Annotated in this window: 197 protein-coding genes, 4 tRNA genes, 1 pseudogene and 1 riboswitch (1 of these 203 cut by a window edge); of the genes and pseudogenes, 124 read left to right on the top strand and 78 right to left on the bottom strand. The window is 65.8% G+C overall.

Annotation, left to right across the window (positions count from 1 at the left end):
* A protein-coding gene (locus GUY23_RS16640) for an NADP-dependent oxidoreductase (RefSeq protein WP_166974457.1) crosses the window boundary here: on the top strand, positions 1 to 579 show its 3' portion. It extends 444 nt beyond the left edge of the window; only the last 579 of its 1,023 coding nucleotides appear in the window; its start codon lies off the left edge, out of view; the stop codon is at positions 577 to 579.
* 100 nt (positions 580 to 679) lie between these two features.
* Here GUY23_RS16640 and GUY23_RS16635 read toward each other — a convergent pair whose 3' ends face one another.
* From GUY23_RS16635 to GUY23_RS16615, 5 genes are all read right to left on the bottom strand, one after another.
* Positions 680 to 2,140, bottom strand: a complete 1,461-nt coding sequence (locus tag GUY23_RS16635; RefSeq protein WP_166974454.1) for a rhamnulokinase — start codon at positions 2,138 to 2,140, stop codon at positions 680 to 682.
* On the bottom strand, positions 2,140 to 4,176 hold the full coding sequence (locus GUY23_RS16630) for a bifunctional aldolase/short-chain dehydrogenase (protein ID WP_166974451.1): 2,037 nt from the start codon (positions 4,174 to 4,176) through the stop codon (positions 2,140 to 2,142). Before GUY23_RS16630 ends, GUY23_RS16635 begins: the two co-directional genes overlap by 1 nt.
* A gap of 112 nt (positions 4,177 to 4,288) precedes the next feature.
* Positions 4,289 to 5,458 carry an L-rhamnose isomerase gene (rhaI, locus tag GUY23_RS16625; protein WP_166974448.1) on the bottom strand — a complete coding sequence of 390 codons (1,170 nt, stop codon included), beginning with the start codon at positions 5,456 to 5,458 and terminating at the stop codon, positions 4,289 to 4,291.
* A gap of 16 nt (positions 5,459 to 5,474) precedes the next feature.
* Complete coding sequence (locus tag GUY23_RS16620) at positions 5,475 to 5,825, bottom strand: L-rhamnose mutarotase (protein ID WP_166974445.1); 351 nt, start codon at positions 5,823 to 5,825, stop codon at positions 5,475 to 5,477.
* Between the two features lies 1 nt (position 5,826).
* The gene (locus tag GUY23_RS16615; RefSeq protein WP_228282481.1) at positions 5,827 to 7,164 is read right to left on the bottom strand and encodes an MFS transporter; all 1,338 of its coding nucleotides are present in this window, start codon (positions 7,162 to 7,164) and stop codon (positions 5,827 to 5,829) included.
* 300 nt (positions 7,165 to 7,464) lie between these two features.
* Between GUY23_RS16615 and GUY23_RS16610 the strand changes: the two genes are divergently transcribed.
* Positions 7,465 to 8,472 carry a LacI family DNA-binding transcriptional regulator gene (locus GUY23_RS16610; protein WP_166974442.1) on the top strand — a complete coding sequence of 336 codons (1,008 nt, stop codon included), beginning with the start codon at positions 7,465 to 7,467 and terminating at the stop codon, positions 8,470 to 8,472.
* Between the two features lie 18 nt (positions 8,473 to 8,490).
* Here the strand turns inward: GUY23_RS16610 and GUY23_RS16605 are convergent, their stop codons facing one another.
* Positions 8,491 to 9,492, bottom strand: a complete 1,002-nt coding sequence (locus tag GUY23_RS16605) for an asparaginase (protein ID WP_166974439.1) — start codon at positions 9,490 to 9,492, stop codon at positions 8,491 to 8,493.
* A gap of 53 nt (positions 9,493 to 9,545) precedes the next feature.
* Between GUY23_RS16605 and GUY23_RS16600 the strand changes: the two genes are divergently transcribed.
* The 7 genes and pseudogenes from GUY23_RS16600 to GUY23_RS16575 all read left to right on the top strand — a co-directional run bounded on the left by GUY23_RS16600 (position 9,546) and on the right by GUY23_RS16575 (position 18,312).
* Positions 9,546 to 9,953 (top strand): MmcQ/YjbR family DNA-binding protein, encoded by a 408-nt coding sequence (locus GUY23_RS16600; protein WP_166974436.1) that lies wholly within the window; start codon positions 9,546 to 9,548, stop codon positions 9,951 to 9,953.
* 101 nt (positions 9,954 to 10,054) lie between these two features.
* Entirely contained in the window at positions 10,055 to 11,518 is a 1,464-nt protein-coding gene (locus GUY23_RS16595) for a DUF3375 domain-containing protein (protein WP_166974433.1), read from the top strand.
* Positions 11,515 to 12,369 (top strand): DUF4194 domain-containing protein, encoded by an 855-nt coding sequence (locus tag GUY23_RS16590; protein WP_166974430.1) that lies wholly within the window; start codon positions 11,515 to 11,517, stop codon positions 12,367 to 12,369. Before GUY23_RS16595 ends, GUY23_RS16590 begins: the two co-directional genes overlap by 4 nt.
* Positions 12,366 to 12,584: pseudogene (locus GUY23_RS18685) on the top strand (ATP-binding protein); the annotation flags it as partial. The gene GUY23_RS16590 and the pseudogene GUY23_RS18685, both read left to right, overlap by 4 nt.
* Before the next feature lie 334 nt (positions 12,585 to 12,918).
* Entirely contained in the window at positions 12,919 to 15,801 is a 2,883-nt protein-coding gene (locus tag GUY23_RS16585; RefSeq protein ID WP_228282479.1) for an ATP-binding protein, read from the top strand.
* A complete protein-coding gene (locus GUY23_RS16580; protein ID WP_166974427.1) occupies positions 15,798 to 17,159 on the top strand; it encodes a Wadjet anti-phage system protein JetD domain-containing protein in 1,362 nt (453 codons plus the stop codon). The genes GUY23_RS16585 and GUY23_RS16580 overlap by 4 nt, the downstream gene beginning before the upstream one ends.
* On the top strand, positions 17,146 to 18,312 hold the full coding sequence (locus tag GUY23_RS16575; RefSeq protein ID WP_166974424.1) for an MFS transporter: 1,167 nt from the start codon (positions 17,146 to 17,148) through the stop codon (positions 18,310 to 18,312). The genes GUY23_RS16580 and GUY23_RS16575 overlap by 14 nt, the downstream gene beginning before the upstream one ends.
* Positions 18,313 to 18,327: 15 nt before the next feature.
* On the opposite strand, the gene GUY23_RS16570 is transcribed toward GUY23_RS16575, so the two are convergent.
* Positions 18,328 to 19,407: a Fic family protein gene (locus tag GUY23_RS16570; RefSeq protein WP_166974421.1), complete on the bottom strand. Its 1,080-nt coding sequence runs from the start codon at positions 19,405 to 19,407 to the stop codon at positions 18,328 to 18,330.
* A gap of 306 nt (positions 19,408 to 19,713) precedes the next feature.
* Here GUY23_RS16570 and poxB point away from each other — a divergent pair, with 306 nt between their 5' ends.
* A complete protein-coding gene (gene poxB / locus GUY23_RS16565) occupies positions 19,714 to 21,429 on the top strand; it encodes a ubiquinone-dependent pyruvate dehydrogenase (protein ID WP_166974418.1) in 1,716 nt (571 codons plus the stop codon).
* Between the two features lie 167 nt (positions 21,430 to 21,596).
* On the opposite strand, the gene ribH is transcribed toward poxB, so the two are convergent.
* From ribH to ribD, 4 genes are all read right to left on the bottom strand, one after another.
* Entirely contained in the window at positions 21,597 to 22,067 is a 471-nt protein-coding gene (gene ribH, locus GUY23_RS16560; protein ID WP_166974415.1) for a 6,7-dimethyl-8-ribityllumazine synthase, read from the bottom strand.
* Between the two features lie 147 nt (positions 22,068 to 22,214).
* Positions 22,215 to 23,678 carry a GTP cyclohydrolase II gene (gene ribA, locus GUY23_RS16555; protein ID WP_166974412.1) on the bottom strand — a complete coding sequence of 488 codons (1,464 nt, stop codon included), beginning with the start codon at positions 23,676 to 23,678 and terminating at the stop codon, positions 22,215 to 22,217.
* Complete coding sequence (locus GUY23_RS16550; RefSeq protein WP_166974409.1) at positions 23,671 to 24,399, bottom strand: riboflavin synthase; 729 nt, start codon at positions 24,397 to 24,399, stop codon at positions 23,671 to 23,673. Before GUY23_RS16550 ends, ribA begins: the two co-directional genes overlap by 8 nt.
* Before the next feature lie 16 nt (positions 24,400 to 24,415).
* Entirely contained in the window at positions 24,416 to 25,492 is a 1,077-nt protein-coding gene (ribD, locus tag GUY23_RS16545) for a bifunctional diaminohydroxyphosphoribosylaminopyrimidine deaminase/5-amino-6-(5-phosphoribosylamino)uracil reductase RibD (RefSeq protein WP_228282478.1), read from the bottom strand.
* Positions 25,493 to 25,607: 115 nt separating this feature from the next.
* Positions 25,608 to 25,736: riboswitch (FMN riboswitch) on the bottom strand.
* Between the two features lie 154 nt (positions 25,737 to 25,890).
* On the opposite strand from ribD, the gene GUY23_RS16540 reads away from it, so the two are divergent.
* The 3 genes from GUY23_RS16540 (at position 25,891) to GUY23_RS16530 (ending at position 28,583) form a co-directional block, all read left to right on the top strand.
* Positions 25,891 to 26,427 carry a MarR family winged helix-turn-helix transcriptional regulator gene (locus GUY23_RS16540; RefSeq protein WP_166974406.1) on the top strand — a complete coding sequence of 179 codons (537 nt, stop codon included), beginning with the start codon at positions 25,891 to 25,893 and terminating at the stop codon, positions 26,425 to 26,427.
* Between the two features lie 61 nt (positions 26,428 to 26,488).
* Positions 26,489 to 27,787, top strand: coding sequence for an MFS transporter (locus GUY23_RS16535; protein ID WP_166974403.1), 1,299 nt, complete (start codon positions 26,489 to 26,491; stop codon positions 27,785 to 27,787).
* 226 nt (positions 27,788 to 28,013) lie between these two features.
* Positions 28,014 to 28,583 (top strand): DUF805 domain-containing protein, encoded by a 570-nt coding sequence (locus GUY23_RS16530; RefSeq protein ID WP_166974400.1) that lies wholly within the window; start codon positions 28,014 to 28,016, stop codon positions 28,581 to 28,583.
* 230 nt (positions 28,584 to 28,813) lie between these two features.
* Here the strand turns inward: GUY23_RS16530 and GUY23_RS16525 are convergent, their stop codons facing one another.
* The 3 genes from GUY23_RS16525 to GUY23_RS16515 are packed head-to-tail and all read right to left on the bottom strand — an operon-like array spanning position 28,814 to position 31,804.
* The gene (locus GUY23_RS16525; RefSeq protein ID WP_166974397.1) at positions 28,814 to 30,124 is read right to left on the bottom strand and encodes a TRAP transporter large permease; all 1,311 of its coding nucleotides are present in this window, start codon (positions 30,122 to 30,124) and stop codon (positions 28,814 to 28,816) included.
* Positions 30,117 to 30,743 carry a TRAP transporter small permease gene (locus GUY23_RS16520; RefSeq protein ID WP_166974394.1) on the bottom strand — a complete coding sequence of 209 codons (627 nt, stop codon included), beginning with the start codon at positions 30,741 to 30,743 and terminating at the stop codon, positions 30,117 to 30,119. Before GUY23_RS16520 ends, GUY23_RS16525 begins: the two co-directional genes overlap by 8 nt.
* Positions 30,740 to 31,804: a TRAP transporter substrate-binding protein gene (locus GUY23_RS16515; protein ID WP_166974391.1), complete on the bottom strand. Its 1,065-nt coding sequence runs from the start codon at positions 31,802 to 31,804 to the stop codon at positions 30,740 to 30,742. Before GUY23_RS16515 ends, GUY23_RS16520 begins: the two co-directional genes overlap by 4 nt.
* A 541-nt stretch (positions 31,805 to 32,345) precedes the next feature.
* Here GUY23_RS16515 and GUY23_RS16510 point away from each other — a divergent pair.
* Both GUY23_RS16510 and GUY23_RS16505 read left to right on the top strand, forming a co-directional pair.
* Positions 32,346 to 33,206, top strand: coding sequence for an ATP-binding cassette domain-containing protein (locus GUY23_RS16510; protein WP_166974388.1), 861 nt, complete (start codon positions 32,346 to 32,348; stop codon positions 33,204 to 33,206).
* A 54-nt stretch (positions 33,207 to 33,260) separates the two neighbouring features.
* On the top strand, positions 33,261 to 35,438 hold the full coding sequence (locus GUY23_RS16505; protein WP_166974369.1) for a YhgE/Pip domain-containing protein: 2,178 nt from the start codon (positions 33,261 to 33,263) through the stop codon (positions 35,436 to 35,438).
* A gap of 214 nt (positions 35,439 to 35,652) precedes the next feature.
* Here the strand turns inward: GUY23_RS16505 and GUY23_RS16500 are convergent, their stop codons facing one another.
* Entirely contained in the window at positions 35,653 to 36,252 is a 600-nt protein-coding gene (locus tag GUY23_RS16500; protein ID WP_208085389.1) for a LysE/ArgO family amino acid transporter, read from the bottom strand.
* Positions 36,253 to 36,322: 70 nt separating this feature from the next.
* Between GUY23_RS16500 and GUY23_RS16495 the strand changes: the two genes are divergently transcribed.
* Positions 36,323 to 37,246 (top strand): ArgP/LysG family DNA-binding transcriptional regulator, encoded by a 924-nt coding sequence (locus tag GUY23_RS16495; RefSeq protein WP_166974366.1) that lies wholly within the window; start codon positions 36,323 to 36,325, stop codon positions 37,244 to 37,246.
* Between the two features lie 20 nt (positions 37,247 to 37,266).
* Here the strand turns inward: GUY23_RS16495 and GUY23_RS16490 are convergent, their stop codons facing one another.
* The gene (locus tag GUY23_RS16490; protein ID WP_228282477.1) at positions 37,267 to 37,728 is read right to left on the bottom strand and encodes a DUF6176 family protein; all 462 of its coding nucleotides are present in this window, start codon (positions 37,726 to 37,728) and stop codon (positions 37,267 to 37,269) included.
* A gap of 100 nt (positions 37,729 to 37,828) precedes the next feature.
* Here GUY23_RS16490 and GUY23_RS16485 point away from each other — a divergent pair, with 100 nt between their 5' ends.
* The 3 genes from GUY23_RS16485 (at position 37,829) to GUY23_RS16475 (ending at position 38,734) form a co-directional block, all read left to right on the top strand.
* Positions 37,829 to 37,981: an HIT family protein gene (locus tag GUY23_RS16485; RefSeq protein ID WP_166974363.1), complete on the top strand. Its 153-nt coding sequence runs from the start codon at positions 37,829 to 37,831 to the stop codon at positions 37,979 to 37,981.
* Between the two features lie 79 nt (positions 37,982 to 38,060).
* Positions 38,061 to 38,342 (top strand): type II toxin-antitoxin system Phd/YefM family antitoxin, encoded by a 282-nt coding sequence (locus GUY23_RS16480; RefSeq protein WP_166974360.1) that lies wholly within the window; start codon positions 38,061 to 38,063, stop codon positions 38,340 to 38,342.
* The gene (locus tag GUY23_RS16475; protein WP_166974357.1) at positions 38,339 to 38,734 is read left to right on the top strand and encodes a type II toxin-antitoxin system VapC family toxin; all 396 of its coding nucleotides are present in this window, start codon (positions 38,339 to 38,341) and stop codon (positions 38,732 to 38,734) included. Before GUY23_RS16480 ends, GUY23_RS16475 begins: the two co-directional genes overlap by 4 nt.
* Positions 38,735 to 38,774: 40 nt before the next feature.
* Here the strand turns inward: GUY23_RS16475 and GUY23_RS16470 are convergent, their stop codons facing one another.
* Entirely contained in the window at positions 38,775 to 39,356 is a 582-nt protein-coding gene (locus tag GUY23_RS16470; RefSeq protein ID WP_166974354.1) for a TetR/AcrR family transcriptional regulator, read from the bottom strand.
* Positions 39,357 to 39,502: 146 nt separating this feature from the next.
* Here GUY23_RS16470 and GUY23_RS16465 point away from each other — a divergent pair, with 146 nt between their 5' ends.
* A complete protein-coding gene (locus GUY23_RS16465) occupies positions 39,503 to 39,976 on the top strand; it encodes a hypothetical protein (protein WP_166974351.1) in 474 nt (157 codons plus the stop codon).
* 217 nt (positions 39,977 to 40,193) lie between these two features.
* Positions 40,194 to 42,323: a RecQ family ATP-dependent DNA helicase gene (locus GUY23_RS16460; RefSeq protein WP_166974348.1), complete on the top strand. Its 2,130-nt coding sequence runs from the start codon at positions 40,194 to 40,196 to the stop codon at positions 42,321 to 42,323.
* Positions 42,324 to 42,331: 8 nt separating this feature from the next.
* Here GUY23_RS16460 and GUY23_RS16455 read toward each other — a convergent pair whose 3' ends face one another.
* Together GUY23_RS16455 and GUY23_RS16450 are read right to left on the bottom strand one after the other, a co-directional pair.
* The gene (locus GUY23_RS16455; RefSeq protein WP_166974345.1) at positions 42,332 to 43,093 is read right to left on the bottom strand and encodes a VOC family protein; all 762 of its coding nucleotides are present in this window, start codon (positions 43,091 to 43,093) and stop codon (positions 42,332 to 42,334) included.
* 67 nt (positions 43,094 to 43,160) lie between these two features.
* Entirely contained in the window at positions 43,161 to 43,934 is a 774-nt protein-coding gene (locus GUY23_RS16450; protein ID WP_166974342.1) for an isocitrate lyase/PEP mutase family protein, read from the bottom strand.
* 123 nt (positions 43,935 to 44,057) lie between these two features.
* Here GUY23_RS16450 and GUY23_RS16445 point away from each other — a divergent pair, with 123 nt between their 5' ends.
* Positions 44,058 to 44,768 carry a DUF998 domain-containing protein gene (locus GUY23_RS16445; RefSeq protein WP_166974336.1) on the top strand — a complete coding sequence of 237 codons (711 nt, stop codon included), beginning with the start codon at positions 44,058 to 44,060 and terminating at the stop codon, positions 44,766 to 44,768.
* 50 nt (positions 44,769 to 44,818) lie between these two features.
* Here the strand turns inward: GUY23_RS16445 and GUY23_RS16440 are convergent, their stop codons facing one another.
* A complete protein-coding gene (locus GUY23_RS16440; RefSeq protein ID WP_166974333.1) occupies positions 44,819 to 46,543 on the bottom strand; it encodes an amidase in 1,725 nt (574 codons plus the stop codon).
* Positions 46,544 to 46,762: 219 nt separating this feature from the next.
* Here GUY23_RS16440 and mobA point away from each other — a divergent pair, with 219 nt between their 5' ends.
* On the top strand, positions 46,763 to 47,398 hold the full coding sequence (gene mobA / locus GUY23_RS16435) for a molybdenum cofactor guanylyltransferase (protein ID WP_166974330.1): 636 nt from the start codon (positions 46,763 to 46,765) through the stop codon (positions 47,396 to 47,398).
* A gap of 103 nt (positions 47,399 to 47,501) precedes the next feature.
* On the opposite strand, the gene ykgO is transcribed toward mobA, so the two are convergent.
* Positions 47,502 to 47,624 (bottom strand): type B 50S ribosomal protein L36, encoded by a 123-nt coding sequence (gene ykgO, locus GUY23_RS16430; RefSeq protein WP_166974327.1) that lies wholly within the window; start codon positions 47,622 to 47,624, stop codon positions 47,502 to 47,504.
* A 69-nt stretch (positions 47,625 to 47,693) separates the two neighbouring features.
* Between ykgO and GUY23_RS16425 the strand changes: the two genes are divergently transcribed.
* The gene (locus tag GUY23_RS16425) at positions 47,694 to 48,758 is read left to right on the top strand and encodes a GTP-binding protein (RefSeq protein WP_166974324.1); all 1,065 of its coding nucleotides are present in this window, start codon (positions 47,694 to 47,696) and stop codon (positions 48,756 to 48,758) included.
* A gap of 112 nt (positions 48,759 to 48,870) precedes the next feature.
* Here the strand turns inward: GUY23_RS16425 and GUY23_RS16420 are convergent, their stop codons facing one another.
* Positions 48,871 to 49,278 (bottom strand): Fur family transcriptional regulator, encoded by a 408-nt coding sequence (locus tag GUY23_RS16420; RefSeq protein WP_166974321.1) that lies wholly within the window; start codon positions 49,276 to 49,278, stop codon positions 48,871 to 48,873.
* A gap of 131 nt (positions 49,279 to 49,409) precedes the next feature.
* Here GUY23_RS16420 and GUY23_RS16415 point away from each other — a divergent pair, with 131 nt between their 5' ends.
* Together GUY23_RS16415 and GUY23_RS16410 are read left to right on the top strand one after the other, a co-directional pair.
* Entirely contained in the window at positions 49,410 to 50,579 is a 1,170-nt protein-coding gene (locus tag GUY23_RS16415; RefSeq protein WP_166974319.1) for a CobW family GTP-binding protein, read from the top strand.
* Between the two features lie 380 nt (positions 50,580 to 50,959).
* Positions 50,960 to 54,568 (top strand): efflux RND transporter permease subunit, encoded by a 3,609-nt coding sequence (locus GUY23_RS16410; protein WP_166976330.1) that lies wholly within the window; start codon positions 50,960 to 50,962, stop codon positions 54,566 to 54,568.
* A gap of 84 nt (positions 54,569 to 54,652) precedes the next feature.
* On the opposite strand, the gene GUY23_RS16405 is transcribed toward GUY23_RS16410, so the two are convergent.
* Positions 54,653 to 55,435 carry a FadR/GntR family transcriptional regulator gene (locus GUY23_RS16405; RefSeq protein ID WP_407647365.1) on the bottom strand — a complete coding sequence of 261 codons (783 nt, stop codon included), beginning with the start codon at positions 55,433 to 55,435 and terminating at the stop codon, positions 54,653 to 54,655.
* 262 nt (positions 55,436 to 55,697) lie between these two features.
* Here GUY23_RS16405 and GUY23_RS16400 point away from each other — a divergent pair, with 262 nt between their 5' ends.
* The 4 genes from GUY23_RS16400 (at position 55,698) to GUY23_RS16385 (ending at position 62,604) form a co-directional block, all read left to right on the top strand.
* Positions 55,698 to 57,383, top strand: a complete 1,686-nt coding sequence (locus GUY23_RS16400; RefSeq protein ID WP_166974317.1) for an L-lactate permease — start codon at positions 55,698 to 55,700, stop codon at positions 57,381 to 57,383.
* Positions 57,384 to 57,475: 92 nt separating this feature from the next.
* Entirely contained in the window at positions 57,476 to 58,744 is a 1,269-nt protein-coding gene (locus tag GUY23_RS16395) for an alpha-hydroxy acid oxidase (RefSeq protein ID WP_166974314.1), read from the top strand.
* A gap of 342 nt (positions 58,745 to 59,086) precedes the next feature.
* Positions 59,087 to 60,115 carry an ABC transporter substrate-binding protein gene (locus GUY23_RS16390; protein WP_166974311.1) on the top strand — a complete coding sequence of 343 codons (1,029 nt, stop codon included), beginning with the start codon at positions 59,087 to 59,089 and terminating at the stop codon, positions 60,113 to 60,115.
* Between the two features lie 290 nt (positions 60,116 to 60,405).
* Positions 60,406 to 62,604, top strand: a complete 2,199-nt coding sequence (locus tag GUY23_RS16385; RefSeq protein WP_166974308.1) for a solute carrier family 23 protein — start codon at positions 60,406 to 60,408, stop codon at positions 62,602 to 62,604.
* A 34-nt stretch (positions 62,605 to 62,638) separates the two neighbouring features.
* Here GUY23_RS16385 and GUY23_RS16380 read toward each other — a convergent pair whose 3' ends face one another.
* Both GUY23_RS16380 and GUY23_RS16375 read right to left on the bottom strand, forming a co-directional pair.
* Entirely contained in the window at positions 62,639 to 63,229 is a 591-nt protein-coding gene (locus GUY23_RS16380) for a maleylpyruvate isomerase N-terminal domain-containing protein (protein ID WP_166974305.1), read from the bottom strand.
* 72 nt (positions 63,230 to 63,301) lie between these two features.
* Positions 63,302 to 64,309 carry a GlxA family transcriptional regulator gene (locus tag GUY23_RS16375; protein ID WP_166974302.1) on the bottom strand — a complete coding sequence of 336 codons (1,008 nt, stop codon included), beginning with the start codon at positions 64,307 to 64,309 and terminating at the stop codon, positions 63,302 to 63,304.
* A gap of 103 nt (positions 64,310 to 64,412) precedes the next feature.
* Between GUY23_RS16375 and GUY23_RS16370 the strand changes: the two genes are divergently transcribed.
* Positions 64,413 to 65,405 (top strand): alpha/beta hydrolase, encoded by a 993-nt coding sequence (locus GUY23_RS16370; protein WP_166974299.1) that lies wholly within the window; start codon positions 64,413 to 64,415, stop codon positions 65,403 to 65,405.
* 209 nt (positions 65,406 to 65,614) lie between these two features.
* Here GUY23_RS16370 and GUY23_RS16365 read toward each other — a convergent pair whose 3' ends face one another.
* The 3 genes from GUY23_RS16365 to GUY23_RS18505 all read right to left on the bottom strand — a co-directional run bounded on the left by GUY23_RS16365 (position 65,615) and on the right by GUY23_RS18505 (position 67,387).
* Complete coding sequence (locus GUY23_RS16365) at positions 65,615 to 65,959, bottom strand: cupin domain-containing protein (protein WP_166974296.1); 345 nt, start codon at positions 65,957 to 65,959, stop codon at positions 65,615 to 65,617.
* Between the two features lie 310 nt (positions 65,960 to 66,269).
* The gene (locus GUY23_RS16360) at positions 66,270 to 66,656 is read right to left on the bottom strand and encodes a nuclear transport factor 2 family protein (RefSeq protein WP_166974293.1); all 387 of its coding nucleotides are present in this window, start codon (positions 66,654 to 66,656) and stop codon (positions 66,270 to 66,272) included.
* Positions 66,653 to 67,387 carry a hypothetical protein gene (locus GUY23_RS18505; RefSeq protein ID WP_208085386.1) on the bottom strand — a complete coding sequence of 245 codons (735 nt, stop codon included), beginning with the start codon at positions 67,385 to 67,387 and terminating at the stop codon, positions 66,653 to 66,655. The genes GUY23_RS16360 and GUY23_RS18505 overlap by 4 nt, the downstream gene beginning before the upstream one ends.
* Positions 67,388 to 67,398: 11 nt before the next feature.
* On the opposite strand from GUY23_RS18505, the gene GUY23_RS18965 reads away from it, so the two are divergent.
* From GUY23_RS18965 to GUY23_RS16270, 17 genes are all read left to right on the top strand, one after another.
* A complete protein-coding gene (locus GUY23_RS18965; RefSeq protein ID WP_407647364.1) occupies positions 67,399 to 67,896 on the top strand; it encodes a MarR family winged helix-turn-helix transcriptional regulator in 498 nt (165 codons plus the stop codon).
* A gap of 122 nt (positions 67,897 to 68,018) precedes the next feature.
* Entirely contained in the window at positions 68,019 to 68,207 is a 189-nt protein-coding gene (locus GUY23_RS16345) for a DUF5708 family protein (protein WP_228282851.1), read from the top strand.
* Entirely contained in the window at positions 68,180 to 68,743 is a 564-nt protein-coding gene (locus GUY23_RS16340; protein ID WP_166974283.1) for a TetR/AcrR family transcriptional regulator, read from the top strand. Before GUY23_RS16345 ends, GUY23_RS16340 begins: the two co-directional genes overlap by 28 nt.
* A gap of 334 nt (positions 68,744 to 69,077) precedes the next feature.
* Complete coding sequence (locus GUY23_RS16335) at positions 69,078 to 69,881, top strand: MBL fold metallo-hydrolase (RefSeq protein ID WP_166974280.1); 804 nt, start codon at positions 69,078 to 69,080, stop codon at positions 69,879 to 69,881.
* An 807-nt stretch (positions 69,882 to 70,688) separates the two neighbouring features.
* Positions 70,689 to 71,465: a hypothetical protein gene (locus tag GUY23_RS16330; RefSeq protein WP_166974277.1), complete on the top strand. Its 777-nt coding sequence runs from the start codon at positions 70,689 to 70,691 to the stop codon at positions 71,463 to 71,465.
* A gap of 387 nt (positions 71,466 to 71,852) precedes the next feature.
* Positions 71,853 to 73,718: a molecular chaperone DnaK gene (dnaK, locus tag GUY23_RS16325; RefSeq protein WP_166974274.1), complete on the top strand. Its 1,866-nt coding sequence runs from the start codon at positions 71,853 to 71,855 to the stop codon at positions 73,716 to 73,718.
* Entirely contained in the window at positions 73,718 to 74,401 is a 684-nt protein-coding gene (gene grpE, locus GUY23_RS16320; protein WP_166974272.1) for a nucleotide exchange factor GrpE, read from the top strand. Before dnaK ends, grpE begins: the two co-directional genes overlap by 1 nt.
* 177 nt (positions 74,402 to 74,578) lie before the next feature.
* A complete protein-coding gene (locus GUY23_RS16315) occupies positions 74,579 to 75,592 on the top strand; it encodes a DnaJ C-terminal domain-containing protein (RefSeq protein ID WP_166974269.1) in 1,014 nt (337 codons plus the stop codon).
* Between the two features lie 14 nt (positions 75,593 to 75,606).
* Positions 75,607 to 76,044 (top strand): heat shock protein transcriptional repressor HspR, encoded by a 438-nt coding sequence (locus GUY23_RS16310; protein ID WP_166974266.1) that lies wholly within the window; start codon positions 75,607 to 75,609, stop codon positions 76,042 to 76,044.
* Positions 76,045 to 76,252: 208 nt separating this feature from the next.
* Complete coding sequence (locus GUY23_RS16305) at positions 76,253 to 78,001, top strand: purine-cytosine permease family protein (RefSeq protein ID WP_228282473.1); 1,749 nt, start codon at positions 76,253 to 76,255, stop codon at positions 77,999 to 78,001.
* Between the two features lie 8 nt (positions 78,002 to 78,009).
* On the top strand, positions 78,010 to 78,312 hold the full coding sequence (locus tag GUY23_RS16300) for an urease subunit gamma (protein ID WP_166974263.1): 303 nt from the start codon (positions 78,010 to 78,012) through the stop codon (positions 78,310 to 78,312).
* Positions 78,313 to 78,323: 11 nt separating this feature from the next.
* Positions 78,324 to 78,662, top strand: a complete 339-nt coding sequence (gene ureB / locus GUY23_RS16295) for an urease subunit beta (RefSeq protein WP_166974260.1) — start codon at positions 78,324 to 78,326, stop codon at positions 78,660 to 78,662.
* Complete coding sequence (locus tag GUY23_RS16290) at positions 78,662 to 80,365, top strand: urease subunit alpha (protein WP_166974257.1); 1,704 nt, start codon at positions 78,662 to 78,664, stop codon at positions 80,363 to 80,365. Before ureB ends, GUY23_RS16290 begins: the two co-directional genes overlap by 1 nt.
* Entirely contained in the window at positions 80,365 to 81,165 is an 801-nt protein-coding gene (locus GUY23_RS16285; RefSeq protein WP_228282472.1) for an urease accessory protein UreF, read from the top strand. Before GUY23_RS16290 ends, GUY23_RS16285 begins: the two co-directional genes overlap by 1 nt.
* Positions 81,158 to 81,910, top strand: a complete 753-nt coding sequence (gene ureG / locus GUY23_RS16280) for an urease accessory protein UreG (RefSeq protein WP_166974254.1) — start codon at positions 81,158 to 81,160, stop codon at positions 81,908 to 81,910. The genes GUY23_RS16285 and ureG overlap by 8 nt, the downstream gene beginning before the upstream one ends.
* Positions 81,907 to 82,689: an urease accessory protein UreD gene (locus tag GUY23_RS16275; RefSeq protein ID WP_166974251.1), complete on the top strand. Its 783-nt coding sequence runs from the start codon at positions 81,907 to 81,909 to the stop codon at positions 82,687 to 82,689. The genes ureG and GUY23_RS16275 overlap by 4 nt, the downstream gene beginning before the upstream one ends.
* Positions 82,682 to 83,743, top strand: a complete 1,062-nt coding sequence (locus GUY23_RS16270) for a HoxN/HupN/NixA family nickel/cobalt transporter (RefSeq protein WP_166974248.1) — start codon at positions 82,682 to 82,684, stop codon at positions 83,741 to 83,743. Before GUY23_RS16275 ends, GUY23_RS16270 begins: the two co-directional genes overlap by 8 nt.
* A gap of 146 nt (positions 83,744 to 83,889) precedes the next feature.
* Here GUY23_RS16270 and GUY23_RS16265 read toward each other — a convergent pair whose 3' ends face one another.
* From GUY23_RS16265 to GUY23_RS16255, 3 genes are all read right to left on the bottom strand, one after another.
* Entirely contained in the window at positions 83,890 to 85,227 is a 1,338-nt protein-coding gene (locus tag GUY23_RS16265; protein ID WP_166974245.1) for an LPXTG cell wall anchor domain-containing protein, read from the bottom strand.
* A gap of 218 nt (positions 85,228 to 85,445) precedes the next feature.
* Positions 85,446 to 87,614, bottom strand: a complete 2,169-nt coding sequence (locus GUY23_RS16260) for a hypothetical protein (RefSeq protein WP_166974242.1) — start codon at positions 87,612 to 87,614, stop codon at positions 85,446 to 85,448.
* Between the two features lie 256 nt (positions 87,615 to 87,870).
* On the bottom strand, positions 87,871 to 88,992 hold the full coding sequence (locus GUY23_RS16255; RefSeq protein WP_228282471.1) for a diacylglycerol/lipid kinase family protein: 1,122 nt from the start codon (positions 88,990 to 88,992) through the stop codon (positions 87,871 to 87,873).
* A gap of 128 nt (positions 88,993 to 89,120) precedes the next feature.
* Here GUY23_RS16255 and serS point away from each other — a divergent pair, with 128 nt between their 5' ends.
* A complete protein-coding gene (gene serS / locus GUY23_RS16250) occupies positions 89,121 to 90,401 on the top strand; it encodes a serine--tRNA ligase (RefSeq protein WP_166974239.1) in 1,281 nt (426 codons plus the stop codon).
* Between the two features lie 119 nt (positions 90,402 to 90,520).
* The gene (locus GUY23_RS16245; RefSeq protein WP_166974236.1) at positions 90,521 to 91,369 is read left to right on the top strand and encodes an HAD family hydrolase; all 849 of its coding nucleotides are present in this window, start codon (positions 90,521 to 90,523) and stop codon (positions 91,367 to 91,369) included.
* 69 nt (positions 91,370 to 91,438) lie between these two features.
* Here GUY23_RS16245 and GUY23_RS16240 read toward each other — a convergent pair whose 3' ends face one another.
* From GUY23_RS16240 to ilvA, 5 genes are all read right to left on the bottom strand, one after another.
* Positions 91,439 to 92,290 (bottom strand): Cof-type HAD-IIB family hydrolase, encoded by an 852-nt coding sequence (locus tag GUY23_RS16240; protein WP_228282470.1) that lies wholly within the window; start codon positions 92,288 to 92,290, stop codon positions 91,439 to 91,441.
* Positions 92,287 to 92,847: a hypothetical protein gene (locus tag GUY23_RS16235; protein ID WP_166974233.1), complete on the bottom strand. Its 561-nt coding sequence runs from the start codon at positions 92,845 to 92,847 to the stop codon at positions 92,287 to 92,289. Before GUY23_RS16235 ends, GUY23_RS16240 begins: the two co-directional genes overlap by 4 nt.
* Positions 92,844 to 93,401 carry a proteasome activator gene (locus GUY23_RS16230; RefSeq protein ID WP_166974230.1) on the bottom strand — a complete coding sequence of 186 codons (558 nt, stop codon included), beginning with the start codon at positions 93,399 to 93,401 and terminating at the stop codon, positions 92,844 to 92,846. Before GUY23_RS16230 ends, GUY23_RS16235 begins: the two co-directional genes overlap by 4 nt.
* On the bottom strand, positions 93,398 to 94,408 hold the full coding sequence (locus tag GUY23_RS16225; protein WP_166974227.1) for an NAD(P)H-quinone oxidoreductase: 1,011 nt from the start codon (positions 94,406 to 94,408) through the stop codon (positions 93,398 to 93,400). The genes GUY23_RS16230 and GUY23_RS16225 overlap by 4 nt, the downstream gene beginning before the upstream one ends.
* A gap of 84 nt (positions 94,409 to 94,492) precedes the next feature.
* Positions 94,493 to 95,764 (bottom strand): threonine ammonia-lyase IlvA, encoded by a 1,272-nt coding sequence (gene ilvA, locus GUY23_RS16220; protein ID WP_166976312.1) that lies wholly within the window; start codon positions 95,762 to 95,764, stop codon positions 94,493 to 94,495.
* A 251-nt stretch (positions 95,765 to 96,015) separates the two neighbouring features.
* Here ilvA and GUY23_RS16215 point away from each other — a divergent pair, with 251 nt between their 5' ends.
* Together GUY23_RS16215 and GUY23_RS16210 are read left to right on the top strand one after the other, a co-directional pair.
* Positions 96,016 to 98,667 carry a maltokinase N-terminal cap-like domain-containing protein gene (locus GUY23_RS16215; RefSeq protein WP_166974224.1) on the top strand — a complete coding sequence of 884 codons (2,652 nt, stop codon included), beginning with the start codon at positions 96,016 to 96,018 and terminating at the stop codon, positions 98,665 to 98,667.
* A gap of 138 nt (positions 98,668 to 98,805) precedes the next feature.
* Positions 98,806 to 98,896 (top strand) — tRNA-Ser (locus tag GUY23_RS16210).
* Positions 98,897 to 99,207: 311 nt separating this feature from the next.
* On the opposite strand, the gene GUY23_RS16205 is transcribed toward GUY23_RS16210, so the two are convergent.
* Entirely contained in the window at positions 99,208 to 100,584 is a 1,377-nt protein-coding gene (locus GUY23_RS16205) for an APC family permease (protein ID WP_166974220.1), read from the bottom strand.
* 367 nt (positions 100,585 to 100,951) lie between these two features.
* Here GUY23_RS16205 and GUY23_RS16200 point away from each other — a divergent pair, with 367 nt between their 5' ends.
* Together GUY23_RS16200 and GUY23_RS16195 are read left to right on the top strand one after the other, a co-directional pair.
* On the top strand, positions 100,952 to 102,034 hold the full coding sequence (locus tag GUY23_RS16200; RefSeq protein WP_166974217.1) for an MBL fold metallo-hydrolase: 1,083 nt from the start codon (positions 100,952 to 100,954) through the stop codon (positions 102,032 to 102,034).
* Positions 102,035 to 102,050: 16 nt separating this feature from the next.
* Entirely contained in the window at positions 102,051 to 103,199 is a 1,149-nt protein-coding gene (locus GUY23_RS16195) for a C45 family autoproteolytic acyltransferase/hydolase (RefSeq protein ID WP_166974214.1), read from the top strand.
* A 5-nt stretch (positions 103,200 to 103,204) separates the two neighbouring features.
* Here GUY23_RS16195 and GUY23_RS16190 read toward each other — a convergent pair whose 3' ends face one another.
* Positions 103,205 to 104,218 (bottom strand): hypothetical protein, encoded by a 1,014-nt coding sequence (locus GUY23_RS16190; protein WP_166974211.1) that lies wholly within the window; start codon positions 104,216 to 104,218, stop codon positions 103,205 to 103,207.
* Positions 104,219 to 104,236: 18 nt separating this feature from the next.
* On the bottom strand, positions 104,237 to 104,902 hold the full coding sequence (locus GUY23_RS16185; RefSeq protein WP_228282469.1) for a TetR/AcrR family transcriptional regulator: 666 nt from the start codon (positions 104,900 to 104,902) through the stop codon (positions 104,237 to 104,239).
* Between the two features lie 155 nt (positions 104,903 to 105,057).
* Here GUY23_RS16185 and GUY23_RS16180 point away from each other — a divergent pair, with 155 nt between their 5' ends.
* Positions 105,058 to 107,967 (top strand): MMPL family transporter, encoded by a 2,910-nt coding sequence (locus GUY23_RS16180; protein ID WP_166974208.1) that lies wholly within the window; start codon positions 105,058 to 105,060, stop codon positions 107,965 to 107,967.
* Positions 107,964 to 110,354 carry a YhgE/Pip domain-containing protein gene (locus GUY23_RS16175; protein ID WP_166974206.1) on the top strand — a complete coding sequence of 797 codons (2,391 nt, stop codon included), beginning with the start codon at positions 107,964 to 107,966 and terminating at the stop codon, positions 110,352 to 110,354. Before GUY23_RS16180 ends, GUY23_RS16175 begins: the two co-directional genes overlap by 4 nt.
* Before the next feature lie 158 nt (positions 110,355 to 110,512).
* Here GUY23_RS16175 and GUY23_RS16170 read toward each other — a convergent pair whose 3' ends face one another.
* A complete protein-coding gene (locus GUY23_RS16170) occupies positions 110,513 to 112,780 on the bottom strand; it encodes an FAD/NAD(P)-binding protein (RefSeq protein ID WP_166974203.1) in 2,268 nt (755 codons plus the stop codon).
* Complete coding sequence (locus GUY23_RS16165; protein ID WP_166974200.1) at positions 112,777 to 114,891, bottom strand: LCP family glycopolymer transferase; 2,115 nt, start codon at positions 114,889 to 114,891, stop codon at positions 112,777 to 112,779. The genes GUY23_RS16170 and GUY23_RS16165 overlap by 4 nt, the downstream gene beginning before the upstream one ends.
* Before the next feature lie 750 nt (positions 114,892 to 115,641).
* Here GUY23_RS16165 and GUY23_RS16160 point away from each other — a divergent pair.
* The 6 genes from GUY23_RS16160 to GUY23_RS16135 all read left to right on the top strand — a co-directional run bounded on the left by GUY23_RS16160 (position 115,642) and on the right by GUY23_RS16135 (position 121,135).
* Positions 115,642 to 115,730: transfer RNA gene (locus GUY23_RS16160), tRNA-Ser, on the top strand.
* A 236-nt stretch (positions 115,731 to 115,966) separates the two neighbouring features.
* Positions 115,967 to 116,560, top strand: a complete 594-nt coding sequence (locus tag GUY23_RS16155) for a short chain dehydrogenase (protein ID WP_166974197.1) — start codon at positions 115,967 to 115,969, stop codon at positions 116,558 to 116,560.
* 35 nt (positions 116,561 to 116,595) lie between these two features.
* Positions 116,596 to 117,327 carry a GntR family transcriptional regulator gene (locus GUY23_RS16150; protein ID WP_166974194.1) on the top strand — a complete coding sequence of 244 codons (732 nt, stop codon included), beginning with the start codon at positions 116,596 to 116,598 and terminating at the stop codon, positions 117,325 to 117,327.
* Between the two features lie 164 nt (positions 117,328 to 117,491).
* Complete coding sequence (locus GUY23_RS16145) at positions 117,492 to 118,739, top strand: FAD-dependent oxidoreductase (protein WP_166974191.1); 1,248 nt, start codon at positions 117,492 to 117,494, stop codon at positions 118,737 to 118,739.
* Positions 118,740 to 118,967: 228 nt separating this feature from the next.
* Entirely contained in the window at positions 118,968 to 120,026 is a 1,059-nt protein-coding gene (locus tag GUY23_RS16140; protein ID WP_166974188.1) for a proline racemase family protein, read from the top strand.
* Positions 120,027 to 120,130: 104 nt separating this feature from the next.
* Positions 120,131 to 121,135, top strand: a complete 1,005-nt coding sequence (locus GUY23_RS16135; RefSeq protein ID WP_166974185.1) for an Ldh family oxidoreductase — start codon at positions 120,131 to 120,133, stop codon at positions 121,133 to 121,135.
* A 45-nt stretch (positions 121,136 to 121,180) separates the two neighbouring features.
* Here GUY23_RS16135 and GUY23_RS16130 read toward each other — a convergent pair whose 3' ends face one another.
* The gene (locus tag GUY23_RS16130; RefSeq protein ID WP_166974182.1) at positions 121,181 to 122,857 is read right to left on the bottom strand and encodes a PucR family transcriptional regulator; all 1,677 of its coding nucleotides are present in this window, start codon (positions 122,855 to 122,857) and stop codon (positions 121,181 to 121,183) included.
* Positions 122,858 to 122,970: 113 nt separating this feature from the next.
* Here GUY23_RS16130 and GUY23_RS16125 point away from each other — a divergent pair, with 113 nt between their 5' ends.
* The 4 genes from GUY23_RS16125 (at position 122,971) to GUY23_RS16110 (ending at position 127,875) form a co-directional block, all read left to right on the top strand.
* Positions 122,971 to 124,473 carry a CoA-acylating methylmalonate-semialdehyde dehydrogenase gene (locus tag GUY23_RS16125; protein ID WP_166974179.1) on the top strand — a complete coding sequence of 501 codons (1,503 nt, stop codon included), beginning with the start codon at positions 122,971 to 122,973 and terminating at the stop codon, positions 124,471 to 124,473.
* 92 nt (positions 124,474 to 124,565) lie between these two features.
* Positions 124,566 to 125,951 (top strand): aspartate aminotransferase family protein, encoded by a 1,386-nt coding sequence (locus GUY23_RS16120; RefSeq protein ID WP_166974176.1) that lies wholly within the window; start codon positions 124,566 to 124,568, stop codon positions 125,949 to 125,951.
* A gap of 311 nt (positions 125,952 to 126,262) precedes the next feature.
* Positions 126,263 to 127,645, top strand: a complete 1,383-nt coding sequence (locus tag GUY23_RS16115) for an inorganic phosphate transporter (RefSeq protein ID WP_166974173.1) — start codon at positions 126,263 to 126,265, stop codon at positions 127,643 to 127,645.
* Positions 127,642 to 127,875, top strand: coding sequence for a hypothetical protein (locus GUY23_RS16110; RefSeq protein WP_166974170.1), 234 nt, complete (start codon positions 127,642 to 127,644; stop codon positions 127,873 to 127,875). The genes GUY23_RS16115 and GUY23_RS16110 overlap by 4 nt, the downstream gene beginning before the upstream one ends.
* Positions 127,876 to 128,252: 377 nt before the next feature.
* Here the strand turns inward: GUY23_RS16110 and GUY23_RS16105 are convergent, their stop codons facing one another.
* Entirely contained in the window at positions 128,253 to 130,085 is a 1,833-nt protein-coding gene (locus tag GUY23_RS16105) for a phosphoenolpyruvate carboxykinase (GTP) (protein ID WP_166974167.1), read from the bottom strand.
* 378 nt (positions 130,086 to 130,463) lie between these two features.
* Here GUY23_RS16105 and GUY23_RS16100 point away from each other — a divergent pair.
* The 3 genes from GUY23_RS16100 to GUY23_RS16090 all read left to right on the top strand — a co-directional run bounded on the left by GUY23_RS16100 (position 130,464) and on the right by GUY23_RS16090 (position 132,167).
* Positions 130,464 to 130,536 (top strand) — tRNA-Arg (locus GUY23_RS16100).
* A 113-nt stretch (positions 130,537 to 130,649) separates the two neighbouring features.
* Positions 130,650 to 131,354: a hypothetical protein gene (locus tag GUY23_RS16095; protein ID WP_166974164.1), complete on the top strand. Its 705-nt coding sequence runs from the start codon at positions 130,650 to 130,652 to the stop codon at positions 131,352 to 131,354.
* A 45-nt stretch (positions 131,355 to 131,399) separates the two neighbouring features.
* The gene (locus GUY23_RS16090) at positions 131,400 to 132,167 is read left to right on the top strand and encodes an aminoglycoside 3'-phosphotransferase (protein ID WP_166974161.1); all 768 of its coding nucleotides are present in this window, start codon (positions 131,400 to 131,402) and stop codon (positions 132,165 to 132,167) included.
* A 33-nt stretch (positions 132,168 to 132,200) separates the two neighbouring features.
* Here GUY23_RS16090 and GUY23_RS16085 read toward each other — a convergent pair whose 3' ends face one another.
* Positions 132,201 to 133,679 (bottom strand): anion permease, encoded by a 1,479-nt coding sequence (locus GUY23_RS16085; protein WP_166974158.1) that lies wholly within the window; start codon positions 133,677 to 133,679, stop codon positions 132,201 to 132,203.
* 315 nt (positions 133,680 to 133,994) lie between these two features.
* On the opposite strand from GUY23_RS16085, the gene GUY23_RS16080 reads away from it, so the two are divergent.
* Complete coding sequence (locus GUY23_RS16080; RefSeq protein WP_166974155.1) at positions 133,995 to 134,798, top strand: alpha/beta fold hydrolase; 804 nt, start codon at positions 133,995 to 133,997, stop codon at positions 134,796 to 134,798.
* Between the two features lie 84 nt (positions 134,799 to 134,882).
* Here the strand turns inward: GUY23_RS16080 and GUY23_RS16075 are convergent, their stop codons facing one another.
* From GUY23_RS16075 to GUY23_RS16010, 14 genes are all read right to left on the bottom strand, one after another.
* Positions 134,883 to 135,242: a universal stress protein gene (locus GUY23_RS16075; protein ID WP_166974152.1), complete on the bottom strand. Its 360-nt coding sequence runs from the start codon at positions 135,240 to 135,242 to the stop codon at positions 134,883 to 134,885.
* A gap of 56 nt (positions 135,243 to 135,298) precedes the next feature.
* Positions 135,299 to 136,714 carry a sugar porter family MFS transporter gene (locus GUY23_RS16070; protein WP_228282468.1) on the bottom strand — a complete coding sequence of 472 codons (1,416 nt, stop codon included), beginning with the start codon at positions 136,712 to 136,714 and terminating at the stop codon, positions 135,299 to 135,301.
* A 201-nt stretch (positions 136,715 to 136,915) separates the two neighbouring features.
* Positions 136,916 to 137,800, bottom strand: coding sequence for a sugar phosphate isomerase/epimerase family protein (locus tag GUY23_RS16065; RefSeq protein ID WP_166974149.1), 885 nt, complete (start codon positions 137,798 to 137,800; stop codon positions 136,916 to 136,918).
* A gap of 32 nt (positions 137,801 to 137,832) precedes the next feature.
* Positions 137,833 to 138,861 (bottom strand): Gfo/Idh/MocA family protein, encoded by a 1,029-nt coding sequence (locus GUY23_RS16060; RefSeq protein ID WP_228282467.1) that lies wholly within the window; start codon positions 138,859 to 138,861, stop codon positions 137,833 to 137,835.
* A gap of 85 nt (positions 138,862 to 138,946) precedes the next feature.
* The gene (locus GUY23_RS16055) at positions 138,947 to 139,915 is read right to left on the bottom strand and encodes a sugar phosphate isomerase/epimerase family protein (protein ID WP_166974146.1); all 969 of its coding nucleotides are present in this window, start codon (positions 139,913 to 139,915) and stop codon (positions 138,947 to 138,949) included.
* Positions 139,916 to 139,965: 50 nt separating this feature from the next.
* Positions 139,966 to 141,870: a 3D-(3,5/4)-trihydroxycyclohexane-1,2-dione acylhydrolase (decyclizing) gene (gene iolD / locus GUY23_RS16050; RefSeq protein WP_166974143.1), complete on the bottom strand. Its 1,905-nt coding sequence runs from the start codon at positions 141,868 to 141,870 to the stop codon at positions 139,966 to 139,968.
* On the bottom strand, positions 141,867 to 142,781 hold the full coding sequence (gene iolB / locus GUY23_RS16045; RefSeq protein ID WP_166974140.1) for a 5-deoxy-glucuronate isomerase: 915 nt from the start codon (positions 142,779 to 142,781) through the stop codon (positions 141,867 to 141,869). The genes iolD (GUY23_RS16050) and iolB overlap by 4 nt, the downstream gene beginning before the upstream one ends.
* Positions 142,778 to 143,689 carry a Cgl0159 family (beta/alpha)8-fold protein gene (locus GUY23_RS16040; RefSeq protein WP_166974137.1) on the bottom strand — a complete coding sequence of 304 codons (912 nt, stop codon included), beginning with the start codon at positions 143,687 to 143,689 and terminating at the stop codon, positions 142,778 to 142,780. The genes iolB and GUY23_RS16040 overlap by 4 nt, the downstream gene beginning before the upstream one ends.
* Complete coding sequence (gene iolC, locus GUY23_RS16035; protein ID WP_166974134.1) at positions 143,689 to 144,717, bottom strand: 5-dehydro-2-deoxygluconokinase; 1,029 nt, start codon at positions 144,715 to 144,717, stop codon at positions 143,689 to 143,691. The genes GUY23_RS16040 and iolC overlap by 1 nt, the downstream gene beginning before the upstream one ends.
* A gap of 181 nt (positions 144,718 to 144,898) precedes the next feature.
* Positions 144,899 to 145,666, bottom strand: a complete 768-nt coding sequence (locus GUY23_RS16030) for a GntR family transcriptional regulator (RefSeq protein WP_166974131.1) — start codon at positions 145,664 to 145,666, stop codon at positions 144,899 to 144,901.
* A 174-nt stretch (positions 145,667 to 145,840) separates the two neighbouring features.
* Positions 145,841 to 146,830, bottom strand: a complete 990-nt coding sequence (locus GUY23_RS16025) for a sugar phosphate isomerase/epimerase family protein (protein ID WP_166974128.1) — start codon at positions 146,828 to 146,830, stop codon at positions 145,841 to 145,843.
* The gene (locus GUY23_RS16020; protein ID WP_166974125.1) at positions 146,827 to 148,011 is read right to left on the bottom strand and encodes a Gfo/Idh/MocA family protein; all 1,185 of its coding nucleotides are present in this window, start codon (positions 148,009 to 148,011) and stop codon (positions 146,827 to 146,829) included. The genes GUY23_RS16025 and GUY23_RS16020 overlap by 4 nt, the downstream gene beginning before the upstream one ends.
* Positions 148,012 to 148,240: 229 nt before the next feature.
* Positions 148,241 to 148,960, bottom strand: a complete 720-nt coding sequence (locus GUY23_RS16015) for a DNA alkylation repair protein (protein ID WP_166974122.1) — start codon at positions 148,958 to 148,960, stop codon at positions 148,241 to 148,243.
* Positions 148,960 to 150,027 carry a LacI family DNA-binding transcriptional regulator gene (locus tag GUY23_RS16010; RefSeq protein WP_166974119.1) on the bottom strand — a complete coding sequence of 356 codons (1,068 nt, stop codon included), beginning with the start codon at positions 150,025 to 150,027 and terminating at the stop codon, positions 148,960 to 148,962. Before GUY23_RS16010 ends, GUY23_RS16015 begins: the two co-directional genes overlap by 1 nt.
* Before the next feature lie 233 nt (positions 150,028 to 150,260).
* Here GUY23_RS16010 and GUY23_RS16005 point away from each other — a divergent pair, with 233 nt between their 5' ends.
* The 10 genes from GUY23_RS16005 (at position 150,261) to GUY23_RS15960 (ending at position 162,209) form a co-directional block, all read left to right on the top strand.
* Entirely contained in the window at positions 150,261 to 151,709 is a 1,449-nt protein-coding gene (locus GUY23_RS16005) for an aldehyde dehydrogenase family protein (protein WP_166974116.1), read from the top strand.
* An 82-nt stretch (positions 151,710 to 151,791) separates the two neighbouring features.
* A complete protein-coding gene (gene iolD / locus GUY23_RS16000; RefSeq protein WP_166974113.1) occupies positions 151,792 to 153,726 on the top strand; it encodes a 3D-(3,5/4)-trihydroxycyclohexane-1,2-dione acylhydrolase (decyclizing) in 1,935 nt (644 codons plus the stop codon).
* Complete coding sequence (locus tag GUY23_RS15995) at positions 153,714 to 154,502, top strand: HpcH/HpaI aldolase family protein (protein WP_166974110.1); 789 nt, start codon at positions 153,714 to 153,716, stop codon at positions 154,500 to 154,502. The genes iolD (GUY23_RS16000) and GUY23_RS15995 overlap by 13 nt, the downstream gene beginning before the upstream one ends.
* A gap of 54 nt (positions 154,503 to 154,556) precedes the next feature.
* The gene (locus tag GUY23_RS15990; RefSeq protein ID WP_166974107.1) at positions 154,557 to 155,807 is read left to right on the top strand and encodes a Gfo/Idh/MocA family protein; all 1,251 of its coding nucleotides are present in this window, start codon (positions 154,557 to 154,559) and stop codon (positions 155,805 to 155,807) included.
* Positions 155,800 to 156,771, top strand: a complete 972-nt coding sequence (locus GUY23_RS15985) for an NAD(P)-dependent oxidoreductase (protein WP_166974105.1) — start codon at positions 155,800 to 155,802, stop codon at positions 156,769 to 156,771. The genes GUY23_RS15990 and GUY23_RS15985 overlap by 8 nt, the downstream gene beginning before the upstream one ends.
* Complete coding sequence (locus GUY23_RS15980) at positions 156,768 to 157,655, top strand: sugar phosphate isomerase/epimerase family protein (protein WP_208085384.1); 888 nt, start codon at positions 156,768 to 156,770, stop codon at positions 157,653 to 157,655. Before GUY23_RS15985 ends, GUY23_RS15980 begins: the two co-directional genes overlap by 4 nt.
* Entirely contained in the window at positions 157,652 to 158,728 is a 1,077-nt protein-coding gene (locus tag GUY23_RS15975; protein ID WP_166974102.1) for a Gfo/Idh/MocA family protein, read from the top strand. The genes GUY23_RS15980 and GUY23_RS15975 overlap by 4 nt, the downstream gene beginning before the upstream one ends.
* A gap of 77 nt (positions 158,729 to 158,805) precedes the next feature.
* The gene (iolG, locus tag GUY23_RS15970) at positions 158,806 to 159,819 is read left to right on the top strand and encodes an inositol 2-dehydrogenase (protein WP_166974099.1); all 1,014 of its coding nucleotides are present in this window, start codon (positions 158,806 to 158,808) and stop codon (positions 159,817 to 159,819) included.
* Positions 159,820 to 159,939: 120 nt separating this feature from the next.
* Positions 159,940 to 161,361 carry a sugar porter family MFS transporter gene (locus GUY23_RS15965; protein ID WP_166974096.1) on the top strand — a complete coding sequence of 474 codons (1,422 nt, stop codon included), beginning with the start codon at positions 159,940 to 159,942 and terminating at the stop codon, positions 161,359 to 161,361.
* Positions 161,358 to 162,209: a sugar phosphate isomerase/epimerase family protein gene (locus GUY23_RS15960; protein WP_166974093.1), complete on the top strand. Its 852-nt coding sequence runs from the start codon at positions 161,358 to 161,360 to the stop codon at positions 162,207 to 162,209. Before GUY23_RS15965 ends, GUY23_RS15960 begins: the two co-directional genes overlap by 4 nt.
* Positions 162,210 to 162,465: 256 nt before the next feature.
* Here the strand turns inward: GUY23_RS15960 and argG are convergent, their stop codons facing one another.
* Positions 162,466 to 163,887: an argininosuccinate synthase gene (gene argG / locus GUY23_RS15955; protein ID WP_166974090.1), complete on the bottom strand. Its 1,422-nt coding sequence runs from the start codon at positions 163,885 to 163,887 to the stop codon at positions 162,466 to 162,468.
* A gap of 127 nt (positions 163,888 to 164,014) precedes the next feature.
* On the opposite strand from argG, the gene GUY23_RS15950 reads away from it, so the two are divergent.
* Complete coding sequence (locus GUY23_RS15950) at positions 164,015 to 164,527, top strand: GNAT family N-acetyltransferase (RefSeq protein WP_228282466.1); 513 nt, start codon at positions 164,015 to 164,017, stop codon at positions 164,525 to 164,527.
* A gap of 23 nt (positions 164,528 to 164,550) precedes the next feature.
* Here GUY23_RS15950 and GUY23_RS15945 read toward each other — a convergent pair whose 3' ends face one another.
* Positions 164,551 to 166,143 carry an APC family permease gene (locus tag GUY23_RS15945; protein ID WP_228282464.1) on the bottom strand — a complete coding sequence of 531 codons (1,593 nt, stop codon included), beginning with the start codon at positions 166,141 to 166,143 and terminating at the stop codon, positions 164,551 to 164,553.
* Between the two features lie 283 nt (positions 166,144 to 166,426).
* On the opposite strand from GUY23_RS15945, the gene GUY23_RS15940 reads away from it, so the two are divergent.
* The 7 genes from GUY23_RS15940 (at position 166,427) to GUY23_RS15910 (ending at position 174,178) form a co-directional block, all read left to right on the top strand.
* Positions 166,427 to 167,560, top strand: coding sequence for a CPBP family intramembrane glutamic endopeptidase (locus GUY23_RS15940; protein WP_228282463.1), 1,134 nt, complete (start codon positions 166,427 to 166,429; stop codon positions 167,558 to 167,560).
* A 96-nt stretch (positions 167,561 to 167,656) separates the two neighbouring features.
* Positions 167,657 to 168,133, top strand: coding sequence for a DoxX family protein (locus GUY23_RS15935; protein WP_166974084.1), 477 nt, complete (start codon positions 167,657 to 167,659; stop codon positions 168,131 to 168,133).
* 9 nt (positions 168,134 to 168,142) lie between these two features.
* A complete protein-coding gene (locus GUY23_RS15930) occupies positions 168,143 to 168,847 on the top strand; it encodes a GrpB family protein (RefSeq protein WP_208085382.1) in 705 nt (234 codons plus the stop codon).
* An 88-nt stretch (positions 168,848 to 168,935) separates the two neighbouring features.
* Complete coding sequence (locus GUY23_RS15925; RefSeq protein WP_166974081.1) at positions 168,936 to 169,502, top strand: isochorismatase family protein; 567 nt, start codon at positions 168,936 to 168,938, stop codon at positions 169,500 to 169,502.
* Positions 169,503 to 169,832: 330 nt separating this feature from the next.
* Complete coding sequence (locus tag GUY23_RS15920) at positions 169,833 to 172,130, top strand: MMPL family transporter (RefSeq protein ID WP_166974078.1); 2,298 nt, start codon at positions 169,833 to 169,835, stop codon at positions 172,128 to 172,130.
* Positions 172,131 to 172,184: 54 nt separating this feature from the next.
* Positions 172,185 to 173,561: a sensor histidine kinase gene (locus GUY23_RS15915; RefSeq protein ID WP_228282461.1), complete on the top strand. Its 1,377-nt coding sequence runs from the start codon at positions 172,185 to 172,187 to the stop codon at positions 173,559 to 173,561.
* Positions 173,558 to 174,178 carry a response regulator gene (locus GUY23_RS15910; RefSeq protein ID WP_166974075.1) on the top strand — a complete coding sequence of 207 codons (621 nt, stop codon included), beginning with the start codon at positions 173,558 to 173,560 and terminating at the stop codon, positions 174,176 to 174,178. Before GUY23_RS15915 ends, GUY23_RS15910 begins: the two co-directional genes overlap by 4 nt.
* A gap of 248 nt (positions 174,179 to 174,426) precedes the next feature.
* Here the strand turns inward: GUY23_RS15910 and GUY23_RS15905 are convergent, their stop codons facing one another.
* The gene (locus tag GUY23_RS15905; protein WP_166974073.1) at positions 174,427 to 175,041 is read right to left on the bottom strand and encodes a hypothetical protein; all 615 of its coding nucleotides are present in this window, start codon (positions 175,039 to 175,041) and stop codon (positions 174,427 to 174,429) included.
* A gap of 298 nt (positions 175,042 to 175,339) precedes the next feature.
* Between GUY23_RS15905 and GUY23_RS15900 the strand changes: the two genes are divergently transcribed.
* The 4 genes from GUY23_RS15900 (at position 175,340) to gap (ending at position 180,256) form a co-directional block, all read left to right on the top strand.
* Positions 175,340 to 177,130, top strand: coding sequence for a serine hydrolase domain-containing protein (locus tag GUY23_RS15900; protein ID WP_166974070.1), 1,791 nt, complete (start codon positions 175,340 to 175,342; stop codon positions 177,128 to 177,130).
* A 245-nt stretch (positions 177,131 to 177,375) separates the two neighbouring features.
* Positions 177,376 to 177,744, top strand: a complete 369-nt coding sequence (locus GUY23_RS15895; RefSeq protein WP_228282459.1) for a carboxymuconolactone decarboxylase family protein — start codon at positions 177,376 to 177,378, stop codon at positions 177,742 to 177,744.
* Positions 177,745 to 177,868: 124 nt separating this feature from the next.
* The gene (locus GUY23_RS15885) at positions 177,869 to 179,047 is read left to right on the top strand and encodes a GlxA family transcriptional regulator (protein ID WP_228282457.1); all 1,179 of its coding nucleotides are present in this window, start codon (positions 177,869 to 177,871) and stop codon (positions 179,045 to 179,047) included.
* Positions 179,048 to 179,260: 213 nt separating this feature from the next.
* Positions 179,261 to 180,256, top strand: a complete 996-nt coding sequence (gene gap / locus GUY23_RS15880) for a type I glyceraldehyde-3-phosphate dehydrogenase (protein ID WP_166974067.1) — start codon at positions 179,261 to 179,263, stop codon at positions 180,254 to 180,256.
* Positions 180,257 to 180,421: 165 nt separating this feature from the next.
* On the opposite strand, the gene GUY23_RS15875 is transcribed toward gap, so the two are convergent.
* Positions 180,422 to 180,739, bottom strand: a complete 318-nt coding sequence (locus GUY23_RS15875; RefSeq protein ID WP_166974064.1) for an XRE family transcriptional regulator — start codon at positions 180,737 to 180,739, stop codon at positions 180,422 to 180,424.
* Between the two features lie 220 nt (positions 180,740 to 180,959).
* Here GUY23_RS15875 and GUY23_RS15870 point away from each other — a divergent pair, with 220 nt between their 5' ends.
* The gene (locus GUY23_RS15870) at positions 180,960 to 181,778 is read left to right on the top strand and encodes a hypothetical protein (RefSeq protein ID WP_166974061.1); all 819 of its coding nucleotides are present in this window, start codon (positions 180,960 to 180,962) and stop codon (positions 181,776 to 181,778) included.
* 19 nt (positions 181,779 to 181,797) lie between these two features.
* On the opposite strand, the gene GUY23_RS15865 is transcribed toward GUY23_RS15870, so the two are convergent.
* Together GUY23_RS15865 and GUY23_RS15860 are read right to left on the bottom strand one after the other, a co-directional pair.
* The gene (locus GUY23_RS15865) at positions 181,798 to 183,702 is read right to left on the bottom strand and encodes a bifunctional sugar phosphate isomerase/epimerase/4-hydroxyphenylpyruvate dioxygenase family protein (protein ID WP_166974058.1); all 1,905 of its coding nucleotides are present in this window, start codon (positions 183,700 to 183,702) and stop codon (positions 181,798 to 181,800) included.
* Positions 183,699 to 185,021: an MFS transporter gene (locus GUY23_RS15860; RefSeq protein WP_166974055.1), complete on the bottom strand. Its 1,323-nt coding sequence runs from the start codon at positions 185,019 to 185,021 to the stop codon at positions 183,699 to 183,701. The genes GUY23_RS15865 and GUY23_RS15860 overlap by 4 nt, the downstream gene beginning before the upstream one ends.
* Before the next feature lie 202 nt (positions 185,022 to 185,223).
* Here GUY23_RS15860 and GUY23_RS15855 point away from each other — a divergent pair, with 202 nt between their 5' ends.
* From GUY23_RS15855 to GUY23_RS15845, 3 genes are all read left to right on the top strand, one after another.
* Positions 185,224 to 185,973, top strand: a complete 750-nt coding sequence (locus tag GUY23_RS15855) for an IclR family transcriptional regulator (protein ID WP_166974052.1) — start codon at positions 185,224 to 185,226, stop codon at positions 185,971 to 185,973.
* Positions 185,974 to 185,975: 2 nt separating this feature from the next.
* Entirely contained in the window at positions 185,976 to 186,419 is a 444-nt protein-coding gene (aroQ, locus tag GUY23_RS15850) for a type II 3-dehydroquinate dehydratase (RefSeq protein WP_166974049.1), read from the top strand.
* 92 nt (positions 186,420 to 186,511) lie between these two features.
* Entirely contained in the window at positions 186,512 to 187,372 is an 861-nt protein-coding gene (locus tag GUY23_RS15845; RefSeq protein WP_166974046.1) for a shikimate dehydrogenase, read from the top strand.
* A gap of 50 nt (positions 187,373 to 187,422) precedes the next feature.
* On the opposite strand, the gene GUY23_RS15840 is transcribed toward GUY23_RS15845, so the two are convergent.
* Positions 187,423 to 188,166 carry a DedA family protein gene (locus GUY23_RS15840; RefSeq protein ID WP_166974043.1) on the bottom strand — a complete coding sequence of 248 codons (744 nt, stop codon included), beginning with the start codon at positions 188,164 to 188,166 and terminating at the stop codon, positions 187,423 to 187,425.
* 108 nt (positions 188,167 to 188,274) lie between these two features.
* On the opposite strand from GUY23_RS15840, the gene GUY23_RS15835 reads away from it, so the two are divergent.
* From GUY23_RS15835 to GUY23_RS15795, 9 genes are all read left to right on the top strand, one after another.
* The gene (locus GUY23_RS15835) at positions 188,275 to 188,733 is read left to right on the top strand and encodes a hypothetical protein (RefSeq protein WP_166974040.1); all 459 of its coding nucleotides are present in this window, start codon (positions 188,275 to 188,277) and stop codon (positions 188,731 to 188,733) included.
* The gene (locus tag GUY23_RS15830) at positions 188,648 to 190,324 is read left to right on the top strand and encodes a sensor histidine kinase (RefSeq protein WP_228282455.1); all 1,677 of its coding nucleotides are present in this window, start codon (positions 188,648 to 188,650) and stop codon (positions 190,322 to 190,324) included. The genes GUY23_RS15835 and GUY23_RS15830 overlap by 86 nt, the downstream gene beginning before the upstream one ends.
* Entirely contained in the window at positions 190,321 to 190,980 is a 660-nt protein-coding gene (locus GUY23_RS15825) for a response regulator transcription factor (protein WP_166974038.1), read from the top strand. Before GUY23_RS15830 ends, GUY23_RS15825 begins: the two co-directional genes overlap by 4 nt.
* A gap of 63 nt (positions 190,981 to 191,043) precedes the next feature.
* Positions 191,044 to 192,261 (top strand): glycosyltransferase family protein, encoded by a 1,218-nt coding sequence (locus tag GUY23_RS15820; protein ID WP_166974035.1) that lies wholly within the window; start codon positions 191,044 to 191,046, stop codon positions 192,259 to 192,261.
* Positions 192,251 to 193,681, top strand: a complete 1,431-nt coding sequence (locus GUY23_RS15815) for a glycosyltransferase family 4 protein (RefSeq protein WP_166974033.1) — start codon at positions 192,251 to 192,253, stop codon at positions 193,679 to 193,681. The genes GUY23_RS15820 and GUY23_RS15815 overlap by 11 nt, the downstream gene beginning before the upstream one ends.
* Complete coding sequence (locus GUY23_RS15810; protein WP_166974030.1) at positions 193,678 to 194,922, top strand: glycosyltransferase family 4 protein; 1,245 nt, start codon at positions 193,678 to 193,680, stop codon at positions 194,920 to 194,922. Before GUY23_RS15815 ends, GUY23_RS15810 begins: the two co-directional genes overlap by 4 nt.
* Positions 194,919 to 196,751: an ABC transporter ATP-binding protein gene (locus GUY23_RS15805; RefSeq protein WP_166974028.1), complete on the top strand. Its 1,833-nt coding sequence runs from the start codon at positions 194,919 to 194,921 to the stop codon at positions 196,749 to 196,751. Before GUY23_RS15810 ends, GUY23_RS15805 begins: the two co-directional genes overlap by 4 nt.
* Positions 196,748 to 198,079 carry a phosphotransferase family protein gene (locus GUY23_RS15800; protein ID WP_166974025.1) on the top strand — a complete coding sequence of 444 codons (1,332 nt, stop codon included), beginning with the start codon at positions 196,748 to 196,750 and terminating at the stop codon, positions 198,077 to 198,079. Before GUY23_RS15805 ends, GUY23_RS15800 begins: the two co-directional genes overlap by 4 nt.
* On the top strand, positions 198,076 to 199,230 hold the full coding sequence (locus GUY23_RS15795) for a phosphotransferase (protein ID WP_166974023.1): 1,155 nt from the start codon (positions 198,076 to 198,078) through the stop codon (positions 199,228 to 199,230). The genes GUY23_RS15800 and GUY23_RS15795 overlap by 4 nt, the downstream gene beginning before the upstream one ends.
* 58 nt (positions 199,231 to 199,288) lie before the next feature.
* Here GUY23_RS15795 and mgrA read toward each other — a convergent pair whose 3' ends face one another.
* Entirely contained in the window at positions 199,289 to 200,329 is a 1,041-nt protein-coding gene (gene mgrA, locus GUY23_RS15790; protein WP_166974021.1) for an L-glyceraldehyde 3-phosphate reductase, read from the bottom strand.
* A gap of 56 nt (positions 200,330 to 200,385) precedes the next feature.
* Complete coding sequence (locus GUY23_RS15785; RefSeq protein WP_166974018.1) at positions 200,386 to 201,048, bottom strand: VOC family protein; 663 nt, start codon at positions 201,046 to 201,048, stop codon at positions 200,386 to 200,388.
* A 117-nt stretch (positions 201,049 to 201,165) separates the two neighbouring features.
* Here GUY23_RS15785 and GUY23_RS15780 point away from each other — a divergent pair, with 117 nt between their 5' ends.
* The 8 genes from GUY23_RS15780 (at position 201,166) to GUY23_RS15745 (ending at position 210,550) form a co-directional block, all read left to right on the top strand.
* Positions 201,166 to 202,566, top strand: coding sequence for a GntP family permease (locus GUY23_RS15780; RefSeq protein ID WP_166974016.1), 1,401 nt, complete (start codon positions 201,166 to 201,168; stop codon positions 202,564 to 202,566).
* Positions 202,567 to 202,970: 404 nt separating this feature from the next.
* On the top strand, positions 202,971 to 204,149 hold the full coding sequence (locus GUY23_RS15775; RefSeq protein ID WP_166974013.1) for a Cmx/CmrA family chloramphenicol efflux MFS transporter: 1,179 nt from the start codon (positions 202,971 to 202,973) through the stop codon (positions 204,147 to 204,149).
* 16 nt (positions 204,150 to 204,165) lie between these two features.
* Positions 204,166 to 204,606: a putative immunity protein gene (locus tag GUY23_RS15770; protein ID WP_166974011.1), complete on the top strand. Its 441-nt coding sequence runs from the start codon at positions 204,166 to 204,168 to the stop codon at positions 204,604 to 204,606.
* Between the two features lie 376 nt (positions 204,607 to 204,982).
* Complete coding sequence (locus GUY23_RS15765; RefSeq protein ID WP_166974008.1) at positions 204,983 to 205,777, top strand: GntR family transcriptional regulator; 795 nt, start codon at positions 204,983 to 204,985, stop codon at positions 205,775 to 205,777.
* Positions 205,774 to 206,979, top strand: a complete 1,206-nt coding sequence (locus GUY23_RS15760) for an anhydro-N-acetylmuramic acid kinase (protein WP_166974006.1) — start codon at positions 205,774 to 205,776, stop codon at positions 206,977 to 206,979. The genes GUY23_RS15765 and GUY23_RS15760 overlap by 4 nt, the downstream gene beginning before the upstream one ends.
* 73 nt (positions 206,980 to 207,052) lie before the next feature.
* Positions 207,053 to 208,564: a sodium:solute symporter gene (locus GUY23_RS15755; RefSeq protein ID WP_166974003.1), complete on the top strand. Its 1,512-nt coding sequence runs from the start codon at positions 207,053 to 207,055 to the stop codon at positions 208,562 to 208,564.
* Positions 208,561 to 209,601, top strand: a complete 1,041-nt coding sequence (murQ, locus tag GUY23_RS15750; protein WP_228282447.1) for an N-acetylmuramic acid 6-phosphate etherase — start codon at positions 208,561 to 208,563, stop codon at positions 209,599 to 209,601. The genes GUY23_RS15755 and murQ overlap by 4 nt, the downstream gene beginning before the upstream one ends.
* Positions 209,507 to 210,550 carry a BadF/BadG/BcrA/BcrD ATPase family protein gene (locus GUY23_RS15745; protein WP_166974001.1) on the top strand — a complete coding sequence of 348 codons (1,044 nt, stop codon included), beginning with the start codon at positions 209,507 to 209,509 and terminating at the stop codon, positions 210,548 to 210,550. Before murQ ends, GUY23_RS15745 begins: the two co-directional genes overlap by 95 nt.
* Positions 210,551 to 210,559: 9 nt before the next feature.
* Here GUY23_RS15745 and GUY23_RS15740 read toward each other — a convergent pair whose 3' ends face one another.
* The gene (locus GUY23_RS15740; protein ID WP_208085381.1) at positions 210,560 to 211,063 is read right to left on the bottom strand and encodes a GNAT family N-acetyltransferase; all 504 of its coding nucleotides are present in this window, start codon (positions 211,061 to 211,063) and stop codon (positions 210,560 to 210,562) included.
* Positions 211,064 to 211,190: 127 nt separating this feature from the next.
* Between GUY23_RS15740 and GUY23_RS15735 the strand changes: the two genes are divergently transcribed.
* The 4 genes from GUY23_RS15735 (at position 211,191) to GUY23_RS15720 (ending at position 215,232) form a co-directional block, all read left to right on the top strand.
* On the top strand, positions 211,191 to 212,894 hold the full coding sequence (locus GUY23_RS15735; protein ID WP_208085380.1) for a glycosyltransferase family protein: 1,704 nt from the start codon (positions 211,191 to 211,193) through the stop codon (positions 212,892 to 212,894).
* Between the two features lie 128 nt (positions 212,895 to 213,022).
* Positions 213,023 to 214,333: an FAD-dependent oxidoreductase gene (locus GUY23_RS15730; RefSeq protein WP_166973998.1), complete on the top strand. Its 1,311-nt coding sequence runs from the start codon at positions 213,023 to 213,025 to the stop codon at positions 214,331 to 214,333.
* A 67-nt stretch (positions 214,334 to 214,400) separates the two neighbouring features.
* Positions 214,401 to 214,916, top strand: coding sequence for a GNAT family N-acetyltransferase (locus GUY23_RS15725; protein ID WP_166973996.1), 516 nt, complete (start codon positions 214,401 to 214,403; stop codon positions 214,914 to 214,916).
* Positions 214,917 to 214,980: 64 nt separating this feature from the next.
* A complete protein-coding gene (locus tag GUY23_RS15720) occupies positions 214,981 to 215,232 on the top strand; it encodes a PspC domain-containing protein (protein WP_166973994.1) in 252 nt (83 codons plus the stop codon).
* An 86-nt stretch (positions 215,233 to 215,318) separates the two neighbouring features.
* On the opposite strand, the gene GUY23_RS15715 is transcribed toward GUY23_RS15720, so the two are convergent.
* Positions 215,319 to 216,509, bottom strand: a complete 1,191-nt coding sequence (locus GUY23_RS15715; protein ID WP_166973991.1) for an epoxide hydrolase family protein — start codon at positions 216,507 to 216,509, stop codon at positions 215,319 to 215,321.
* A 240-nt stretch (positions 216,510 to 216,749) separates the two neighbouring features.
* Between GUY23_RS15715 and GUY23_RS15710 the strand changes: the two genes are divergently transcribed.
* Positions 216,750 to 217,415, top strand: coding sequence for a TetR/AcrR family transcriptional regulator (locus GUY23_RS15710; RefSeq protein ID WP_166973988.1), 666 nt, complete (start codon positions 216,750 to 216,752; stop codon positions 217,413 to 217,415).
* A gap of 31 nt (positions 217,416 to 217,446) precedes the next feature.
* Here GUY23_RS15710 and GUY23_RS15705 read toward each other — a convergent pair whose 3' ends face one another.
* The 3 genes from GUY23_RS15705 to GUY23_RS15695 all read right to left on the bottom strand — a co-directional run bounded on the left by GUY23_RS15705 (position 217,447) and on the right by GUY23_RS15695 (position 220,033).
* Complete coding sequence (locus GUY23_RS15705) at positions 217,447 to 218,640, bottom strand: PH domain-containing protein (protein WP_166973985.1); 1,194 nt, start codon at positions 218,638 to 218,640, stop codon at positions 217,447 to 217,449.
* A 24-nt stretch (positions 218,641 to 218,664) separates the two neighbouring features.
* Positions 218,665 to 218,829, bottom strand: a complete 165-nt coding sequence (locus GUY23_RS15700; protein ID WP_166973982.1) for a hypothetical protein — start codon at positions 218,827 to 218,829, stop codon at positions 218,665 to 218,667.
* A gap of 202 nt (positions 218,830 to 219,031) precedes the next feature.
* Complete coding sequence (locus GUY23_RS15695) at positions 219,032 to 220,033, bottom strand: aldo/keto reductase (RefSeq protein ID WP_208085379.1); 1,002 nt, start codon at positions 220,031 to 220,033, stop codon at positions 219,032 to 219,034.
* Positions 220,034 to 220,134: 101 nt separating this feature from the next.
* Between GUY23_RS15695 and GUY23_RS15690 the strand changes: the two genes are divergently transcribed.
* Positions 220,135 to 220,974: a helix-turn-helix transcriptional regulator gene (locus tag GUY23_RS15690; RefSeq protein ID WP_166973979.1), complete on the top strand. Its 840-nt coding sequence runs from the start codon at positions 220,135 to 220,137 to the stop codon at positions 220,972 to 220,974.
* 94 nt (positions 220,975 to 221,068) lie between these two features.
* Here the strand turns inward: GUY23_RS15690 and GUY23_RS15685 are convergent, their stop codons facing one another.
* The 5 genes from GUY23_RS15685 to GUY23_RS15665 form a co-directional block, all read right to left on the bottom strand.
* Positions 221,069 to 221,554, bottom strand: coding sequence for an RDD family protein (locus GUY23_RS15685; protein ID WP_166973976.1), 486 nt, complete (start codon positions 221,552 to 221,554; stop codon positions 221,069 to 221,071).
* A 61-nt stretch (positions 221,555 to 221,615) separates the two neighbouring features.
* Positions 221,616 to 222,290 (bottom strand): hypothetical protein, encoded by a 675-nt coding sequence (locus GUY23_RS15680; RefSeq protein ID WP_166973973.1) that lies wholly within the window; start codon positions 222,288 to 222,290, stop codon positions 221,616 to 221,618.
* A 386-nt stretch (positions 222,291 to 222,676) separates the two neighbouring features.
* A complete protein-coding gene (locus GUY23_RS15675; RefSeq protein WP_166973970.1) occupies positions 222,677 to 223,186 on the bottom strand; it encodes a DUF3800 domain-containing protein in 510 nt (169 codons plus the stop codon).
* A gap of 491 nt (positions 223,187 to 223,677) precedes the next feature.
* Positions 223,678 to 223,750, bottom strand: a tRNA-Lys gene (locus GUY23_RS15670).
* A gap of 218 nt (positions 223,751 to 223,968) precedes the next feature.
* The gene (locus GUY23_RS15665; protein WP_228282445.1) at positions 223,969 to 224,907 is read right to left on the bottom strand and encodes a hypothetical protein; all 939 of its coding nucleotides are present in this window, start codon (positions 224,905 to 224,907) and stop codon (positions 223,969 to 223,971) included.
* Positions 224,908 to 225,194: 287 nt separating this feature from the next.
* Between GUY23_RS15665 and GUY23_RS15660 the strand changes: the two genes are divergently transcribed.
* The 3 genes from GUY23_RS15660 to GUY23_RS15650 all read left to right on the top strand — a co-directional run bounded on the left by GUY23_RS15660 (position 225,195) and on the right by GUY23_RS15650 (position 227,765).
* Positions 225,195 to 225,782 carry a hypothetical protein gene (locus GUY23_RS15660; RefSeq protein WP_166973967.1) on the top strand — a complete coding sequence of 196 codons (588 nt, stop codon included), beginning with the start codon at positions 225,195 to 225,197 and terminating at the stop codon, positions 225,780 to 225,782.
* 303 nt (positions 225,783 to 226,085) lie between these two features.
* Positions 226,086 to 226,751 carry a DUF47 domain-containing protein gene (locus tag GUY23_RS15655; RefSeq protein WP_228282443.1) on the top strand — a complete coding sequence of 222 codons (666 nt, stop codon included), beginning with the start codon at positions 226,086 to 226,088 and terminating at the stop codon, positions 226,749 to 226,751.
* Positions 226,752 to 226,754: 3 nt separating this feature from the next.
* Complete coding sequence (locus GUY23_RS15650; RefSeq protein WP_166973964.1) at positions 226,755 to 227,765, top strand: inorganic phosphate transporter; 1,011 nt, start codon at positions 226,755 to 226,757, stop codon at positions 227,763 to 227,765.
* 182 nt (positions 227,766 to 227,947) lie between these two features.
* Here the strand turns inward: GUY23_RS15650 and GUY23_RS15645 are convergent, their stop codons facing one another.
* Positions 227,948 to 228,424, bottom strand: coding sequence for a DUF4383 domain-containing protein (locus GUY23_RS15645; RefSeq protein WP_166973960.1), 477 nt, complete (start codon positions 228,422 to 228,424; stop codon positions 227,948 to 227,950).
* 172 nt (positions 228,425 to 228,596) lie between these two features.
* Between GUY23_RS15645 and GUY23_RS15640 the strand changes: the two genes are divergently transcribed.
* Together GUY23_RS15640 and GUY23_RS15635 are read left to right on the top strand one after the other, a co-directional pair.
* Positions 228,597 to 230,042: a sensor histidine kinase gene (locus GUY23_RS15640; protein WP_166973957.1), complete on the top strand. Its 1,446-nt coding sequence runs from the start codon at positions 228,597 to 228,599 to the stop codon at positions 230,040 to 230,042.
* On the top strand, positions 230,039 to 230,683 hold the full coding sequence (locus GUY23_RS15635; RefSeq protein ID WP_166973954.1) for a response regulator transcription factor: 645 nt from the start codon (positions 230,039 to 230,041) through the stop codon (positions 230,681 to 230,683). The genes GUY23_RS15640 and GUY23_RS15635 overlap by 4 nt, the downstream gene beginning before the upstream one ends.
* Positions 230,684 to 230,686: the final 3 nt, after the last annotated feature.

Here is a 230,686-nt window from a genome sequence, read left to right as displayed (position 1 = left end):
GTGGCCGTGGCCGCCGCCACCGGACCCGTCGGTTCCGTCGTCGGCCAGATCGCGAAGATCAAGGGGGCGACCGCAGTCGGCATCGCAGGCGGGCCCGAGAAGGTCGCGCACCTGAAGGAACTCGGCTTCGACGTCGCCCTCGACCACCGTTCGGGCAACCTCAAGCAGGAGCTGAAAGAGGCGGTCCCGCAGGGCATCGACGTCTACTTCGAGAACGTCGGCGGCGACGTCTTCAACGCCGTGCTGCCGCGGTTGAACACCTTCGGTCGCGTTCCCGTCTGCGGGCTCGTCGCGAACTACAACCTCACCTCCCTGCCGGAGGGACCCGACCGTTCGGGTGCCCTCATGGGCCAGATCCTCACGAAGTCGCTGCTGGTCCGCGGCTTCATCCAGTTCGAGTTCGCGGAGCGTCTCACGGGTCAGTTCCTCACCGATATGAGCGGTTGGCTCAAGGAGGGCAAGGTGCAGTTCCGTGAGGACATCCGTCCGGGACTCGACAAGGCGCCCGAGTACTTCAACGATCTGCTCACCGGTGGCAACTTCGGCAAGATGGTCGTCGCGGTGGGTGCCGAGAGCTGAGGCTCGTCCGTCTGCCTGAGAACTGACACCAGTGCCCATTTCCTGCTGCGGGGAATGGGCACTGGTGTTTTCCGGCCGGCGGACGCGTCTGTTATCGAGTTCAGGACGGCGAATATTCGACGACGGGGAACGAATTCCGGACGATCTGTCGCAGATCGGCCAGGGAGGCGTTCTCAAAGACATGTCCGACCGCTCTGGCTTGGATCAGCAGGTTGCCGATCGCAGTCGCTTCGACGGGGCCGGCGATGACGCGGCAACCGGTGCGCTCGGCGGTCAGTCGGCACAGCAGTGTGTTCTGTGATCCTCCGCCGACGATGTGGATCGTCTCGACCGTTCTGCCGGTCAGCTCCTCGGCGGTCGCGATCGTCGAGGCGTACGCGGCGGCGAGCGATTCGAGGATGGACCGGACCACCTCGGCGCGGGACTGCGGTGGCTCCTGACCGCGTTCGACGCACCACTCGCGGATGCGGGTGGGCATATCCCCAGGTGGGGTGAAACGGTCGTCGGACGGATCGAAGACGGTCACCGGTTCTTCGACCTCGGCTGCCTCGGCGAGGAGCGTCTCGAGGTCCGAGCTGCGTTGTGCGTCGGTGGCATCCTGTTCCCACTGACGCATCGACTCGCTCAGCAGCCACAGTCCTGAGACGTTCTTGAGGAACCGGACCGTGCCGTCGACACCGCCTTCGTTCGTGAAGTTCGCCAGGCGGGCGTCCTCGGTCACGACGGGGGCGTCGATCTCGAGACCGACCAGAGACCAGGTTCCACTGGAGATGAATGCGCAGTTCGGTCCCTCCATGGGAACGGCCACCACCGCCGAGGCGGTGTCGTGGCTGCCCACGGCCGTGACCTGGATCGGTGCGCGAGCTCCGAGACGTTCTGCGACCGGCTCGGTGAGGTCCCCGAGGCGCTCGCCGGGGGAGACGAGTGCGGGCAGCAGGCCGGACGGCAGTTCGAGTCGACTCATCAAGTTGACATCCCAGGTGCCTTCCGTCACCGACAGCAGGCCAGTGGTCGAGGCATTCGTCAACTCCGTTCGCATCTGACCGGTGAGCCAGTAGGCGATGAGGTCCGGGATGAGCAGGGCTCGGTCGGCGAGAGTCAGGAAGCCCTCCTCGGCTTCGACCGCGAACTGGAAGACAGTATTGAAGTCCAGGTGCTGCAGGCCGTTGTACGCAAAGAGCTCCGTGGGACCGATCCGGTCATGGACGATCTCGACACCGCGAACGGTCCTTCCATCCCGGTAGTGATGAGGGATGCCGAGCAGCTTGCCGTCGCGCAGGAGTCCATAGTCGACGGCCCACGAGTCGATGCCGATGCTGGCGAGCCCCGGACTCGCACCGATCGCCTCACGCAGGCCATCGCTCAGACCGGCGAAGAGTGATTGGATGTTCCAATGCAGGCTCTCGCCCAGTGGCTGCGGCACATTCGGGAACCGTGCGACATGCTTCATCCGCAGCACACCGTCGGTGACTCCGCCGAGGATGACGCGACCACTCGTGGCGCCGAGGTCGACGGCCGCGAGCGTAAGCCCAGAAGGCCTGTCGACGGTCGAGTCCGACATCACCGCAGGAAGGCGGCGGCCACGCCGGCGTCGACGGGCACGTGCAGACCGGTCGTGTGCGAGAAGTCGTCGGTGCACAGAGCGAAGACGGCATTCGCGACGTTCTCCGGAACGACCTCACGGCCGAGGATGGTGCGCTGGGCGTAGAACTTGCCCAGGTCCTTCTCCTCGACTCCGTAGGTCTTCGCTCGCTGGGCACCCCAGCCTCCGGCGAAGATGCCGGATCCGCGGACGACTCCATCGGGGTTGATCCCGTTGACGCGAATGCCGTGTTCGCCGAGCTCGGCGGCGAGCAGACGCACCTGATGGGCTTGGTCGGCCTTCGTCGCCGAGTAGGCGATGTTGTTCGGGCCCGCGAACACCGAGTTCTTTGAGGAGATGTAGACGATGTCGCCGCCGATGCCCTGGTCGACGAGGATCCGTGCGGCGTTCTTCGACACGAGGAACGAACCCTTGGCCATGACATCGTGTTGGAGGTCCCAGTCGGCCTCGGTCGTGTCGAACAGCGACTTCGACAGGGACAGCCCGGCGTTGTTGACGATGAGGTCGATTCCTCCGAATGCGAGCACCGCCTCGGCGAGTGCCGACTGTACCCCCGCCTCATCGGAGACGTCGGCGGCGACACCGATGGCGACATCGGAGGAGCCGAGCTCCGCGGCGGCGGCCTCGGCCTTGTCGCGGTCGAGGTCGGCGATGACGACGCAGGCGCCTTCGGAGGCCAATCGTGTGGCGATCGCTTTGCCGATGCCCGAAGCCGCCCCGGTGACGAAAGCGACGCGGGAGGCCATGGGCTTCGGTGCCGGCTTCCGTTTGAGCTTCGCCTCCTCCAATGCCCAGTATTCGATGCGGAACTTCTCGGCTTCGGAGATCGGAGCGTAGGACGACAGGGCCTCTGCACCGCGCATGACATTGATGGCGTTGACGTAGAACTCTCCGGCCACCCGTGCGGTCTGCTTGTCCGCGCCGTAGGAGAACATGCCGACGCCGGGGACGAGGATGATGGCCGGATCGGCTCCCCGTATGGCCGGGGAATCCGGTTCCGCGTGGCGATCGTAATAGGCCTGGTAGTCGGCTCGGTAGGCCTCGTGCAAGGCGGGCAGCGCTGCGATGATGTCCTCGACCGAGGTGCTCGCAAGCAGGTCGATGACCAGCGGTTTGACCTTCGTGCGCAGGAAATGGTCGGGGCAGCTCGTGCCGAGCTCCGCCAAGGCGTTGAGCTTGTCGCCGGCGAGGAACTCGAGCACGGCGGGATCGTCGGTGAAGTGACCGACCATGGTCTTATCCGCCGAGGCGAGCCTGCGCAGGTGCGGTGCGAGGGCGGCGGCCTTGGCCCGGCGTTCGTCTGTCGGCAGGCCCGCATAGTCCGGTCGGACCTGACCGAAGGGGTCGGGCCGGCCGTGCTCCTCGATATAGCGTGCCGCAGTGTCGATGATCCAGCGTGAGTTCTCCTCGGACTCCGCAGAGGTGGCTCCCCACGCCGTGATCCCGTGACCACCGAGGATGGTGCCGATCGCCTGCGGGTTCGCCTTGCGGATCGCAGCGATGTCGAGTCCGAGCTGGAAGCCGGGCCGACGCCAGGGCACCCACACGACCAAGCCGTCGAAGATGGTCTGCGTCAGCGCCTCACCGTCGGCGGCGGTGGCGATCGCGATCCCCGAATCCGGATGTAGGTGGTCGACGTGCGCGGCGTCGACGAGACCGTGCATGGCGGTGTCGATCGATGGTGCTGCTCCGCCCTTTCCGTGCAGGGTGTAGTCGAAGGCCGCGACCATTTCGTCTTCCCGCTCGACGCCCGGGTAGGTCTGCTCCATTGCTCTCAATCGGTCGAGTCGGAGCACCGCCAGTCCTTCGGGGGTGAGCGTGCCGAGGTCGCCGCCCGAGCCCTTGACCCACAGCAGTTCGACGGTCTCACCGGTCACCGGGTCGATGTCGGTGCCTTTGGCAGAGGTGTTGCCGCCGGCATAGTTCGTGTTGCGGCGGTCGGCCCCCAGCGAGTTCGAGCGGGCGATGAGTTCGTTCACTGTCGGGTTGGTCATGGTTCTCCTCGGAGGGTGGTGCGAATGGCGAAGTGAGTGGCGGGTGGGGGAGGGGCCGCTGGCGGGCGCGGGGTGCCCCGGTGTCGACCGGGACACCCCCGTGTGTACTGGATCAGGCGCCCCAGCCGGCTTGGGTTCCGCCGACGCGGTCAGCGGCGATCTGCTCTTGGTAGCCGCAGTCGCGGAACGCGCGGATCGGGTCGGCGGGCAGACCGCGGGAGACTCTCCACTCCGCCAGATCCGGACGAACGTCGGTGTAGAACGCATCCATGAAGATGTTGTTGGCGGTGATGACATCACCGTCCAGCTGAGCTTCCTGCAGGGCCGCGGTGTCGAGGAGGAGTGCGCGGGCGGTCATCTCCTGAACGTTGAGCACCGACCGGATCTGGCCCTCGATCTTGTTCTCCACGTTGTGGCACTGGTCGAGCATGAACGCGACGTTCGGGTTGTTGAGGCCCCCGCCGCGAATCACCTCGTGGATGATGCGGAAGAGCTGGAACGGGTCGGCGGCACCGACCATGAGGTCGTCATCGGCGTAGAACCGCGAGTTGAAGTCGAAGGAGCCGAGCTTGCCCAGCCGCAGCAGCTGCATGACGATGAACTCGATGTTCGTTCCCGGCGCGTGATGTCCGGTGTCGAGGCAGACCATCGCCCTCTCGCCGAGAGCGGCCACTTGGGCATAGCTCGTACCCCAGTCGGGGACATCCGTGTGATAGAACGACGGTTCGAAGAACTTGTACTCGAGTACCAACCGCTGATCGTCGCCGAGGCGGTTGTAGATTCTGCTCAGCGAGTCGTGGAGTCGGTCCTGACGGCCGCGCATATCCGCCTGGCCCGGATAGTTCGAGCCCTCTGCCAACCAGATCTTGAGATCGCGCGAGCCGGTGCGGTCCATGACATCGATGCATTCGAGATGATGATCGATCGCCTTCGTGCGGATCGCCCGGTCTTCATGAGTCAGTGCTCCGAACTTGAAGTCGTCGTCCTGGAAGGTGTTCGAATTGACGGTGCCGAGTCGGACCCCGAGACCTTCTGCGTGCGTGGCCAGCTCGTCGAAGTCGCAGAGGTCCCAAGGGATGTGCAGTGCCACCTGCGGCGCGAGGCCGGTGAGTTCGTGGACCTTGGCGGCGTCGGCGATCTTCTCGAACGGGTCCCGTGGGGTGCCTGGAGTGCCGAAGACCTTGAACCGGGTGCCGGAGTTGCCGAACGCCCACGACGGCAGTTCGATCGCCTGCGCGGTTAGCTGGGCGGTGATGTCGGAGAAGGTGCGGGGAGTGCTCATGGGAGTCACGGTTTCCTTACTGTTGCTGTGGTGCTGAGTTCTTGGTGAGTTGATCCTCGAGGTGGAAGACCTCTCGCAGCCGTTCGGGACCGGCGTCGAAGGATCCTCCTGCCGCGAAGTACGGGGACATCGACTCCTGCCAGGCGGCATTGATCTCCGTGAGCTCCATGCCCTTCTGCGCTGCTTCGTAGTCCTCGGTCTCGAGATAGCCGATGACCATGCCACGCGGATCGGCGAACAGAGAGTAATTGCGCCACCCTGTAGCTTCGAGAGCCTCGAGCATCTCCGGCCACACTGCTCGGTGAGCAGCGATGTAGTCCTCGAGGCGGGCGGGGTCGACCTGCATGCGGAAGCACACGCGTTCCATCTCAGGACTCCCTGACCGCTGGGGTGCCGTCGGGACGGATGTTGCCCGCGGCCGCCTCGGTGGCGTGATCAGCGTCGAGAAGTCGTCCGTAGCGTTCGATCTCGATCTCCTCGAGGGTCTTGTTCTGCGTCTTCGGTGCCCAGATCATGCCGATGAGCAGGGCCGCGATGAGGAGGCCGAGGATGAGGACGCCGACACCATGGATGCCGGTCTTCTCGAGCATGAGGGGGAACCACAGGGAGAGGACGCCGACCATGACGCGCACGATCATGAACATGAAGCCCTGCGCGGAGGCCCGGTAACGGGTGGCGAAGAGTTCGGCTGCCCACAGTCCGTAGAAGGCCTGAGCGCCGATGCCCGAGGAGACGCCCCAGCCGATGGCGAACGTCAGCAGTGAGAACCAGCCGGCTGGACCGTAGATGAGAACGGCCCAAGCGATGACGCCGAGCCCGGCACCGAAGCCGTAGAGCCACTTGCGGGAGACCTTGTCTCCGTAGCGCATGAAACCGAAGAAGGTAGCGGCACTGGTCAGGCCCCAGACGAGCACCTGCAGCAGGTACTGCGAGCGGGCATCGGTGAGTCCGGTTGCTTCGTAGATGCGCGGCTGGAAGATGCCTGCCTGCCCGGCCACGGTGTTCCAGAGTCCGTAGACGCCGATGAGGAAGAGGAGTGCGGTGAGATTCTTCCTGTTGGCGAACATCTCGAAGAAACCGCGGTAGGTGCTGACGCTGTTGGGATTCGCATTCTTCTCCGTCCACCGGCGTGACTCAGCGAGACCGCGACGGACCCACCAGGTGATGAACGCGATGACGAAGAGGTGGGCGAAGATGATCCGCGAGCCGAGCAGCCCCATGGGCTCGAGCAGTGCAGCGAGCAGGAAGCCGATCATCGGTCCGATGGACCAAGCGAGCTGGGCGACGCCGACGTGACCGGCGCGACGACCGTCAGGAGCCTCCTCGGCGATGTAGGTCCATGCGGCGGTGACGCCGGCTCCGACGGCGATGCCGGTGAGGACGAAACCGATGAGCAGTGAGGCGAAGTTGAACGCGAAGATCGCGAACAGCGTGCCGAACATGTATAGCAGCAGGTCGTAGGTGTAGATGAACTTGCGGCCGTAGCGGTCGCACAGCGGTCCGCCGATGGCTGCTCCGATGGCAGCGCCGAACGCATTGGCGCTCAAGGCGCTGAGCAGACCGACGGCCATGCTGTCGAGACCGAACTCGGTCTGCCACAGGCTCATACTCGTGGCGATCGCGATGATCGAACCGGCCTCGATGTAGTTCGACATGGCCACGGCGACCGTGGCCTTCCATTTGGACGACGTCGTTGTGTCCCTCACAGGTTCCTCCGGGATGCTTCGGTACTCGCAACGGATCGCTCGAGCTCTGACGGTGTGGTGCCGACCTGGTGATCGGTGCAGATGTGGTGGTGTTCGTCTGCCAGGCGGTGACGACGAAGCGAATCAATGTCTACAATGAATTGAAACGTTTCAATCTTGTTGCTGGGAACACTAGCATGTCGTCCGGATCACATCAAGGCGGTGACTGACGACGGGGTTGTGCCGTCGGTATCGGGCACAATGAGACATGTTCCTGCTCGTGGTGACGGTCAGCCCGGGCGCCGTCTGCGAAGGAGACTCATGGCGAAAGTGAGTATGCGCGAGGTCGCCGACCATGCCGGAGTCTCCGTCGGGACCGTGTCCCACGTGGTCAATGGCTCATCAAAGGTGGCGGCGTCGACCGCTGAGAAAGTGAATGAGGCGATCGATGAGCTCGGCTTCGTTCGCAATGCCGCAGCGAGACAGTTGAGATCGGGCCACAGCAGCAGTTTGGGGCTCGTCGTGCTCGACACGTCCAACCCGTTCTTCGCTTCGGTCGCCCATGGCGCCAGGCAGGCGTGTGATGAGTCGGGACTGTCGTTGCTCATCGGAGATTCAGGCACTGATGAGGCACGGGAGTCGAAGTACGTGGACCTGTTCGCTGAACAGCGAGTCAATGGCCTCCTGGTGACGCCGACCGGTTCCGATCTGTCCCAGCTCGAATCCATCGCCGGTCGTGGGACGCCCGTCATGCTCGTCGACCGTGCATCGAACGGCTACGCTCTGTCGTCGGTGACTGTGGACAACGTCGCCGGAGGACGGATGGCGCTCGACCACATCCTTGCCGGCGGCTGCATGCGCCCGGCCTTCATCGGGGGGCCGCAATCTCTGCCGCAGGTCGCTGACCGATTGCTCGGAGCACGGGAGCGTGTGGCGGGGTCAGGGCTTGACCTGCCGGTGTTCGGCACCGAGGAGCTGACCATTCTGGCCGGTCGGAACGCGGGGGAGAAGGTCGTCGCCCTGCCTGACGGAGAACGACCCGATGCTGTCTTCTGCGCCAACGATCTGCTTGCCGTCGGCTTCATGCAGGCGGTGCTCATGTTCAGCGATCTGAGAATCCCCGACGACATCGCGATCGTCGGTTATGACGACATCGACTACGCGTTCTCGACGATCGTCCCACTGACCTCCGTGCGACAGCCGGCCGAGCTCCTGGGACGGACTGCAGTCGAGACGCTGCTGCAGGAGAACGCCTCTGTCTCCAGTGAGCACCATGATCGAGAATTCACTCCAGAGCTCGTCGTTCGCGGTTCGACCCGTCCGATCTGAGGAGCCGAAACCCGCTGACTACGCGAAGTGCGCGAACACCTCGGCGGGGTCCAGGCCGAAGCTCAGCGCCAGGGTGAGCACGATGCGAGCCTTGCGGGCGTCGAGGATTCCGGCGGGGATGAGTCCGGACTCGAGCAGACCGATCTCGCCGCCGGGATATCCGTAGGTTCGGTGCAGGCTGGCACCCGAGCCGGTGCGGGAAGCGAGCACGACGGGCATCGACTCGGCCAGACGGGCCACTGCAGGCAGCAGCTCCGCGGGGACGTGCCCTCCGCCGACGCCCGAGAGTACGGCACCGGCGAAGTCGGACCCGGCGAAGAGATCAAGGGTGTCTGCCGGCTCACCCATCCCCACCTCGGCGAGAGCGACCTTCGCCAAGCGATCCGGACGTTGCAGCCCCGCGAACGGCGACGTCGGAGCCTGTGGGGCGTGCGGAAGGTGGAGGTCATCCTCGCTCAGCCAGCCGATCGCCCCGAGCACGGGCCCGGAGGAGAATGCCGCCGTCGAGGTGGTGTGCGACTTCGAGACGAACCTCGGATCGTGGACCTCGTCGTTGAACACCAGCGTGGCCGGAAGGCCTTTGACCTGGTCGGACAGGGCGGTGAGCGCAGCGGCACGGACGTTGGCGGGGCCATCGGCACCGGGCAGAGTCGGATTGCGCATCGCCCCAGTGACGGCGATATGGGTGCCCGAATCATTGAGCAGCCAGAGCCCGAAGGCCGACTCTTCGAGGGTGTCAGTGCCCTGCGTGAGCACGATTCCGTCGGCCGAGCTCGTGCGGGCGAGCTCGACGACATCGAAGAGCATCTCAAGAGTGACATTCGCGCTCGAGACCTGAGCGACCTGGATGAAATCGGCCTGCAGATTCGGCCACACCTGATCGAGTCCGGCGGCCGCGGCGATCTCGGCGCCGCCGAGCGCGGGGGCAACTCCACCTGCGGCATTGGCGGTCGAGGCGATCGTGCCGCCGAGGGCGGCCAACAGCAGGTGAGGGGCGGTCTGCGAAGAGGTCTCAGGCATGATTCGAGTCTAACGTCAGTTCTCATGTCACAGCCGTTTGCTAGTCTCCACGCATGGAACCCGCTACCGTGCTCCGCCTGGCCCATGAGCAGGCCATGCAGTACCCCTCGGTCGACATCGACCATCCCTTCGGGCCGGAGAACTCCGTGTACAAGGTGCGCGGGAAGATGTTCATGATGGCCTATCGGCTGCGTGGGGTCCCCAGCATCAACCTCAAGATCGACCCCCTCGATGGTGAGGTGCTTCGGGATGCCTATGCCGAGATCACTCCGGGCTATCACATGAATAAGAAGCACTGGATCACCGTGGCCGGCGGCGCAGAGGAACCCGGGGACCGGTTCGACTCCGACCTGCTCCACGACCTCGTCCTCGAGTCCTACTGTCTCGTCGTCGCGAAGATGCCGAAGAAGGATCGTCCCGTCGATCCCGTGACCTTCGGTGGGAGGGGCTCCGCGGACTGAGTTGTGGAACGATCCGGGGCGTGGGGCGAGAAGCGGGCAGAGAAGTAGGCCGACCGTCCGGGAATTGGCGCGCACCTGCCCGGGCGTTGAGAATAGTTCCTATGTCCGCCCTGTCATCCGCACTCGCCTACCGGCGACTGCTCGAATCGAATGCCACTCTGCGCATGCTCCGGGCCGACAACCTCGCCGTCATGGCCGGGACCCTCGACGCCCACCTCGGACGGCCGGGTACTCGGATGAACACCGAGGACCTGCACGAGAGCATCGACGCCGACCTCGAAGAACTCCGCGACCACTTCGACCTCTCCCTGCGCACCGCGAAGGCGTACTGCGACGACTGGCGACGAGCCGAGATCCTCGTCCGCAGACCCGCGACCGGGGCCAGAGGCGAGACCTACGAACTCTCCGCCGCCGGCTTCGACGCCATCCGCATGCTCGAACAGCTGCGCACTCCTCCACAGACCGCCACCGAATCCCGCCTGGTCAGCCTCGCCCAATCCGTGCACCAACTGGCCATCGACACCGATCCCGACAGCTCCCGTAGGCTGGCCGCCCTGCGCGCCGAACGGGACCGCATCGACGCCGAGATCGCCCGGGTCCGCCGTGGCGACCCTCGGTCCGTCGTCCTCGACCGCCGGCGAGCGAACGAACGCGTTTCCGACATCCTCCAGCAGGCGCAGGGGCTGCCCGCCGACTTCGCCCGCGTGCGCGCTCGCTTCGAAGAGCTCAATCAGGAACTGCGGATCTCGATCCTCGCCGCCGAAGACTCCCAATCCCAGGTCCTCGACGAAGTCTTCCGCGGCGTCGACCTCATCGAATCCTCCGACGAGGGACGCACGTTCTCGGCATTCTCCGCCCTCGTCCGCGACCCCGAACAGTCCGCGGCCTTCGACGACGACATCGCCGCCATCCTCGACCGCGACTTCTCCGCCACCCTGTCCCTGGCCACCCGGCGCTCCCTGCGCACCCTGATGCGACAGATGAAGGACGGATCCCGCGAAGTCTCGGACATCCTCACCGAGTTCGCCCGCGGCCTGCGCCGCTACGTCCACTCCCACGAATTCCAACGCGACCGCGTCATGCGCACCCTCCTCCAAGAGGGCCTGGCCGCCGCGGCACCGGTATCGCAGGAACTCAAGCCCTACGACGAGATCGGCATCGACCTCGAACTCTCGAGCGTGTCCCTCGGCAGCGTCGGCGAGGTCATCCTCCATGACCCCGAGGAGTTCAACGCCGGAGACGAGCTCGGCGAGGCCACCGACTCCGAGATCGACTTCGCCGAACTCATCGCCGTCGCCCGCGAATCCGAAATCGACTTCGCCGAACTCACCGAGAACATCAACTCCGTTGTCACCTCTGCCCACGAAGCCTCCGTCGCCGAGGTGCTCGAGACCTTCCCCGCCACCCAGGGGTTGGCGAGCGTCGTCGGACTGTTGTCCCTGGCCAGTACGTACGGCCACGTCGATCACGACAATCGCGAAATCCTCACCTGGTCCGGCATCGACGGCATCGCCCGCACCGCCGCGATCCGCCGCCACTACTTCACCGAAGGCATCACCCTATGATCCCCACCGACCACGTCGAACCCACCGAGGCGGCCGCCCGCAACAGTGCCCACCCGACCTCACCGGCCGGTGACGACAGGACATCCGCCGAGGTGGGGGCCGCCTCGGCGAGTGAATCCTTCGGGAACGGTGCCGCCCACAACCCGTCGGGACTGTGGTCCGGTGACACCGGAACCCTGGGGGAGCGGACCCGGCGCGTGCTGCTCGAACTGCTCAAAGGCCCCTACGTCTCCGGCGTGCAGAGCCCGCAGCTGTGGTCAGCGCTCGTGGCCGACGAAGGACTCGTCCGCTCGCGCCTGCACGACCTGTTCCTCGACCTCGTCATCGACCGCGTCGACGAGTTCGCATTCACCCGCAAGATCGTCACCGACGAGATCGACGCACCCGCCGCGGTGCGCAGCGAACGGCTGACCTTCCTCGATACGGCCATGCTCCTCGTGCTGCGGCAGATGCTGCTCGCCGCGCCCGGGGAGAAGCGCGTCATCGTCGATCGCGACGAGGTCTACGAGCGGCTCGCGATCTACCGCACCGGCGACGAATCGACGTTCCAGCGCAATCTCAACGGCGCCTGGTCGCGGATGAGCAACCGGCTGCGTGTGCTGCACAAGGCCGGCGAGGATCGGTACGAGATCTCCCCGATGGTGAAGTTCCTCATCGACGAGGATCGAGTGCGCGAACTCATCGACGTCTACGAACGCATCGCCGCAGGTGAGACCGAGGCTGGTGAGGATCTCGGCGATGCAGTTGCTGACACAGATACCGATGCTGATGATGGCGCTGAGGATGAGGCAGACACCGAGCCGGGCTCGGACTCCGACACCACGGCCGAGCCCGAGGAGGGCGACGCGTGACCGAGGCACTCTTCCCGCTCGATGCGGCCTTCGTCGCCGATCAGGCGCGAGCCCGTGGGGCGAACCGTCCCGATGTCGGCAGTCAGTGGCGGCTGAGTGAGATCCAGATCGCCAACTGGGGCACCTTCGACGCCGACATCCACCGCATCCCCGTCTCCCACAAGGGCCACCTCATCACCGGACCCTCGGGTTCGGGCAAGTCCTCCCTGCTCGACGGCATCGCCGCGGTCCTCACCCCGGACAAGTGGCTGCGCTTCAACGTCGCGGCCCAGACCGCGGGTGCCCGGCTCGACCAGCGCAGCCTCGTCAGCTATGTCCGCGGGGCCTGGACCCGGACCGCCGACACCGAAGAGGACCGGGTCGTCAGCAAATACCTGCGCCCCCGTGCCACCTGGTCGGGCATCATCCTCCGCTATGACAACGGCACCGACCGACCGCTGTCCCTGGCCCGACTCTTCTTCATCAAGGGCTCGGGCACGAAGACGACGGACCTCTCCGACGCGTGTGTATGGGAACGCGCCGAACTCGACCTCGCCGAACTCCAGCACTATGCCCGCTCAGGACTCGAAACCCGTAGGCTCAAAGCCGACCGGCCCGATGGTCACCTCGAACGGTCACCACGGAAAGTTCTACGCGCGGATGCGCAAGACCTTCGGCATGGCCGACGAGTCCGCCCTCCAGCTGCTGCACAAGACCCAGTCGGCCAAGAGCCTCGACAGCCTCGACCGGCTCTTCCGCGACCATATGCTCGAGACCCCGGCGACCTTCGACCTCGCCGACACCGCCGTCGCCCAGTTCGGCGACCTCAAGGATGCCCACGACCATGTCGTCCAGCTGCGCAAACAGCGCGACCACCTGCAGCAGCTGCGCGAGGCCGCCGCGAGCTTCGAAACCGCCAACGACATCGCCGCGAAGTCGATCGCACTGAGCGAATCCCTGCTGCCCTATCAGAAGCGCCGCGAACTCGACATCCTCCGCACCGACCTCTCGGCTCTGACGAGGCGGATCGTCGAACTCGAAGTCACCGCCGATCGGGCGGGCCGCGACTACACCGCCGCCGTCGACGAATATGACCTGGCGAGGCGGGCCACCCTCGAACTCGGAGGCTCGGAGGCCGAGCACCTCCAGCAGCGCATCGACTCCGCCGAGACCGAACGCCGCGCCATCGCCGAACGCTGGGCCGGACTGGCCCGCCAGCTCGAACAGGCCGGCATCGATTCCGCCCCGACCACGGCCGCGGAATTCGCCGAACTCCAGGCCCAGATCGCCGCCAGCCTCGACGACGACGCCCAGGTCGCCGGCCCCAGCCACGCTGACCACGACCGGTTCTCCCAGGCTCGTGCCCGGGTCCGCGAACTCGAAGGCGAGATCGAATCCCTGCGCCGCTCGGGTTCGACTGTGCCGAACAACCTCATGGCGATCCGCTCAGAACTCGCCGCCGGCACCGGGCTGAGCGAGAAGTCCCTGCCCTTCGCCGCCGAACTCATCGAGGTCGACCCTGACGAGGCGCGGTGGACCGGGGCGATCGAACGCGTGCTGCGTCCCATGGCGCTGACCGTCCTTGTTCGGTCCGAGAACCTCTCCGCGGTGCGCACGTGGGTCGACGCCCACCACATCCGCGGCCGTCTCGTGTTCGAGGAGATCCCGCACACCGTGCCTGGTCCCCGCCCCGTTGGCAGCGAGAAATCCTTGGTCAACAAGGTGCATGTGTCCGACACTGGGTTCGGCGACTGGGTGCGGTCCACCCTGTCCGAACGCTTCGACTTCGCCTGCGTCGACCACCCCGACGAACTCGACGACCACCCCCGCGCCGTCACCGTCAAAGGCCAGATCAAGACCTCACGCACGCGGTACGAGAAGGACGACCGCCGTCGCATCGACGACCGCAGCCAATGGGTCCTCGGCGATCGGGAAGCCAAACTCGAGGCCCTCATCGAATCACTCAAGGAAGCCCAGGCGGAGCTGGCGGAGGCGGAACAGGTCGTCGCCGCCGCTGACGCGGAGACCGCACAGGCCCACCGCCGGCGCGGCATCCTCGCCGGCATCCGCGAACAGGCCTGGCGTGACGTCGACCGGGACAGCGCCGCCGAGAAGGTCGCCACACTCGAACGTCAGTTGGCCGAACTCGAAGACGCTGACGGTGATCTGCAGCAGGCGATCGGTGCCGAACGCGAAGCGAAGGCGACCAAGGACGCCGCCGAGACCGCACGCTCCGAGGCCGACTACGCCCTGCGCCGGGCGAACGAGGAATCGACGGGGCTGCGGTCGGGCATCACCCGGATCGAAGACGACGTCAACGCCGGTCGCATCCCCGAGGTGGACGGCCACCTCGGCGAGGAATTGGATGCCCGGTTCCGGAAGATCCAACGCAGCATCAAGCGGGAGAACCTCGCCGAGGTGGGGCAGCAGGTCTCGCAGACCCTGCAGGAGGAGAAGGACCGAGCCCAGGCCGAAGCGAGCCGGGCCGGTCAGTCCGTGACCCGGTTGGCCGCGGAGTTCAAGGCCGCATGGCCGTCTGTGTCCTCCCAGCTCACAGCTGAGGTCGACGATCGGCGAGCGTATCTGGCGATGCTCGATGAGATCGAGGCGCACGGTCTGCCCGATCATGAGAACCGGTTCCGGGAGCTGCTCCAGCAGCGCTCGCGCGACCTCATCGGCGAGCTGCTCAACGAGATCCACGCAGCCCCGCGCGAGATCGAGGACCGGGTCGCCCCGATCAACTCGTCGCTGCTGCGGTCGCAGTTCGACGAGGACCGGTACCTGCGGCTGAAGGTCAAGACGCGCCGGTCGGAGACCGTCAACGCCTTCATCGCCGATCTGCGCTTCGTCGCCGCCGGCAGCTGGGGTGAGGACGATATGGAGACCGCGGAGAAGAAGTATGACACGCTCGCCGAGGTGATGCGCCGATTCGCCTCGAGCGAGCACGTCGACAAGGTATGGAAGACCCAATGCCTGGACACGCGGCTGCATGTGTCTTTCCTCGCCGAGGAGATCGACGACCACGGGCGTGCGCACGCGACCTACGATTCGGGTGCGGCGATGTCCGGCGGGCAGCAGCAGAAGCTCGTGATCTTCTGCCTGGCCGCGGCGCTGCGCTATCAGCTGGCCGACCCGGACGAGGCGATCTCGAAGTACGGCACGATCATCCTCGACGAGGCCTTCGACAAGGCCGACACCCGGTATACGCGGATGGCGCTCGATATCTTCATCGAGTTCGGCTTCCACATGGTGCTCGCCACCCCGCAGAAGCTGCTGCAGACGATCGAACCCTATGTGGGGGCGGCGACCTCGATCGAGAACCCGAGCCGACAGAAGACGCTGACCTCGACGATGGTGTGGGACGAGAAGGACGAATCCCCCGCCGAGGCGGTTGCCGAGAGTGCGTCCGACACCTCCGCTGAGTTCGAATTCGAGGAGTCCGACGGCCGATGACCATGCTCTCCGTCGCCGAGGCTCGGGCACAGGTGCGCAAGCGTCTGTCCTCGTCGATGGCGGCCTGGGCGGCGGAGGCGGTCGGTGAAGTGCGCGTCGAGCTCGCCCTCCAGCCGCCGACGGAGAAACAGGTGCTGGCCGATCAGAATGCCGCAGCCGACTGGGCCGCGAGCTGGCGGGCCGTTGATGAGAAGGCGAGCGGAACCGTTGCCTCGGGACTCGAGATCGACTGGGAGGAACGCAACTGGGCACGCATCGGCCGCCAACGTGTCCCCATCCGACTGCGCCTGACGACGCCCGACGAGGTGGCTGCCTTCGTCGGCGGCGAAATCGCTCGCGACTGGCGGCGACTGCGCGATCGTGCCGCGTCGATCCGGCGGCGGTTCGCAGATGCCGGCGGGAGTCGGACCCGAGACGAGTTGCCGGACGGTGATGGTGATCCGGACAGTGACGAGGATGCGGCCGGTGACGCCCTCGCCACAGCCATCCGAACACAGGCGAAGCGGATTCTCGGGCTCGGTGATGCTGCCTTCACCACAGTGGTCGACGTCGTCGACTGGCTGCGCGGCCACCGGCTCGGTTCGCTGCGACCTCGGCAGCTGCCCATCCGCGGAGTCGATTCGAAATGGTTCGAGGCTCACCGCAGTCTCGTCACCGCACTGCTTGCAGGGATCGGCCACGCCGACGCCATATCCGTCCTCGATGCCGAACCGCGGTTGCGTCTGCGCATCCTCGACCCGGCGCTGCTTCCCGGCGCAGATGTTGCGACCCCGAGCGTCGCGACTCCATGCGTCGCCGGCTCAGGCACCGCCTCCGCGAGTGCCGACCTACCTTCCGGCCGCCTCGCCGACATCACCGCACCGATCTCCCAAATCAGTCGCCTGCCGCTGCTGCCGAAGGTGGTCTTCGTCTTCGAGAACCTCGAATCCGTGCTCGCCATGCCGGCCTGGCCCGACGCGGTGGCCGTGCACGGATCCGGCTATGCCGTCGACCAAGTGGCTCGCCTCGACTGGATCGCGGGAACCCGCACCATCTACTGGGGCGACCTCGACTCGCACGGCTTCGCGATCCTCAACCGCCTCCGCAGTCACCTGCCCACGGTCGAATCCGTGCTCATGGACGAGGCCACTTTGGTTGCGCATGAAGACCTGTGGGTGCCCGAACCGAAGCCGAGCACCGGAACGCTCCCACGGCTGACCGGTTCCGAAACTCGCACCCTCGACCGCCTCCGCACCGAAGGCAACGTCCGTCTCGAACAGGAACGGATCCCCTGGGAGACGGCACTGAACCGGCTGCAGTCCGCGGTCGGGGATACGACGGCGGGCCACCTCGGCGAGGGACCTGATGGTCACCGATAGGCCGCGCGGAGGACTGACCGCGCTGTGCCTGGCCGAGCTGGTCTGCTGGGGCCTGCTCTACTATTCGCTGCCGGTCGCGGTCACGCCGATCTCCGCGGACATGGGATGGAGTCACACGACCGTCACGGCCGCACTGACTCTCGGCCTCATCGTCTCCGCGCTCATGGGACCTGCGGTCGGGCGGATGCTCGACGACCACGGGCCCAGGCTGATCATGGGCACGGGCACGCTCATCGGCGTCGTGGCACTCGGTCTCGTCGCGATCGCCCCGAACCTCCCTGTCTTCTTCGCCGCCTGGATCCTCGCTGGCTTCGCGCAGGCTGCGACGCTCTACCCGCCGGCCTTCGCCGTCATCACCCGCTGGTACGGACCGGAGCGGACGAAGCCGCTGACGATGATCACGCTCGTCGGCGGGCTCGCCTCGACGGTGTTCGCCCCGATCATCGCCTGGCTCATCGACGCACTCGGCTGGCGCGGAACCTATGGCGTCCTCGCGGGGCTGCTCGCGGTCCTCGCGCTGCCGATGCACTTGTTCTTCCTCAACCGATCTTGGACCGACGAGGAGGCCGAACGCACCGAACGCCCGAGCCGGGCCGAACTGCGCACAGTCACCCGCCACCCCCGGTTCATCACCCTCCAGATCGCCGTGGCGTTCGCGACCTTCACCCTCTTCGCGGTGACGATCAACATCATCCCGCTCATCATCGAACGCGGAGCCGGCTACAGTCTGGCCGCCATCGCGCTCGGGCTCGTCGGGTTCGGGCAGGTGGCCGGACGCTTCGGCTACCCGAGCCTCGAGAGGCATTCGTCGACCCGGACGCGCACGGTCATCCTCTTCGCCGCGGGCGCGGTGGGACTGTGGCTGCTCGCCTTCGTGCCCGGCCCGATCTGGCTGCTCATCGGCATTGCGATGGTCACCGGGGGAGTGCGCGGCTGCATGACCCTGCTGCAGGCGAAGGCGGTCTCCGACCGGTGGGGGACGAAGAACTTCGGGGCAGTCAACGGCGTCTTCGTCGCCCCGATCACCGCCGGCACGGCGCTGGCCCCGGTGGCGGGCCCGGCGCTGGCCGGAATGCTCGGCGGGTACCCGATGATGGCGGTGACCATGGCTGGCCTGCTCACTCTGGCGACGGTGCTGTCGGCGCGGACGTGATGGTGGATTTGGGAATCAGATGGGTCGAGATAGAACTTTCAGCAGTCGCGAGTTGATGAATAGACGGTCTCTGCCCACTTTGACAGTGTCCAACATCGACTGAGACACGAGCTCATTCAGCCATTTGGAAGCAGTTGGTCGAGAGACCTGCCCACGTTCGATGACATCGACGATTCGGCAATAGGGGCGCTCGAACAACAGGTCGAGCACGTCGGAGTTCGCGCCGATTGCAGTCTTCGTCTTCATTTCGGAGCGGAAATCGTCTTGAAGCCCTTGGACCTTGTCGATGAGATCAAGCGTCAGGTTTGCTGTCTGGCGGACTGCTTCGAGCATGAAGAGAATCCACTCTTCCCACGCAGAGTCTCTCGTGACCGCGAGCAGAAGTCGGTAATACTCATTTTTGTTTTCGATGATGTATCGGGAAAGATACAGCACCGGTTCCCGCAGCAGTTCGGATTCGATCAGCATGAGGATGTTGAGAATTCTTCCGGTCCGACCGTTCCCATCGGGGAATGGGTGAATGGCTTCGAAATGGTAGTGAGCTGCCGCCATGACCACCAGAGGGTCGAGCTTGTGGTCCCCGTGCACAAAGCGTTCCCAGTCATCGAGTTTATCGGCGATGACGCTGGGACCGTCCGGTGGAGTGTACCGAATGGTGTGTGCGATTGGGTCTCCGATGAATGTGCCGGGAAGATCGCGGATGCGCATGTCCCGGCCGCTGAGGCTCGAACAGACCTGTGTCGCAGTGATGGTGGACAAAGGGCGAGAATCCAGTGCCTCGATCCCCGTGTACAGTGCAGTTCTGTAGCGAAGTGTCTCGCGTGTTGCAGGGTTGGCATGGGCACTCTCTACCGAGGCAAGTTGGAACAGCTCGTCGGTAGTCGTCACGATGTTCTCGATTTCCGAGCTCGCCTGCGCTTCAAGCAGCGTGACCGCGTTGAGCAGTATCGACGGATTGGGTAGGCGGTGGATTGCCTGGTCGAGCGCGGCCAGGCCGGCTCGTGCCTCTGTCGTCGCCTTGAGGACCTCGCGGGATTCGAGCTTCTCAATCGGTGGTTCTCGCAGTTGATTGTATGGCTCAGTCGGTGTCCACATATGACAAGTCTATTGCCAGGTTCAGGGAACGTGTAAAAAATTGGCCGAATTTTTTACACGTTTCGGAGATATGGAAAATCGCTTGTCATGTTCTTCAGGGTCGATCGAGTGCAGGTGCGGACGTTCCGGCGGGCCACCTCGGCGAGGTTGCTCCCGCGTATTCCCGCAGGCGAGCGTGAGGAATCGGACAGCCTCGGTGCGGGTGTGCGGGGCTAGACTGAGGGCGAGGTCAAGGCCCCATCGCGGGCAGCCCCGCCGGGTACCGTGGCAGTGCCCCGGCGTTCGTGTTTCAACGGAAGGAAGTCAATGCCCACCGTCGCAAGAAACATCGTCGATACCCTCGTCGCCAGCGGAGTCAAGCGCGTCTACGGCATCCCGGGAGACTCGCTCAATGGCTTCACCGATGCGCTGCGAGTCAATCCGCAACTGGAATGGGTGCATGTCCGCCATGAGGAAGCCGCCTCCTTCGCCGCCAGCGGTGAAGCTGCGCTCACCGGTGAACTCGCTGTCTGTGCGGGCAGCTGCGGTCCGGGCAACCTCCACCTCATCAACGGACTCTACGACGCCCAGCGCTCTCGTGTGCCCGTCCTCGCCATCGCCGCGCACATCCCAAGCGACGAGATCGGCTCGAACTACTTCCAGGAGACCCACCCGACCGAGGTGTTCCGCGAGTGCAGCGTCTACGTCGAACATGTCGCCCACGCCGATCAGATGCCGCGTTTGCTGCGCATCGCCATGCGCGAGGCGATCGAGAAGCGCGGCGTCGCCGTCCTCGTCATCCCCGGTGACATCGGCCTGTCCGAGATCGATGCCGCCGCCGAGGTGGTTAAGGGCTACCCGTCGCACATAATCCCGGCCGAATCCCAGATCGAGGCCGCGGCGAAGGCGCTCAATAAGGGCAAGAAGACGACGATCCTCGCTGGTGCCGGCACCGAGGGTGCCCACGACGAGCTGCTCGCAATCGCCGAGAAGCTGCAGGCGCCGATCGTCCATTCGCTGCGCGGCAAGGAGTTCGTCGAGTACGACAACCCCTACGATGTGGGCATGACAGGCCTGCTCGGATTCTCCTCCGGGTACGCCGCGCTCAAGGACTGCGACACCCTGCTCATGCTCGGCACCGACCTGCCCTACCAGCAGTTCTACCCCGAGGACGCGACCGTCATCCAGGTCGATGTACGCGGCTCCCAGATCGGGCGGCGCACGAAAGTCGACATCCCGCTCGTCGGCACGGTCGCCGACACCGTCGAGGCCCTGCTGCCGCAGATCAAACCCAACCGCAGCAGCACGCATCTCAAGGCGATGACCAAGCACTATGCGAAGACCCGCAAGGATCTCGACGAGCTCGCGACCCCGTCGAAGCGGACCATCCACCCGCAGTACCTGACCCGGCTCATCGACGAGATGGCCGATGACGATGCGGTCTTCGTCCCCGACGTCGGATCGCCGGTGGTGTGGGCGGCCCGTTACCTGACGATGAACGGCAAGCGCCGCCTCATCGGCTCCTTCAGCCACGGTTCGATGGCCAACGCGCTGTCGCAGAGCGTCGGCGTGCAGTCGGCGTTCGACAGCCGGCTGACCATTGCCCTCGCCGGCGACGGTGGACTGTCCATGCTGCTCGGTGAGCTCATCACGCTCACGCAGAACAAGCTGCCGGTGAAGACGGTCGTGTACAACAACTCCTCGCTCAACTTCGTCGAGCTGGAGATGAAGGCCGCCGGCTTCGTCACCTTCGGCACCGACCTGGCCAACCCCGACTTCTCCGCCATCGCCGAGGCGGTCGGGATCAAGGGCTTCCGTGTCGAGAAGTCCAAGGACCTGCCGAAGGTGGTCAAGGAGTTCCTCGCCTACGACGGACCCGCTGTCCTCGACGTTGTCACCGAACGCCAGGAGCTGTCGATGCCGCCGTCGATCACCGTCGAACAGGCCAAGGGCTTCGCCCTCTACGCCATCCGCACGGTGCTCTCGGGTAAGGGCGACGAGCTCGTCGACCTCGCCCGGACGAACTTCCGCCAGCTGTTCTGAGGCTGGGGTTCGGGCAGGCCCGGGGTCATGAGCGAGCTAGGTGTGGCGAAAAGTCTGGAATCCACGGAGATCCCAGACCTTTCGCCACACCTAACCGGCTGGTAAGCAGGGGAGAGGGTCAGAAGACCCCTGAGCCCGCTTCGCGGCCCCACTTTCGACTTCCCGCCTCAGCCGAGCGAGTACGGCGCCAGCGCCTGCGCGGTGACGAGGGCCGCGGTCATGGCCTCGTGGCCTTTGTCCTCCTGGGCGCCCTCCAGTCCGGCGCGGTCGAGTCCCTGCTGTTCGGTGTCGCAGGTGAGCACGCCGAAGCCCACGGGTGTGCCGGAGTCGATGGCCACCCGGTTGAGGCCGTCGGTGGCGGCCTGGCAGACATAGTCGAAGTGGGGGGTGCCGCCGCGGATGACGACGCCGAGAGCGACCACCGCGTCGAAGTGCGGGGCCAGCCGGGCTGCGGCGACGGGCAGTTCGAAGCTGCCGGGCACGCGGATGAGGGTGGCGTCGGCACCGGCCTCGGCGGCGGCGCGTTGGGCCCCGTCGACGAGTCCGTCCATGATCTGGGTATGCCAGGAAGCGGCGACGATGGCGACGCGCAGGTCGGCGGCATCGACGGTGAGCTCGGGTGCTCCGGAGTGGGCCATGATGGTGTCCTTTGTTCTGGGCTCGGAAGAGCCGGTGGTGGCGATTCGGGTGGGCCGAATGCGTCCGTGGTGCGAAGTTGTCGTTGATTCGAGTCCGTGCGCCGGTGTACACAGAATCGGCGCACGGCCGTAAGGGAAGCCGCCGCCTCAGCTGGCGACGGCCCCGGCGGAATCTTTGCGAGAGGAATCCCCGCCGGCGGAGTCTATGCCGGAAGCCGGCGTGCCCGTCACAGACGGCAGCGTCAGCGCATGGTGCATGCGTTCGCGCTTCGTCGCCAGGTAGTGCGTGTTCTCCGGACGCGCCGCGACCTCGAGCGGCACGACCGCCTCGACGGCAATGCCCAGTTCCTCAACGGCCGCGGTCTTCGCCGGATTGTTCGTCAGCAGGCGGATCCGCGTGAGCCCGAGCGAGCGCAGAATCGACGCGGCGGCCCGGTAGTCGCGCGCGTCATCGGCGAATCCGAGGTCGAGATTCGCATCCACGGTGTCCCGTCCCTGATCCTGCAGAGCGTAGGCGCGCAGCTTGTTGCTCAGCCCGATCCCGCGCCCCTCATGCCCGGTGAGATAGATGACCGCCCCGCCGTGCTCGGTGATGAGGTCGAGCGCCCGGTCGAGCTGCTCCCCGCAGTCACACCGGTGCGAACCGAAGACATCCCCGGTCAGGCACTCCGAATGCACCCGCACGAGCGGAGCGGGTCCGTCGACAGTCGAATCGAGAGACCCCGCGAACACGCCGAGGTGGTCGTGCCCGTCGATCGTGAATGCGCGCGCCCGCAGGCTCCCGTGCTCCGAGGGCAGAGGAACCTCGGCCGTGGTGGTCAGGGGCTCGTCGCCCGAGGTCGAAAGAGCGGAGGAGGGCGCCGAGGAGCCGGCCGCTGAGGAGTCAGCCGGGGATCCGGTCGCAGACGATCCCACCGAGGCAGCCGTCGAGGCAACCGCCGCCGACGTCGCGCCGACCGTCTCCGCGGACTCGCCGCGCGCATCCCGCTCCTCCAGGTACGCGATGAGCTGCTCGATCGAGACCATGACCAGCCCATGGGCATCGGCGAAGTCGCGGACCGCATCGAAGCGCATCATCGATCCGTCGTCGTAGACCACCTCGCCGATCATCGCCACCGGCTGGGCGCCGGCCAGACGCGCGAACTCCACCCCCGCCTCGGTGTGGCCGGGACGTTCGCGGACTCCGCCGTCCTTCGCGATGAGCGGGAACACGTGACCAGGCCGCGAGATCGCCGTCGGGACCGGATCGGCGGCGGCGAGCACCCGCCCGGTCTGCGCGCGTTCGGCGGCGCTGATCCCGGTGGTCACGCCCACGGCATCGCAGCTGACGGTATACGCGGTGCCCTTGGGGTCTTCGTTGTCGAGAACCATCGGCGGCAGCTGCAGCGCGGCGGCGCGGTCGCCGGTCATCGGGGCGCAGATGACGCCCGAAGTGTACCGGACGAAGAAGCCCATCGTGTCCGCGTCGGCGAACTCGGCGGCCATGATGAGGTCGCCTTCGTTCTCTCGGTCCTCATCGTCGACGACGAGGATGGGCCTGCCCGCGGCGAAGGCGGCAATCGCCTTCTCGATCGGGTCGAGGCGGCTGGCGTGAGCGAGAGAATCAGTCATGATCGGCTCCTTGCTGTGTGCGATTGTGCGTCGGCGTTGATGAGTTCGCCGAGGTGGGGCCGGGGTCGGCGGGGACCCCGGAGTCGGTCTGGGCGTCGTCGCCGACGCGGAAGGACAGGAGGCGCGCGGTGTACTTCGCGAGCACGTCGACCTCGATGTTCACGGCCGCGCCGACCTCGAGTTCGCCGAACGTCGTGTGGGCCAGGGTGGCCGGGATGAGTCCGACCTCGACCCAGGCGGCTTCCTCGCTGGGTTCGGACACCGCGGTCAGAGTCAGGGACACTCCGTTGAGGGCGATGGATCCCTTGACCGCAGTCAGCGGAGCGAGCTCGGTGGGGATCGCGATGCGCAGCGTCGACCAGTCGGCGCGGTCGATGCGGTCGACGAGTTCGCCGCGTCCGTCGACGTGGCCCTGGACGACGTGGCCGTCGAAGCGCCCCGAGGCGGGGATGCAGCGTTCGAGGTTGACCCGGTCTCCCGTGGTCAGGGTGCCCAGCCCCGTCAGGCGCAGGGTCTCGCCCATCACCTCGGCGGTGAAGTGACCCGGATTCGCCGAGGCGGCCCTCCGTGTCGAGGTCAGGCAGACTCCGTTGACGGCGAGGGATCCGCCGAGGTCGAGATCGGCGACGAGTTCGCCCGCGTCGATGGTGATCACGGCCGAGTCGTTCGTGTGGTCGATGGCCTCGACGGTGCCGAGTCCTTCGATGATTCCGGTGAACATGTGCCTCCGTAGTGTTTCAGTGGTGAGTGGTGGTCCGCGGGTTCTCCGTGGCGAAGTGGAGCAGAAAGTCAGGACCGAGGCGAGAGACTGCGGGCACCTCGGTGTCGTCGGGGACCAGTCGCAGGGCATCGCTGAGAGTGGCGATGTCGAGGCCCTCGACGCTGCGACGGCCCGGCCCGATGAGCAGGGGCGCCTGATAGCAGAAGACTTCGTCGACCACTCCGGCTGAGAAGAAGGACCCGAGGATGCGCGGTCCTCCTTCGACGAGGACGTGCCGCACACCCTCGGCGAACAGACGGTCGAGCGCTTCGCCCACGTCATGTGTGCGCAGCTGCAGGGTGTCGGGGTTGAGTGCGAGGAAGGACTCGGCCGGCAGCTCCGATGTGCCGAGTACGACGGGTCGAGGCTGGTGCGGCAGAGCTGACCCGTCGGCGCCGCGGGCATTGAGCCGGGGATCGTCGGCCAACGCCGTACCCGTGCCGACGAGGATGGCATCGACGCGGGAGCGGACCTCATGGGCGTGCGCCCGAGACTCGGCCGAGGTGATCCACCGGCTCGTTCCGTCGGCGGCGGCGACACCGCCGTCAAGACTCTGCGCGATCTTCACCGTGATGAAGGGGCGGGACTCGGCGGTGGCGGCTGCCCACCGGTCGTTGAGGGCGCGGGAGTCCTCCCGGTGCAGGCCCGAACGGACGCTCAGCCCCGCCTCGGCGAGGGTCTGCCCGCCGCCGGCGGCCACCGGATTCGGGTCGTCGGCGGCGAAGACGACGGAGGGGATCTCGGCGTTGATGATCGCCTCGGTGCACGGCCCGGTCCGCCCCTGGTGGGAGCAGGGCTCGAGCGTGACGAACAGCGTCGAGGCGGCCAGATCGATGTCGAGGTCGTGGGCGGTGGTGATGACGTCCACCTCGGCGTGGGCAGTGCCGGCGCCGGCGTGATGGCCGGTCACGATCTGCCCATCTGCGGTCAGTATTGCGGCGCCCACCAGCGGATTCGCCCCACGGACGCCCTCGCGGGCAGCCTCGAGGGCGGCGGTCATCGCCGTGGATTCGAGTTCGGTGAACTCCGCTGGGGCCGTGAACTCCGCGCCCATGAAAAAACCTCCCGAGCCGTCGCCGGGAGGGAGGATATTGCGGGTGCAACCATCAGGGTGTCTCGGATGCGTGCGACGGTGCGGTCGAATGCACCGAAACACAGCGGCCGAGGCCACCATGCTCCTCCCATCCAGACTCTGACTGTCGGTTTCGGAATCTCACCGAATCAACCGCCTGCACGAATGCGAGCGGGTCGCGGACTATGACCGCCGGTACGGAATTTCACCGTCCCCGGAACATGTGAGGCCAGGTTAGCACGACCATCGCCGAGGTGGTGGTGGCGTCCGTCACATGCTGACACACGTGGGTGGGGTCGGGGAGTTTCGGACGTGCGACTGGAGGGGATGCGGGGTGGGAGCGGTTGCGAAACTGCATAACCTGGGTATATAAATGAGTTATGGATGATGTGAATTCGGCAGAGCTCGTCTCGCGACTCGTCGTCGTGTCCTCTCGCCTGACCAGAGCGTTTCGACGCGTGATCGGCAACGAGAGTTCCTTGGCGGCCCTGCGGGCGCTCGCCGTCGTCGAGCAGTATCAGCCTGTTCGCGTCGGCCATTTCGCGCAAGGGTATCTGAGCTCGCAGCCGGCGGCGACGAAACTCCTCGCGCGACTCGAGGAAGCCGGACTCGTGCTCCGAGAGGCGAGTCCGACCGACGGGCGGGCGTCGCAGTTCTCGCTCACCGACGCCGGACGGGAGCGACTGGCCGAGAACCGTTCGATCATGATCGACCAGATGGAGCCCTACTTCGAATCCCTCTCGCCCGAGGAGCGGCTGAGCGTCGATCATGCGCTCGGCCTCGTGTCGGCCTTCCTCAAGGACCGTCACCCGGTCGATGGGATCGACGACGCCGGGCCCCAGAATGCGGTCGGAGACACCGTATTGGACGGCACTGCGTCGGACGGCGCCGGATCCACAGACGTCGAGCCCGCCTGAACCGGGCGCGACAACCACTGAACCACACACTGCACCACAGGAAAGAGGTCGCGGACACCGCATGAGAGCGTCAACAGAGAACGAAACAGCGCCGGACGACGGCGGATCGGCGTCGATTCTGCATCAGCCGCGAGCCGTCTGGGCTGTAGCCTTCGCCGCGGTCATCGCGTTCATGGGCATCGGCCTCGTCGACCCGATCCTGCCCGCGATCTCGGCCGAACTCGACGCCACGCCCGCCCAGTCGATGCTGCTGTTCACCAGCTACCTGTTCATCACCGGCGGCATGATGTTCTTCACCAGCTACCTGTCCTCGCGCATCGGCGCGAAGACCACGCTGCTCGTCGGTCTCATCCTCATCGTCGCGTTCTCCGCGCTCGCCGGGTTCTCCGGCTCCGTCGACCAGATCATCGGCTTCCGCGCCGGTTGGGGGCTGGGCAACGCGCTCTTCATCTCCACCGCCCTGTCGACGATCGTCGGCGCTGCCTCCGGTGGCGCTGAGAAGGCGATCATCCTCTACGAGGCGGCTCTCGGCGTCGGCATCGCCACCGGCCCGCTGCTCGGTGGACTGCTCGGCGGCATCTCGTGGCGCGGACCGTTCTTCGGCACCGCGGTCCTCATGGCCATCGGCTTCATCGCCATCGTCGTGCTGCTGCCGGGAGGAACGAGTTCGAACGGAGCTTCCGCTGAGCCGATCAAGCTCAGCGCGACCTTCCGCGCACTGGCCCGCCCAGGCGTGGCGGTGCTCGGTGTCTCCGCGCTGATGTACAACTTCGGCTTCTTCATCCTGCTCGCCTACAGCCCGTTCCCCGTCGAGGAGGCTGCCGCGAAGATGGGCATCGAGAACTTCGGCGCCATGGGACTCGGCTACGTGTTCTTCGGCTGGGGCATCTGCGTGGCGATCACCTCGGTGTTCGGCGCTCCCCTGCTGACCAAGCGGATGGGACGTCGTCGCAGCCTCATCGTCACCCTCGTCGCGCTCGCGGTTCTGCTCGGTGTGATGTCGTTCCTCGTCGAATCCCTTACGGGCCTCGTCGTCTGCATCGTCATTGCCGGCATGCTGCTCGGTGTGCTCAACACCGTGTTCACCGAATCGGCCATGGAGGTCAGCGACCTGCCCCGCCCCGTCGCCTCGGGCACCTACTCCGGTGTGCGCTTCGTCGGTGGTGCCGTGGCCCCGATCGTTGCGGGCTCCGTGTCCGAATCGATCAGCGCCGGAGCCCCGTACCTCTTCGGTGCCGGAGTGGTCCTGCTCTCGGTCGTCGTCCTCTCGATCGGCTGGAAGGCGCTGCGCCGCGTCGATGGCCACATCGACGAGACGCCGGTCGACGAAGCCTACGCGCTGACCGGCGGAGACGCCTGAGCACAACCGTTTCGGATCGGCGCCCGAGGAGATACTCCTCGGGCGCCGTCGGCTCATGCGCAGGGTACGTTGGTGCCTGTGTTGCAGATCTGGCACGGGGAAAGTCTGCAGAACAGGGAAGAGTAGTGCAGAATTGATATCGCGCTACCTGCCAAGCGGCTGAGAACTTCCGGTCCGCTGCTGCAGGAAGCTCACGACAGACTCATTCCCGAAAACGAAGGCCATCATGTCCTACGACGCGAACGCAGCATACAACTCAGGGCCCGGAGCTCCCGGCCAAGGAATGCCAGGCGCCGGCGCCCCCGGATACGGCGGACCGGGCTACGGTGGAGCACCGCTCGGTGCGTCCAGCCCCGACGACCTCTCCCTTCCGCTCTATGGTGCGAAGTTCGGTCAGGCGGTCAAGCGCTTCTTCAAGAACTACGCGAAGTTCTCCGGACGCGCCTCGCGCAGCGAGTTCTGGTTCTCCTACCTGTTCCTGATCCTCGCCGGGCTGATTCCCTATATTCTGCTGATCGTCGGAATCGTGATGATGTCGGTTTCGGCGTCTGCGGATCCCTACAATCCGACTCCCTCTGGCGGTGCCATCGCGCTCATGAGCATCGGCGGGATTCTGTTCGCCGTCGTAGTGTTGGGAACGATCCTTCCGCTTATCTCCGTTGCCGCTCGCCGTTTCCATGACGCCGGCTTCTCTGCGCTGCTGCTCCTGATCTGGCTCACGGGGGTCGGCGGAGCCGTCATTCTGGTCCTGTGCCTCATGCCTTCGAAGCCCGAGGGTCAGCGCTTCGACGCCTGAATCTGGCTGGAGCGCTGCGCTCCGCCGCTGACGGCTCCTCGAGCTGCGAGAGTCTCACACCTCGTTGTCGCTAACTCCTGCAGCTGCTCGGGTATCACGCCCCGTCAGCGTCACCTCACACCGTTGCAACGGTATGCAGTGACGCGGACGGGGCGGTTTCGTGCTGTCGGGGCGTTGTGCTGCCAATGGGGCGTTCTGCTGTCCGGCCCTCAGTCGCAGCGCTCCAGGCTCTACGTCGCCGCCGCGATGCTCGGGAACCAGGTGACGATCGCCGGGACGCAGACGAGCAGCACGATGAGGGCGAACTCGATGAACAGATAGGGTACCGCTCCCTTGACGATGTCGCCGATGTCGAGTTCGGGCACGACAGACTTCATCGTGTACAGATTGAGTCCCACGGGAGGCGTGATCACTGCGGTCTCCAGTGTCACGACGAGGATGACACCCACCCAGATCGGATCATAGCCCAGCGCTTCGAAGATCGGCAGGACGATCGGGGTGACCACGAGCAGCAGCGACGCGGCATCGACCAAGCAGCCGAGCAGCGCGATTATGAGCAGGACGATGATGGCGATGAGCGTCGGCGGCAGGCTCAGATCACCCACGGCACCGGTGAGGACCTCGGGGGCGCGAACGACGACGAGGAGCTGGGTGAACGCGAACGCGGCGCCGACGATGATGAGCAGGCTGCCGGAGATCTTCGTCGTCTCCACGAGGATCCTCTTGATGTTCGTCCAGGTCAGCGCCCGGTCGATGAGGCCGACGATGAGGGCAGCACCGATCGCACCGATGGCGGCCGCCTCGGTGGCGGTGGCGATTCCCGTGTAGATCGAACCGAGCACGATGAGGATGAGCACGAGGGCCGGGGCGATCTTCCACAGTGCACTGAGGCGGGTCGACCACGACACGGTTTCAGTCGTTCGCGGAGCCAGATCCTTCTTCAGAGTCGCAGCGAGGACGACGAAGCCCATCATCAGCACGGCCAGCAGCAGCCCGGGAATGAGCCCTCCGGCGAAAAGCTGGCCGACGCTCGCGCCGCTGATGGACGAGTAGAGGATGAACATGAGGCTCGGCGGGATGAGCATCGCCAGCGCGCCAGAGGCGACGACCGATCCGGATGCGAAACCTGGGTTGTACCCGCGTCGCAGCATCTCGGGAACGGCCATGCGACCGACGACCGCCACGGAGGAGATCGAGACTCCCGACATCGCGCCGAAGACCGTCGACGACCCCACCGAGGCCAAAGCGAGGCCGCCGGGGATTCTGGCCAGCCAGGCATGTGCGGCCCGGAAGATCGCCTGCCCCAGGCCGCCGACGGCAAGGATCTCGCCGAGGAGGATATACATGGGCGCTGCGACGAGAGAATAGCTCTCCAGCTGGCTGACGAAGGCGATCGGCACCTGTTCGAGGCCGGCGACCCCTCCGACGAGGAAGAGTCCGAACAGTCCGGAGACGCCGAGGGCGATGAAGATCGGTGTGCGGATGAAGATGAGCGCCAAGAGCAGGATGACGGCCCCGGTGACGACGAGCGCTTCAGTCATCGGCGTCCCCTTTGGTCGGGTTGGTGGAGCCGGTCGGGTGGGTGGAGCTCTGCGCGTTCGCGTCCGTTGCGGCGGAATGAGACTGCCACGGCAAGAGGATGACGACCAGAGCGAGAACGAGCAGCCCGATGGCCAACACCGCATAGTCGATCCACACCGGAAGGTTGAAGCTGCCCGAGGTCTGCAGGCCGGCGACGAGGAAGTTCCCTGCAGCACCGGCCGCCGTGAGGCCGACCACGATGCTGAAGAGCAGGGTCACGGCCGTCGTGACGATGTCAGCGAGCAGTTGTCCGCGCGGGCTGAACTTCCGATAGAAGAGGTCCATGGAGATATGAGACCGGCTCGCCGCGATGTTCGGGATCGCGAACGTCACGATGATGACGAGTCCGAGCATGCTCACCGGCAGGGACCACTCGAGCGGACGTGCGAAGAGGTAGCGCATGATCACGTCGTAGCCGGTGATGAGCATGACGGCGACGATGATGAGTCCGGAGAAGATCCTCATCGCCGCGGTGACACGCACGAGGCCGTCGGCGATCGGTCCGAGGATACGGTTCTCCCGCCTCGGCGAGGTGGTTGCCTGGTCATCGATCGGCCGCTGCCTGTCCCCGGAGCTCATGCCGACCTCACCATCGTCAGTGCGCGGTCGGCCAGTTCGGGATCGCCGACCTTCTTCTTCCACCAGTCGAGGACCGGTTCCGTGGCTTTCCGGAATTTCGCGGTCTGGGCGTTGTCGAGGCTGAGGATGGCGACTCCCGAGTCCTCGATTCGACCGCGGTAGTCCTTCTCGTTCACGGCAACCTCGTGGGCGGTTCCATCCTCGGCCAGTGCCCGACCGCCGGCGACCAGCGCTTCTTGGGTTGCGGCGGGAAGGCTGTCATACCACCGGACATTGGCGTAGGCGTCGACGCTGTAGTCGCCGAAGTGCGCCTCGGTTCCGTATTTGAGCACCTTCTGCAGGTCGCGGGAGATGACGGTGCCCATGTAGCTGACCATGCCGTCGATCGTGCCCCGTTCGAGTGCTTCGTAGAGTTCGGCCGATGACAGGGACACCGGGGAGCCGCCGAGGGCGCGGATCGTCTGCCCCTCGACATGACCGGCCGTGCGGATCCGCAGCCCGCGGACGTCCTCGGGCTTCTCGATCGGGCGGTCGACGGTGAACAGCCATTCGGCCGGCGTCGGCATCGAACCGAGTGAGACGAGTCCACGCGGCCGCAAATGGTCGTTGATCAGGCGCATCAGCGGTCCGTCGAAGGTCAGCGCACGTCGGATCTGGTCGAAGCCATCATTGACGAAGGGGAGTTCGCAGGCGCCGAGGATGGGGTAGCTCGTCGAGACGTAGGAACTCGTCTGCACCACGATATCGGCGACTCCTTGGAGCAGACCGGGGACCGTCTGCTCGGCATTGAGCAGGCTGCCGGAGTCGAAGAGATCGATGCTCACACCCTCGGTCTTCTTCGCGGTGTCGACGAACATCTCGATACCCGGATAGAGATCCTCATATGCCGGGGTGAGAAAGGTGGAGAACCTGATGTCCGACACCGACTGTCCGCCCCTGGTCGCCGAGGTGGTGCCGGCGGTCGTGCAGCCGGCCAGCAGCAGCGGCAGACCCGCCAAAGCGAACAGACCGCGTCGGTCGACGGGTCTGCCGCGCAGGGGACTCGGCGCAGATGGGTCCACGGGGGATCTCCTCCTTGAAATTCTCAGGACCGTGGGCGGGTCGTGACGGGGTCGGGGTCGAGCGCAACGTCCCCGGGCGGCAACGTGCGACGAAAGGACCGGTCAGGTCCATCGAGCCGCCGTCATTCGGCAAGGACGTATGTGCTGAGACTTCCGACCGTCATCGTACTCGGTCGCCTGTTCGCTGCTGACGGCTGTCTGCAGAACGGACTGCTGGCGCTGCTTCGCACCGGTGCACCGGTATGAAGTGTCGCCGGCGAGAGGTGATGACGTCCGGTGTGCGAATAGTCGCCAGTGGTGCGGTCTTCTCTTGGGCCAGATACAGGCTGGAACGACGGTGTGCGATTGCCGACACTTGTGGCTCGTCAATGCCCTTCTATGAGAGAATTCACTGGTGTTACCGAAGGGTAACAAGTCAGAGGCCGACCCGCTCCGCGTCACCCAGACGGCACGGTGCCGTAGTCTGCAGACACGTGGGCGGCGCAGATACGCTCGAATCAGACAAGGTCGACTTGGGCACAGAGGATTGGGAGCCAGGGCAATGGAGAGTACGACGGACACTCTCGCCGAGGATGCCGACACCGACTCGACGGCGATTTCGCTGCAGGGGTGGTCGCTGTCCGGCAAACAGGGCAGCGTCTTCGATGACATCGACCTCGACGTTCCGACCGGTGCCATCGCGATCGTCCGCGGACCCGCGGGCAGCGGCAAGACCTCCCTGCTGCTGTCCCTGGCAGGAAGGATGCAGGTCTCGGAAGGGCAGGGCCGCCTCGGCGAACTGGATATCCGCAAGCAGGCCCGCGCGGTTCGCGGGCAGGTGGCCGTCGGGCACGTTGCCGGGCTGACGGACCTCGAGGACAACTTCACGGTCGCTCAGCACGTGGCCGAACGTCAGATCATGCTGCAGCCTTGGTATAAGCCGTGGGTGTCGAAGTCGTCGCTGCGGGACATCATCAGCCTCATCCGGCAGACCTTCGCTTCGGCCACCGAATTCATCGATGCGCTCCCGGAGGGGACGTTCTCGACCGAGGACGCTCGGGAGGCCGACTTCCTCATCGACGACGACGGTGAGGTGTTCGTCTCGGAGCTGAGCGAGCTGCAGAAGTTCTTCCTCGAATTCGGTCTGGCGAGTCTGAGCCGACCGCCCGTCGTCGTCATTGACAACATCGACTACCTGCGCGAAGCCGCCGACCGGGCTCGCGCCTGGGCCGGACTCCTCATCTATCAGCAGCTGCGGCAGTCATGGGAGCCCGACAACCCGCTGACCGTCATCGTCTCCTGCGAAGACGCCGGCGAATTCGACATCGCCTCACGATCACTCGGCTCCGAGGCCGAACCCGCAGCGGTCATCGAACTCGAGCTGACCGCTCGCCGCCCGAGCCGGCACGGCTCGCGACACTGAACTTCCGACACTGAACTCCCTGCACCACGATCTCGATCCCGAGGAGATTCCCGCATGTTCTCCCTTCCCTGGTTAGAACTCTCACGGTTCAAACGGCACACCATCACGCGCCTGGCGATGGTCGTCATCGCCGTCATCCCAGCCATCTACGGCGGCCTCTATCTGGCCTCGAACTGGAACCCCACGGACAACCTCGACAAGCTGCAGGCGGCAGTCGTCAATGAGGACACCGGGGCAGAGAAGCCGAACTCCGACGGGGAATCCCTGCATGCCGGCGATGAGCTCGTCGATGAGATCACACCGAAGGGCGAGGGCGGCTTCGACTGGACCGAGACCAGCCAGGAGGAGGCCGACGAAGGTCTGGCCGAGGGCAAGTACTTCGCGATCCTCGAGATCCCCAAGGGCTTCTCGAAGAACCTCGTCTCCACCGGCGGCGATGACCCCGAACGGGCAGGACTGCAGCTGCGCACCGACGATGCCCACAACTTCATCGTCGGCCAAGTGGCGAACACCGTGCTCACCGAGATCAAGTCCGGACTGAACAAGACGACCACAGCCGAGTACGTCTCCGAGGTCTACGTCGGCTTCAACGACATCCACTCCCAGACCGAGAAGGCCGCGAAAGGCGCCTCGGACCTCCATGACGGTGCCTCCGAACTCCATGACGGAACCGGCTCGCTCGTCGACGGTACGACGAAGCTCGACAAGGGAGTCGGCACTCTGCAGACCGGGATCATCGACCTCGACGACGGTACCGGAAAACTCGTCAAGGGCAGCGGAGATCTCAAGGACGGTGCCGATACTCTGGCCGACTCCACCACTGAGGCGAAGAACGGTTCGAAGAAGCTCGCCGATGGTGCCGGGCAGGTCGCCGACGGGACGGGGCAGCTCCGCGATGTCGCCGACGATGCCACGGACAAGGCCGACGATCTCAAGAAGAGGGCCGACGACCTCGTCGACGGGACTCGTCCGAAACTCGAGCGGGCCGAAGACGACTTCGAGACCGCTCGCACATCGGTCAACGGCGACGTCGACGACCGAGTCAAGAAGCTGAAGGAGAAGTACCCGGACGATCCCGATGTCGCGAAGCTCGCCGACGATGTCGACACCCTCGGCGGGGACCTCGACGACGCCCACTCCCGGGCGAAGGACGCCAAGGATGAGGCGAAGGACCTCGAGGACCGGGTCAAGGACGCAGTCGATGACGTCATGGGCAAGATCCACGATGCCGATAAGAAGATCGGCCAACTCGACGACGGCGCACAGGAGGTCGCCACAGGTGCGGACGATCTGCACTCGGGGCTGGTCAAGCTCGACGCCGGCGCAGGAAAGCTGGCCAAGGGTGCCGGGGACCTCAATGACGGGATCGTCCAGCTCAAGGACGGGACCGCGAAGGCGAAGACGGGCGTCGGTGACCTCAAGGACGGTTCCTCGCAGCTCGTCGACGGTTCGACGAAGCTCGACAAGGGAGCCGGAAAGCTCGAGGACGGTTCGGGAGACCTGGCCGACGGGCTCGAGGACGGCCTCAAGCAGATCCCGACGTATGACAAGAACGATCGTGAACACCGTTCCGACGTCGTCGCCGTGCCCGTGGATGCGGATAAGGTCAAGGACAATGCCGTCAATGCGTACGGCGAGGGCCTGGCTGCGTTCTTCGTGTCATTGGCGCTGTGGATCGGCGGCATGATCACCTACATGGTGCTCAACGCGATCCCGTACCGGGCATTGGCGTCGTCGGTATCGTCGACGAGGATCGCCTGGGCGGGCTACGTCCCCGGGCTGCTCTTCGGCGCGGCGCAGGTCGCGGTGCTCTACCTCGTGCTCACCTTCGCCCTCGACTTCTCAGCTGGGGCGTGGGTGGGGACTCTGCTGTTCTCGATCCTCGTAGCCGCGTGCTTCCATTCAGTGCATCAATTGTGTGTGGCGGCACTCGGCGGCGTCGGCAGGCTCATCGCGCTCGTCTTGCTGATGATCCAGATCGCCTCGGCAGGAGGGACCTATCCGGTTCAGACGGCGCCGGGCATCTTCCAGGCCATCTCGCCGTTCCTGCCGATGACGCATGCGGTCAACGGGCTGCGTACGCTCATCGCCGGTGGTGACATGTTCATCGCGGCGCAGTCGGCGGTCGTGCTGCTGCTGATGACGCTCATCTGCCTGGCCGCGACCGTCGTGGTGTGTGCGCGTAAGCGGATGGTCACGCTCACCCAGCTCCACCCGAGCCTGAGCTTGTAGGAGGTGGCGGGTCACCTCGGCGGATTGTCTGGTCGATCCACCGTGATCCGAGCGAGGGAATCGTGGCGGATCGACCAAACAACCGGGTGCGAGGCGAGGAATCCGATCCGCTGGCCGAGTTCAGGTCATTCCGTGCGGGAATCGCAGCCTGAAATCCGCACGCATCGTCCGGAACTCCGCTGGGCATCCCGTCTCGCCAGCGCCCCGCCGCATCCTATCCGAGCGCCAGTCGCACGGCGAGGATGACGAGGACGACGGCGATCGCGACGTCGAGGACCTGCCACACACGCGGCCGCGCCAGATACCCCGAGAGCCCGCGGGCACCGTAGCCGATGGCGAGGAACCAGCTCACCGAGCCGAGCATCGCCCCGATCGTGAACGGCCAGACGTTGCCGGGGCCCTGCTGGTTGGCCAGGTTGCCGAGCATGACCACGGTGTCGAGGTAGACCCCGGGGTTGAGAAAGGTGAGCGCGAGCGTGGTGAGGATGATCGAGCGCAGACTGCGCTGTTCGGTGTCGGCCTTGAGTCCGCTCGCCTCCCGTGCAGACTTCAGGCTCGTCCACGCGAACCACAGTAAGTAGGCCACACCCAGCCAGCGCAGCACTTCGAGCGCCCACGGTGCGAGGAGGACGATCGCACCGATGCCCACGGTGCCCGAGCCGATGAGGACAACGTCGGCGAGGATGCAGATCGTGAGCACGACGCCGAGGTGTTCGCGTCGGATGCCCTGGCGCAGGACGAGCGCGTTCTGTGGGCCGACGGCGATGATGAGCGACCAACCGGCGAGCAGACCGGAGACGAGATGAGTGAGCACGGAGGCCACACTATGCTCCGAAACGAATGAAGAAAAACAACAATCTCTTCATGTGATGCAGAATTGCTTCATGAACATCGATCATGTCAAAGCGCTCGCCGCCGTTGTCGACGAGGGGACCGTCGAGGGCGGCGCGTTCGTCCTCGGGATCACCGCCTCGGCGGCGAGTCAGCGCATCCGCGCGCTCGAGTCGAAGCTCGGGCAGGTGCTCATTCGGAGGACGAATCCGATCACCGTCACCGAGGCGGGAACCGCTGTCCTCCGCTATGCTCGCCAGGTCGAGCTGCTCGAGTCCGAAGCCCTCGACCGGCTCCACGGGATCGCCGCTGATGTTCCGGATGGAGCCGGTGTCCGCGACGGGCGGCGAGAGCCGACGGTGCTGCGGATCGGGGTGAACGCCGACTCCCTGGCCACATGGTTCCGGCCCGTCTTCGCCGAGGTGGCGGCCTGGGACGATGTCGTCATCCGCATCGATGTCGTCGACCAGGACAAGGCCCTGCCGCTGCTGACGTCGGGGGAGGTGCTCGGGACGATCACCTCGGCGGAGGCGAGTGCCTACGGCACTCAGGTGCAGCGGCTGGGGTCGATGCGCTATGTTGCGGTGGCCACACGATCACTGCTCGAACGGCACGGGGGAGTGGTCACTACTGGGGATACTCCCCACGCCGAGGTGGATCTTACGACCCTGCCCATGGTGAACTTCGGCCGTGACGACGACCTGCAGTTGAACTTCCTTGCGGCCGCGGGAGTGAAGGGAGTGCCGCCGACTTCAGTGGTGCCGAGCTCGACGGAATTCGCAGCAGCCGTTGCCGTCGGGGTCGGCTGGGGCATGATCCCGATCATGCAGCTGGACGACTTCGGCGATCACCTCGTCCCGATCACTGCCTCACCGGCGGTCGACGTTCCGCTCTATTGGCATCACTGGACGTTGGCCTCGGACAAGCTCTCCCGACTGACCGCGGCGCTGAAGGCGGCAGCCGAGGTGATGCGGTGAGGGGTTATGTGTGATTAGGGTCAAGCGTTGTCCTGTCCGAACTCGGCATAACGTTTCATCGATTCGAGTAATGGGGCGGGTGTCAGCATGAATTGCGGCTCGAGTTCTTCCCACCCGGGTTCCTTCGCCCTCTTGCTGTAGGCGACGTGCGCGGCGTCGATGGGTATTGATTCGTCGTTGCCAAGCCCGTCTTCGCCCATGAGTGAGAGGTGATAGATCCATGTGGAACCGTCTGCTTCGATGTGACGAAATGTCGCTTCGAATACCTGCCGTTCAGCGGGAAGGCTTTCCTGCAGTTCTTCGGGCCTGCTGTTGAGCATGCCCATCCACTCATCGAAGGTGTCTTCTTGGCCGGGGCGAATTCGGGAACGGCTCAATTCGAGGCGCATGCCCTTCGGGACGGATGGAGGCATCGGAAACCCGATGAAGTTTCGTGGGGTGGGGGTGAACGGCATCTGGAATGTCTGTGCATCTTTGGACATGGTTCCAACCTAACGGTTCGGTTCGGTGGGGTACCTGCGAGCGTACTGCAAAGACCTGCCCAGCTGCCTCAGTTCTGAACCAGAATCAGTTGCTCGGCTGATGAAGACTGCGTCCCAGCTGGCGGCCGAGCGTGGACTGCAGAGGCGGGGATTTCGATTGGCGTGGAACCTCGGCCTCGACACCAACCAGCGGATTCTGCATCCGCATCTCCACCTCGTGGGTGGTGCACAGCTGCAGGACATGTTGGCTTGATGTGCCCTCGCGGAATTGACTCGTGGAAGAACCGCCCGGGCTCTTACCAAGCATGTAGCACCAGTGCTACTCTTGACTGATGAATGCAGAGGGAGCGCAGGCCGAAAGTCTTTCGCAACGTGAGCTGCGCAATGAGTCCGGGAGGGTCCTTCGCGCAGTCAGTGAAGGGCAATCGTTCGTGCTGACCAACCGGGGTGTGCCGGTCGGCCGCATCGTGCCTTTAGACGCCCCTGCTCCTCGGCTGACGATCGCTCGACCGGCCAAAAGGGTGGGTGGCTGGACCGTGCGTGATCGCCGGCCGTCGACGGACAACCGCGCCATGACGGAGATCATCGACGAGCTCCGTGAGGAGCGTCTGTGAGCGACCCGTCGATCGTTTACGTTGACACCTCTGCACTCGGGGCCCTTCTTGTGGCTCAAGCGGAGTCCGACGCTCTGGTCGACTGGCTGAATGGAACCTCAGCCGAACTCGTGTCGAGCGACCTACTCGAAACCGAACTGCGTCGGATGGCCGTGCGAGAGGAGCGTGATCAGGCAGAAGTCTCTGTGCTCCTAGGAGGAGTCTCCATCGCAGCTCTCGATCGGGCGGTGTTTCGCTCGGCCGGACTTTTGCCCATGCCGTATCTGCGGAGCCTCGATGCGCTACACCTGGAGGCCGCGCTGCGACTGGACGTCGATGCCCTTCTGACCTATGACAAGCGTCTCGAGGAGGCAGCACGGTCGGTGGGCCTCGAGGTCATCGCTCCTCGCTGACTGGGTGAATCTGTTCCACGGTACTGATCATTCGTCGCGCTCAGCTGAGGAGCTTCTCAATCGTCCACCTGAGCTGCGCGTGTGCGACGTCGACAGTCATGGTCTCCGGCGTGATGATCGAATGCAGGGCGATGCCGTCGATGGTCGTGAAGAGTGCCTTTGCGATCGGAGCCACCTCGTCTGTGGCGATGTGCCCTTCGTCGGCGAGCTGGTTCAGCCATTGGTGCATGCTGTCATAAGTGACCGTGTGCCCGTGCTCGAGGAGTCGCCTTGAAACTGCGCGCGGCTCGGGTCCGAGTGCGCGCAGGTGCATGGAGAACCAGACCTCGAGCTGGATATCCCGATGCTCATGAGTCGGCAGGAACTGAGCGCAGCACTCGTAGAGGCGATCGACGGGATCGATCGACGAATCATCGATCGAGAAGTCATTGATGACGGTGTCGATCGACTTGCGCGCAACCGCCTCGTGGAGATCGGACTGTGTCGGGAAGTAGTGGCGCAACGTTGATGCTCCGACGCCCGCTTCCTGCGCGACCGCGCGCACGCTGAGGTTCGCCTTCCCGGGTTCCGAGCCCTCGGCCAGCCTGATCGCGGCGGCGATGATGTCGTCTCGCTTCGACATTCGTCCTCCCTGCTCCGCCCTTGACAGCTCTAGTTTCGCTCAGTGTATAGTACAACGTACTAGCACGCTGTACTAGCAATCAGGTGCGGCGTTCGAACCATAGAGTGCCCGAACGACCAGAGGCCCCGAGACGAAAGCTGAGCCCCATGATCGAGAGCATCCAGAACTTCGCCGCATCCTTCCCCGACTGGCTGCAGTGGGTGGGTGTCATGCTCGCCTCCGCGATCCCGTTCGTCGAGTCCTACTTCGGTGCGGTCATCGGTGTCGCTATCGGCCTCCACCCTGTTGTCGCTATCCTCGTTGCAGTCATCGGCAACGTCGTCTCGATGCTGATCTTCGTCTATGGAGCAGGAGCGATCCGCGACAAGGCGACGAAGAACAAGGAGGTCGAGGAGAAGCCGAAGCGGCAGCGGCTCAAGCGCATGTTCGACAAGTTCGGCGTACCGGGCGTCTCGCTGCTCGGCCAGACTCTCCTGCCTTCGCAGATCACGTCGTCGGCGATGGTCGGCTTCGGTGCGAATCGCAACGTCGTGGCCTTCTGGCAGATCATCTCGATCATCCTCTGGGGTGTGCTCTTCGGAGTGCTCGCGACCCTGGGCATCGAGCTTGCGCTGCGCTGAGTTCCCGCGGTAAGCGGCGCGGTCGGCGGGCCTCGAGGTCATTTCGCCCCACTGACGGGACGGTTCTGTGACACCCTTCGGTGGGCAGAATGGTCGGAAAATTCTTGATGACCCCCGACCATTTCGCCCACCCGGTGTGGCAGGACGAGCGGTGTCTGCTGAGTCCTGTGTGCTGCTCCGGGCAGGCTGCGTCAGTGCCTCGACCTAAACTGGGCCCATGACGGAAAGCACCCCGACATCCCCACAGGCTCCCGCCGCACCCGACGCCTTCGCCGTCGAAGCCCAGCGGATCCTCGCCGAGCTCACCGCCAACCCGAACGCGCAGTTCCGCGACGGCCAGCTCGAATCCATCCGCGACCTCGTTGAAGCGAAGAAACGCGTCCTCGTCGTCCAACGCACCGGGTGGGGAAAGTCCGCCGTCTACTTCGTCGCCACCCGCATGCTCCGCGCCGCAGGAAGCGGTCCCAGCCTCATCATCTCCCCGCTGCTCGCCCTCATGCGCGACCAGATTGCGGCAGCCGAACGTGCCGGAGTTCGGGCTGCGAGCCTCAACTCCTCGAACGTCACCGAATGGGACTCCGTTCTCGACGACCTCAAAGCCGGCAGCCTCGACGTCCTCCTCGTCTCCCCGGAGCGGCTGAACAATCCGCAGTTCCGCGACGAAGTCCTGCCGCAGCTTCTGAGGTTCCTCGGCCTCATCGTCGTCGACGAAGCCCACTGCATCTCCGACTGGGGCCACGACTTCCGCCCCGACTACCGCCGCATCGGACACATCCTGGCCGAACTGCCGCACGACACCCCGGTCCTTGCCACCACCGCAACCGCGAACTCCCGCGTCGTCACCGACGTCGCCGAACAGCTCGGCAACGACACCACCGTCGTCCGCGGCGAACTCGCCCGCGATTCCCTGCGCCTTGGCGTCCTGCCCGGACTCGACGCGAGTGCCCGCATCGCCTGGCTGTCCTCGCACCTGAACGACTTCACCGGATCCGGCATCGTCTACACACTGACCGTCTCTGCCGCCGAAGACATCACCCGCATGCTGCGCGAACAGGGCCACGAGGTCCGCGCCTACACCGGCCGCACCGACGCCGAAGAGCGCGCCGAACTCGAGGGCCAGCTCAAGGACAACCGGCTCAAGGCGCTCGTGGCCACCTCGGCGCTGGGGATGGGCTTCGACAAACCCGACCTCGGATTCGTCATCCACATCGGTGCCCCGTCTTCGGCCGTCGCCTACTACCAGCAGGTCGGTCGCGCTGGCCGCGCCACCGACTCCGCCGATGTCCTCCTGCTGCCCGGGGCGGAAGACGAACAGATCTGGGAGTACTTCGCGACCGCGTCAATGCCGAACCAGGACGATGCGAACGCCGTGCTCTCCGCCCTCGCCGAGGCGGACGGCCCCCTGTCCGTGGCCCGCTTGGAGACGCTCGTCGGAACCAAACGCTCCCGCCTGACCCTGCTTCTGAAGACCCTCGAGGTCGAAGACGCCGTGACCAAGGTCAAAGGCGGCTACGTCTCGACCGGTCAGGGCTGGACCTACGACCGGGAACGGTATGAGAAGGTCGCGGCCGTGCGCGCCGAGGAAGCCAGAGCCATGCTCGACTACGAAGCGACCGGGCAGTGCCGGATGGAGTTCCTCATCCGCCAGCTCGACGACCCCGACCCGCAGCCATGCGGACGCTGCGACAACTGCGCGGGCGTGTGGTTCTCCGCCGAGATCTCCGACGAACAGCGTCAGGCAGCGGCCGGGAACCTCCACAAGATCGGCCTGCCCATCGAACCGCGCAGCACCTGGCCGAGCGGCCTGGCCAACATCGGCGTCCCGCTCAAGGGCCGGATCCCCGCCGAAGAACTCGCCGAGGAGGGTCGTGCGATCGCCCGCCTGTCCGACCTCGGGCAGGGACAGAGCCTGCGCTCATTCCTCGCCCCCGATGCTCCCGACGCCGAGGTGCCCGGGCAGATCGGCAAATGGTGCCTCGAAGTTCTCGGGCAGTGGGACTGGGCCACCCGCCCCGAGGTGGTCGTGTCGATCCCGAGTGCCCGACGTCCCGTGACCGTGCGATCCCTGGCGGCGAATCTGGCCGCGGCCGGTCGCCTCGTCGACGGGGGCGAACTGCTGCAGGTCGGCGAGCACGGCACCCCGGACGTCAACAGCGCCTTCCGCGTCAAGGACCTCTTCGAGGCCTTCGTCGTCCCGCCCGAAGTCGAGGAGATGGTGGCGGGGAAGTCGGTGCTGCTCGTCGATGACGAGGTCGTCTCCCGGTGGACGATGACCATCTGCGCCAGGCTGCTGCGGAAGGCCGGGGCCACCTCGGTGCTGCCGTTCGCACTCGCCCTGCGGGCTTGAACCCGGGCCTACGGATTCTGCTGGAGCTGGAGCGTCGCTCCCTCGGGATCGGCGACAGTGGCGATTCGGCCATAGGGTGAGCTTTCGGGGCCGGCGAGGACCGTGCCGCCGAGTTCGGCGACCTTCGCCGCCGTGGCGTCGACGTCCTCGACGTTGATGTAGGTGCGCCAATAGGAATTCTGTGCCCATTCGCTGGCATCAAAGATTCCTGCGACAGCTTCCTCGTCGGCCCCGTGGGTGGCGTACGGGTATCCTTCCATCTCAGTGATGTCGAAGGAGAAGACATCCCGGTAGAACTCGTTCGCCGCCTCGTAGTTCGTCGTCATCAGTTCGAACCACACGGGGGTTCCGGGGGTGAGCGGAGTATCGAAGCCGGAGAACTCACCGGGCTGCCACATCCCGATGGGCGATCCCGTCGGATCGACGACGACAGCCATCTGACCGAGCGGACCGACAGGCATGGGGCCGACGACATCCGCAGCACCCGCGTCCAGTGCTGCCTGGTGGACGCGGGCGATGTCGCCCGTGTGCAGGTACGTCGACCAAGCCGTGGGCATCTCCGGGCTCGGGGTGCCGTCCATGTTCATGGCTCGCATGGCACCGCCGACGGGATGACCGTCCTTCGTGATCATGTTGTAGTGGCCGAAATCAGGGCCCTGGTCGGTGAATTCCCAACCGAAGAGCTGGGTGTAGAAGTTCTGACCGGCTTCGAAGTCCTGACAGACATAGTCAATCCAGATGGGCTGGCCTTCACGGGGGTTGGCAGGCATTGCGTCTCCTCTTGCGGCGGTGTTGAGGTGAGTTGCAGTTGTCGGTGCCGACAGCAGGGGGATGACCCTACTGCCAGGCGCGCGTGAAATCCGCGAAGCAGTCGGTCAGCGCCGCCTGCAGAAGCGGACCGAAGGTCACGCGCCCGACCCCGAGCTCAGAGAGCTGAGCGAGGTCGAGTTCTTCGGGCACCGCGCCTTTGATCGGGTGGGCGGTGACATTGAGCGGCAGAGTGATCTGCGCGAGGATCGACTTGAGAGTGCCTGTATCGGGAAGTCGTACGGGGTAGACGGAGTCCGCGCCGGCTTCAGTGCACAGACGGAGACGTCGGACCACCTCGGCGGTGGGATCGTCGAAGTCGCCAGGGTATTTGAACACGTCCGTGCGGGCATTGATGACCACGTGCACGCGTTGGGCCTCGGCGGCTTGGCGCAGGCTCCAGATGTACTCGGCGTGCTCCTCGGGGCTGCGCATGCTGCCCCGGCTGTGCACGGTGTCCTCGATGTTCACACCCACGGCGCCGGCCTCGAGGAGGCCGGAGATGAGCTCAGGAGCGGGGGTGTCGTAGCCGGATTCGAGGTCCGCGGTGACCGGAACATCCACCGCCGAGGTGATCCTTGAGATCCCCTCGAGCGCTTGGTCGAGCGTCATGTTCTCCCCGTCCTCGTGTCCGAGGGAGTCGGCCAGTGGGTGGGAGCCGATGCTCAGGGCGTTGAACCCGACGTCGACCATCGCGCGGGCCGACCAAGCATCCCAGACGGTCGGCAGCACGAGCGGATCGTCCTGGTGATGTCCCTGGAGCAGAGTGAAGGCGCGTTCGGCGAGAACCGTGTAATCGACCATGGACAATACTGTTCCATCTCGAAGGCACGACACGCCAGGGGTCCGACAGGATCACCGGAAGGTTTCAGGCTGCTGCGGTGATAGCGTGAACGACATCCGAGGTTGTCGCACGGAGGGACCGAGGTGGCCGGGTCCGGCACCATTCGCGTTTCGCCCAAACCCGAGCGGGTGTGGGCACTGCTCGCTGTGCTCGCCGGAGCGCTCGCCATCCTCATCGAGATCCCCGCAGCCCTGGTCTCCGAGGGCTCCTATTCCTTCGCGCAGCAGTCGATCAGCCACCTGGGCATGACCGGATGCGGGGAGTGGGGTGACGCCGAATCACCGATCGAAGTGTGCTCACCGGCTCATCCGTTGGTCAACGGCGTGTCCATCATGGCTGGGGCGATGCTGGGGATCATCGCCTTCGTCTGGCACGACTGGATCGCCCCGACCGTCTGGGGTCGATGCGGGTCGTTCCTGCTCGCCGGCGGCGGCATCCTGTTGGCCGGAACCGGAATGGTCCCGGCCGATATCGACCCCACCACCCATGCTGTATTCGGCTTCGGCGGCGCCGCGGTGCAGAACCTCGGCCTGCTGGCAGCAGGCATCGCGCTGATCCGGTGGCCAGAGAGGCGGTGGATCGGGCGCGTCGAATTCGGCGTTCTGACGACCGGACTGGCAGTGTTCGGGCTCGTCGGAACCCTGCTCATGGCCCTCCCCGAGGAGTGGGGCCTGCCGATCGGCATCATCGAACGCGTCGCCGCCTACCCGTTCCTCGTGTGGTTCATCCTCGCCGGGTGGATGCAGCTGCGTGACGCCGCGAGACGCCGGCGGGAGCTGGAAGCCGGGGACTGAACGGGCTTCCAGTCGTGAAGTTCCACGGCTGCGGGGTCTGCGGCGGAGTCCTACAGCCGCGGAGTCCGCGGCGGCACCGTCCGCCGGTCGCCGGTGGCTTCGAAGGCTGCGGCGATCTCGATGAGCGAAGAATCGTCCCAGCCGCGGCCGGCGATCGTCAGGCCCACCGGGATCCCGATGTCGGCCATCGTGCCCATCGGCACCGTCACGGAAGGGATGCCGAGGTGACGGGGTACGAGGTTGCCGTTGGCCACCCAGGTGCCGTTGCGCCATCCGAGATCAGCCGAGGCCTCGTCGACGTCCATATCCGCCGGTCCCACATCGGCCATCGCCGGGAAGATCACCGCATCGAGGCCGTTGGCGTCCATCCACTCCTCGAGGTCGATTCGGCGGGTCTCCTCGAGACCGCGTACACCGGCTTCGAGCTCCGGAATGTCCGTGATCGTCGTGTATCCGTTGGTCCGCACCTGCTCGGGGTAGGTGGCGATGTCATCGTCGAAGCCCGTGTACCGGTCGGGCAGCGCGCCCGCCGGGTGGGGGAAGATCGACGCTCCGTCCACCTCGGCGAGGGAATTGAGGTTCGGGTCCCCGTTCGCGGAGAGGAAATCGTCCCACGCCCACGATGAGAGGTCGTTGATCTCCCTATCGAGGTACTCAGGACTGACGAGTCCGCGGGTGCTGATCGTCGGAGCGCCGAGGCGGTCGCCCTCGTAATTGCTCACGACAGGGAAATCCGTCTCGACCACCTCGGCGCCGGCGGCTTCGAGATCGGCCCGTGCGGCCTCCCACGCCTCGATCACCGAGGCGCGGGTGTCGATCCGTCGGCCCGTGGGTCCGCCGATGCCGCCGTCCGGATTCGTCCCGGCCTCCTCATCGGCGTTGATGTACATCCGCGGCACTCCGAGACGCTTGCCGGCGAGAATCGAGCGGGCCGCCTCGGCGCTGCTCGGCAGCAGAGAGGCATACGAGTCCGGGCGCACGGCACTGGCCTGCGGGATAGTCACCCACGGTTGCACTCGCCAGAAGTCCCCGCGGGTCTCGGTGTCGTCGCCGACGATGACGTCGAGGACTTCGATGAGGTCGGCCATCGTGCGGGTGTGGGGAACGACGACGTCCATGGTGGGTACGAGCGGCCAGTTTCCGCGCACGCTGATGACCCCGCGGGACGGCGTGTAGGCGATGAGCGCATTGTGCGAAGCCGGTGCCCGACCGGAGGACCAGGTCTCCTCTCCGAGGCCGAAGGCCGCGAAGCTCGCCGTCGTCGCCGTGCCCGATCCGTTCGACGATCCGGAGGCGAAGGCGCTGGTCAGCCAGTCGGCGCTATACGGGCTCTCGGCGCGACCGTAGAGTCCGCGTTGCATTCCGCCATTGGCCATCGGCGGCATGTTCGTCAGGCCCAGGCAGATCGCCCCGCCGGCGCGCAGCCGTTCGATCGTGGACGCATCCTTCTGCGCGACGAGGTCGGCAAACGCCGGGGACCCGGACGCGACGGTGAGACCGGCGACCATGTATGAGTCTTTTGCGGTGTACGGGATCCCATCGAGGGGGCCGAGCACCTCACCGCGCGCTCGCCGCTCGTCGGAGGCGGCCGCCTCGGCGAGGGCCTGCGGGTTGGCCACGATCACGGAGTTGAGCCGGGTCTCGGTGTCGGGGCCGTCGAAGGCGGCGATCCGGTCCTGGTAGGCCTCGACGAGCTCCACCGAGGTGGTGCTGCCATCTTCGAGGGCGGCTCTCAGGTCGGCGATGGACGCCTCGACGACATCGAACTTCGACATGATCATCCTCCGTGCGCTCGGCAGTGCGCGGCGCACTCGACGGTGCGTGCGCGAGGTGGCTGTGTTCCCGCCCAGACTAGCGCCGATTCGGTCGGGCTGCGCTGCGGAATTCGTCGCCAGGGGTCGCCGAGGACTGTGCAGGCAGCCGGCGGGAGTGGCGGTCGATGCCAGGCATCGCCTGCGGTCGGTCGAGATTCTGCCGGTCGGTACGATCGAGGTATGACGGTCAACGCGATCATTCTCACCGGCGGGCGCTCCCGGAGGTTTGCAGGCGTGCACAAACCCGGAGTCGACGTGGGTGGACAGTCGACGATCTCACGGATCCTTGCAAGTATCCGTGGCCTCGACGAGGGCGCCGAGGTGTGGGTGGTTGGACCGCGGGACGGGCTGTCGGAGGCGGAGCGGGACGACGTGCGTGAAGTACGGGAGGAGCCCGCGTTCTCCGGCCCATTGGCCGGGATCGCGGCCGCCATGGCGGCGATGCAGCCACTGGCCGTGGAGGGTGCGCCGCATCCTGCCGCGTCAGCGGTCCCACAGGCAGACGTCACTCTCGTCCTCGCGGGGGACATGCCGATGATCACGGCGGGCCACCTCGGCGAACTCATTCGCACCTGCCGGGAGACCGGAGGGCCGGCGGCGGGCACGGACGACCGCGGGAAGACGCAGTACCTCTGCGCCGCGTGGCCGACCGAGCTGCTGTGTGCTCGCCTGGCTGACATCGGCGACCCCACCGACGGTGCCGTGAAACTCCTCTTCGCCGTTTTAGAGCCCGCCGTCGTCGACGTCGATCCGCACGTTTTGAAGGATTTCGACACCGCAGCCGAACTCGACGAGATCCGAGCTCGGCTGGAGTGACCGATGCGGTCCCTGATTCGGGAACCGATGCGGGCGGCCGTCGATCCTGCTGAGGACTTCGGCGCGATCAGGCTGCCGCTCAGCCCTGCCTACGCTCCGCCGCTCAGCCCTGTCGGGCCTTGAACTTCGGGTTCTTCTTGTTGATGACGAAGACGCGTCCGCGTCGACGCACCACCTGTGAACCCGGCTGCGACTTCAGGGAGCGGAGGGAATTGCGAACCTTCATGAGCGTGACTCCTTACTGAGAATGAGTATTATTAGCGTCAATACTACGACCTCATCGGGAAGGAAGCGAATGCAGGAACCAGTCGACCGATCGGGGGAGCCGGGCGTGCGGATGCCAGGGCCGGCCGAGCAGATACCCAGGCTGGCTGAGCGGAAGTCGGGGCCGGTCGTGTCTGGGATCGACGCGATCGCCGTCGTCGGACTCTGCGCTCACGAGCGCCGCCGCTATGCGATGGACATGGCCAGGTCCCGGGGCTACGTCTTCGTGCCAGCCGAGCAGACCGAGCAGGGCATCGACGCCATCGACCGCCTCGTCGGCCTTCTCGGCATGACTGCGGGTATTCGCGGATTCGTCCTCGAATACGCCGACGACACCGCGTGCCCAGAGGTCATCGGGGCGCTGAGCGCGGCCGATTCGCCGGCGGTGCTCTCCGATCTCGTCTGCGCCGTCGACCTCACCTGTCTGTCCGGCGACCTCGAGGACGAGGATCGCTGCATTCGGCTCGTCGGGCAGGTCGAGTTCGCCTCGACGCTGGCCCTGTTGGGGGCGGGCGACGGTGAGCCGGCGGAAGCCGTCGACCTTATCGCCCACCTCGCTCCTGAAGCCCACCGATTCGTCCTCGACGGCGACTCGGTGCATGAGCCCGTGTGCTGGGATTTCGGGCAGCGCCCGCCCTCGGCCGGGTGGACGGCCATCCTCAACTCGGAGTTCAGTCCTCCCGGCTGTGCGAAGCGCGCCTCCGGCTTCCGTTACGAGCAGGCGCGGCCGTTCCATCCGCAGCGGCTGCAGGCAGTGCTGACCGCCGCGCTCGGTGAGGGATGTTGGGGACGAATCATCCGGTCGGCAGGGTTCGCGCGCCTGGCATCGCGTCCGTACGTGACGGCCCACTGGGATCAGACGTCGACGCGACTCATGCTCGCGCCGCTGACGGCCGGGCCCTACCTCGGCGAAGGTGCCGAACTGCTGGCGCTGGGACAGGAGCTGGCCTTCATCGGCATCGACCTCGACGAGGCAGGGCTGCGGGAGGCGTTGGAACGCGCGGTGCTCACCGACGCCGAGCTGCTCGCCGGACCCATGGCCTGGCTGGAGTACCCTGACGACTTCCCTGCATGGGACACAGCACACCGAGGCTGACGCTCTCCTGCCGCTGGTGCGCCACGAGCTTCCAGCTTGGTCAACCGACAACAGCTTGGCCCATGCACCGAGCTGCTGTCGGTTCACCAAGCTGTTGTGCGAGTTTCGGGCCTCAGTCGGCTGCGGCGGTTCGGCAGTCGGCGCAGATGCCGAAGATCTCGAACACGTGGTGTGTGATCTCGAAGCCGTGGGAGCCTGCGACGGTGCGCATCCAGTCCTCGCTGGGCGGGTCGATCTCGACGGCGGTACCGCAGCGTTCGCAGACGAGATGATGATGGTGTTCGGCCTGCGCGCAGGCGCGGAAGAGCTGCGTCTCACCGATCGTGATCGTATCGGCGTCACCGCTGCGACCGAGTGCGTTGAGCTGACGGTAGACGGTGGCCAGGCCGACGCTCGCACCGTCGTCCTCGAGCCGGCGGTGGAGCTGCTTGGCCGAGACGAAGCGGGTCTCTGATTCCAAGGCGTCGCGGATGAGGGCCTTCTGTGCCGTGCTGCGTGTCTTCTTCTCCGGAGCTGCCATGGCTGGAGACCCTCCTCGATGATCCCGAGCGAACCGCATATGCGTGAGCGTGCATATGCGGAAGAAATAATGAAACACGTTACCATTAACGGGCGAGAAATCGAGCGGACAGCACCAGCACAGGGGGAGACATGGGCGGAGCTCAGCGCAGACCAGCGATCCCGGTCATCCTCCTCACCGGCTACCTCGGCGCCGGTAAGACGAGCCTGCTCAACCACCTGCTGCGCCACCCCGATGCCCGCATCGGCGTCATCGTCAACGACTTCGGCGAACTCAACATCGACGCCGGGCTCGTCGTCGGGCAGGTCGACGAACCGTTCTCGATCTCCGGCGGGTGCATCTGCTGCCTGACCGATGACTCCTCACTCGAGGACGCGCTGGTGGCGATGACGGACCCGAGCCTCCGCCTCGACGCGATCATGATCGAAGCCAGCGGCTTCGCCGAACCGCTGACCCTGGCACGGATGGTCACGCGCATGGGCCGCCACCGGTTCCACCTCGGCGGGGTCATCGACGTCGTCGACGCGACCATGCACTTCAAGACCGTCGATACCTCGCACCTGCCGCCGCTGCGCTATGCGGCCACCACATTGGTGTTGGTCAACAAGCTCGATCAGCTGCCCGAATCCGACCGCGACGCCGCGATCGAAGCCGTTCGCGACCGCGTACACCAGCGCAACCCGCGCGTGATCGTCATCGGCACGCACCACGCCCGCCTCGACCCCGCCCTGATCTTCGATCCCGGAGTGGGGGAGCGCGACTACGCCGACCGTCGCCGAGGTGGGGCCTCCGACGGGGACGAATCGATCCAACCCGAACTGCCCATCCGGGAACTGCTGCGCCAGGCCTACGCGGAAGCAGCGACCGAGCAGACCGGCGAGGACGAGGCGGTCCTGCCGCACCGCCATGCCCAGTCCGTGACCGTCACCGGCACCGGATGCGCCGACCCGGACGCGGTGATGGACTTCGTCGAGGACCTCCCGTCCGGGGTCTACCGGGTCAAGGGCACCGTGCTCGTCGAAGTGGGACCCCGTCGGACCCGGTTCGGTGTGCAGGCTGTGGGTCCGAACGTCTACGTGTCCGAGCAGACCGGGCAGGCCCCGGATCTGCAGGACGCCGACAGCGTCCTCGTCGTCATCGGTGAGGATTTCGACATCGAGGCGGCCCGCTCCGCCCTCACCTCCGCGCTCAGTCCGGGCGCGGACCACAAGACCGGCAATGACCATGAAATCGGTGCCGGCCTCACGACCGGCACTGCCCGCGCCGAACGCCTCCTCCACCACGTACGCTTGCACAGCTGATCAGCGCTGACGCGGGCGAATGCGGCGGCCTCCGCTGGCCGACAGTCGACACCCCGGTCCGACAATCGACCCTGCACGCGGGCAATCCTCCGGGACCTCTCCGCATTTCCTGAAGGCGGTCCGGAGGGAAACACCCGCGCCCGAGCTCGGCCGGGAAACCTAGGGTCGAACCAGAGGCCGGCGATCGAGCGAAATCATCCCTTTGGGGGACACGGTTGACACCATTCGGCCGACGCGAAGACGCCCCTCGACCCGGAAGACTGAATACGCTGCCCCACGGCCGACCGCACCGAACCAGCCGGAAGCAGCCCGACCGACACCAGCCCGACCGCAAGCCATCACTCCCGAACCCGGAGGAACCCGTGTCCCTGATCACCCGGATGAGTCTGAAGAACCGCCTCATCGTCGGACTGCTCACCCTCGTGATCGCCGTCTTCGGCGTCGTCGCGACCACCTCGCTCAACCAGGAGACGATGCCCTCGGTCGACCTGCCCAGCACCTCGGTGCAGGCAACCGTGCCCGGCGCCTCCCCGGAGGTCGTCGAAGAGACCGTGACGAAACCGCTGGAAACCGCGCTCGAGGGGGTCGGCGAACTCGAATCGGTGACCACCTCCACCTCGTCGGGGATGATGACCGCCGAGGTGACCTGGCCCTTCGGTGAAGACTCCGAGAAGATGACCGACTCGATCCGTTCGGCCGTGGACGGAGCGAAGGCGGACCTGCCCGACGACGCCGAGGTCGAGGTCCTGTCCTACCAGATGGATGACGTTCCGGTGTCGATGTTCGCCGTCTCCGGCGGAGATCCGAAGACGCTCGGCGACCGCCTCGAAGCCGACCTCGTCCCCGAGCTGCGCGCCCTCGACGGTGTCTCGAACGTCGAGGTCACCGGTCAGGACGAACAGCGAGTGACCATCTCCTTCCGCCCTGAGGATGTCGCGGAGCACAACGTCGTCGAATCTTCGGTCCCTGACGAACTCGAAGCCGCCGGCACCGTCGTCCCCGCCGGTCGCAGCAGCCAGGGCGACACCTCGATGGCCGTGGAGGTCGGCACCGAGGTCGACGCCGTCGAACAGATCGAGAAGACGCCGCTACGCACTCAGGACGGCACCGTGCTGCTCGGCGACGTCGCCGACGTCGACCTCGACTCGATCGACAAGACCTCACTGTCCCGCGCCGACGGCGAGGACTCCGTGACCGTCTCGGTGACCAAGGACCAGGACGCCAACGTCGTCGACGTCTCCCACAAGGTCGCCGACACCCTCGACCGAGTGGGTCCGACACTCGGCGACGACACGGAGTTCTCGACGATCTTCGACCAGGCGCCGGAGATCGAGAAGTCCATCCACGACCTCTCCGTCGAAGGCGGACTCGGCCTGATCTTCGCGATCTTCGTCATCCTCGCCTTCCTCGGCTCCTTCCGCTCGACCATCGTCGCCGCGATCTCGATCCCGATGTCGCTGCTCATCGCGATGATCGGCCTCCAGGTCGGCGACTACACACTCAACATCCTCACCCTCGGAGCCCTGACGATCGCCGTCGGCCGCGTCGTCGACGACTCCATCGTCGTCATCGAGAACATCCGTCGGCGGCAGGGCACAACCGACCTGACCATCAACGACATCGTCGCCAGCGTCAAACAGGTCGCCGGAGCCATCACCGCCTCGACCCTGACCACCGTCGCGGTGTTCCTGCCCATCGCCTTCGTCGACGGCATCGCCGGACAGCTCTTCCGACCCTTCTCGGTCACAGTCTCCCTGGCGCTGTTGGCCTCGCTGGTCGTGGCGCTGACGATCGTCCCGGTCTTCAGCTATTGGGTGCTGCGCCGCAGCCCCAAACCGCTTTCACCCAAGCGGCAGGCCGCCACTGACCGCAGCTTCGAGCTGTGGACCGCCAAGCAGCACAAGAGGGCTGTGGCCCGGGCCGAACGCCGCCAGAAGACGATCGAGAAGAAGAACGCGAAACGCGCAGCCAAAGGTAAGGACCTGCTGCCGGACGCGACCGTCGAGCCCGTCGTCTCACCGGCACCGGGGGACGGAGAGGCCTCCGGTCGGGTCGACCGTCTCCAGCAGCGCAGCCTGCCCGCCATCATCTCCGCCCTGCACCATCCCTGGCGGACGATCGCGTTCTCCGTGATCATCTTCATCGTCACGATGATGGGTGCGACCTTCCTCAAGACCGACCTGCTCGGTTCGGCTGGAGCCAACTCCCTCTACATCACCCAGACACTGCCGGCCGGGGCATCGCTGGAAGCCGGAGACAAAGCCGCCAAGCGCGTCGAAGCCGTCCTCGGCGACGACCCGGATGTCGACACCTACTCGACGACGGTCAACGGCCCGGAATCCGGAGCCGAGAACCAGTTCAACGTCACCCTCGCCGAGGATTCCGAGGCCGAGGTCGCGACGAACCGGATCCGCACCCAGCTGGGCGACCTCGGTAAGGACGCCGGTGACATCGACGTCCAGGACGCCGGCGGATCCGTCAGCGACGAGGTCGAGGTCACGCTCTCGGGTACTGACTTGGCAGCACTGCGGAAGGCCGCCGACGAGGTGACGACGACAATGGCGGACACTGACGGTGTCCGATCCGCCCGGAACGACCTCGCCGCCGATCAGCCGGTCATCGAGGTCGACGTCGACCGGGAGAAGGCCGCCGACTACGGGTACAGCCAAGCCGAGGTCGGCCAGGCCATCGCCGCCGCTCTGCATGGCACCGAGGCGGGAAAGCTGACCTTGAAGGGCAAGGAACGCGACATCTTCCTCGCCCCGACCCACCAGGATGCGACCCCGGATGAGATCCGTGCACTCGAGCTGCCCGTCACCGAGGTGCAGACGCAGAACGCACAGGAAGAGGCCACCGACAGGGTCGAGAAGAAGACCGACGCCCGCGCTGAAGAGGCCAAGCGCAAGGCCGCCGACGATTCGGCCGAACAGCTCGACCAGGCGCGCGAGGCCCGCGACGATGCCGCCGACCAGCTCGAAGAGGCCCGCAAGGCCCTGCGCGAGGCTGAGAATCCACCGCCGGCACCGAGCCCCGCCGAGACGGCCGCCGATCAGGTGGAACAGGCCCGCGAAGGAGTCGAACAGGCGGAGAAGGGCCTGAAGGAGGCCAATGACGCGATCGACGACCTCGTCGACGGTCAGCGTGAACAGGAGCAGACTCAGGAAGAGGAGCAGAGCCTCGCCGACGAGCAGGCCGCCATCCCCGACATCACCGGTGACCCGATCACCGTCGACGAGATCGCGAAGGTGAGGAAGGCCGAGACCCCAGCGACGATCGATCGCGCCGACGGCGACCGCCGAGTCACGGTGTTCGCGACCCCGGCCGAGGGTCAGCTCGAAACGGTCACTGCTGCCGCCACCGACCTGACCGAGACCATGGACCTGCCCGAAGGCGTGAGCTTCGACGTCGGCGGTGCCAGCCAGGAGCAGGCTGATTCCTTCGGTCAGCTCGGGGCGGCTATGGCCGTGGCGATCGTGCTCGTGTTCCTCGTCATGATCGCGACGTTCCGCAGCTTCGTCCAGCCGCTCATCCTGCTCGTGTCGATCCCGTTCGCCGCGACCGGTGCGGTGCTCCTCCTGCTGGTGACCGGAACGCCGTTGGGCATTCCCTCGCTCATCGGTCTGCTCATGCTCATCGGCATCGTCGTGACGAATGCGATCGTGCTCATCGACCTCATCAACAAACTCCGCGAGGACGGCCTGGACCTCATGGACGCAATCGTCCACGGCACTCGGCTGCGCTTGCGCCCGATCCTCATGACCGCGGCCGCGACGATCTTCGCGCTCGTGCCGATGTCGCTGGGACTCACCGGTGGGGGAGTCTTCATCTCACAGCCGCTGGCGATCGTCGTCATCGGCGGGCTCACCTCGTCGACGGTGCTCACCCTCATCCTCGTCCCCGCGCTCTACCTCCTCGTCGAACGACGCAAGGAGACCCGGGCAGCCCACAAGGCGGAGAGAAGAGAGGCGAAGCGGGCGGCCGAGGAGTGACCCCCTCAATTGCTACCTGACGGCGGCCTAGCAACCTCGCGCGAGGTTGCTAGGCCGCCGTCAGGTAGCAATTGAGGGGGTCCGCTAGGGCTTGTGGAGGCCGGGGAGAGCCGCTGCCGCGGTGCGGATGTGCTCCTCCGTCAATCGGGCCGCGCGCTCGCCGTCACCGGCGACGATCGCCTCGGCGATGCCTCGGTGCTGGGACTGGAGGCGGCCCATCAGCGTCGTCGGATCGTCGACCTGGTGGAACGAGGCGAAGATCGTCGTCCGCAGGGAGGTGCGGATTGCTCCCGTGAGGTCGGAGAAGAGCTGGTTTCCCGCGGCCTGGGCGATGGCGACGTGGAAGGCCGTGTCGGCGTCGTTGAAGACTTCGAGGCTGACCCCGGGGGTGTCCATGATCGCCAGCTGCGCGTTGATGACGGCCAGGGCATCCTCGTCGGCGCGGGTCGCGGCGAGCACGGCGCTCGACTGCTCGAGCTGGACGCGGGTCTCGATGACGTCGCTGAGGCTGAAGTTCGTCAGTGCCACGTGAAGGCGGAGGAAGCGGGTGAGTGCGGCGGTGGGCATCGCGGCGATGAAGGTTCCGGCTCCGCGTCCCGACCCGCCGCTCGAACGGACGACGCCGAGGCTCTCGAGGACGCGGAGGGCCTCGCGGACGCTTGCGCGACTGACTCCGAGTTTCGAGGCGAGGTCACGTTCGGCCGGCAGCAGGTCTCCCACACCCAGCTCACCGGCGATGATGCGCTCCTCAATCGCATCGATGACGAGCTCATAGGTCGACGACCTGCTCACAGGCTTCCACTCGGCATCGGCCATCACTCGCCCCGCCTCTCCATGTCGGTCCTTCTGCTCACGTGATTCTCCCACTCCTCGGACCAGGTCCCACAGGCCCGGTCCCACAGGCCCGGTCCCACAGGCCACGTCCCACGGGCCCACTCCCCGGGCCGCCTCGGTGCAGCCCATCGGATTTCGCGCGAATGCTTGACGCAGATCACACTCGGCCCTACCATCACATTAATGGTCTGACCTCATAAAGACCATCCCGGAACCGTTCGATCGTCCGCGACCGACGCGCATTCGCTGAGGAATCGCGCCGCCGTGAGCGAACACGAGCCTCGATGGAGACATCATGTACACACCCGACCTCGCCCCGATCGCCGACAGTCTGCTGTGGTCGTCGCTGCTGGCACTGCTGCCGCTGCTGACGATCTTCATCGCTCTCGGCGTCCTCAAATGGAAGGCCTATCTGGCCGGAATCGCCTCGGTCGTCGTGGCGCTCGCCGTCGCGATCTTCGCCTACGGGATGCCCGCGGGCCTGGCCGGGCTCTCGGCCACCCAAGGTTTCGCCTTCGGCCTGTTCCCGATCATGTGGATCGTCGTCAACGCGATCTGGATCTACGAACTCACTGTCCGCTCCGGACGGTTCGAGGACCTCCGCCTCGTCATCAACGTCATCTCGAGCGACCCCCGGGTGCAGGCGATCCTCGTCGCCTTCTGCTTCGGCGGCCTGCTCGAGGCGCTCGCCGGATTCGGTGCTCCCGTCGCGATCACCGGTGTCATGCTCGTCGCCGTCGGCTTCACCGCGATGCGCGCGGCCGTCGTGGTCCTCGTCGCCAACACGGCTCCTGTGGCATTCGGCGCGATCGCGACGCCGATCATCACCGCTGGTACCCTGACCGGCATCGACTACCAGGACATCGGCGCGATGGTCGGACACCAGACCCCGCTGCTCGCCGCCATCGTTCCGCTCTTCCTCGTCTTCCTCGTCGACGGCAAGCGCGGGCTGAAGCAGATGTGGCCCCTGGCGCTCGTCATCGGCATCGTCTTCGCTGCCGCGCAGTGGGTGTCGTCGAACCTGCTCTCGGTCGAGCTCACCGATATCGTCTCCTCACTCGCCGGACTCGCCGCCGCCGTCATCATGCTCCGCTTCTGGAAGCCGGTGGGAGGTCAGGACGCACTGGACAAGATGGCGATCGAACGTGAACACGAGGACACCGACACCCCCGATGCCGGCTCCGCCGCCGATGCCCTCAAGACCGCTGAGGGAACGAAGACACAGCCGCTGACCGGTTCTCGGGTGTTCTTCGCGCTCTTCCCGTACCTGCTCATCGTCGTCATCTTCTCGGTCTGCAAGCTCGTCCCGGCGATCAACGACTGGCTCGCCAGCACGGATGTCAAGATCCCCTGGCCGGGCCTCGACGGCAATCTGCTCACCGCCTCCGGCGAACCCTCGACGAGCACGGTCTACAACTTCCAGTGGCTGTCCTCGCCAGGCACGCTGCTGCTCATCTCCGGGCTCATCATCGCCGTGACCTTCGGCATTACGGTCAAGGACGGGTGGAAGACCTACGTCGACAACCTCGTGAAGATGCGCTTCGCGATCCTCACTGTCGGTTTCGTCCTCGGACTCGCCTATGTCATGAACTTCTCCGGACAGACGATCACGATCGGTACCTGGATCGCCGGGGCCGGTGCGCTCTTCGCCTTCCTCTCACCCATCCTCGGATGGTTGGGCACTGCCGTGACCGGTTCGGACACGAGCGCGAACGCGCTCTTCGCCACCCTCCAGCAGACCGCGGCCGAGAACGCCGGAATCGATCCGCTGCTGCTCGTCGGCGCGAACAGCTCGGGAGGTGTGGTCGGCAAGATGGTCAGCCCGCAGAACCTCACGATCGCCGCGACCGCCGTCGGCCTGCTCGGTCAGGAGTCTGCGATCTTCCGCCGGGTCATCTGGTGGTCACTGGGCATGCTCGTGCTCATGTGCCTCCTCGTAGGCCTCCAGTCCACGGTGCTGTCCTGGATGATTCCGGCCTGATCCGCACCTGACTTCCCCGGGTGCCGGACACGCCGCCGCACCCACCCCACCTGCCAGTACCCATTCCAACCCAAGACTGAGGAGCGATGTACATGGTCAAGAGACAGATCCCGCAGCCGGCTGAGATCTTCGACCTCATGAAGTTCAAGAAGTTCGAACTCGACCCGAAGAAGCGCCGCCTGGAGAACGCACTGACGATCGATGACCTGCGCAGGATCGCCAAACGGCGGACCCCGGCTGCGGCCTTCGACTACACCGACGGTGCGGCCGAGGGTGAGATCTCGATGGAACGCTCGGTCCAGTCCTTCCGCGACATCGAGTTCCATCCATCGATCCTCAAGGACGTCACGAACGTCGACACCTCCACCCAGATCATGGGCGGCAGCTCGGCGATGCCCTTCGGCATCGCGCCGACCGGTTTCACTCGTCTGATGCAGACCGAAGGCGAGACGGCCGGTGCCGGTGCCGCCGGTGCTGCGGGCATCCCCTTCACTCTCTCGACTCTGGGCACGACCTCGATCGAGGACGTGAAGAAGGCGAACCCGCACGGCCGCAACTGGTTCCAGCTCTACGTCATGAAGCAGCGCGACATCTCCTACGCGCTGGTCGAACGCGCGAAGAACGCCGGCTTCGACACCCTGTTCTTCACCGTCGACGCGCCCGTGGCCGGTGCCCGCCTGCGGGACACCCGCAACGGCTTCTCGATCCCGCCGCAGCTGACCCCGCAGACGATCCTCAACGCGATCCCGCGTCCCTGGTGGTGGTGGGACTTCCTGACCACCCCGAAGCTCGAGTTCGCCTCCCTGTCGGAGACCGGCGGCACCGTGGGCGAACTCCTCGACTCGGCGATGGACCCCTCGATCGACTTCGACGACCTCGCGGAGATCCGTGCCATGTGGGACGGCAAGTTCTCCGTCAAGGGCGTGCAGACGCTCGAGGACGCGAAGAAGCTCGCCGACCTCGGCGTCGATTCGATCGTCCTGTCCAACCACGGCGGGCGTCAGCTCGACCGGGCGCCCGTGCCCTTCGAACTCCTCCCCGAGGTGGCTCGTGAGATCGGCAAGGACGTGGAGATCATCATCGACACAGGTATCCGCAACGGCGCCGATATCGTCGCCTCACTCGCACTCGGCGCCGACTTCACCCTCATCGGCCGTGCCTACCTCTTCGGCCTCATGGCCGGCGGTCGCGCCGGTGTCGACCGGACGATCGCGATCCTCGGCGAGCAGGTCGAGCGCACCATGCGCCTGTTGCAGGTCGCCGACGTCTCCGAACTCAATCCCGGACACGTGACCCAGCTGCGCCAGTTCAACCGTGAGGAGCGGGCCGAGATCATCGGCTCTCGTCCCGCCGCGAAGTGATCGACAACCGATGATCGTCAAGCGATGATCGCCGAGGCGGCTCCCGACTCCGAATGACAGCGCCGTCGGTCCCGTCGGCGGTTCGATCGTACGAAGGGCCCTGTCCACGGACAGGGCCCTTCGTACGATCGAAGCAGCTGCACTCAGCGCATCACTCTGTCTGAATTCGTCCTCGATGCGGTCGAGGGCGTTCGTCGCCGAGCGGGAAGTCCGATGGCTGAAGGGTGTCATGGTGCTCTCTTGTGTATTCGTGCCAGCGGGTGAAAGCAGGGTGTTCGGTGAAAACGACCCTCGGTGAGGGTGGCTTAACTTCTGAGCATTTCATGAGGTTAGACTTCCCTTATGGCGATTTCTCTGCCTCGGAGCGCGGCGACGTTCGCTGCAACGACCTTGACCATTGCTCTCCTCGCGAGCGGATGTGCCGCCGACGGCGATAAGGGAGGAGGCGGTGAATCAGGAAACAAGGACGTCGCGACCGGCGGTGAGGCCTTCGGCACCGCGGACGAGGAGACTGCGAAGCTCGGCACCGATGCCGAGGCAGGGGAGTTCCCGCGCACGATCAAGCATGCGAATGGAACGACGGAGATCGAGGCAAAGCCCGAGCGCGTCGTCGTTCTCGATACCGGTGAACTCGACGACGTCCTCGCTCTGGGCATCAAGCCCGTAGGCATGGTGACCACAGAAGGGGCGAACCCGGTGCCGAGCTACCTCGAAGACAAGGTCGACGGTGTCGAGACCGTCGGAACGATCAACGAACTCGATCTCGAGAAGATCGCCTCACTCGAACCCGATCTCATCCTCGGCAGCCAGCTGCGTGCCGACAAGCTCTACGATGAGCTCGACTCGATCGCTCCGACGGTGTTCTCGATTCGCCCCGGCTTCCCCTGGAAGGAGAACTTCCGCCTCGTCGGCGACGCCCTGGGGATGGAGAGCGATGCCACGGCCGACCTCGAAGAGTACGCCGAGAAAGCGAAGACGCTGAAGAAATCCGTCGACGGAGACCCGACGATCTCGCTCGTGCGGTTCATGCCGGACAAGCTTCGCCTCTATGCGAATCAGTCGCTCATCGGCGTCATCCTCGGTGACGCCGGGTTCAAGAGACCGAAGAAGCAGGACATCGATGAGCTGGCGGTCGAGATCTCGCCGGAGAACCTCGATCAGGCCGGCGGAGACTATATCTTCTACACGAGCTACGGCGATCCCGATGCGACCGGCGAGGACAAGGCCCTTGAGTCGAGTCAGTGGAAGGGACTCGGTGCGGCGGAGAACGACAGGGCGATCCGCGTCGAGGACGATGTGTGGTTCCTCGGGCTCGGGCCCACCGGCGCCGGACTCATCCTCGACGACCTCGACGAGTATCTGACTGAGTAGTTCGAGCCATCAGAAGAATCGTAGGTTCTTCCGCCGCCTCAGTGGTGAGTGTGTCGGTGGGGGACGCACTCCCTGGTCAGGAGGAAACATTCCGTTAACATCGGCAGTGTAACCTGGCTGAAAGCGATCCCTCAGACCGCTTTTGACAATGACAGTTCGAGGTTCGGACAGCCGTTGGAACCTCCCGGATAAGCAGTACAGCACGCAGAAGTTCCGCACCATTGCCATGTTTCGGCTGCAGCGCCGCGGTCGGCCCTCCAGATCTACGGACCGAGACCGAGGACACTCCGATGTCACCATCACGCCCTTTCAGCTCCGAAATATCGCCCGCAGAGGCCGACACCTCCCCGAACCTCTTTCGCCGGCTCTTTCCCCACGCTCGGGCGGATTTCTCTGCCTCCATCGTCGTCTTCCTTGTAGCCGTGCCATTGTCTCTTGGTATTGCAGTGGCTTCGGGAGCGCCCATCACCGCCGGGCTGATCGCCGCGGCCGTCGGCGCGATCGTCGCCGGATCGCTGGGAGGCTCGCGGCTGCAGGTCTCTGGTCCCGCAGCGGGCCTGACCGTGATCGTCGCCGAAATGGTCGCACAGTATGGATGGCGGGTCACTACCCTCATCACGCTCGGTGCTGGGATCATCCAGATCATCTTCGGCCTTACCCGTCTCTCCCGATTCGCCCAGGCCATCCCGCCCGTCGTCGTCCACGGCATGCTGGCGGGCATCGGCCTCACTATTGCCCTCAGCCAGCTCAACGTCATGCTCGGCGGCGAGGCCGAGACGGGGGCGGTGGATTCGGTCACCGCACTGCCCGCTGCGATCGCGGCAATCTCCTGGCCTGCCGTCATCCTCGGTGGCACGGTCATCGCCGTCATGGTGTTGTGGCCGCGAGTGCCTGCAAAGCTCAGAGTTCTTCCGGCCGCGCTCGTGGCGATCATCGCGGCGACGCTGCTCTCCATAGCCTTCGCCGATGTGGTCCGAGTGCAACTGGGCGGTTCGCTCCTCGGCTCCCTCTCGCTGCCCGAGCTGCCTGACTCGGGACTGTGGGGCGGTGTGCTCTTCGGCATGCTGACCGTCGCGCTCATCGCCAGTGTCGAGTCATTGCTTTCGGCCGTCGCGATCGAGCGGATGAGGCCGGGGACCGAGACGAACACCGACCGCGAACTCATCGGTCAGGGAACGGCAAACGTTGTCTCCGGTTTCATCGGCGGACTGCCGATCACCGGTGTCATCGTGCGCTCGGCAACGAACGTCAAGGCCGGCGCGCAGACGCGTGCCTCGGGCATCCTCCATGGTGTGTGGATCCTGCTGTTCTCGATCGTGCTCGTCGGCGTCATCGAACTCATCCCCATGGCCGCGTTGGCCGGGCTGCTGATCATGATGGGCATCGGTCTCGTGAAGATAGCCGACATGCGTACGGCATACACGCATGGTGAGCTGGCGGTGTATGTGGTCACCGTCATCTGTGTCTCCGTGCTCAACCTCCTCGAGGGCGTGCTGTGCGGCCTTCTGCTGGCCGCCGTGCTGCTGCTGGTGCGAGGCGTGCGATCGCGGACGAAGTTGGCGACGAACGCAGATGGCAGCCGCCGACTGACGATCGAGGGTGCATTGAGCTTCTTGGCAGTACCGCGCCTGTCGAAGACCCTTGCCTCCATCCCTCCGGGATGCGATGTCACGGTGGTGCTCTCAACTGACTATCTTGACCACACCGCCTTCGAGCACCTGCATGCCTGGAAATCGAAGCAGGAGGCTTCGGCGGCGGAAGTGACGATCATCGAGTCCGGGGAGTCGAACGTCGGCGCCCCGCCAGGGCCGACCTACCACACGTGGAGTGAATGGCAGCGAACCGAGCACAGTACGATGCCACGTCGAACCAGGCTGCTGCGGGGAGTGGCCGCATATCACGAGAACGTCCGGGAGGTCATGCGCCCGACGATGTCGAGCCTGGCCGGCCGACAGGAACCGAGTGCCATGCTCATCACCTGCGCGGATTCTCGGGTGGTACCCCATATGATCACCCACAGCGGTCCGGGCGACGTGTTTACGGTGCAGAATGTCGGAAACCTCGCCACCGACCCGGGCGCCTCGGCGGCGATCGAGTTCGCGACATCGCAATTGGAGGTGCCGCTGATTGCCGTCTGCGGACACTCCGGCTGTGGAGCGATGGCAGGGCTGCTGTCAGGGGTGCCTGATTCGTCTGGATCCCTTGGGCAATGGCTGCGGACTGCTGATCCCGCACTCGAGGCGCTGCGTGCCGGCCACCCGGTCGCCGAGGCGTCTCTGGAGCAGGGCTTCTCCGAAGCGGACCAGTTGGCGATGGTGAATGTGGCGCTGCAGGTCGCGAGACTTCGTGCGAGGCTGCCCGAGACCGAGGTGCTTGGGCTGTTCTACGACATCGCCAGTGCACAGATCCTCGTCCTCGATGACGACGAGGAGACGTTCAGCCCCACGGGCGATTATGACCTCGCCTCGACGACCTCGACGAGGACCTGACGAAGTACGCAAAGAGGTTGCTCGTGGACACGGGTCAGGCTGCAACCCAGTCCATATGGTCGATCCAGTGCTCGATCAGTGCCCGATCGCCGTCGACGACGAGCGAGCGCGCCGAGGCGAGCGGGCGGCGTCTGCTGATGACGAGCATCAGTTCGACGGCCGGCCCCTCGACGGTCACGTCAGCACCTGGACCGGCGGACTCTGCGGTCGCGCCTGGACCGTGTGCGAGCACGATACGGTCCTCCTCTCGGCGGGCGATCCAGTCGCCGTCGGTATCGCTCGCGCGGAACCGGAAGGTCTGTCCGGTACCGCTCATCGCCTCGGCGAAACCGGCGACGTTCTCCCAGTATCCGCGGGACGTCATCGTGTCGAGCCAATCGTGCCAGAGCGCGGAGTCGCTCGGCGCCGGAGAGTAGGCTTCGAAGGCACTGCTCGGATCAGTGAGCCTCTCGCCGACGAGGACGGCCACCATGAGCTGTGTCGCGCCGATATGGTCGACGAGGTCGCCGAGATTCCACTCCGGGCATGTCGGTACGGGCGTGGTCGGATCGTTGTCGGCGGCCCACTGTGCGAGGGTGTTCGTCTGCCCGACGACAGCGTTGAGATAGGCGGGTGTGTCCATCATTGCACCTCCCGGTGACTGCACTGTCACCTGAGGCCACATGCTAGATCGGCTTCAGGCCCCGCACAAGACGTCTCACTGCTTGACCATCGACCTCGTGCCGAACCGTTGGCGGTAGCCGGTCGGAGTCAACCCGGTCTCACGCTGAATGAGCCTCCGGAGGGTGGTCGAATCGTCATAACCGACCGAGCGCGCAATGGATTCGAATGTCTCGCCGGTCGTCGCCAGTGCGTGATTGGCGCGCTCGACGCGAAGTCGTTGGATATAGCGCGTGATCGTCATCCCTGTTGCAGATCGGAATCGACGTTGGAGTGTTCTCGGATGAATCGACGTCGCCGCCGCCAAGCGGTCCAAAGTCAGCGCCGAGGCGAGCTCCCGGTCGATGACGCCTTGCGCGATACGCACTGCGTCATCGTGATGGGTCGTTGTCGGCAGCTGAGCCATATATGGCAGCTGCTCGGTCCGCGGAGCATCGGCAAGCATGAAACGCGAGGTACGGAGCATGACACTCGGCCCGAACAGAGATTCGACGAGCGACAGCGCAAAATCCAACCACGCCATGATCCCGGCCGCAGTGATGACGTCGCCTCCATCGATGACCATACGACTCGCATCAAGGCGCACAGCAGGGAATCGACGTGAGAACTCCTCGGCAAAAGCCCAGTGCGTCGTGGCGGCGCGATGATCGAGCAGTCCCGTCTCAGCGAGGACGAACACTCCCGCACACAGGGCGCAGAGGACGGCCCCATGCTCTCGCTGCTCCAGCGCCCAGTTTCGCAGGGCATGTGCCTTGTCCATCTGTGCCGGCGGGATCAGACTGGGCGGAAAGACGACGTGGGTGGGGCTGTTGGCGGTTCCGGGGTGAGAATCGTACGTGCATGTCACCTCGTCGTCGGCCCATTCCCAGTGGCTCACTCTCACCTGCTTGTGATCGCGACCGAGCGTCTCCAGCTGTTCGTTCGCGACGCGGAAGACGTCCGTGAGTCCGTAGACCGCCGCCAGCTGGCACTCGTTGTATCGGACGAGTGCGATCTCCGGCAACGAAGTGTCGCCATTGCCCTGGTTCGTGTCGTTTGCGACCATGGCATCATCATAGCCCCCTTCATAGCCTGGAGGGACAGGTCGGCTCTCCGCTTTCCGCCGACTTCATAGCAAGAGATCACCACATTAAGGAGCATGATTTCTCATGACCGAGGTCCCGCAGCCCATCACCCCGTACCTCGAGCCCGAAGCAAAGGAACTCGCCGAGGCGACCGCACCGCATCCGCGCATCTACGAGGTTCCGCCTGAGGACGGTCGCAAGATCCTGCTCGACCTGCAGAGCGGCGAAGGTGTGGAACGCCCTGACGTCGACGAGGAATGGGTCGACATCGACGCCGGCGAATGGGGCTCCGTCAAGACGCGCATCATCCGCCCACAGGGTGCGACCGGAGACCTGCCGGTCCTCTTCTACATCCATGGTGCCGGCTGGGTCTTCGGCGATGACAAGACGCATGACCGCCTGTTCCGTGAACTCACTGTCGGGGCGAATGCCGTCGGTGTCTTCCCTGTCTATGACCGAGCCCCGGAGAAGAAGTACCCGACCCAGGTCGAACAGAACTACGCCGTCGGTCAGTGGGTCGCCGCGCACGGTGCCGAACACGGCATGGACACCTCGCGCATCGCCGTCACCGGCGAATCCGTTGGAGGCGACATGTCGGCGGTCTTCACACAGATGAACAAGGATCGTGGAGGGCTCGAACTCAAAGCGCAGGCACTTCTCTACCCGGTAACGAATGCTGACTTCGACACGCCCTCCTACATCCAGTTCGCCGACGACTACTACCTCACCCGCGACGGAATGAAGTGGTTCTGGGATGCCTACACCACCGACGAATCGCAGCGACAAGACAAGTACGCGTCGCCGTTGCAGACACCTCTCGACGAACTCAAGGGGCTGCCGGAAACCCTGGTCATCACAGATGAAGCCGACGTCCTCCGAGACGAGGGGGAACAGTATGCGAACAAGCTGCGCGAGGCTGGTGTTTCCGTGACCTCACTGCGTGTGGCCGGCATGGTGCACGACTTCCTCCTCCTGGACAGCCTTCGTGACACCAAGGCCGCCAACGTGGCCCGCACCGTGGCGATCGACTTCCTCCACAACGCCCTTCACGAGGAAAGCGGGCCATTCGCGAAGTGAAGCGTTGCTGTGAACGTGCCTCCGGGCGCGCATTGACGAAAGTCAGTGCGCGCCCGGATGTGTTTCCTCGGGGAAATAGTCTGCCGGTCCGTCGCATCGCCGAGCTTCGACCCGAGAGAAGCCGCTACCGTGACTCAGTTCGAAGCCCACGGGTTCCACTCATCGGTTCTTGACATCGAAGTGCCCACGACGATGGTCGAACCGGCTGGCTATTTCAGCCAAGTGGTCTCGAAGCGTGGGCTTGAGTGGATGTGGACGGCTTCGTACCCGCCTTCGTGGGTGACGAACTTGTGGGGGGTCTCGGCCGGAACGATGAGGATCTGACCGGCATGGGCATCGATATCGTCATCGCCCACTGTAAACGTCGCGCCGCCTCGGCGGATGACGAAAGTCTCCGCGTATGGGTGGAGGTGGAGCCGAGGACCCCGGCCCGCCTCGGTGGTGGATTCGAAAATGAGGGAGATTCCGGGGCTCCCGGGGACCTCGCTGTAGTTTTCGGTCCAGTCCTCGCCGTCTCCGCGCCCATCGGCGCGATCTAGTATGTGGAAATTCATGGTTGCTCCTCAGCATGTAGGTGTTCGTGGTATGGATCGCGCTGGCGATGACTGTCGCCGATAGCGTGGCTTGACGACGCCGCGGGCAACCGCGGTCAGGAACGCGAGAGCGTCCCACAGGCTGCCGAGGATGAGCGACGTGCCGCTCGGATCGCCGGGGTGGAGGGCGGGTCGGATGGTTATGGCACCGACAGTGATGACCGAGAGGATGAGTGCGAGCTTGACGATCACCCAGGCGTGTCTGACGACTCCCCACCGAGGGTCGGGTCGACGACGAGGAAGCCGGCCGAATCCCCGAACTGAGGAACTCTTATCTGCCTGGTACTGGTGAGCCCGGTGCTCCTGCGATGAAGCTGTGTTGGATTCCTGCGATCCGCCATGCGTGGTCGATGCGCACCAGGTGGAACGTGGTTCGAGTGGTTGGCAGCGGATTGCCCCGGGCGGAGCCCCGTGTGTTCACGCGGGCAACGGCGATCGCTGAGGCGGAATACTCGCGGATGCTGACTTCGTCGAGCGAGAGCTCTTCGTAGTCGAGCTGCCCGTCTGTGAGGCGCTGTATCCAGGCCTCCTTCGGCAGTTGGAAGCCGACTGGCCCGATGCCGAGGAAGTCGTGAGTCAGTAGGCTGCTCGTCGTCGCTGCGTCACAGAGGCGTTCCGCGTCTGCCCATGCAGCGAGTGTGTCGTTGACTGTGTTCATGATCTCCCCTTCAATGTGTTCTTACGTTGCCGACTGCGCGGGAGGAGGAAGCCTGCGGCCACAATCCAGGCGAGCGCGGTGAATCGTCCGATCGGCACGAGTGCCTGGAATGGTTCGAGGGCCATGGTGAGGATGCTGAGTTCGCATATGGCGGCGATCACCAGACCGGCCCAGGCGAGGGGGAGAGGCAGCAGTCGCAGGATCAGGCCCGGGACGGCGATCCCGGCGACGAGGAGACCGAGGCCGAGCAGGTGAGCGAAGCCACCCGTCCCGAAGGCGAGAAAGCCCAGCGCACGGGTCAGCTCAGGGTGTGCGGCGACGGCATCATTGCCGGCGGTCCAGGTCAGCAGGGCAGAGATCGCAAGCAGCACAGAGGCGCTGGTTCCGCCGAAGAACGCGATCGACGGGCCCGGCACACGTACGCCGAGTCGTTGCAGACGTGCGTACATGGTTGCGGCATAGATGCCCAGGGGGACGGACGCCCCCAACTGAAACAGTGCCGTCAGCCGTGACGCAAGCCCGTGTCGGGCGAAGAAGTCCGGAGAATCGTCTGCGAACGGAGAGGAGATAAAGCTGCCGTGGCTGAGGGCGATCATCAGTACAAGGCTCGTCGCGAAGAGAACGAGGCAGACAGTCCCGACGATTCCAGGATGGGGCCCGTTTGGTCGATGGCGCTTCGCATGGGATTGATCGGCTTGGGGTGCCACGTATTCATTCATGCCATAGATCATACATGGTGTGAATGATTTATCAAGAGGTCTATTATGGATGCATGACGACAGCGCCGCAGCCACACCATCGAATCGCCTTCCTCCTCTCTCAGCTCGGGTCCGACGCTGCGAGCGGTTTTGAGCGGGCATTGCAGGCATTGGATATCACTGCTTCTGACGCGGGCCTGCTCCGCTTGATCGGGCGTGATCCGGGGGTCAGTCAACGTGCTCTCAGTGCGCAGGTCGGGGTGGGGCCGAGTCGGATCGTTGCAGTGCTGGATCGGCTTGAGGGGCGTGGCCTCATCGAGCGGCGCCGAAGCCGCGCTGACAGACGAATCCACGAGGTCGTTCTGACCGAGGAGGGCGAGCGGGTTCTTGGGAATATCCGTCCGCTTGCCGAGGCGCATGAGAGTGCGTTCACAGAATGCCTCGACGTCGAAGAAGTCGAACTTCTGCAGAATCTTCTTGCGCGGATCGCCGACTTTCGAGGGCTCTCGCTCGACGTACATGCGGGCACCTCGACGAGTTGACTGAGATTCCCGGCGGTCTGATCTGCGAAGTCGATGGGATTGCTTGCAGGGTATTGCATCTCCTGAGCTCGGCTGTACGATCGTACTGTGCAGTCGTACAGATATGGAAAGGGTGCAGAGTGATGAGTAAGCATGTTGCGGCGCTCCTCGTCGGTGCGATCATGGTCATCGGCGGGCTTGTGATGTATTTCGTTTTCCACGACGTCGAGACCCCAGTCGTTGGTCTGCGGCAGGCTGGTTTCGTGATTGCGGTGCTGGGGGTTGCGGAGTTGGCGGCGACCGTGTGGTCGATGATCGCGTCGAGGGACTGATGTCGTCTACCCGCATTGTCGATGGAGTTGTCAGTGTTCTTGCCGACCGCGGGGCAGGTGCCCTCAGCGTCCGCAGTGTGGCTGCGGCCGCCGGGGTGTCGCCGGCGCAGGTGCAGTACTACTACAGGACGAAGGGCGAGCTGATCCGGGCAGGTTTCAACCACGCCGGCGAACAGTTCGTCGCGGACATCAGAGCTGCTGACCCCACGACATTGCGTGACATCGTGGAGCAATGGTTGCCATTGGATAGTCCGCGGGAGCGGCGTGCTCGAGTCTGGCTCGCGTACGCCGCTCTGTCTGCCGTCGATGCTGAATTGGCAGCCGAGTCGGCGAGGCTCGACGAAGAGCTTCGCCGTTGGCTCGCGGGGAGGGGTCTTTCGGTGCACACGGCGTCGCAGCTGTTCGCGCTGATCGATGGCGTGACTGTTCAGTGCCTCGTGCTGCCGATGCCAGAACGCCGAGCCCTGATCGACCGCGTCATCAGTCCATTCATTGCGGAGCTCGGAGGCGGCGTCGCAGCTGGAGAACAGCTCTGATCTGTCGAGGAGTCCCCCTCAGGGTGGGTAATAAGCGGCAGCCGATGATTCGAAGTCGCCTGACCAGAGTCGGCCCCGCCCCGGGGAGACTTCCGTGGAGCGTCTGACGGCACCTCAGGCGAGAGCCTGGAGGTGGCGTAGGGTCCCACGGAACTTGTCAGCTGTGCACCGCGCTGATCTGCGGAATGACGGGCAGGATTCGAAACCGGCACGGCATTCGAATGCGGCATCCGAAGTCCAACTGCTGTCGGCAGCCGGGGGACTGTGCGATAACACTGGCGCGACGATTCGAAAAGGAGACGTTGGTACATGCGGGTTGAAACGGAACACTGAAATGAACAACGACATCGAGGACCAAGCTAGGCAGAAGACACCACGTAAGCGAACTCTGACAGTTCTGGGAAGCAGCGCCGCCTATCCGACGCCGACTCACTCCTGCAGTGGCTTCCTCATTGATTGGGATGGGTATCGGATTGTCCTCGACCTGGGCTATGGAACGCTTCCTCGGCTGCTGGCGCACCTTCCTGAAGCTCGTGTCGATGCGGTAGTGATCAGTCACGAACACCCCGACCATTTCATCGATCTCCACGGGCTGTTCCGTATCCGCCGCTACGGATCACGCCCCTCGACACGGCTTCCGGTGTACTGTCCCCGTGGGGTAGTTGACCGATTGCGCGGTCTCGAGCCAGAAGTTGATATGGGGGACGAGTTCGACTTTCACGAGATCCCTGCCGACCATCGACTGGGACCCTTCCAGCTGAGCTGCATCGAGCTGCCGCATTTCGTCCCCAATGTGGGAATCCGCCTTTCAGCTGCCGACATCGTCATTGCCTACACGGGTGATACCGGACCCGACCCCAATCTTGCGAAGCTGGGGGCAGATGCGGATCTGTTTATCGTTGATGCCACCGACCGACCCGGAGAGTTCGTAGCCGGCCAGCGCAATCTTCTGAGTGCCTCCGAAGCCGGCAGGTGGGCCACGCGAGCTGGAGCAAAACGACTCATGCTCACCCATTTCTGGCCCGGCAACGACCGGCAGGCAGCAGCAGGAGAAGCCAGGGCATCATTCTGCGGAGAGATCCTCGTTGCCACCGAGGACCTTGAAATCCCACTCAACTCTGGGAGGGGTCGAGACTAGTCGAACGCTACTCCAGCGGGTCCGAAGGATTGGCGGGAGCAGTCGATCGGCCTATCGGGAGGGCAGAGAGGCGACGAGGGCGTCAAGGAGAGCGACGTCTGTGCGGCCAGAGCGTGGTGAAGGCATTCGTGAGGGCGAGCCGTCATCGGGCAATTGCCAGCGGACACGTCCTGGCTCAAGAGCATCGACTGCTTGATACCAAGTCCGCAGATCATCGCCTAAGTGCGCGTGGAGTTCAAACGAGCGCCGGGCTCTTGTGGAGTCGGCGAGACGCTGTGCTCGCAGCACCTCCAGCGGCGGGTTTGACACCAGTACCAGGTCAGCGAAATCAAGCGTACCGGCTGAGAAAGTCTGACGGACTGCGGCCAGCTCATGGCGGAACCGCGCCCATGGTGAGGCCCCGATCCGGCTCAGGCACCAACTGTAGTGCAGCCTGAGGGGGCGCTGTCACAGATTGCCAGGCCCTCACTGGCCTCCAGGGCATCTGCCTGCCCCCAGCGGCTGCTATTGACGTGAGTCCAATAGCCTGCCTGAGCGGGCAAATCTGTGCCGTCCGGTTCGACTCCCGTAGGAGCGTATTCCTCGACAACTTCCAACTCGTGCTGGCGACACCAGGTCGTCTTTCCAGCTGCGCTTGGTCCCTCAACCGCGATGATCACACTGACATTCTCCACCACTTATCGAGTATTCGATATTCGTATCGAGATGACGAGGCCTCTCGCAACGACTTCCAGGACATCGTCGATGATGACCGATCCTCATGACTCGTTCGATCTGATGGGTGCCGGTGCCCGATAAACTCGCGGCATGGTCTCTTACGATTTCGACTCGGCGTCTCTCCAGTACGCAGGTGGGCGAGCCGAGCGATTCATCTCCGGCCTCTCACTCATTTCGGCCCCATTGCTGTGGACTGCCGGCCTGTTCCTCCAATGGTTAGCCCGAGCCAGAGCCGGCCTGACGCTAAGCGAACTCGGCGATCTCGACGCGGCAACATTCGCAGCACCGATGCTGCTCGAAGTCCATGCACGCCAGCCGGCACTGTCCACTGCGGGGTCGACTCTGCTGCTCCTGGGAATCCTGCTGCTGGTACCTGCTGCCTTCGCACTGTCACGCCAGGCCGCAGCTCAGGCACCATGGTCCGCGACGCTGGGATGCGTCCTGCTGACAGCCGGACTCATGGCACGAATGTTCTACCTTGGGGTGGATGCGACGGCTTTCAACGTCGTAGAGCGGTTAGGGGCAGAGGCAGCCTCATCACTGATTCTCGACGGCTACGGGGAACTGGCTTACGCATTCTGGCGAGTACCCGTCATCGCCTCCGCTGGGACGATCATTGGGTCACTGTTGCTGGCATTCGCGCTGTTCCGATCCGAGCGGTGGGGGCTGTTGAGGTGCTTGTTCATCCTTCCAGCAGGGTGGCTCGGCATGGGAGTGCTGAAAGAGCATGAGCCCGGGTTCGGAGGGCTTGCCCTCACCGTCGCCCTTCTCCCTTGCGGCTTCACTCTTCTGCGGGGGCGTGTGCCGCGCCCGCGTTGCCTTCTGCCCAAGGGGTTGGGCCGGTGGCGCAGCCTAGTCAGCTGGTGAGCCGACCCTGTCCATTAACAACCTCGTTGCCTGCGACCACCGTCCTCACACCGACATGAAATTGAGAACTCCGACATGGTTCCGGCACGAAACTGAGATTCCGCCATGAATCTTGGGAACCTACAACCGGGCTCGCCGGAAAAACTTCCCGTACCCGGAATAATCTCTCCCTCATCAAAGTTGAGTCTGGTGTACGCAACTTTGATGAGGCCGATTTGACCGTCGGAACCTCGAAGAGAATACTTGAGTCCGGTTGACTCAATGTGTGCGGTCGAGTGGTTCCGCCATTCGCCCCGCGGCAGGCACTGCCGTGGACGTTCGACCGGCGGCGCCGCCCGATCGCTCACATTCGAGTCGAAGGAACTCACGAACAAAGGAGAGAACACTATGGCACGTGCAGTTGGAATCGACCTCGGAACCACGAACTCCGTCGTCGCAGTCCTCGAGGGCGGCGAGCCGAAGGTCATCGCGAACGCCGAAGGCGGTCGCACGACCCCGTCCGTCGTCGCAGTCAACAAGAACGGCGACTCGCTCGTCGGCGAGATCGCCAAGCGCCAGGCCGTCACGAACATCAAGAACACCGTTTCCTCGGTCAAGCGCCACATGGGCACCGACTGGTCCACCGAGATCGGCGGCAAGTCGATGACGGCTCCCGAGGTCTCGGCCCGCATCCTCCAGAAGCTCAAGCACGACGCCGAGGAGTACCTGCAGGAGAAGGTCACCGACGCGGTGATCACTGTTCCTGCCTACTTCAACGACGCCGAGCGTCAGGCCACGAAGGACGCCGGTGAGATCGCCGGACTCAACGTCTCGCGCATCATCAACGAGCCGACCGCCGCTGCTCTGGCCTACGGCCTCGAGCGCGGCAAGGAAGACGAGCTCATCCTCGTCTTCGACCTCGGTGGCGGAACGTTCGACGTCTCGCTGCTCGAAGTCGGCAAGGACGAAGACGACTTCTCCACCATTCAGGTCCGCGCGACCTCCGGTGACAACCGCCTCGGCGGTGACGACTGGGATCAGCGGATCGTCGACTGGCTGGTCGAGCAGGTCAAGAACAACTACGGCGTCGACCTGACCAAGGACGCCACCGCTCTGCAGCGCCTCAAGGAAGCCGCTGAGCAGGCCAAGAAGGAACTGTCCTCCGCCACCAGCACGAACATCTCGCTGCAGTACCTGTCGATGAGCGAGAACGGACCCATCCACCTGGATGAGACCCTCACCCGGGCGAAGTTCGAGGACCTGACCAAGGACCTCCTCGAGCGCACCAAGGCTCCGTTCCACGCAGTCATGAAGGACGCCGGCGTGTCCGTCAAGGACATCGACCACGTCGTCCTCGTCGGCGGATCGACCCGTATGCCCGGTGTCACCCAGGTCGTCACCGAACTCACCGGAGGCAAGGAGCCCAACAAGGGCGTCAACCCCGATGAGGTCGTCGCGATCGGCGCCGCCGTCCAGGCCGGTGTCCTCGTGGGTGAACGCAAGGACGTCCTCCTCATCGACGTCACCCCGCTCTCGCTCGGACTCGAGACCAAGGGCGGCGTGATGACCAAGCTCATCGAGCGCAACACCCCGATCCCGACCAAGCGCTCGGAGACCTTCACCACCGCTGAGGACAACCAGCCCTCCGTGTCGATCCAGGTCTTCCAGGGTGAGCGCGAGTTCACGCGCGACAACAAGAACCTCGGCACCTTCGAGCTGACCGGCATCGCGCCGGCTCCGCGCGGTGTGCCGCAGATCGAGGTCGCCTTCGACATCGATGCCAACGGCATCGTCCACGTGTCGGCCACAGACAAGGGCACCGGCACCGAGCAGTCGATGACCATCACCGGCGGTTCCGCACTGCCGAAGGAGGACATCGAGCGCATGGTCCGTGAGGCCGAGGAGCACGCAGAAGAGGACAAGAAGCGCCGTGAGGCCGCCGACGTCCGCAACAACGCGGAGAACCTCGCCTACCAGACCGAGAAGCTGCTGACCGACAACGACGACAAGCTGCCCGAAGAGATCAAGACTGAACTCCAGGGCGACGTCGACGCCGTCAAGGGAGCCCTCAAGGGTGAAGACGACGACGCTGTGAAGGACGCCTACGACAAGCTCGTGGCCAACCAGCAGAAGATCGGCGAAGCCATCTACAGCCAGCAGGGTGGTGCCGAAGGCGCCGCTGCCGGTGAGGGCGAAGCCGATGCCGCTTCCGGTGCCGACGACGATGTCGTCGATGCCGAGGTCGTCGACGATGAGGATGAGGAGAAGAAGTAATGACTGCCGAGGGCAACGACAAGTCGTCCGAGGAGCCAGGCTTCACCTTCAGTGACAAGCGCCGGGTCGACCCGAACACCGGTGAGGTCCGTCCCGAGGCCGACGCCCAGTCGGCCTCGGCCGAGGCCGGCGATGAGCAGGCCACGGACCCGAATGCCGCTCAGACGGCAGAGGGATCCGCTGCCGACGCCAGCGACCTCGGAGTCGACATCCCCGCCGATGCCTCGAGCCTCGAGGACGCCGAGGCGGCCCCCGAGCCCGAACCGGGTTCGGAAGCCGCCGCGCACCTCGCGGACCTCAAGCGGATCAACGCCGAGTACGCCGCCTACCGGATGCGCGCCGATCGCGAACGCGAACGCGCAGCCGTCGGCGGCACGATCAAGGTCGTCGAGGCCCTGATCCCCGTGCTCGACGAGGTCAAGCTCGCACGCGAGAACGGCGACGTCTCCGGTCCCTTCGAGACCCACGTCAACAAGCTGATCGACTCGCTCAACAAGGTCGGCGTCGAACAGTACGGTGAGGTCGGCGACGAGTTCGACCCGAACCTCCACGAGGCGCTCATGCAGCAGCCCTCCGACGAAGTCGAGGAGCCGACGGTCTTCCTCGTCATGCAGCCGGGCTACCGCATCGGCGACCGCATCATCCGTGCGGCCCGGGTCGGCGTCCAGCAGCCGGAGGACTGAACGAACACCTTCGCCGAGGCGGCTGCTCGCCCCGACCGACAGTGAACTGTCGTACGGGGCCGGGGGCCACCTCGGCGGCGGTCCGGATCTTCGGGGTCATACCCCGGGGATGCGGATTGTGAGGAGACAAGTGAATAGATCGATGAGTGCAATGATTGGAAGGAAAGGAGGTGCCAGGTGAATACCGGACCTCAGAATGATTGGTTCGATAAGGACTTCTACAAGACCCTCGGCGTCTCCAAGGATGCTTCCGATGCCGAAATCAAGAAGGCCTATCGCAAACTCGCGCGCAAGTATCACCCGGACGCCAACCCCGGAGATGAGAAGGCCGAGGAGAAGTTCAAGGAGATCGGACAGGCACATCAGGTGCTCTCCGACAAGGAATCCCGCGCCCAGTACGACCAGGTCCGCGCCATGGGCGGAGGTGCCCGATTCAGCGCCGGCGCCGGAGGACCCGGCGGAGCGGGCGGCGGCGGATTCGACGACGTGTTCTCCGACCTCTTCGGAGGCGGCGGACGCACCCGGACCCGCACGACCTACGGCGGCGGGGGAGACGTTCCCCCGGACCTCGCCGACCTGCTGGGCGGCTTCGGCGGAGGCTACGGCGGCGGATTCGGCGGCGGCTACTCGCCGCCGGTCAAGGGCGGCGACATCAAGTCGAGCACCACGCTGTCGTTCACCGAGGCGATCAACGGAGCCTCGGTGAAGCTGAACATGCCCGGCGGGAAGCCGCTGACCGTGCGCACCCCCATCGGAGTCAAGGATGGACAGAAGATCCGCCTGGCCGGCAAGGGCAAGGCCAGCCCCAACGGCGGCGAGGCCGGCGACGTGATCCTCACCGTGCATGTGAAGCCGCACCCGGTCTTCTCCCGCGACGGTGACAACCTGCGGATGGAGCTGCCGGTGACCTTCGACGAGGCGACCCTGGGCGCCGAGGTCAAGGTCCCGACCCTGGGCGGAATGCCCGTCAAGGTCAAGATCGCACCGGGCACCCCGTCAGGGCGGACCCTGCGGGTGCGCGGCAAGGGCGTGAAGACGAAGAAGGGCACCGGCGATCTGCTGGCCGAGGTCGAGATCGTGGCGCCGAAGAACCTGTCGAAGGAAGCCAAGGCTGCGGTGGAGGCGTTCCAGGCGGCCACCGAGGACGACGATCCGCGCGACGGCCTGCTGGAGACGGCCAAGGCCAGTTGAGGTGGTGATGAACGATGCATATTTCGTCGACGGCGGCGGTGTATGTGATCTCGGTGGCGGCGGATCTCGCGGGAATGCACCCGCAGACTCTGCGACAGTATGACCGGCTCGGCCTCGTCATCCCCGAACGTACGGCGGGGCGTGGCCGGCGGTACTCCGGGCAGGACATCGCCAAGCTGCGGATGATCCAGCAGCTGTCCCAGGACGAGGGGGTCAACCTCGTCGGGATCAAGAAGATCATCGACCTGCAGAACCAGGTCGATGCCCTCCAGCACCGCAATGAGGAGCTCGAGGACGAGATCCGGACGCAGCAGGCGGCGAAGGAACGCGATGCGCGCGTCTTCGCCGCAGGCACCGCCGGGGACGTCGTATCGATCGCCCGTGGCAGGCGTCCGCAGGGGCGCCCCGAACCCGGCGCGCTGGTGCTGTACAACAGATTCCGGCGGCGGTAGTCCGTCGCCGGCAGTGACCGGGAAATGACGACAGGAAGAGCGCGAACCCGAACGCGGGTTCGCGCTCTTCTGCGTCTGCGCTGATGGGCGACTCCGCGGGCAGAGTCCCCTGCCGACATCTGCCCGAAACAGAACCGACATGTGCGGAAACAATCGACTGCAAAGATTGGTCCTTGACCACGGTCGACGCACACGTCAGGAACCCACAATGACACTGTCTCCGAGCAGGACGGCACTTCCCGAGCCGCGAAACGAAGCACAGCTTGCGGCATCAGAGAGCCTCGAGGACTACACACTCCGCTTCGCCCCCAGGTCGTACCGGAAGTGGGCGCCCGGAGTCGTCGCGACGAGTGCGCTGGGCGGCATCGCCTACCTCGCCGACTTCTCGATCGGTGCGAACATCGGCATCGCCCACGGCACGACGAACGGCATCCTCGGCATCCTCGTGGCAGCCATCATCATCTTCCTCACCGGATGGCCACTGGCGTTCTACGCCGCCCGCTACAACCTCGACCTCGACCTCATCACCCGCGGTTCGGGCTTCGGGTACTACGGGTCCGTCATCACGAACGTCATCTTCGCGACGTTCACCTTCATCTTCTTCGCCCTCGAAGGCTCGATCATGGCGCAGGGGCTCTACCTCGGTCTCGGCGTGCCCCGCCCGATCGGGTACCTCGTGTCCACCGTGCTCATCTTCCCGCTCGTCATCTACGGCATGAAGGTCCTCGCCAAACTGCAGGTCTCGACGACCCCGCTGTGGCTGCTGCTCATGGTCATCCCCGTCGGCTACCTCATCGCCTGGCAGCCGGACTCGGTCGCGGACTTCTTCGCCTACACGGGTGAAGAAGGCGAAGGCGCGAACTTCGCCTCGGTCATGCTCGCCGCCGGTGTCTGCCTCTCACTCATCGCCCAGATCGCCGAGCAGATCGACTATCTGCGGTTCATGCCCCCGCGTACCCCGGAGAACCGTCGCAGCTGGTGGGCGGCCGTCATCCTCGCCGGCCCCGGCTGGGTGATCTTCGGGGCGACGAAGCAGATCATCGGCATGTTCCTCGCGGTCTACCTCATCGCCAACGTTCCCGGCGCCGTGAGCTTCGCGAACGAACCCGTCCAGCAGTTCCTCGCCACCTACCAGCAGATGATGCCGCAATGGCTCGCCCTGCTGCTGGCCGTGGTGCTCGTCGTCATCTCCCAGGTGAAGATCAACGTCACCAACGCCTACTCGGGATCACTGGCATGGACGAACTCGTACACGCGGATCACGAAGCGCTACCCGGGCCGGATCACCTTCCTCGTCGTCAATCTGCTCATCGCCCTGGCGCTGATGGAGCTGAACATGTTCGACTTCCTCAACGCGATCCTCAGCTTCTACGCGAACCTCGCGATGTCATGGATCTGCGTCGTCGCAGCCGACATCGCCATCAACAAATACCTGCTGAAGCTCTCCCCGAAGGTCCCCGAGTTCCGACGCGGCATGCTCTACGACTGGAACCCGGTCGGGATCGTCTCCCTGGTGCTCGCAGGCGGAGTCTCCATCGCCATCTACTTCGGGGCGTTCGGGGCGACGGTCCAACCGTTCTCACCTCTCTTCGCCGTCGGCATCGCCATCGTCGCGACCCCGCTCATGGCGATCATCACCCGCGGCAGGTACTACCTGCGACGCAGCGATGACGGGATCGAGCTGCCGATGTTCGACGAGCACGGCAACCCTTCGGGGGAGACCCTGCGCTGCCATGTCACGGACCTGGAGTTCGAACGTCCCGACATGATCGCCTCGGCGAAGACGGGGGAGAACGGGGAGCGACTCTACCTCAGCTCCCTCGCGCTCTCGACCGACCGCCTCGGCGAGCACGTGCTGCCCGCGGATCCTCCGCACGAGCACGTGGATGCCTCGCACGGCAGCCCGGCCTCCTCGCACGACCGCACGGCGGCCCCGCACGATCCCACGAAAGGCTGAGGGAACGCATGCACTTCACTCCGGCCGACACCGAGAAGCTCCTCCTGTCCGTAGCGGGAATGGTCGCCCGGGACCGACGGGAACGGGGAATCCGCCTGAACTATCCCGAGACGGTTGCGCTCCTGAGCACCTGGGCCATCGAACGCGCCAGGGACGGAGCGAGCGTCGAGGAGCTCATGACCACCGGGCGTGAGGTCCTCACCCGCGATGACGTCCTCGACGAGGTCGCCGACATGCTCAGCGACGTGCAGGTGGAGGCGACGTTCCCCGACGGGCGCAAGCTCGTGACCATCCACAACCCCATCGACTGAAGGACCCGACAGTGGCAGGAACACGCGACCGCGGGCCGGGCTCCGTTCGAGTCAGCGCGGGAGAGCGCGAACTCAACGTGCGTGAGAACCCGGACGAGACGGCGACGATGACGATCGAGAACACCGGCGACCGACCGGTCCAGATCGGCTCCCACATCCACCTCCCCGACACCAATGCTGCGCTCGACTTCGACCGCGGCCGGGCGCAGGGTTTCCGTCTGGACATCCCCGCCGGCACCTCCCTGCGCTTCGAACCGGGCGCCTCCCGCACCGTGCCGATCATCTCCCTGCGCGGGCACAGGCGCGTGCCCGGAATCCGGCTTCCCCTCGCCGAGGCGGGTGATCGGTGATGGCGCGACTGTCCACCGAGCGCTACGCAGCACTCTATGGGCCCAGCCTCGGCGATCAGCTGCGCCTGGGCGACACCGACCTGTGGATCGAGATCGAGGAGGACCGCACCTTCGGCGGTGAGGAGTCGGTCTTCGGTGGGGGCAAATCGATCCGCGAATCGATGAACCAGGGAACGACGACGAGCGCCGAAGGGGCACCGGATACGGTCATCACCAACGCCGTGGTGCTCGACTGGTGGGGGATCATCCGCGCCGATGTCGGCATCCGGGCCGGACAGATCGTGGCGCTCGGACGTTCAGGGAACCCTGACATCGCCGATGGAGTGCACCCGGACCTGCAGATCGGACCGTCGACCGACGTCATCTCCGGCGAAGGTCGCATCCTCACCGCGGGCGCCTTCGACTCGCACGTCCATCTGCTCTCACCCTCCCAGCTCCACGAAGCGCTCGCCACCGGGATCACGACGGTCGCCGGCGGCGGCACCGGCCCCTCCGAGGGCAGCAAGGCGACGACGGTGACGCCCGGGGCCTGGCACCTCGGCGCGATGCACCGTGCCCTCGACGACCTTCCGATGAACATCCTCCTGCTCGGCAAGGGCAACACCGTCTCGGCCGAGGGGCTGGCCGAACAGGCCCTCGGCGGTGCCGCCGGATACAAGGTCCACGAGGACTGGGGTGCGACACCCGCGGCCATCGACGCCTCGCTGAGGGCCGCCGGGGACCACGGACTGCAGGTCGCACTGCACTCGGACTCGCTCAACGAGGCGGGGTTCGTCGAATCGACGATCTCCGCGATCGGCGGTCGCAGCATCCACGCCTTCCATGTCGAGGGCGCCGGCGGGGGACACGCCCCGGACATTCTGTCGATCGCGGCATTGGAGAACATCCTCCCCGGTTCGACGAACCCGACCCTGCCCCATACGGCGAACACGGTCGCCGAACATCTCGACATGCTCATGGTCTGCCACCACCTCAATCCCGCCGTGCCCGAGGACCTCGCGTTCGCCGAATCCCGCATCCGAGCGACGACCATCGCGGCAGAGGACCTGCTCCATGACATGGGAGCCCTGTCGATCACGTCCTCGGACGCCCAGGCGATGGGGCGCATCGGTGAGGTCATCACCCGGACCTGGCAGGTGGCCCACGTGATGAAGCACCGGGTGGGCGACCTCGGTGAGACCCTGCCGGCGGACAACGAACGCGCTCGCCGCTACGTCGCCAAGTACACGATCAATCCGGCGATCGCGCATGGCGTCGACGCCCACATCGGATCGGTCGAGGTCGGGAAGATGGCCGATCTCGTGCTCTGGGATCCTCGCTTCTTCGGCGTCCGACCAGACCTCGTCATCAAGGGCGGGGCGATCGCCTGGGCCGGTCTCGGTGACCCGAATGCCTCCATCCCGACTCCGCAGCCGGTGCTCATGCGACCGTCCTTCGGAGCCTCGGACGGGGCACGGTTGTCGGTGTCGTTCGCCGCCCCAGCCGCGGTCGAGACCGGTCTGCGCGATGAGCTCGCTCTGCAGCGGGAACTCAAGCCCGTCGCTCCGACGCGGGACATCGGCAAGAAGGATATGCGCTGCAACCACGCACGGCCGGCGATCGACATCGACCCCGACACCTTCGCCATTGCGATCGACGGCCGACCGGTGACCGCGCAGCCGGCGCAGACGCTGCCGCTGGCCCGGCTCTACCAGATGTTCTGATGACCGTGACCTCGACCGACCTTCCCATCCGGCGCAACGCCTCGGCGACTCTTGCGATGCTCCTCGCCGACTCCCGCCTGCCCGCCGGAGCCCACGTGTCCTCGAACGGCCTGGAAGCCGGACTGCGATGTGGGCTCGCCGCGCACGAGGTGGCCGACTACATGCGGGCGAGGATGGCCACGGTCGTCCGCGTCGAAGCGGGAGCGGCTGTAATCGCCCGACACGTGGCAAGCGAAGGTCGAGAGGCCGATGACGCCGGCGTGCCGGAGCTGAACGTCATCGGTCCGGAGCGGGACATCGGCGGTCGGAGGCGGGATGGCGTCGGTCCGGAGAGGAACACCGACGTGTTGAACCGTCTCGGTGCGCTCGAGGCCGAATGGGCCGCCCGCACCCCGAGTGCGGCGCTGCGGGAGATCGCCGTCGCCCTCGGTGCCGGCCTGGCCCGCATCGGCCAGACGATCTGGCCGCAGACGGCCGCGGTGCTCCGACCCAGGCCGCTGCCGCGTCCCATCGTGCTCGGTGCCATCGCCGCGTGCGCGGGCATCGGGGCGGCCGATCTCGTCCGCCTCGTCGCCTACGACGATGCGCAGACCGTCGCCGCCGCGGTGCTCAAGCTCGAACCCACGGATCCGATCCGCGTCACCGGCTGGGTGCTCGACGCCTGCGCGGCGATGGAGGACTCCGTGTCCGAATTGTCCCGACTCACCCGCCCCGAGTCGCTTCCAGCCTCGGGTGCCCCACTGATCGAGGATTGGGCAGAAGTCCAGTCCGTGTTACCGAGGAGGCTGTTCCGTGCCTGAATTCCCTGCATCCGAAAGATCCCTGCGACTCGGCGTCGCCGGGCCCGTGGGAACCGGAAAGAGTTCGCTGATCGCTCTCATCTGCCGCGCCCTGGCCGACGAGATCCGCATCGGCGTGATCACCAACGACATCTACACCGACGAGGACGCCCGGCTTCTCCGCTCCGCCGGAGTCCTCGACCCGGACCGCATCCGCGCGATCGAGACGGGGGCCTGCCCGCACACCGCGATCCGTGACGACGTCACGGCGAACCTGCAGGCCGTCGAACGGCTGGAGAATGACTACTACCCGCTCGACCTCGTCCTCGTCGAATCGGGCGGCGACAATCTCACCGCGACGTTCTCACCGGCGCTTGTGGACGCGCAGATCTTCGTCCTCGACGTCGCCGGCGGTGGGGACGTCGCCCGCAAGGGCGGCCCCGGAATCGCCCGCGCCGACCTGCTCGTGGTCAACAAGACCGACCTCGCCGACTATGTCGGAGTCGATGTCGAACTGATGGTCAGCGACGCCACCGAGGCGCGCGAGGGCGGACCGGTGCTCGCTCTCTCCCGCACCGACGAGGCCTCAGTGGCGCGACTGCGCGAATGGCTGCTCGCGCTCCTGGCCTCTCATCGTGCCGGGGCACATGAGCCGCAGGATCCGGGGCCGATGGCTCCGCACTTCCACGCCGATGAGGACGGAGGCTATGTGCACACCCATGATGACGAGGGCGAAGAGCACAGCCATCAACATGCACGGGTATGACGACCATTGCGGTGACCGAGGCGGCACCGGGCGGACGGCCGAAGGTTCGGCTCGCTCCGGGACTGCTGCAGCCGAGGCTGGTGACCCGAAGTGCAGGGTTCGCGCACGTCGCGCTTGTCGCGGGAGGGGCGACCCTCCTCGGCGGGGATTCGGTGTCGATCAGGATCGAAGTCGGCGCCGGATGCACACTGCGGATCGAAGATATCGGGGGAACGGTCGCCTATCCCTCGACGGGAAGGCCGTCCGCATGGAATGTCGATGCCGTCGTCGGTGACGGGGGAGTCCTGGTGTGGGAGTCGTTTCCCTTCGTCGTCGCCGACCGTGCCCATGTCGGACGTCGTACGACAGTGCGCAGGGGTGCGGAGGCGCAGGTGTGCCTGCGGGAGACTCTCGTGCTCGGGCGGACCGGAGAGGCGGGCGGCAGAATCGTCAGCACTACCGACATCCGCGACGTCGATGGGACGCCGTTCTTCGCCGAAGAGCTGTCTCTTGACGGAGAGCATCCCCAGCCGGGTGTGTTGGGCCGGTCCCGGGTGCTCGACACGGCGATCATGGTCGGCGCCGATCCTGAGGAGGGGGAGGCGCCGACCGACACGGACGAGGGCCATGTGCTGGTCCTTGCCCGGCCCGGTGCCGTTGCGAGAGCGATCGGCTCGGCAACCCATGCGGCACACGTCGATGTCCGGTGGCGGCGCTGGACGAACAGGGCATTGGCGTTCGACGAACACAGCAGCAGCGGTGGACGAACAGAGCAGAACGGAGAGCAGAGTGATGAGTGAACTGACTCGAACACATGAGACTCGAATACAAGAGAGCCGGAGACGCGGGACGACGCTTCCCCATGTCTTGACGCTGGCAGGCATCGCGATCATCGGCATGGTTCTGGTGATCGTCTCGCTGCGGGAGACCGCCCCGTCTGTGGCATGGGGTCTTGCGCTGACTGCGGTGCTGCTGGGAGCGCGACATGCCTTCGATGCTGATCACATCGCCGCTATCGACAATGTCACCCGTCGTCTGTCAGCGAAGGGAACGCCTGCCGGCACCGTCGGGTTCTGGTTCTCCCTGGGGCACTCATCCGTCGTCGTGGTCACCGGTGCGTTCGTCGCCTTCGGGGCGGGTCTGGCTCTCGACCTCGTGTCGGCGGAGGATTCTGCCGCACGGTTCGGTCTCGGGCTCTGGGGGCTGTCCTTCGCAACCTTCGTCGTCGCCGTCTTCGGCATTCTCAACCTGGTGTCGCTCGTGAGACTGCTGCGGGGGACTGACGATGACGCGACGAAGGGGCCGAACGGGCCGCTGACGTCGGCGTTCGCCCGGGTCCTCGACACTGTGGATCGCCCTCGACACATGTTTCCCATCGGGCTGCTCTTCGGGCTCGGGTTCGACACTGCGGCGACGATCGGTCTGATGATCGCGGCAGGGACGACGGCTGCAGGCTCGTCGGCGACGCTGGCACTGTCGCTTCCATTGCTGTTCGCGGTGGGAATGGCCGCATGCGATACGGCGGACAGCCTGTTCATGGCGAAGCTCTACGGCTGGGCTTCGCAGGGCACCGACCGCTTCCGCGGTTACAACATCGTCATCACCGGGCTGTCCGTGCTCGTCGCTGGGCTGGTCGTCATCGCCGGTGTCGTCGAGGTGGGCGCGGAGACCGAGACGTTCGCACTTCCCGAGCTCGATACGAGCTACCTGGGAATCGTCGCCACAATCCTGTTCGTTGTGATCGCGGCAGTGGCTGCGATCACCCTCCGGAAGGTGAGAGCCGACCGTTCCGATCGATCCATCGTGGCGAATGTGACCGGCAGCGGCGAGCAGGACCGGCTGAAGCCGGCATGACCAGCTGAAGCGAGGCGAATCGAGCCTCGACGGTTGAGGAGAGCGGAGAGCAGAATAGAGCGCGAACCCGAACCGGGTTCGCGCTCTACTCTGTGTGGACTGAGGATCAGCAAGTGCTGACGATCAGGTTGTCCTGAGTCTCAGTCTCAGATCTCTGCGGGGTCCTGAGCGACCTTCTTGCGACGCATGGTCAGAGCGACTGCGACTCCACCGATGAGGAGGAGACCGGCGCCGCCGACCAGCCCGGTGAGTTCGGTACCGGTGCGGGGCAGGTCGCCTCCGCCGTTGCCGTTGTCGCCGCCGTTTCCGCCGTCGCCATTGCCGTCTTCGTTTCCATCGCTGCCACCGGCGTTGGCGTCATCGCTGACGGAGAACTCTCCGGTCAGTTCGTCGTCGCCGCAGGTGACGGTGACTTCGTAGTCGCCGATGTAGGCCGAGGGGTCCGAGGCGCTGGTGCCGTAGACGTTGACGTCGGCCTTTCCCTCGTCGTCGGCCTTGACGGTGTTGTCGTACGCGGTGACGTTCGAGTCGCCCTTGGGGTTGACGACGTAGTGGACGTCTTCACCGGGCTCGCAGTTCTCGACGGCGAGGGTGACGCCCTTGTCCTTCTTGACGAAGTCAGCGGGGGACACGGTCTCGGGGGAGACCGTCAGCTTGGCTTCGGCAGCCGGGGTAGTCGGTTCTTCGGTCTCGTCTTCGGTGATGGTGAAGGAGGCCGTTTCAGCGGTGGCTTCTTCTTCCTCGTCGACTGCGTAGACGCCGTACTCGCCTGGTTCGAGCTGATCGTCGCCTTCGTATTTCACAGTCGTTGCCGGGATCTTGCCCTCATCGTCCGCGGTGACCTCGGTGTCGCCGAAGGCCGAGATGCCGGCCGAACCGTAGACGGTGACCTTGCCATTCGGGGTGAAGCCCTCACCGGAGACCGTGACACCGTTCTTCTCGAACTCGCTCTCGGTGAGCTTGTCGTCCTTGACCGACACCTTCGGGTCGACCTCGGGAGCCTCGGGCTCGTCGGATTCGTCTCCGGTGACCTCGAAGGAAGCGGAGAAGGTCTCGCTGTCGTCGTCGAGGTTCGTCACCGTCACGTCGTACTTGCCGACATAGGTGTCATCGTTGGTGCCGCCGACTCCGGTCTCGTAGGAACCATTTCCGTCGGACTGGAAGGGTGCTTCGTAGGTGTTGACGTTCTGGCCGCTGGTCGGCTTCACTGTCAGCTGGAACTGAGCGTCGGGGGAGACGCCCGAGCCGGAGATGCCGAGTCCCTTGTCAGCGAAGTCCTTGAGCGAGATCGTGTCGGCAGAGAGAACGAGCTCTTCACCATCGGCCTGAGGCTGGGTGGGGTTAGACGCCTTCTGGAGTGCGACCGGCTTCGATGCCGGCTGAGTGTCGGCCGAGGCGGGAGCTTCGGGAGCTGCGATAACCGGGGATGCGGCGAGGCCCGTGATGGCGATAGCCACTGCGGGCGCGAGGGCGAGCTTCTTCATGTATTTCCTTAGAAAATTACAGGTGGGAGTGAAGTATTGCGAATGTAACGGTAATGCAACATTCACCACACGCATAGTTGTGGTCATTTTGTTCAGGTCCGAGTTCTGGCCGGACGCAGAGGTCATTCTCCATTCACCGTAACCATCGGAAAGGGGCGGCCCAGCGTGCGCTGGACCGCCCCCTTCTCCGACAGTCGAAATCGACCGCTGGTTTCAGATCAGAAGCTCATCGGGTTCTGTCCGAACTTGTTCTTGCGTCCGGTGACAGCGATTGCGGCACCGCCGACGAGGAGGAGCAGGGCTCCCGTCGTCAGTCCGCCGAGGTCGGCACCGGTGCGCGGCAGCTGGCTGCCGTCATCGCCGCTGCCGCTTCCGGCATTGCCGTTGTCTCCGCCGCCGTTGGCGCCGCCGGTCACCGTGAAGGAGTCCTTCATGGTGTCATCGCCGCAGGTGGCAGTCGCGGTGTAGGCACCGACGTAGGCCGAAGCGTCTGACGAGGTTCCGAAGACATTGACCGAAGCGTTGCCTTCGTCATCGGCCTTGACCGTGTTCTCGTAGGCAGTGACGTTGATGCCCTTCGGGTTGACCTCGAAGTGGACGTCCTGGCCGGGTTCGCAGTTCTCGACGGCGAGGGTGACACCCTTCTTCTCGTTGGCGAAGTCCGCGGCCTCGATCGTCTTCGGCGAAACCTTCAGAGTCGCCTCGGCGGGAGCTTCGGTCTCACCGTCGTCTTCGCCGACAACGGTGATGTTGCCGTTGAGCGTCTTCGATTCGGTACCTTCGCGGTCGATGGTAACGCTGAACGGAACCTTGCCGACCTCGAGGTTCTTCGGGTTTCCGTCGTACCAGAGGTGGAGCTTGTAGTCTCCGTCGGCGTCGGCGGTCTCGGTCTTCCCGGTGAGGGAGTCCTTGATCTTATCGCCCTTCTTCACGCCGGAGACCGTGACGGTCACGCCCTTGTCCTTGTTCGCGAGATCCTCGGCGGTGATCTTCTTGGGGTCCACCTTGAGCGAGGCGTCGATCGGATCGACGGCATCGTCTTCGTCGGTGACAGTGACCTCAACGGGGTCACTCGTCTTTTCGGACTCGTCGTCGGTGAAGGTCAGCGAGTACTTGCCGGCTTCGAGCGACGCGGGCGCCGTCACGACTCCTTCGACGTTGCCGTCTTCGTCAGCGGTGACCTCGTCGGCTTGGGCCTTTGCCGCCTGCGCTGAGACGGCTTCGCCCGTGACCGTCACCGTGCTGCCGGGAGTGAAGCCGGTGCCGGAGAACGGAAGCCCGTTCTTCTTGAACTCTTCGACGGTGATTTTGTCGGTGCCGAGCTTCACCTTGGGGTCGGCTTCGGTGTCGTCGACGACGTTGATGTTGCCGTTGAGCGTCTCCGGCTCGGTGCCCTTGCGGTCGATGGTGACGGTGAACGGAACCTTGCCGACCTCGAGGTTCTTCGGGTCGCCTTCGTACCAGAGGTGGATTTTGAGGGCACCGTCGGCATCGGCGGTCTCGGTGTTACCGGTGAGCGAGTTCGTGACCTCATCGCCTTCTTCGAGCCCGCTGACGGTGACGTCGACGCCCTTGCTCTCGTCGGCGAGGTCCTCTGCGGTGATCTCATCCGGCGAGACTGACAGGGAGGCCTTGATCGGGTCAGCGGCATCGCTGCCTTCGGAGAGGAGTTCGACCGATCCGTTTTCGACCGAAGGTGAGGTCCCCGTGCGCTGCACCTGCACGGCGAAAGCCACGGATTCCTGGCTGACTTCCTTGGTGGAGTGCAGCTTAAGCGTGACCGCCGAACCGTTAGCGGTGGTGGCCGGGCCGGTCAGGCCGGACTTGGCTGCGACCTTGTCGCCCTTCTCCAGTCCGGTGACCTTGACGGTGACACCCTCGTCGGCGAGCTCTTCGGCGGTGACCTCACCGGAGGTCACCTGCACCGAGGCGTTGATCGGGTTGACTGTGTCCTCGGAGTTGTCGTCGTCCTTCGCGTCCTTGTCCTCGTCCTTGGGGGCAGGCGCGGGCTTCGCATCGACCTTCTTCGGAGGCTTGGGCCTGTCCTCCTTCTTGTCAGCCTTGGCCTCGGCGGCCTTCTTCGCGTCCGCCTTCTTTTTGTCCGCGGCCTTCTTGGCGGCGTCTGCCTTAGCCTTCTTGTCCGCAGCGGCCTTCTCCTTGGCCTTCTTGTCAGCCTCGGCTTTCTCTGCTGCCTTCTTCTCGGCGGCTTCCTTCTCAGCTTTGGCCTTCGCGGCTTCCTTGGCCTTTTCCTTCTCGAGCTTCTGCTTCTCGGCCTTCTGTTCCGATGCTGACTGCGCGGAGGAGGGGGATTCCGCAGCGGCGACCGGGCCGGCGACCAGTCCGGTGAATGCGAGGGCGACTGCCGGCGCCAGGATGATCTTCTTCATTGGAGTGCCTTCAATCTCGTGAGCGAGGGGTGTGATACGGCACTCATCTTAGGCTCTAAGGATTTTCTCAACTATTTCTGTACGTTTTGTTCAGGTTTAGATGTTGTAACGGCTCGGTGAATTTCTGTAATCGCCCCGTGACCTACTAATCGGTAAATTCAGGCGAATGATCTGGTGGAACTCTCTCGCACGGCCGGCGCGGAATCAATCGCTCGGTCGGGGCCACCTCGGCGCGGGTATTGGGTATTGCCCGACGTCACACGGGCCAGGCTTCGGCCCGGATCTGCTTGCGCTGTTCGACGGTGGGCACGCGGACGGTCAGCGCCGACGGCCTGACCTCCATCTCCAGGTAGGAAGACTGACCGAGAGGATCGCCGTCGAGCTGGACATCGAGGTCCTCGCCGGCCTCGATGACGACCTTCTGGCACTTGCGCGTATTCGTGTGCAGCCCGCGTGAGACCCTCCGCCCCGCGATCGACGCGAGCACGCCGACCCACTGGCCGAGGTTCTTGGGGCTGACGATGAGCACGTCGAGCATGCCGTCGTCGATGACCGCCTGCGGGAGCAGCTGGATCCCGCCCTGCAGGCGTCCGCAGTTGCCGCCGAGCACGGACCTGACCCTGGCCGAGATCCGGTAGTCGTCATCGAAGGTGATCTTGACCTGGCTGGGCCTGCCGACGAGTTTGCGCGACCCGGCCTCGACGTAGGCCAGCCAGCCGAGGCGGCTCTTGAGCTCATCGTTTGTGTCGGCCATAACCGCGGCGTCGAATCCGAGCCCGGTCATCACCGTGAAGATATGGGTGTCACCGTCCTCGGCGATCTTCGCTGTACCTACGTCGATCTCCCGATTGCGTCCCCACAGGGCGATGCGCAGCGCCCATTCCGTCTTGTCGAGGACGAGGTCGATGTTGCGGGCGAGAAGATTCCCCGTCCCCAGTGGAACGATGCCCATGGGTGTCGATGTGCCCGTCAGCGCCGAGGCGACCGCGCGGATGGTCCCGTCACCGCCGGCGGCGATGACGACGTCGACCCCTTCGTCGAGCGCGCGGGTCGCGGCACCTTCACCCGAATCGTCGAGGGTGGTCTCGAGCACCAGCGGAGGGCTCCAGCCCTCGAAACGGCAGATCGCCTCGGCGGTGGAGGCGAGCCGGCGCACATCCGTCTTCGTCGGATTGACGATGAGGGCGGCGCGGTAGCGGGCGGAGTCGCCGACCTCTCCCTCGGATTCCTCGAGATTCGTCGAATGGGCGTAACGTCGCACCGATCGCAGGGTGCGGCGGGCTCCGGAGCGGCGACCGAGGAGGAACACCAGTCCGAGCACGACAAGGGCGCCGATGATGACGACCCAGGTCATCAGGGGATCGAGCGCGATGGTCATGTGCCAAATCTACCCTGCTGTCCTCGTGTGTCAGCTGAGTGATGCCAGGCGTGGGACGCGGCCCCGTCGACTGCGTCGGGGCAGGGCGCCGAATATCGAAAACACGCCCGGGCCGTTAAGCTGATGGGGTGATCGATCTAGCGCTTCTCAGAGAAAACCCGGACCTGTTCAAGGCATCGCAGGAGGCTCGCGGAGGATCCGTCGAACTCATCGACGACGTTCTGGCCGCCGACTCCGCGCGCCGTGCGGCCATCACCGCCTACGAGGATGCCCGCGCCGACCAGAAGTCCTTCTCCTCCCAGATCGCGAAGGCCGCCAAAGAGGACAAGCCCGCGCTCATCGCCGAGGGCAAGCAGAAGTCCGAGACCGTGAAGTCGCTGTCGGCCGAGTCGGAGGAGGCGAGCTTCGCCTTCGACCAGCTCGTGTCCAAGGTCCCGAACCTCATCATCGACGGCATCCCCTCAGGCGGCGAAGAGAACTTCGTGACCCTGAAGACCATCGGGGAGCCCCGCGATTTCAGCGTCGACGGGTTCGAACCGCTTGATCACCTCGAGATCGGTGAGAAGCTGGGGGCCATCGACACCCAGCGCGGCACGAAGGTCTCCGGATCCCGCTTCCACTACCTCACCGGGTTCGGTGCGAAGCTTGAGATGGCCCTGCTCAACCTCGCCCGCGACGTCGCCGAGGAGGCCGGGTTCAACCCGACCATCACCCCGACGCTCGTCCGCCCCGAGGTCATGCGCGGCACCGGGTTCCTCGGCGAGCACGCCGATGAGGTCTACCGCCTCGAAGCCGACGACCTGTTCCTCGTCGGCACCTCCGAGGTGCCCCTCGCCGGATACCACATGGACGAGATCATCGACCTGACCGACGGACCGTTGCGTTACGCCGGCATCTCCTCGTGCTACCGCCGGGAGGCCGGTTCGTACGGCAAGGACACCCGCGGCATCATACGCGTGCACCAGTTCCAGAAGGTCGAGATGTTCGCCTACGTCGAGGTCGAGAACGCCGAGGCCGAACACGAGCGGATGCTGAGCCTGCAGGAGAAGATGCTCGGTCTGTGCGAACTGCCCTACCGGGTCATCGACACCGCGGCCGGCGACCTCGGCGATTCGGCGGCGCGGAAATTCGACTGCGAGGCCTGGGTGCCGACGCAGGGCACCTACCGGGAGCTGACCTCGACGTCGAACTGCACGACGTTCCAGGCCCGCCGCCTGCAGATCCGCGAACGCCACGACGGGGCGACCCGCCCTGTCGCCACCCTCAACGGCACCATGGCCAACACCCGCTGGCTCGTGCCGATCCTGGAGAACCATCAGCAGGCGGACGGCTCGGTCACGGTGCCTGCGGCACTGCGGCCCTACCTCGGCGGGATGACCGCACAGGGACCGGAGGGACCGCGCTACTGAGCGTCGGTCGCTGAGCGCCCGGCACCGGGCGGGCAGCACAGGGCGCGCAGCACAGGCGAGCAGCGTCGAGCACGCAGGCTCACCGAGACGGACACCGCACATAAACGTTGGGAGACACATTGGCCCCGCACCTCATCGCACTCGATGTCGACGGCACGATCGTCGGCTACGACGGATCCCTGTCCGAGGCGGTGAGGGTGGTGCTCGATCGGCTCGCCGAGGCGGGACACCATCTCGTCATCTCCACCGGCCGTGCCCTGCCGGGTGCGCTCGAGGTCGTCCACGCCCTCGGGCTCAAACGCGGCTTCGTCGTGTGTTCGAACGGCTCTGTCGTCGTCCGGCTCGACCCCGGCCTGCCGCTGGGGTGGGAGATGCACCATGTCGTCTCCTTCGACCCGCGAGATGCGTTGGAGAAGATGCATGAGGCGCTGCCGAATGCGCTCTTCCTCGTCGAGGACCCGGACCTGCACCGGTGGGCATCGGGGGCATTCCCGGCCGGGGAGCTCGCCGAATCGGACACCCTCGACATCGTCGACTTCGAGGAGCTGCTGACCAAGCAGGCCACCCGCATCGTCATGCGCGAGGTCAACGGCACGGCCGAGGAATTCGCCGCCGCCGTGGATTCGCTCGGGCTTCACGAGGTCAGTTATTCAGTGGGCTGGAGCAACTGGCTCGACATCGCCCCCGACGGGATCTCGAAGGCCAGCGGTCTCTCGCTCGTGGCCACCGAACTCGGGGTGGACCACGCGCACACCGTCGGTGCCGGTGACGGACTCAACGACATCGAGATGATCGAGTGGGCCGAGCACGCGATCGTCATGGGCCAGGCGAAGGACGAACTCAAGGTGCTCGCCTCCGTGGTCACCGACCCGGTCGACGATGACGGCCTCGCCGTCGCGTTGGTCGACTACTTCGACCTCGACGAGTCCCTCCTGGACGCGGAAGGCTCCACCGACACCCGCCCCTGATCCCCATTTGCTACCTGACGGCGGCCCAGCAACCTCGCGCCAGGTTGCTGGGCCGCCGTCAGGTAGCAATTACGGGGTTTGGCGGGTGTGGGTGTCTAGGACGGCGTTGAGGTAGCGGGCTACGCCGTCCTCGTCGACCTCCTCGGTGACGGCCGCGGCGATCTTCTTCACCGAGCCCAGCGCATTGCCCATCGCCACCCCGTGCCCGGCCCATGAGAGCATCTCGATGTCATTGGGCATATCCCCGAACGCCATCACCTGCGATCGGGCCACGCCGAGGTGGTCGCACAGGTCCTCCAGCGTCTTCGCCTTCGTGATTCCGGCCGGGGCGAGTTCGACGAGTCCGTTGTCCGGTTCGGAGAACGACGCGTGGCAGATGCCGTCGACGAGCGGGTCGACGAGGTCGTGCATGGTCTGCGAATCGCTCATTCCCAGACGCACGAGCACCTTGACGACGTCCTGCCCGCGCAGTTCCGTCACATCGTCGATGACCCGTGCCTCTCGCGGGCGGCGAGAGACGAAGTCCCGGTCGATGAATCCCCCGGTGAGCGTCTCGTAGGCGAAGCGTGCGTCCGGGTGGTCGGCCTGGATCGCCGTGGTGATCTCGGCGATCGTGTCCGCGTCGATGCTGTGGGCGTTGACGACGGACTGTGTGGCGATGTCGTAGACGACGGCACCGTTGAGGCACACGACCCGACCGAGATCCGGGATCTGTGCGGCGATGGGGGCGAGCCAGCGGATGGGCCGGCCGGTGACGAGGACGAAGGGGATGCCCGCGTCCTGGCAGCGGTGGATCGCATCGATCGTCGCTGAGGAGATCGGTTCCCAGTTCAGCAGCAGGGTGCCGTCGATGTCGCTGGCCACGAGGCCGAGTTCGAAATCGTCGGGCGGCAGGATGTCCGGGCTGATGGGAGGTGTCATGATCGCTCCAGCCTAGCGAGTTCCTCCCGCGCCCGCTCCAGCAGGTCCGCGGCGTCGGAGATGAACCGCTCGGTCGCGCGTGCGCTTGAGTCGATCGGCTTCCCGGCGGGCGCCTCGGTGCGCGCCATCGACGCGGCCAGAACCGCCTCGGCGACCTTCGACGAGGCTTTGGTCAGCAGCTCCGGAGCGTCGCCGACGGCGCTCCTGACCGGGCCGGGGACGATCTGGCCCGTCACCGGGTGCGCCGCGTGCAGGGCCGCGGTGATGTCGTCGAGGACGGGCACGAGCGCATTGAGCCGGTGGGTGCCTTCGACGATGACGTCGACCGGGTCCGTGCCGCTCTTGTTTGCTTCTTCCCCCGCCGAGGTGGGGCCGGGCTGGGGGCTGTCACCGGAGTTCCGTGCTTCGTGGAGGGCGAGAGCAGTGGTGTAGTAGCGATCGACCGCGCGGAGGAAGCGGTCGCGGTTATGGCGCCACAGGCCGGTGCCGAAACGGTCGTCATCGCCCAACTGCTGCGAACGGCCCGCCTTGGTGAACTTGGCGAGGAAGCCCTTCACAGATAGTTGCCGGTGCCGCGGTCGCCCTGCTCCGACTCCTGCTTCTCGGACCCCTGGGCCGCGGACTCGGGCGGAGTCATCCCTGGTGCGACCATGCCCGGCGGCAGCTGGCCCCGGCCGGCGGCCTGCTGAGCCATCGCCTGTTGGGCCATGATTGCGGTCTGGATGCCGTGGAAGAGGCCTTCGAGCCAGCCGACGAGCTGGGCCTGGGCGATGCGCAGCTCCGAGGTCGTGGGCGGGCCGTCGGTGGAATCGAAGGGCAGATCGAGGCGCTCGAGCTCGTCGATGAGGTCCTTCGACAGTCCGTCCTCGAGTTCCTCGATGGACCGACGGTGGATCTCCGCGAGCCGCTGCCGACCCTTCTCGTCGAGATCCGTGCTGCGGACCTCCTCGAGCAGCTGCTTGACCATGGTGCCGATGCGCATCACCTTCGCCGGCGACGACACGTCGGCCTGATCCTTCTCGGCACGGCCGTTCTCGGTCCTGGCCAGGTCGGACTCGGGCGTGTCCGCCGACTCAGCGCCCGCAGGGCTGCCCTCAGGGCTCTCGGTCATCCCTTGGCACCTTCCTCATCGACGATGAGCAGAACCTTGCCGATGTTCGCCCCGTCCTCGAGTATCTGATGGGCCCGGGCGGCCTCGGACAGCGGCACGGTCTCGTGGATGATCGGGCGGATGTCACCGGCGATCACCCCCGGCCACAGCCGGTCGGCCACCTCGGCGACGATGGCGATCTTCTGCTCCTTCGGCCGCGCCCGCAGGGTCGTGGCGGACACCGATCTGCGCGGCTGCATGAGCCAGCCGAGGTTGATCTCGGTCTTCGTTCCGCCCTGCATGCCGATGATGACCAGTCTGCCGTCGGTGTTCAGTGCCTTGATATTGCGTTCGAGGTACTTCGCGCCGATGATGTCGAGGATGACATCGGCCCCGGTCGTTCCGTCCTCATGGGTGCAGATCTCGTGGACGCGTTCGACGAAGTCCTCGTCGCGGTAGTTGATGACGGCATCTGCGCCGAGTTCGCGGCAGAACTCGGCCTTGCGTTCGGACCCGACGGTGACGACGATCTTCACGCTGAGGTGGTTCGCGATCTGGATCGCGGCCGTGCCGATCCCGGATCCGCCGCCGTGGACGAGCAACCATTCGCCCGCCTCAACGTGTCCGCGACCGACGATGTTCGACCACACGGTGGAGAGCACCTCGGGCAGGGCGGCCGCCTCGGTGAGGTCGAAGCCTTCGGGGACGGGAAGGAGCTGACCTGCGGGGACGGGGACCTCTTCGGCGTAGCCGCCGCCGGAGAGGAGGGCCGCGACACGGTCGCCGACGGACCAGTCGGTGACGTCCGAGCCGAGCTTCTCGATCGTGCCGGAGATCTCGAGGCCGGGGATCAACGTCGCACCGGGCGGGGGATCGTAGAAGCCTCGGCGCTGGAGCAGATCGGCTCGATTGACTCCGGCGGCATGGACGCGGACGAGCACCTCGTCGGCGGCGATGTCGGGTGTCGGCTCGTCGGTGACCTGCAGAACCTCGGGGTCACCGGGGGAGGAGATCGTGATAGCGCGCATGCCCCCACTCTAATGGGTGGCGCCGAGGTGGGGCAGGGGTGTCTGCGAAGCCGGGCTTGGGAGTCCGGCCCGCCGGGCCCACCCTCAGGCGAAGAGCCGGAACATCGGCGAGTTCTGGTGGACACGCTCGACCTCGATGTTCGAGGCCTCCATGCGTTCGAGCAGATTCGGCAGGTCTTCGGCGTAGCCGAGCTGGATGCCGACGAACGCCGGTCCGGTCTCGCGGTCGGAGCGTTTGACGTACTCGAACATCGCGATGTCGTCCTCGGGGCCGAGGACCTCGTTGAGGAATCGGCGCAGGGCGCCGGGCTCCTGCGGGAAGTCGACGATGAAGTAGTGCTTGAGGCCTTCGTGGACGAGTGAGCGTTCGAGGATCTCGGGGTAGCGGGAGATGTCGTTGTTGCCGCCGGAGACCAGGCACACGACGGTCGATCCGGGTTCGATCGTGATCGGCTTGTCCGAGTCCGGTCCGCCGATTCCTGCCGAGGCCAGGGCGCCGGAGGGTTCGGCGATGATGCCGTCGACCTGGTACATATCGAGCATCTCGGTGGCCACGGCACCCTCGGCGACGGGCCGGACATCGAGCCCGAGTTCGGACACAACGTCGAAGGTCAGTGCGCCGGCGCGTTTGACGGCGGTGCCGTCGGCGAAGCGGTCGATGTTCTCCAGGGTCACCGGGTGGCCGGTCTTCAGCGCTGCGATCATCGAGGCGGCCCCGGCCGGTTCGGCACCGATGACCTGCGTGTGCGGCATGCGCTCGGCTGCGTAGGAGGCGATTCCGGCGAGGACTCCGCCGCCGCCGACGGGCACGATGATGTAGTCGGGGTCGGTGTCGAGCTGCGCGTGGATCTCGGCGGCGACGGTGCCCTGACCGGCGATGGTGCGGCGGTCGTCGAACGCCGAGACAAGCAGGGCGTCGTTGCGGTCGGCGAAGCGGTAGGCCAACGCCGAGGCGTCGTCGTAGGTGGAGCCGCCGATTTCGATGGTCACCTGCTCACCGCCGAAGTGGCGGACGCGTTCGATCTTCTGCTTCGGCGTCGTCTTGGGCACGAAGATCGTGCCCTGGATGCCGAGTTCCTTGCAGGCGCGGGCGAAGCCCTGTGCGTGATTGCCCGCCGAAGCGCACACGACACCACGCGCGCGTTCGTCCGCGTCGAGCTGGAGCATGAAGTTGAACGCTCCGCGGATCTTGTAGGACCGCACCATCTGCAGGTCCTCACGCTTGAGGTAGATCGTCGAACCGGTCGCGGCCGTCAGCCGCTCGCAGATCTGGAGTGGCGACAGGATGACGGATTCGGAAATTCGCGACGCGGCCGCTTCGACCTCGTCGGCGAGTGTGAGCTTCTGGGATGTCATGTCTGTTTCAACCACCAGACCATTGTGCTCCCACTGTCTTGCCATTTGGCAACTCGTATCGACATAAGGACGCGTTCGGCACCACGCACGTCCGCGCTCGACACCCCGCGCACCCGCCCCGCATCACCCCGCACACTCCCGCCAAAGCCCGAATCCGCTCCGGACTTCGGGGTTTCGGGTGCGCCCTGGACCGCGAACACGTCCTATCATGATTGGATGGAGGATGCCCGTAATCCCCTCTAGGAGACGTCATGGCCATCAGCAGTGAGCTCGAACAACTGTTAGCCAGCTGGATACCTCGTCAGCCGTGGTTTCCCAAGCTCGCGGCAGATTTCGGGACCGACCCCGACATCACCCCGATGTCGGTGGCCCGCGCGTTCACCTACACCGCTGAAGAGCTCGGCGGCTTCGTCGGCCTCGTCACCGTGATCTCCGTCGGCGACGGCCCGACGCTGCGCCGCCTCAACATTCCCCTGACTCTGCGCGGCACCGAAGACATGCATCTGCGACACGCGCTCATCGGCCGCATCGACGACCTCGCTTTGGGTCCCGTTCACGTCTACGACGGCGCCGCCGACCCCGTGTTCGTCAACCTCATGGCCGATGCCATCACGAAGCGCAAGGTCTTCGACGGCGGGCAGCTGTCGACCGAATCCCTGCGCCACAGCCGGGAGAAGACCGAGGCCAGGGACCGAGCCCCGATGCCCTTCCCGGTGACCGCGAACGGCACGGCCGCCTCGGTGAACGGATCGAATGCCACCCCCGCCGAGGCGGTCCCACCGAAGCCATCGACATCCGACCTCACGGTGGGGGAGACCGAAGAGCTGCCCGTCGAGATCCGTCCGATCGCGGTCTCGGACTCGGGCGCGCACAAGTCCACCGTCGTCATCCACGACGAATACGAGCCGATGGAGCTCTCCTTCTTCCGGGTGCTCGAGAACGGGATGCCGTCGTCGCTGACGATCCCGGTCCTGCTCACCGAGGCGGGTTCGCGCAGCGTGCCCGAGGTCATCGGTTGGGGTTCGGGCCGCTGGTACGACATGTTCGAGGTCGAGGAGATGGAGGCGCCGATGGCGCTGCTCTCCCACGTCGACGTCGAGGCCGAACCCGCATGGCGGGAGGCCGTGGACACCGTGTGCGCCGTGGATTCCGGGTCGATCGGGGCGTACAACGCCCACGCCGCCGAGATGGGTCGGCGCATCGGCGAACTCCACACGGACATGGCCGCCGAATTCGGCATCGTCGAAGGCAGCGGTGAACCGACGAAGCAGCTGGTCGCCAAGTGGGTCGAACGCATCGACTGGGCCCTGGGTCGAGCGCCTTTGGCACTGGATTCCCTGGTGCCGGAGCTGCGTGCCCACCGGGCGAAGGTGCAGGGGCTCGAGACCATCGGCACTCTGCAGAAGATCCACGGCGAACTCACCCTCGACCATGTGGTCAGCTCGCCGTCGGACGGGTATTCGGTCGTGAAGTTCACGGACTCGACGAATTCGGATCCGAAGCCGGCGGCACTCGACCTCGTGGCCCTGCTGCGCAGCATCGACTACGCGGCCGGGTTCGCCCGCCTGCAGCGCACCGATGCACTCGACTCCGAGGACGGATCGCTGGTCGTCAACGGCTTCGGCAACGATCCGTCGGCGCTGCGGGCGATCTTCGATTCGCCCGAGTACCTGTGGGCATCGCAGGTGCAGAACTCGCTGCTGTCCGGATACTCGCGTGCCCGCGGCGAATCCGTCGGGCTGGGGGATCCGGTGCTGCGGGCCGCGCTCGTCGACCGCCTCCTCGTCGAGGTCGTCACCGAGCTGCGCAATCGCCCGAACTGGCTGTCCGTGCCGCTGGCCACGCTCACCCTCGTGCTCAAGGGCAAGCCTGCCCGCGCCGAGGAGGCGGCCGCGTCCGTCGACGGTTCCACAGCTGCCGGGGCCTCCGGCGCTTCCGAATCCGTGCGCGATGCGGGCAACGAGGGCGATGCGGGCAACGACGCGGGCAACGAGGGTGCGGATCGTCCGGAGGATCCATCCGACGAGGCTGAGCCGAGTGACACGTTCACCACGGCGGCTCCCGCCGACGAGACCACGGCCGCCGACTCGGAGTCGGTCGCTGCGGCACCGCGTGGAACGGCAGGTACTGTCGCGGCCGCGATCGCACACTCGAGTGCCGACGAAGCCGACGATGCCGGGGTCGCACAGGGGACGGACGATTCCGCTTCTACCGATGCCACCGCCGAGGCGGATGACGCTGCGGCCGATTCCACCGCCGGGACGCCAGGCACCGACGCGGGCGGTGCCGCGGATGCGGACACCGCCGAGGTGGGGCCTGCGCCGGTCACCGCTGACACCGAGTCGGATCCTGCGCCGGTCGCGGACACTGCCGAGAACATCGTCGACGCCGCCGCGGAATCAGACACCGAGGATGCCGAGGCCTCCACCGTGGTTCCGCCGACTGCTACCGCCGATCCGTCTGCGGACGCTCGCTCTGACCGGGCTGCCGACGACGCCGACGAGGCAGAAGGCGACACCGGCGAGGGGCTCGTCGACACCGACAAGCGTCCCACCGCGCCTTCCGACGACGATGAATCCGACGACGAATTCGCCGATGATGAGGAAGAGGAGGAGGTCCCAGTTCAGCGTGTGCCCGCAACGTTCGCAGCCCGCGGTGCCACCTCCGAGGATGCCGACAGCAACGGGCACTACGTGCAGCCGGCGAAGCCGAAGTCCGCGCCCAAGCTCGGCAAGACGTGGAGCGAACGCTCCCACGATGACGAAGGGTCCGGCAAGGGCGTCGACAAGCTCGTCGGGCAGTCGGAACAGAACGAAGGCTCGTCGACAGGTTCAGTCTTCGACGACCTCTTGGGAACCGAACGCAAGCGCAAACGGTTCAACAAGAAGCACAAGAAGAACTGAGTCCCTCCGCAGCCGGCGTCAGCGATTGGCAGATGCCGATGCGGTTGTGAGAAACTATGGTGGCTCGGCCCTGTGCCGGGCGGGCCGGGTTCGTCTCGATCCACTTGTCGTGAGTGTGTTGACCGGGAGCGAACCGAGGGAAGCGTGTCCGAGCGGCCGAAGGAGACGGTCTTGAAAACCGTTGTGCGGCAACCCCGCACCGTGGGTTCGAATCCCACCGCTTCCGCCACGTGAAGCGCCCCGAGCGCCGCCGAAACATCCGGCGCTCGGGGCGTTTTCGCCGCTCGAAAGTGGGTGTATGCGGCCTCTCGCTCAGCTCCGGAATCGCGTCGGGTAACCCAACGGCACACGAGACCGCTTCCACCACCGCTCGTTCAAGGGCCAGCTCGTCTGGAGACCCGAGGGCCTTTCGACAAGTGCGCTCGCCCTTGAACGATGCCGGCTGTGGCGGCCGCAGCCCGCGCCAACGCTTGAACGGGGCCGGTGGCGGCTGCTGCCCGCGGCGCGTCGGCCCACACGCCAACGCCCGCACCAACCACCTCAGCCCTCGACGGGTGCCTCGGGTTCGGACATCTGCGCGTCGGCCTCGGGGTCGTCGAAGCTGCGTACTGAACGTTTGAACCCGCGGGTCAGCACGGCCAGGTAGATGATGCCGATGGTCAGCCACACGAGGCCGCCGATGAGGGCCGTTCCGTGCAGGCTCGCCCACAGGATGCCGGTGAGGATGGCACCGATCGCGGGCATGACCACATAGGTGAACGCGGACTTGAAGTCGACGACCTGTCGGGTCCGGAACGCGTAGTGCGCAATGACCGTGAGGTTGACGAACGTGAAGGCGATGAGCGCACCGAAGTTGATGAGCGCCGAGATGAGCTCGAGGCTGAAGGACATCGCGAGCAGGCACACAGCGCCGACGAGCACGATGTTGAACACCGGAGTGTGCGTCTTCGGGTTGATGTAGCCGAAGGCCCTCCGCGGCAGTACGCCGTTGCGCCCCATCACCAACAGCATGCGCGAGACCGAGGCATGCGAGGCGAGCCCCGAGGCGGCTGTGGCCGCAAAGGCGGCCGCGACGAAGAACAGCTGGAAGATATGTCCGCCGGTGAGCATGCCGATCTCCGGCAGAGGATCGTCGACGATGGTGAACTGCGAGTTGTCAGGGAAGAGCAGCTGTGCGAAGTACCCGGCCACGAGGAAGATGAGTCCGCCGGCGAGCACGGTGAGCATGATCGCCTTGGGCATGAGGCTGACATGCTTGGCCTCGTTCGTGTACATCGTCACGGCGTCGAAGCCGATGAAGGAGAAGCAGACGACGGTGGCGCCGGTGAGCACCGCGCCGAGGTGGACGCCCTCATGGATGAACGGATCGGCGCTGATGATGAGGCCCGCTCCTTCGCCGGCATTGAGCTGGCCGATCGCGAGGACGCAGAACGTGGCGACCAGGATGACGGCGAAGATGAGGAGGACGCCGTTGAGGTTCGCCGTCCCCCGCATCGAGGACAGCACGATCCCGGTCATCACGATCGTGTAGACGACGACCCACACCCACGGCGGCGCGTCCGGGACCATCGATTCCATGTAGAGGCGGATGATGAGGCAGTTGACCATCGGCAGCAGCAGATAGTCCATGAGCGATGTCCAGCCTACGAGGAACCCGAGCGCCGGCGACATGGTCTCACGTGTATAGGTGTAGGCCGATCCCGCGGTCGGGAAGATCTTCACCATCTTGCCGTAGCTGAAGGCCGTGAAGATCATAACGATGAGAGCGACGAGGTAGGCCGCCGGAACCGCGCCGTCCGTCTGCTCCGAAACGATGCCGAACGTATCGAAGACCACGGTCGGCGTCATGTACCCGAGACCGAGTCCGACGATGGACCACAGCCCGAGGTTGCGCTTCAGTGAGCCGGAAGCCGCCATATCAATCCTCCTGATTGGAGTCGTGCCGCCCGCCGGGCCATGCGCCACGATACGCGTCATGCTGGTGCGCGCCATCGGACCGGCGGTGATGTGCGTCACGATCCTAGCGTTTCGACTGCGGAAAACGAAACCTTAGTCGCTGGATCTGAGACGAATCAGTAGGTCGACCTGCCGTAAATGACTCTTTCAGTAGGCAATGACGACGATTTCGGTAGTGGGCAGGGACAAAATCGACAGTGCCCACGTGGGTGAACAGAGGCATTCCCCCGCCCCCGTCCGTTGATCGAATGACCTTTCAGTAATAGGCGGAATCGGAGTAGATTGCTCTCAGAGGGCAAGTCAGTCCACAGAGAGGTGTGAGAGACGTATGGCGATCGAATCGCTCAGCGCCGAGCAGTCGGCGGCATGGAAGGACCGGGTCCTGCCCCCGGTCGAGAAAGTCGCCGGGGAAGTCTGGGCCGTCCCCGTCCCGATCCCCAACAACCCGCTCGTCTACACATACTGCTATGCCATTGCTGACGGCTCCGGCGTCGTCCTCATCGACCCGGGTTGGGACGGGAAGGACCAATACCGGGCGCTCACCTCGGCGTTGGCGGATCTGGGATTCAGAGTCGCCGACATCCACGGGATCGCGATCACGCACTACCACCGCGACCACATCGGCCTGGTCCCCGCACTGCTGGCGGAGAACCCCGGCGCGTGGGTCGCCATGCACGGTGAGGACCTGCGCTCGATCCAACGGTTCTACACCAACGCCGTCGACATGGGCACCGGAGTCGATCCGAACCTCAACATCGCCCGTGCCTACGGAGTCCCCGAAGACCGGTGGGTCGAAGTCGAAAGCCTGCAGGTCGGCTCGGCCAAGGCGGGGAAGAAGAATGACCCGATGAGCCTCTACCGGGAAGCGATGAGCCGACTGCCGGAGACGATCCACGTCCTCGACGACGGCACCGAACTGCCGCTGGAGGACGGCACGATCACAGCCATGTGGACCCCCGGGCACACCTACGGGCATTCGACCTTCGTCCGAGTCGAGGACGACCTGCTGTTCTCCGGTGACCACGTGCTGCCGACGATCACCCCGAACATCGGCCTCGATTCCGGCGCGATCACCCACAGCCTCGGCGACTATCTGCGCTCACTTGAGAAACTCGCCCAACTCGACGAGGATGTTGCGGTGCTGCCCGCCCACGGCTTCCGCTTCACCGGCCTCCACGACCGCAAGATCGAACTCGTCGAGCACCACCACGAACGCCTCGACGAGATCCGCGCCCGCATGGACGCCACCGACGACCACAGTGTGTACTCGATCGCCCAGGGCCTGCACTGGTCGCGCGGATTCGACAGCCTCCACAACTTCAACCTCTTCGCCGCCCTCGCCGAGACCGCCGCGCATATGCACTACCTCGGCATCGACCTCGGCGTGGGATCCCTGGTCGGCGAGAAATGAGACAGGAGAGCCGGAAATGAGCACCGAATTCGTCCCCGCCGCCGATGTCCGGCCGGTGAACTTCGCCGTCCGCGCGGCTGACCACATCGACCGCGGCCGCCGACGCGGGACCGAGCTGCGCACCGGGATCGCACCCACCCTGGCGGCCTATCGCCGGTACTTCGCCCATCTGAATATCGCCGAGGCGGCCGTTCGCACCGCTGCGACGTCGAGCCTCGAACGGTTGCAGGATTGGTCGCCGACCGCCGCCGAGGAGATCGCAGCTGTGGCCGAGGGCGCGGGCATCGAGGCCGCCGAGCTCATGGAGATCATCGCGCGCACCGAGATCATGACCCAGGCCTCTGCCGCCCCGACCGAATGCTCGACCGTGAGCAACACCTTCCCGGGCGCCTCGGTGGCCGCGCAGAACTGGGACTGGGCGGCCGACTTCTCCACCCTGTGGCACTTCAATGACGTCGGCGCTGTACCAGGTCAGCGCCGCCATGTCGGCATCGCCGAGTTCGGAATGCTCGGCAAGATCGGCCTCAACGAGTCAGGTGTCGGCGTCCTGCTCAACATTCTCAAGCACACCGACGACGGCCCCGGGGGAGTGCCCGTGCATGCGATCCTGAACCGGGTGCTGTCCGAGGCCGACACCCTCGACGAGGCACTCGAGATCATCCACTCGGCCCCGACCTCGTCCTCGTCGATCATCACGGTCATCACCGCCGAGGCAGCCGTCCAGATCGAGATCGCCGGTGACCGCAAACGCGAACGCCGGGCCGGTCACGCGAGTGCCGGCAACGATGGGAACGGCCGCGAGACCGGATTCCTCATCCACACGAACCACTTCCTCCACCCGGACCTGCTCGCCGGCGCACTCGAACTGCGCCCGGACTCGACGTCGCAGGAGCGCTATCGGCACCTCGCCGAGGCAGTGGCTCGCTTCGAAGCCGGACGCTCAGGCGATGCGGCGCAGCCCGTGACGATCGGCGACCTCACAGCGCTGCTGACCACCGAGCAGGGAGAAGCGCCCGTGTGCTGCACCCCGGCCCCCGACGCCACCTACGGCAATCGCTCGGCGACGCTCGTGACCGTGCGCATCGACCCGGCGCGCAAACAGATCGACCTCGCGCCCGGGTCACCGGCCGAGGGTCTGCGCGGCAACCGCCGCTTCCAGCTCTGAGCGGCTCAGCCCTCGTCTGCGTCGGTCGAGCCCTCGGAGCCTGCCGACCCCGCAGCCGCCTCGGCGGCCTCCTGCTCCCGCATTTCGATGACGGCGTCGAGCGCGGAGGCGATCGCACCGCCGTCCTCGAGCGCGGCTTGGATGAGCCGCCACGGCACGAGGTCGAGGTTCTGATCTCCGATGACGAAGCGGATGTAGGGCTGCTTCTGGCGTGGATCATCACGGTCGAGGTCGGTGCCGTAGCGCCACTGGCCGAAGCCGATCCGCCGCACGGTCTCGCCGATGAAGCGCATCGCGCCGGCAATGAACGGGGTCTCCTCCTCGGTCATCATGTCCTCGCGCGAGTCGTAGCGGACCGCGACCTGCTTGCCCAGTCGGGCCAAGCTGTCCCGGTCGAATGCCCACGAGGCGGGATCGGCCTGCTCCTGCGTCCAGGCGGCGATGCCCGGTTCGACGGTGCCGATGAAGCGGGTGAGGAACTCGACCTCTTCCGTACTCGAGTTCTCCGCCGTGAGCGTGCCCAGCGACAGGCCCGTGCATTTGCGTCGCGGCGAACCGTCGCCGCCGAGCTGCTCCCGGGCCTTGTCGAGGACGGCGGTGAACACCTCGGCGCTGCGCTGGTCGACGGCGGTCAGCGCGATCGCCACGAGCGGGATCGGCTCACCGGCGGCCGGACCGTCCGCAGTGTCGGGACGGATGAACGGCATGCCGTTGCCCGTCGTCTCATCGTGATCCCAGACGCCGCCGACAGCACGAAGATAGGTCTCGCCGAGGTAGCGGATGAGTCCCTCGAAGAAGCGTCGGTTCTCGGCCTTGAGAATCGTCTCCGTATCGGGGAACTTCGAGAGCACGAAGAGCTCGAGCATCGGCAGAGACTTCGCGCCGAAGTCCTTCGGGAACGGCACCGTCTTCCCGTCCTCCTTCTCGAAGGTCTCAGGCAGATCGGCGAGGACGAACGCGCCGAGGCGGACGTCCATATTGTTGATGAAGGCGGAGTATTCGCGCTGGAGTTCATTCACGGCCTCCACCTTAGTGCCTCAGGCTGGTTCCGGCCCCGTGGGGGAAAAGACCAGGAGTGCCATGAGGACGTTGACGATGAACGCAGGATCGATGTCGAGGGGATCGTTGAGTTCTTTGCCTGCAGCGGCTTTCACTGAGAGGTGGAGGAAAAGCGAGACCAGTGTCGAGAGCAGCTCCTCCAGGGGAATGCGCGGTTCTGCTCCGACGAAGTCGAGTGCAGTCCGCACCAGAGCTGAGAGCCGCTCGAGCCGGTAGGAGTCGAACTCCTGGTAACGGGAATAGAGCTCCGGGACGCGCAGGCAATAGAGTTCGATTTCATGTTCGGCGATCGTGTCGGCGACAGTCCGGTTCTTCTCGTCGAGGATCTCCTCGACGAATGAGGTGAGAAGGCCTTCGACATCTGTGACGGTGCCTGATCCCAGATGCGCGCTCCACCGTTGGATGGCGTCGTCGAGCCTGTCGAGAGTCTCCGCTGTGCGAATCTCGAGAGACGCCAGCACGAGGTCGTCGCGACTGGAGAAGTTCGAGTAAAAGGCTCCGCGGGTCAATCCGCCGGCCTCGCAGATCTCCTCGATCGAAGCACCGGCGATGCCCTTGACTGCGAAGACCATGGTTCCGGCGCGCACGAGCGTGGACCGAGTCTGCTGTCGGCGAGGGCTGAGTTCGTCTGATTTCATTGTCATTTCACGGCGGTAGTTTGGCGACAGTCGGCGGACTGTTCGCAGAGTCTGGGTGTCCCCTGGGAATTCTTCGGGATTCTAGGATCCACTTGCATGGACAACCTAGATTCAACCATAATACAGGACTGTATCCAATACACTTTTGTATCGAGGTTTTCGTGTCAACTTTCCTCTACGCCCTGGGTCGCCGTGCGTACCGCACGCCGTGGCGCGTCATCGCTGCGTGGCTGCTCATCTTCGCACTCGTCGGTGCCGGGGTCGCTGCCTTCGCCAAGGACTTCGACAACGACTTCACGCTTCCGGGGTCCGAGGCGCAGAATGCGCTCGACTCGATGAAAGCCACCTTCCCCGAGGCGGCCGGAGTCTCCGCCTCGGTGATCGTCGTCGCCGCCGAAGGCGAGTCGGTCGAGGACGCGAAGTACAAGGACGCGATCGAAGACGAAGTCGACAGGCTCGAAGACCTGCCGCACGTCGATGCCGTGACCTCCCCATATTCGGACCTCATCACGGGCGCCATCAGCAAGGACGAGTCGGCCGCGATGATCTCCGTCCAATACGACGGCACCCAGCAGGAGGTCGGGGAAGACGCCGGAGACAACCTCATCGAGGCACTCGACCCGCTGCGCGATGACCTGCCGGGAGCGCAGGTCGACGGCGGCGGCGAACTCTTCCAGGTCACCGGCGTCGAGATCTCCTGGGTCGAAGGCATCGGCGTGATCATCGCCTTCATCGTCCTCCTCCTCACCCTCGGCTCTTTCCGCGCCGCGGGCATGCCGCTGATCACCGCGCTCATCGGCGTCGGCATCTCCGTCCTCCTCATCGTCGGCGCTACGGCATTCGCGACGATCAACTCCACATCGATCATGTTGGCGCTGATGTTGGGCCTGGCGGTGGGCATCGACTATGCCCTCTTCATCGTCTCCCGAGCCAGGGCCCTGCTCGCCGAAGGACATGACCCCGTCGAGGCGGCCGGACGCGCCGTCGCCACTGCCGGTTCCGCCGTCGTCTTCGCCGGCATGACCGTGATGATCGCCCTGCTCGGACTCTCTCTGGCCGGCATTCCCTTCCTCACCGTCATGGGCATCGGCGCTTCCGGCTCGGTGGCCGTGGCCGTGCTCATCTCCCTGACGCTGGTCCCTGCACTGCTCGGCCTCGTGAAGGCCAAGATCACCCCAAAGCCGACCAAACGCTACCGCAAGGCCTTCGCCGCGGCCACGGAACGGGCGAACGCACGCACGGCCACCTCGGCGAGGGAACCCTCCACCGAGGCGGGCGTGAGCGATCTGACCACCCGCGCCCAAATCGCCGACGAGGCCCGCGCCGAGGCCGGGGAGCCCTACCCGAAGACGATCATGGACCGCTTCTTCGCCGGGTGGCTCAAGGTCGCGACGAAGATTCCGGTGCTGACGATCGTCATCATCGTCGGCGGACTCGCCCTCTTCGCGATCCCCGCCACCCAGCTCCAGTTGTCCCTGCCCAATTCGGGCGATCAGGAGCAGGGCACCCCTGCCCGGACCGCCTACGACCTCATCGACAAGCACTTCGGGCCCGGATTCAACGGACCCCTGGTGATGACCAGCGAGATCGTGACCAGCGACGACCCGCTCGACGATGTCGACAAGATCGAGAAGCGCATCGAGGACGTCGAGGGCGTCGATCAGGTCATCATGGCCACCCCGAACCAGGACGCCACGACCGCCCTGTTCCAGATCATCCCGACCACGGCCTCGGACGATCCGGCCACGCTGGACACCGTCGACCGGCTGCGCGACCTCAGTACGGACATCGAAGACGACTTTGACTTCGACACCGCCGTCACCGGTGCCACCGCAATCCAGATCGACGTGTCCGACCAGCTGGGCAAGGCTCTGCTGCCCTTCGGCATCTTCGTCGTCGGGCTTTCGATCATCCTGCTGATGATGGTCTTCCGTTCGATCGCGGTGCCGCTCAAGGCCACCGGCGGCTTCCTTCTGTCCGTCTTCGCCTCCTTCGGCGCGGTCGTCCTCGTCTTCCACGACGGGTACTTCGCCGAGCCTTTGGGCATCGATTCGACGGGTCCGGTGATCAGCTTCCTGCCGATCATCGTCATGGGCATCCTCTTCGGTCTCGCCATGGACTACGAGGTCTTCCTCGTTTCCGGAATGCGCGAGGCCTACGTCCACGGCTCCTCGGCCAGGGACGCCATCAAGGCCGGCTTCGCCTCCTCGGCCCGCGTCGTCTCGGCGGCGGCGATCATCATGTTCTCCGTCTTCGCGGCCTTCGTGCCCGCCGGTGAGCCGATCATCAAGGCGATCGCCCTGGCCCTGGCCTCGGGCATCTTCGTCGACGCCTTCCTCGTGCGCATGTCGCTGGTTCCGGCGATCATGCAGTTGCTCGGCGACAAAGCCTGGTGGCTGCCGAAGTGGCTCGATAAGATCCTGCCGCGCTTCGACGTCGAAGGCGAGGGACTTGCTCACGAGGTGGCTCTGCGCGACTGGCCCGAACCGAACTCCCACTACCGGGTCTACGGCCGCGGCATCGGCGTGTACTCCGGCTCCCGCGGTTTCGCCCGCGTCGACATCGCGCTGCTGCCCGGTCAGATCCTCGTCGCCAGCGGCGCTGCCCGCCGGGCCCTGCTGCTCGCCGTCTCCGGCCGTGTGGGCCTGAGCGCCGGAGAGATGAAGATCGGTGAGAATGTTCTGCCCGAACACGCCGGACGAGTCCGTCGCCAGGTGCCCTACTTCGACCTGGCAGGTGAGGGAGCCGACCAGACGATCAGCCCACGTGAGACCTCACGCTTGGCCTCCTCGGCGCCGGATCTGCTTGTCGTGGACGGAGCGGAGAACCTCGGCGCGGAATCCGCACGCGGACTGCGGGAGCTCCTACCCGAACTCGTCGACGCGGGCACGACCGTCGTCCTCGGCCTGCCCGACGGCGACGTCACGGGCATCCTCAGCCCCGAAACGAACTATTTCCACCTCGACCTCGACGAGGCCAGACCCGACGAGCGAGGCGACACTGACAGCGGACACGGCGGCGAGACGACCATCGCCGCCGGCAGCACCAACATGGAAGGCGTGCAGTCGTGAGACTCGAACGTGCGAACTCGAAGCGGCCGGTCAACTGGCTCTCCATCCTCGGCCTCGTCCTCATCCCGATCATCGTGGCGGCCGGTTTCATCCTCGCCACGTGGAAGAGCGGGGATCGGCTTGAGACCGTCGAAGCCGCCATCGTCAACAACGACGACGGTGCGAAGGTCGACGGCAAGACCGTGCCGATCGGTCGGCAGCTGACGAGCGGACTCGTGGGCGAAGAGGATAACAACATCCACTGGGTCATCACGGACGAGGAGGACGCGGAGGAGGGACTCTCCGACGGCACGTACGCGGCGAAACTGACGATCCCCGAAGGTTTCTCTCGGGCTGTGACCTCGGTCGATGATGCGAAGTCGGCGACGCAGACGCAGATCGACGTCGACGTCTCCGGTACCGCGCCGGCCGCGGACACGCAGATCTCCCGCTCCGTCGCCGAGGTTGCCCGCACCACCTTCAACACGGAGATGACCGAGAACTACCTCGACAACATCTACCTCGGATTCAACAAGATGGGTGACCAGATGAAGGACCTCGGTGACGCCGCCGGGGAACTCGACAAGGGCGCGAAAGGCCTCAAAGAAGGCACCGACAAGTCCGCCAGCGGCGCCGGCGAGCTGTCGAAGGGCATGCAGCAGCTGAGTGACAACAGCGGCGAACTCAAGTCCGGTGCGACCGACCTGTCGAAGGGAGCCGGTGACCTGTCGAAGGGTGCCTCGGAGATGTCCGGGGGGCTGAACAAGCTCGATAAGCAGACTTCGAAGCTGCCCGACAGCACGCAGAAGCTCGCCGACGGTTCGGGCGAACTCTCCGATGGCGTCGACGAGTACACGAAGTCGATCGACCAGATCATCAAGGGCTTCGCCGGGTCCGGTGACTCGGATCAGGGTGGCCTCGATGAGATCACCCAGGGCGGCAAGGACCTCGAGAAGGGCGCGAAGGGAGTCTCCGACGGAGCCGCCGGTCTCTCCGACGGGCTCCATCAGTACCGGGACGGGCTGAAGAAGGGCGCCGACGATGCCGACAAGCTCGCCGGGACGAAGCCCGACCTCGACGCGCTCGTTGCTGCCGGCATCATGACCTCGGGCGAGGCGGAGCAGGCACGTGCCGAGATGTGCCCCGAGGGTACGCCCGACCAGGTGTGCCAGGGTATCGAGCAGGCCTATGCGCAGGGGCTGCTCAACGGCACCTCGGGTGGTCTGAACAAAGCCGTCGACGGACTCGAGCAGGAGCAGAACGGCTCCTCGCTGCTCGGCGGCGCTGATGACCTCGCCGACGGCGCGGGGGAGCTCTCTGACGGAGTGAGCAAGTTCGTCAAGGGACTCGAGGACGGCCTCGGTGACCTCATGGACGGGATGAAGGACATCTCGAAGAACGCTCCGAAGCTGCTCGAGGCTTCGAAGGGACTGCGCGACGGTGCTGCCGGAGTCGCCGACGGCAACCAGCAGCTCGCCGACGGAATGCCCGCCCTGTCGCAGGGCATTGGGAAGGTCGCCGACGGTTCGTCCGAACTCTCCGACGGTGCCGGACAGCTCAGCGACGGGCTCGACCAGTACAGCACCGGTATCGGCAAGTACACCGACGGCGTCTCCGAGGCCGCAACCGGAACCTCGGAGCTGGCCTCGGGACTCGATGAGCTCGACGAGGGCACCGGCAAGTACGCGAAGGGCGTGACCAAGTTCTCCAAGGGAGTCGAGGACGGCGCCGATGAGGTACCCTCCTACACGGCTCCCGAACGTGATCGGCTGGCGAAGGTCGCCTCGGCGAACATCGAGGAACCCAGCACTGACGGCCTGACGAACGTGCTGGCCGGCTCGACGATCGCGCTGCTGATCATGCTCGCGCTGTGGGTCGGCGGGCTCGTCACCTACACCGTGCTCAAGCCGATCCCGGCCTCGACCCTGCTCTCGACGAAGTCCTCGTTCGCAGTGTGGGCGCGCGGATTGGTCCCGGGTGTCGTCATCGGTGTGCTGCAGGCGCTCGTGCTCTCGATCCTTGCGGTGAGCGTGATGGACATCGATGCGATCCAAGGCTTCGACATCGCGGTGCTCACCTTCGTCTCCGCGATCGTATTCATGATCCTCAACTTCGCACTCGTGGCGTGGTTCGGCGGAGTGGGCAGATTCCTGTCGGTGATCGCCGTCGTCCTGGCCGTGGCCGGGCGGACGATCGGCGCGGTGCCGCAGTTCTTCGACTTCGTCGCGCCGATCCTGCCGCTGACGCCGTCGATGAACGGCTTCGCAGCGATCGCGGCGGGCACCTCCGGTGTGGGTGCGGCGTACGGCGGGCTGTTGGCCTGGGCGATCATCGGCGTCGTGATGTCGCTGCTCGCGATCGTCCGCGCCCGCTCGACGAAGCCCGAAGCCGCGCTCGCCATGGCCTGAGGCGTCGCGCGGGGCGGGTGCGCGGCGGGGTGCCGGGCGGCCCGGCGCCCGACCCACGACACTGCCGGCAAGCACGTTGGGGCACACTCTTCTCTGGAGTACTCACGTTTTTCGGTGAGTAGTTCAGAGAAGAGTGTGCCGTTTCTCGCGCGGCACCGTCAGAGGAGGTCGAGGATCGCCTCGGCGGCGGCGTGAGAGTCGTTGAGCGTGGCGGCGTTGGCTCCCGGGTTAGCTGCGATTGCCAGACCCCACTGCCTCGAGGACAGCTGGATCGACAGAGCGAATCGACGCGGATGGACCTGTCCCGCGACGTCGATCGTCCGATAGGGGCGCGGGGTGAGCGCGAGTCCGTTGAGGAACTTCTCCCGACCATCGTCCAAGGTCAGGCGGGCGGCGGTGAGCTGTCCGCGTTCGAGCATGCCGTGCAGCAGGACATCGGCGGCCCGGGACACCGAGTTCGTCGGCGACGCCGCGTCGATGACGACGTTGCCGGTGATGCGTCCGGCGGCCTGCGCCGAGGTGACCGTGAAGATATCCGGGTTCGCCTCCGTCGCCGAGGTGGCGGCCGGGTTCTCTTCGATGCGCATGTCGGGGCCGATGAAGGTCACGACACCGGCTTCGGCGAGAGCGAGGAGTTCGGCGATGCGCTGCGGGGGAGGACCGTCGCAGATGCCGGAGACGAAGCCCTCGAACCAGCCGAGGATCTCCATGTCGATGCTCACCCGGTCGATGTGACCGGCGACGATGAGCTCCTTGAGCAGCAGCCGAGACTGCCACAGCACCGGAAACAGCGCCTTCTCCGGGCTGCCGGTCGGGCCGGCCAGCGAGGCATGCAGATCGGTGCGCAGGAACTCGAGCATCCATTCGTGCAGCGAACCGGGTTCCCCGGGTTCGCGGCTGTTGAAGAGCTCGCCCTCGAGCGGGTTGAGCAGCTCGTGCAAGGACATGCGGTCGGCCGGATCGGGAACGAGTGCCTCCTCGATCTCCGACCACGCGAACGCTTCGCGGGTGACACGTCCCTGACGGGCGGCGTCCTCGGTGGCCGTTGCACTCGCTGTGGCTCGCGGGCCGGATGCCCCCGGCGCGGCAGCCTGGATGGATGCGTCCTCCGGGTCACCCCGGCCGGAAACGTTCGCCTGCGGGTGGGTCTCCTGCCAGGTGCGGCGGGTCAGGTGGCGCGAGACCGCCTCGGCGATGGCCTCGCGCAGCTGTCCGGGGTCACCGGCGAATGCCTCGGGGCGGACCTGGGAGAGTGTGCGATAGTAGGCCAGGCGCAGGTCGGCGAGGATGAGCGGCCACAGCTGATCGTTGAACCGGGCCTCGGCGGAACGGTCGCCGTCGAGGTCGTCGAGACCGGCCAGCAGAGCGATGTTCTCCCGAGTGAAATAGCGCAGCGGCCAATCCCTCTTTGGGTGCTCCCGACAGATCGGCTTGCTGCGGTAGGGAATCCCCCGGCGGGAGCCCAGGGCCAAGCTCGGTTCGAGCCCGCTGGGCTCGTAGCGCAGCTCGCCTTCTGAGGACGGGACGTAGCGACCACCGCGTTCATGGGTGAACAGGGTCTGCAGGTCGAAGTAGTTGAGCCCCATGCCGCGGACGATGACACGGTCACCGGGGGCCACCTCGGCGACGGGGGTTTCCGCCGGCAGGCCCTGCGGCAGGTACAGTCCGCCGCTGCGCTCGGCGAAGGCGGCCAGGCGGGCGCGCTCCTCGGGCTGGGCGCTGGGGATGTGGCCGACGGCCAGGACCACGGCCGAGGCGATGATCGTCGTCCCGTCCTGGCACCGCACGAGCTGTTCGGGAGGGATCGAGTCCTGAGTCCCGGCGGGGCGGGAGACCGTCTCGGCCGCCTCGGCGTCGGCGGTCTGTGTCCCGTCGCCGGATCCGACCCCCGCCCCGACCGCAGTTCCGGCGCCTGACTCGCCGGCCGCCCCCGGGAAGTCCATGGCGGGCAGGTCGATGACGGATTCGGCCTTCGTGAGGTGCTCGACGACCTCGACGGAGGCGGGAGCACTGCGGCGGATGCGCTCATAGGAGTCGCGGAGGTAGCGACCGTAGAGGGCGCGGCTGGGGAAGGTCGAGTCGAGCGGTTCGGTACCGCCGCCGGCGACATACCATTCGCCCATCGATGGGCCGGCGGGTTCCTCATCCTCGTCGAGGAAGGTACAGCTGGCATCGGGGAAGACGGTCTGCTCGGCGATGGTCGTGTTCATCAGCAGGGATTTCGGCTGATCGGTGCGCCAGACGATGCCTGCCCCCGGCGGATACGGGTCGATGAGGTGGATGGTCAGCGCGGGTGCGGTCTCATCCTCGCGTCCGGCGAAGCGTTTCGCGGCCAGTGCCACGAGCCGTTCGAGGACGGTGAGTCCGCGCGGGCCGACGCCGATGATCGCGACCGCGGGAGTCTGCGTCCGATCGGCCGCGCTCACCCCTGCTCGCCGGTTCCGTCGGTGCCTTCCGTGCCAGCGGTTCCGCCGGTGTTTCCCGGGTATCCGGGGAAGTCGTCACCGGGCTTGTAGCCCTTCGGGTAGCACTTGCCTTCGGCGTTGGGCTCACCCGGAGTCGACGACTCGGTCGCACCCTCCTCGGTGCCGGACTCATCGCCGGACTCGCTTGAGTCCGCAGAGTCGGCGGAGTCGGCAGCCTCGGTGGTCTCGTCGGTGCCGGACGACGAATCCTCATCCTCGCCGGAGTCCTGAGACTTGCTGCCGTCGTTGGTCGGCTGCGCTGTCGACTCATCACCGTTCGAAGCACCCTTGACCTCGCCGAGGATCCACTTGTGCAGAACGTCGAAGTCGGGGTCGTAGGTGGGGGTGACGTCGTTGTTGATCTGCACCGAGGTGACGTCGCCCTTCTGCATCATCAGGGCGAGTTCGATGAAGGCCGGGATCTCATTCTGCGGAATCGAGGTCGCGATGTTCCGCGTCGCCGAGTTCGCGAGCTTCGGATAGGCCGAGGCGATCTCCTGCGGGTCGACCTGCTCCAACGTAGTCTTGAGCATCCGCTGCTGACGGCACATGCGGTCGTAGTTGTCGCTGCCCTCACGGGAGCGGACGTACCACAGCGCATCCTTGCCCTTGAGAGTCTGCTGGCCGGGATCGACCCAACCGTAGATCTCGTTGGCCACGCCGGACATCGACTTGCCGCCGCCCATCGGGATGGGACGTTCGACGTCGATCTTCACGCCGCCGATGGCGTCGACGACGTCTTCGAATCCGGCCATGTCGACCGAGGCCCAATAGTCGAGGTTGAGGCCGAGGGACCCTTCCACTGCCTGCATCGTCGTCCACATTCCCGGTTCGAGTCCGTGGGTGTCGCCGATGGAGTCCTTGTTCTGATCGCCCCACTGCCACACGGCGTTGATGAGGTCTTCCGAGGAGTTGCCCGAGGGTCGGAATCCGTCGGGCCACTGCTTCTCGAGCTCGCTGCCCTCGGGGAAGATCGGGAACGCGAGGTTGCGGGGGACGGAGATGAGCGCGGCGTTGCCGGTCTTCGTGTCGATCGAGGCGACGAGCATCGTGTCCGGGCGGGTGCCTTCGCGGTCGTCGCCGTTGTCACGACCCATGAGGAAGACGTTGATGTAGGGCTTGTCCGCCCACAGATCTTCGGCGTTCTCGGACTTGCCGGTGCTGTCGCCGAAGAGGCTCGCGACCGTCGAGGACTGGACCCTGGCGAAGACGGATCCGACGCCCAGCGGGATGCCGATGATGAGCGCGAGAGAGACGACGAGGACGCCGGCGAGCTTGTTCTGCCAGGGCCGGTACCGATGCCCGCGTCGCAGCCCGAGGTGGGACACGATCATCACGAGGATCCAGATCACGGCGACGAGGATCGCGCCGATGGCAAGGAAGTTCAACAGGGACGGGCTCGAGACGATCGTCGCTGCCGCGCGTACCGGCCCTTTGACGAGCAGATAGATCAGCCCGGTGAGGAGGATGAGGACGAAGAGTCCGAAGACGATGAGGCCGGCGGGACGGAAGCGCGTGCGCAGCAGTCCGACACCCGGCAGCAGCGTGCTGAGCGAGGTCCAGCCGACGAGACTGGGGAAGGATTCGCCGAGGCGGGAGGAATGCCGGCGGGCACGTGCGGGTTCGTGGACGGTTGAGTCACCGTCGGACTTCGGCGTGCGATTCTGTGCCCGTTCGGATGCGCCCGCGCCGGCCGCAACGGCTCCGGCTGCGCTGCGTGCCGAATTGCGGGCGCCGTTGCGGCCGCGACCGCGGCGGTCGTCAGCGGCGCGACGTTCGCGAGCATCGCGCCGAGTCGTCGGTGCTTCGTCGTCAGCATCCCTCTCCGAGGCTGCCATGCGGTTGTCCGCGAATGTGCGCGGGGCATCGTCGTTGCTTCGTCGGGCGGAGCCGCCTCGGCGCTCGGAAGAACGCGAGGTACGGTCCGAGGTACGGGAGGAACGGTCAGAGGCGCTTGAGGAACGGTCCGAGGTGCGCGGGGCATCGGAGTATTTGTCGGGCGGGGTATTCGATCCCGCGGCAGCAGCCACACCGGCTGCGGATGCTCCGCTGGCGGCCGCGGCGCGCAGCATGCGGGCCTCGCGGCGGGTGCGCGGTGCTACCGGACGCGGAGTCGGGGCAGGGTGCTGCTCGTTCGAAGAAGAATGGGCTGAGCTCGCCGACGAACTCGAGCGGGATACGGATCGTCCATCGGCCGGGCGGGCGCTGGTGTACTCGGAAGTTCCCGATAAGCGGTCAGATGAGCCGTTGCCGCCTTGCTGCCTGCTCGCGGACCGGGAACCGCCGGAGCCACCGGCGTTCCCCTGCGGGGCCGGACCATTGTCGCTGGCAGCGGTGTCGCCGCGGAAACGAGGGCGAGCGGAGGCGCGGAGCCGACGCCCGGCGGCATGAGAATCGGGGTCGTTCTCATGCGGTCCGTGCTTGTCAGGGGGAAACTCTGGCAAGTTGTCTACTCCTCAAAGACTGTCATTTCGTGCTGAGCGGCCCGCTCGTCGTTCTCATCCGTCAGCGTCGGGAGCATCTCGAGGATGCAGGGGGTCCCGGATGATTTCCCGGAAGGAAAGGTGAGCAGACCGCAAGGCACATCATGCCGATTTTACGCCCGGACATTGATGAATGCTGGAATTCCGGTGTGGGGGAGCAGAGGAATCGGGACGATCGGCCCGGATTTCCGCCGATCACGGGTCGCTCCTTCTATGACGAAGCCCACTCCTGCCGCCTGCGCTTTGCTCTGGATGGCTCCTTTCCCTTAGGCTGTTATCCGTAGTGCTGGCAGGTCTGTCGACGATGATTTCGTCGGAGGCGGCCAGGGCATTGCGGATGGAGTCGTGGCTGAGCGGCCGAAAGCGTCACCCTGCTAAGGTGAAGTCCTCCGAACGGGGGACCGTGGGTTCAAATCCCACCGGCTCCGCGTACTGCTGAATCCCCGCGATCCGATGACACATCGGATCGCGGGGATTCTGTCGTTCCAGGCCCATGGTCGGCCATGCTGGTTCATCGGGAGATTCCTCGGGCCTGCCTCCACGCTGGTCGGATGGGAACGCATCCCCTAGACTCGGCATTGTCAGTCAATTCAAGAATGTCTGACAAAGATCGGCATCGGCCGAGCGGCCGATGCGATCGTTCGACGACTGCAAGGAGGTCAGGATGAAGATTCTGTTGGTGGGATCCGGTGGACATGTCGGAGGAGTCGCCCGTGCCGAGCTCGAGAAGCGCGGCCATGAGGTCCTCGGTGTCACCCGCTCGACCGACCCGGGAGTCGACACGTCCGATGCTGACTCGATCTCTCGTCTCCTCGATGCTGTCGGTACCGTCGATGCGATCGTCGTGGCCGTGGGCTCGGCCGCATTCAAACCGGTCACCGAGCTCACCCGGGAGGACTACACCGCAGCCTTCGTGTCGAAGACGCTCGGGCAGATCGAATTCGTCACTCAGGGTCTCGACCACCTCAGCGACGGAGGTTCGATCACGTTCGTTACCGGCGTGCTCAGCCGCGAACCCGTGCCGACGGCGGCGGCTGCGGCCCTGGCCAATGGTGCTGTCGAATCCTTCGTCATCTCCGCGGCACCCGAGCTTCCGCGCGGCATCCGCGTCAACGCAGTCAGCCCGAACGTGCTCGCGAACTCGCCGCACTATCACGACGCTTTCGCCGGAATGGTGCCGGTGACCGACGAGCAGGTCGCCACCGCGTTCGTGCGCTCCGTCGAAGGCAATGTCACCGGCCGTATCCTCGCAGTCTGACCGGGCGGCGCAGAGGGACCGAAGGAGGGGCTGAAATGGGGTCGAGGGACGCGGGGGTAGCCAAAGAAGGTCGCGGTTCGAAGTCTGACCGTGGCGCCGGGCGCCAATCGGCATCGAACACCGAACGTCGACAGCGTGTGATCGATGAGATCAAGCGTCGGATCGTGCTCGGCGAACTCGCTCCCGGGCAGCGGATCATCGAGGCGGAGCTGACCTCGTCGCTCGAGGTCAGTCGCCCGACCGCCCGGGAGGCGCTCAACCAGATGGCCCGCGACGGGTTCCTCATCCAGGAGGCCTACCGCGGTCTGCGCGTGGCGAATATCGAGGTCGACTCGATGCTCGAGATCGCGCGTGTCCGCGTGGCACTCGACACCGAAGCCATCGACGAGATCCTCGACGATGCCACCGGAGAACGCCTGGAGCGCCTCGAGGAGATCTGGAAGCGCTTCGAGAGTGAGAGCAGTGCAGCCGATCCGCTTGCCGTGCATGAGGCGCACGTCCGCTTCCACCGCGGAATCTGGGAGGCCGCGGACAACTACCTCCTGATGCGCATCTGGCCTGTGGTCGAGGCTCAGATGACGATCATCCTCGCTTATGACCAGTTCACCAGGCGTGATTCCGTCCGTGCGCATGCGATCCATGCAGCACTCATGCGCGCCATTCGCAGCGGCGACCGGGCTCGCATTCGCACCGCACTCGACGTGCACACGATGGACAGCGCCCAGGAACTCGCCCTTCTCGTCTCCGGAAGCATCGGCAGAGACTGAGGGTCCGATCTGCGCCGAGGCGGCATTGACGATTTGGCGAACTCTGCGCAGCGTACCTGCCAATGTATTGTCATACAACGAGGGCCATGATCGTGGCAGTCTGACATGTGATGCCAACGCCGATCACGGTTCCGCCGACCCGGGAGACCAATGGAGGTGGCCGGATGAGGACTGTCGTCATCGGAGGCGGCGTGATCGGGCTGACCAGCGCATACGAACTGGCTCTGCGCGGCCATGACGTCACTGTCATCGAGGCCGAGCGCTGCGGTTCCGGCGCCTCCCACGGCAACGCTGCGAAGATCGCGATCGCTGAAAGCACACCGGTTCCCGCGCCGGGTGTGCTCCTGCAGGGCATCCGCTGGATGCTCAGCCCCGACAGTCCGCTGTCGATCAGGCCGTCCTTGGCTCCTGGGTACCTCAGGTTCCTGCTGCGCATGGCCGCTCACTGCAACACCCGCGACTTCGCCGTCGGGCTCGACCTCCTCCTGCGTCTCGGGGAGGACGCGAACGACCTCTTCGACGAGTACCAACGGCAGGGCATCGACTTCGAGATGCACGACCGTGGAGTGCTGCTCGCCTTCGCGACCCGCGAACGATTCGATGAACACTGCGAGAGTCTGCCGGCCTTCGAAGCCGCGGGCCACCATCCCCGGTGCCTGCACGACGATGAGGTCTACGAGGCCGAACCCGCGCTGAGCGAACGCATCCGCCACGGGCTCTTCTTCCCCGACGACCGACAGCTCGAGCCCGATTCCCTGACTGCGGGCCTGCTCGCGAAGCTGTCCGCTTTCGGTGTCGATGTCCGTGAGGGCACGCGCATCGGTCGGTTCGTGCGCACCGGCGACACCGTGACCGCCGTGGTCACGACCGACGCCGAGGTCATCGGTGCCGATTCCTTCGTCATTGCCGCGGGAGTCCCCTCCGGCGCTCTGGCGGCCGAAATCGGCGAGAAGATCCCGATCTGCTCGGGGAAGGGCTACAGCATCGACTACGCCCCAGCCCCGATCGAACTGAAGACCTCGCTGACCCTCGAGGACGCTCGCGTCGCCGTCACACCGCTCAACGGCATGCTTCGTCTGGCTGGAACCATGGAGTTCGGCAGCCGGGACGACCGTGTCAACGACACCCGCGTCGGCGCCATCCGTCGTTCCGCGCAGGAAGCCTTCCGTGACTGGGGCGACGGAAGCGGTGAGCAGAACCCGTGGGCGGGATCGCGCCCCATGGCCCCGGACGGGCTCCCCGTCATCGGGCGCCTCGCCTCGGTGACGAATGTCTTCATCAACTCCGGCCACTCGATGCTCGGCCTGACGCTGGCCCCGGGGTCGGCACGACTGCTCGCCGGACTCATGACCGACGGAAGGCCGACGTTGTCTGAGGAGCTCCTCACCCGCATCTCTCCGAGCCGCTTCTGAACCACCGATATACCTGCTCCGCCGCGGCCACCGGATGATCAGTGCCATTCTCCCGTCGCGCAACTATGCTGGCGCCATCGGGACGGAGACGACTCTCGTCGGTGTCGACGTGGGTCCGATTCGTCGGCTGGTCGTGACGCTGGACGCGGGGTCCGTCGTGGCACCCAGGTCCGCTCCGCGACGCCGATGTCGCGGTCGTCGACCGACTCGTTCGGGAATCGAGGAGATGTGAAGAACAGACAGATCATCCAGGCCGTCGACGTCCACGCGGCAGGGGAGCCCGGCCGGGTTCTGCTCGGGTCGAACCTCAAGGTCAAGGGTGCGACCATGGCCGAGAAGCTGCGCTACTGTCGCGAACACCTCGACGAGTTCCGCACCCTCATCCTCCAGGAGCCGCGCGGCTACCCGGGGCTGTGCTCACCGATCGTCGTCGCAGCAGCAGACCCCAGCTGCGACTTCGGCATGATCGTCATGGAACAGGGCGGGTTCAAACCGATGTCCGGGTCGAACCTCATCTGCACCGTCACGGCTCTGGTCGAGACCGGGTCCGTCGACGTCACCGAACCGATCACGGAACTGAGGATCGACACGGCAGCCGGCATCGTCACCGCCCGCGCCGAGGTGGTCGACGGCCGTGCGCAGCGCGTCACCTTCGACAATGTGCCGGCCTTCGTCCACGGCCTCGACCTGCCGCTCGAAGTCCCCGGCTACGGGACGGTCCCCGTCGACATCGTCTTCGGCGGTCAGTTCTACGTCCAGGCTCATGCGGAGCACCTCGGCGTGGACCTCGATCCGGGCAACGCCAAGGCGATCATCCGGGCCGGCAGCGTCCTGCTCCAGGCGGCGAACGAGATCTTCGAGGTGCGGCACCCGCTCCTTCCTGAGATCGATTCGATCGGGCTGCCGATGATCCACGGTCCCGCTGTGACTCCGGGGACCGACGGTCGCAACGCTGTGGTCCTGCCCAGTGGCGTGGTCGACCTCGACGACCCGAGCACGTGGACGGGCACGCTCGACCGTTCACCGTGCGGCACCGGCACGAGTGGTCGCGTCGCCGCCAAACATGCTCGCGGTGAACTCGCTGTGGGGGAGGAGTTCGTCCACGAATCGATGCTGGGAACGACCTTCACCGCCGAGGTGAAGGAGACGACGAGCGTCGGTGAGCGCCCGGCCGTGATCCCCTCGATCAGCGGACGTGGCTGGATCACGGGATTCCAGCAACTCGTGCTCGAGGCCGACGATCCCTTCCCCTTCGGCTACACCATCGGCGACATCTGGGGGCGTTGAGCCGACCGGATGACCGCCGGAACCGACGATTGAGCCGACGGTAGTCTGCTGGGGACAGGCAATGGTCGAATCCGAAGCGAATCACCGCACATGAGGAGCGAACAATGACGAATGAAGCCGACCGGATCTCCCTCGACGAACTCGTCGCCGCGATCGAGGCGAAGCTCGTCGGCGCTGGAGCCTCCCCGGCGGTCGCGCAGGTGCTGGCGACGAACTGTGGGACCTGCGAGCGGGACGGCACGCTCAGCCACGGGGTCTTCCGGGTCGCCGGCTACCTTGATTCGCTCAACCGCGGATGGGCCGACGGCACCGCCGAAGCGAGCGTCGACATCGTCGGTCCCTCGTTCATCCGCATCGACGGACACAACGGATTCGCGCAGCCCGCCCTGGCCGACGCTCGCGCGGAGATCGATGAGGCGCTCGCCGAGACCGGTGTCGCGGTCATCGCCCTGCGCAACACCCATCACTTCTCAGCCCTGTGGCCGGACCTGGAAGCGTTCGCGCAGCGCGGGTATGTGGCCCTGGGGATGATCGCCAGCGGCAAGCTCGCCGTCGTCCCTGAGGGGGCGACCAGGCCGGTCTTCAGCACGAATCCCTTCGGCTTCGCCACCCCCGTGGCTGAGGCGGCCCCGATCGTCTTCGACTTCTCGACATCGTCGATGTCCCACGGCGACCTGCAGCTGCTGCGCGCCGACGGTGAACAGGTCCCGCCCGGCACCGGCGTCGATTCGACCGGCGCCGACACCACGGATCCGAATGCAATCCTCGACGGCGGCGGCATTCGTCCCATCGGCGGTCACAAAGGAGCGCTGCTCTCCTTCATGATCGAAACACTCGCCGCTGGCCTCACCGGCGGTGCCTTCACCTATGAGATCGATGCCGAAGCGCCCGAGGGTGCTCATACTTTCCGCACCGGGCAGCTCTTCATCGTCATCGACCCCGAACGCGGCGGCAACGACGCCTACCTGGGCAGGGTCAGGGAATTCGTCGATATGCTCCGCGATGCGGGCATGGATCGTCAGCCCGGCGATCGCCGTTATGCCAACCGCGCCGAGGCTGCCGAGCACGGGATCCCGGTCACCGACACGATTCGCGCCCTGTTCGACTGATCTGAGCGTGCTTGTCCGCGGCCATCGCCGTCACAGTGCAGCTGTTCAGCCGCTCATCCTCCACCACAGCAGCGCCACGTGCAGTGCCGTGCGTGATTCCGCATCATCGAGGGAGACGCCGAGGCGGTCCTGCAGCTTCGCGATGCGCGCGTAGAGCGTGGGCCGGGACAGGAAACCCGCCCGCGCCATCGCGGACTTGTTCCCACCATGGGCGAGGAACAGCTCGAGGAATTCGAGCAGCTCCGCATCGTCCGGATCCCCGCCCTCGAACAGCGGACCCAGCTCACCCTCGGCGAACGTGCGCAGCCGCGAGTCCTCGGCCAACAGCGACAGCAGCCCCCGGAGCCGGACATCGGAGGACCGGTAGAACGCCCGCTCACGGACATCGAGAGTCGAGGCCACCTCGGCAACCTGGGAAGCAGCCTCGATCCGGGACGCAGCGGTGAGCAGAGAGTCACCGGCCCGACCGACCCCGACGACCCAGCTGGCGGCATAATCGTCGACCTCCGCCAACAGTGCGGTGAGGAGTTCTTCCGAGCTTGTGCGCCGATGCGCCGAGGCAGTTCGGGTCGGGGCGAGCACGAATCCGAAGACCCCGGACTGGAGGCTCGTCGTCAGCACGCACAGGCCCAACCGCGTCGCGGCAGCGACGATCTCCTGCGTCAGCCCGCGCTCCTGCAGCTGAATCCGGGTCGGTTCGGTCTCGGCGTCCCGATCGAGCCGGACGACGACCGGCACGAACTGCGCACCATCGACGGGCGTGAAGCCGAGGGAGCGGGCTCGCGCCCGCGCCGTTCCCTCATCGATGACCTCGGAGTCCGCGATCTCCCTGATCAGCCCGCTCTGCGCTTGCAGCAGCAGATCCTGTTCGTCACGGTCGGCCATGCGAGTCAGGGTCAGCGCCTCGCCGGCACGCTCAATGATCTGCTCCAGGGCCACGACCGCCTCGGCGGGACCCGGGACGACGAGGCGGCCCCACCGTCGAGCACGCAGACCCACCGGTGTCTGCCGCCACCGCCCGTTCTCCTCGGCCCCGGGCGCCCGCCGTGCCCCGGAGACGAGATCCGTCCAGTTCTGCGTCAGCGTCTCCGATCCGGGACCGGCATGCGCGAGCACCCGGTGGGCGACGTCCTCGAGGACCACCGGAGCCCCGAGCAGGTCGGCCGTGCGGTCGACGATCGTCTGCGCCTCAGCCCGCTCGAGGCTCAGCCGCGTGAAGGTCTCATGGATCTCCTGAGCGCGCTCGAGCCGCGAGAGCTGCTGGGCGAGGAGCCTGCGGTGCGCAAGCTCCGTGATCCTCACGAACTTCACCCGCCGCTCCAGCAGGATGACGGGAAGCGTGCGACCGGCCGACGCCTCCCTGAGAACAGCTGCTGCGCCGTGGTCCGGCTCCGAGTCCTCATCGACGAGCTCGACGATGGTGCCGGCCGCACCCGCCCGCTCGAGCTGATCGAGGAATTCACGCATCGCCGCAGGGGATCGGCGGAAGGTCGTCGCCGTGGTGAGCACGAGTTCCCCGCCTTCGAGGAAGCGCTCGACCTGAGCGGAGTCGGCGATGTGGACCCAGCGGATGGTGCGGTGCAGATCTGCCGCACCTGCGACCACCTCGGGCCCGCCGTCGCGGATCTCATCGTGGTCGAGCAGACCCGCGATGCTCAGCCCGGCGGGATCCGCTGGCTCGACAGAAGCCGTCGAATCGATCGAAGAGGAAGTGCCGTCCATTGACACAGTGTAAAGCCGGCAGCATCCATTCTGACAGTCTGCCCCTGTTGCGAAACGGTGCGAGGCCGGAGAATGGGCACAACCGCACCGTCACCGAAGCAGAAGGACACCGCATGACCACCCTGACCGCTCTGACCACCCTCAACCACTGGATCAACGGAGAGTCCGTCACCGCGGACACGGACACCCGCCTCGGCGATATCACGAACCCCGCCACCGGAGTCGGCAGCGGTCAGGTGGCACTCGGATCGAAGGCGACCGTGGAGTCCGCGATCGCCGCCGCTGCCGAGGCCTTCCCCGCGTGGCGTGACACCTCGCTGTCCCGCCGCACCGCCATCCTCTTCAACTTCCGCGAACTGCTCAACGCGCGCAAGCAGGAGCTCGCCGAGATCATCACCGCCGAACACGGCAAGGTCGTCTCCGACGCCCTCGGCGAGGTCGCCCGCGGTCAGGAAGTCGTCGAATTCGCCTGCGGCATCGCCAGCCACCTCAAGGGCGGCCACACGGAGAACGCCTCGACGAGCGTCGACGTCCACTCCCTGCGCCAGCCCCTCGGCGTCTGCGCGATCATCTCGCCGTTCAACTTCCCGGCCATGGTCCCCATGTGGTTCTTCCCCGTCGCGATCGCCGCCGGCAACACCGTCGTGCTCAAACCCTCGGAGAAGGCCCCCTCGGCCGCGAACTGGCTGGCCGAGCTGTGGAAGGAAGCCGGACTGCCCGACGGCGTCTTCAACGTCGTCCACGGTGACAAGGAAGCCGTCGACACGATCCTCGAGAGCCCGCAGGTCGCCTCGGTGTCCTTCGTCGGATCGACCCCGATCGCGAAGTACGTCTACGAGAACGGCACCGCCGCCGGCAAGCGCGTCCAGGCACTCGGCGGAGCGAAGAACCACATGCTCGTCCTCCCCGACGCAGACCTCGACCTCGCCGCCGACGCCGCCGTCAACGCCGGCTACGGTGCAGCGGGTGAACGCTGCATGGCGATCTCCGTCGTCGTCGCCGTCGAATCGATCGCCGATGAGCTCGTGGCGAAGATCGCCGAACGCACCCGGACGCTGCGCATCGGCGACGGCACCACCGAACCCGACATGGGTCCGCTGGTCACCGCCGCTCACCGCGACAAGGTCGCCGGCTACATCGATGCCGGCGCCGAGGCGGGGGCGACGGTCGTCCTCGACGGTCGCGACCACGACCACGAACAGGGCTTCTTCCTCAACCCGACCCTGTTCGACAACGTCACCACCGACATGTCGATCTACACCGACGAGATCTTCGGACCCGTCCTCGCCGTCGTCCGCGTCCCCGGCTACGACGAAGGCCTCGAGCTCATCAACGCCAACCCGTACGGCAACGGCACCGCGATCTTCACGAACGATGGCGGCGCGGCCCGCCGGTATGAGAACGAGGTCGAGGTCGGCATGGTCGGTATCAACGTGCCGATCCCCGTCCCCGTGGGCTACTACTCCTTCGGCGGCTGGAAGAACTCGCTGTTCGGCGACACCCACGGCTACGGCGAAGAAGGCGTCCACTTCTTCACCCGCGGCAAGGTCGTGACCTCACGGTGGCTCGACCCCAGCCACGGCGGACTCAACCTCGGATTCCCGACCAACGACTGATCACATCACGCTGTCGTCGACGGATCCAGTCCGTCGACGACAGCGCCGGTGATCCACCCACACCCAGACCCACCTCGGCGAAGGAACCATTTATGACCACCATCGCGGACACCCCGCAGACCGAAACCCCCGTCGACCCCGAGCGTCTGGCCGTAGGTCGGCGCGCCTACGAGTTCGACCGTGCGCACGTCTTCCATTCCTGGCAGGCCCAGGGGCCCTTCACGCCGATGACGATCGTCGACGCGGCCGGTCCCTACATCTGGGACGGGGAGGGGCGGAAGCTGCTCGACATGTCCTCGCAGCTGGTGAACACGAACATCGGCCACCAGCATCCGGCTGTCGTGGCAGCGATCCAGGAGCAGGCCGGGAAGCTGTGCACAATCGCTCCCCAGCACGTCAACGATGCCCGCTCCGAGGCTGCGCGGCTCATCGCCGAACGTACCCCGGGCGACCTCGACCACGTGTTCTTCACCAACGGCGGCGCCGACGCCAACGAGCACGCGATCCGCATGGCTCGCCTGCACACGGGACGGACGAAGGTGCTCTCGGCCTACCGCAGCTACCACGGCGGCACCCAACTGGCCGTCAACGTCACCGGCGACCCGCGGCGGTTCGCCAACGACTACTCGGCGGAGGGCATCGTCCACTTCATGCCCGCCTACCAGTACCGGTCCTACTTCAACTCGACCACCGAGGCGGAAGAGACACAGCGGGCGCTGCAGCACCTCGAGGACATGATCACCTTGGAGGGGCCCGGAAACATCGCGGCGCTCATCATGGAGACCGTGCCCGGCACCGCGGGGATCTACGCCCCTCCGGCCGGGTATCTCGAAGGCGTGCGAGAGCTGACGGCGAAGTACGGCATCGTCTTCATCGCCGACGAGGTGATGGCCGGGTTCGGTCGCACCGGACGCTGGTTCGCCGTCGACCGCTGGAACGTGACCCCCGACCTCATCACCTTCGCGAAGGGCGTGAACTCCGGGTACGTGCCTTTGGGCGGGGTCGCGATCTCCGGCGAGATCTTCGAGACCTTCCGTGACCGCGTCTACCCGGGCGGACTGACCTATTCGGGCCATCCGCTGGCCACTGCGGCAGCGGTGGCGACGATCAATGCGATGGAGACCGAAGGCATGGTCGACAACGCCGAGCGCCTCGGTGCGGAGATCTTCGGTCCGGCCCTGCGCGAGATGGCGCAGCGCCATCCCTCCATCGGCGATGTGCGCGGAATGGGCTGCTTCTGGGCGGTCGAACTCGTGAAGAACCGGGAGACGAAGGAGCCGCTGGCAGCCTACGGCGGCAGCTCGCCGGAGATGAACGAGGTCATCGCCGCGCTCAAGGGCGAAGGCGTGCTGCCGTTCGCGAACTTCAACCGCATCCATGTGGTCCCGCCGCTCAACACCCCGGATGAGGACGTCCGCTTCGGGCTCGCTGCCCTGGACCGGGCGCTCGACGTCGCCGATCGTTACGTCACGGAGTAGGCGACCGCCTCGGCAAGGTCAGCCGTGAACGGGGCGGCCGCCTCGGCGGGATTCGATCCTGACCGAGCCGGCTGCCTCGGTGATTGTCGGGTACACGGGCCCTGTCCGGAATGTGACTGCTGTTGCACTCTCTTCCGGGCGGGGTCCGTTTGCGCACGTCAGAAGTGAACAAAAGATGAACGAGGTGGAGTAGGGTCGAACTGCGGGTGAAGAGTGGTCGAATCTGTGGGTAGACTTCTGCGGGATAGTGATCGCTGGCCGCCAGCTGCATCATCCACGGTCCGAATAGTGTCTACACCCAAGGTCGATTAGTGGAAATCATCTTCGTCGTCGTGCTCGTCATAGCACTGGCACTGTTCTTCGACTTCACCAACGGATTTCACGATACGGCCAATGCCATGGCCACCCCGATCGCGACCGGGGCCATCAAGCCGAAGGCGGCCGTCACGCTCGCCGCGGTCCTCAACCTCGTCGGAGCATTCCTCTCGACCGAGGTGGCCAAGACCATCTCCGGTGGCATCATCAAGGAAGGCGGCGGGGGAGTCCAGATCACTCCCGACTTCATTCTCGCCGGACTCATCGGCGCGATCATCTGGAACATGGCGACCTGGCGCTTCGGCCTGCCTTCATCGTCGTCCCACGCACTCTTCGGCGGCCTCATCGGTGCGGCCATCGTCGGTGCCGGACTCAACTCCGTGGACTATGGAGTCTTCCTCTCCAAGGTCGTCATCCCGGCGCTGGCGGCCCCGATCATCGCGGGATTCGGCGCTTATCTGTGCACGAAGCTCGCGTATGCGATCACCCGGCGCAATGACGACGGCAAGACGGCTCACCGTGCCCCCTTCAAGTACGGGCAGATCTTCTCGTCCTCCCTGGTGGCACTGGCTCACGGCACCAACGATGCGCAGAAGACGATGGGAGTGATCACCCTCGTCCTCGTCTCGGCCGGCATGCAGGCGCACGGCACCGGCCCTCACATCTGGGTGATCACCGCCTGCGCCCTCGCGATCGCTCTGGGCACCTACGTCGGCGGCTGGCGGATCATCGACACCCTCGGCACGAAGCTCACCACAGTCAAGCCTGCGCAGGGTCTGTCGGCCGAGACCTCGACGGCTGCTGCGATCCTCGCCTCGTCCCACCTGGGCTTCGCACTGTCGACGACGCAGGTCGCCTCCGGATCGGTGCTCGGCTCCGGTCTGGGACGCAAGGGCGCCGACGTGCAGTGGTCGACGGCCGGGCGCATCGCCTCCGGCTGGCTGCTGACGATTCCGGCCGCCGCGATCGTCGGTGCCGCGGCTGCAGGCATCGCCCACTTCGGGGTGGTCGGGGTGCTCATCGACACCGTCATCGCCGTCATCGCTGTACTCTGGATCTTCCTCAGCTCGCGCCGGGTCGAAGAGACGGACCTTTCGAACTTCGACACCGTCGGCGAGGCCGTCAACATCCGCGGACGCAAGCGCAAGCTGCGCAAGGATCGCAACCGCAAGCGCGCCGAAGCGAAGCGGGCGGCACGACGTGAGGCCTGGGAAGAGAAGCAGAAGGCCAAGCAGGAGCGGCGGGCCTCGCATGAGCGGAAGGCCTCGGAATCCGAGGTACGGCGCGCAGCCTCGGCGAGTGTGCCGGCCGGGCAGGGTGACGGCCGGTCCGCACGGTCCGGAGCGCAGGAGACCAGTGACAAGGGGGACAGCAAATGATCGAGTGGAGTTCATTCCTCGTCGTCGCGGCCGCGACCTGGGTGTCGGCGGTCATCGTCATCGCTCTCTTCTCCGTGGCCGTGCGCATGCGCGCAGTGCACGTCGACCAGGCTGCCGAGGGCCAGGGCAACTCCCTGCTTCGACTCGGGTACTGGGCCGTCTTCGGCATCTGCGGCTTGGTCGTCCTCCTCGGCGTCTACCTCATCGTCCCGGCCCTCCACGGCGCCTGATCTCTCGGCAGCGCTGCGGCCCGACCTCGCGCGGAGGCGCGGCCTAGCGCGGTAGCGCGGCGGCTCGGGTGCCGGCTGACCATCCCACACCGTCAGCGGCTATTCCCACCGTTGCACCTGTGTGCTGTGCCGTTACCACGTCGTTGTGCGACCAACTGTGTGACGAGTCGCTGCCGGTGATGGGTGCTCGGGCGGGAACCGCTCATTGCTGACTCAAGCAACCAACGTTCGACGCTGGTCGTCCAATGCAGTTGTGGTGCGGTGCGCACGGACCGCGCGGACACGAAAATCCCCCAACCACCTCGGCGGCGGTTGGGGGATCTTCAGTGGGCCGGTAAGTCAGCCTTCAGCAGCTCGGTGGGCCAGCCTTCGGCGACTCAGGCGAGGCCGAGGCGCTGGCGGAGGTTGTCGACCTCGGCGCGTAGTTCGGTCGGAACCGAATCGCCGAGCTCGGTGTACCAGTCCTCGATGAGCCCGAGTTCGGTCTCCCATTCCTCGGGCTTGATGGCCAAGGCCTTGCGCAACTGCTCATCGGTGAAGTCGAGGCCCTCGGTGTCGAGGCCGCCCTCGACCGGAGTGAGGCCCAGCGGGGACTCCTGAGCGTCTGCGGTGCCGATGACGCGCTCGAAGACCCACTTGAGAACACGCGAGTTCTCGGAGAATCCGGGCCACAGGAACGAGTTGTCGTCGTCGCGGCGGAACCAGTTGACGTAGAAGATCTTCGGCAGCTGAGCACCCTCGGTGTTGCCGATGTCGAGCCAGTGCTGCAGGTAGTCACCGACGTTGTAGCCGATGAACGGGCGCATCGCCATGGGGTCGCGGCGGACGACGCCGACGGCTCCGGTCGCGGCAGCGGTGGTCTCGGAGGACAGAACCGAGCCCATGAACACGCCGTGCGTCCAATCCTTGGTCTCGGTGACCAGCGGCATCGTCGTCTTGCGGCGACCGCCGAAGAGGATGGCCGAGATCGGCACACCGTTCGGGTTCGTCCACTCGGGTGCCAGGGTCGGCACGTTCGCGATCGGGGTGCAGAAGCGCGAGTTCGGGTGGGCGGCCGGGGTGTCTGACTCGGGGGTCCAGTCGTTGCCCCTCCAGTCGGTGAGGTGGGCCGGAGCCTCGTCGGTCTTGCCTTCCCACCACACGTCACCGTCGTCGGTCAGAGCGACGTTGGTGAAGATGTTGCCGCCTTCTTCGATGGCGCGCATCGCGGTCGGGTTCGTGGTGTAGCCGGTGCCGGGGGCGACTCCGAAGAGACCGAACTCGGGGTTGACGGCGTAGAGCTGGCCGTCATCGCCGAAGCGCATCCAGGCGATGTCGTCACCGAGGGTCTCGGCCTTCCACCCGGGGATGGTCGGTTCGATCATGGCGAGGTTGGTCTTGCCGCAGGCCGACGGGAACGCGGCGGCGACGTACTTGACGACGCCTTCGGGGTTCGTCAGTTTGAGGATGAGCATGTGCTCGGCCAGCCAGCCTTCGTCGCGGGCGATCGCCGAGGCGATGCGCAGCGCGTAGCACTTCTTGCCGAGCAGAGCGTTGCCGCCGTAGCCGGATCCGTAGGACCAGATCGAGCGCTCTTCCGGGAAGTGCGTGATGTACTTCGTGGTGTTGCAGGGCCAGGCGACATCGTCCTGACCGGCCTCGAGCGGGGCACCGACCGAGTGCACGCACTCGACGAAGTCCGCGTTCTGGGCGTCGATGGCGTCGAGGGCGTACTTGCCCGAACGTGCCATGACGAGCATGGAGAGGACGACGTAGGCCGAATCGGTGACCTCGATGCCGAACATCGGCTGGTCCGCCTCGGCGTGGCCCATGACGAAGGGGATGACGTACATGGCGCGGCCGCGCATCGAGCCTTCGAAGAGGACGCCCAGCGTCTCTTTCATCTCTGCCGGAGCGACCCAGTTGTTCAGCGGGCCGGCGTCCTTCTCCTCTTCGGAGCAGATGTAGGTGCGACCTTCGACGCGGGCGACGTCCTCGGGGTCGGAGGCCGCATAGTAGGAGTCCTTGGTGCCGTTGAGGCGCACGATGGTGCCGGCCTCGACGAGCTGCTCGGCGATCTGATTCTTCTGCTCATCCGAACCATCGATCCAGACGATCTCATCCGGTGTGGTCAGGGAGGCGATCCGGCCGACGAACGAGAGCACCGACTCATTCTCGGTCGGTGCGTTCTTCAGCTGGTCAGCGACGACATCATGGTCGAGGACAGTCATGAGTGGTCTCCTGTTGGGTCGTGTGCGAGGGTTTGGACTCGGGCGGCTGGTCGATCCGTCGAGCGGTTGGTACACGTCCACCGTAGGATGGGGGACGACGCGAAAATCGCCCGTTTCGGTCACGCGAAGATGTGCATTGGATCACAAGCAGGCCACCGATGACGCAGAAGCGCCAATGCTATGACGCATTGTTTCAGAAGAATGATGTTTTGTTTCAGTGCTGGTTTCGAGCTGAAATCCGCGGTTACATTCCTTGCTCGCCGAGGCGGCTGCGCGGTTCCGCGTGAATGTGGCGAAGCGCACGCGGGCGCGATTTGAGCTTGGGTGAAGCGGGTGTGTATAGTTGTTCGAGTTGCAGGGCGGAAGTCCGGTCAACATGCGCCACTAGCTCAACGGATAGAGCATCTGACTACGGATCAGAAGGTTGGGGGTTCGAATCCCTCGTGGCGCACCGAAGGAAAGTCCCTCACCAGGCATAATATCTGGTGAGGGACTTTTTCGTATGTCTGGGGTCAGGCTGTTCTGACTATAGATCCGAAGGTTGGGGTTCTCTTGAGTTCTGCGATGAGAAAGGCCCGTCGTCACCGCGAGGAGCTCGGTGACGTCGTTGCCGTCTTCGCGGACCGGCCCGGCCCGGGAACCGTGATCGGCTTTGCCCTCAGTTGGGTGGTCTGCACAGGCCTGACCTTCATCAATCCGGGGGAGACGCTGGTCTTGGCGATCGCACCCGGCATCATCTTCGCCCTGATCGTCGGACTCATACTGCTCTATCTATCCGGCGAGCGACTCATCGTCTGTGAGCGCGGGATCCTCGTCGGATCCGTGGCTCCAGGATTGCGCCCCTACGTCATTCCCCATCAGCAGATCACGCCCGACAGCATTGCCGGCGTCGCCGGCGCGAACAGGTACCTCAAAGAGGTTGGGCTTCAGGGGCAGATGTCGCAGTCGACGCTGAGGGCGTCGTGGTGGACGAAGAATGGTGTCCACTTCGTTGCCTGTTCGGCCGAGGACGCCCGGCGCGGTCGCAGGCGCTTCACTCTTGCGCTCGACCCGATTCCGCGGTCGATCGACGGCCGTTGGATCTGGTTCGCCGGCACCGGGCGGCAGTCCGCGACGTCGGCGATCGATGCCATCGCCAGGACCACCTCGGCGGCGGGATATCCGCAGCTGGCTCAGGCCGCACGTGACCGCGGCGTCGTCGAGCTCACCGGAAACCCCGAGGATGCGGCCCGCCAACTGCCCGGCCATCCGCCGGTCAGCGATCGCTGAGCGCGGCAGCCGGAACAATGACTGACCGTCATCAAGAAGGAGATCATGCGCCCGGCTTCTACCGTTCCTGCCGACTACGTCATTCCCGCTGACGTCCTCGAGATCACCGGTCCCGACCCGACACCGATCTGGCTCAACCAGATGGGCGGCCTGACGGTGCGGTTCCAACTCGACGGGCCCGACGCCGAAACCGAGAGCGGACGGCGATGGGGCTATCTCAAGCGCAACCCCTTGCCGAATACCGAGGATCTCGAACTTGAGGCGACCAAGCTGCGGTGGCTGGATGGCCGGCACCCGGCACCGCGGGTCGTCGATCATCTTCGCCGAGACGTCGAGGGTGCGGAAGTCGAATATCTCGTCACCGAGGCCCTACCTGGTGTCAACGCCGTCGACCCGAGCCGCGCTGCCGACGCGAACACCACGATCATCGCGATCGCTCACGGGCTCCGGATGCTGCATGGCATCCCCGTTGACGACTGTCCCTGGACGTGGTCGACCGAGGATCGGCTCGGTCTCACCAGCACCGAGGCGGTCTCCCGGCTCGGTCCCGCACCGTCCGTTGATCGGCTCGTCGTCTGCCACGGTGATCCCTGTGCGCCGAATACCCTCATCGGTGATGACGGGGAGTTCGTCGCGAACGTGGATATGCAACGTCTCGGCGTGGCAGACCGGTGGGCCGACCTGGCTGTGGCGACGATGTCCTTCGGGTGGAACTATTCCGACTACGACGAGGCCCTGTTCTGGGGCGCGTACGGAACCGCGCCCGACATCGAGCGGATCCGGTATTACCGGGCCCTGTGGGATGCGGAGTGATCCACCGCTTCGGCGGGCCGCCTCGGCGAGGGGTCAGCTCCACATGCCGAGCAGGGACATCCACCCGCCGCCGATGAGGCTCCAGATGAGGATGTTGACGACGGAGGCGAGGAAGCCGACCTTGAACCACTCGGCGGTCGTGACGTAGCCCGACCCGTAGATCACACCCGCCGGTCCCGAGGCGTAGTGCGAGAGCCCGCCGATGAGGTTGCCGATGAAGCCCAGCGCCAGTGCCGCGAACAGCGGGGGAGCGCCGGTCGCAATCGCGGCGCCGAGGAACACGGAGTACATCGCGACGATCTGTGCCGTGTTCGACGCGAAGAGGTAGTGGACGTAGAAGTAGACGAGGCTGAGCACGGCGAACGCGGCCATCCACGGCATCCCGCCGACGAGTCCGGCGACCTCGTGGCCGATCCATCCGATCACCCCGAGGGTGTTGAGGTGGGTGGCCATGCCCACGAGCACGGAGAAGAAGATCAGGGTCGACCAGGCGCCCCCGTTGGCCGCCATGTCCTTCCACGTCAGGACCTTGGTGATGAGGAGGATCGCAACGCCGACGAAGGCCGCCGAGGTGGCATCCACACCGATCATGTCGCCGAACACCCACAGGAGGAGCAGAAGGACGAAGGTCGCGAGCATGGTCCACTCGCCGCGGCTCATGGGTCCGAGTTCTTTGAGTTCGTCACGCGCGTGGGCGGGCGCTTCAGGGGTCTTCGTCAGGCCGGGCTTATAGATCTTGGCCATGAACCAGGGCATGACGATGAGTGCGACGAGCCCGGGGACGATCGCGACCAGGGCCCAGGTGCCCCAGGAGATGTCGACGCCGGCGTCGGCGGCAAAGCCTACGGCCAGCGGGTTGCCGGCCATGGCCGTGACGAACATGGCCGAGGTGATGGTGTTGACCTGCACCGAGGTCAGGGACAGATAGGCGCCCAGCTTCTTCCGCGACTCATCGGTGGAGGGGTGTGAGTCGTTGACCGATGCCAGCGATCGCACGATCGGATAGACGACCCCTCCCGCGCGGGCGGTGTTCGACGGCGTGGCCGGGGAGAGCACGAGGTCGGTCAGCGCCATGCCGTAGGACAGCCCGAGGGAGGACTTGCCGAGCAGTGAGACGAATATCAGGGCAATGCGCCGTCCCAGGCCGGTGAGCAGGAAGCCGTCGGCGATGAAGAACGCGGCCACGATCAGCCAGATCGTCGAGTTCCCGAACCCCTGCAGGGCCTCGGTCTTCGCGTCCATCGTGCCGGTGACCATGGCCGCGGCCAGCCCGATCAGCGCCACCGAGGCGGTCGGCAGAGGCTGCAGGATCAGGCCGAGGATGGTTCCGGCGAAGATTCCGGCCATGTGCATCCCGCGCGGATCGATGCCCTCTGGAGCCGGGATGAAGTAGATGATCAGGGTGAGGGCGAGGATCGCCGCGATCTTGCCCGCCATCGACAGGCGGGCGTGGGTGCGGGCATGCTGTGCGGCGGCTGCTTCCAGCGTTGTGGTGCTGGACTGACTGGGCATGGGGCTTCCTTGATTCTCAATCGGGATGCGCCGGATGCCTTCTGCATTCGCGGTGTGCCGGCGGCTTTCGCTGTCGGCGGCGACAGCGATGGCGTTCGGCGGGATCGGGGTGAGCGATCAGCCCGGTTCTGTCCGATCCGCTATCACAATAGACCCGTACGAGGCTGCTGAGGAGACCCCCAGCCGGAGGGATATCTCACGTAGCGGACGGGGTCGGTGAGTGGTAGCGGGCAGGCGGTCGCGCGGGGAATTTCGGGCCGGGGGGCGGTAATCCGTGCGAGGGGACCGTGTCCGCCTCGGCGATACCATGGTGGGGTGGCCACGATCATCTGCGACGACGGCGTCCGACTCGAGTACACCCGGACCGGGGATCCGACCGGTCGCCCGGTCGTGCTGCTCGCCGGGTTCAGAGCCCCGGCGACGAGCTGGCTGTATCAGGTCGACGCACTGGAGCGTTCGGGGTACTGCGTCTATGCCGTCGACCTGCGCGGACATGGTCGTGCCGATCGACCCCCGTCGGGCGTGACCATGGAGCGCCGAGGCCGCGATCTCGGCGAGGTGCTCAAAGGTCTCGATCTCCGTGACGCACTGCTCGTCGGCGGATCAATGGGCGGGAACACGATCTGGTCCTACCTCGCCCAGGCCAGCACGGATCGGATCGCGGGTATCGCCATCGTCGATCAGACACCGGCCATGCTCAACACAGACGACTGGCCCCACGGCTTCTACGGCTACGACACGACGAACGTCGACACGTACTTCGCCGAGAGCATTCCGAACACGGGCCACGGTACGCCGCTGTGGCGGCGTGGCCGGAGGGCCCTGCGGCTGCTGAAAGCGATGAAGGGCGTGGACAGGGACCTCAATGACGGCGAACTCACCCTGCTCGGCGACCATGCGAAGGCCGACTGGAGGCCGGTCATCGAAGGCTGCGCTGTTCCGGTCCTCTTCGTCGCCGGATCCGAGAGCGAGTACTGGCCGCCGACGCATGCATGGGCGGCAGCGGGCCTGGCACCGATCGGCTCATCCGTCGTTCTGTCGAAGGCCGGGCACGCCGCGAACATCGAACAGCCCGGTGCCTTCAACGAGGCGCTGCTCGAATTCGCTGGCCAGCTGTGACCACACGCCAGCTGCTGCCGGTGACGGAAGCAGCACGACGGACGGCCGAGATGCCCGACCGTCCGTCCGCGGGAGTCCCTTTCCTCAGTCCTTGACGGCGAGAACCGGGACCGGGGAATCGAGAAGCAGGCGCTGACTCACCGAGCCGATGAGCATCTTGCCCACCCGGGACCGGCGGCGCATGCCGATGACGAGGCGGTCGACATCCGAGCGCTCCTCGAGTTCGTCGAGGACCGCCTCGGCGGGGTCACGATCACCGCGACCCTTTCGAGCGATCACGGTGTAGCTGATTCCGCTGTCCTCGAGCGCCGACGTGTCGAAGTCTGCTGCGATGCCGAGGGGGACGATGACGAGGTCGGTGTCGAAGAGCTTGGCTTCGGCGATGGCGGCCGCGACGGCCGCTGCGCCTTCTGCGCGGTCAGTGACGGCGACGAGGATCGACATGATGGGTTCCTTCAGTGGAGAGAGTAAACAGTGCGGTCGAAATCTGAGGTCTCACGTCACTCACCGTACTTCGTGCGGAACTCCGCCTCGAGGTCTTCGAGGGTTTTGTTCCGTGTCTCGGGGACGAAGAAGTAGATGAACAGCAGGGCCAGCACTCCGAGCCCGGCGAAGAGGAAGAACGTATTCGAGATGCCGAGGCCTGCGACCACGCTCGGGAAGAACTGAGCGACCGCGGCATTGGCCAGCCACAGGGCGAAGACGCAGATGCCCATCGCGAACGACCGGATCTTCAGGGGGAAGATCTCTGCGAGCATGAGCCAGACGAGCGGCCCCAGCGTGCCCTGCATCGAGAAGACGAAGAGGACGACGAAGACGAGGATCGCGTAGGCCTTGAACTGTCCATCGGGGAGGAAGACCGCAGAGAGCCCGATGAGCAGGTGGAACGTGCTCGTCAGGGTGAAACCGCCGAGGAGCATGAATCGCCTGGGCAGCTTGTTGATGAGCATGATGCCGACGGTGACGCCGAGGACGGAGAAGAGTCCGTTGAAGGTGTTCGCGATGATCGCCGAGTCTGCGGAGAAGCCGGCGTCGGTGAGCAGCTGCGTGCCGTAGTACATCACCGAGTTGATGCCCGTCAGCTGCTGTGCGATGCCGAGGCCGACGCCGATGACCACGAGGCGGAGCACCCACTTCGAGGCGAGGTCGGAGACACCGCCGGTCTTGGCCACCTCTTCCTGTTCGGCGAGGAGTTCGACCTCTCTCATCTCGGCTTCGGCGCGTTCGGCGGAACGGACCTGCTTGAGGACGTCGAGGGCCTGACCATCGCGGTTCTTCGAGATCAGCCAGCGAGGACTCTCGGGCAGGAAGATCATGCCCACGAGCAGTGCGATGGCCGGCAGAACGGCGACGGCGAGCATATAGCGCCACACCCCGTCGTGCTCTCCCCAGACGTTGAAGATGACCGCGTTGATGACGAAGGCCGCGAACTGTCCGACGACGATCATCACCTCGTTGCGGGTGACGAGCGACCCTCGTTTTTCGAACGGCGCGAGTTCGGCCAGGTAGACGGGCACCGTCGTCGAGGCGGCGCCGACGGCGAGTCCGAGGAAGAAGCGGGCACCGGCGAGGAACTGCCAGTTCGGCGCCAGCGAACAGGCGAGCGTACCGATGATGAAGAACGTCGCCAGCAGGATGATGTTCGAGCGACGACCGAAGGCATCGGACAGTCGACCGCCGATGATCGCGCCGAACGCGGCGCCGATCGTGAGGAAGCTGACGACGAGCCCCTCGGTGTGCGGGGTGAGTCCGAAATCGTGGGTCAGCGGCTCGAGCGCCCCGTTGACGACTCCGGTGTCGTAGCCGAACAGCAGGCCGCCGAAGGTGGCAACGACCGCGATGATGCCCAGTCGTGAGGTGTGCGGGCCCTTGGTGTCGGGCGGAAGGTCCACCAGCGATTTCACTTGACCGCTCATGGCGTTCACTCTCCTTTGAATGATTCTCAAATTGTTAGTCACTCCTGCGCGCCGATGAGGCGCGGCAGGGGCGCCCCACCGCCTGTCGGCGGTGTGGTTGAGGACGGCTATTCAGTATTGGTGCAGGTGGTGCACTTGCGTGGTTCGTTCAGTGGATCAGCGCAGGCCCGCTGGTGCGAGGCCGCGCGGCGATGCGATTTCTCAGCCGGTCCGACCTCCCTGCTTGCTGACGAGTTCGTCGATCCGCTGCTTCTGGAAGCGGCTGACGGCCTCGTTGTTCTCGTTCTCCCCGAACACGTTGGAGACGATGAGGGCGTCCTCGCGGTCGAGGAAGCCGTGCTCGTTGAGTGCCGTGAAGAGGGCGTCGAAGTCGACGTCTCCGTCGCCTACTTTGAGGTGCTGGTGCACCCGCGCCGAGGTGGTCGGTGGGTTCGCGATGTACCGCAGTCCGTGTGAGGCTCGGTGATCGAAGGCATCGGAGATGTAGACGGCGCGCAGGCGCTCGCCGAGCTCCGGCAACAGGGTCGCGAGACAGTCGCCGTAGTGGAAGGTGTGCGGGGCGACCCAGACGAATCCGATGGCGTCGGAATCGAGACCGCGCAGCACCCGCCAGGCCTCGTGGCCGTCCTCGACGAAGTCGTCGGGATGGGGATCGAAGTTGAGCTTCAGGCCCTCTGACTCGATGATCGGCAGCAGTTCGTCCATCGACCGGTAGAAGGACTCCTCGGATTCCTCGAAAGCCTTGGGCCGGCCGCTGAACTCGGTATTGATCGTGCCCACACCGAGGTCGACGGCGATTTCGATGACCCGGCGGAAGTTCTTCACCGCTGCGACCCGTTTGGCCTCGTCGGGCCACGCGATCCGCTGGACGGGGAGAAGAGCGGGCACAGTGATGCCGGCGGTCTCGACGCTGCTGGCGAAGCGCCGGATGAGGTCACGGTCCATCTTCGGGTACCGAAAGTGTGTGGCGAAGTCCGGGTGTGGGGTCAGCTGCATGTGCTCGTATCCGAGGTCCGCGGTGGCCGCGGCGAAGTCGAGCAGCCGATGCGTGTGATGCAGCGGGGTGGGGTCGTAGGCGATCTTCATGTCTGCTCCAAGTGCTCCAGTGATGCGGTCGGTCAGCGGTAGAACTCGGGGGTGTCCGGAATATCGAGAGTGCGGGGCCTGCCGTCGAGCAGCGAGGCGACACCTTCCTGGCACGCGACGGCCACCTTGTACCCGTCCCACGCTGACGGTCCGGCAATGGTGCCCTGGCGAGCCGCATCTACCCAGGCCTGCACCTGATTGTCATAGGCTGCGGCGAAGCGAGTGGTGAAGTCGGCGTGTTCGGCCAGACCAGAACGACCCTGATGCCACAGCTGCAGGCCGTGCGCCTCACCGATCCTCGCGATGCCGGAGTCGAAGACCGCCTCGGTGGTCACCTGGTAGCCGAACTGGATGCTCACGTTCATCTCGAGGTCGACGAGTGTTCCGTTCTCGAGCTCCATGAGCACGAGGATCGGCTCTTTCAGGCGTTCGGGGGTCAGCCGGTTGCGGCGGGCGTGCTTGACCTCGAGTGAGACGATGGGAGAGCCGGCCAGCCAGGGAACGACATCGAATTCGTGGACGACGGAGTCGGTGATGAGCATCTCCTGCACATAGCTCTCCGGGACCGCCGGATTGCGGTGGGCGCAGCGGAGCATGAGGAGCTCACCGGCCTGCTCGGTCTCGACGAGTTCGCGCAGCTGCCGGTATTCGGGGTCGAAGCGGCGCATGAAACCGACCTGGATGAGGTGCCTCCCTGTGGCCTGTTCGGCCTCGAGGATCCGCCACGAGGACTCCGGATCCGGCGTCAGGGGCTTCTCGCAGAGGATCGGCAGCCCGGCCGCGAGACTCGGCAGGAGCACCGCCTCGTGGAGGAATCCGGGAGTGGCGATGAGCACACCGTCGACGGCATCGGCCTCAAGGGCATCTTCGATCCGCGAGTATCCGATGGCACCGGGAGCGTTCTCCAGGGCTGCGGCCACGCGGGTTTCGTCGGGGTCGACGATGGCGGTGACGCGGGCCCCGCTGATCGTCGAGGTGATCCGCTTGATGTGGTCGGCGCCCATCATGCCGGCGCCGACGACGCCGACCCTGAAGTCCCGGGTCAGGTCCGATTCGGTCATTGTCTCTCCTGATGTCTGATCTGTGGTGCCCGCTTTCTGCGGGGCTCCGCCGGTTGCGTGAACGGTGAAGGTCGGCAGTAGATGGTCAGCGGTCGGTCGTCGCCGAGGCGGTCGAGCCCAGGATCGTCGCCAGGGTGCGCTCGGCGATGGGATAGGGTGCATCGACGCTGCAGCCGAACATGTCCTGTTCGACGATCGCGAAGGTGTCCTCGTCGAGGGCTGCGACGGCCTCGATGATCGGGTCGAGCGGTGGGATCCCCTGATCGGGTTCGACCATGATCCCCTCGGCGACCGCCTCGGCGAAGGGGGTGTCGGACTTGAGGACGTCGAAGATCTTCACGGGGTCGACCTGCTTGAGGTGGAGGTAGCCGATCCGCGAGGGGTGGTCCTCGATGAGCTTGAGGTTGTCCCCGCCGTAGTAGGAGAAGTGGCCGGTGTCGAGGCAGAGGTTCGTATATGCCTCGTCGGTGAGTTCGAGGAACCGTTCGACCTCGGAGTGGGTGCCGACGTGGGAGTCCGCGTGGGAGTGGAACTGCTGGTGGAGTCCGTACTCCTCCTCCAGCGCCTTGCCGAGGCGGTCGTGGCCGACGGCCAGACGCGACCAGGCCTCGGCGTCGAGGGTGCGCGGTTCGAGGATCTCACTCGTGGCATCGGAGCGCCACAGGTCGGGGATGACGACGATGTGCTCACCGCCGAGCTCAGCTGTGAGCTTCGCGATCTTCTCGACCTGTGACCACGCGCGTGACCATTGGTCGTCGGTCTTGTGGAATCCGGTGAAGACGGTCCCGCCGGAGAGCTTGAGGCCGCGGGAGTCGAGCTCCTCGCGCAGCCGGGCCGCATCGGTGGGCAGGTAGCCGTAGGGGCCGAGTTCGATCCAGGTGTAGCCGGCCGCGACCACCTCGTCGAGGAAGCGCTGCCAGGGCACCTGTCCCGGATGGTCGGGGAACCACACGCCCCACGAGTCGGGAGCGGTGCCGATGCGCAGGGTGCGGGGGGAAGCGGACCGACCTGCAGCGGTGGTCTCGGTGGTGGATGACGGCGTTGTCGTTGTCATGGGTTGTCCTTCGGGAACGGTCGGTGTTCGGGCTGGCGCAGCGCGGTGCTTCACAGCAGCGGTCGCTGCCGCTTCCGTTCGGTCTCGTATTGGGCGCGGGCCGCTTGAGTGTCCTCGGTCGTCGACACCTCGGCGACGGGGACGTCCCACCAGCCTTCGCCGTCGGGGGCGTAGTCGAGCGGATCGGAATCGACGTGGATGAGAGTCGAGGTCGGTGACGCTTTGGCCGCCCTGACCGCGTCTGCCAGCCGGGTGCTCGCGTCCGGTCCCGGCGTGATCTCGACGACGTCGATGCCGTAGGACCGGGCGTTCGCAGCGAGGTCGACGGGGAGGACTTCGTCGGTGCGGAAATCGGGCGCCTCGGCGTCGTAGCGGCGGTACCAGGTGCCGAAACGGGGTGCCCCGACGGTCTCGGAGAGGTGGCCGATCGAGGCGTAGCCGTGGTTCTGGATGAGTACGACGATGAGCTTGAGGCCCTCGGCGACGGCGGTGACGAGTTCGGTGTGGAGCATGAGGTAGGAGCCGTCGCCGACCATGACGATGGCCTCCCGATCCTCACCGGCGGCGTCGATGGCGCGGCGGACACCGAGTCCGCCGGCGATCTCGTAGCCCATGCACGAGAACGCGTATTCGACGTGGTAACCGAGCGCATCGCGGGTGCGCCAGAGCTTCTGCAGATCCCCGGGCAGGGAACCGGCGGCTTGGATCACGACGTCGGATGGGCCGGCGGCGGTGTTGACCGCGCCGATGACCTCGGCCTGTCCGGGCAGTTCGGCCGCGGTGGGGGCCGTGGCCGCATCGACGACGGAGATCCAGTCCCTGCGCTCGGTCTCGACCCTGGCGGTGAGCTCGGAGCTGACATGATGATCGCCGAGGCGGTCGGTCAGCGCGGTGATCCCCTCCCTCGCATCGGCGATGAGAGGCAGCTGGCTGCCGTGCTTGAACGCGTCGAAGGGGGCGACGTTGAGGTTGACGAAGCGGACCTCGGGGTGGGCGAAGACCGTGCGGCTGGCGGTCGTGAAGTCGCTGTAGCGGGTGCCGACGCCGATGATGAGATCCGCCTCGGCCGCGATCCGGTTGGCCGCGGTCGATCCGGTCGCCCCGATCCCGCCGAGGTTGAGCGGGTGATCCCAGTCGAGGGTGCCGCCGCCGGCCTGCGTCGTGGCCACGGGGATGCCCGTCGCTTCGGCGAAGGCGCGGAGTTCCTTTTCTGCGCGAGAATAGAGGACACCGCCGCCGGCGACGATCAGCGGAGTCTGTGCCTCCCGGATCGCTGCCACCGCACGGTCGAGGGGACCGGTCTCGGGCAGCGGCCGACGCAGGTGCCAGTCACGTTCGACGAGGAATTCGTCGGGCACTTCGAGAGTCTCGGCTTGGACGTCCTCGGGCAGCGCGATGGTCACGGCACCGGTTTCGGCCGGGTCGGTGAGTACGCGCATGGCGGCGAGAGCGATCGAGAAGAGCTGTTCGGGCCGGTCGACGCGGTCGAAGAACCGTGACATCGGCCGGAACGCGTCGGTGACCTGCAGGGATGTGTCGTGCGGGTGTTCGAGCTGCTGGAGGACCGGGTCGGCGACCCGGGTGGCGAAGGTGTCAGAGGGCAGGAGCAGAGCGGGCAGTCGGTTCGCCGTGGCCAGGGCCGCTCCGGTGAGCAGGTTCGCCGCTCCTGGACCGACGGAGGCCGCCGAGGCGAAGGTCGAGAGGCGGCGGTTCATCCGTGCGTATCCGACGGACTGGTGGACCATGGCCTGTTCGTTGCGGGCCTGGTGGTAGGGCATGGCTCCCGGTTCGTCCCGGCTGAGCTGGCGCAGGGCCTGCCCGATGCCGGCGACATTACCGTGGCCGAAGATCCCGAAGGTCCCGGCGATTGTCCGCTGCCGGATGTCGCCGTCGACGGTGTACTGGCGGGACAGGAAGGTCACCAGCGCCTGGGCGACCGTCATCGTCGTGCTCATGTCAGATCTCCTTCGGCGGTGTAGGGCAGGCGGTGGTCGAACTCCTGCTCCTCCCATTGGGCCCTCACCCAGCCGTGCGCTGGGTCATCGCTGATCAGCCACACGCGCTCGGGGTCGGGTCCGGCCATGACGTTGAGGTAGTAGTTGTCGTATCCCGGGGCCGCGGCGAGCGGCCCGTGATACCCGTACGGGACGAGGGCGACGTCGCCGGTGCGCACGATGGCCGAGGTCTCGATCGCCCCAGCAGGAGACGAGTACGTCGAGAACAGAGCGATCGGATCGGCGGCGTCCGGAGCCGTGAGGCCGCGGGAGACGGCGGTCTCGAAGTAGTAGATCTCCTCGAGCCGCGACTCGGATCCGGCGACCGCCTCGTCGTGCTTGTGCGGGGGATAGGACGACCAGTTCTCGGCGGGCGTGATCACCTCGCACGCGATGATCTTCACGCAGTCGAGTCCGGCCGGGGTCGCGAAGTTGTGGACCTGCCGGCTCGAGCGTCCTGCTCCGCGCAGTTCCACGGGGACCTCGGCGGCGGGCAGGAACTGCACGGGCCGGGTCTCGGTGGTGGGCGCCTCGGCGACGGCGATCCGACCGTCACCGGACACGGTGAGTGCGGTGCCGGTGGGCAGGTAGAGGCAGTCGGCGGGGCCGTGGAAGACCGAGGTCCGACCGGTCAGCACCTGGCTGCCGCCGGTGCCGTCGGCCAGGGTGTACTCGACGGTGAATGTCTGCCCGCTCAGGGGGACGAGCACACGTTCGAGCTCGGCGGCGGGGACCGTGACGGGGCCGGTCTGCTGTCCGAGGTCGAGGACCCGCAGACCGGTGTGCTCCCAGCCGCGGATCGTCGCATCGACGACGGATTCGAAGCCGTCGCGGGCGAGGCTGCCGCGCGGGTGGAACCATTCGTTGGTCATGCGTGTGCCCTCTCTGCTCCGTGGACGAGTCCTGCCGCTCGATCGACCGAGGCCGAGACGTCTCCGTCGGCAGGGTAGACGATGGACCGGCCGATGACGAGGCCGCGGACACCGGGCAGGGACAGCGCGTGCTCCCAGCTGCGGAACGTCGCCTCCGGATCGTCCGAACGCTCGCCGCCGAGCAGCAGGGTAGGCAGCGTGGTCGCCGCGAGCACCCGTTCCATATCGTCGACGACGGGGATCTTCAGCCACGTGTGCGAGGACGAGGTCCCCAGCGCCTGGGCGACGCCGATCGAGGCGATGACGGCTTCGGGGGTGAGGATGTTGCGGACCTTCCCGCCGTTCCATTCGCTCATGAAGGGTTCGAGCATGACTGGGATGTCGGCGGCCCGGCAGTCGTTGACGGCCTGGGCGTTCGCGGCCAGCGCCGAGGCGGTCGCCGGGTCGTCGAGGCAGACGCGCAGGAGAGTCTTCGCGAGGTCGATGCCGTCGCGGGCCATCCCGGCTGCGGTGTGGCCGGTGAAGCGGTCGTCGATCTCGAAGGAGGAGCCGGCGAGTCCGCCGCGGTTCATCGAGCCGACGGCGAGTTTGTCCTCGAGGCAGCCGAGGACGACGAGATCGTCGAGGATGTCCGGGCTGGCGAGCACTCCGTCGACTCCGGGGTGCTGCAGCGCCGTGGCCAGGCGGGTGAGGAGGTCTTCCCGGTCAGCCATCGCCAACGGATCGTCGCCGACCTTGTTCGCCCCGCGTGCCGGATGGTCGGCGGCGACGATGAAGAGCCGTGAGTCGGCGCCGCCGATGGGGCGTCGGGAACGGGCGGCCCAGGCCGCGGGGATGGCATTCGGATCGTCGAAGCGCAGGTCGCGCAGGCGGGTGAACGCGTCGGAGGAGGGCAGGGAGATCGTCATCAGGCGTCCTTCGCGGAGGTGGTGAGCGTCGGGGTGCGGGGGGTCGGTTCGCCGATCACTGCGGTGACCTCGTCGGTGCTCGGCATCGCGGTCGAGCATTCGCGGCGGGTGGCGACGATGGCTCCGGCGACGTTGGCGAAGCGCAGCAGGTATTCGAGGTCCCAGCCGGCGAGCAGGCCTCGGCACAGTGCGCCCCCGAATCCGTCGCCGGCACCGAGGCCGTTGATCACCTCGACGGTGTGCGGCGGGACTTCGACCCTGTCGTCCGCGGTCTTCGCCAGCACTCCCTTCGGGCCCTGCTTGACGATCGCGAGTTCGACACCGCGTTCGAGCAGGGCGTCGGCGGCGCGATCGGGGACGGTCTCTCCGACAGCGATCTCGCATTCTTCCCTGTTCCCAACGGCCACGGTGACGTGTTCGAGTGCACGACCCACCTCGGCGCTGGCGATCTCCGGGGACTCCCAGAACATGGGGCGGTAGTCGAGGTCGAGGACGGTGTGCTCGGCGCGTCCGCGGGTCGCCCACGCGGCATGGTGCGCGCTGCGGCTGGGGTCGACGCTCAGCCCGGTCACCGTGGCCCAGAAGATGCGGGCCTCGGCGATCGCGCTCAGGTCGAGGTCCGCCTCGGCGATGTCGAGGTCGGGAGCCTTGGGCTCGCGATAGAAGTAGAGGGGGAAGTCGTCGGGCGGGAAGATCTCACAGAACGTCACCGGCGTGTTGAGCGTCGGGCTGGTGGCGACGTAGCGGTCGTCGACGCCGAGGCGGGTGAGCTCGGTATGGAGGTAGCGGCCGAAGGGATCGTTGCCGGTCGCGGTGATGACGGCCGAGTCGACTCCGTGGCGGGCGGCGGCGACCGCGACGTTCGAGGCCGAGCCGCCGAGGTACTTCCCGAAGGTCTCGACGTCCTCGAGGCCGACTCCGTCCTGGAGGGGGTAGATGTCGACGCCGATGCGTCCGACGGTGATGAGGTCGAAGGGCTCAGTGCGAACGGGCTCGGTGCGAGGAGCCGGTGTCGGCGAGGAGGTCATGCTGGCCATCCTTCTCTACGGCGGCGATGCCGTGACGATTATTTGTTAGGACAAAGTATTTGTCATGACATTATCACCGTTCGTGGTCGCCGTCACCCCCTCACGGCGGAAATTTTCCTGCAGGGTCGACAGGGCAGGGCGAACCGGATTCGATAGGGCGGGGAGGGCGAGGAGTGGTGGCTCAGCGCGAGACGAGCGTCGTCTCGAAGGAGTAGAGATCGGGTCGATAGCAGTGGTCTCCCCATTCGACGATGTCGCCGGAGTGGTCGAGGGCCGTGCGGTTCATCGTCAGCAGGGGTGAGCCCGGATCGATGTCGAGCAGTTCGGCTTCGGCGTCGTCGGCGGCCTTCGCGCCGATACGCTGCTGCGCGATCGAGAAGACGACCCCGCGTGAACGCAGCGTCTCGTACAGGCCGGTGCTGACGAGCTCATCGGAGGTGATGTCGGTGAACGGTGCAGGCAGCACGTTGTGGAGCACCGCCAACGGCGTCGAACCGACCAGGCGCAGGCGGCGCAGGTGCAGGCTGGGGGTGCCGACGGGGACACCGAGTCGTTCGGCCGTCTCGGCGTCGGAGGCTTCGACGCGGTGGGAGAGGACAACCGTCGAGGGTGGGTTGCCTGACTTCTCGAGGTCTTCGTAGAGGCTCGTGAGATCGACTGGGCGGGCGACCGGTCGCTGGATGACCTGGGTGCCGATGCCACGTCGGCGCACGAGCAGCCCTTTGTCGACGAGGTCCTGGATGGCCTGCCTGACGGTCGGGCGGGACAGGCCGATGCGCTTGGCCATCGCGACTTCGTTCTCGAGCCGGGTTCCGGCTACGAGCGAACCGGTTGCGATCGCGGCCTCGAGCTTGCGGGCGATCTGGACGTAGAGCGGCACGGCTCCGGGGGAGCGGTCGAGTGGACCGAAGAACTCTGCGGGGAGTTCGGTCTCGGGTTCGCGTGCCATGGGCTCCTGCCTCGTCGGGGGTCGCTGTTTACCGAGCTTACTCGGCGTGTTCGGCTCCGGGCGCAGTGACCCGCAGGTCACTGCGCCCGGAACCATGGAGCCGCAGCCCGCGCATGTTGAGTTCGGAATCCTCGCGCGGTGGGCACGGGCCCTGTGCGGTAGGCCCGAAAAGCCTCACACGTATCGTGCGGCGGTGAGCAGCACCTCGGCGGCGGTTTCGAGTCCTTCGATCCTGCCGAGGGACTCGTCCTCGTGCTCGATGTGTACGGCCATGTCCGGGTCGACGCGGGCCAGGGCGGCGACGAACCGGTTCCAGAAGTCCTGGTCGTGTCCGCGGCCGAGCGCCACGAAGTCCCAGGCCGAACCCTCGGGCCACTTGTTGATCGCCGCTCCGCCGCGGATGTTCGTGATCCGATCCCCGGTGAAGCGCGTGTGACGATCGTCGAGGACGCCGTGGATCTTCGCCGCCTCGTTGATGCGCACATCCTTGGCGGCAGCGTGGACGACGAGCTCGCCGAGGTGGTCGACCGCGGCGACGGGATCGATGCCCTGCCAGAACAGGTGGGACGGGTCCATCTCGGCGCCGACGTTCGTCGCGCCGATCCGCTCGACGAGGCGTTCGAGGGTGGCCGGGTTGAACACGAGGTTGTGCGGGTGCATCTCGATCGCGATCTTCACATCATTGTCGGCGGCGAGCCTGTCGAGGTCGCGCCAGACAGGAATCGCACGGTCCCACTGGTCCTCGAGGATGTCGAGGTGGGAGGACTCCCAGGGATTGACGATCCAGGTGGGCGTGGGCGCCGAGGAGTTCGCCCCGGGCAGTCCCGACATCGTCACCACGCGGGTCTGCCCGAGCCGGTTCGCGACCTTGATTGCCCGTTCAATGTCGGCAAGCGTCGGCGGACCGATCTCCGGATTCGGGTCGAGAGGATTGCCGTTGGCATTGAGTCCCGCCAACTCGACCCCCGCCTCGGCGAAGGTGCCGAGGTAGTCATCTCGGGCATCGTCAGAGGTGAGGATGTCGTCGATCGTGGGCATGTGGATGGGCGGGAGGAATCCGCCGACGTTGACCTCTGCCGCATCGAGGCCGAGTCCCTTGATCACGGACAGGGCTTCGGGCAGCGGGCGGTCGTGGAGGATGGCCGTGTAGACGCCGTACTTCATGCTCCGACCTCCTTCGCGGTTCCGTTGTCGTTGGCCGAGGCGATGACCGCGTCGCGGACCTCGAGGGCGTGAAGCCCGTCGGAGAATCGGGCACAGCGGGGCAGGGATTCGGCGTCGGGGCGTCCGGCCACCTCGTCGAGGAAGGCGCGGGCCTGGAAGGTGAAGCCGTCGTTCTGACCGACGCCGACTCCGGGGGCGGCCATCGCGAGGCCGTCGGCGATGTAGGGGTGTTCGGGGCCGAGCTGGATCGTCGTCAGCCCGGTTGCGGCGTGGCCGTCGATGCTCTGGTTGAGCACGATCTGACCGGGGAAGCGGAAGTCGAAGCTGGCCGATCCGTTCGCGCAGAAGACCTCGACGCCGAGGCTGTTCGGGTGCCCCGCGGCGATGCGCGAGACCTGGAGGATTCCGGATCCTGTTGCGAATTCGACGCCGAAGCCGGCGTAGTCGTCGTTGCCGACCGGTTCGTATTCGTCGCTGACCTCGACATGGTCGTGGCCGACGACATGGCCCAGCGGCAGCGGACGGGAGGTGATGGCCGTGTGGAAACGGCCGCCGGAGACGGAGCTGATTGGCCCGGCGAGGAATTCGACGGTGTCGGTGAGATGGCTGCCGACATCCGCCAGGGCGCCGCTGCCGAGCTCACCCTTGTAGCGCCAACTCATCGGCGCGGTGGGAGAACATGCGTAGTCCGTCCAGTACCAGGCGTTGATGTGGTGGACTTCGCCGAGGGTGCCGTCGTTGATGAAGTCGCGGATGGCGGCCAGGCCGGGGGCGCGGCGGAAGGTGAAGCCGAGGCGGCCGATCGAGTCGGCGTTTTCGGCTGCGGTGACCATTGCTCGGGCGTCGTCGACCGTGTCGGTCAGCGGCTTCTCGCACAGGACATGCTTTCCTGCCGCGAGCAGGGCTTCGACGATCTCTCGGTGGAGCGAGTTCGCAACGACGACGCTGACGATGTCGATATCGTCGGCCATGGCGATGTCCTGCCAGTTCGTGTCGTGGCGGGAGAAGCCGTACCGGGAGGCGGTCGCGGCGGCGAGGTCGCCGGCGATGTCGCAGACGGAGACGAGTTCGAGGTCCGGCAGTTCGCCGGTGCCGACGGTGGGGGCGGCGCGCCAGGCCGAGGCATGTGCCCGGCCGGCCATTCCGGCGCCGATGACAGCGATTCCGAGGCGCTGCGACATGGTGATTCTCCTTCGAATGCAGGGTGGTGATCGTGCGGGTTCGGGGTTCGACAGTGTGTTGGCGCTGCCGGGCGATCACCACGCTACAGGCATATTTGTCATGTCAAAAGGTGTTTCGAGAATTAATTTGTCAGGACATGAAATTGGTGCGGATGAAATGCCGCGACCCGGCCGTGCCGGCACCCGTGAGGCCGCTCACCGTGCGGCCAGGATCGCCGTGCGCCGTGGATCACCGTGCGGCCAACACTGCGTCCCTCTGTTCTTGCGACAGCGGCTTGACCGCCTCGCGGATCGTCACCCCGGACGCCCGATGAGCCCGAGGAAGAATCCAATCGAAGACCAGATCTGGGCGCTTCTTCGCGGTATCGCGCAGCACCCAGCCGATGGCCTTGCGAATGAAGAATTCCTTCTCCCGGAGCATCTCATCCGCAAATCGCGTGAATCGATCGAAGTCCCCGCGTCCGGTGCGCAGTGGCCGCAGGTGCGCCAGCAGCGCCGAACGGCGGATCCAGAAATCATCGTCGACAGCCCACCGTTCGAGCACCGGATCGAAGCCGGGGTCCCGTTCGCTCAGCGGTCCGACGAGGTCCCCGGCAAGCGGATCGACAAGCGCCCAGGTCCTCGCCTCTCGCAGGAATCCCTCGATGACCTGCGTATCACTGGCGCCGAGGTGGTCCTGCATGTGAATGAGCATCATCGTCGCCGCGAGGCGACGTTCGTGGACGGGATTGTCGCTGGGTTCGGTCCATAGCTGCCTGGCGAGGTCAATGGCCTCGTCATGACGGAGATCCGCCCCGCGCAGAGCGGCCCGGACGACCGAGCGGGTATCCGGAACACTCGCCCCGTAGTGGTCGATCTCGCTTTTGAGGTAGGACTTCTCCTTCTGCGCCCGCTCACGGGTACCGCGCTCGCGCAGCTTCCGGTCGACCACCTCGGCGAGAGGTGACATCAGGGTCCTTCGGCCACACCATCGCCGCGGACTGTGGAGTGCCGCACGACGAGCTTCGGTGTGATGAGATGCTCCTTCGCCGGTTCGTCGGGGTCGGCGAGGATGTCGAAGACGGCTTGAGCGGACAGTCGGCCGATCATCTGGTTCTGCGGATCCACCGACGTCAGCGAGATCCTCTTCAGGGCTGACAAGGGGATGTTGTCGACGCCGACAACCGCCAGATCGTCGGGTACCGCCACTCCTGCGTCGTCGGCCGCAGAGAGGATTCCGATCGCGGAGACGTCGTTGATCGAAACGATCGCGGTCGGTGGGGACGACATGGCGAGCAGCTCCGTGGCAGCGGCATATCCGTCGCTCTCGAAGAAGCCGGCTTCTCGGACGATCGGGGTCAGGCCGCGTGATTCCATCGCTTTTCGATATGCGACCTCTCGGGTCTTCGCGACTGCTCCACCCAAACCTCCGACGAAGGCGATCCGTTCGTGACCGAGCTCGCGCAAGTGATCGATGACGAGGTCCGCGCCCTGGGTGTCATCCATCCGGACCGAGGTGTAGCTGGAATCGCTGCGAGGTTCGGCGCTCGCGTAGACGGTCGGGATCCCGTCAAAGAGGCCCTCGTGTTCGATCACGGTGCCGACGACGATGAGCGCCTTGGGGCGCAGGTCCTGGAGCATGGCGATGACCCGCGAATCGATACGCCCGTACGGCTGTTCCGGATCCTGATCATTGGCGACCGTGGCGCTCGTGATCAGTCCGTATTCGCCTCGTTGATCGAGTTCGATGCGGACAGCGTCAGCGATTTCGGCGAAGATCGGATTGTGGAGGTTGACGACGAGGATGCCGATGAATGGTGATCCTTCCGTCGCCAGGGAGCGGGCGAGGAAATTCGGTTGGTATCCGAGCGTGTGTGCGGTCCTGAGGATCAGCTCACGTCGTTTCTCGCTGACTCGCTGTGGGTCCTTGAACGCGAGTGAGACGAGCGACTTCGACACCCCGGCCGCCGCCGCGACATCACGAATCGTCGGCCTCGATCCCGAGGGCCTCGATTCGTCACCGACAGCTGATCCCATGGCTTCATCTTCACACAGGACGTCGGTCGGCGTGGCCTTCGGACGGAGATCTCGACGTAACTTGCGAAAAGATTCTGAGTCCCTCTTGACTCATGATGCGAATCACACTAAATTCGCACTGATCCCGTTTTGAACCGGTCCAAAAGTTTGGACGAATACGATGAACTCCAAATTTGGACCGGTTCAAAACGGATCATGCAAGCAAGTGAGAACGAATGAATGTGGAGTACGCAATGACGCGCAGTGAGTTGCTCATCGGTGGGGCATGGCAATCCCCTCGTGAAGGAGACGGCCGCCTGAAGGACGTGGTGTCGCCGTTCGACGGTCGCACCGTCGGGCAGGTCGCAATCGCGGGCGCCGCCGACGTCGAGGCGGCCCTCGACTCCGCAACCCACGGCGCAGAGATCTGGCGCAGGACTCCCGCTCACGAGCGCAGCGAGATCCTGCTCCGCGCTGCAGCTCTCGCCGATGAACGCAGCGAGGAGATCGCGCGAGTGATCTCAGCCGAGAACGGCAAGACCCTCAAAGAGGCTCGCGCCGAAGCCGGGCGCTCCGGATCGATCATTCGACTGGCGGCGTTCGAAGGCACCCAGCTCTACGGTCAGACGCTGCCCCTCGATGCGAACCCGGGGACCGGTCTGGACAAGGTCGGGTTCACCCTGCCGCAGCCGGTCGGCGTGGTCGTGGCCATCACCCCCTTCAACTACCCGGCGCTGCTGGTCAACCACAAGATCGCCCCGGCGCTGGCCGCCGGCAACTCCGTCATCCTCAAACCGGCGAGCACCACCCCGCTGACGGCGCTGGCCCTGGCCGAATGCTTCGTCGACGCCGGTCTGCCCGAAGGCGTCCTCTCCATCCTCACCGGTTCGGGAGGTCAGATCGGGGACCGGCTCGCCGCTGACCGGCGCGTCCGTAAGATCTCCTTCACCGGATCCACCTCGGTGGGTGAGCATCTCGCCTCGATCGCCGGAGTGAAGAAGCTGTCCCTGGAACTCGGCTCGTCTGCCCCCGTCGTCATCCTTCCCGACGCCGACATCGACCATGCGGCGAGTGCCGTCGCCGCCGGAGGATATGTGAACGCCGGACAGGTCTGCATCTCGGTGCAGCGAGTCATCGTCCACGAAGGCATCCAGGGAGACTTCCTCGATGCTCTCAAGGCCAAGGTCCGTGAGCACCAGATCGGTGATCCCGCGGACGACGCGACGACGGTCGGCACCCTCATCACGAAGTCCGAAGCCAAACGCGTCGAAGAGTCCATCCGAGAGGCCGTCGGCGCCGGAGCACGCCTCGAACTCGGCGGCGACCGCGACGGCGCGATGATCGAACCCGCTATCCTCAGCGGCGTCGATCCCCAGGCATCGATCGCCCAGGATGAGATCTTCGGACCGGCGGTGGCCGTGTCCACCGCTCCCGACGTGAGGACGGCCATCGAACTGGCGAATTCGACCGACTACGGCCTTGCCGCCGGAATCTTCACAAACAACGTCGACGCCGGCGTCCGGTACATGCGCGAAATCGATGCCGGAAACATCCACATCAACTGGACTCCGCTGTGGCGAGCAGACCTCATGCCCTACGGAGGACTCAAGGCCAGCGGAATCGGCAAGGAGGGCCTGCGGGCCGCCGTCGAGGAGATGACCGAATCGAAGACCGTCGTCATCCATGGGCGTCCCTGGACCTGACGATTCGGCCCAGAACTGACATCGCAACTCAGCTGACACTTCAGCGCAGAAGAGCGCATCCCATCCGTTCGAAGGAGAACCCATGAGCTACGAACCGACCATCCGCCTGACGGTGGCCCAGGCCGTCGTCAAGTTCCTCAGCAGTCAGTACTCGGTCCTCGATGACGACCGCCAGCGGTTCATCCCGGCCGCGGCAGGCATCTTCGGCCACGGCAATGTCGCTGGCTTCAGCCAGGCATTCTCGCAGTACGCCGACGTTCTTCCCTTCATCCAGGGACGCAACGAGCAGGCGTTGGCCCACGCGGGAAGTGCCCTGGGCAAGGCGAGCAATCGGAAGCAGACGCTGGCCGTCACCGCATCCATCGGGCCCGGCGCGATGAACCTCGTCACGGCGGCCGCGCTGGCGACGATCAACCGCCTCCCGCTGTTCCTGCTGCCCGGCGACACCTACGCGACTAAGCGCCAGGGCCCGGTGCTTCAGGAATTGGAGAATCCCCAGGACCCGTCCCTGACAGTCAACGACGCCTTCCGCCCGGTCTCGGCGTTCTTCGACCGGATCACGCGGCCCGAACAGCTCATCACCGCATTGCCCAAGGCCTTCCGCGTACTGGCCAATCCGGCCGAGACCGGTGCCGTCGTCCTCTCGCTGCCACAGGACATCCAGTCGCACGCCTTCGACTTTCCGGTCAGCCTGTTCCGCGACCGCGACTGGACGATCCGACGCACGATCCCCCAGCCGAACGACATCGCCGAGGCGGCCGAGGTGCTCGGATCGGCCGAGAAACCACTCATCATCGCCGGAGGCGGAGTCCACTACTCCGTGGCTCGTGAGGCTCTGGCCGCGTTCGCCGAGGCCACCGGAATCCCCGTCGCTGAGACGTTCGGCGGCAAGGGCGCTGCCCTCAACGACGCAGACTGGGTGCTCGGCGGCATCGGGCTCGAGGGCAACCCCGCGACGAACCGCCTCGTCGCACAGGCCGACGTCATCGTCAGCATCGGCACGCGACTGACGGACTTCGCCACAGGATCGCAGACGATGTTCAAGAATCCGAATGTGCGCTTCGTCTCGATCAACATCGCCGAACTCGATGCGATCAAGCAGGGAGCCGTCGCAGTGCTCTCCGATGCGAAGCTCGGGATCGAGGCGCTCCGCCAGGGCCTCTCCGACTACAGGGTGCCCGACAGTTGGACGAGCGAGATCGCATCAGAGAAGGCCGAATGGGCCCCACAGCGAAACAAGGCGCTCAACCCCGAGACACACTTCGACAAGCAGGCTCCGGAGAATGCCGAACTGGGCATCCCCGACACGGATGCCGTCATCACCCAGGGGCAGCTCATCGGACTGCTCCAGGAACACGCACAACCCGGGGACACCCTCATCGCCGCGGCCGGAGGCCCTCCGGGAGATCTGCTCAAGGTCTGGGACGCCACGGATGACCGTCGCTGCCACCTCGAGTTCGGATTCTCCTGCATGGGATATGAGATCCCCGCCGGCATCGGAGTCCGACTGGCCGATCCGGAGAGCACAGGACGTGTCTCGGTCTTCATCGGAGATGGCACATTCCTCATGAACCCGACGGAGATCCTCACCGCCGCCCAGGAACACCTGGACATCACCTACGTGATCTCGGAGAACCACGGCTTCCAGGTCATCCGCCGACTGCAGATGATGAAGTACGGCGAGCAGTTCGGCAACGACTTCCGATACCGGGGTGACGAGGATGCCGCTCGACTCTCGGGGGACTACCTCCACGTCGACCTCGGCGAGATCGCTTCGGGACTCGGTGCCACGACCATCCGAGCCACCAGCACCGAGGAGGTCCGCTCCGCCCTCAACGAGACCCGCGACGTCCACGGGCCCGTCGCCATCGTCGTGCCGACCATTCCGCTGGTCGACCTGCCGGGTTCGGGCGTCTTCTGGGATGTCGCGCCCGCCGAGGTCGCCGAACAGGATTGGGTCGCCGAGCTGCGCACTGACTACGAACAGGGACTGGAGGACCAGAAATGGCACATCTGAACACCGCGATGACGCCCTTGGACAAGGGTGCCCTGGCGGCACGGATCCGCGCGGGGGAGACGACCATCGGCAGCTTCGCCGGTCTCGGCTCGACCATGGCCATCGAAGTCCTGGCTGCTGCCGGTCTTGATTGGGTCCTCGTCGACCTCGAACACGGCGGTGGACGCGAGGACGCCGTCGGTGACGCCGTCGCCGCGGCCGGCGGGTACGGTGCCGGGACGCTCGTCCGAGTCGAGACCCCTGACCGGATCAGAATCGGCCGAGCGCTCGACGCCGGTGCCGCCGGAGTCATGCTCCCGCGAGTGGACTCCGCCGCCGAGGTGGCCGAGATCATTCCGCACCTGCACTACCCTCCGCTCGGCGACCGGGGAGTAGCCACCTATAACCGCTCCCTTCGCTGGGGTATGGACAAGGCCGGTTTGGAAACCAGCAAAGACGAGGTGATCACCATCGTGCAGATCGAGACGGTAGGTGCCCTCGCCGAGGTGGACGAGATCGCGGCAATCGACGCCGTCGACGTCCTCTTCGTGGGCCCGCTCGACCTGTCGTACGCACTCGGAGTGCCGCTCGACTTCACAGCACCGGTCTTCCGCGACGCCCTCGAGACGGTCGTCGCGGCCGCCCGGAAACACGGGAAGGCAGCAGGCATCCTCAGTGGCGACGCCGGAGTTGCCTCGACCCGAGCCGAACAGGGCTTCACCTTCCTGCCGGTCGGATCGGATTCGACCCTGCTGGCCGACACCGCCACCGCAGTCATCTCCGCCTTGCGCGACTGAGAACACAGAACTTCGCGGAACATCCGCGCAACCATCGACTACTCAAGGAGCACCATGAGCAACAACCCCACGACCATCGGAGTCGGACTCATCAGCGTCGGCTGGATGGGGCAGCTGCACAGCCGCGCCTACACCAACGTGCCCGTCGTCTACCCTGAACTGGGCATCAGGACTCGCCTGGTCATCGCGGCCGACACCAATGACGAGCGCGCCCGATTCGCCGAGGATGTGCTCGGATATGAGAGCTCGACGAGTGACTACAACGATGTCCTCAACCACCCGGATGTCGACGTCGTCTCCGTGTGCGCACCGAACTTCCTCCACGAGGAGATCGGCACCGCCGTCGCCAAGGCCGGTAAGTCCCTGTGGATCGAGAAGCCGGTCGGACGTTCCGCAGAAGAGACTGAATCCGTGGTCAACGCTGCCGACGCCGCCGAGGTCGTCACCGCCGTCGGCTTCAACTACCGCAGCGCCCCGGCCATCGAGTACGCGCGGAAGATCATCGCCGAGGGCAAGCTCGGACGCATCACGAACGTGCGCGGCGCATTCTTCGCCGACTACTCGGCCGAGCCGAACGGTGCTCTGTCGTGGCGTTTCATCCGCGGGCTCGCCGGATCCGGTGTTCTCGGAGATCTCCTCGGACACCTCACCGATCTCGCTCACTACGTCATCGGACCGATCGACAAGGTCACAGGTGTGGCCAACACCGCCTACACCCAACGTCCCAAACTCGAGATGGGAAGCGGCACGCACTTCGACGTCGTCGAAGGCGGAGAGATGGCACCGGTCGAAAACGAGGACTATGCCGGCCTGCTCGTCCACTTCGGCCCCGACGCTCAGGGGGCCGGCGCCGTCGGGACCCTCGAAGCCTCGCGAGTGTGCGTCGGCCCACGCGCGGAGTACTCCCTAGAGGTCTACGGAACCGAAGGGTCACTGCGATGGAACTTCGAGAGGATGAACGAACTCGAACTCGCACTCGGTCACAAAGGCCCTCACGTGGGCTTCACCCGGATCATGGCCAGCTCCGAATTCGGTGACTTCTCGAAATTCCAGCCGGGGGCAGGCACCTCGATGGGCTACGACGACCTCAAGGTCATCGAAGCGAAGAAGTTCCTCCTCGCCCATGTCGGCCAGGAGTCAATCCATGCGGACGTCCACGACGCGCTGGCCGCGAACCGCGTGGTCTATGCGGGTGAGCGAGCCATCGCCACAGAGAGCTGGCAGTCCGTCGAACCGGTCGAAGGGACCTCGGCGTCGACTCGGACCGCTGCCGATTCGACCAGGAAGGAGACCGTCGATGCCTGAGAAGACCATCGTCATCGGTCTCGGACCGGTACCGAAGAAGCTCGTCGAGGGTGAACTCGGGCGCAGTGTCGACTTCGTCGAGACTCCCGGACCCGAGGACTACGCGAAGGCCGAAGGCGCAATCGTCCGCGCCGCCGTCAAGGTCGGTCCGGCAGAACTCGACTCGATGCCCAACCTCAAGGTCATCGCCCGCACCGGTGTCGGTGTCGACGATGTCGATGTCGACGCTGCCACCGAGCGGGAGATTCCCGTCGCGATCACGCCCGGGGTCAACTCGACGGCCGTCGCCGAAGGCGCTTTCGCCCACATGCTGCAACTGGTCAAATCCTTGGGCCCGCTGACCGAGATCGTTCGCTCCGGAGGATGGACCGAGCGCACCAGCGTCCCGGTCGGCGATCTCGACGGAGCGACCCTGGGAATCGTGGGATTCGGCAACATCGGCCGCCGGGTGAAGGCGATCGCCGAGGCCTTCGGAATGACTGTCCTCGCGTACGACCCCCTCGCCGAGGTGCCCCGGGCCAACAGGGCCGAGACGGTCGACGAGATCCTGCGCGCCTCCGACATCGTCACCCTCCATGTCCCGCTGCTCGAGAGCACCCGCCACATGATCGACTCCCGCGCGGTCAAAACGATGAAAGACGGAGCGATCCTCATCAACACCAGCCGTGGTGGACTGATCGACGAAGATGCGGCACTGGCCGGGCTCGAATCGGGCAAGCTCGGGGGAGTCGGCTTGGACTCATTCGAATCCGAGCCGCCGCAGCCGCACCCGCTCTACCAGCACCCGCGCACAGTGCTGAGCCCTCATGTGATGGGACTGAGCGCCAAGGCCAGCCGAGCCACTTTCATCGCCGCCGCCCGTGCCGTGGACGCCGTCCTCAAAGGAGACAGACCTGAAGCTACGGTCAACGAGGTGGACCGAGCGGCCGAGCCGGCAACCGTAGGCAAAGGAGTTGACCAGTGAGCAACACCGTCAAGATCGCCGCAGCCCCCATCTCCTGGGGAGTCTGCGAAGTCCCCGACTGGGGTTTTCAACTGAGCCCTGAACGGGTCCTCACAGAAATGCAGGAACTCGGCTTCGCCGCCACCGAATTCGGCCCCGAAGGATTCCTTCCCGACGACGCAGTGGGCCGCGCAGAGACCCTCGAACGGCACTCCATGCAGGCCGTCGGCGGATTCTACCCAGCCATCATCCACGACCCAGAACACGACCCGCTGCCGGAGCTCGAGCGGGAACTCGAAGCATATGTCGCCGCCGGTGCCGACACCCTCGTCCTGGCGGCAGCGACGGGCGTCGACGGCTACGACGCCAAGCGCCCTGAACTCGATGACGCCGGGTGGAGGACCGTCTACCGCAACATCGACCGCATCCTCGACGCCGCGAAAGCCCAGGGAGTCACCGTCAGCCTGCATTCGCATGTGGGCACCATGGTCGAAACCCAGGACGATGTCGACCACATTCTCAACGGCACCGACGTCGACTTCTGCTTCGACACCGGACACATGTTCATCGGCGGCGTGGACCCGGTCGAATTCGTGCAGAAGCACACGGGACGCATCTCCCATGCGCACCTCAAGGACGTCGCGCTCGACCGAGCTCGTCGTGTCCAGGACGGCGAACAGACATACTACGATGCCGTCGTCGACGGAATGTACCAGCCGCTCGGCCAGGGAGACATCGACATCGAGTCGATCGTCAGCACCCTCATCCGCGCTGGGTACGACGGGTGGTTCACCCTCGAACAGGACACCGTCGTGGCCGAGGAGCCGGCGCCCGGCTCCGGACCGATCGAGCAGGCACGCGCCAGCCTCGACTATCTCACGAAGATCGTCGAGGAGAACCGATGAGCAGAAGGATCGGCGTCGTCGGCCTCGGCCGGATCGGGCGGATGCACGCGCGCAACATCGCGCAGGAACCCGCAGTCGACGAGCTCGTGCTGATCGGCCGCACCGAAGGCAAGCTCGACGCCGCCAAAGCGCAGCTGCAGTCGGAGCTGGCCCCGGAGGCCGGGCCGGACCTTCGAGGAGCTCACGCCCCCGCAGGTCCCGACAACAATCCCGTCATCAGCACTGTGGTGCTCACCGAGGACTGGACCGACGGGCTCGACGGTGTCATCATCGCCAGTTCGACACACACCCACCCCGAGCTCGCCCGGACAGCACTGTCGGCTGGCGTCCCCGTCCTCCTCGAGAAGCCGATCGGACTCAAGCTCGAGGAGACCGCGGCCCTGTCCGCGGAGTTCGAAGCGCTCGACGTACCCATCATGGTTGCCTACCACCGCAGGTACGACGAAGGGTTCCAGAGCCTCAGAGAACGCATCCACGACGGAGCATTGGGAACGATCCGGGTCATCCATTCCGCCGGACATGATCACTTCCATGTCGACCCGGAGTTCATCCCCACCTCGGGCGGAGTATGGCGTGACCTGCTCATTCACGAATTCGACACGATTCCCTGGCTGATGGGAGAGAGCCCGGTGTCGATCTACGCCTCGGGGGCAGTGCTCGACGAACAGGCGTACGCGGACAGCGGCGATCTCGACACGGCCACAGCCGTCATCACGTTCGAATCCGGAGTTCAGGCGCTGATCAGCGGCGCACGCAACATCGCCTCCGGCCAGGACGTCAACACCGTGGTCTACGGCAGCGATGCCGCGTACGCGGCAGGCATCGATTCGAAAACACCGGTGATCTCGACGGAACCCGGCGTATCTCCTCCGGAGTCGACCTACGCTGACTTCGTCGAGCGGTTCGAACCGGCATTCCGCCGCGAGATCCGACACTTCCTGACCGTCATCGACGGCGATGCCGCCTCGTTGACTCTGCCGTCGGACGGCATCGTCGCGGCAAGACTCGCCATCGCCGCCGAAGAATCAGTGCGGCGCGGGGTTCCCGTCCGGCTCGACGATATCGCCTTCTGACCGCGACGCACCGCGCCAAGGACCCCCATCATCCGTTCCACAGTGAACCGTGAACATCGAACGAAGAGAGAATTCCAATGACGAATGAACAGCTGCGCATCGGTCTCATCGGGACCGGCCGCATCGGAAAGGTCCATGCCGCGAACATTGCGGCACTGTCGGAGACGACCCTGACCTGGGTGATCGATCCCTATATCGCCGGGGCAGAGGCGATCGCCGCCGAAAGAGGGGCCCGAGCGACGGCCGATCCGGCAGAGGCCTTCGCCTCCGGTGATCTCGACGCAGTCATCATCGCCTCGCCGACCTCGACCCATGCAGACCTCATCGAGCAGGCCATCGCGGCCGGACTGCCGGTGCTCTGTGAAAAGCCGATCGACCTCGATATCGCCCGTGTCGACAAACTCGCCCCTGTGGTCGAGGGCTCCGGCGTTCCCTTCGCCGTCGGCTTCAACCGCCGATTCGACCGCGACTTCTCCCTCGCTCGAGAACGTCTCATCGCCGGTGAGGTCGGCAACCTCGAACAGCTGTCGATCATCAGTCGTGACCCCGCACCGCCAACGGTCGAGAATCTCAGAACGACCGGAGGTATATTCCGGGACCAGACCATCCACGACTTCGACATGGCGCGCTATTTCGCCCCGGACATCGTCGAGGTCTTCGCGACCGGCTCGCAGCTGTTCGACGACGGTGCCGAACAGACGTCGGACTTCGACACCGCCATGGTGACGATGCGGACCTCGGCGGGAGTTCAGATCTCGATCACGAACTCGCGTCACAGTTCGATCGGCTACGACCAGCGGATCGAGATCTTCGGCGGTGAGGGCATGCTCGAAGTCGGCAATGCGGGCACGAGCCTGGTCAGCTACTCGAATGCGACGGCAGTGAAGACCACAACGCCCTATCAGCACTTCTTCCTTGAGCGCTACTCCGAGGCCTACCTCGAGGAGCTGCGCGAGTTCAGCCGACTCGTCAGAGGGGAGGAATCCCGCTGCTCGACCTTCGCCGACGGTCGTGCGGCGCTGCTGTTGGCCGACGCGGCCGAACTCTCGGCCAGAGAAGGACGAGTCGTTCGCGTCGACCTGGGCCGATGAGCGGCTCGGCGAGCCGTACGGCGACATCAATGACAGTGCAACGAAGCACAACGTGAGGAGACCATCGTGGTTGCCAATCCAACAGAGTCACCGACACTCCGGGACTCAGCATTACCAGACATGCCGAAAACCGGACCGTTCAGGAAGAGGATCGGACTGATCTCGGTCGTCGCCTGTTTCGGCGGCCTTCTATTCGGCTACGACACCGGTGTCATCAACGGAGCACTCCGGCCGATGTCCCAAGAGCTCGGCCTCACTGCAGTCAGCGAAGGAGTGGTGACGAGTTCGCTTGTCTTCGCTGCTGCTGTGGGAGCAGTCACCTGCGGCCAGATCTGCGACATGATCGGCCGCCGACGCACAATCCTCTACCTCGCGCTGTTGTTCTTCCTCGGAACATTGGTCGTCGTGTTCGCGCCGAACGTCACATTGCTGGTGATCGGCCGGATCCTTCTCGGTCTCGCGGTCGGTGGGGCCTCGATCGTCGTGCCGGTGTATCTGTCGGAGCTCGCACCGCACGAGATCCGCGGCTCGATCAGTGGACGCAACGAAGTCGCGATCGTGTCGGGGCAGTTGGCTGCCTTCGTCGTCAACGCCATCATCGGCAACGTGTGGGGACATATCGACGGGATCTGGCGTGTCATGTTCGCCATCTGTGCGATACCGGCCGTCTGTCTGTTCATCGGCATGCTTCGGATGCCCGAATCGCCGAGGTGGCTCGTCGAACATAATCGCCGGGATGAGGCGTTGGCGGTCCTCATGACCGTCCGCACCGAAGAACGGGCGCGCGCCGAACTCGGGGCCGTCGAAGTGGTCGCCGAGGCATCGACCGGCGATCAGCGAGTCGGCTACCGGAAGTTCGTGTTCAACAAATGGCTGGTCCGGATCGTTCTCGTCGGAATGGGGGTTGCGGTCTGTCAGCAGCTCACCGGAATCAACTCGATCATGTACTACGGCCAGGTCGTCCTCATCGAATCCGGCTTCGCGGAGAACGCCGCGCTCATCGCCAATATCGCGCCCGGAGTGGTCGCGGTGCTCGGCGGCTTCTTCGCGCTGTACATGATGGACCGGGTCGATCGGCGCACCACCTTCATCACGGGTCTGTCCCTGACTACGACGTTCCACTTGCTCATCGGACTGTGCTCGAAATTCATGGCCGAGGACAATCCGCTGCGAGCCTGGGTCATCCTCGCTCTCATCGTCGGTTTCGTAGCCTCGATGCAGTCGTTCCTCAATGTCGCCGTGTGGGTCTGGCTTGCAGAGGTGTTCCCGCTGCCGATGCGCGGCGTCGGAATCGGGGTCTCCCAACTGTTCGGTTGGGGGATGAACGGCGTTATCGCCTTGGTGTTCCCGTCTCTGGTTGCAGGAGTCGGCATTTCGGGTGTCTTCTTCATCTTCGCGATCGTCGGAGTGGTGGCCTTGATCTTCATTGCCACGCAGGTGCCCGAGACTCGCGGTATCTCATTGGAGAAGATGGAAGAAGGCGTCGAAACAGGACTGGCCTACAGATTCCGCGAGTGGAGAAGGATGCGTGACGAGCAGTGACCGGGACAGAGCTGATAGCGACCTGTTGGACAAGCGCCGGGGACGCCGCCCCACTGCGGGCGAGCGAACGCAGTCCCTTTGACCCCCTCGACCGGGTGAGAGAGGTCGCGGCCACCGGATGGGCGGGGCTCGGATTCGTCCTCGATGACCTGCGGGCCGTGCGCGAGACTATCGGCTACGACAGGCTTGCCGAAGAGATCGCAGCCGCCGGACTGAGGCATGTCGAAGTTGAACTGTGCTCCGGCTGGTGGAAGGAACCCAGCGCGGGATGGCGCGAACACTGGGAAGAGCTGCTCGAAGCGGCACAGAGACTCGGCGCTGCATTCATCAAGGTTGGCACCGACAGTGCCCCCGCTGTCGAGGATGTCGAGCCTTTCGTCGAACCCCTGCGACATCTGGCGGAGGAGGCGGAGTCCTTTGGCACGAAGGTCGCACTCGAGCCCCTTCCGTTCGGGGAGATCGCCTCGATCCCGCAGGGGGCCGAGCTCATCAGCCTCGTCGACCACCGCGCCGCAGGACTGATCGTCGACTACTGGCACGTCTTCCGTGCGGGCACTTCTTTGAAGGAGCTGGAGGACTGCCTCAGCGTAGACATGGTCTTTGGCGTCGAACTCTGCGATGCCGACGAAACCGCAGTCGGGACATTGTTCGAAGACACCAGGGACAATCGGCGCCTCATCGGTGATGGGCACCAGGATGTCAGCGGTTTCATCGAGGCACTCAAGACCATCGGCTATGACGGCCCTTGGGGTGTCGAGATCCTCTCGGAGGATCACCGGAAGCGGCCCCTGCACGAGGCGCTGGAAGTGGCGCGTCGAACGGCGCTGTCCGCATTCGGTGTTGTCTGAACGAGCAGCGGCGATGACCCTGGTCTGAAAGTCTGCGCCGGTGCGACACGGCCGACGAGCAGTCGAACAGGTCCGAGCCGAAGAAACGGCCGACCGACTGCCCCGGATCGCAATGATCCGTGGGGACGTCGGCCGGCCGGTCTCTGTTCTCAACCGGAGGCCGCGAGTCTCATGCAGCGCGGTGTCTCCGGAAGTTCTGGGGACCTCCGTTTCGGGCTGACCTCAGTCCGTCCGAAACCTGCGTCCGGAGCGGAACTCAGTCCGTGCCGGCGTCGAAGGCAGCGGAGAGTCCTGCAAGGTCGCTGGCCTCGTCCACCTCGGCGTTGGAATTCGCGATCTCCTCAGCTCCTCCGGCTTCCAGCGAACCCACGAGTTCCGAGGTCGGGCCGGAGACGATGCCCATGGCCGCGTACTGTTCGAGGCGGGCGCGCGAGTCGGCGATGTCGAGGTTGCGCATGGTCATCTGGCCGATGCGGTCCTCGGGGCCGAAGGCGGAGTCGCCGACGCGCTCCATCGACAGCTTCTCCGGCTGGTAGGACAGGTTCGGTCCGGTGGTGTTGACGATCGTGTAGTCGTCGCCGCGGCGCAGCCGCAGGGTGACCTCGCCGGTGATCGCCGAGGCGACCCACCGCTGCATGGACTCGCGGAGCATGAGCGACTGCGGGTCGAGCCAGCGTCCCTCGTACATGCGGCGGCCCAGGCGGCGGCCTTCCTCGTGGTAGAGGGCGATGGTGTCCTCGTTGTGGATGGCGTTGAGGAGGCGCTCGTAGGTCACGTGGAGCAGGGCCATGCCCGGGGCCTCGTAGATGCCGCGGGACTTCGCCTCGATGATGCGGTTCTCGATCTGGTCGGAGACGCCGAGGCCGTGGCGGCCGCCGATCTCATTGGCCTTGTAGACCAGTGCGACCGGATCGTCGAACTCTTCGCCGTTGATGGCGACGGGGCGTCCGGCTTCGAAGCGGACGGAGACCTCTTCGGTGGCGACCTCGACGTCATCGCGCCAGGCGGCGACGCCCATGATCGGTTCGACGATGTCGAGGCCGGCATCGAGGAACTCGAGCGTCTTGGCCTCGTGGGTCGCGCCCCAGATGTTGGCGTCCGTGGAGTAGGCCTTCTCGGCCGAGTCGCGGTAAGGGTAGCCGTGTTCGACGAGCCATTCGCTCATCTCCTGCCGACCGCCGAGCTCCTCGACGAAGTCGGAGTCGAGCCACGGCTTGTAGATGCGCAGCTTCGGGTTGGCCATGAGGCCGTAGCGGTAGAAGCGCTCGATGTCGTTGCCCTTATAGGTTGACCCGTCGCCCCAGATGTCGACACCGTCTTCCTTCATCGCCCGCACGAGCATCGTGCCCGTGACCGCGCGGCCCAGGGGAGTGGTGTTGAAGTAGGTCTTGCCACCGGAACGGACGTTGAACGCACCGCACTGCAGGGCGACGAAGCCCTCTTCGACCAGCAGGCGTTTGGCATCGACGAAGCGAGCGATCTCGGCGCCGTATTCCTTGGCGCGAGCGGTCACACCGTCGAGGTCGGGCTCGTCATACTGGCCGATATCGGCCGTGTACGTGCAGGGGACGGCACCCTTGTGGCGCATCCACGCGACTGCGCAGGAGGTGTCCAGTCCGCCGGAGAAGGCGATTCCAACGTGCTCACCGACAGGGAGCGAAGACAGTACTTTCGACATGGCACCAGCGTAACGTCATCGCGCGCTTTCTGTCGAATTGTTATGCATTGCTATGTATTTTTATGTGAACAGATCGAGCGCGGTGCACACGGATATCCCAGGCCCAGCCGCCTGCTACCGTGTGTCCGTGACGAGATCTCCGGAACCAGAACTCATCATCCGCCCCGAAGCGATCGGTGACATCGACGCGATCCGTGCTGTGACGATCGCCGCTTTCGACCGATCAGATGAGGCCGAGATCGTCGCCGCCCTCCGCGGATCCGGCAGCTGGATCGAGGGGCTGTCGTTCGTTGGGCTGCTTGACGGCGAGGTCGTTGCCCATGCCATGCTCTCCCGATGCTTCGTCGACGGCCGGCCCGGAGTCTGTCTCGCGCCGTGTTCGGTGCGTCCCGACTGCCAGCGCGGCGGTACAGGCACCGTCGTCATCGAAGCTCTCCTCGCCGAGGCGGCTCGACGCGGTGAAGCTTTCGCCGTCGTCCTCGGCCACGCGGACTACTATCCGCGCTTCGGATTCACCGCGGCCTCCGGGTACCGCATCACGCTGCACGTCGACGTTCCTGACGAGGCGCTCATGGCCATGCCGCTGGCTGGCGATGTGCCTGCCGGGTCCCTGTGCTTTGCCCCCGAATTCGGTGTCTGAGACTCATGTCCAGGCAGTGCGTCCTACTGCCTCGCCCGGTGCGCCCGGATCGCCTCGGCGACGGCGATGGCATCGCCTTCAGGAGCATCGGACTTCCGGTCCGGATGCGCAGTGAACAGGTAGATGAACCCGACGACCAGGACGACGACGAGGCCGATGAGCACGATCCAATCGGCGAAGAACGATCCGGAGTCACCGGGCAGGGACAGCAGGATCATCGCGAAGATCCCGTAGGCCAGAGCCGCGATGTTGACGACGATGCCCCAGCCGCGAAGCGACCATGGTCCCGCCGGCTTCCAGCCCTTGAAGCGCTGACGCAGCGCTCCGAGGACGACCATCTGGAAGGCGAGGTAGATGCCGAGGATCGCGAACGAGGTCACGGCGACGAGGATCCCGTCGTTGAACCAGATGAGCACGCAGATGAGAGCCGGTGCCGTGCAGGCGACGATGAGCGCATTGCGCGGAACTTTCGTGCCGTCGGTGACCTTTGACAGCCACCGGTGACCGGGCATCATTCCGTCGCGGGCGAAGCTGAAGATCAGTCGCGAGGCCGCGGCCTGGAGGCTGAGCACGCAGGAGATGAACGCTGTGATCGCCACGAGCAGGAAGATCTTCGCCCCGACCGCACCGAGGCTGCCCGCGAGGAGCGACGGAATCGGATCCTCGACCTCACCGGCGACGATCTCGTCGAGGTTCGGGGCGGCGAGCACGTAGCCGCCGAAGGAGAACAGGGCCGAGATCGCTCCGACGAAGATCGTCATGAGCATCGCCTTCGGGATGCCCCGCGCGGGGTTCGAGACCTCCTCGGCGACGTCGCCGCAGGCTTCGAAGCCGTAGAAGAGGAAGAGTCCTGCGACCGCGGCACCCATGAACACGGGCACGTAGCTGCCGTCACCCGCCGTGCCCATGGTGTCGAAGAAGACGGAGAAGCTGTGCTTGCGTTCGAAGATGAGGAGGAACAGGCCGAGCCCGATGACGCCGATGAGCTCGGCGAACAGGCCGATCCGTGCGATCCGAGCCAGCCATTTCGTGCCCGAGAAGTTGATCGCCAAGGCCAGCACGAGGAGGACGAGTCCGAGCACGAGGGTGGTGTTCCGGCTGAGTGCGAGACCGAAGAGGCTCGCGAGGAATCCGGCCCCGAACTCCGCCACCGAGGTGATCGTGACGATGAGCGCGCAGATGTAGACCCATGCCGCCATCCACGCGTACCGCTTGCTCCACAGTCGGCGCGCCCACGGGTAGATGCCGCCGGCGATCGGGAACTGCGAGACCACCTCACCGAAGACGAGGGCGACGAGGAGCTGACCGCACGCGACGATGACGATCCACCAGATCGACGGCGGCCCGCCGGTCGACAGGGCGACGGCCAGCAGTGAGTAGACGCCGACGAGCGGGGAGAGGTAGGTGAAGCCGAGTGCGAAGTTCGCCCAGGGGCTCATCGACCGCTCGAACGAGTCCCCGTATCCGAGGACGGCGAGGTGGTCGGCGTCGGAGAGGTGGTCGCCCGGGGCGCCCGTGGTACGGCCGGTGCCGGTGCGGCCGCCGGCGTTGCGATGGACGCCGGTGGAGCTGTGATCGTCCGAAGGGTGGCGGGCGTCGGAGAGATGATCGGACATGGTGATGTTCCTTCGTATGAATCGTCGTTGATTCCGGTTATGTCGGTCATCGTATCCCCGATTCCCCGGGATGGCGGCGAAGGTGCTCGAAACGCCGAGGCGAAGGTGCTCGAGCGCGTCTGACCGGCCCCGATGCTCGACGGTGAGGCCGATCTCGCCCACGCGGCTGACCGTGATTTCATCCTCGTGGCGGAGGTGCCGGTGGGCCGCCCGTCATAGCGTGGAATGACAGGCGCGGGCCGCTGACGAATCGGCGGGCACCGTGGCGCAACGAGGAGGAATCGTGAACACGCAGACGCACAATCAGGCAGGATTCGCCGAGGAACCCGGCATCATGACCGGCACCACCACCGCCCACGCCGAGGCGCCCGACACGACGACCTCCCGCTCCGACGCAGTCGATGCGAAGGGACGCCCGCTCGCGGTCGTGCCCCACCGCGTGCCGTGGCTCGAGGTCGGCATCTTCATCGTCGTCGCGTTCGGGCTCGCCTGGCTCGCGTGCCTGCCGCTGTGGCTCTCGGATGAGGGGATCGGCGATCCTGTGGCGCTCCTCATCTGCGGAAGCGCCATGATGTTCTCTCCGCTGGTCGCCGGCATCGTGGCTCACATCGTTCAACGCCGGAGAGCCCGCGACCGGGGTGAGGCGATGTCCAGCGCACCGCGCTACTTCGGATTCTGGCCGTTGCGTCCGTTCGGTAGGGTCATCTGGATGACGGTGGCCGCCTTCTTCGGCATCATGGTGCTCGTCGTCCTCGGCTACCTTGTGGCCGCAGCCTTCGGCTGGGGTCGATTCGACTTCACCGGACTGTCTGCGTTCAAGGAGCAGGTGGCCACGCTTCCGGGCATGAGCTCGATCCCCGTGGCAGTCGCCGTCGTCGGCTACCTGCTGCTCATGATCGCGGGATCGTTGGCCAACTTCGGTGTCACTATCGGCGAGGAGTTCGGATGGCGGGGATGGCTGCTGACGAGCCTTCGTCCTCTGGGGACCTGGCCGGCGCTGCTCATCGTCGGCGTGATCTGGGGCCTGTGGCACGCGCCGCTCATCCTGCTCGGATACAACTTCAACCGTCCCGACATCGTCGGACTCGGACTCATGGTCGGCGGCTGCGTCACTCTCGGCATCCTCTTCGGCTGGCTACGGCTGCGCACCGGTTCGGTGTGGCCGGCCGTTGCGGCGCACGCAGCCCTCAACGGATCGGCAGGGATGCTGCTGGGACTGTTCCTCACCGCTGGTGCACCGGCGCCCGACTCCGCCCTCGTCGCTTACCTCGGGGTCTCCGGATGGATCGTCTCCGCCCTTGTCACCGTGGTGCTCGTGGCAACCGGGCAGTTCCGCGAGCAGCCGGAACTGGGGTTCAAGAAGGCCACCCCCACCGAGGCGGTTCCGCAGCCGACCGCCCACGTGCAGAACCCCTGATCACCATCGAGGTATGACGCCGGGGCCGGCCCCGAAATTGAGGCACGGCCCCGGCGTCCGTTAGGCTCAAAACCCCATAGACCTAAGGAGTCTCTTGTGATTTTTGGATCATCGCTGCTGCAGACGGCAGGACGCATGCTCACCGCCCCGATCTTCATCACCGGTGGCTTGTCGGCCATCAAGGATCCGGCCGGAAAGGCTGCGATGGCCGAGTCGACGCTCGATGCCATCCGCGAGTACGTCCCCGCGCTGCCCGATGACAACGAGTTGCTCGTGCGCATCAACGGCGGAGTGCAGATTCTCGCCGGTGCGACACTCCTGCTCGGCATCAAGCCGCGACTCTCGGCGCTGGCGCTCGCCGGCTCCCTCGTCCCGACCACGCTGGCCGGGCACTCCTTCTGGGAGATGGAGGGCGGCGAGGCGAAGGCCCACCAGACTCAGTTCTCGAAGAACCTCGCCGCCCTCGGCGGACTTCTCCTCATCGCCGGAGACGGCGACAACACCAAGGCCATTGAGAAGGCTGCTGCGAAGGCTGCGAAGAAGGCCGAGAAGCGCGCCCTCAAGCAGGCCTGAGATCCGTCGATGACTCACCCGCCCGCGGACGGATCCCCTGACCAGGGTCCTGGCCGTGAGGCTCCGCCGGCAGGCGGCGAATCCGTCGACCCGATGTTCGCCGAGGTGGCTGACATCGTCACATTCATCGACGCACCGGAACCAGACCTCTGGATCCGCCCGAGCACACCTCCCGTCACGATCGAGATCGTCGATCACGATCCGGCGTGGACCGACCACTATGCTGATCTCGCGGACCAGGTCCGCGACTCGCTCGCCCCGCAGGGATCGTTCGTCGGCATCGACCACGTGGGGTCCACCTCGGTGCCGGGCCTGAAGGCGAAGCCGATCCTCGACCTCGCACTCGTCGTCATCGATCCCCGGGACGAAGACGACTACGTGCCCGCGCTCAACTCGATCGGCCTAGACCTCACCGTCCGCGAGCCGGCCTGGTATCAACACCGCCTGCTCAAACGCCTCGACCCCGAGCCAGGGCAGTTGCACTGCAATCTTCACGTCTTCGGGCCACGGTGCGCGGAAGTCGCGCGTATGCGACTCTTCCGCGACCACCTGCGGATTCATCCGGACGACCGCGAGCGCTATCAGGCGGTGAAGCTCGCCTCGGCTGCGCAGTCGAACGCTGCGGGCGAGACCGTCACGGACTACAACGCCCGCAAACAGTCGGTGCTCCGCGAGATCTACCATCACGTCTTCGCCAGCAGAGGCTGGGTCTGAGTCCAGCGCACCGCTGAACTCAGTCAGCTCCTGAATTCAAGGCGCCGGCACCTCTGGCAATCGGCCGGGAAGCGCCTATGCTCGAAGCATGGTCAAGGCACTCCTCATCGTCGATGTCCAGAACGACTTCACCGAAGGCGGCGCCCTCGGGGTGACCGGCGGTGACCGCGTGGCCGAAGGCATCACGCGCCACCTCGCTGCTCACGACGGGGACTACGGTGCCGTCATCGCCTCCCGAGACTGGCACGATCCGGACAGCGACAATGGCGGACACTTCAGCGACACCCCGGACTTCGTCGACAGCTGGCCCATCCACTGCGTCGCCGGAACGACCGGGGCCGAATACGACCCGCTGCTGGACACCGCGCCCATCACCCATCACGTCCGCAAAGGGCAAGGCCGACCCGACTATTCGGCCTTCCAAGGGACCACGGAAACGGGGAGCAGCCTCGGCGAGCTTCTTCACGAACTCACCGTCACCGAGGTGGACGTCGTCGGCATCGCCACCGACCATTGCGTGCGCGCCTCCGCCCTCGACGCGTTGGACTCGGGCGCGAAGGCCCGCGTGCTCACCGACCTCGTCGCCGGAGTCGGCGAGGACTCGTCGGAAGCCGCTCTGGCAGAGATAGAGGCGGCGGGCGGAGAACTCGCCTGAAACGTTCCGCCTCCATCGGCCTCGACGTCTCACTGATCGCTTAGCCTGAAGAACGCCCCGTGCACGGCACGTTTTTCGACTTAACCGATAAGTGAGACCTGGGGCCACTCCGGAGTCTCCCCGAAACCGCCCGGAACGTCCCCAGAGCCTCCCCGGTGCCGCGCCAGTAGCCGCCCAAGAGCCGCCCTTCCCACAGTCCTCCCGCCCTGCCCCTGCACCTTCCACCTCAAGCATCGCCCGAGGTCAGCAGTATGTCTCCATCGAAAGTTGCAGACGAGGTCCGAACTCTTCGGCGATGTGCCGAAAGCGGTGAATTGATGGACTTGAGTCATGAACCCATTCCTCGCGAATTCCGCCCGCACACTGACATCGAAGCGCGGTTCGTGGCTCGTCCTCGGCGGGGTCGTCGTCCTCGTCGCTCTCCTCTTCGGGCTCCTGTCCGGGGCAGGGGAGGACCGGGCCAATGAAACCGCACCGGCTGACTCCGAATCCACCCAGGCCCAGCAGACCCTCGACAAGTTCCCCGAGGCGGAGAAGCAGTCCGTCATGGTCGTGGCCTCGAACGACGACGGCTCCGCCATCAGCTCGGACGAGCAGAGGGACCTGGGCACACTCGGCACGACACTGAGTGACTACGCCGACCAACTGAAGTCGGACTCCGGCGATTCGGCCGTAGGCTCCGGTGACGCAGGTTCCGACAACTCCGGTGCCCGACCGGTCATGAGCGACGACGGCAAGGCCGCACTGCTCATGGTTCCCATCGAGGTCGGACTCAACAACGCCGACACCGCCGACACCGTCGACGACCTGCGCACCACCATCGCCGACGACCCGACCGCAACCGGACTCACCGACCAGGGCATGTCCCTGCTGGTCACCGGTGGTCCGGCGATCGGCGCCGACATCGCCTCGGCGTTCAACGGCGCCGACTTCACCCTGCTCATCGTCACCATCGTCATCGCCGCCCTGCTGCTCATCATCACTTACCGCTCGCCGATCCTGTGGCTGCTGCCGCTCATCGTCATCGGTACCGCCGACGGACTCGCCTCGACCGTGACCGCGGCCGTCGGCGACTGGCTCGATCTGCAGTTCGACGCAGGCATCATCAGCGTCCTCGTCTTCGGTGCCGGCGCGAACTACGCCCTCCTGCTGATCTCCCGCTACCGCGAGGAGCTGCGCCGCTTCTCCGACCACCGCACCGCCCTCGCCGAGGCCTGGACGCACACCGCCACGACGATCCTCGCCTCGAACCTCACCGTCGTCCTGTCCCTGCTCAGCCTCGTCTTCGCCATCATCCCCGGCACCCGCGGCCTGGGCATCACCGCCGCCGTCGGCCTCCTCATCTCCGCGGCCGCCGTCCTCTTCGCGCTGCCGCCCGTGCTCGCGATCTGCGGCAAGCGCGTGTTCTGGCCCTTCGTTCCGAAGGCCGACGACGCGCTCACCGAGCAGAGCTCGGATGAAGACACCACCCCCGCCGAGGCGGCCCCGCACTCGGTGCGGGAGCTCGCCGACCGAGCGGCGGGCACCAAGGACAGGGCCGCCTCGGCGAAACCGTCGATCTGGCGGCGAATCGCCACGGCTGTGGTGCGCCGACCTGGGCGCCACCTCGGTGCCGGCATCGTCATCCTCGGCATCATGGCCACCGGCTTCATCGGGTCCTCGATCGGACTCGACCAGACCGAGAAGTTCCGGGTCCAGTCCGAATCGGCGCAGGGCCTCGACGTCCTGGCCGACCACTTCCCGCCCGGGGAATCGCAGCCGATCTGGATCCTCGCGAACACCGATCACGCTGATCAGGTCGTCGATTCGGTCTCCGACATGGACGGGGTCGTACGCGCCTCAGCGATCGATGACACACGCATCGATGGCACCTCGGTCACGAAGATCATGGTCATCGGCGTTTACGAACCCGACAGCGCGAAGGGGCTCGACCTCGTCGAGGACATCCGCACCGACGTCCACGCCGTCGACGGAGCCGACGCCCAGGTCGGAGGGGCCGCGGCGACCGAGCTCGACGCCCGCGACGGCAACCAGCAGGACTTCTTCACGATCGTCCCGATGGTGCTGGCGATCAGCTTCATCATCCTGCTGATCATCCTCCGCGCCCCGCTCGCGGCGGTGACCCTGCTAGCGGTCAACGTCGTATCCTCGGCGGCGGCCATCGGTCTCGGTGCCTTCCTGTCGCGGACGTTCTTCGGGCAGTCGGCCCTCGATGCACAGGTGCCGATCCTTGCGTTCCTCTTCCTCGTCGCACTCGGCATCGACTATTCGATCTTCCTCGCCCACCGGGCGAAGAAGGAATCGGTGCTCCACGGCGGACGGCAGGGCATGATCGAGGCCGTCGCCCACACTGGCGGGGTCATCACCAGCGCCGGCATCGTCCTGGCCGGAGTGTTCGCAGCCCTCGGCATGCTGCCGCTCATGGTGCTCGGCCAGCTGGGCCTCATCGTCGGAGTCGGCGTGCTCGTCGACACGATCCTCGTACGCACGATCATCGTCCCCGCGATCTTCGGACTCGGCGGTGACCGGATGTGGTGGCCGAACAAGGAGATCACCCACCGCTCGACCGATAAGCTGGCAGCAGACCAGTCACAGAACGAGCAGTCGACACAGCTGCAGCCGCACTGATCGATACAGCTCTTGATCGACACAGCCGCAGCCGCATTGAGGGGAGGCCCCGGAGTGAGCTCACGAGGGTGGACCGTGCGCACAATGGAGATCGGCCAGCACATCATGGCACTCGTCCTCACCGGGATCTCGTGCCTGCGCGCGGTCTCGCAGGGTGCGCCGCTGGTGGCCGCCATCGCCGTCAGCGTGGTCTTCCTCGCCTGGTACGCCCTCGGAGCCATTCGGGCCGCCCGTTCGGGTGCCCTCGTGCTGGCGAAGTGGTGGCTCATCGTCCTCGCCGCCGCCTGGCTGTGCACGCTGCTCGTTTCGGCCGAGTTCATCTGGGTCGCCTTCCTCCTCTGGCTGCTCGCCGGCCACCTGTTCTCCCTGCGCATCGCGGTCGTCTTCACCGCGTTCACCTACATCGCCACGGTCGTCGCTCCGCTGGCCCACTACGGCAGCGTGCAGACGGCGAGCATCATCGGCTCTCTCATCGGCGCCGTGTTCGCGCTCGGGCTCTCCCGCGGCTACATCGAACTGCTCCGGGAGGGCCGTCGGCGCGAGGAGCTGCTGAGTTCGCTCGAGCTCGCCCACCGCAATCTGCTCGATCTCCAGGACGAACTCGCGCTGACCCAGCGGCACGCCGGTGAGATCCAGGAGCGCACCCGCGTCTCCCGGGACATCCACGACACGATCGCGCAGTCGATCTCTTCGATCCGTCTCATCGCCCACGCCGAGGCGGAGCGCACCCCAGATGCCCACGCCGGGCAGGTGCTCGCCCAGGTCGAGGATCTCGCCGCGCAGAGCTCCCGCGACGTCCGCCGCATCATCGCCGCCCTCGCCCCCGCCGAACTCGAGGACGGAGCGCTGACCGCAGCGATCCGCCGGCTACTGGCCCGGTTGGAGGAGGAGACGTCCATCCGCGGGCGCTTGGATCTCGACGAGTCCCTGCCGACCCTGTCCGCCGAGGTGGAGGCGGCACTGCTGCGCACCGCGCAGTCGGCATTGGCCAACGTCCGGCAGCACTCGCAGGCGAACCGTGTCATGGTCAGCCTCATGGACCTCGACGGGTCGATCCGCATGGACATCGTCGATGACGGGGTGGGCATGGCCGATCCGGATCGTCGGACGCGCGGCTCAGAGTCCGGGTTCGGCCTCGACTTCATCGGCTCACGGATGCGCGAACTCGGCGGGGAACTCGTCATCGAACCGGGCCCGGGCTCCGGTTTCGCGATCTCCGCGACGCTGCCGAGCCAATCGCAGCTGCGCACGCGGGGTGAGGGGCTCAGCGGACTCGGTGCAGCTGCCGAGGGCACGGACGCGGACACGACGGGCCGCCTCGGCGAAGGCGGGAGCACCCCTGCCGACGGCACGGACGCGGACACGGCGGGCCGCCTCGGTGAGTCGGGGAATCACACGAGCGCGAATACGGACACGGGAGAGAACGCATGAGCATTCGAGTCATCCTCGTCGACGACCACCCGGTCGTGCGGGCGGGCCTGCGCTCGGTCATCGACGCACCCGAGCACATCGCCGTCGTCGGCGAGGCCGGCAGCGGCGAGGAAGCACTGACGGTCGTCGACGAGCTCGGCCCCGATGTCGTCCTGTGCGACCTGAGGCTGGGGGAGGGGATCGACGGCATCGAGGTGACCAGGCGGCTGCGGGCGTTGGAAAACCCGCCCGCGGTGCTCATCCTCACCACCTTCGACCTGGACTCGGAGATCGTGGCCGCGCTCAATGCCGGAGCCTCGGGCTATCTGCTCAAGGACATCGATCCGGGTGAGATCTCGACGGCGATCGAGCGGGCCGCGGCGGGGGAGACCTATATGCCGCCGGAGATCTCGTCGAAGGTCTTCGCTGCGATGCGCAATCCCAGTCCGAAGCTCACCCGGCGGGAGCGCGACGTCGTCAAACTGCTGGCCACCGGGGCCTCGAACGCGCAGATCGCCAAGGACCTCTTCGTCACCGAGGCGACCGTGAAGAGCCACCTCGTCAACGTGTTCACGAAGCTCGGGGTGGACTCGCGGGCCCGAGCCATCCGCGTTGCTGAGGACCAAGGGCTAGTGTAAGGGCGGGTTCGGGCAGGAGCTGTCTTGGCGCTCGGCACTGAATATAGGTCGCAATCGGACTCTTGGCGGAAAATCTAGGTCAGCATCGGATACTTTTCGGCTCTCAAAGTGTCCGATGCTGACCTAAGTTTGTTGGAGTACCGCGCTGCCCGGTGAGCCCGCGGCGTCTGTGCGGGCTGCTTCCGCGTCGGGTGCGCCACCGAACATCGACGGATGGGACCCGTTGGCAGTTTGCTTCGCGAGAGTGGTCATTCTTTCGGCGACTCGGCGTGAGGGGCGAGCAGCTGATCGAACGTCGCGCACAGCGGCCAGAACTGGGAACCCGGGATCGGAACCTTCGCGAGAGAAGCTTCGAAGAACGTGAGGTGCGTGCACCAGCCGGTGGCGTAGGAACCGATGAGCGCACCGAGGCCGTCGTGGCGCAGCGCCAGCGTCGTCGTCGATTCTGCGTCGTCACGGGCGGGCGCGCCAGTCTCAGTGGCAGCCTCGGTGACGGCGTCGTCGCTCGCCTCGGCGGCCACCTCGGTGGAAGCGGATCCGGCCGCCTCGGTGACCTCCTCATCGGTCACCTCGGTGAGCTGGATCGCGATCCTCGTCGCCGGCTCGTCGGGAAACGACCACGTCGCCTCGACGGCGAGATCACCGATCGTGAGGATCTCCGAGCGGCACAGGTAGCTGTCGGCGTGATCGATGATGATCTCGCCACCCACCTCGGTGCTGAAGACGAGCGGACGCCCGAGCCACTCGTCGAGCGAGGCCACATCCTGCAGATGCCGCCACACGTGCGCCGGGGCAGACGGCAGAGACCACGCTACGGTCAGACTGTCAGCGACACGATCGATCTCGATTCCACACAATGGCATCGGCAGTCCTCCTCGCAACAGCAGCGGCGCGCATCGTTCTGACGTCGAGACTAGCGGAGAGCGCGGCCGACCGAGAAGACGGCCGAGCGCAGAATGTCAGATGAATAACTGATTGGTAATGCCCTGTTGCGTCGCACCTGGTGAGGGCGCCAAGAATGACGGCTCGCGACTCGCTGATTCGTACGGATCGACCCGGCTCCGCTACGGAGTTTCACTTCGTCCGGGTAGTCTGTTCCCTGCGCATCGGGACAGACCTGCGCACGTGCAGACCCGTTCGGATCGAAGCAGTGGAGGTGACATGGCAGGCGAAGACGAAACATTTCCGCCTCGACCGGCGACCCCGCCGAACCGTCGCATCGGTGCGCTGTTGGGAAACACAAGGGGGATCGGCACCGGTGCTGATACCGGTGAAGGCGCCGACTCCGGTACGGGCCCGAAGGCTCGGATAGATCGAGCGGACGTTGCCTCTGCCGACACTGCCCCGGCCGACACTGCTCCCGTTGACACCGACTCTGCCGATTCGGAAGCCGCCACCGCGGGTCCCGGCGATCCTGACGCACCCGTCACCCCCGCCTCGGCGCTGGTGGACATCAGTCTCCCGCACGTCGGGGAGCTCGCCTCGGCGAGTGAAGACGCCATCGTCGACCCCTCGGAACCGATCCTCGAAAGCATCGACCTCGACACCTGGAAGTGGCCGGAGTATTTCGCCTTCGCGCTCACCCGGATGCAGGAGCTCTTCCCGACCGGCGGAATTCCCCGCGGCATCGGACCCGTCCGCGAATTCGTCACCGAGGACCACGACTTCCGCCCGCTGGCCATCGACCGAGAGAAGTGGCCGGCGATCGACGAAGACTGGACCACCGTCGACGATGTCTTGTCGAGCACCCATACCGACGCCTGGCTCGTCACCCGCAACGGGGTGGCGCTGGCCGAAGAATACGCGTGGCCGATGAAGCCCGCCCGCCAGCACATGCTCTTCTCCGTGAGCAAGTCGATCGTCGCCACCGTCATCGGCGCGCTCGCCGACTCGGGTCTGCTCAGCCCCACCGACCTCGTCACCACCCACGTGCCTGCCCTGGCCGAGAGCGGCTACGCGGGAGCGACGATCCGCGACCTGCTCGACATGCGTTCAGGCATCAAGTTCTCCGAGGAATACCTCGAGGACGGTTCGGAGATCCGAGCCCTGTTCGAAGCGGTCGATTTCGCGCCGCGGACGGCCACCTCGGCGAATGGGATCAAGAACTTCCTCACCGGGCTGACCAGCGAACGCGAACACGGAGCGGCCTTCGTCTACCGCAGCTGCGAGACCGACGTCCTCGCCTGGATCGCCGAGGCGGTCACGGGCCAGCCCTTCTCCATCGTCGCCAGCGAATTCCTCTGGTCGAAGATCGGCGCCGCCCATGCCGCCCAGGTCTGCCAGGACCGGTGGGGCGGATCCATCGCCGACGGCGCCATCAGCACCACCCTGCGCGACCTCGCCCGATTCGGCGAGATGATCGCCCGCGGCGGCACGACCTCGGGCGGGGAGCGGGTGCTCTCGGCGGCGTGGGTCGAGGACATCTTCACCGGAGCCGAGGACTCCGCGAAGGTCTTCGCAGCCTCCCCATCAGGGCGTTCGTATCCGGGCGGGATGTACCGCAGCCAGTTCTGGCTGCCGTCGGCCAACCGCGACGTCGTCATCGGCATCGGCATCCACGGCCAGATGCTCTACCTCGACCGCGCCACCCAGACCATCGGCGTCAAGCTCTCTTCCGACCCGGAGCCGGTGAGCCTGGCCGCCCAGCATGGAACCCTGGCCATGTTCGAAGCCATCGCCGAGGCGGTGCCGCTGACCGTGGGTGTGACGTCCACCGAGGTGGATCCGGCCGCCGAGGCGGTGCCGGCCACAGCGGTGGTTCCGGAGGGTTCGGCTCCCGCCCCGGAGGCAACCGCACACGCAGTCGTGGCTCCCGCACCGGAAGCAAGTGCGCCCGCGCCGGAAGCGGCAGCTCCCGCACCGGAGACGGTAACCCCTGCTCTGGCGGCGCAGACTCCGCCGGCGCCGAACTTCGACGCGGCTCCGCTCATCGCGCAGAACGCGCTCTACTGAGGCCGATCGTTCCCCGCCTGTCACCTTCCACCGCCCGCGTCGCGTCCCTCTCTCGTTGAAGTGGAGTGTTTGGTCGATCCGCCGTGGTTTCGTCGCCGAGACCGCGGTGGAATGACCAAACAATCTGTCGACGGACAGACGACGGACAGTCGGCGGGCAGTCGGCGGGCAACAGGCAAGTCATCGAAACTCCATGTGACGAATCCATAGCGGTCTGCTCGGTGAGTGGGTAGCGTGAGGATCGGAATGGCACCGACCACAGGAGGCACCGCGATGACTGACTTCTTCGACCGCGAGAACGACCGCAAGTACGATAAGGCGTACAAGGAAACCACTCCCGACATCCTCAAGGCATTCGGCGAGTTCAACAATGCCGTCTTCGCTCCCGAGGGGCGAGAGATTCCTCTGAAGTACCGTGAGCTCATTGCCTACGCAGTCGGTCTGACCACCCAGTGCTCCTATTGCATCGACGCCCACTCCAATGCCGCAGTCAAGGCCGGCGCCACCGAAACGGAACTCGCCGAGACCGCGTGGACAGCCTCGGCGATCCGGGCCGGCGGAGCCTTCGCCCACGGCCGCCTCGGTTTCAAACTCACCGGCACGCACGAACACTGAGGATCAGCTCGGCGCAGGGTGTTCGGTCCCGGCCATTGCGGCCCAGATGGGTTTCGGCAGTGCCGTCACCACAGGAAACGTCGTGCGCTGGAACGAGGGTGGATCGCTAGACTGAGAGGCGATCATGAGTGACGAGGCCCGCATCACCCCACGCAGGTCACCCCGTTCGCGCCCGCACCGCATCGTCGTGCTCGCGCTGGACGGGGTGTCAGCCATGGACCTCGGCGTCCCCGTCCAGGTCTTCGGCCCCGAATCGAATGCCGCCACCGCGCACACCCGCACCGAGGTGGCCCCGCGGTCCCGATCCACCGTCGCCAGTGCGACGGCTGCCGTGGGTGCAAGCGATGGCGGCCGGGCAGTGGTTCCCGGTGCCGGTGCCGGGGCGGCAGCTGCCGACGAACGAGCCGCGTCAGTTCCTGTCGGCGAGCGGGCAGCAGCGGTCCCTGCCGGGATCTGGCCCTATGCGGTCGAGATCTGCGGCGCCTCCGCCGGCACGGTCACTGGGCCCGACGGGCTCGGCTATTCTGTCGGGCGCGGACTCGAGGCGCTGGAGACCGCGGACACGATCATCGTCCCCGGAGCCACTACGGCCGTGGAACAGGAGCCTCCCGCCGCGGTCATCGGTGCGCTGCTCTCCGCCTACGAGAGAGGCGCCAGGATCGCCGCGATCTCGACAGGCACCTTCGTCCTCGCCCGCACCGGCCTGCTCAACGGCCGCCGCGCGACCACGCACTGGTCGACGGCGAAGGAGCTCGTACGGCGGTTCCCCTCGATCGAAGTCGACGAGAACGTCCTCTTCATCGACGAAGGACAGCTGCTCACCTCGGCGGGGGCCGCCTCGGCGATCGACCTCTGCCTCCACCTCATCCGCAGCGATCACGGTGTGGGGCTGTCGAACCAGGTTGCCAGGCGGCTGGTCGCGGCCGCTTACCGCAGCGCCGGCCAGGCGCAATACGTGCCGCGCAGCGTGCCCGACCCGCTCGGCGACGACTTCGCCGACACCCGCGAATGGGCCCTGCAGCACATCGGGGAGAAGATCACCCTGCGCGAGCTCGCCGCCACTGCCGGAGTCTCTGTGCGGACCTTCTCCCGCCGCTTCGTCGAAGACACCGGCTACACGCCGATGCAATGGGTGCTCCGCGCCCGCGTCGACCTTGCCAGAGAACTGCTGGAGAACTCCGATCTGGGCATCGAGCAGATCGCTGACCAGGTCGGACTCGGCACCGGGGCGAACCTGCGGATGCACTTCCAACGCATCCTCTCGATCTCACCGAACGACTACCGGCACTCCTTCCAGGGGTGAACCGGGGTCACCCAGCGGGTGAATGGGGGGCACCTCGAGGGGGAACCGGAGCCGTCGAATCGCGCTCTCGATCGCACTGGCGCGATACTTGTGACTTCTGGCAATTAGACTGGCGAGAACCTTGCGCAGATTGTCTGACTGGCCACTGTTGTCGACCGTGCGAACCGCCCATGATGGAGGTATCAAGACAAAACCCGTGTTCAAGGAGTGACATTGACTCGCATCGCCATCAATGGTTTCGGACGCATCGGACGCAGCACCCTGCGTGCCCTCACCGAACGGGGCAGCGACCTCGACGTCGTTGCCATCAATGACCTCGGCCCCGTCGAGGACCTCGCGCGGCTGCTGAAGTTCGACACCACCCTCGGACGCTTCAACCACGACGTCGAGACCACCGACGACTCGATCGTCATCGACGGCAAGACCATCAAGGTCTTCGCCGAGAAGAATCCTGCGAACCTGCCGTGGGGCGAACTCGACGTTGATATCGTGCTCGAGTCCACCGGCATCTTCACCAAAGCCGACAAGGCCCGCGCCCACCTCGACGCGGGAGCCAAGAAGGTCCTCGTCTCCGCCCCCTCGAAAGGTGCTGACGTCACCCTCGCCTACGGTGTGAATTCCGAGGCGTACAAGCCTGAGTACACGATCATCTCGAACGCCTCGTGCACGACGAATGCACTGGCCCCGCTGGCGAAGGTCCTCGATGACGTCGCGGGGATCGAGCAGGGCTTCATGACTACGGTCCACGCTTACACCGGCGACCAGATGGTCCAGGATGGCCCGCACAAGGACCCCCGCCGTGCCCGCGCCGCCGCCGAGAACATCATCCCCACCTCGACGGGTGCCGCCAAAGCCATCGGCCTCGTCCTCCCGCAGCTCGACGGCAAGCTCTCCGGCGACGCCATCCGCGTCCCGGTTCCGGTCGGATCGATCGTCGAACTCAACACGACCGTGTCCCGCGAGGTCACCCGTGACGAGGTCCTCGACGCCTACAAGAAGGCCGCTGACGGCGAGCTGAAGGGCATCCTCGACTATGAGACCGAGCCCGTCGTCTCCTCCGACATCGCCGGTCAGGCCGCCTCGTCGATCTTCGATGCCGCGCTCACCCGCGTCGACGGCAAGCACGTCAAGGTCGTGGCCTGGTACGACAACGAATGGGGCTTCTCCAACCGCGTGGTCGACAACCTCGAGTTCATCGGCCAGAACTGAACTTCACCGGCGGATATCCGCCGGTGACCATAATCGTCGCCGAGGTTGGTCCCCGGTGCCGACGGATGCACCTGTGGCCTCGATCCTGCGTTGAGCAGGATCGAGGCCACAGTCGTCATTTCAGGGCCGGATATCCCCGCCGAGGCGGCCCATTCCGATCGACGCTCAGACGTCGTCGGCGCCGGGTGTGCCGCCCTCGTCCTCCCAGCGTTCGATGGCGCGGACCTTCGCGCGGCCGAACTTCAGGCGCACGCCATAGCCGCCGTCCTTGCCGTCGGGAATGAACCGCGCACCGTAGTGCTCGAGGGCGAGGATGAGGCGACGCTCCTGCTCAGCGGTGAGGTCCTGGATCCCCTTCTCGTAGTCCTTCAGCTGGGACTTTTCGACGTCGGCCTGGGCCGCCACATGCTTCGCCGAGACCTGGCAGAGAATCCGGGTCGCGCGCGCCAGGGGGCCGTCGATGATGATCTCGTCTGTGCTCATGCTCCAACCATGCCAGAGGCGTTCATGCGTGCCAAGACCGGGGCGCCCGCTGCGACCCGGTGGAATTTGTCTTCGCAGGTGAAGCGTTCTACTGCTGATGTTCTATTTGTCCCCGAGCGGGCCATGTCAGTGCCTTCGTCTAATGTTCGTCTCATGCTTCCGCCGCTGGAGTCGGAAGCGACGCGTCGCAGGGTGCGGCGCATGACGGAAGGTCAGAACAATGGAGATCAGGACCAGAAGCATCCGCAGTTTGGCGTATCGCTGCGAAGAATTCCTTGGCGAGAGCGGAAAGCCGCGTTCGATCGGATACCCGAACAGCCTCGGGCTGTGCATCCTCGACGCGCTGTACATGACGGGCTCCCACCCGACCGCGATCGACAACGTCGTCGAGCGGTACACCGCCAGGCATGGCGGCACTGATGGCGCGAAGTCGCTGCGCTATTCGATCGCCGCGGCCGGAGGGCCGGAGCAGTGGGCGCGGGAGGTGATCTGCAACCTCAAACCCGCCCATACCCAACCCGGGGCGATGCTCAGAGCCGAGGTCGTCGACCGTGCGACACGGGTGATGGCCGATCACGGCATCGACACCGTCGACGACCTCCTCGCGGCGGTCGGTGACGAACCGTCGACCGGGCGGAACGCCAACGAGGTGGCCCGTGCCTGGAGGGAGCTGCCGAGCCAGAAGTCGGGGATCTCCTGGCGGGCACTGCTCATGCTCGCCGGGTCCGATCACTTCGAAATCGACTATCGGGTGAAAGGATTCTTCGGTATGCCGTTCGGCAGCTTCCCTCGAATGACGGACGACGAGGTGCTCGAGCTGATCTCAGCGACGGCCGACTACCTCGATGTCGAAATCCGGGTGGTCAAGCAGATCGTCTGGCAGATCTCGTACCGTCGGCTGCGGCCGGATCCGAAGCGCAAGGAGCTCAATCTGCCGTACCCCCTTGATGACGAGCTTGACGAAGAGCCGGAATGGTGGCCCGGGAGGTATGACTCCAGGGCTCGCCATGGAGCCGATGAGTGGGCATCGGCGCGTTAGAGACGCTGACCCGGTCGGGTCAGCGGCCCGAGTTGCGCCGGTGCTGTGCGGCCAACCGCACCGGCGCGTTCGGGGCGCCGTATCCCTGGTAGTCATTGCGACGTTCGACCATCTCGAAGAACACCGACCCGATCGTCGAGGTGTAGAAGTGGAGGAACTCACCTCGGTCGTCCCGGTCGTAGAGGATGTTGTTCTCCCTCAGCCGCTGCAGAAGCTCGGGGGCGAGATCGAAACGCGCCTCGAGGTCTTCGTAGTAGTTCTCGGGAACGGGCAGGAAATCCAGTCCTCGTGAGACGGCGGTGGCGGCCGCCGTGAAGATGTCATCGCAGGCCAGCGCGACGTGCTCGGGGTAGTCGCCAGTCACCGAGGTCTCGGCTGACCGCGGTGCGAGGTTGAGCGGCATCCGAATTGCTCCGTCCGAGCTTGCCATCACCTGCGAGCGGACAAGACCCGACGGGCTGGGCACATCGTTCGATGCCTGAGCGTGGAGGGCAAGCAGGGAGGTGTAGAAGAGCACCGCCTCGTCGTAGTGGTGGGCCGGCTGGGCGAGGTTGACATGGTCGATGGCCGAACGGCGGTCGTCGGGGACGTTGCCGAACTCCTCGGTCCACGTCGGATCGATGCCCGTCCCGTCGCCGAAGAAGACTTCGGAACCGTCAGGAGCGAAGACGCCGCGCAGAACCTCCTCGTCGTGGGCCTGATCGCGGGGCACCTCGGTCGCTTGGAGCAGGATCGCCCGATCCATTGCGGCATCGGCATCGGCCACAGCAAAGCCGATTCCGCGCAGGTGGGTGCCCGAAACTGCCGAATCGACACTCACCAGATCGATATCGGTCGACTCGGTGACGACGATGCGCGCCTGTCCGCGACGCCACAGCTGCACGTGCGGCTTCGTGCGGTGGAATCCGACGAAGCGGAAGCCGAGCTGATGGATCTGCCTGGTCAGCGCCCCGAGGTCGTCGGTGTCGAGTTCGACATAGTCGACCCCGCGTGGTTCGGCGACCTCGGGCAGCCGCTGCAGATCGAGACGCACCTGGCTCGCATCAGCCTTGGCGGGCATGCCGTCCGTGGCCGCGGCGGTGCCGGTCGACCCTGCATCGGGGGCCGCCACCTGCTCCGCGGTCGCCGCTTCGAGCCAACGCAGGGACCGCAGGCCGTCGACAGCGGTGCGCTGAGTATCGGCCTGTCTGAAGGAGTCGTTGAACACCTCGAGCGAGACCGGCCCGGCATACCCGGTCAGCGCCACTCGGGTGAGGAAATCGGTGAGGTCCCAAGCGCCTTCGCCGGGGAAGACCCGGTGGTGGCGGGACCAACTGAGCACGTCCATCGACAGGGCCGGGGCGTCGGCGAGCTGAAGGAAGAAGATCTTCTCGCCGGGAATCTCGGAGATGCGGGACAGGTCCGTGCCGCGAGAGAGGATGTGAAAGCTGTCGAGACAGGTGCCGATGCGCGGATGATCGGCTGCCTTGACCAGGTCCCAGGCGCGGTCGTACTCGGAGACGAATCGTCCCCAGGCGAGCGCCTCATAGGCGACGTCGACGCCGTAGCGTTCGGCCAGGTCGCCGAGGCGGCGCAACTGTTCGACGACGATGCCGTCGTCGCCGATGGTGGCGGTGCCGACGTTCGAGCACAGCAGCATCGTGTCCATGCCCAGGCGCTTCATCAGTCGGAACTTCGCCTCGGCGCGGGCGAGGTTGGCGACGAACTGCTCCTCGTCAACACCTTCGAAGTCACGGAAGGGTTGGAACAGATCGAGCGTGAGTCCGAGTTCGGCGGCCTGCGCGGCGATCGCCTCGGGGGAGTCGGGCGAGACGATGAGATCCTGTTCGAAGATCTCCACCCCGTCGAACCCCGCCCGAGCAGCGGCGCGCAGCTTCTCGTCGAGCGTGCCGGACAGGCACACCGTGGCAATCGATGTTCTCATCGTGACCTTTCCTCGTGGAGGGTGTCGATCTCTTCCAGGCTCAGCCCCTTCGTCTCCTTCGCCGTCATCGCAACCAGTCCGACGATGATGCAGACGCCCGCGGTGAAGGCGGCGACCGATACCCAATTCTCTCCGCCTGCGCCGGCAACGGCAGAGGCGAGGACAGGAGCCAGACCGCCGGAGACGGCGAATCCGACCTGGGTTCCCAGAGCCAATCCCGTCACTCGCGCCGTCGTGGGGAACATCTCGGCGTAGAACGACGGCCAGATCGAGTTCGCCAGCGAGTACGCACAGCCGGACATGATGGCGCCGAAGACGAAGATCAGTGTCCAGTTCCCGGCAGAGACCGCGGCCAAGTACGGGAACATCATCAGTCCCGACCCGACGGCGCCGGTGATGAAGACCGGTTTGCGTCCGAACCTGTCAGAGAGCAGAGCGGCGGCCGGGATCGCCAGCAGCGCGACACCATTGGCGATGACCGAGACGAGCAGCATGGTCGGACGGTCGAGTCCGACGATCGAGGTGGCGAAGGACAGCGACCAGACGGTGAAGACCATGTTCACGGTGTTGACCATCGCACAGGTGGCCACGCGGAGGACCGCGGCCTTGTGCCAGCGGAAGACCTGCATGAGCGGCGGGTTGTCGACGCGGGATTCCTTGAAGGCCGGGGGCTCCTCGAGGCCGCGGCGGATCACCCAGGCGGTGAGCACGACGACTGCGGAGAGCCAGAACGGCACTCGCCAGCCCCAGCTGAACAGGGCTTCATCGGGCAGAAAGGCGGTGAAGGGAATGAAGACCGCGGTGGCCAGCAGGGTTCCGGCCTGAGTCCCGTGCAGGGTCCAGCTCGTCGTCCACGACCGCTTCTTCTCCTCCGAGTGCTCGAGCGAGACGGAGATCGCGCTGGCCTGCTCGCCGGAGGCCGACAGCCCCTGGATGACGCGGCAGAGCACGAGCAGAATCGGAGCCAGCATCCCGATCTGCTCATAGGTCGGCAGGCAGCCGACGAGGAAGGTCGAGATGCCCATCATGAACAGGGTGAGCATGAGTACGAACTTCCGGCCGAAGCGGTCGCCGAGCGGACCCATGATGAGCGCGCCCAGCGGGCGCACGACATAGGCGACTCCGACGGTGCCCATGGCCAGGAGGATGGAGATTCCCGGAGCAGTCGTCTCGGGGAAGAACAGGGTGTTGAGCACCAGTGCCGCCGCAGTCCCGTAGACCGCGAAGTCGTAGTACTCGAGGGCTGAGCCGGTCCAACTCGACAATGCCGCGCGCAGCGGTGTCTTCGTCGGGCGGGCTTCTTCGATCGCTTCGCTCATGCTTCCTCGCATCTCTCATTCTCGTGGACCGTCGGTGGGCCATCGATACAGATCTTGTGTTGCCATAGTATGGCAATCATTGTTACATTGTGGTTTACAGTGTGATCGACATGACATAGCCTGTCAACGTGAGTCAGTGAGGAACAGCCTCGTCGACCGCAGTCGATCACTCATCAGTCGCAGCAACGCAAGGAGGCGAGATATGCCGCCCAAGGGCTCGAACTCGGTGACGAAGACCTTCGAGATGCTCGATCTCCTCGGCGAACACCCCGACGGCATCAGTGCCGCGCAGGCCGCGGAGATCACCGGCCACCCGTTCTCGACGGCCTACCGACTCCTCGGCGGTCTCGTCGAGTCCGGCTATGCCAGCTTCGATGCGCGCACGAAGGTCTACACCCTCGGCATGGAGGTCTTCCGCCTCGCGCAGAAGGTCGCCCACCGGCGCGGCCTTTCAGGCGCGACGAAGGACCTGCTCGAAGACCTCACGGCGACGACGGGGGAGTCGAGCATCCTCGCCATCCGCCGCGGAAACGCCGCACTGACCGTGCTCACGGTCGACGGCCCGCAATTCCGGACGACGACCGACCCGGGCGACGAATCCCCGCTGCACACCTCGGCGATCGGGCAGGCCCTGCTCGCCCACGACGAGAACGCCGATGCCACGATCGCCGCCCTCGACCTCGAAGCGCGGACCCCGTATTCGATCATCGATCCCGAGCAGATGCGCAGAAAACTCGAACAGATCCGCGACACCGGATGGGCCGGCCAGTCCGAGGAGAACGACATCGGCATGAATGCGCTCGCCGTACCCGTCTTCGACCTCGACGGTCGGCTGCTGGCCGCACTCGCACTCGCCGCCCCCGTCTTCCGCCGCAGCCTCGACGAACTCGTCGCGCTCGTGCCCCAACTGACCCAGACCGCCGCGGCCGTCGCCGCCCGATTCCCGAGGTGACCATGGAAGAAGTCCTCGTCCTCAACGGGCCCAACCTCAACCTCCTCGGTGAGCGCGAGCCCGAGATCTACGGCCGCACCACCCTGGCCGACATCGAGCAGATGTGCGCGGATGCCGCCGCCGAGGCGGGGCTGTCCGTCCGCTGCATCCAGTCCAACTATGAGGGCGGGCTCATCGACGCCGTCCACGACGCCCGCCACTCCACCGTCGGAGCGATCATCAACGCGGGCGCGTACACGCACACGTCCCTGGCCCTGCACGATGCGCTGAAGTCCTATGACCACCCGATCATCGAAGTGCATCTGAGCAACCCGCACGCCCGGGAGGCCGTGCGCCACCACTCTTACCTCTCGCCCGTGGCCGCGGCCGTCATCGCTGGTGCCGGTGCGAAAGGCTACGTTCACGCGGTGGAGATCCTCGCCGACCTCCTCGGCGCGGATACCTGACCGGAAGCGCCGATTCCTGACCGGAAGCACAGCTTCCTGACCGCTCATCCCGACCCCCTGACCACGACAGAGACGCTCCTGAAAGTGAGATTATGACTCGTTCCCTCCTCCTCGGCCTCATCGGCGACGGCATCTCCGCCTCCCGGACCCCGCGCATGCACGAGAACGAAGGCGCCGCGCACTCCATCCCCACGATCTACCGCACGATCGACGTCACCGAACCGAAGCGCGCCGAGGCGACCCTCGAGGAGCTTCTCACCGCAGCCGTCCGACTCGGCTTCGATGGGCTCAACATCACCCACCCGTTCAAACAGCAGGTCATCGACCTTCTCGACGAGGTGGATCCGGTGGCCGCGCGCATCGACTCGGTCAACACCGTCGTCATCGACGAGACCGGCTCGACCAAGGGCTTCAACACCGACGTCACCGGGTTCGCAGCCGGGTTCCGCGCCGGATTGGACGGTGCCGCCACCGAGGCGGTCGTGCAGATCGGTGCGGGCGGAGCCGGCCGTGCGGTCGGGTTCGCCCTGGCCGAACTCGGTGTGGGTGAACTCATCATCGCCGACACCGACGTCGAACGTGCCGCGGGCCTGGCCGCGGACATCGGCCGGGTGGACGCGGTTCGCACCCGGGCACGAGCGATCGGACTCGATGAGCTGGAGGCGGCGGCCGCCTCGGCGAATGGGATCGTCAACGCCACCCCGGTGGGGATGAAGGCCTATCCGGGAACCCCCGTCGATACGACGGTCTTCGGTGCCGACACCTGGGTCGCCGACGTCGTGTACTTCCCGCTCGAAACGCAGTTCCTCGCCGAGGCCCGGGCCAAGGGGTGCCGGACCCTCGACGGATCGGGGATGGCTGTCAATCAGGCCATCGACGCCTTCGAACTCTTCAGCGGGCAGAGGGCCGACCCGGAGCGGATGCGCGAGACGTTCCTGTCCTTCGGGGCCTGAAGCGGCCGGGGAGACTGGCCGGTCCGACGGTCAGTCGTCGCCGGCCTGACTCAGTCCTCTGCGTGCTCCCCGGCAGCTTCCGCCTTCTTCTGCTTCCGGTATTCCCGGTAGAAGCTGACGACGAAGATGCCGACGATGAGGGCGAGCGTCAGCCACAGGGCGTACTTGTCGATGATCTTGAGGATATCGACGGCGGCCTCGCCGAGCTGATAGCCCAGCACGGTCCAGATGAGGGTGAAGATGAGACAGCCGATGAGGTCGGCGATGAGGAACAGTGACAGGCGCATCCGGGTCCAGCCGGCGACGATGTAGACGAGAGTGCCGGGAATGCCCGGGCAGCGCGAGATCACTGTCATGAGGAACAGCGCCCAGTTCGGGATCTTCTTCAGCTGGTTGATGCGTTTGAGCTGGCGCTCGTTCTGCGCGAAGAGCCGCAGCACCCCGTCGCCCCACCGTCGCCCGGCGAGCCAGAACGCCCAGTCGAGCTTGGCCATGCCGATGAAGCCGGCGATGATGACCAGCCACAGCGGGATCTCACCGATGCGGGCATAGGCGGCAGCCGCGACGATCGAGGTCTTCGCCCCGTTGATGAACTCCTGGACGACCGGGGCGTGGACGAGCATCCATGGTCGCAGCGGCATGAGTCCGAGGTAGATGAGCGGGACTCCGATGATGATGAACAGCAGCAGCTTATCGAGGCCGGCGGCCTTGCCCTGCCACGGTTTGATCGCCGCCCAAGGACTCTCCTTCGGCTGGTCCTCGGCCTCGTCGCGGTCCACGCGGTCGTCGCTCATCGGGCTCCTGCCGGTCGTCTGGGAGGTCGGCGCTCACGCTATCACAGGCGGCCGAACGGACCATCTAAGAAGACTCTCATCGGCTGCGGCTCGACAAAGACTGCGGGCTTGGGCAATGTGGAGGACGTGGGTGGACAATCGAAGATCCTCGGCTGGGTGATCGCCGGTCTCGTCGTCGTGCTCGCTGCCCTGACGCTCATCATCGTCCGCAGCACCGCACAGCCCGAACCCCCGGATCTCACCCCCGTCGAGGTGACACCCGAGCCGACAGAGTCCGGCGGCGACCCCGATGGTTCCGGTCAGCAGAGCAACGACCGCTCGAACCCCGACAGCTCAGGCTCCGGATCCGACTCGGACTCGAGGTCCTCGGGATCCGACGGATCCGCGGGATCGAGTGGCTCCGAGGCCCCCGACGAGATCGAGCATTCCTACGAACCGGTGCCGAACCCTCCGAGCGAAGTCCCCGACGACGGGGATGACGATGATGACGACGCGGATGATGACGACGACGGCGACGATGATGACGACGCGGACGACCATGACGACGGCGACGACGATGACGACTGACCCTCGCATCCGGCTCACCGTCCAGAACCGTCTGACGATCGCCGTGGCCGCCCTCTCCGTGCTCACCCTGACCGTCGTCGGACTCATCCTCTACACCGTCGAGTCCAATAGCGTCGTCAGTCGAATTTCAGCGTCCATGGCGCAGGAGATCGCCGAGATGAGGTCGTTCGCTCAGAACGGCGTCGACCCTCAGACGGGTCGCCCCTTCAGCTCGGTCGACCAGATCCTCTCCCAGTTTCTCGCTCAGAATCAGCCCGATGAGAATGAGACGCTCTTCGCGTTCCTCCCCGACGGGCGGGTGCTCTACCAGGGTGAGCCGGAGGGGCTGATCAACGGCTCGGGAGGGTTGGAGAAGGCCGTCGCCGGGGCAGCCGCGAAGGGAGGCGAGATCGAGCTGAGTGTCGACGGAGACCGGTACGAAGGCTACGTCCTCCCGATCGCCGGAGGCACCAAGGAGACTTCGGACGCCGGTGCGAGCACCGGGTCGGGTCCTTCTGCGACCTCGGGGACGGCACGTGAGAGCCGGTCGCCCGAACCTTCGGCGAACCCCAGCAAGAATCCATCCGATGTGGGAGAGATCGACGGTGTCGGACAACCGGGCAGCACGAACGGGGGCGGCGCTTTCGTCGTCGTCCACAATGTCACGGCCAGTCACGCCGACCTCTCCCAGTTCATGCAGATCTACATCATCGTCGCCCTCGCTGCCGCTCTCCTCATCTCCGGGATCTCGGCGATCCTCGCACGCCGGCTCCTCCACCCGGTCACCGAGCTGCGGCAGACCGCCCAGTCGATCTCCGGCGGTGACCTCAGCAGTCGCCTGGCGACGAAGGGCAATGACGATATCGCCGAACTCGGACACACCTTCAACGAGATGCTCGACCGGTTGGAAGCCGCATTCGAGACTCAGCGTCAGTTCCTCGATGATGTCGGACATGAGCTGCGCACCCCGCTGACCATCCTCGGCGGACATCTGGAGACCATGGACTCCAGCGACGCCGCCGATGTCGACGAGACACGCACGATGCTGCTCGACGAGACGGACAGGATGGGCCGCCTCGTCGAAGAGCTGCTCATCCTCGCCCGCGCGGGGCGCCCCGACTTCGTCCGCTTCGAGACCGTCGATCTGCGGACCCTCGTCGATGAGTCACTGGCCAAGGCCAAGGGGCTCGGAGACCGACACTGGCAACTCGATGTGCAGGAGACGCTGAGCTTCGCAGCCGACCGGCAGCGCCTGACCCAGGCCCTGCTCCAGCTGGCGGCGAATGCCGTCGAACACACCGAGGTGGGTCAGGCGATCGTCTTCGGCGCCCGCCGCGATGAGGACCACGTTCACATCTGGGTGCGTGACGAGGGCACAGGGGTTCCCGAGGAGATCGCCGCAGAGATCTTCGACCGCTTCCGCCGCGGATCATCCGAGGGCAAGGGCTTCGGCCTGGGGCTGTCGATCATCACCGCCATCGCCGAGGCGCACGGAGGCACGGTCGTATTCGACCAGGCCTCCGTCGGCGCCCAGTTCCGTATGATCCTGCCGACGGCGCCGCCCCTGCACGGGGGTCTGCCGAAGGAGAGCCTGCCGAAAGGACAGAAGTGAAGAGCATTCTCGTGGTCGAGGACGAACAGCGGATCTCCGCGTTCATCTCCAAGGGCCTGACCGCCGCAGGCTTTCGCCCGCAGATCGCCGCCGACGGGATCACCGGTCGAGACCTGGCCCTGACCGGAGACTTCGACCTCGTCGTGCTCGACATCGGACTGCCCGGGCTCGATGGTTTCAGCGTGCTCGAGCAGCTCCGAACCCAGCGACCGGAGCTGCCCGTGCTCGTGCTCACCGCCCGGGACAACCCGGACGACACGATCTACGCCCTCGAATCAGGGGCCGTGGACTATATGATCAAGCCCTTCCGCTTCGCCGAACTCCTCGCCCGGGTCCGGCTGCGGCTCAAGGAGAGCCCGCAGGAGCAGGAAGTCACGGAGCTCGTTCGCAACGAGGTGCGCATCGACCTGCTCAAGCGTCAGGTGTGGGTCAGGGACAGCCTCGTCGAACTCTCCGCACGAGAGCTGTCCTTGGCCGAGATCCTGCTGCGCCACCGCGGCAATGTCCTCTCCCGTGAACAGCTGCTCTCCCATGTGTGGGGCTTCGACTTCGACCCCGGCTCGAACGTCGTCGACGTCTACATCGGGTATCTGCGCAGGAAGCTCGGCACCGATTTCGTGACCACAGTGCGCGGGTTCGGCTACCGGGTGGACTGAACCTAAGATTCTTCTCATCCGCGTCTTAATTCCATCTTATGTGCAGCCGACAGGCTGAGATGCATGAGAAGACGACTGAGAATCGCACTGTTCTCCCATGACTCGCTGGGACTTGGCCACATCCGGCGCAATCGCGCGCTGGCCTTCGCCCTGGACCGTGAGCTGCCTGAACTGACGGGCCGAAAGGTCTCCGGGCTGCTCATCGCCAGCAGCCCCGAGGCCGCGCGATTCGACCTGCCGGCAGGCTGGGACTGGGTGATCCTGCCCGGAGTCACTCCCGCCGGCGGCGGCTATGCCCCGCGAGCGCTCGCCTCTTCGATGGCAGGGTTGAGCGCTCTGCGCACCGCAGCGATCTCGGCGATCCTCGACCAACAGCGACCCGAGCTCTTCATCGTCGACCGGCACCCGTTCGGCATCGGCGGTGAGCTGAGCGCCGCCATCGACCAGGTCCGCGTCCACGGGTGCCGCACCGTCCTCGGCCTGCGCGAAGTCCTCGACACCCCATCCGTCATCGCCGCCGAATGGGAGAGAGCCGGCGGAGCGAACCGTGTGGCCGAGGCATTCGACGCTGTCTGGATCTACGGCGACGCAGACGTCTACGACCCGCGGGCCACGGGCGAGGTTCCCGCCGTGCTGGCTGCCAAGGCGTTCACGACCGGCTACCTCTCTCACCACCGCCCGGATGACGGTGGTGCCGCGCCGGCGGCAGTCAGGTCCGACCGTTTCGTCCTCACCTGCCTCGGCGGAGGTTCCGACGGCGGCGGTCTCGCCTCCGTCGCCGTCGACGCGAGACCCCCGGACGGGCACCGCCACCTCATCGTCACCGGACCGCAGATGGATGCCGAGGAGTTCGACAGGCTGCGTGCCCGCGCAGCTGAGGACACCACCGTCATCCGCCACAGTGACGACATCCCCGGACTCGTCGCCTCCGCCGAGGCGGTTGTGTGCATGGGTGGGTACAACACGCTGGCCGAGCTGATGTCCACCAGCACCCCCGCCCTCGTCGTTCCCCGCAAAGGCCACCGGGCCGAACAGCCCAGGCGAGCCTTCGCCCTGGCGGCGGCGGAAGCGGTCGACACCCGCTCGATCGACTGCCTCGATGCCGAAGCGCTCGGTGACTGGTTCGCAGCGCATGCCGGAGCGCGGACCGACCGCTCACACATCGACCTGAGAGGACTGGCCGCCGTTCCCCGGCTGGCTGCCGAACTCATCGCGGGCCAGCCCGCGGCCATGCCGGACCACTTGCCCACCTCATTCGAGGAGACCAGCCATGCTGTCTGACACGACACCGACGACCTTGGAACCCACACACCCGGTCCAGGCGACCCCCATATCACAGCCGCCCGCCTCACGGCCTGCCCGCCGTCGCGCCTATGTGCTCAAGATGTACCCGCGGTTCTCCGAGACCTTCATCGTCTCCGAGATCCTCGCCCGCGAGGCCGCCGGCGAAGACCTCGTGATCTTCTCCCTGCGGCCGAGCACCGACACACGGTTCCACCCCGAACTCTCCCGCGTCCGCGCCGAGGTCATCCACATCGACCGCCCGTCGAGCGCCCGCAGCTTCTGGCAGACCTTCGCCGAGGTCGCAGCGGATCAGCACTTGGCCGCGACCCTGCCTGGCCGCCTCGGCGAATTGGCGGAACTCGACCACGACGACGCGATCCAAGCGCTCACCCTCGCTCGGCTGGCGCTCGACCACGACGTCACCCACCTCCACGCGCATTTCGCCTCGGTGGCGACGACCGTGGCCAGGGCCGCCTCGGCACTCACGGGCATCCCGTACTCGTTCACCACACACGCGAAGGACATCTTCCACGAGGACGTGGTGCTCACCGATCTGGCGCGCAAGACTGCCGACGCAGACCATGTGATCGCGATCAGCGACTTCAACCGGCGCTACCTCTCTCAGGTGCTCGGCCCCGAACTCGCCGATCGGGTCGTCGTCGTGCGCAACGGCCTCGAACTCGACCGCTTCCCCTACCGGCCACGGCAGGGCGGACCGGAAGACGCCGCGTCGGATCCCGCGCAGAGCCGGACCGTACCGAACGCACCCGGAACGGCGCGTCCCGGAGCGGACGAGGTCCCCTCGCTGTTGGCGGTCGGCCGCCTCGTCGAGAAGAAGGGATTCGCCCACCTGCTCGACGCACTCGCGCTCCTCCGCGCGCAGGGGACCACCTGCCGGCTCGACCTCGTCGGCACCGGCCCGCTCGAGGGCGATCTGCAGACCCGGACCCGCACGCTCGGCCTCGATGACCTCGTGACCTTCCACGGGGCGCTCACCCAGGCCGAGGTCCGCGACATGCTCACCGACCACGACCTCCTCGTCGTCCCGTTCGTCATCGGCTCTGACGGCAACGCCGATGGCCTGCCCACCGTGCTCCTCGAGGGCATGGCCACCGGGATCCCGTGCATCGCCGGGGCGGTCACGGCCGTGCCCGAGGTCATCGACCACGGCCGCACGGGGTGGCTCATCGATGGGTCCGATGAGCAGAACATCGCCTCCACCATCGCCGAGGTGGCCGTCGCCCTCCGTACGAATCCCGCGGACATCCGCGCCATCACCGATGCCGCCCGCGACCGAGTCTGCCGAATGCACGATTCGACCGTTCAAGCCCGCGAACTCGCTCGCCTCGCCGACGCAGCGGCGCTCGCTGCCGCGCCATCGACCGCACATCAGACCGAGATGGAGCCAGTCTCATGAGAATCGCCTATGTCCTCCTCGACCCCGGCGTCGGGGTCTTCGGCACGAAAGGTGCCAGCGTCCACGTCCAAGAGGTCGTGCGCACATTCCGGGCTCTCGGCCACGAGGTCAGCGTGTTCTGCACCCGCACCGACGACGACATTCCCGCAGACCTCGCCGACCTCGATGTCACTCGACTCGAGGTGCCGCGCGGACTCGACCGCTCTCAGCGGGAGATCGCGCTGCTGCGCCTGTCCGATATGCTCGCCGACCTGGTCACCGAGACCACAGCCGCAGGGCAGGCGGGGTTCGACCTCGTCTACGAACGGTATTCCCTGTTCTCCACCGCCGGCGCCCGCATCAGCGAACGCCTCGGGGTTCCGCTCGTCATGGAGGTCAACGCACCTCTGCTCGACGAACAGCGGACCCACCGCGGCCTCGTCCACGCCGAGCATGCCGCTCGCGCCACTGCGGCGAGCTTCGCCGGAGCCGACCGCATCGTGTGCGTGAGTGAACTCATCGCCGACTGGGTCCGCACGGACTACCCGGGTCTCGACGACGTCAGCGTCGTCCCCAATGGAGTGAATACGGAACGGATCACCCCGCAGGGCGATCACGGCAGACCCGGCCACGGCCGCCTCGGCGACATGGGCCTACGCGGGCTTGGTCCCAGCGTGCAGCGACCGGTCCGGATCGGGTTCGTCGGCACACTCAAACCCTGGCACGGCACGGATCGACTCATCACCGCCTGCGCCGGACTGACCGGGGACTTCCGCCTCGACATCGTCGGTCGCGGACCCGAAGCCGAAGCGCTCGAGGCACAGGTGCGTGCACTCGATCTGACCGGTCGAGTGCACTTCCACGGTGCGCTCGCCCCCGAGGCCGTGCCTGCGGCGCTGCGCGAATTCGACCTCGCGGTCGCCCCGTATCCGGCCGGGGAGAACTACTTCTCCCCGCTCAAGGTCTACGAGTATCTGGCTGCGGGACTGCCCGTCGTCGCCTCGGCGGTCGGAGCGATTCCCGGTGTGCTCGCCGAATCCGGAGCCGGAATCCTCACCGACCCGACCGACACTGCTGACCTCACCCGGGCCCTGCAGAAGCTCATCGACGATGGCGATCTGCGGGCCGAGATGGGTGCGCGTGCTCGGTCCGAAGCGCTGGCCCGCCATTCCTGGACCCAGCGGTGTCGGGAGATCCTCGCGCCGGTGGAGGAGCCTGCGGAGGCCCCGGTGGAGATCCGAACCACGGCGGTGAGGGCATGAGCGCGAAGAACATCTCCGCTTCCGCGCTGCGGCGCACCCTGCGGATCATCACCCCGCATCTGCCCGGGCACACGTGGCTGATCGTCGGCGGCATGCTTGCACTGTTGGCGGACGTCGTCTTCCGCATCCTCGAACCCTGGCCGATCAAGCTCGCCGTCGACGCCGTCACCGCGGCCCTCGGCGCACAGATCGCCCCGACGTTCGGCCTCGATGCAGGCGTCGGCACGACGCTCGCCGTCGTAGCGATCGGCCTCGCCGTCATCGTGGGCGGACGGGCTGCGGCGAACTACGCATCGACGATCTGCTTCGCCCTCGTCGGCGCCCGTGTGGCCACCCAGCTGCGCTCACGCGTGTTCGATCACGTCCAGTCCCTGTCGCTGCGGTACCACTCGAAAGCGTCGATCGGGGACACCTCGCAGCGGCTCGTCGGCGACATCGGACGCCTGCAGGAGGTCGCCGTGACAGCGGGACTGCCGTTGGTCGGCAACGTCGTCACCCTGGCAGTGCTCCTGGTCGTCATGGTCATCCTCGACCCTGTGCTCAGCGCGATCGTGCTCGCCACCGCCGCCGTGTACGGGCTGCTGTCGAAGGTCACGACTCCGAAGATCACGCGAGCCTCCCGCTCGACCCGCAAGGGCGAGGGCAGGCTCGTCGGATCCGCCGCCGAGGCGCTCGGCGCCATCCGCGTCGTCCAGGCCTACGGGCTCGAGAAGACCGTGGCCCGCGACTTCGCCGACGGTAACGAACGGGCACTCCAGGCCGGAGTCCGGGCACGCCGTCTGGCCGCCGGACTCGAACGCTCCACCGATGTTCTCGTGGGCATCTCGCAGGCACTCGTGCTCGCCTTCGGCGGGTGGCAGGTGCTGCGCGGATCGATGTCCCCGGGCGACCTCGTCCTCTTTCTCCTCTACCTCAAGATCGCGATGAAGCCGCTGCGGGACATGGCCAAGTACACCGGCCGCATCGCCCGCGCGGCCGCCTCGGGGGAGCGGATCGCCGATCTCCTCGACGAACCCGTCGAGATCGCCGACGCCCCGGGTGCGGTGACCATGGGCCCGGTCTCCGGAGACGTCGTCTTCACCGGCATCAACTCGGCCGACGGTCACGGCCGGCCCCTGTTCGACGATCTGGATCTGCTCATCCCCGCCGGACAGAAGATCGGCATCCTCGGGGCATCCGGGGCGGGTAAGTCCACCCTGGTCAGCTGCCTGCTGCGCTTGAGTCAGCCGGATTCCGGATCGATCTACCTCGACGGCTACGACACCCACAACGTCACGCGGGCCTCGCTGCGCCAAAATGTGTCCGTCCTCCTCCAGGAGTCCGTGCTCTTCGCTGCGAGCGTGCGGGAGAACATCCGCTACGGCCGGCTCGACGCCACCGACGCCGAGGTGGTCACTGCCGCCCGCGCGGCCCGCGCCGACGAGTTCATCCGGGCCCTTCCCGAGGGCTACGACACCGAACTCGGCAATCGTGGGGACACGCTCTCGGGTGGGCAGCGGCAGCGCCTGGCCATCGCCCGAGCCTTGGTCCGCGATGCCCCGGTCGTCGTCTTCGACGAAGCCACGACGGGTCTCGACCCGCAGACCCGCGCCGAGGTGGCCGACTCCGTCTCCGCTCTCACACAGGGCCGCACGAGCATCGTCATCAGCCACGACGTGGCGATGATCCGCGGGCTCGATCGCGTGGTGTGGCTCGAGGGCGGGCGGATCGTCGAGGACGGAGCGCCGAACGCTCTCGCCGCCGATGCGGGCACTCGGTTCGCCAGGTGGATCCGTTCGCAGTCCGATGACTCGGCGAGCGTACCCGTGCAGATGGGAGCCTCCTCATGACGGCGACGAGCTGTGATCAGGTGGACGCGGACTTCGCGAATCTGCCTTACGTCGGTCAGCTGCGCTCGGCGACCGCGTTGTCGCGGCGCTTGGGGTTCGCAGTCCGGCCGGTTCGCATCCGCATCAAACCGGGGCGCAGCGTCATCGTCGCGTGGCGGCGGAAGGAGGCCGGTCGCCTCGGCGCGTTCGCCGACTGGGGTTTCACAGCGGTGATGACGAGTCCGGACAAGCTCGCCAACGCACAGCGGCGAGCGGCCCGAAACGGGCAGGAACTGACCGTCCACGAGGCCGCCGATCCGCGGGCGGCGGGTGCGACCGGTGCTGTGCTGATCAGCGGCGGGGTGCTCGCTGATCCCCGGATCGGGAAACACATCGTGCGGGCGCTCGACCACCTCGGCGGGGATATCGAGATCATCGGCTACAACCCCGCACGACGGCTGCTGCTCAAGCACACTCCGATCGACGGGCCGCCGGAATTCGTGCGCATCGGTGCCGGGTCTCAACGCCACCTCGCCGAGGCGGCTGACCGGTGGCAGCGTGCACAGCTGCCCAGCCTGCCGGTCGAGTTCATCGGTCGGCGTCAGACTGCGACCCGTTCGCCCTGGTGGGGGACTGGTGACCTGTGTGAGCTGCCGGACCCGAGCGTGGCCGAGGAGGTCGGCATGATCGTCGCCGAACTGCACCGGGCAGAGCCGGAGCCGGTGAATGAACGGGTGACAGACGACCCGATCGACCAGGCCGAGGATACCGTTCGAACCCTTGCCCGCCTGGTGCCGGAACGCGGACCAGACCTCGACGAACTCCGTGTCGGACTGCGACGGCGTCTGCAAGGACAGGTCGACGCCGGTGGACCCGGCGCCGGTGGAAACGGCGTGCCGAGTGACGGGCACTCGGGGGAGTGGGAACTGCGGGAGATCCACGGTGACCTCAGTCCCGATCAGGTGCTTGTCTGTCATTCCGAGTGGCGGATCGTCGACCTCGACCGATCCGCGATCGGGCCGATCGGGATGGATCTGGGCCGGTGGGTCGCCGCGTGCCGACGTCATCCCGGACTGCACGACCTCGAACACCCCTTTCTCTACGGCTATCGTTCGGCCGGCGGGACAGACGTCGACCTCGGCGCGTGGACGGCCTGGGCGCTGGTCGTAGCCGGGCTCGAACCGTGGCGCAGCTGTTCGAAGACCTGGCAAGCCGAGACGATGCGGATCATCGATGCGGCGCGCAGTGCCTTGGGTGACGGTTCTATGGGCGACGTCGCACGCCCCATAGGCGCCGATGCCCTAGCCGCAGATGCTCGGGTCGCACACGCAGGAGGAGAACCGACGTGAGCACGAATCTCGACCACGATGCCGCAATGCACATCCCCGGCACGGTCACGATCGGCGGGACGGAATGCCCGGTGCGCAGGGCGTGGCCCGCCGGGCCAGGTCGCATCGCGTGGGAGGCAGTGGATTCCGACCTCGGGATCCGGGCAGGCTACCTCGACGAATCGGGTCTGAGACTCCTTGAAGCGGACAGCGATCCGAAGCTGCCGGGTCTCGCCGGCCTGCTCGAAGAGGGTGGTCGACTGATCTCGCACCGACCGGGCAAGCGTGCCGTCGTCCAACTGCCTGACGGCAGCTTCGCGAAAAGTGTCCGCGAGGGCAGAGCCGACGATGTCCTCACCGGGCAGCGGAGGGCGGAGGGCTTCATCCCCGGGTTCGCCCTCCCGCAGGTGCTGCGGTCGGATTCCTCGACCGTCGTACTCAGTGCGGTGCCCGGAGTCGAACTCCATGACCCTGCCGCGCTCGGTGCGGACTGGGCACGGGCCTGGGCGGAGGCGCTCGGCGCCTGGGCGAAGGCGGGATCCGGACCCGGACCCGGATCTGGGCCCGGTCCCGGACTCGTTCCCGGGTCCGGTTCCGCGTCGCAGTCGATAGTGCCGATCCACGATGCCGCCGCCGAGGTCGAGGTCTTGAAAACGTGGCGCGATCGCGCACTGCCCGTGCTCGCCGCTGGAGCCGGCGAGCTCGACGAACTCATCGTCGAGGTCTCGGCCGAACTCATCGGCGGCCCGTCCCGGGAACGAACGACCGAGCACACAACGGAGCCTGAAGGCGGGGCCACCTCGGCGAGGGACGACACATTCGGCCTCATCCATCGGGACCTGCACGATAAGCAGATCATGTGGGATCCGGTCGCCGGACCGGGACTGCTCGACGTCGACACCGCTTGCCGGGGCGAACGCGCACTCGACCTCGGCAACCTGAGAGCACACGCGCTCTGGCGCACCGAGCAGAATCTGTGGACCACTGCCCAGGCGGCCGCGGTCATCGACGAGATCGCCAGGACCGCCTCGGCGGCGGGAATCGACCCGGCTCGGGTGAGGGTGTACGAGCGAGTCACGCTCATCCGGCTCGCCTGTGTCTATGCCTTCCGCCCGGCGTGGCGGAACCGGACCGGGTGGCTGCTCGACATAGCCAGGTCACTGCAGAGCTGACCGTGCCGACGGGCCCGACCCGGGCCGACGGGACTGGCAGGGCCGGGGTCGGCCGGACTCACTCCGCGGTGCTGCGGCGGGCGTCTCCCCAGATGTCGACGCCGGAGTCGACGGCGAATTCGTCGATGGCGCGCAGCTCCTCGTCGCTGAACTCAGCCGTGTCGAGCGCCGCGACATTGTGCTCGAGCTGGCTTAACCGGCTGGCCCCGATGACCAGCGAGGACACCCGAGAGTCACGCAGTGCCCAGGCCAGGGCCATCTGCGCCAGCGACTGCCCGCGGGCGGAAGCGATGTCGTTGAGTCCGCGGATGCGGGCGAGGTTGTCCTCGGAGAGGAACCCGTCCTTGAACGAGGGCGTGGCCTTGCCGGCACGTGAGTCCTCGGGCACTCCGCGGAGGTACTTGTCGGTGAGCAGGCCCTGCGCGAGCGGGGAGAAGCAGATGACGCCCAGGCCCTCGTCACTCGTCGTGTCGAGGAGTCCATCGTCCTCGATCCACCGGTTGACCATCGAGTACGAGGGCTGATGGATGAGCAGCGAAGTGCCGAGATCGCGAGCGATCTGAGAGGCGCGAGCGGTGTCCGCAGCAGAGTAGGAGGAGATACCCGCGTACAGTGCGCGACCCGATCGGACTGCGGTGTCGAGGGCGCCGATGGTCTCTTCGAGCGGGGTCGTGGCATCGGGGCGATGGGAGTAGAAGATGTCGACATAGTCGAGGCCGAGTCGGCGCAAAGACGCGTCGAGGCTGGCCAACAGGTACTTGCGGCTGCCTCCGGGACCGCCGTAGGGGCCGGGGTGCATGACCCAGCCGGCCTTCGTCGAGATGATGAGCTCATCGCGGTAGGGTGCGAGGTCCTCGCGCAGCAGGCGACCGAAGTTCGTCTCGGCCGAGCCCGGAGGAGGACCGTAGTTGTTCGCCAGATCGAAATGCGTGATGCCGAGGTCGAATGCCCGTCGGACGATGTCGCGCTGATTCTGGAAGGCGACATCATCGCCGAAGTTGTGCCACAGCCCCAGTGACAGGGCGGGCAGGGCGAGCCCGGAGCGTCCGACCGGGCGGTAGGTCATCGAATCGTAGCGGTTCTCCGCGGCCTGGTACACGCATTCTCCTGAGCTGAGTGGAAGAGGTCGTGTCCCAGCTTACGGGCGCACGTGCGCTACTGGCGAGCGGCGAGCGTGCACACGCACGCGCGGTTGCCATCGGCATCGGCGAGCACGGTGAACGAGGGCGCTTCCTCCTCATCGACGATTGTGCCGCCGGCATCGACCGCGGCTTGGATCCGCTTTGAGGCGACGGCCGCCGGCACGGAGATGTCAACGTGCAGGCGCTGATGAGGCACCTCGTGCTCCTCGCATTCCTGGAACCACAGCAGCGGGACCTGCCCGGACGGATCGACGACATCGGGGCCGGAGGCGTTGCCCGCATCGCCGGTGAGCAGTGCCGCCCAGAACGGAGCGATCGCATCCTGGTGCGCTGTGTCGAGTCCGAGTTCGAGGACGACCGGTGCATCGGGGTCCGCCTTCACCCCCGCCGAGGCGGCCGCCTCGCTGATCTGTCCCGCGAGGTCGAGATCGCGTTCGGTCACGGCTCCGGTGTCGTGGCTGGTCAGGCGGATATCGAGGTGAGGAAAAGTGAGCGTGACATCGGGATGGTGGCCGGCCGCCTCGGCGCGGGATCCGATCTCAGCCACGAGATCGAGGCCGGTCGCGAAGTCCCCGGTGAGGAACCGGGCCTTGATGCAGTCCGGCAACCCCTGCCAGTCGCCGAGCCCGTGGGAATCGAGTGCGTCGAGCAGCTTCTGTCCGGTATATGCAGTCATGGACCCATGCTAGGGACTCAAGTGTCCGGAGTGAACCCCTCCGGGTCTCTGCCGTGAACCACTCTGTAGGGAACCCCTCTGTCCGACCCGTGCGGCAGGGGGCGTAACGTTGCCCCAGTGTTTGGCTCAACCGCATACCTCGTGACGCTCCTCTTCGCGTCGATCGCGCTGCTCATCCTCCTCATCAACTGGAAGACGAAGCTGCATCCCTTCCTGGCGCTGCTCATCACCGCCGGGCTGACCGCGCTGGCGGCCGGTGAGGAGATCGGCAAGATCCCCGAGACCCTCATCGCGGGAGCAGGTGACACCCTCGGCGAGACCGGTGTCGTCGTCGCTCTCGGCGCGATGCTCGGTCGTCTGCTCGCCGACAGTGGAGCCATCCAGCGGATCGCGAACCTCGTCATCGACCACTCCACACCGAGAGCTGCGCCGTGGATCATGACCGGCGTGGCCTTCATCATCGGCATCCCGATGTTCTTCGAGGTCGGCCTCGTCGTCCTCATCCCCGTCATCTACGCGGTCGCCTCGCAGCTGGAGGAGAAGACCGGGCAGAAGAAGCTGTGGTACCTGCGCATCCTCGTGCCCGCGATCGCCGCGCTCGCCTGCCTCCACGGCATGGTCCCACCGCATCCCGGCCCGCTCATCGCGGTCTCCGGGCTGGGCGCGAACGTCGGGCTGACCATCGGGCTCGGGCTCGTCTGCGCGATCCCCACGGTCATCCTCGCCGGCCCCGTCTACGCGCGTTGGATCGCCCCGCGGGTGAAGCTCGAACCGAGCGATGACCTCATCGACCAGTACACCGGACAGCGCACTGCCAGCCACAAGACAGGGGTGGCCGATCGTCCCCTGCGCACGATCCCCATCTGGCTCGCCTTCCTCACCGTCCTCGTGCCCGTCGTGCTCATGCTCGTGCATACTGTCGTGCAGCTCGTGGCCCCGGATTCGTCGTTCGAACCCGTCGCCGAGGTGCTCGGCAACCCGGTCATCGCGATGCTCGCCGGAGTCGTCTTCGCCGCCATCGCACTCGGCTGGACCTCGGGCATGGGCGGGGAGCGGATCCGCAGCTCCTTCGGTGAGAGCCTCAAGTCCATCGCCGGAGTCATCCTCATCATCGGCGGCGGCGGAGCCTTCAACGAGGTGCTGGGGGACTCGGGCATCGGCGATGCGGTCGTCGGCGCGACCTCGCATCTGGAGATGAACCTTGTGCTGCTCGGATGGTTCATCGGCATCCTGCTGTCGTTTGCGACCGGTTCGGCGACGGTGGGCATCACCTCGGCGACCGGCATCGTCGCCCCGCTCATCGGCGATCACTCGGCCGCGTACGTCTCTCTCGTCGTCATCGCGATCGGCTCGGGCTCGATCGGACTCAACTGGGTCAACCATGCAGGATTCTGGTTCGTCAAGGAGAGCTTCGGCATGACGCTGGGCCAAGCGACGAAGACGCACATGATGGTCCAGACCCTCGTCAGCGTCTTCGGCCTCATCTTCGCGTTCCTGCTCTCACTCTTCTTCATCTGAGTTCCGTCGATCAAGCCGTAGCGCGGATTCGGAGTCGTCGACCTTTCTGTACGTGCGCTGCGCCTTGATCGAGGCGTGCCGCACGGCTTGCTGTCCGTCGATCAAGCGGCAGCGCGTCTGTGGAGTCGTCGACGCCTCCATGGATGCGCTGCGCCTTGAGCGAGAGGTGCCGAGCGGGGAGTTGTTCGGAGGTCGCGAGGTCGGTGTCGGGCACCGGACTCTGTAGACTCGTCACCATGTCGAGTCCCGAGTCAGACAGGTCAGGGGCTGCCGGCCACGCCGCCAGCCCCGTTCATCGATAGACGCACAACTCACCAACGGTGTTGGTGCGATCCACACCTGTACGAGCGTTGGCCGTGGTGGCCAGAAGAGCCCACTTCTGTTCTCTCACCTCGGAGTATTCGATGCCTTCTGCCCTCTACATGCTTGCCTTGGCGATCTTTGTCATGGGCACCTCAGAATTCATGCTCGCGGGCCTGCTTCCCGCAATCGCCACAGAGCTTGATGTCCCACTCAGTACCGCCGGCCTACTGACCTCGACTTTTGCAATCGGGATGGTCATCGGCGCCCCGCTCATGGCCGCTTTCGCCCGTCGTTGGCCGCCACGAATCACCCTGACGACCAGCGTTCTCATTTTCGCTGGAAGCCACGCCGTCGGAGCCCTCACCCAAAGTTTTACGCTCCTGCTCGTCATCCGCGTCCTCAGCGCCTTCGCGAACGCAGGGTTCCTCGCCGTCGCGCTGAGCACGGCGACGGCACTCGTGCCATCGAACCTCAAGGGCCGTGCGCTCTCAATCCTGCTCTCCGGCACAACCCTCGCCACCATCGCGGGTGTTCCACTCGGAGCGCTGCTCGGAACGTCGGCGGGCTGGAGGGCGACCTTCTGGGCGATCGTCGTCCTCAGTGCGATCGCCGCAGTCGGCATCGTCAGTGGCATCAACCCGGGTCACGTGATGACCGGAACAGTCGAAGATGACGAACTCTCTCCCCGTCTCGGTACTGAACTCAAGCAGTTGGCGGCACCGCAGGTGGCGCTGACGATGATGGTGGGTGCCCTCATCAACGGAGGCACTTTTGCCGTATTGACCTACCTGGCGCCGATCGTCACAGAGTCGGCGGGGCTGTCCGAGGTCTGGGTTTCAGCGGCATTGGTCATGTTCGGCCTCGGGTCCTTCCTCGGCGTGACGATGGCCGGGCGACTGTCCGATCGTCGGCCCGGACTCGTTCTCGCTCTCGGGATGCCGTCTCTGTTGGCTGGGTGGATTCTGCTGATCCTGTTCGCGTCGGAGCACGGTCTGCTCTTTATGCTCATCCTCGTGCAGGGTGTCCTCACGTTCGGGGTGGGCAGCACTCTCATCGCCCGGGTGCTGCATGCAGCCTCGGCGGCGCCGACGATGGGTGGGTCCTACGCGACTGCCGCGCTGAACCTCGGAGCTGCTGCAGGGCCGATACTCGGAGGACTCGGACTGACAGCCAGTTCGGGGGTGCTCGCTCCTGTCGGGGTCTCAGCGATGCTGACGATGGTCGCTCTCATCGTCACGCTCGCGTCTTGGCGATTCCTTGTTCGACCCTCGGGTCGATGACGTAGCGTGAGGAGGTATGACGAAGTCCTCGCTTTCAGCCCCTGATGTCGAGGACCTGACTCTGTCCGAAGGTGACCGCCGAGAACTCATTGAGTGGGCAGAACGGTGTCTCCGCCGTCTTCTGCCGATCTTCGCCCGGCATCGCCCGACGGACGATCGACTCGAACGCGCACTGAACGCGATCTCCGAATTCCGGTCAGGTGACCTGGCAGTCGGGCCGATGCGGAAGCGGGCCTTCTCATGTCATGATGCCGCGCGTGACTGCGAAGATCCGGCAGCCTCGGCGGTGGCGCGAGCCTGCGGCCAGGCGATCGCGATCGCTCACATGGGCGGACATGCCCGCAACATCGCCCGCTATACCCGCAAGGCGCTGTCCGGCGAGGCGCTCACGCACGAACTGGACTGGCAGCGTTCGCGCTTGCCTGCACGTTTCGAAGCCTACGTCTACCCGGAATGAACCTCAGTGCCCGAAAGGAGGCATGCGCGGGTGACGTTCGAGCTTGGCTTTCGTCGATCAGATGACGGTTTCGGACGGCTGCTCTGCGTCGATCAAGCGGCAGCGCAGATGTGGACTCGTCGACCACTCCACAACTGCGCCCGGCCTTGATCGAGAGGGGCAGGCGGCGTGCTGTTCTTCGTTCAAGCGGCAGCGCGTCTGTGGAGTCGTCGACCGCTCGATGACTGCGCTGCGCCTTGATCGAGGAGAGTAGTTCGCTGATCGAGAGGTGTGAGCCGCTGATCGGGAGGGGACGAGCAGCGGGGGAGTCCGACGCCAAGATGCAAAATAGACCAGTGGTCTTGAAATTGAGTGTGTCGTGTGCCTCAATGGTGTCGTGACGAAATTCCACTCCATCCGCGATCAGCTCCTCGACCGCCTCGAAGGCATGGCCGCCGGCGAGCAGTTCCCGCCCGAACGGCAGCTCGCCGAGACTCTCGGCATCTCGCGGATGACCCTGCGTCGAGCGATCGACGAACTCGTCGCCAAAGGCATGGTCCGCAGACGGCACGGCACCGGAGTCTTCGCCCTCGGCCCGAAGCTCGACCAGCCGCTCGCCGCCAGTTCTTTCACCGAAGACATGGTCGCCCGCGGAATGCGCCCCGGCTCCCACATCCTCAGCTTCGACACCGTCGCCGCCGGTGCGCACATCGGCAGGCGGCTCCACCTCGCCGAGAGCGACGACGTCATCGCCATCCTGCGTCTCCGTCTGGCCGATGACGAACCGATCGCCCTCGAAGAACTCCACATCCCCTCCGCACTCGTCCCCGGGCTGAGCGCCGGTGACCTAGAGGACCAGTCCTTCTACGAACTGCTTCGGCAGGGCTTCGGCATCAGTCTCAGCCACAGCGTCCAGACGATCGAGCCGACCCTCCTCGACGCCGCCGAAGCCAACCACCTCGGCGTCCCCGAACACTCTCCGGCCCTGCTGTTCGAACGCACCTCCCGAGGCACCGACGACGTGCCCTTCGAGTTCGTGCGCTCCGTCTACCGCGGCGACCGCTACAAGATCCGCACTGAACTCACCGTCCCCGACCGCGTCATTCCCGCTGATTCCGTCCCCGCCCCCGCCAGCACCACCCCCGGCCCCGACTGCACCACCCCCGCCCCCACCGGAGGAGACCAGCCATGATCATCGCCGGACTCATGACCGGAACCTCGGCGGACGGGCTCGACCTCGTCCTCGCCGAGTTCCTCCCCGACCCCACCGTCGGCTCCGACCTCGTCGGCGCGGACCCGACGACCCTGACCGTGCGCGTCCTCGCCGAGCGCGAAACCTCCTTCGACGAGGGACTCCACGCCGACATCCTCCGCCTCCTCGAACCCGCCGACATGCCCCTGTCCCTGGTCAGCAGCGTTGACGGGCGCCTCGGTCGATTCTCCGCCGAGGCGCTCGCCGAGCTCTGCCGGGACACCGCCGTCACCCCCGACCTCGTCGTCTCCCACGGGCAGACCGTCCGTCACGACATCACCGACGGGCAGGTCACCGCGACCCTGCAGCTCGGCCAGCCTGCCTTCATCGCCGAGGCGCTCGGTACACCAGTCCTCTCCGACGTCCGCTCCCGCGACGTCGCCGCCGGCGGTCAGGGCGCCCCGCTCGTCGGCCTCCTCGACAGCCTCCTCCTCGGCGACGTCGAGACCCCGACCGCGGTGCTCAACCTCGGCGGGATCGCGAACATCACCGTCATCACTCCGGGCCAGGATCCCATCGCCTTCGACACGGGGCCGGCCAACGCCCTGATCGACATCCTCGCTCGCCGCATCACCGGAGGGGCAGGCACCTGCGACCGCGACGGTGCGCTCGCCGCCGAGGGGCGAGTCGATCATGACCTGCTCGCCGCGCTCCTCACCGAGCCCTACTACCGGCAGGAACCGCCGAAGTCGACGGGCAAGGAGCTCTTCCACGCGGCGTACCTCGACGAATTCCTCGACGCCCACCCCCACCTCGGCGAGCATGATCAGATCGCTACGGTCACGGCGCTGACCGCGCGGACCATCGCCGAGGCGGCCTGTCGTTACGACGTCACCACCGTCATCGCCTCCGGAGGTGGCACCCGCAATCCCGAACTCATGCGCCGCCTCGGCGAAGAGCTGGGCGAGAACGTCGAGCTGACGAGCACCGATGCTGCTCTCGGCCTGCCCGAAGGAAGCAAGGAGGCACTGCTCATGGCGCTCATCGGTTGGCTGAGCTGGCACGGGCTCGACGGCACCGAACCGAGCCTGACCGGGGCGGCCGGCCCGCGCATCGCCGGACGCTTCACCCCCGGTGCGACTCCGCTGCACCTGCCCGAACCCCTCCATCGACGACCCACCCGGCTGCGGCTGGCCGACTAGACCGACCCCAAGCCGGACCCAGACCGATCCCCACACTCGACCCTTCTATCAAGCCTCTGACAAGGAGAGACACATGCAGATCATCGACCTCCTGGTGATCATCGCCTATCTCGTCGCAACGGCGTGGCTGGGACTGGCGCTGAGCGGAAAGCAGAAGAACCTCAAAGGCTACTTCCTCGGCGGTCGCGACCTGCCGTGGTGGGCGGTGTGCCTGTCAGTCGTCGCCACCGAGACGAGCGCACTGACCGTCATCGGCATCCCCGTGATGAGCTACCTCGGCGACCTCAACTACCTGCAGCTGGGACTGGGCTACATCCTCGGCCGCGTCATCGTCGCCTACTTCATGCTCCCGCGCTACTACGATGGCGAGATGGTCACCGCGTACGCCTACCTGGGCAAACGCTTCGGCTCATCGACGCAGACCACGGCCGGGGTGACGTTCCTCTTCACCCGTCTGCTCGCCGACGGCATCCGCGTCCTCGCCTGCGCCATCCCGGTCAAGGTCATCCTCGACGGACTCGGCATCCACACGAACTACTTCGTCATCATCGTCGTCCTCTCCCTGGTCACGATCGCCTACACGTTCATCGGCGGCATCAAGGCCGTGGTCTGGGTCGATGTCGCCCAGATGCTCCTCTACGTCCTCGGCGGCATCCTCGCGATCATCATCATCTCCGCCTCGATCGGCGGCGGCTGGCTCGCCGAGGCGGTCGAGGCCGGGAAGACGAACATCTTCGTCTTCGAGGGCAACCCGATCTCCGCAGACGCTTCGTTCATCCCCTCCGTCCTCGGCGGCGCGGTCTTCGCGATGGCCTCGCACGGCTCCGACCAGCTCATCGTCCAGCGGCTGCTGTCGTGCCGGTCGAAGCTCGAGGCGCAGAAGGCGCTCATCTGGTCCGGCATCGTCGTGGTCGTCCAGTTCGCGATCTTCCTCGCCGTGGGCCTCGCCCTCTGGGCCTACTACGATCACGCCCTGCCGGCGGACCTGGGGCTGACCCGCGATGACGAGATCTTCCCGAAGTTCATCATCGAAGGTCTGCCCACCGGCATCTCGGGACTGCTGCTGGCCGGCATCCTCGCCGCCGCGATGTCGACCCTGTCCTCGTCGCTGTCGGCGCTGTCGTCCTCGACGGTCAACGACGTGTACAACAAGCTCAAGCGCACCCCGATGACCGACGAACAGGGGTTCAGAGTCGGCCGCTGGGCGACGATCGGCTGGGGCATCGCCTTCATCCTCCCGGCGACCGTCTTCCAATCCGACGAGGGCAGCATCGTCATCCTCGCCCTCGGCATCGCCGGCATCACGTACGGCGGGCTGCTCGGCGCCTTCGTCTTCGGCATCGTCAACAAGCGCGCGAACGCCATGGATGCGAACATCGGCTTCGCACTGGCCGTGGCCGTCAACGCGTTCTTCTTCGTCATGGAGAAGTACGTGACCGGCGAGGTGTGGGTGGCCTGGCAGTGGTACCCGCTGCTCGGCGTCATCGTCACCTTCATCGTCGGCGGGCTGCTCGCCCTGCGCCATCCCGCGCCCGCATCGACCGATGCCCCCGTCGCCGAGGTGGAAGGAAGCGGCCGCGCATGACCGGATCCGACCCGGCGGGCCCAGCGTCGCAGGCCTCACGTCCGCTGTCGCCGACCGAGCAGCGCAATCCGCGCAGCGCCGGTCTCGACGAGCTCGACACCCTCGGCGTCCTCCGGGTCCTCAACACCGAGGACCATACGGTCATCGACGCGGTCGCCGCGGCCCTGCCGCAGCTCGCCCGCCTCGTCGACATTGCGGCAGAGCGTATGCGCCGAGGCGGCCGCGTCCACTACTTCGGTGCGGGCACCTCGGGTCGCCTCGGTGTCCTCGACGCCAGCGAGCTGCTGCCGACGTTCAACCTCGAACCCGGCCGGGTCGTCGGGCACATCGCCGGCGGACAGGCCGCGCTCGTCAACGCCGTCGAGAACGCCGAGGACTCCGAAGCCGACGGACGCGCAGCCGGGGCCGAGCTCGGACCCGACGATGTGGCCATCGGCATCGCCGCCAGCGGCTCGACCCCGTTTGTCGGCGGGGCGCTCGAGACGGCGCGGACGGCCGGTGCTCATGCCGTGCTCATCTCGAACAACCCGCACGCCCCCGTCGCCGTGCACGCCGATGATCACATCCTGCTCGACACCGGCCCCGAGGTCATCACCGGCTCGACCAGGCTCAAGGCGGGCACCGCGCAGAAGCTCGCCCTCAACGGGTTCTCGACCGCACTCATGGTCGCCTTGGGCCGGACCTGGGACAACCTCATGGTCTCCGTCGTCGCCACGAACGAGAAGCTGCGCGAGCGCACCGTGCGCATCCTCAGGGAGGCCGCGGACCTCGACGACGTAGACGCCAGGGAACTGCTCGAGCGCTGCGACGGTGATCTCAAGACAGCGCTCGTCGTCTCCTTCGCCGAGGTGGCCCCCGCCCGGGCGCGTCGAGCCTGGAGTCCCATGACGGCTCGGTTCGGGCCGCGATCGCCGAACTCACCGGCCCGGGCCCCGTGGGCGCATGAGTCTCGTCCTCGGCATCGACATCGGCGGCACCGGCAGTCGGGCCGCCCTCGGCGAAATGACCTCCGACCCGTCCGCCCGTGTCGGCCATGACTCTCGCAGCGACGCTGGTGCCGCCGCGGCCGGCCCCGGTCCCAGCCCGCGCATCATCGACCGGCTCACCGGACCCCGCATCGCGATCGGGCCGAGCGGCAGCAATGTCCTCCACGTTCTGCGGGTACTCGTGCGATCGGCCGCGGAGACGTGGGCCGATCGTTTCTCCGAGGTCACCGGCATCGGCATCGGAGCGACCGGCATCGCGTCGCTGGCCGAGGATCCCTCGGATGCGCTCGCAGACATCTCCAGCGACTTCGGGGTGCCGGCGGTCGCCGCGATCGATGCCGTGACCGCGCACCTCGGAGCCCTCGGCGGGACCGGCGGAGCGATCACCGTGCTCGGCACCGGAGCCATCGCCGTCGCCCACGCAGGTCCGGACGAGACGGGAATGTGGTCGCCCGACTGGTCACGTGCCGACGGGTGGGGGCATCTCTTCGGCGACCGCGGGGGAGGAGCATGGCTGGGACGTCACGGGCTCGAACTCGCCCTGCGCACCCATGACGGACTCGATGAGCACGGGCGTGCACTGCTCGAGGCGGCCACCCGCCGTTTCGGGCCTCCCGCCTCCTGGCCCGGACAGTTCTACACCCGGGGTGATCGGGCCGGACTGCTCGCCGAATTCGCCGCCGACATCGCCGACTCTGCCCGCACCGGTGACACTGCCTCGGCCGGACTGCTCAGACAGGCCGGACAGGAAGCTGCCCGCAGTGCAGTCGCCGCAGCCCGGACAGCCGACGCCGATGCGACGGTGCGCATCGCACTCACCGGGGGAGTGACGGCTGTCGGGAGCCACCTCGTGGAAGGGTTCCGTACTGAAACCGCCCGCCTGCACCCGCACGTCACCATCGTCGAGCCCGTCGGCGGACCGCTCGAGGGGGCACTCACGCTCGGCCACCTCGGCGCGGGTGGGAGGCTCACTCCGCAGGTTCGGGTCGTCTGGGTGTGACGGCCGCGCCTACGCAGTCGGCGGTCGCACCATTCTCAGCTCGCGGACCCCGTCGTAGTCATCGGTCTTGACGGTGCCGTCGGCGACGAAGCCGTTCTTGACGTAGAACGCCTGGGCACGGGGATTCGGGTCGGCCACCCACAGCGCCGTCGTCAGGTAGGGATCGACGACGGCGTCGAGGAGATCCTGGCCGGCACCGGTGCCGTGCATCGACCGGTAGGCGTAGAGGATGTAGAGGTGGCGGTCCTCGACGCCGCTGTCGGCCTCCGGGGGACCGGCCATGGCGATGCCGACGATACGGCCGTCGGATTCGGCGACGGCACAGGCATAGCGGTGCGGGTCGGCCTCCGTGAGGACATTCGTCCACAGCTGCCGACGGTGATCGACGAAATCGGGGTCGTCGAGGAGTGCGTCGGGCATGAGTCCGCGGTAGGTCTCCTGCCACGTGTCGACGTGGACTCGTGCCATGGCCGCGGCATCGTCGGGGACGGGAGTGCGGATGGTATGGGCCATAACAGGAGGCTACCGGACGGCACATGCTGTCGGACGACTCCTCTGACTGGGAGTCGGCACGAAATATTCATCTGACCTGCACCTGCACACAAACCAGCGGCCAGCCTCGGCGCGCAGGATCGACAGAGTGAGAGCCAACCGCCAGTCTGCTGCCGAACCAGTTCCCGCCGAGGAACCACGTCCTCGACAGACTTCCGCCGATCTCGAACTGCCGATGGGACCGCGCTCTCCCGCGTACCGGTTCTTCGAGGCGCTGCCGGCGATCATCAGCTTCACCGCCGTCGGCCTCGTCTTCGTCCTTCCGTTCATCGATGCGATGGTCGGTGCAGTCTATGTTCTCTCGATCGTCGGCCTGATGTTCGCCCGAGCCATGCTCGGGGCGATCGACGTGACCCGCGGGTTCCTCCGCTATCGGCGTGCTGCCCGGGTGGACTGGGCCGCCCGCCTGACCGATCTCGAGCGGGCTATGGATGGGCGCCCCTCCTTGGCGCATCCGCGAGGGGGATTCCGTGCTGCCGAGCATAAGGTGCTCGTCGAGCAGATCACCGGCGACCCGGGGTCGATCATGCGGCCCTCGTCCCTATTCCATGCCGTCGTCGTTGCTGCCTACAACGAGCCTTATCCGGTCATCGCCGACACGATCCGTACGCTGCTGCACACCTCGACGTCACCGGATCGGCTGCTCGTCTTCTTCGCGTTCGAGGAACGCGGCGGACCGGCCATGGCCGAGACCGCTCGCCGTCTGGACGCCGAATATGGGCATCGTTTCGGGGCATTCGTCCTCGTCGAACATCCGGCGTCGCTGCCCGATGAGATCGCCGGCAAGGGCGCGAACATCACCTACGCCGGACACCGCCTGGCCGAATGGGTCCGCGAGCGGGCCATCGACCCTCATCGGGTGATCGTCACGAGCCTCGACTGCGACAACATCCCGCACGAGTCCTACTTCGACTGTGTCGCCTACGAATATGCGATCGCCCCGGACCGAGAGCGTCTGTCCTTCCAGCCGATCAGCCTCTACATCACGAACATCTGGGACGTGCCGGCGCCGTCACGGGTGGTGGCCAGCGCGAACTGCTTCTGGAACCTCACCACCACGGTTCGCCGGCTCGCTCTGCGCAACTTCGCCTCACATGCCCAGCCGCTCACTGCGCTGGTGGAGATGGGGTTCTGGTCGAAGCGGACCATCGTCGAGGACGGTCACCAGTACTGGCGCAGCTGGTTCCATTTCAACGGCGACTACCGGGTTGTTCCCATTCACGTTCCGATCTTCCAGGACGCGGTGCAGGCGGGAACGTTCACGGCCACGATGGTCGCCCAGTTCAGACAGCTCAGCCGCTGGTCCTATGGAGCCTCGGACGTGCCCTACGTCGGGGTGCGCGTGTTCGCCACGGATGCGCGGTCGCCGTTCTGGCCGGGCGTCCTCCGGTTCCTCTCACTGCTCGAAGGCCATGTCAGCCTCGCCTCGATCTCGATCATCATCGCCATCGGCGGTTGGATCCCCTTCGTCGTGGCCTCCCAGACGGGACAGGCCACCTCGGTGGTGGACCGGATGCCGATGACCGTGGGCATCGTGCAGCAGTTCGGCATGATCGGACTCGTCGTCTCCGTCCTCGTGTTCAATGCGCTGCTGCCGCCACGGCCGGTCCACGTTCCGCGTGAACGCCGCGTGACGATGTGGCTGCAGTGGCTGCTCTATCCGCTCACTCTGCTGGTGTTCAACTCCTCGACGGCGCTGTATTCGCAGTGGTGTCTGCTCACCGGCCGTTACCGCGAACGCTTCGACGTCACGGAGAAGACGGCGGGAGGGATGCCGCGGACCGGAGCATGAATGCCGGCGCTTCCGGCCGCATCTGACCCCATGTCCGACGTCCCACTCTCCTCGCCTCACACCGACTGTTCACCGCGAGGGTTAGGCTGGTGAGTGAGTCCTTCGAGTCGCGAACCGAGGAGAGTGTCATGGCCGACACCGAGCACGTTGACTGCATCATCGCCGGAGGCGGTCCGGCCGGAGTCGTCGCCGGGCTGCTGCTCGCACGGGGAGGAGTGCGGGTCATCGTCCTTGAGAAGCACGCGGACTTCTTCCGCGACTTCCGCGGCGATACCGTCCACCCGTCGACGCTGCGGCTGCTCGACGAACTCGGCCTCTACCACCGGTTCGCTCGCATCGCGCATCGCCAGGTGACCAACATCAGCCTCACAGACCGGTCCGGGAAGGAATTCATCCTCGGCGACCTCTCGAGGCTGAATGCTCCCCATCCCTTCATGACCATCGCTCCGCAGTGGGACTTCCTCAATCTGCTCGCAGAGGCGGGCAACGACGAACCGGGCTTCGAACTGCGGATGGGTGCCGAGATGAACTCCCTGATCTGGGAGGACGAGAGGGTCGTCGGGGTGAGAGTGCAGGGGCCGGACGGGGCGGGTCCGCGAGCCGCGGAGGGTCCGCAGTCCGCGCACGGTCCTCGGCCGGCCTACGAGCTGCGCGCCCCGCTCGTCATCGCCGCCGACGGGCGGTGGTCGATCGCCAGGGAAGAGGCGGGCCTGCCCGTGCGCGAACTCCACTCGGGGATCGACGTGTGGTGGTTCCGCATCGACACCGAGGCGGTGCTTCCCGATTCCGTCGCCCCACGATCCGATGGCAGGAACGTCTTCGTCGCGATTCCGCGGGACGGGCACGTGCAGATGGCCCGGCTCATTCCCAAGGGCGCTGACGAACGGTTTCGGGCCGAGGGCATCGAGGCGCTGCGCGATGCTGTGGCCGCCACTTTCCCGGCCCTCGCCGACGACGTCGGAGCGATCGACTTCGACGACGTCAGACTCCTCGACGTGCGCCGCAGCGAAGCGCCGAGGTGGTTCGTCCCCGGTCTGCTCTGCATCGGCGATGCGGTGCATGCGATGAGTCCGCTCGGTGGAGTCGGCGTCAATCTCGCGGTCCAAGACGGTGTGGCGACGGCCCGAATCCTCGCCGAATCACTGCGCGCCGGCACGGTGAGTACGAGGCAGCTGCGCCGGGTGCAGCGTCGTCGACTGCTGACGACGAAGGCCGTCGAAGTGCTGCAGGCCGGGATCCACCGCATGATCGAACCCGTGGTCCGAGACGGCGGCGACATCCGACCGCCTGCGGCAGTGGAATGGCTTCTCAAGACGTTCCCGGCACTCACGGTCGTCCCCGCGCGGATTCTCGGAATGGGCATCACCCCTGAGCACGCTCCCGACTTCGCCCGCCGTCCGGAACGTTCACAATCCGACCTCATCGATCAGCGACAATGAAAGGGATCGACCGCCGACGACACCGGGCCGATGACTCCGACCCGATGACACCAGTGGGAAGGAACCCATGACTGCCGAGCTGCTCCTGCGCGCACCGAACCGCGACGACGAGGCGATCCTGCGTCAGTTCCATGAGCAGCTGCGGGCCGAGGACTTCAGTTTCCTCCTCGCCGAGGGTTCGTGGGACGACATCCTCTCAATGATCGCCCGCGAGGCACGCGGAGTCGACCTTCCGCCGGGCCGAGTGCGGGCCGATTTCCTCATCGCCGAGGTGTCCGGACGGCCCGTCGGACGCACATCCATCCGTTACGAACTCAATGATTTCCTGTTCGAGTTCGGCGGGCACGTCGGCTACGCGGTCGCTCCGGAATTCCGGCGCCGAGGTTACGCCCGACAGATCCTCGCCCGCTCGGTCGAGCGCCTGCGAGCAGCGGGTGTGACGGACGTGCTCGTCACCTGCGACGAGACGAACACCGCGTCGGCGCGCGTGATCGAGCAGTGCGGCGGTGTGCTCGATGACGTCCGCGAGGTCGGTGACGGCCCGGCCAAACGCCGGTACTGGATCGGCGAGGATTCCGGATAACCTCAGGGCAGTCGATGGCCATCACCCCTGTCGGCGGACACCGGGGCCGAGTACCGTCGAAGACATGAACTCACTATTCGACTCCATTCGCAAACTCGGTTTCCGTCGCGGTCCCGACCGCATCCTCGGTGGCATCGCCGGCGGCCTCGCCGAGGTGACCGGCGTCAACGTCTGGCTGATGCGCCTGCTCGTCCTCATCTCATTCGCCCTGCCGGTCCTCGGCGTCGGCGCCTATGCCGTCGCCTGGATCCTCACCCCGTGGCAGGACGGATCGATCCCGCTCCAGCGCCTCTTCGGCGGTCAGCTCGAACGCTGAACGTCCTCCACTGTGGCCGGGCCTCCGCTGGTGTATGACGTCGACCGACTCATCCACAAGCGTGATCGTGCAAGCTCCAGTCCGGTTCAGAGAGGAGCTGTGAAGAAGGCAGTTCTCAGCTCGGTGACGAACGTGTCAGGCACTTCCAACATGGGGAAGTGACCACCGCGGTCGAGGACATTCCAGTGGCGCAAGTCGGTGAACCGCCGTTCGACCCAAGAACGAGGGAGCTTGCGCAGTTCCTTGGGAAAGACGGAGACCGCAGAAGGTAAGTCGACCGGCGTCGTCATGTCCAGACCAGGACTGAACTCGGCTTCGCCGTTGATATTCTCCCAATACAGTCGAGCAGAGGAAGCACCTGACGCGCTGAACCAATACAGCGCGACGTTGTCGAGCAGTCGCTGGCGTGACACGGCGTTCTCCGGGTGTCCGTCACAGTCGGCGGCGTCGTGGAACTTCTCAATGATCCAACTGATCAGTGCGACCGGTGAGTCGACGAGTCCATAGCCGATGGTCTGTGGTCTGGTGGATTGGATTGCCGCGTAACCCATTCCACTCCGCCGGAACTGCTCTTCGTGATCCAACCAGGCACGTTCCGTGTTGGTGAGTTGGTCGTCATCGAATCCATCCGGTCGGGAGGCATGCGGAACTGTGGTGTGCATCATCGCGACCTTCTCAGGATGGCGGATGGCCAACGTAATGGTGACCATGGCGCCCCAGTCTCCGCCCTGCGCGAGGAAGCGTTCATAACCGAGCCGAGCCATGAGCTCTGCCCAAGCATCGGCGATTCTTCGCAGGCCCCAACCAGTTCTGCTGGGCTTTTCCGAGAAGCCGAAACCCGGGAGCGACGGCAGCACAACGTGGAAGGCGGGCTCGTCGTCGGGTGGATTCACCAGCCCGTCGATCACGTCGAGGGCCTCGACGACCGACCCGGGCCAACCATGTGTGATCAGCAACGGGCGCGCGTCTGCACGAGATGACCTGATGTGCAGAAAATGGATGTCCAATCCGTCGACCTCGGTGTGCCACAGGCCGTACGCGTTGAGTTCGCGTTCCAGGCGGCGCCAGTCATGGTCGTACAGCCAGGAATGGATCAGTTGGCGAACATAGTCGAGCGGAATGCCCTGCTCCCATTCCTCGCCGTCTCCGGTTACGGTTTCGTGTTCGGCCAACCGGGTGCGACGTAGACGTTCGTGCAGGTCATCGATGGTCGCGGCTGACAAGTGAAGAGTGTACGGCACGATCTCAGTGCTCGGTGTGCGTTGATCGTTGGTCATTGTGAGACTCCTTTCGGGAGGTCGGTCGGTGACGTAACGTCCCCGAGTTGCCCGATCCCACGTTTCCGAGCGGATCCAGCCAAGCGTGACAACCTCCACTCGACACATGCGGTCTCCGGGCGTGGCTACCGTGATCGCCGGATTGCATAGGTCAAATCCCAACTCCAACGGTGTAGTTGCAATATACGGACTACGAGAGATAATTGCAACCGAATCGTTGGAGTTGGGTAGACTTGCGATATGGCTTGGGACACGGAGGGTACCCGGCGGCGAATCAGGGAATCGGCGACTGCCGAATTCGCTGCATTCGGCCCGGACGGCACAACGATGGCGCGCATCGCCGAACGCGCGGGAGTGAATAAGGAACGACTGTACAACTACTTCGGCGACAAACGGGCACTGTTCCGTGCGGTCCTCTCGGATGAGTTGACCCATCTGTCTGAAACGGTAGTCCTCCCTGCTGGGGATGACTTCGAACTGATCGGCGAATTCGCGGGCAGGACGTACGACTATTATTCTGAACACCCTGAGCTCGCGCGATTGCTGCTGTGGGAGGGACTCGCCGACGGGACGATCGTTGACGAAGCGGATCGCACCGATCATTATCGGCAGAAAGTCGCCGCCTACAGTGAGGCTCAGCGAGCCGGAATCGTCGGCAGTGCCATCGACGCCGATCACCTGGTGCTGTTGGTCATCGGGCTGGCGGCATGGTGGTTCTGCGTGCCGCAGCTAGCGAGGATGGTCACCGGCTTTGCTCCGGGCGACCAAGTCGAACAGCAACGGCGCCGGTCCGCGGTGGTCACCGCCGCACAGCAGATGGCCGAGGTGCGTGGCGACGGCGATCCCCTGCGGGGTCCCTCTCGTACGTCTGCAGCGCGCGTCAGCCGGACATCCGACGACGAGTGAGTCCTGGCTGTGACTTGCCGCTCAAGTGTCGCTAGATGCCGATCGTGTTCTCTCGGTATCGGGCCAGAAGGACTCTGAGCTGCCGGGACTCGCGTTCCGACAGTGCGCTGAATCCGAAGCGTGCGTCAGCCAGACTCCGGCTCGCTCGATCCGCGGCGGTTCGCCCCTTTGAAGTGATCGCAACAAAGACCATTTCGTTGTCTTCGGGGTAGACGACTCGCTTGACCATGCTCGCGTCCTCGAGCCATGTCACCGAAGACGAGGCTGACGGTGCTGTGCCCTGCAGCCGAGTGAACAGCTCGACGAGGGGGATCGCTCCCTGAGCGTCGAGGAACAGCATGAGCAAGACCTCGAATCGAGAATAGTTCAGTCCGAGAGGGCGAAGCAGCTCATCCAACTCAGCGGTGAGACGACGCTGAGTGTCCATCAGCGTCGTGACGGCTTCCATTCGTGTCCGTTCGGGCCAGCGGAGATCCCACGCCTGCGCGGCTTCCGAAATCGGATCGTCGGGAGTGGACTCATGGATCACGATCTCCTCCGATGCCTCAGACGGCCTTGGCGTCTCGAGCTCCATGGTCTTCCATTGGTGAGACTCTCCTGCCGAGATGTCGGAGTCCACGTCGGTGATGACCTCTGACCGTGAATCTGTCTCGTCTGTGGCGATGGCGTAGTCTTCTGTTGCGGACTGGGCATCGTCGTATTCGTCTGAATCGAATGGTGAGAATGCCGAACGCAGGCCCGAACGTTGGATGACGCGTTGGATCGTGAGATCGCGTTCGTTGGGTCGACCCACGAATCGAATATCGCGCAGACCCTGATCTTGTGCTGCGGATTCGAAGACGAAGTGCCCATACCTGAATACCCGGCCCATCAGAGGTTTGTGCACCGAGATGTCGAGGATGCGCGACATCGGCATCGTGGCCTTGTGTTGGGTGAAGATGCCGTGGATCCGGAAGACGCGCATGTTCGTGATGACGAACCTGTCCATGTGCACGGTCAGGAATCGATAGGTACCGAACAGAACGATTGCCGCTCCGATCACCACGGGGATCCAGGCGAACTGCAGTGCGACCACCGTGCTGGCGGACATCACCGCAACTCCGAGGACGATGATCGCAGTTGGAATGAAGAAGGCCAGTGGATGACGACGCACCTCATCGATGACTCGTTCGCCTTCGGTGGAGATGAGATGCTCATCGACCCTCGGATCAAACAGCGTGGCCACGACGAAGTTCCGTGAGCACCGAGGTCAGGCTGAGAGCTCGGTGAAGAAGGTGACGATGGAGCCCACTCCGGTTCCGACTGCCGCAAAGGCATTTCGAACGGCTTCGGCGGAGTCCTCGGGCCGGGTGAACAGATAGAAGGCTCCGAAGACGATGACGAGCGTGACGATGGCCCGCTTCAACCACTTCACGAGAACTCCTTTTGCCGCACCGTAGCGGCTGCGGACGTTTGGCTGCAAACTCCTTTATAGTAACGCCGCCTGTCAGTTGGTCTGAAGAGGACGCGCCGAAGAAATGTGATGACACTCTCGTTATCGCAAGATTATTCTCCGATGACTTCTTCTCGTCATTCGATGTTCACCGCGGCGCCGGGTGGACTGGTGATCCCAGCTCTCAGCGTTCGCTGTCCAGCTGGGCCATGAGAGCCTCTGGGTAGCGGTCGCCGTGCACCTCGGAGCCGGCGAGCACCTCGGCGACGGCGGCGAGATCAGCGGAGCTGAGGTCGACTTCTGTGCTTGCGAGGGTCGCTCTGACCTGCTCCGAGGTCCGCGAACCGACGACGGGGACGATGTCCTCACCCTGTGCTGCCACCCAGGCGATGGCGAGTTGGGGGAGTGTCATCCCCCTCGCCGAGGCGATCTCAGCCAGACGTGCGACGATCGTTTCGTTGTGGGCGAGGTTCTCCCCTTGGAAGCGCGGGAACATCGCTCGGCGCCCATCGGTCTTCCCTGCTAACAGTCCCTTCGCCAGTGCCCCGTAGGCAGTGATGCCGATCCCGAGCTCACGACATGCGGCGAGGATTCCGTTCGACTCGATCGACCGCGTGAGCAGGGAATATTCGATCTGCAGGTCACTGATCGGAGCGACTTTCGCCGCCCTGCGGATCGTCTCCGCGCCGACTTCGCTCAAACCGATCGACCGCACGTACCCAGACTCGACGAGTCCGGCGATCGCGCCCACAGTCTCCTCGATCGGCACGTTCGGGTCCAGCCGAGCAGGACGATAGATGTCGACGTGGTCCGTGCGGAGGCGACGCAGTGAGTAGGCCAGAGAGTTCCGGACAGCATCGGGCCGTCCGTCGAATCCGATGAAAGCACCATCGGGTGAGAGCAAGGCGCCGAACTTCACCGACAGGACGACATCGTCGCGGTTGCGGTCTGCAAGGGCGCGACCGATGAGCATCTCGTTGTGGCCGGCTCCGTAGAAGTCGCCGGTGTCGATGAGGGTTCCGCCATCGTCGAGGTAGGTGTGGATCGCGGCGATCCCTTCGCTGTCCGTCGTAGGACCGTAGGCCCCCGACATGCTCATGGCACCGAGACCAGGTGTGGTGACGAGAGGGCCGTCGGTGCCGAGACGGCGATGGGAGATGATCTGTGATTCCTTGTGTGTAGTCATGCCGCCCAGTCTGGCCGAGTCGATCGACGGGGAGAATGCTCTGTCGATCCACGGACAACCTGTCCCTGGATACCCGGCCGAGTTGGGCGGAGAATGAAGAGATGACTGATCGTTCTGGCCTCGCTGATTTCCTTCGCCGACGCCGTGAGCAGCTGCGACCGGAAGACGTCGGACTCGGCAATACGGTTCGGCGGCGCACTCCGGGCCTCAGGCGTGAGGAGGTGGCGATGCTCGCCAGCGTCTCAGTCGACTACTATTCCCGACTTGAACAGCGCCGCGGGGCGACGCCGTCCGCCGGAGTCGTCAACGCGGTCGCTCGAGCCCTCCAATGTGACCGGGATCAACGAGATCATCTGCTGCACCTCGCGGGCCATCCTGTTCCCCCGCGCAGTGCGGACGGTCATATCCGACCTGGGCTCATCGCGGTGGCCAACAGGCTCGTCGATGTTCCGGCCGTCATCGTCACCGACCTCGGCGAAGTGATCTGGCAGAACCCGATGGGGCGTGCACTGTTCACCGACCTTCCGGAAGGGCAGGGGCGGGAGCGGAACCTCGTGTGGAGATGGTTCGAGGACCCGCAGTCTCGCCCGATGCCTGAGGAGTACTGGGAGAAGATCTCGGCGGCGCATGTGAGCGATCTGCGGGCAACGTATGCGCGCAGATCGGGGGACCGCCGAGTGGAAGAGTTCGTAGCGGATCTCATCGAGGTCAGCGACGAGTTCGCTGAACTGTGGGAGCGCCACGATGTTGCAGTCAGACGTTCCGACACCAAGGTCTTCACTCATCATGAGGTCGGCCGGCTCGAGTTCCGGTGCGAAGTGCTGCTCACTCCGGATGACGATATCTCGCTGTTGGTCTTCTTCCCGCTCGAAGGGACAGGGACGGCGAGTCGCCTGGAGCTGCTTGGGGTCGTCGGAACGCAGTCGCTGACATCGGGATGAGCGACGGGCGCTGGCAGGACTGATCGATCCCGCGCCGGCGCCTCTTCAGCGGCCAGTTCGAACGCTGAGGGCGTTCGTCATCCTGAACTCGCGCTTATCTGACCTGCGATGTTCGGCGAAAGACTTTGATCGGCACCGAGTCGATCGTCGGCGCGTCGAAGAACGCCCAGATGATGACGGTGATGGCGATCGGGAAGAACCCGACGGCGAGGTATCGTCCCATGCCGCGCCAGAATCCGACGCGCCTGCCGTGATCCACCTGCAGCGACACGACTCCGCACAGTGCCTGGCCAGGCGAAACGGCGCACCCGTAGAGTGCACCGAAGACGAGGACCATCAGCGGGTAGCTGATGAGACACGCCCCCGTTGCGGCATCGAGTGAGATCACGTTGGCTGCGGAGAGAGCCAGGGCGAGTCCGATGATCAGCCCGGTGGAGACAAGGGCGAAGAGCGCATCGAGGATCCTCGCCCACCAGCGCCTGGTCGGCGACGCCTGCTGCATGGGAACGCCGTTGCGGTAGGTTCCACCCGCCGGGTCATACGTCTTGGCGCGGATGTAGGATCCGTAGTTCGCGCTCATCTGTTCAATTCTCTCGTCATTGACTGGTCACCCGGCCCTGCCATGATATTCGCTCAGGAGATCAGGAGGCAGGAACATCGAACTCAGAGCGGAACTCTGGGACCTTCTTATCCTCGCCGATGACCTTCGCTTCGGGGCGGACGTAGGCGCCCTTGAGGGAATCGGCCGTCTCGCTGATGTAGATCGGCACGTAGCCGGTGTGCTCGCCCTCGCGGCGGGGAGCACTGTCGAAGTACTCGTAGCCGGCGTCTTCGAGCTCGTCCTTCGCAGTCGACGCGTAGTTCGCTTCGTCCCCACCGTCATCGAGGTAGAAGTCGGAGAGGCTGATCGTTCCGCCGTATTCCTTGCCGGGAACGACCTTCACCTCGAGGTAGACCATCTCACCATCGGGGTTGTCGCTCGCCTCGTAGTACTCGGTGGGATTGTTGCGCACGGCCGAGACGATGGTGACGACGTCCCCGGTCTCGTCGTCAGTGAATTCGGTGCCGACCTTCACCTCGGTGCCCTCACCGGCGGCAGCCGCGCCATCGGTCTCCGCTGCCTCCTCGGCTTCCTCGGTCTCCTGCGAGAGCGGAGCCGAATCGGACTCTTCAGTCTGTCCCTGCTCGCTGGAATCGGCCTCGTTCGCGGTGTCCCGATCGTTCGCCCCACAGGCTGAGAGCGCAAGCACCGAGGCGACGGCGACAGCGGCTGAACGGGTGAGCAGTGTGGTGGGGCGGCGGCGGATGCGGTTCATGGTTCTTCCCTGCTTTCGAGTGGAGGAGCCGACCTCGGACGGTGCCGTCGGCGGCAGTGAGTAGCTGACGGGTCCGACACTATGCGGTCTCTTACCTGCAGAGGGTGCTCGATAGGGCACATGCTGTGCCAGTCCTGCTACAACCGATGTGCTGCGCCGGATTCGGCGTCTCAGGTGGGCTACTGCGACCGTCGGCATAGAACGCTGATGCTGTGGACATCACGCCAACCCGTTTAACGTGTGAGAACCTTCGGATCATGTTCTGTCGTTCCGCCAGGACGAGCTGTAGACCTGCGTCAGATGCCTCTGTTAGAATTTGAACTGCAGGAAGTCCAGCTTCCCGCATTGCCTTAGACCCTGTTCAGGAGAACGGGGTCTTCGTGCGTCTACGGCCAAATTCGGGTAGAACCTCTCTGCCAAGCTTCCCGTGCTGTGCGCACCATTTTGGACTTGAGATCGATGGCTCGAGCGTCGGACTCGTTCACGGTGTTGTCGCGGTTGTATAGGTAGGTGAAGAGGTCCGCCGCTTGAAGGGCCCGGCTTCGACGAGAGTCGATGAACCGAATAGGCGGCATCAATTTCTCAAGCCGACTGCTCTTGTATCCATAGGTCCCGTGGATTTGGTAGGCGCTGAACTGGCTCCGACTCTCTTCCGCGGAATGATGCTCGTCAGCGTAGATGTGAGCCACGGTGTTCTTCGCTCGGGCACAATCGTTGATCCGTTCCAGCAGGTGGCTGAAGGCTAATTCGCGGGCCGGTGTCACGCTTGGGTAGCCCCGAGCCTTTTGAGCGTTCACATCAACGCCCTCAATGTGTATGCAAGCATCGCTGCCGGCGACGACATTCAATGCCTTAAGGAAGATGCTGGCCCGTTGCCGAAGTGGAACCGCTTCCACTCGCCGATGCCTTGCATGAGAGCGTGCCCGTGCAACTCATGACCCAGGGTGACAGAGCTGCCCGGATCGGACGAATGTTCCCGGAGCAGAGAGTCCAGTCCGCGCGAGATCTGCTGATACGAAGTCTCGTCGCATACCAGCGCCCCGAGAAAGTAGAAGTCCTCGTCTCGCTCGGACTCATCAATAAATGCTACGTGCATCTGTCCACCTTGGGTCAAGCCGATTTCGTCTGGTCGGACTGCCAAGCCATCGTGTGTAACAGCCAGGAAGTACCTCACCCCTTACTTGGAACCTACGGTCGAAATTGATCCCAGTCTAGAGACGACACGCGCAGTGACCATCTGAAATTCGGAGACTGTTTCGAACGATAAAGCTGAGACCATCTCGGCACTGATTGATCAAGGTGAGTAGTCGCGGTGCAGGTGACCAGTGGGCGCAGGCGACGAATGCCCCTCACCTGCGTTTATGCAGGTGAGGGGCATTTTCGAGTGTGGGCCCCGTGGGGATCGAACCCACGACCCGCGGATTAAAAGTCCGCTGCTCTACCAACTGAGCTAGAGGCCCCGCCCCAACACAAGCACGCGGCAGAACCCGCGAGAAGCAGTTGGAGACTCACTCATATTAGAGGTTCGCGACCTCATTACTCAAACCCGACTCAGCGGCATAAGAGCGGGGCCGACGGCGACTCTCATCACCGCCGGCCCCGCTCCGAGTGTCCCTCGGATCGTCCGCCGTTGGTTCCTCCGATCATCGTCCTGCAGTTCACTGCGGAATGCTGACGATCACTTCTCCAGTTCGGGACGATCCTCACCGTCGTAGGTCCGAGGCAGGCCGTCCGGCGCTTCGAGCTCCGCGGAGTCGCTGGGCTCGATGACCTCGGACTCGATGCCCTTGTCCTTCTTCAGCTTCCCGAGCAGCGCGGAGACGTACTTCAGCCCTGAGAGCAGCCTGCGGTCCTTCTTCGGGGCGACGTATTCGGGGTCGGTCTCGATGGGGAAGACCGTCGGTGCGGCACCGAACGCCTCCGTCGACTCCTTCGCGACCTGGCGAGCCATCTGCGCGTTGACCACGCCGCCGATGACAGCGCCGATGCCGAAGGGCAGGAGCCGGCCGACGAGGGAGCCGCCGGCGCGTGCGGCGAACTTGCGGATGAAGGTCTTCCGCAATTTGCGCACCAGCAGGTCGACCAGGGGAGCGGGCAGCTGCTTGGTCACGGTCGAACCCCAGCTGCCGAGCATCGAGTCCACTCCGCCGTTCTTCTTGCCGAAGCGCTGAATGAGGTTCTTCCCGTCCTTGCCCAGCATGAGGCCGAGAACGAGTGCGTTCGCACGTTTGGCATCGGCGACCGGCAGTCCGTGGATCTCCGAGATCGCCTGCGCGAAGAGGGCGGTGCCCTCGAGGAACCCTCCCGTCTCCACGGTCGCCACGCCGAGGGCCGCGGTCGTGCCGAGCCCGGGGACGGCCGCCGTGGCACCGACGGCCGCTCCGCTTGAGGTCGTGAGCGTCAGGTAGTGACGCCGAACGATCTTGATGAGCTCTTCGGGAGTCGCATCGGGGTGCCTGCGGCGCAGACTGCGCACATAGGCCAGCGCGACGGGTCGCTGCACGGACAGCAGACGCGACAACATCGACTGGGCGCGGGGATTGAGGGTGCCATCGTCATTGACCGCGAGCTTCGCTGCCTTGTCGATGCCCTTCTTCGCCACTGATGATTTTGCCACGAGAGTTCCTCCTCGTTTCGGTCACTCGCACCTGCGGGTCGCAGACGCGAATCACTGACGAGTTTAGTCGCGACCACTGTGAGTCGAACGAGCGAACCCTGACCGTCGCACGAAAGCCCGTGATCCACGTCGCAAGAGCCTCACCCTGCCCGCGACTCACTCTGCCCATGACTCACGACCCGACTGTGACCCAACCCTCGACTGCGCCTCGCATCAGGTCCGATCTGCTCGAGGTGTGACCTGCACCCTGGTCGGTGCCCACTCCCAAGGACTAGACTGCCTTGACGATGACACAGCGACCCTTCCACCGCCCCGTTCCCCTCGCCGATCTCGACTCCGTCGGTGCCTCCGACGACCCCGTCGCCCGCTCCGAAACCTCCCACGCCACCGCGGCCCTGCTCCTCGGCGATGCCGACGGCAATCGCGACGAGGCTGCCACCAGGCGATTCATCGACCTCGCCGATGACATCGGCTTCGAACTCATCGCCGAGATGTGGTCCGCGGCTCCCGCCGTCTCCGCTCCCGGTGCCCTGTGGCGCCTCTACGCCCTGCGCCAGTGGATCAGAACCGCGCCCCGCGAACTGTCCGAGATGTTCTCCGACGGCCAGCGCCGCATCGACCGCGGCATCGGCTATGAGGAGATCCTCGCCGGGGTCGAACTCCCTGCCGGTCCCGACGAGATCGCCCGCGCCATCGACGAGATCCTCGCCGGGGCCTTCCGGGGCGATGTCGTCATCGCCCTGCTGCGCGCCGCGGCGTTCGTCGGAATCTGCGCCGAAGGCACCGACGACGCAGACACGGGCACCCGCCTGCGCCGACTCTCCCAGGACCTGACTGACGCCGCCGTCGCCCATCGCCGAGGTGGCCTCGACTGACCCTGCGCCCACCCGTATCACCCTCGCCGAGGTGACCCCGACTGACCGTGTGCGCTCGATTCCGTCTCGCCGCCCTCGGGCTCGTATTCCCTCCCGACCGACATCGGGACTGTGAGATTATCAACGGACGAAGGGCCGCCTCGGCGGTGGACTCATCAGTGTGAACGAGTATCGTAGGGGGTGGCCTTCGGGCCACCGGACGCTGGATCGCTGAAGCCCCGGGCTCCAAATTCAGCCGCTTCGAGCGGCCTTCCGCCGAGAGGCGCTCTCGGTCCAGCGTTCGGCACATATCATTGAGGCATCATGCACATTCGTCCGGCGCGACCGGGCCCCGGGCAGGAGGAGCGGATGCGGCTCAAGCGAGTACCACAGGACACTGTCTTCTATGAGCGGCTGTCCGATCTCGTCTCACAGATGCGGCAATGCAATCTGGTGCTCGCCGAACTCTCCGGGATCGAAGTCGGCTCTCGCCGCGACGTCGCCGACCGTCTCCGCGAGATCGGGGACAAGGCCGATGAAGACATGGGCGCGATGCTGCGGGCTCTGCGGGAGAACTACATCACTCCCTTCGACCGCAATGACCTGTACCTGCTCAGCCATCACATGCGCGACATCTGCCACCGCCTGCACGGGGTCGGGTTCGTCCTCGCCTCCGAAGCGTTCGATCCGCTGCCCTCCGGAGTGCCGGAGACCCTGGCGGTGCTGTCGAACCAGACCGACCACACGTCCCGTCTGATCACCCGTCTGCCGGGCAAGCTCGACCAGTGGGACTACGTCGACGCCATCAACCGCCTGACGTACCAGGTCGAGACCCTGCAGTGGCGCATGTCGGATGCGGTGCCGAACTCCAAACGCGGACTGACCTACATGGCCGCGGTCTCCCAACTCGGGCAGGCATTCGTCCGAGCCGCCCACGGATTCACCGAACTCGGCAAGGTCGTCGCCACCATCGCGATCAAGGAGTCGTAGTCCGTGGAGCTGCTGTTGGTCGGTGTCATCATCGCCGCGGTGATCTTCGCCGGCTCGAACGGCTTCCACGACGCCGCTCTGACCATCGGCAACGCCGTCGTCGGGCGCGCACTCAAACCGGGCTGGGCGCTCAGCCTGGCTGTGGTCTTCAACTTCATCGGGGCGCTGCTCGGTGAAGGCATTGCCTTCGTCGTGGCCAACCAGATCGTCCTGTTCACCGGTTCGGACTACCTCATCCTCACCTGTCTGCTCATCGCCTTCGTCTCGGCGACGATCTGGAGCCTGTTCACCTACCTCCTCGCGCTGCCGGTGTCATCCACGCACTGCCTCATCGGCGGTCTGCTCGGCGCCGGCGTCGTCTTCGGGTTCACCGTCAACGGCGCCGAGGCGATGGAGTCCGTGGTGTGGCCGCTGCTGCTCTCACCCATCCTCGGCTTCGCCCTGGCCTGGGCGCTGACGCTGTTGTTGTCGAAGCTGCTTGCCTCGACCCCGCCGAAGCCGATGTTCCGGGGTGCGCGCATGGTCGACTCCGTGCTCACGGCATCCCTGTCACTCGTCCACGGAGTGCAGGATGCGCAGAAGGTCGCAGCCCTGGTCATGGTGGCCATCCTCGCGGCCGATTCCGCAGCGCACGGCAGTCTCTCGGTCGTCGACATCTCCTGGCCGGTGCGCATTCTCATCGCCGCCGCGCTGGCCCTGGGCACCGGTCTGAGCGGTTGGCGTGTCGTGCGGACCCTGTCGGTGCGGATGGTCCGACTCGACCCGCTCAAATCGGCCGTCGCCGACGGTGCCGCCTCGGTGCTCATGTACATTGCGGCCCTGGTCATGCGCGTGCCCGTGTCGCTGACCTTCGTCCTCGGCTCGTCCGTCCTCGGCACCCAGTACGCGGGTCGGAAGGGCCACGCTCGGGCGCGCTATTTCGTGCCCGTGTTCGGGGTGTGGCTGCTGACGATCCCGGCCGCGGCCCTGTTGGCAGTGGTGATCGGCGGGATCGTCAGGCTCGCAGTCATGTGACTGCTGCTCGAGACAACGGTGGAGCGCCGAGACACCTGTGTATGCACAGTGGTCTCGGCGCTCCACCGTTGTCTCGGCATGAGGCTGTTGCCTTGATGGGGTCGTGCCGGTGGTGGAGCCGCCGCGCGGGTTCGGCCCCAGTGCAACGTCAGCCTCGGCGGGGCCTCGGCCCCAGTACAGCGTCAGCCTCGTGACTTGCGGCCGAAGACGAAACCGGTCGTGATCATGGCTGCTGCGAGCACGAAATGCAGCCAGTTGTCGGCGGTGTTGAGCGGAACGAAGTTGCCCATCGACTCCATCGGCACGACGAGTCCGTAGATCCACAGCACCGCGTAGACGATGCCGCCGACGATGAGGTAGCTCTTCGCCAGTCCTCGTGAGCGCAGACCCAACAGGCCGACGATGCCGAAGAGCAGGTGGACGACGTTGTGGAGCACGGAGACCTGGAAGATGCCCAGCAGAGCCGCCTCCGAGTGATGCCCGGCGAACATGATGGTATCCAGGTTCGCGGTGATCCCCGGGATGAAGCCGAGGATGCCGACGAGCAGGAACACAGCGCCGAAGATGCCGGCGACGACCTGCACTGAGGTGCGCCCTGTGCGAGCGTTCGTGAGCAGGGGACTGGAGTCCGAATGCGAGGCGGAACGTGGCGAGGTCATGACTGTCCTTTCGACGGAATGGTCGTTGTCACCGATGATTCGGAGCCCACCAGACAGCGGATGGGTGGTGGGACGAGGAATCTTCCGCGCCGGGGGACCAGCCGTGCCTCTGCTCGATCGCCCGGGGACACGTCAGGGGTCTGCGTCATGGGCGCGCGGTAGTCTGGTAACAATGGGAGCACGTGTGACGATGCTGTGGCGCAGGCTGCTGGTCCTGCTGATCGGCGGTGTCATCGCCGTGCCCTATATCGCCGTCGTCATCTGGGTCGTCACCGCCTGGAATCAGCTGACCGACCGCGGCGCCGCACTCGGCATCCTCGCGACAGGCACAGTCACCTTCGTCCTCCTGTGCGTCCCCGCATTCCTCGCCGTCATCCGAGCCCTCGAACGGACGCTGGCCGAGCAGCTCCTCGGCCTGACCATCCCCACCCCGCCGAGGCGAGCCTCGAGTGCCGATCGCCTCCGCGGTGCCCTGTTCTACGCCGGCCACGCTTTCTCCGGCGCGCTGCTCCTGGTGACCGTCATCGTCGTGATTCCCTCCGCGGTGCTCCTGACCGCCGACCCTCACCTGGTTAAGTCTTTGTCGCCCGGGTTCATCGGGACCACAGGCAGCGACGGCTCTGCTCCTGGCGGCGACGTCGGTGCCGGCAGCGACGGAGCGATGGTCATCCTGCCTGCCGCGCTCATCCAAGTCCTCGCACCCCTGTGCCTGCTTCTGCTGGTCGCACTGATCATCGCCGAAGGCTACTTCCTTCCCCATTACGCACAGATCCTGCTCGGTCCTTCGGCCGCGGACCGCGCCGCGCTCGCCTCGGCCGAACGAGTGCACCGCTTCCGGCGGACCGTCCTCGCCCGCGAGGTCCACGATTCGATCGGCCACGCCCTGACCGTGACCACGATGCAGGCGGCCGTGGCCAAACGTGCCCTGCACACGGATCCGACACTCGCCGAGGCGGCCGTGGACGAGATCGCCGCCACCGGACGTGAGGCCGTGGCCGAGTTGGACCACGTCCTCGCGCTGCTCCGTGCCGAGACCGAGGGAGGCGATCGGGGCGACGGCAACGATCAGGCCGGATCGGCCGACGGCCAGGGCGACGGGATTGAGGAAGGGGCGGTGGCCGGGGAGCGGCCGCCTCGGCGCACGATGCGCGATATCGAACGACTCGCCGAGGAGGCCCGGTCCCTCGAGCACCCGACCGTCCTGACCGTCACCGGCGATGCCGCAGCACTGCCCGAGGCAGTGGTCGGCGAACTCCACCGGATCGTGCGCGAGGCGGTGACGAACTCCCTGCGGCACGCCTCGGAGCCGGGTCTGTCCGTGACGATCAGCGTGCGAGACGACGCCGCGTGGGTGGAGACGAGAAACGCGTCCACGGCGAACGGGCCGGCGCTCGATCGGGGACACAGAGATCGCAGAGCTCCACCCGATGAATCGGTCGGGAGACGCGGAAAGATGCGCAGTCCCGGACTGGGTGCGGTCGCCTCGGCGAGGGAATCGCGCGGTCTGCGCGGCATCAGCGAACGGGCCGAACTCTTCGGCGGACACGCGAGATGGGGAGTGGACGACGGACAATGGATTCTGCAGGTGACGTTGCCGTTCGGGGAGGAAGCGGAATGAAGAGCATCAGTGTGGTCCTCATCGATGACGAACCGCTCGTGCGGGCCGGGCTCGCGGCGATCATCGATGCTGATCAGGGACTCGAAGTCATCGGCGAAGGCGATGATGGGGCGGAGGCGATCGAGCTCGTCGGCCGGCTGAGCCCGGACGTCGTCGTCATGGACGTGCACATGCCCGGCCTCGACGGTCTTGAGGCGACGCGGCGGCTGATGGCCAGGCAGGCTCCACCGCGGATCCTCATCCTCACGACCTTCGACAGCGATGACTACGTCGTCGAGGCGCTGCGGGCCGGGGCCGACGGTTTCGTGCTCAAACGCGCGCAGCCGGACGAGCTCATCCGCGCGGTTCACACGGTCGCAGGGGGAGAGGCGCTGCTCTATCCGCAGAAGATCAGGGACATGGCGGTGCGGACGGGACAGCGAGAGAACCTGGCGGAATCGGTGGGACTGAGCGGTCGCGAACAGGAGGTGCTCACCCTGATGGCGCGGGGGCTGAGCAACGCGGAGATCGCCGGTGAGATGTTTCTCGGTGCCGAGACCGTGAAGACCTATGTCAGCTCGCTGCTGTCGAAACTCGGCGCGAGGGATCGCACCCAGGCGGTCATCCGGGCCTTCGAATCGGGGTTCGTCGAGACCGCCTGAGGG

Origin of the sequence: Brevibacterium atlanticum (genome assembly GCF_011617245.1) — a bacterium.
Classification (GTDB): Bacteria; Actinomycetota; Actinomycetes; order Actinomycetales; family Brevibacteriaceae; genus Brevibacterium; species Brevibacterium atlanticum.
This window is presented reverse-complemented; position numbering and strand designations above follow the sequence as displayed.

Coding starts and splice junctions, on each gene's coding strand:
- GUY23_RS16020 (WP_166974125.1), bottom strand. CDS start 148,011: ATGTCGCAGCGCCTCGGAATCGCTGTCATCGGCGCCGGAATGGCCGGC.
- GUY23_RS16630 (WP_166974451.1), bottom strand. CDS start 4,176: ATGACCAACCCGACAGTGAACGAACTCATCGCCCGCTCGAACTCGCTG.
- GUY23_RS15740 (WP_208085381.1), bottom strand. CDS start 211,063: ATGGCCCATACCATCCGCACTCCCGTCCCCGACGATGCCGCGGCCATG.
- GUY23_RS15690 (WP_166973979.1), top strand. CDS start 220,135: ATGACTGATCGTTCTGGCCTCGCTGATTTCCTTCGCCGACGCCGTGAG.
- GUY23_RS15640 (WP_166973957.1), top strand. CDS start 228,597: ATGGGAGCACGTGTGACGATGCTGTGGCGCAGGCTGCTGGTCCTGCTG.
- murQ (WP_228282447.1), top strand. CDS start 208,561: ATGACCGGATCCGACCCGGCGGGCCCAGCGTCGCAGGCCTCACGTCCG.
- GUY23_RS15895 (WP_228282459.1), top strand. CDS start 177,376: ATGGCACCGACCACAGGAGGCACCGCGATGACTGACTTCTTCGACCGC.
- GUY23_RS16065 (WP_166974149.1), bottom strand. CDS start 137,800: ATGAAGATCGCCTACGACCCCACCCCGCTGCATCACACGCATCGGCTG.
- GUY23_RS15910 (WP_166974075.1), top strand. CDS start 173,558: ATGAGCATTCGAGTCATCCTCGTCGACGACCACCCGGTCGTGCGGGCG.
- GUY23_RS16030 (WP_166974131.1), bottom strand. CDS start 145,666: ATGGCACGCGAACCCGAGACCGAACTCCCCGCAGAGTTCTTCGGTCCA.
- GUY23_RS15875 (WP_166974064.1), bottom strand. CDS start 180,739: ATGAGCACAGACGAGATCATCATCGACGGCCCCCTGGCGCGCGCGACC.
- iolC (WP_166974134.1), bottom strand. CDS start 144,717: ATGACCTCCTCGCCGACACCGGCTCCTCGCACCGAGCCCGTTCGCACT.
- GUY23_RS16345 (WP_228282851.1), top strand. CDS start 68,019: ATGAGTAAGCATGTTGCGGCGCTCCTCGTCGGTGCGATCATGGTCATC.
- GUY23_RS15845 (WP_166974046.1), top strand. CDS start 186,512: ATGACTCGTTCCCTCCTCCTCGGCCTCATCGGCGACGGCATCTCCGCC.
- GUY23_RS15995 (WP_166974110.1), top strand. CDS start 153,714: ATGGCACATCTGAACACCGCGATGACGCCCTTGGACAAGGGTGCCCTG.
- iolG (WP_166974099.1), top strand. CDS start 158,806: ATGACGAATGAACAGCTGCGCATCGGTCTCATCGGGACCGGCCGCATC.
- GUY23_RS15965 (WP_166974096.1), top strand. CDS start 159,940: ATGCCGAAAACCGGACCGTTCAGGAAGAGGATCGGACTGATCTCGGTC.
- GUY23_RS16075 (WP_166974152.1), bottom strand. CDS start 135,242: ATGTCGATCCTCGTCGCCGTCACTGACCGCGCAGAAGGCGCAGCGGCC.
- GUY23_RS16360 (WP_166974293.1), bottom strand. CDS start 66,656: ATGAACACAGTCAACGACACACTCGCTGCATGGGCAGACGCGGAACGC.
- iolD (WP_166974113.1), top strand. CDS start 151,792: ATGAGCTACGAACCGACCATCCGCCTGACGGTGGCCCAGGCCGTCGTC.
- GUY23_RS16305 (WP_228282473.1), top strand. CDS start 76,253: ATGACACTGTCTCCGAGCAGGACGGCACTTCCCGAGCCGCGAAACGAA.
- GUY23_RS16495 (WP_166974366.1), top strand. CDS start 36,323: ATGAACATCGATCATGTCAAAGCGCTCGCCGCCGTTGTCGACGAGGGG.
- GUY23_RS15760 (WP_166974006.1), top strand. CDS start 205,774: ATGATCATCGCCGGACTCATGACCGGAACCTCGGCGGACGGGCTCGAC.
- GUY23_RS16090 (WP_166974161.1), top strand. CDS start 131,400: ATGCGCCCGGCTTCTACCGTTCCTGCCGACTACGTCATTCCCGCTGAC.
- GUY23_RS16385 (WP_166974308.1), top strand. CDS start 60,406: ATGTCACCATCACGCCCTTTCAGCTCCGAAATATCGCCCGCAGAGGCC.
- GUY23_RS16055 (WP_166974146.1), bottom strand. CDS start 139,915: ATGACAACGACAACGCCGTCATCCACCACCGAGACCACCGCTGCAGGT.
- GUY23_RS15990 (WP_166974107.1), top strand. CDS start 154,557: ATGAGCAACAACCCCACGACCATCGGAGTCGGACTCATCAGCGTCGGC.
- GUY23_RS16025 (WP_166974128.1), bottom strand. CDS start 146,830: ATGAAGTACGGCGTCTACACGGCCATCCTCCACGACCGCCCGCTGCCC.
- GUY23_RS16505 (WP_166974369.1), top strand. CDS start 33,261: ATGTTCTCCCTTCCCTGGTTAGAACTCTCACGGTTCAAACGGCACACC.
- argG (WP_166974090.1), bottom strand. CDS start 163,887: ATGTCGAAAGTACTGTCTTCGCTCCCTGTCGGTGAGCACGTTGGAATC.
- GUY23_RS16145 (WP_166974191.1), top strand. CDS start 117,492: ATGAGGACTGTCGTCATCGGAGGCGGCGTGATCGGGCTGACCAGCGCA.
- GUY23_RS15920 (WP_166974078.1), top strand. CDS start 169,833: ATGAACCCATTCCTCGCGAATTCCGCCCGCACACTGACATCGAAGCGC.
- GUY23_RS16490 (WP_228282477.1), bottom strand. CDS start 37,728: ATGTCCAAAGATGCACAGACATTCCAGATGCCGTTCACCCCCACCCCA.
- GUY23_RS16410 (WP_166976330.1), top strand. CDS start 50,960: ATGAGTCTGAAGAACCGCCTCATCGTCGGACTGCTCACCCTCGTGATC.
- GUY23_RS16215 (WP_166974224.1), top strand. CDS start 96,016: ATGGCCATCAGCAGTGAGCTCGAACAACTGTTAGCCAGCTGGATACCT.
- GUY23_RS15685 (WP_166973976.1), bottom strand. CDS start 221,554: ATGAGCGCGAACTACGGATCCTACATCCGCGCCAAGACGTATGACCCG.
- GUY23_RS15885 (WP_228282457.1), top strand. CDS start 177,869: ATGAGTGACGAGGCCCGCATCACCCCACGCAGGTCACCCCGTTCGCGC.
- GUY23_RS15655 (WP_228282443.1), top strand. CDS start 226,086: ATGCACATTCGTCCGGCGCGACCGGGCCCCGGGCAGGAGGAGCGGATG.
- ykgO (WP_166974327.1), bottom strand. CDS start 47,624: ATGAAGGTTCGCAATTCCCTCCGCTCCCTGAAGTCGCAGCCGGGTTCA.
- GUY23_RS16060 (WP_228282467.1), bottom strand. CDS start 138,861: ATGACCGAATCGGACCTGACCCGGGACTTCAGGGTCGGCGTCGTCGGC.
- GUY23_RS16110 (WP_166974170.1), top strand. CDS start 127,642: ATGATCGAGTGGAGTTCATTCCTCGTCGTCGCGGCCGCGACCTGGGTG.
- GUY23_RS16525 (WP_166974397.1), bottom strand. CDS start 30,124: ATGACTGAAGCGCTCGTCGTCACCGGGGCCGTCATCCTGCTCTTGGCG.
- GUY23_RS15860 (WP_166974055.1), bottom strand. CDS start 185,021: ATGAGCGAAGCGATCGAAGAAGCCCGCCCGACGAAGACACCGCTGCGC.
- GUY23_RS15770 (WP_166974011.1), top strand. CDS start 204,166: ATGACGAAGTCCTCGCTTTCAGCCCCTGATGTCGAGGACCTGACTCTG.
- GUY23_RS16605 (WP_166974439.1), bottom strand. CDS start 9,492: ATGCCTGAGACCTCTTCGCAGACCGCCCCTCACCTGCTGTTGGCCGCC.
- GUY23_RS16520 (WP_166974394.1), bottom strand. CDS start 30,743: ATGAGCTCCGGGGACAGGCAGCGGCCGATCGATGACCAGGCAACCACC.
- GUY23_RS16330 (WP_166974277.1), top strand. CDS start 70,689: ATGGTCTCTTACGATTTCGACTCGGCGTCTCTCCAGTACGCAGGTGGG.
- GUY23_RS16185 (WP_228282469.1), bottom strand. CDS start 104,902: ATGACAATGAAATCAGACGAACTCAGCCCTCGCCGACAGCAGACTCGG.
- GUY23_RS15730 (WP_166973998.1), top strand. CDS start 213,023: ATGGCCGACACCGAGCACGTTGACTGCATCATCGCCGGAGGCGGTCCG.
- GUY23_RS15925 (WP_166974081.1), top strand. CDS start 168,936: ATGGTCAAGGCACTCCTCATCGTCGATGTCCAGAACGACTTCACCGAA.
- GUY23_RS16365 (WP_166974296.1), bottom strand. CDS start 65,959: ATGAATTTCCACATACTAGATCGCGCCGATGGGCGCGGAGACGGCGAG.
- GUY23_RS15830 (WP_228282455.1), top strand. CDS start 188,648: ATGATGACGACGCGGATGATGACGACGACGGCGACGATGATGACGACG.
- GUY23_RS16375 (WP_166974302.1), bottom strand. CDS start 64,309: ATGGTCGCAAACGACACGAACCAGGGCAATGGCGACACTTCGTTGCCG.
- GUY23_RS16595 (WP_166974433.1), top strand. CDS start 10,055: ATGTCCGCCCTGTCATCCGCACTCGCCTACCGGCGACTGCTCGAATCG.
- GUY23_RS16425 (WP_166974324.1), top strand. CDS start 47,694: ATGCAGGAACCAGTCGACCGATCGGGGGAGCCGGGCGTGCGGATGCCA.
- GUY23_RS15985 (WP_166974105.1), top strand. CDS start 155,800: ATGCCTGAGAAGACCATCGTCATCGGTCTCGGACCGGTACCGAAGAAG.
- GUY23_RS16465 (WP_166974351.1), top strand. CDS start 39,503: ATGATCGAGAGCATCCAGAACTTCGCCGCATCCTTCCCCGACTGGCTG.
- GUY23_RS16635 (WP_166974454.1), bottom strand. CDS start 2,140: ATGTCGGACTCGACCGTCGACAGGCCTTCTGGGCTTACGCTCGCGGCC.
- iolD (WP_166974143.1), bottom strand. CDS start 141,870: ATGAGCACGACGATGACGGTCGCCCAGGCGCTGGTGACCTTCCTGTCC.
- GUY23_RS16575 (WP_166974424.1), top strand. CDS start 17,146: ATGGTCACCGATAGGCCGCGCGGAGGACTGACCGCGCTGTGCCTGGCC.
- ribD (WP_228282478.1), bottom strand. CDS start 25,492: ATGGGCGCGGAGTTCACGGCCCCAGCGGAGTTCACCGAACTCGAATCC.
- ribA (WP_166974412.1), bottom strand. CDS start 23,678: ATGACTGATTCTCTCGCTCACGCCAGCCGCCTCGACCCGATCGAGAAG.
- GUY23_RS16010 (WP_166974119.1), bottom strand. CDS start 150,027: ATGGGATCAGCTGTCGGTGACGAATCGAGGCCCTCGGGATCGAGGCCG.
- GUY23_RS16510 (WP_166974388.1), top strand. CDS start 32,346: ATGGAGAGTACGACGGACACTCTCGCCGAGGATGCCGACACCGACTCG.
- GUY23_RS16455 (WP_166974345.1), bottom strand. CDS start 43,093: ATGCCTGCCAACCCCCGTGAAGGCCAGCCCATCTGGATTGACTATGTC.
- GUY23_RS16095 (WP_166974164.1), top strand. CDS start 130,650: ATGAGAAAGGCCCGTCGTCACCGCGAGGAGCTCGGTGACGTCGTTGCC.
- GUY23_RS16070 (WP_228282468.1), bottom strand. CDS start 136,714: ATGAGCGGTCAAGTGAAATCGCTGGTGGACCTTCCGCCCGACACCAAG.
- GUY23_RS16580 (WP_166974427.1), top strand. CDS start 15,798: ATGACCATGCTCTCCGTCGCCGAGGCTCGGGCACAGGTGCGCAAGCGT.
- GUY23_RS15930 (WP_208085382.1), top strand. CDS start 168,143: ATGACTCACCCGCCCGCGGACGGATCCCCTGACCAGGGTCCTGGCCGT.
- GUY23_RS16440 (WP_166974333.1), bottom strand. CDS start 46,543: ATGTCGAAGTTCGATGTCGTCGAGGCGTCCATCGCCGACCTGAGAGCC.
- ilvA (WP_166976312.1), bottom strand. CDS start 95,764: ATGACATCCCAGAAGCTCACACTCGCCGACGAGGTCGAAGCGGCCGCG.
- GUY23_RS16255 (WP_228282471.1), bottom strand. CDS start 88,992: ATGACCATCGCGCTCGATCCCCTGATGACCTGGGTCGTCATCATCGGC.
- GUY23_RS16135 (WP_166974185.1), top strand. CDS start 120,131: ATGACGAATGAAGCCGACCGGATCTCCCTCGACGAACTCGTCGCCGCG.
- GUY23_RS15865 (WP_166974058.1), bottom strand. CDS start 183,702: ATGAGAACATCGATTGCCACGGTGTGCCTGTCCGGCACGCTCGACGAG.
- GUY23_RS16370 (WP_166974299.1), top strand. CDS start 64,413: ATGACCGAGGTCCCGCAGCCCATCACCCCGTACCTCGAGCCCGAAGCA.
- GUY23_RS15720 (WP_166973994.1), top strand. CDS start 214,981: ATGAACTCACTATTCGACTCCATTCGCAAACTCGGTTTCCGTCGCGGT.
- GUY23_RS16485 (WP_166974363.1), top strand. CDS start 37,829: ATGAAGACTGCGTCCCAGCTGGCGGCCGAGCGTGGACTGCAGAGGCGG.
- GUY23_RS15870 (WP_166974061.1), top strand. CDS start 180,960: ATGGAGATCAGGACCAGAAGCATCCGCAGTTTGGCGTATCGCTGCGAA.
- GUY23_RS18505 (WP_208085386.1), bottom strand. CDS start 67,387: ATGATCTATGGCATGAATGAATACGTGGCACCCCAAGCCGATCAATCC.
- GUY23_RS15660 (WP_166973967.1), top strand. CDS start 225,195: ATGACACAGCGACCCTTCCACCGCCCCGTTCCCCTCGCCGATCTCGAC.
- GUY23_RS16085 (WP_166974158.1), bottom strand. CDS start 133,679: ATGCCCAGTCAGTCCAGCACCACAACGCTGGAAGCAGCCGCCGCACAG.
- GUY23_RS16005 (WP_166974116.1), top strand. CDS start 150,261: ATGACGCGCAGTGAGTTGCTCATCGGTGGGGCATGGCAATCCCCTCGT.
- dnaK (WP_166974274.1), top strand. CDS start 71,853: ATGGCACGTGCAGTTGGAATCGACCTCGGAACCACGAACTCCGTCGTC.
- GUY23_RS15645 (WP_166973960.1), bottom strand. CDS start 228,424: ATGACCTCGCCACGTTCCGCCTCGCATTCGGACTCCAGTCCCCTGCTC.
- ribH (WP_166974415.1), bottom strand. CDS start 22,067: ATGGCCCACTCCGGAGCACCCGAGCTCACCGTCGATGCCGCCGACCTG.
- GUY23_RS16200 (WP_166974217.1), top strand. CDS start 100,952: ATGGCGATCGAATCGCTCAGCGCCGAGCAGTCGGCGGCATGGAAGGAC.
- GUY23_RS16150 (WP_166974194.1), top strand. CDS start 116,596: ATGGGGTCGAGGGACGCGGGGGTAGCCAAAGAAGGTCGCGGTTCGAAG.
- GUY23_RS16550 (WP_166974409.1), bottom strand. CDS start 24,399: ATGTTCACCGGAATCATCGAAGGACTCGGCACCGTCGAGGCCATCGAC.
- GUY23_RS16260 (WP_166974242.1), bottom strand. CDS start 87,614: ATGAAGAAGATCATCCTGGCGCCGGCAGTCGCCCTCGCATTCACCGGA.
- GUY23_RS16275 (WP_166974251.1), top strand. CDS start 81,907: ATGACGACCATTGCGGTGACCGAGGCGGCACCGGGCGGACGGCCGAAG.
- GUY23_RS15755 (WP_166974003.1), top strand. CDS start 207,053: ATGCAGATCATCGACCTCCTGGTGATCATCGCCTATCTCGTCGCAACG.
- grpE (WP_166974272.1), top strand. CDS start 73,718: ATGACTGCCGAGGGCAACGACAAGTCGTCCGAGGAGCCAGGCTTCACC.
- GUY23_RS16585 (WP_228282479.1), top strand. CDS start 12,919: ATGCCCGCTCAGGACTCGAAACCCGTAGGCTCAAAGCCGACCGGCCCG.
- GUY23_RS16540 (WP_166974406.1), top strand. CDS start 25,891: ATGGATGATGTGAATTCGGCAGAGCTCGTCTCGCGACTCGTCGTCGTG.
- GUY23_RS16205 (WP_166974220.1), bottom strand. CDS start 100,584: ATGGCGGCTTCCGGCTCACTGAAGCGCAACCTCGGGCTGTGGTCCATC.
- GUY23_RS15715 (WP_166973991.1), bottom strand. CDS start 216,509: ATGACCAACGATCAACGCACACCGAGCACTGAGATCGTGCCGTACACT.
- GUY23_RS15820 (WP_166974035.1), top strand. CDS start 191,044: ATGAGAAGACGACTGAGAATCGCACTGTTCTCCCATGACTCGCTGGGA.
- GUY23_RS15710 (WP_166973988.1), top strand. CDS start 216,750: ATGGCTTGGGACACGGAGGGTACCCGGCGGCGAATCAGGGAATCGGCG.
- GUY23_RS15855 (WP_166974052.1), top strand. CDS start 185,224: ATGCCGCCCAAGGGCTCGAACTCGGTGACGAAGACCTTCGAGATGCTC.
- GUY23_RS16195 (WP_166974214.1), top strand. CDS start 102,051: ATGAGCACCGAATTCGTCCCCGCCGCCGATGTCCGGCCGGTGAACTTC.
- GUY23_RS16310 (WP_166974266.1), top strand. CDS start 75,607: ATGCATATTTCGTCGACGGCGGCGGTGTATGTGATCTCGGTGGCGGCG.
- rhaI (WP_166974448.1), bottom strand. CDS start 5,458: ATGAGCACTCCCCGCACCTTCTCCGACATCACCGCCCAGCTAACCGCG.
- GUY23_RS16335 (WP_166974280.1), top strand. CDS start 69,078: ATGAACAACGACATCGAGGACCAAGCTAGGCAGAAGACACCACGTAAG.
- GUY23_RS15975 (WP_166974102.1), top strand. CDS start 157,652: ATGAGCAGAAGGATCGGCGTCGTCGGCCTCGGCCGGATCGGGCGGATG.
- GUY23_RS16590 (WP_166974430.1), top strand. CDS start 11,515: ATGATCCCCACCGACCACGTCGAACCCACCGAGGCGGCCGCCCGCAAC.
- GUY23_RS15805 (WP_166974028.1), top strand. CDS start 194,919: ATGAGCGCGAAGAACATCTCCGCTTCCGCGCTGCGGCGCACCCTGCGG.
- GUY23_RS15635 (WP_166973954.1), top strand. CDS start 230,039: ATGAAGAGCATCAGTGTGGTCCTCATCGATGACGAACCGCTCGTGCGG.
- GUY23_RS16470 (WP_166974354.1), bottom strand. CDS start 39,356: ATGTCGAAGCGAGACGACATCATCGCCGCCGCGATCAGGCTGGCCGAG.
- GUY23_RS16225 (WP_166974227.1), bottom strand. CDS start 94,408: ATGCGCGCTATCACGATCTCCTCCCCCGGTGACCCCGAGGTTCTGCAG.
- GUY23_RS16450 (WP_166974342.1), bottom strand. CDS start 43,934: ATGGTCGATTACACGGTTCTCGCCGAACGCGCCTTCACTCTGCTCCAG.
- GUY23_RS16415 (WP_166974319.1), top strand. CDS start 49,410: ATGGGCGGAGCTCAGCGCAGACCAGCGATCCCGGTCATCCTCCTCACC.
- GUY23_RS16290 (WP_166974257.1), top strand. CDS start 78,662: ATGGCGCGACTGTCCACCGAGCGCTACGCAGCACTCTATGGGCCCAGC.
- GUY23_RS16620 (WP_166974445.1), bottom strand. CDS start 5,825: ATGGAACGCGTGTGCTTCCGCATGCAGGTCGACCCCGCCCGCCTCGAG.
- GUY23_RS16380 (WP_166974305.1), bottom strand. CDS start 63,229: ATGATGGACACACCCGCCTATCTCAACGCTGTCGTCGGGCAGACGAAC.
- GUY23_RS16165 (WP_166974200.1), bottom strand. CDS start 114,891: ATGCTGCGCGCCGCGGCCGCCAGCGGAGCATCCGCAGCCGGTGTGGCT.
- GUY23_RS16265 (WP_166974245.1), bottom strand. CDS start 85,227: ATGAAGAAGCTCGCCCTCGCGCCCGCAGTGGCTATCGCCATCACGGGC.
- aroQ (WP_166974049.1), top strand. CDS start 185,976: ATGGAAGAAGTCCTCGTCCTCAACGGGCCCAACCTCAACCTCCTCGGT.
- GUY23_RS16155 (WP_166974197.1), top strand. CDS start 115,967: ATGAAGATTCTGTTGGTGGGATCCGGTGGACATGTCGGAGGAGTCGCC.
- GUY23_RS15900 (WP_166974070.1), top strand. CDS start 175,340: ATGGCAGGCGAAGACGAAACATTTCCGCCTCGACCGGCGACCCCGCCG.
- GUY23_RS15745 (WP_166974001.1), top strand. CDS start 209,507: ATGAGTCTCGTCCTCGGCATCGACATCGGCGGCACCGGCAGTCGGGCC.
- GUY23_RS16400 (WP_166974317.1), top strand. CDS start 55,698: ATGTACACACCCGACCTCGCCCCGATCGCCGACAGTCTGCTGTGGTCG.
- GUY23_RS15905 (WP_166974073.1), bottom strand. CDS start 175,041: ATGCCATTGTGTGGAATCGAGATCGATCGTGTCGCTGACAGTCTGACC.
- GUY23_RS16535 (WP_166974403.1), top strand. CDS start 26,489: ATGAGAGCGTCAACAGAGAACGAAACAGCGCCGGACGACGGCGGATCG.
- GUY23_RS15815 (WP_166974033.1), top strand. CDS start 192,251: ATGCTGTCTGACACGACACCGACGACCTTGGAACCCACACACCCGGTC.
- GUY23_RS16390 (WP_166974311.1), top strand. CDS start 59,087: ATGGCGATTTCTCTGCCTCGGAGCGCGGCGACGTTCGCTGCAACGACC.
- GUY23_RS16230 (WP_166974230.1), bottom strand. CDS start 93,401: ATGACCGAGAGCCCTGAGGGCAGCCCTGCGGGCGCTGAGTCGGCGGAC.
- GUY23_RS16040 (WP_166974137.1), bottom strand. CDS start 143,689: ATGACGATCTCCCTGCCCTCCTCCGACGCGTTCACCCGCCTGCGCGAC.
- GUY23_RS16270 (WP_166974248.1), top strand. CDS start 82,682: ATGAGTGAACTGACTCGAACACATGAGACTCGAATACAAGAGAGCCGG.
- GUY23_RS16600 (WP_166974436.1), top strand. CDS start 9,546: ATGGAACCCGCTACCGTGCTCCGCCTGGCCCATGAGCAGGCCATGCAG.
- GUY23_RS15785 (WP_166974018.1), bottom strand. CDS start 201,048: ATGACTGCATATACCGGACAGAAGCTGCTCGACGCACTCGATTCCCAC.
- mobA (WP_166974330.1), top strand. CDS start 46,763: ATGACGGTCAACGCGATCATTCTCACCGGCGGGCGCTCCCGGAGGTTT.
- GUY23_RS15695 (WP_208085379.1), bottom strand. CDS start 220,033: ATGACTACACACAAGGAATCACAGATCATCTCCCATCGCCGTCTCGGC.
- GUY23_RS16530 (WP_166974400.1), top strand. CDS start 28,014: ATGTCCTACGACGCGAACGCAGCATACAACTCAGGGCCCGGAGCTCCC.
- GUY23_RS15725 (WP_166973996.1), top strand. CDS start 214,401: ATGACTGCCGAGCTGCTCCTGCGCGCACCGAACCGCGACGACGAGGCG.
- GUY23_RS16300 (WP_166974263.1), top strand. CDS start 78,010: ATGCACTTCACTCCGGCCGACACCGAGAAGCTCCTCCTGTCCGTAGCG.
- iolB (WP_166974140.1), bottom strand. CDS start 142,781: ATGACCAACGAATGGTTCCACCCGCGCGGCAGCCTCGCCCGCGACGGC.
- poxB (WP_166974418.1), top strand. CDS start 19,714: ATGCCCACCGTCGCAAGAAACATCGTCGATACCCTCGTCGCCAGCGGA.
- GUY23_RS16480 (WP_166974360.1), top strand. CDS start 38,061: ATGAATGCAGAGGGAGCGCAGGCCGAAAGTCTTTCGCAACGTGAGCTG.
- GUY23_RS16285 (WP_228282472.1), top strand. CDS start 80,365: ATGACCGTGACCTCGACCGACCTTCCCATCCGGCGCAACGCCTCGGCG.
- GUY23_RS16460 (WP_166974348.1), top strand. CDS start 40,194: ATGACGGAAAGCACCCCGACATCCCCACAGGCTCCCGCCGCACCCGAC.
- GUY23_RS18965 (WP_407647364.1), top strand. CDS start 67,399: ATGATTTATCAAGAGGTCTATTATGGATGCATGACGACAGCGCCGCAG.
- GUY23_RS16395 (WP_166974314.1), top strand. CDS start 57,476: ATGGTCAAGAGACAGATCCCGCAGCCGGCTGAGATCTTCGACCTCATG.
- GUY23_RS16105 (WP_166974167.1), bottom strand. CDS start 130,085: ATGACTGTCCTCGACCATGATGTCGTCGCTGACCAGCTGAAGAACGCA.
- GUY23_RS16015 (WP_166974122.1), bottom strand. CDS start 148,960: ATGTCACCTCTCGCCGAGGTGGTCGACCGGAAGCTGCGCGAGCGCGGT.
- GUY23_RS16570 (WP_166974421.1), bottom strand. CDS start 19,407: ATGTGGACACCGACTGAGCCATACAATCAACTGCGAGAACCACCGATT.
- GUY23_RS15840 (WP_166974043.1), bottom strand. CDS start 188,166: ATGAGCGACGACCGCGTGGACCGCGACGAGGCCGAGGACCAGCCGAAG.
- GUY23_RS15810 (WP_166974030.1), top strand. CDS start 193,678: ATGAGAATCGCCTATGTCCTCCTCGACCCCGGCGTCGGGGTCTTCGGC.
- GUY23_RS15945 (WP_228282464.1), bottom strand. CDS start 166,143: ATGTCCGATCATCTCTCCGACGCCCGCCACCCTTCGGACGATCACAGC.
- GUY23_RS15775 (WP_166974013.1), top strand. CDS start 202,971: ATGCCTTCTGCCCTCTACATGCTTGCCTTGGCGATCTTTGTCATGGGC.
- GUY23_RS16420 (WP_166974321.1), bottom strand. CDS start 49,278: ATGGCAGCTCCGGAGAAGAAGACACGCAGCACGGCACAGAAGGCCCTC.
- GUY23_RS15680 (WP_166973973.1), bottom strand. CDS start 222,290: ATGAACCGCATCCGCCGCCGCCCCACCACACTGCTCACCCGTTCAGCC.
- GUY23_RS16610 (WP_166974442.1), top strand. CDS start 7,465: ATGGCGAAAGTGAGTATGCGCGAGGTCGCCGACCATGCCGGAGTCTCC.
- GUY23_RS16120 (WP_166974176.1), top strand. CDS start 124,566: ATGACCACCATCGCGGACACCCCGCAGACCGAAACCCCCGTCGACCCC.
- GUY23_RS15800 (WP_166974025.1), top strand. CDS start 196,748: ATGACGGCGACGAGCTGTGATCAGGTGGACGCGGACTTCGCGAATCTG.
- GUY23_RS16240 (WP_228282470.1), bottom strand. CDS start 92,290: ATGACACCTCCCATCAGCCCGGACATCCTGCCGCCCGACGATTTCGAA.
- GUY23_RS16125 (WP_166974179.1), top strand. CDS start 122,971: ATGACCACCCTGACCGCTCTGACCACCCTCAACCACTGGATCAACGGA.
- GUY23_RS16130 (WP_166974182.1), bottom strand. CDS start 122,857: ATGGACGGCACTTCCTCTTCGATCGATTCGACGGCTTCTGTCGAGCCA.